The organism is Altererythrobacter sp. Z27, from assembly GCF_052683155.1.
On sequence record NZ_JBQYMC010000001.1, the window covers coordinates 613804 to 841786 of the forward strand.

Here is a 227983-nt window from a genome sequence, read left to right on the forward strand (position 1 = left end):
GCCGAGAGCCGCCCGAAATGGGTCTTGGCCGCCGCTTCGTCATCGAGATGGAAGGGTTGCGGATCGTACTTGCTTGCGAAATCGAGAACTTCCTCGCGCGTCACTTCATAGTGACCGAATGCGGTTTTCTTCCCGATTTCAATGTCTTCAAAGTAGTTCATGCAAGCCTTCCGAGGTCACGTGTGGCAGGTCACTCGCCCGGCATAAGCGCCGGTTGCAGCGGCGCTAGCACATCGCGCGATTGCTGCGCCCCTGGCAAGTGAAGCAGTTCGCGCACCAGCGGCGTGACGAGAGTGTTGTCGAACGCGTCGAGCTTGACCCCGTGGCGGAACGCCGGGCCATTGGCGACGAACAGCGCCAGCATCTCGGGCGAGGCATTGTCATAGCCGTGGTTTCCGCCGCTCCATTCGCCGTTGGGCCGCGAGGTGGTGACGGTCCATCCGGTTTCGGGCAGGCAGAAATAGGGCGGGATGCGGCGATGCGTTCCGTATTGGAAGCGCGCGGGCATTTCTCCCTTGCGCCAGCAGGTCATATGCTCATGCGGCGCCAGCAGCGCCGCCTCGAGCGCCGCCTCATTGCCTTCGGTCGGTTCAAAGCTGGCGTAAGCGCCGCCTTCGACGAGCCGGTAAAGCGAGGGATCAAGAAAATCGTTGAGCGCGATCACCCGTTCGGAGCTGGTCGGCGCCATGCCATGATCGGAAACGATGACGAGGTTGGCCGGTTGGCCAAGCTGTGCAAGGCCATCGACCAGCATGGACACATAGCCGTCAATGTCCGTCAGCGCGGCGTGCAATTCCTCGCTCTGCGGGCCCGAGTCATGGCCCGAGGTGTCGATCGTGTCGAAATAGAGTGTCACGAAGCGCGGCCGGATTTCCGCCGGGCGGCGCAGCCAGTCGAGCACGCTGTTGACGCGCTGCGTGTTGTTCACCTGCATGCTGAACTGCTGCCAGTCCTGCGGCAGGATGCCGTCCTGCACCGGGCCCCAGCCGCGCGCTGTGCCGCCCCATGGAACCGCCGAGCCGGGCCAGAACATCGCGGCGCTGCGCACACCGGCTTCTTCGGCCTCGACCCAGATGGGCTTGGCGTCGCTCCACCACCACGGATCGACTGTTGCCATGGTGAAGGTTTCGCCCGGGCGGCCCGGGTCTTCCATCCGGTTGGCGGTGATGCCGTGGCGATCGGGCACGAGGCCTGTCACCAGCGTCCAGTGGTTGGGGAAGGTCTTGGTCGGGAAGGATGGGCGCATCGGCGCGCTGACGCCATGGCTGGCGAGCGCATCGAGAGTGGGGGTCATCCCTTTGCCGAGATAGTCGGGGTGGAAACCGTCGATCGACACCAGGATGGTGACCGGCGCGCGATCTTCCTGCGCGCTGGCGGTGCTCGCTGCCGGGACCGGCTCTGCGGCAAAGCCTAGCTGCGGCGCATTCACCGCCAGCATTGCGGCAAGCGCCAGGGTCAGGGATTTCGCCAGCGCACGCATCATGCTTTCTCCGGGTCTCAAACGTTGAACTTGAACAGCATCACGTCGCCATCCTGGACGACGTATTCCTTGCCTTCCTGGCGCAGCTTGCCGGCTTCCTTCGCACCGGCTTCGCCGCCCAGCGCGACATAGTCATCGTAGGCGATTGTTTCAGCACGGATAAAGCCGCGCTCGAAATCGGTGTGGATCTCGCCTGCGGCCTGCGGGGCCTTGGCACCCGCCGGGAAGGTCCATGCGCGCGCTTCTTTCGGCCCGCAGGTGAAGAAGGTCTTGAGGCCCAGCAGCTTGTAGCCCGCGCGGATCACTCGGCTGAGCCCGCTTTCCTCAAGCCCCAGTTCGGCAAGGTATTCGGCGCGGTCCGCAGGGCCCATCGCCACGAGCTCGCTTTCGATCGCGGCTGAAACCACCACCGCTTCGGCACCTTCGGCCGCTGCCTTGGCGAAGACGAGTTCGGACAGGGCATTGCCCTTGGCGGCGTCTTCCTCGCCCACATTGCAGACGTAGAGCACCGGCTTGGCCGTGAGCAGCTGCGCCTGTGCGAAGACGCGGGCTTCCTCGTCATCCTTCGGCTCGGTCAGCCGCGCGGGCTTGCCTTCGCGCAGCAGGTCGAGCGCTTGTCCGAGGACCGAAGCCATCAGCTTGGCTTCCTTGTCGCCGCCGGTGGCGCGTTTCTGCGCGGCGGGCACCCGCTTTTCGAGGCTTTCGAGGTCGGACAGCATCAGTTCGGTTTCGACCACTTCGGCATCGGTGATCGGATCGACCTTGTTGGCGACATGCTGGATGTCGTCATCCTCGAAGCAGCGCAGCACATGCACGATCGCATCGACTTCGCGGATATTGCCGAGGAACTGGTTGCCCAGTCCTTCGCCCTGGCTCGCGCCCTTGACCAGCCCGGCGATGTCCACGAACGCCAGCTGGGTGGGCACCACCTTGGCGCTCTTGGCGATTGCCGCGATCTTGTCGAGCCGCTCGTCCGGCACAGCGACCTGGCCAACATTCGGCTCGATCGTGCAGAACGGATAGTTCGCGGCCTGCGCGGCCTGCGTCTCGGTCAGTGCATTGAACAGGGTGGACTTGCCGACATTCGGCAGGCCGACGATCCCGCAACGGAAACCCATCGATAACTCCGGAATAAATGATTGGCGCGGCCCTTAGCGTGTCGCGCGCCGATGTGGAAGCACAGGCTTGGCCATTTGCTCGACTTGGCGTTGCGACATGCTAAGCCTTCGGCAAATCAAGGGGAGTTCGTAATGCGCAAATCCATGATCGCACTGCTGCTGGCTTCGGCAATTCCGCACGCTCCGGCGGCGGCGCAGGACAGCCTTGTACCGGTTGCGGCCGATTTGCAGCAGGGCACGATCGAACTGACGCTTCCCGCACCTGACGGCGAAGGGATTGCCGCGCGCTTCCTCTATGTTGCGCAGATCGAGACGGGGGTAGGTTCCGCGGCGACCGGGGTGGACCGGGGCGCGCCGCTGCAAACGGGCATCCTGCGATTCCGCCGCCTCGGCAAGAAGGTGGTCGCCGAGCTTGAGAACACCGGCTTCGTCGCGCCTGCTGGGTCGGCGGCACAGCAGCAATCCGTCGCCAACAGCTTCACCAATGCGACAATGTGGGTGGGCGATATTGGCAAGACCGCCGCCGATGGCAGCTTTACTTTCGATTTTGCGCCCTTCCTGGCCAAGGATCATTTCGGTTTCGCGCGGCAATTGGGGAAGGGGTACAAGTTGGAAGCGGGCTATTCGCTGGCCGATCCGGCCAAGGTGAAGGCTTTTCCGGAGAATGTGGAATTCTCCGCCCTGCTGAGTTTCTCGACCGACAGCGCGCCGCCCGAACTGCGCAATGTTTCGCCCAATGGCAGCGACATCTCGCTTTGGGTGCGGCATTCGCTGGTGGCGCTGCCGACCGAGCCGATGCCACGCCGCACCGATCCTTATGGCTATGCTTTCAGCACCCGGACCTATGATTTCTCCGCGCCGCTGGGTCGCTCGATGCTGGTCAAGCTGGCCGAGCGGCACCGGCTTGAGAAAGTCGATCCATCCGCCGAGCGCAGCCCGGTGAAGGAGCCGATCGTTTACTACGTCGACGGGGCCGCGCCCGAACCGGTTCGGCAGGCGCTGATCGACGGGGTGGGCTGGTGGGCCGAAGCCTTCGAGGAGGCGGGTTTCCTCGACGCCTTCCGCGTCGAAGTCCTGCCCGAAGGCATTGACCCGCTCGATATGCGTTACAACGTGGTCAACTGGGTCAACCGCGCTACCCGCGGGTGGTCCTATGGCCCCAGCATCGTCGACCCGCGCACCGGCGAAATCCTGAAGGGCAGCGTGATGCTCGGCTCGCTCCGCGTGCGGCAGGACATACTGATCTTCCAGGCGCTGATGGGGGCGGGGCTGACCGATAGCGGCCAGCCGGATGACCCGGTGAAAGTGGCGCTCGCGCGGATTCGCCAGCTTGGCGCCCATGAAGTGGGCCACACGCTGGGCCTGTCGCACAATTTCGCCGCGAGTTCGCAGGGGCGCTATTCGGTGATGGATTATCCTGCGCCGCGCGTGGAACTGGTCGACGGGAAGCTGACCATCGCCGATGCCTATGGCGTGGGCGTGGGCGAGTGGGACAAGTTCGCGATCCGCTATCTCTATGCGGCAAAAACCGATGAGGAAGCGCGCGCCATGGTGCAGGAAGCGCAGGCACGCGGGCTTCGCTTCGTCGCCGATGCGGATACGGCGGGCACCGAAACCGCCAATCCGCAGTCAGCCCAGTGGGACGATTTCACCGATCCGGTTGCGGAACTGGGGCGGGTGATGGCGGTGCGGCGCGCGGCGCTCGAACGTTTCGATGTCGATGCCATACCGGGCGGGCAGGACATGCCGAGCTTGCGGCGCGCCTTCGTTCCGGTCTGGCTGTTGCATCGCTACCAGGTGGTGGCTGCGGCAAAGGCGCTGGGCGGGGTTGTCGCGCCATATGGGCTTTCAGGCGACGCAGTGTCGGTCGAGCCGGTGAGCGCGGAGCAACAGGAACAGGCCTTGGCTGTGCTGCTGGATGCGCTGTCGGTAGAGGCGCTTACCGTTCCGGCGCGATTGCTGCCGATCCTGTCTTACGGGCCGGGAACCGACTTCGATTATTCCACCACGATCGAAGTCATGCCGACTGCAGGCGGGCCGGTGTTCGATCCGCTGCGTGCGACCGAGATCGGCGCGGTGCATGTGCTCGACAATCTGCTCGATCCGCAGCGGCTCAACCGGATCGACCTCCAGCGCGCCAATGGCATCGGCGGACCTTCGCTCGACGAATTGTTCGGGAGGCTGATCGCTCATGCAGACCGGGCTGCGGCATCGGGCGAGGCAGGGCGCAGGATCGCAACCACCATCGCGCTCGACCTTGCGCGCACTTCGCGGAGTGGCAAGCTGTCGCGCAGCATCGCGCTGCAGATCGAAGGCAGGCTGGCGAGCTGGGCGGCGAAACTTGCCAAGGCTCCGGCCAAGGGTGCGCTTGGCGACTGGCAGCGCGGGCTGGCCCTGCTGCTGCGCGACCGCACGGCGCTGGACGCCGCGCTGGCCGACAAGAACCTGCTGCCGGACGTGCCGCCGGGCATGCCGATCGGCTAGCCCGGCGGAGCTTGTCAGACCCGGTGCACGGCGCGGATCAGTGGACCGGCGCCTGACTGGCCAAGCCAGCCGACCTGCACTTTTGCGCATACCTCGTTGATCGGGGTCTGCGGAATCCCGCCTGCGGAAACGGGCTGGCGCAGCGGGCTGGTGCCGCGCGGCATGGCGGCCAACTTCGCGATGGCGCGCGGGATGTCCATCGTGTCGGCGCTGCGGCCCGATCCGTCTTCCGTGCCCATCCGAGCCACCTGCTGCGGATAGCCGGCGGTGTGGATTTCCTCTGCACGCGCCTTGAGCGCCGCAGTATAGATATTGCGATTGACCCACACCTTGGTCGGGTAACCGCCGGGCTGGATGATGGTGACATCAATCTTGTGCGGCACCAGCTCGTAAGCCAGCTGCTCGCTCATCGCTTCGAGCGCGAACTTGGTCGCCGAGTAATGACCGGAATAGGGGGCGATCACGCGGCCGAGCTGGCTCGACATCTGGAAGATGTGCCCGCCGCCTTTCGCGCGCATTCCGGGCAACGCGGCCCGTGCCATGCGGTGGCAGCCCAAGACATTGGTGTCGAAGATCAGGCTGGTGGCTTCCATGTCCTGCACTTCGACAGGAGACGTGATCCCGATCCCCGCATTGTTGACCAGCACGTCCATCCCGCCGCCATTGATGCGCTCAGCCTCGGCCACTCCCGCGGCAACCTGCGCATCCGACAGCACATCGATCTCGATCACATGCAGGTCGAGCCCATCGTCGCTCGCCAGCTGGCGCAGCTCGTCCGCCTCGGGGCGGGGCAGATTGCGCATCGTGGCGAAAACGCGCGCACCGCGGCGAGCGTAATATTCCGCACCGGCCCGGCCAAATCCCGACGAAGTGCCGGTGATCAGGATCGCCTTGCCCGAAAGGTCTGGCTCGGCATTGACATGGTCGGGTTGGGCGAAGGAAGCGGTGGCGGCAAAGGCGCCAGTGGCAGCGGCGCCTGCAAGCAGGCCGCGACGATCGATTGATGGCATGGTGTCTCTCCTATTGGTGCAGCATAGCGCCTATGGGAGAGCAAGCGAGTCCAGCCAACATTGCGCCTCGCGCGAGCTGCATAGCCGGACCACCTTGTCCCGATAGGGCCCTATCCGACCTTCCAACCTTTGCCGTGAGCCGTGGTTCCAGCGAGCGACATATAGCAGGAATCCAAGGTCAAGCCGTTCGGGGCATCCTTCGGTCATGTCGGGACGCGCACGTCCACGCCAGGCCAAGATGCGCTTGAGCACACGCCAGAAACACAGCGGAATAGGATAGTCGAGATACACCACTGTATCCGCGCGCGGAAGCCGCTCGTCCAGCGTTCCGCCATAGGTCCCTTCGATGATCCACTGATCGCCTGCCACGACCTCGCGCAGCCGCAAGCGCAATTCCTCGTCTGTGGAATCGATCCAACCCGGTTTCCAGTTGAGCTTGTCCATATGGAACAGCGGCAAGCCGGTCGCTTCGGCCAATGCGAAGCCAAAGGTCGATTTGCCGGCGCCACAGGGGCCGACGATCAGGACACGCTGCATTGCGGCCTATTCCTGCAATCGCAGCGCTACATCGCTCATGAAGCGGGCGTCGTCGCCTTTGGCCAGCCATTCCGCCTCCGCCGCGATCGCGCCGAGCATGTCGACAAGGTCGTCCTGTTCGCTCTTGGCGTAATTGCCCAGTACATAGCCGGTCACGCGGTCCTTGTGGCCGGGATGGCCGATGCCGATCCGCACGCGGCGGAACTCTGGGCCAAGGTGCTGGTCGATCGAGCGCAGGCCGTTGTGGCCTGCTGTGCCGCCTCCCTGCTTCACCTTCACCTTGAACGGCGCGAGGTCGAGCTCGTCATGGAACACTGTGAGCGCATCGGTGCCGAGCTTGTAGAAGCGCAGCGCCTCCGCCACGCTGCGGCCGCTTTCGTTCATGAAGGTCGCGGGCTTGAGCAGCAGGATTTTCTGCGTGCCGATGCGGCCTTCCTGCGCCCAGCCCTGGAACTTCTTCTGCACCGGGCCGAATTCATGCATGTCGGCAATAACGTCGAGCGCCATGAAGCCGACATTGTGCCGGTTCATCCCATATTTCGGTCCGGGATTTCCGAGGCCAGTCCAGATCTGCATCTGCGCGCCCTAGCATATGGACCGAAAATGCAAACCGCCGTTCGGAATGAAGATTGTCCGGCAAGGCTGGGCGAAGTAATCACTGTGCTGGACGAAGGGGGCAAGGCTCGATGAAGCGATCGAAAATCTGGATATGGGCGGCAATTCCGATGCTGGCCGCTTGTGCAACCAGCAATCCTGGTTGGACCGGCGATGGCGCGGTGCCCTTCGATACAGCGCATGCTGCGTGCGAAACGGCGACTGCCGGGATCGAAAGCGAGGAACTGCGATACCAGCAGATGACCGAATGCATGGCCGGGAAGGGCTGGTCCAGGGGCTGAACGCGACGCGCCCGGACCGGCTATACAATCGCTATCCGCGCTCTGGCCAAAGCGGCAGCAAGCGGGAATCGCATATCGCCGCCGTGCGGTGAGCGGTGATCGCTTGCGCCTCCGGATCGCTGGCAAATGCCAGGAAGCTTGCCTTGCTCGCCTGTTTTACAAGCATGGCGTAATCCCAGCTCTCGTCTTGCGGGCCGATCAGGAATTCGTCTGCGTGCCCGGCGAAGACCAAGCTGCCGCCCGAATCGATGAGTAGCGGCTCAATGCCTTCCATGTACGCGCGGTATGCATCCTCGCCGCTGCAGCCGCCCGCGGGTTCGAGCGCTGGCGCATGGCCGTAATCCGCGCGTTCGCGGAAGCGCAAAAGGTTGAGCATCACCACAGGGCCGTCAACGGGCGCTCCGAAGAAGCGCGCTCCTTGCTCGGGCGAAACCTCCAGATAGGTTTTGCGGGGCTGCTTCGGGGTTTCCATACGATTGGCTCCTGTCTGAAACCAAAACGCCGGCCCATTGCTGGACCGGCGCCTTGGTGATTTCGCAAGAGAAGCGGAGGATTATTCCTCGGTCGCTTCTTCTTCCTCTTCGCCGCCCTGCTCGGAAGCAGGCACTTCGTCAGCGGCGGCTGCAGTCGAGGTATCGCCTTCAGCCTTCTTGAGCGCCGAAGGTGCAACCAGCGTAGCGATGGTATAGTCGCGATCGGTGATCGCGCTTTCGCTGCCGGCGGGCAGGGTCACTTCGCTGATGTGGATCGAATCGCCCACATCCTTGCCGGTCACGTCGATCACGATTTCGCTCGGGATCTTGTCCGCTTCGCAGATCAGGTCGAGTTCGTGACGCACGATGTTGAGCACGCCGCCCTTCTTCAGGCCCGGGCTCTTTTCTTCGTTGGAGAAGACCACCGGCACGTTCACTTCAACCTTGGCGTCCTTCGAAAGGCGCAGGAAGTCCACGTGGGTCGGGCGATCGGTGACGGGATGGAAAGCGACATCCTTGGGCAGGGTGCGCACGCTCTTGCCGCCGAGTTCGATCATCACGATCGAGTTCATGAAGTGGCCGGTGCCAAGCTGGCGGACCAGTTCCTTCGCCTCGACGTGGATCATCGTGGGTTCTTCCTTGCCGCCGTAGATAACGGCGGGAACACGGCCATCGCGACGCAATGCACGGGAGGCTCCCTTGCCAGCCCGTTCGCGCGCTTCAGCCGGCAGGTTCAGAGCGTCGCTCATGTCACTTACCTTTCGAATTGCTTTGAGTTTGTCATTTCGCGCGCCACACCTCCAGGGATGACCATGACGCCGAAGCGCGGCCCTTTAGGCGGCAAAGTGCCGATTGGCAAGCGTGGATTGCCGCGGCGGGTGCGGCCTATTGCAGGCGGCGCACGCTGTAGCCGCGCTGCTCCAGCAAGGCGGCGAGGCCATCGGGCCCGACAAGGTGCGCGGCACCAACTCCAACCAGCGGGCGCGGTGCCTGCTTGAGCATGTTGTCCAGCTGGGCAGCCCAGTCCCGGTTGCGCCCGACCAGCAGGGCCTGGCGCAGCTCGCGATCGGCGAGAATGCCGGTTTGCGACGCTTCGACCAGCGCATCTTCGTCGCCCGATAGCCATGCGCGCCGCAACCGGTCCGGATCCTCGTCGCGCTTCTTCGTCTCGGCGATCACGCCTGAGAGCAGGTCGGACTGGTCCTGCTCCGGCAATTGATCGAAAATGCCCAATTGCCGCTCCGCGCCTTCGAGTTCGCGTATCTCGCGGCCCTTGAAATCGGCCAGCAGCGCGCGATCGGCGCCATGCCGCGACGAACCGTCATCGTCCACTTGCGCCAGCATCAGCGCCACCGCCCAAGTCTCTATCCCTGCGAAATCGCCGGGCGAATAGCCGCCGCGTTCGATCAGCGCGAACAGGTCCGGCCGATGTTCGGAGTCCACCCGCATGCCGATATCCGGCTGTTCGGGCGAGCCTGCGAGGTCCGCGAAGACTTTGCCGATCGCGGCATTGTCATCAAGCGCAGCGATTTCGACCACCAGCAAATCGGCCCGGTCGACCACACTGTCGAGTTCTTCAGTGCGCCATTGCACACCGCCGGGCAGCGAATGGATCGTGCCGAACAGCCAGCCTTCCACCGCGCCGTCCTTGCCCGTCACTTCATAAAGTACGGGCGAGGCATCGCCCCAAGCGCCTTGCGGTTCCTGCCCGCATGCGGCCAGCGCCAGCGCGCCGATCAGGGGCAGGAAGCGGCGCAGCATCACTGAACGCGAACCGTCTCGATGCCGAGTTCGCTCAAGGCGTCCTGCACGCTTTCCTTGCCTGCAAGGTGCCCGGCGCCCACTGCCACGAACACCGTACCGGGCGTTTCGAGCCGCGTGTCGATCCATTGCGCCCAATTGCGGTTGCGCGAATAGAGCAGGGCATCGGCGACCTTGGGATCGGTCAGCCCTTCGTTCATCAATTGCGCCAGCGCGTCGGCATCGCCTTCGAGCCATTCGGCCACCATCCTGTCCAGCATGGGCTTGATCTCGTCGATCCCGGCCGAAGCTTCGACGAGGAAATTGACCTGCGATTCCTGCGGCAGCTGGTCGAAGATGCCGATCTGGAAAGCGATGGTTTCGAGCGCCTGCTGGTCCTTGTCGCCCGCCTTGGTCAGGATCACCTTCTCCACCCCGGCATCGGGCGAATAGCCTTGCTGCAGCAGCGGCAGCATCGACATCATCATGCCCGCATACCACGGCTCGAAGCGGTCGAAGGCGGCGGCCGGAATGCCGAGCTTACCCATCGCCGCTTCGTAAGTCGCGGTCTGCTCGGCGTTCAACAGGCTGCGCAGCGTGGTATCCGCGGGCAGGATGCCTTTGGTCATCACCAGCTGCTGCATTTCCGTGGGCATTTCGGGCGTCATCTTGATTTCGGTGACGACGCTGTCGGATGAAGCCAGCGCGTTTTCGAGCACGCTCGACGACCATTCGACATCCTTGGGCAAGGCGTGGACCGTGCCGAAGAGATAGATCGTGGTGTCCTCGTCTGCGACCTTCCACAGCGCGGGTCTCGCCGGGGCGCTTGCCTCGACGCTGGTTGTCGCTGCAGCTGCGACTTCGGCTTCCTGCCCGGCGAACGCAGGAGCGGCAAAGGCAAGTGCGGACACGCCAAGTGCGGCGAGGACTTTGCGAGGGGTCAGTTTCATCGATGGTCCCGTGATTGGTTCGTCGGTTTCGCGAATGCTAGTCCTAGGATGGCTGAACCATCAATGAAAAGGGTTTATGCGCCGGTCGTAAACGGTTTTGGGGCAGCTGCGCTGCGCAAATGCCGCACTGCGGCATTGACGGTGGGCAGGGGCTGCGCCATGGGCGCTGCCCATGAGTTTCGAACCGCCCAAACGCGATCCCAAGCGCTCCTTCCAGGACATGATCCTGGCGCTCCACGATTATTGGAGTGCGCAGGGCTGCGTCATCCTGCAGCCGTATGACATGCGGATGGGGGCGGGGACGTTCCACACTGCGACCACTTTGCGCGCGCTGGGCCCCGAGCCGTGGAACGCGGCCTTCGTCCAGCCTTCGCGCCGCCCGACCGACGGGCGATATGGCGAAAACCCCAACCGGCTGCAGCATTATTACCAGTACCAGGTGATCATGAAGCCGAGCCCGCCTGACCTTCAGGAGCTCTATCTCAAGAGCCTGGAAGTGATCGGGATCGACCCGCTCAAGCACGATATCCGCTTCGTCGAGGACGATTGGGAAAGCCCCACGCTGGGCGCATGGGGCCTTGGCTGGGAAGTGTGGTGCGACGGGATGGAAGTGACTCAGTTCACCTATTTCCAGCAGATGGGCGGGTTCGACTGCAAGCCGGTGGCGGGCGAGCTGACCTACGGGCTTGAACGGCTCGCCATGTATATCCAGGGCGTCGACAACGTGTACGACCTTGCGTTCAACACGCAGGGCGTCAGCTATGGCGACGTGTTCCTCGAGAACGAGCGCCAAATGTCGAAGTGGAACTTCGAAGTCGCCGACAGCGATGCGCTGTTCGACCTTTTCAACAAGGCAGAGGCGGAATGCCGCAACTGCCTGGCTAACGACGTTCCGATCGCCGCCTATGAGCAAGCGATCGAGGCCAGCCATGTCTTCAACCTGCTTCAGGCGCGCGGCGTGATCAGCGTGCAGGAACGCGCCAGCTACATGGGTCGCGTGCGCGACCTCGCGCGCTCGTCCTGCGAGAAATATGCCGAGAAGATGGCGCCCGAATGGCAGGCCAAATATCCGGAGTGGACGCTGTGAGCAGGGACTTTCTTCTCGAGCTGCGCAGCGAGGAAATCCCTGCGCGGATGCAGGCCGGTGCGCGCGCGGAGCTGGAAAAGCTGTTCCGCCGCGAGATGGAGGCCGCAGGGGTCGCCATTGGTGAGATTTCGGTGTGGTCGACCCCGCGCCGGTTGGCGCTGATCGCACGCGGGCTTCCCGAAGCCACCGAAGCCAGCAAGACTGAAATTAAAGGGCCGCGAGTTGGAGCTCCTGATCAGGCTATCGATGGATTCCTCCGTCGGTATCAAGTTCCGCGCGAACAGTTGATTGAACGCAATGGCATCTATTTCTTAGAGCAATTGGCCGCCGGTCGACCAATGTGGCGCGTCCTTCAAGAAGCAATCCCGGCGATCATCCGCGATTTCGCATGGCCCAAGTCGATGCGCTGGGGTGCTCCCTCGCTTTCGACCGAGAGCCTGCGCTGGGTGCGCCCGCTTTCGGGCATCGTCGCGCTGCTGGGCGGCGAAGTGGTCGAATGTTCGATCGGCGATGTCGCCAGCGGCAATGTGACGCGCGGGCACCGCTTCCATTCGCATGGCGAGATCGCGATTTCGGGCGCCGGGGACTATCTCGACAAGCTGCGCGCCGCGCATGTCATCGTCGACCATGAAGTCCGGCAGGACATGGTGCGCGAAGGCGCGCGCAAGGCCGCCGCCGATGCGGGGCTGACGCTGGTCGAGGACGAGGGCCTGGTGATCGAGAACGCCGGGCTCACCGAATGGCCCGTGCCGCTGCTCGGCCGCTTCGACGAGAGCTATCTCGACGTGCCGCCCGAAGTCATCCAGCTCACCGCGCGGGTGAACCAGAAGTACTTCGTCTGCGAGGACAGTGCCGGCAAGCTCGCTAACGCCTTCGTCTGCACCGCCAATATTGCGGCGGACGATCCGGCGGTAGTGGTCGACGGCAATCGCAAGGTGCTCGCCGCGCGGTTTTCCGATGCGCGCTTCTTCTGGGAACTCGACCAGAAGACCAGCCTCGAAGATCACGCGAAGAAGCTGGAACGTCGCGTGTTCTTTGAAGGCCTCGGCACATATCAAGAAAAGTCGGCACGAATTGCTGAACTCGCGGCTCATATCGCGAAGAACTACGTGACCTCAGTCGATGCGCAAATGGCAGGAAAAGCGGCGGAACTCGCAAAGGCAGATCTCGTCACTGCAACGGTTGATGAGTTTCCTGAGTTGCAAGGTATTGCGGGGGGATATCTCGCCAATGACCTAAGTCAGGAACAGGCGGAAGCGATAGCGTTCCAATACCGCGAGGACCCCCCAGGTCATCTAGCTCAAGTAGTCGGCATCGCTGATAGGCTTGATACTTTGGTGGCGTTTTTTGCTCGTGACAAAAAGCCGACAGGGTCGAAAGACCCGTTCGCTCTGAGACGTGCTGCCCTCCACTCAATCAAAATTATAACAGAAAACAATCTTAGAATCCCATTGCTCAAGGTGTTCAAAAAGGCGGAAGACGGTCTGCCTTTTGATGAACAGGGTTTGGTAGGGGAACTTGATGCGGCAGAGCTCCTCGATTTCTTCGCTGATCGCCTCAAGGTCCAGCAGCGCGAGGCGGGTGTCCGCCACGATTTGATCGACGCGGTGTTTGCGCTTGGTGGCGAGGACGATCTGGTCCGCCTGCTCGCCCGCGTGAAGGCCCTGCAGGGCTTTATTGGCACTGAAGACGGCGCGAACCTGCTCGCGGGCTACAAGCGCGCGGCCAATATCCTCAAGAAGGAAGACTGGCACGGGATTGAAGGCGAGATCAGCCGCACTGGCGAGGAAGACCCGCTGGCGGGCGTCGACGACCCCGATCTGGCTCCGGTGATCGCCGCCAAAATGGCCGAGCGGCACGCGAATGAGCTTTCCTACACGCCCGAACCTGCGGAAAAGGAACTTAATGAGAAGCTCGCCTACGTGGAAAGGCTGGTTGGTGCTGCGATTACCGACGAAGATTTCGACTTTGCGATGAGACTGCTCGCAACCCTGCGCGCGCCGATCGATCGCTTCTTCGATGAAGTCACGGTTAATGCCGATGAAGAAAACAAACGCGCGGCAAGGCTCGACATGCTGCTGCGCTTCCGCGATGCGGTGCACCGCGTGGCGGACTTCAGCCGGATCGAGGGATGAGTTTTTTCCCTCAATACAGTGTCGCATGTGTCGCATGCGGGCTTAGCGAAGGGATTGCACATTGAAGACGGTCTACACATTCGGAGGCGACCCGGTCCTTGGGCAGGATCATTCGGACCCGCGCCAGAAGGACAAGACCGTTTCCGGCGGCAAGGGCGCGAACCTTGCAGAAATGGCCAGCATCGGCCTGCCGGTGCCCCCGGGCTTCACCATCACCACTGAAGAATGTGTAAAATATCTTCAGGAAGGTGCTGATTTCTCTGATGATCTGCGTGCGCAGGTCGTCGCGGCGCTGGCTCATGTCGAAGCGACAGTGGGCAAGAAATTTGGCGATGCGGGCGATCCGCTGCTGGTTTCGGTCCGCTCGGGCGCGCGCGTCTCCATGCCCGGCATGATGGACACGGTGCTCAACCTTGGCCTGAACGACGCGACGGTCGAGGGGCTTGCCACGACTTCGGGTGACGAACGCTTCGCTTGGGACAGCTATCGTCGCTTCATCCAGATGTATTCCGACGTGGTGCTCGGGCTCGATCACGGGCTGTTCGAAGAAGCGCTCGAGATCGCCAAGGAAGACAAGGGCTATTACGCCGACACCGAAATGGAAGCGGAAGACTGGCAGGCGCTGGTCGGCGAATATAAGGGCATCGTGCAGCAGGAGCAGGGCGCCCCGTTCCCGCAGGACGTGACCGGGCAGCTGTGGGGCGCGATCCGCGCCGTGTTCGACAGTTGGGAAAGCGACCGCGCCAAGGTTTATCGCCGCCTAAACGACATCCCGGCCGATTGGGGCACGGCGGTGAACGTGCAGGCGATGGTGTTCGGCAATATGGGCGATACCAGCGCCACCGGCGTCGCCTTCACCCGCGATCCGGCGACCGGCGAACGCGCCTATTACGGTGAATACCTCATCAACGCGCAGGGCGAAGATGTGGTGGCGGGCATCCGCACGCCGCAATATCTTACCCGCGCCGCGCGCGAGAAGGCCGGGGCGAAGCCGCTGAGCATGGAAGAGGCCATGCCCGAAGCCTATGCCGAGCTGGCCCGCGTGTTCGACCTGCTCGAGCGCCACTACAAGGACATGCAGGACATCGAGTTTACTGTCGAGCGCGGCAAGCTGTGGATGCTGCAGACGCGCAGCGGCAAGCGCACCGCCAAGGCGGCGCTGAAAATGGCGGTCGAGATGGTCGGCGAAGGGCTGATCGATGAGCGCACCGCGATCCTGCGGGTCGATCCGATGGCGCTTGACCAGCTGCTCCACCCCACGCTCGATCCCAAGGCGCCGCGCGAGGTGCTGACCAGCGGCCTTCCGGCCTCGCCGGGCGCGGCTTCGGGCAAGATCGTGCTCGACGCCGACACCGCCGAAACCTTCGCTTCGCGCGGGGACAAGGTGATCCTGGTGCGGGTCGAAACCAGCCCCGAGGATATTCACGGCATGCATGCGGCGCAGGGCATCCTGACCGCGCGCGGCGGCATGACCAGCCACGCAGCCGTGGTGGCGCGCGGCATGGGCCGCCCCTGTGTATCGGGCGCGTCGGCTGTCTCGATCGACCGCGCCAGCAAGACCCTGCGGATCGGCAATCGCGAGCTGCGCGAAGGCGATGTCATCACGATCGACGGCAGCAACGGGCAGGTGATGGCGGGCGAAGTGCCGACGGTTGAGCCCGAGCTGGTCGGCGATTTCGGCACTCTGATGGAATGGGCGGACGCGCACCGCCGCATGAAAGTGCGCACCAATGCCGAAACCCCCGCCGATTGCCGCATGGCGCGGCAATTCGGGGCGGAAGGCATCGGGCTGTGTCGCACCGAGCACATGTTCTTCGACGCACGCCGGATCCGCGCGGTGCGCCAGATGATCCTGGCGGAGGATGAGAAGACCCGCCGCGCGGCGCTGGCCAAGCTGCTGCCAGAGCAGCGCGCCGACTTCCGCGAGATCTTCGATGTGATGTCGGGCCTGCCGTGCACGATCCGCCTGCTCGACCCGCCGCTGCATGAATTCTTGCCGCATGCGGACGAGGATTTCGCCGAGCTGGCCGATGCGACCGGGCTGGGGGTGGACCACCTCAAGCGCCGCGCAGCCGAATTGCACGAGTTCAATCCGATGCTGGGCCATCGCGGTTGCCGTTTGGGGATCACCTTCCCCGAAATCTACGAGATGCAGGCGCGCGCGATCTTTGAGGCTGCGTGTGAAGTGGCCAAGGCGGGCGGAGAAACGCCGGTGCCGGAGATCATGGTGCCGCTGGTTGCGACCAAGCGCGAGCTTGAGCTGCTCAAGGCGTTGATCGACCGTGTGGCAAAGCAGGTGTTTGAGGAAACCGGGTGCCCGGTCGAATATCTCGTCGGCACGATGATCGAGCTGCCACGCGCTGCGCTGATGGCGGGCGAAATCGCGCAGGAAGGCGCGTTCTTCAGCTTCGGCACGAACGATCTGACGCAGACCACGCTGGGCGTGAGTCGCGACGATTCGGCGCGCTTCCTCGCACCCTATGTCGAGAAGGGGATTTTCCCACGCGATCCCTTCGTCAGCCTCGATATCGAAGGCGTCGGCCAGTTGGTGGAGCTTGCGGCGGAGCGGGGCAGGGCGACCCGGCCCGACATCAAGCTGGGCATTTGCGGCGAACATGGCGGCGACCCGGCGAGCATCGCCTTCTGCGAAAAGGTCGGGCTCGATTACGTGTCGGCCTCACCCTATCGTGTGCCGATTGCGCGGCTTGCGGCTGCGCAGGCAGCGCTAAGGGCCTAACGCCAGCCGGTGAGAGTGAGGATCTGGAAGGTCTCGGCGACCTTCCCTTCCTCGTCCTTTATCGCTTCGAATGCGGCTTCGGCGCGCGCCAGTCCGGCCTTTCCTACATAGGGGGCAGGCGATACAAGCACCGAAGTGAGCGCCTGCTCGCGCAGGTCGCCGACAAGGCGGTCCAGCGAGCGGTAACGGACCGTCATCCGGTGCGTGTCGACGACCTGCTTGGCGAATCCGGCGCGCTGCATCAGCGCCGCCGCTGCCCGGTCGTCGATCTGCGGGTGGAGCCGTGCAGCGGGGCGCTCGCCATCGGCGGCGAGCATCACCTGCCGGAGCGCGTTAAGGCTGCCTGCGCCCGGGAATTGCGCGATCGCCAGCCCGCCGGGCGCGAGTGCGTTGCGCAGGTGGAGCAGGGCGCCGGGCAGGTCGTTGACCGTGTCTAGCCGCGCATGGCTGATGATAAGGTCGAAGGGCGCGCCGGCGATCGGCTGCTCCTCATCGGGTGAGGGCAGGGTAGCGACTTCGCTGCCGCGCGCCCGGAGCTGTGCAGCTAGTCCCTCTGCCGAATGGCCTGTCACCAGTGCTCGCGCAGGTTCGAAGCGCATGAAGTCGAGCCGTTCGAGGACGTCGCGCTGGAGTTCCTCGTAGAGCCAGTTTGCTGCGCCTTCACGCGACGCCATTGCCTCGGTACGCGCGGCACGGGCATCGCGCCGCTTGCCGGCGAAGATCTGGGGAACGCGAGGCTGGCTCATTGCCCAGCGCAGTGCCCCGCTTGCGCCCGCGGTGCAAGAGGTGCAGCATGGCTGCATGGGTCGCGCAGAGAAATTTTCTGCATCGTTTTCGCGCGTTTTCGCGCCGCTGATCGATCTTGTGTACCCGCCGCGCTGCCCCTTGTGCGGGGTCGCGATCGCCGAGAACGGCGGCTTGTGCGGCAGTTGCTGGGCGGAGCTGGTGATTCCCGGCGAACCGGCATGCGCGAGCTGCTCGCGGCCGTTCCCGCCGGGCATTGCAGGCGGAACCACGCAATGTGCAGTCTGCCTGCATGATCCTCCTCGCCATGCGGGGATCGCCGCTGCGACGCTGTATAACGATGCTTCGCGGAGGCTGATCCTCGCCTACAAGCATGGGCGCAAGATCGCTTTGGCAGGGCAATTGGGGAGGCTGATGGCGGCAAAGCTGCCCGAGCCGGGCGAGGTACCGCCACTGCTGGTTCCTGTGCCCCTGCACCGCTGGCGATTGTGGCGGCGCGGCTTCAACCAGGCGGCGCTGCTCGCACATGAACTGACGCGTCACGGCAAGGGCGAACTGGCGGTCGACGCGCTGGTGCGGCGCAAGGCGACGCCGATGCTTGGCGGGATGCGGCGCAAGGCCCGCCAACGGGCGCTCAGCGGCGCGATAGAAGTGCCGCGACGCCGCGCGGAGCTGGTGAGGGGCCGCGACGTGATCCTGGTCGATGACGTGCTGACGAGCGGAGCGACAACGAGCGCCTGCATTACGGCACTACAAAAGGCTGGGGCAGTCACCGTGAAAATCTGCTGCTTTTCGCGAGTGCTCGACGAGTCGCTGCATGGCGATGCTGCTGCGGCGGTGACGATGAGGGCCCGGAAAACATAACGCCCGGGATCGATATGATCCCGGGCGCCACGTGACGAATTAACGCGAACCCGCCTCCAGGAAGCTAAGGTGACCTCCCCCTTGATGGCCACCCGGGTTCTATCCCTCATCGTTTTTCCGGAAGCGCTCAACCCTGATGGAGAGCGGCGTCCCGAATACCCCTGAACCTGGCACTTTTGCTGTACCGGTGTTCGGTTGGCGAGCTAAGCCCGCGCGCCGATTGGTCTCATCCAATTGCCGATCTTCAAAGTCTGAATCCGCTTCATCGTGGATTTTGGCTGCCATCTGTGGTTATCCTGCAACAAATCATCGCAGCTAACTACCTGTTCATCGAAGGATTCCCGTGTGTCCCACGCAGACCCCGGTGCTGACGCGGCAAACGAACCGCGCGACCAGACGCTAAAATTCCTGCCCAAGTTCGATTCGGACGGCTTGCTGACGGCCGTGGTGACGCATGCTCAAAGCGGCGAAGTGTTGATGGTTGCATTCATGAACCGCGAAGCAGTCGAGGCCACCCGCGATACCGGAATCGCTCATTTCTGGTCGCGCTCGCGCCAGTCGCTTTGGCGCAAGGGCGAAACTTCGGGCAACGAGTTGCGCGTCGTCGAAATCCTGGTGGATTGCGACCAGGATGCGCTGGTCGTACGCGCCGAGCCGGTCGGCCCAACCTGTCACACCGGAGCTCGTTCGTGCTTCTTCCGGCGGTTGGCAGGCGACACTCTCGTAAGGGTCAATTCTTGACGCTAACGTAAAGGTAAGTTAGTGCGGGGCATGGCCAGCCCAGCAGAAAATCCGCATCATGAGAATGACGAGCCCCGGCATGGCGGGGCGCATCTCGATCGTCCAGACAAGCATGAGCGCGAGCAGTATACGATTTCCGACCTGACCTCGGAATTCGACTGCACTGCGCGTGCATTGCGTTTCTACGAAGACGAAGGCCTGATTTCGCCCCAGCGGCTCGGCTTGACCCGCGTTTATTCGAAGCGCGATCGTGCCCGGCTTGCATGGATCATGCGCGCGAAGAACGTCGGCTTCAGCCTGACCGAAATCCGCGAGATGATCGATCTCTACGACCTGGGGGATGGCCGCGTCGAGCAGCGCCGTGTTACAGTCGAAAAGTGCAAGGCGCATGTCGCCAAGCTCAAGCGCCAGCGCGCTGATATCGATTCCTCGATCAAGGAACTGAGCGGCTTCATCCGCATGGTCGAAGAGCTCGATCCGGGCCGTTGAGGCCCACCAAGACCACTGCCGCTTACATACCAAGGATACACCGATGCCTATCTATACGGCCCCGACCCGCGACACCCGTTTCGTTGTCAACGAGCTGCTCGATCTGGCGAGCTATGGCAATCTGCCGGGCTTCGAGAACGCCACGCCCGACATGATCGACACGGTGATCAACGAAGCCGGCCGATTCTGCGCCGAAGTACTGGCTCCGCTCAACCTAGTGGGCGACCAGCACGGCTGCGTCCGGCATGATGACGGATCGGTCAGCACACCTCCCGGCTTCAAGGAGGCATACCAGCAGTTCCGCGAGAGCGGTTGGGGCACCGTTGCGCAGCCCGAGGAGTTCGGCGGACAGGGCTTCCCGCATGTGCTCGGCTTCGTGCTCGAAGAGTTCATGGGCACGTCGAACCAGGCGTTCGCCATGTACCCCGGCCTTGGCGCAGGCGCAGTCGCGGCGCTGACCGCTGCCGGCAGTGAAGAGCAGAAGTCGACCTATCTTCCCAAGATGGTGGCAGGCGAATGGCTCGGCACCATGAACCTGACGGAGCCGCAATGCGGCACCGATCTGGGCATGATCCGCACCAAGGCGGAACCCAATGGCGATGGCAGCTATGCGATCACCGGGACCAAGATCTTCATTTCTGCGGGCGAGCATGACCTGACCGAGAACATCATCCACCTGGTTTTGGCCAAGACCCCGGGCGCGCCAGACAGCACCAAGGGCATTTCGCTGTTCGTGGTGCCCAAGTTCCTCGTCAATGCGGATGGTTCGCTGGGGGATCGCAACGGCGTTTCCTGCGGCTCGATCGAACACAAGATGGGCATCCACGGCAATTCGACTTGCGTCCTCAATTACGACGGTGCCAAGGGCTGGCTGCTGGGTGAGGAGAACAAGGGCCTCGCCGCCATGTTCGTTATGATGAATGCCGCGCGCCTCGGCGTCGGCATTCAGGGGCTGGCACAGGCGGAAGTCGCCTATCAGAACGCGGTCGCCTATGCGCTCGATCGCCGCCAGGGCAGGGCGCTCACCGGCCCGGCGGATCCCGAAGCCAAGGCCGATCTGATTTTCGTCCACCCGGACGTGCGCCGCATGCTGATGGACGCCAAGGTATTCACCGAAGGGATGCGCGCACTGTGCCTGTGGGGCGCGTTGCTGGTCGATCTCTCGCATAAGGCGCCGACCGCCGAAGAGCGCGAACAGGCCGATGCGCTGATCGGTCTGATGACGCCGGTGATGAAGGGCTATGGCACCGACAAGGGCTATGACGTCGCCACCAACATGCAGCAGGTCTTCGGTGGCCATGGCTATATCGAGGAATGGGGCATGAGCCAGTTCGTGCGCGATGCCCGCATCGCCATGATCTACGAAGGCACCAATGGCGTGCAGGCGATGGATCTGTGCGGCCGCAAGCTCGGCTCGAAGGGTGGCGCAGCGATCCAGGCCTTCTTCAAACTGGTCGATGACGAGATCGCGGCGGCCAAGGGGAATGAAAAACTCGCCGTTCTCGCGACGCGCCTCGAAAAGGCGCTGGGCGAGCAGAAGGCCGCAACCATGTGGTTCATGCAGAATGCCATGGCGAACCCCAACAACCTCGGCGCTGGCGCACATAACTACATGCACCTGATGGGTATCGTCGTGCTTGGCCTGATGTGGCTGCGCATGTCGAAGGTGGCGCTCGAAAAACTCGCGGGCGAGCCCGAAGATAAAGCCTTCTACGAAGCCAAGCTGGTCTCGGCCAAGTACTATGCCGAGCGCTTCCTGCCCGATGCGGGCGCGCTGCGCCGCAAGCTGGAAGCGGGCAGCGAGCACATGATGGCGTTGGGCGCGGAGGCTTTCCAGACTGCCGCCTGATATCCACTACCAGAGCCCGAAATTGCGGGGCGCCTTGAGGAAAGGCGCCCCTTTTTCGTTTGATGGATTGTCGGACCAGACCCTATCCCTCTATCAGGTGGCGATAAACGAGCATCGATGATGCCGTTGCGATATGGGGGAATTGGGGATGTCATCGAGCGTTTTGCGGCGGCTCGCCGGTCCGGGCCTGATTTTCACCGGGGCCGCCATCGGCACCTCGCATCTTGTCCAGTCGACCCGCGCGGGCGCGATGTTCGGGGCTGCGCTGATTGGCGTGATCGTGCTGGCGAATTTCCTCAAATACCCCGCCTATCGCTTCGGGATCGACTTTGCGCATGCGCGTGGGCGATCGCTGCTCACCGGCTATCGCGAGTTGGGCTTGTGGGCGCTGGTGCTGTTCCTCGTCGCGGTGGCGCCGCTCGTGCCGATCATCTGGGCTGCGTTAGGGGCGGCGACTGCCGGGATCGTGACGGTAGTGATCGGGCCGATTTTGCCCGTGCCGATGCTCGCGTCGCTTATACTGCTGGCCGCCACAGCGCTGTTGCTGATCGGGGGATACAGGCTGCTCGACCGGGTCAATGCCATTCTGCTCGCCTTCCTCGTGGTCTCGACGCTGATCACGACGATCATGGTCCTGCCGCGGGTCGAATGGGGCACGCTGGTCGATTTCAGCTGGACGCGCGAGGTTGCGGCGCTGCTCTTCATCGTCGCGCTGGCGGGCTTCATGCCTAACCCGACCGACGTTTCCGTGCCGCTGTCCTTGTGGAAGATCGAAGCGGACCATTCGCTGCCGGAAGGCAGCAAGCCGACACTGGCCGAAACGCGCAAGAGCTTCTTCTGGCCCTATGTGATGACCGCATTCATGGCGGTGTGCTTCTGCATCATGGGGGCAGGGGTGATGCATCCGCAAGGGATCGCGCCGCTGGCCGATGCCCCGGGCTTTGCCGGGCAGCTCGTCGGGCTTTACCGCGAGGCGCTTGGCCCCGGTGCGGCCTTCCTCGCCGCGATTGCCGCCCTGTCGGTAATGCTCACAACGGTTATCGCCGGGATCGACGCATATGCCCGCACCTTCGCCGCTTCGCTGGCGGTGCTCGGCGGGCGTGAGGACATTTCCTATACGAAGGGCGAATACACCTCCTTCTGCCTCTTCTTCGTCGCGGTCGCGATCCTGGCGCTGTTCACCCTGCTTTCGGACCTGACGGGCTTCCTCGATTTCGTGACTTCGGCGAGCTTCGTGATCGCGCCCGGCGTGGCGCTGCTCAACCACCTGGTCGTGACGCGATGCGAAATGCCGGAGGAAGCCCGACCCACTCGCGTCGCGCGGCTGCATAATGCGACCGCCATCGTGGTGATGGGCGCGCTGGCGGTGATGTACTTCGTACTGATCTGACAGGATAGGCCACGCGAAAGCGGGGCTAGTCGAGAATTTCGTCGAACAGGCTGTGCATGGCCGCCCAGCTCTGGCGGTCGGCGCTGGAATTGTACGCCGGATTGGGCGAGCCATCGAGCATGCGCTGGTTGGTAAAACCGTGTTCGACGCCGGAATAGCTGTGGAAGTGCCAGTTCGCGCCGACACCGTCCATTTCCTCCCAGAAGTCGGTCACCTGGCTGCGCGGGACCAGCGAATCCGCATCGCCATGGCACACCAATATGCGCGGGCGGATCGAGTCGCGCGCGGGCAGGGGAGTCGCCAGCAAGCCATGGAAACTGACGACGGCTTCCAGTTCATGGCCGTCACGTGCCAGTTCGAGCACTGCCATGCCGCCGAGGCAGAAACCGATGGCCAATTGTGGCAGGCCTGGGTGCAGCTCGCGCAGCAGCTTGAGGGTGGCCCCAAGCCGCGTTCGCATGGCGCGCGGATCGGCCCGCAGGCGCCCCATCGCTTCGAAAGCCTGCTCGAAACTGGAGGGCGCATCGGGCCCGTAGAAATCTGCGATGAGCACGGCATAGCCCGCGTCTGCCAGCGCCTGGGCCTTGTCCTCCACGCCGGGGGTGGAGTTCATGAAGGTTGGGAAGACCGCGACCGCGGCCCGCGCCGATCCTTCGGGCCGCAGGTGCTGCGCGACCAGCGGCGTATCGCCATCGCGATAGTCGATCCGCTCGAACATGCTCATTCCACCGGCAGGAAATCGGGCACCGAGAGGTAGCGTTCGCCTGTGTCGTAGTTGAAGCCCAACACCCGGCTCCCAGCGGGAAGCTCCTTCAGCTTTTGCGCAATCGCGGCGAGCGTGGCACCGCTCGAAATGCCGACCAGCATGCCTTCCTCGGCAGCGGCGCGGCGGGCCATTTCCTTCGCGTCTTCCGGATCGACCTGGATTGCACCGTCGATCGCCTGGGTGTGAAGGTTGCCGGGGATGAAGCCCGCGCCGATGCCCTGGATCGGGTGCGGGCCGGGCTGGCCGCCGCTGATCACCGGGGAGAGGGTCGGTTCGACTGCATAGGCCTTCATGCCTGCCCAGTGGCGCTTCAACTCCTCGGCGCAGCCGGTCAAATGGCCGCCGGTGCCTACACCGGTGATGAGCACGTCAACCGGTGCATCGGAGAAATCGGCCAGTATTTCCTTGGCGGTCGTGCGCACATGCACCGCGACATTGGCGGGGTTGTCGAACTGGCTCGGCATCCATGAATTCTCGGTCGCTTCGATCAGTTCGTGCGCGCGTTCGATTGCGCCCTTCATGCCCTTTTCCTTGGGCGTGAGATCGAAGCTCGCCCCATAGGCCAGCATCAGCCGCCGCCGTTCGAGCGACATCGATTCGGGCATGACCAGCACAAGCTTGTAACCTTTGACCGCAGCCACCATCGCCAGCCCGATCCCGGTGTTGCCGCTGGTCGGCTCGATGATCGTGCCGCCGGGCTTCAGCGCACCGCTCTGCTCGGCATCCTCCACCATCGCCAGCGCGATGCGGTCCTTGATCGAACCGCCCGGATTGGCGCGCTCGCTCTTCACCCATACTTCATGGTCAGGGAACAGCCGGGAAAGCCGGATATGCGGGGTGCGGCCGATCGTCTCGAGGATGTTCGCGGCTTTCATGTCAGGCCTCCTTCTTCTTGAATGGCGGAACGCCACTTTCCGGCAGGAACTCTGGCGCAAAGGTTTTCGCCTGCCTCAGCTGCGGGAAAATCCACGCCCACACCAATGTTACCACTATCGCACCGGCGCCGCCGAACACAACCGCTCCGGTTGCGCCGAGCACTGCTGCGGCGAGGCCCGATTGCATCTCGCCCAATTCGTTCGAAGCCGAGATCGCCAGGCCGGAAATCGACGAAACACGCCCGCGCATCCGGTCGGGAGTGTTGAGCTGGACCAGGCTCGAGCGGATAAACACCGACACCATGTCAGCCGAACCAAGCAGGATGAGCATGGCGAGCGACAATGCAAAATTGCGGCTGAGGCCGAAAGCGATGGTCGCTGCGCCGAAGACCACCACTGCCCAGAGCATTTTCGGTCCAACGTTGTTCTCGAGCGGGCGCCAGGCCATCCATAAGGCGACGGCTGCGGCCCCCACTGCGGGCGCGCCGCGCATGATGCCGAGCCCCTCTGGCCCGACCATCAGGATATCGCGCGCGAAAACCGGCAACATGGCTGTAGCCCCGCCCAGCAATACAGCGAACAGGTCAAGCGTGATGCAGCCGAGCAGGAATTTCTGGCGCCAGGTGAACTGCGCACCCTCGATCATCTGCCGCACTGGGTGGGCAGGGGTTGCATCCTGCTCTGCGCGGACTGGCCTGACCGAAACGATCAGGCTTGCCGAGCACACCAGCAGGATGGCGGAAAGCGCATGCGGCAACCAGTGGGCCTCGGCAAACATGAAGCCGCCCGCCGCCGGGCCCGCAACGCTGGCGATCTGCCAGGCGATGCTCGACATGGCGATAGCGCGCGGAAGCAGCGCCGGTGGCACGATATTCGGTGCTATCGCACTCATCGAAGGGCCAACGAACACGCGCGCTGCGCCATGCATCGCTGCGAGTATGAACAGGATCGGCAGGTTTAGCCCGCCATTCCATGTCAGGAAGGCCAACACGCCAGCAATGGCGCAATCGATCAAATTGGCGAGTGCGGCGACATAACGGCGGTCAAACCGGTCGGCGGCCCAGCCTGCAACAGGCGTAAGAACGAACAGCGGGATGAATTGCGCCAGCCCGAGCAGGCCGAGCAGGAAGGCACCTTCCGATGTGGAATAGCCATAGTCGCTGCGAGCGATGTCATAGGCCTGATACCCGATCAGGACCACCATCGACATCGTTGCGAAGACTGCGAAGAAACGCGCCAGCCAGTAGCGCCGGAAATCGGGGATCGCGATCGGTGTCGCGGGTTCATCCTGCTGGCGGCTGAGGGTCTTGCTCACAAATGCGCAATGGCAGGGGCGATGCCCGCTGCCAAGGCGTCAAAAACTATATTGTCGGTAAACTGGGGTTATCAGCGCAAACGGCGCAGGCGCGGATTGGGCTGCAGCTCGTCGATGATTGCGATGAAATCGTCGAGGCGGATGATCCGCTCGAACTGGAACCCGGCACGCTCGTCGCGCGCCCAGATCACATAGGCTTCGATCCGGCCAACCACGGGCAGGCGGATGATCACGCGGTCGCCGCGCTGAAGGCCTTCGGCGTTGTCGACCATGAAGCCATGCGCGGAAAGATTCGCGACATGCAGCTTGAGATCGCCCAGGCGGCGATGTTCGGCCATTACCGGGAAATCGACCGGGTGACGCGCGGCACGGCGCAGGTCGGTCACACTGAGATTGGCTCCGGCACTCACGGTTATTTCCTCCAAGAAAGGCTCTTGAAGGCATGGTTGCCAGATAATCGCTGATAATTGGTAAAGACCGGATGCACCAAAACGGGGCGCGAAGCGGCTCTGCGCATCACCGCGAGATAACTTTGGCTGGTTTGCAGTGACTTACCGCGGTTAACGCGTAATGACGCCGTGCTTCTTCTTTCCGAGGCTGAGCTTGCGCTGTTCACCCTCGGCCACTTCGACGAGGAGGGCAGGGTCGCTGACCACTACATCGTCGAGCTTCACCGCGCCTTCGGCGATCTTGCGCTTGGCCTCGCCATTGGAGGCAGTGAAGCCGATTTCGGTCAGCACTGCGCCGATCCGCATGCCGTCCGCGCCGACGGCGAGAGTTGGAAGGTCTTCACCCGCTCCGCCGCCCGCGAAGGTCTCGATCGCGGTCGCTTCGGCAGCGCGAGCGGCTGCATCCCCGCGCACCAAGCTGGTCACTTCATTGGCAAGGACGATTTTCGCCTGGTTGATCTCCGCACCTTCGAGCGCTTCGAGCCGTGCGATCTCTTCCAGCGGCAGATCGGTAAAGAGACGCAGGAACTTGCCGACGTCGCGGTCGTCCACATTGCGCCAGTATTGCCAGAAATCGTAGGCCGGGAGCTGTGCTTCGTTGAGCCACACCGCGCCAGCGGCGGTCTTGCCCATCTTGGCACCGTCAGCGGTAGTCAGCAGCGGAGTGGTCAGGCCGAACAGTTCGACGCCGTCCATCCGGCGGCCCAGTTCGATCCCGTTTACGATATTGCCCCACTGGTCGCTGCCGCCCATCTGCAGGCGGGCGCCCATCGCTTGCGCCAGGTGGCGGAAGTCGTAGCCTTGCAGGATCATGTAGTTGAATTCGAGGAAGGTCATCGGCTGCTCGCGTTCGAGCCGCAGTTTGACCGAATCGAAGCTGAGCATGCGGTTGATCGTGAAATGCGTGCCGACCTTGCGCAGCATCTCGATGTAACCGATCCCGCCCAGCCAGTCGTAATTGTCGACCATCACCGCATCGGTCGGGCCGTCGCCGAAAGTGAGCAGGCGCTCGAACACCGTGCGGATCGAAGCGATATTGTCCGAGATCGTCTCTTCCGAGAGCATCTTGCGGCTTTCATCGCGCCCAGTGGGGTCGCCGATGCGGGTGGTGGCGCCACCCATCACCACGATCGGCTTGTGACCGGCCTGCTGCAACCGGCGCAGCATCATGATCTGGACAAGGCTGCCGATGTGGAGCGAGGGCGCGGTGGCGTCGAAGCCGATATAGCCGGGCACCACCTGGCTTGAGGCGAGCTTGTCCAGCCCCTCAGCATCGGTCAGCTGGTGGATATAGCCCCGCTCGTCGAGCAGGCGCAGGAGATCGGATTCGTAGGTGCTCATTTCGCGCTGGCCCCTAGCAGCGCTTTCGCCCGAGCGTAAGCCTCTTGCAGCATGCCCCGTGCCGCCATAGGGCAGGAAGCGATGCACTCGCTCGTTCTCCACCCCGATTGCCGGCCCGGGCCGATCGCTTCGGTCACTGCCAGCCTCACTCCCACTGCGGAGGGTTGCGAGGCCGAATTCCGCCTGCACGGCGCCATTTCCGCGATCCTCGTGCCCGAGCCTGCTCAGCCCGAACGGCGCGATTTCCTGTGGCGGACGACTTGCTTCGAGATCTTCTGGCAACCCGATGGCGGCAATTGGTATCGGGAGTTCAACCTTTCGCCGTCTTCCTGCTGGGCGTGCTACGATTTCGACGATTTTCGCCTGAATTCGCGCGACGGGCCGGCTGAAGCGATCGCCGTTGCCTGCTCCCATAACGAAAGCGAACTTGTGCTGCGCGCCAGCATCGCCGCCGAATTGCGCGATCCGGCGCAAGTGGCGCTCAACGCCGTTGTCGAGGACCTTGAAGGCAACATCCAATATTGGGCGCTCGCATTTCCTGACGGCAAGCCGGAGTTCCACAGCGACATCTGCCGCCAGCTGAGCGTGGAGCGAGGGGAATGAGCGTGCAGTTCGGGATCGATCGGCTGCTGGCCGAGCCGGAACTGTGGCGCGAGCTTGAGGGCAAGCGCGTGGCGCTGGTCGCGCATCCCGCTTCGGTTACGGCTGACCTTACGCACAGCCTCGACGCGCTGATCGCTGCGGGGATCAATGTCACCAGCGCGTTCGGGCCGCAGCACGGGCTGAAGGGCGACAAGCAGGACAATATGGTCGAGACCGAGGACGAGCTCGACCCGCAATACGGCATTCCGGTGTTCAGCCTTTATGGCGAACTGCGCCGTCCGTCTGGCCAGATGATGTCATCCGCCGACGTGTTCCTGTTCGACCTGCAAGACCTCGGTTGCCGGATCTACACCTTCGTCACGACGTTGCTCTACCTGCTTGAAGAGGCCGCAAAGTCAGGCAAGAGCGTGTGGGTGCTCGATCGGCCCAATCCCGCCGGGCGGCCGGTGGAAGGCACTTTGCTGGTGCCCGGACAGGAAAGCTTTGTCGGCGCGGCCACCATGCCGATGCGCCACGGCCTCACCATGGGCGAAATGGGCCATTGGTTTATCCAGCATTTCGGGCTCGATCTCGATTATCGCGTTGTCGAAATGAAGGGCTGGGAGCCGGACGGGCCGGGGCATGGCTGGCCCGAAAGCCGCGTCTGGATCAACCCGTCGCCCAACGCCGCCAATGTGAACATGGCGCGCGCCTATGCCGGGACAGTGATGATCGAAGGTGCGACGCTGAGCGAAGGGCGCGGAACCACGCGCCCGCTCGAAGTGCTGTTCGGCGCGCCCGACGTTGATGCGAAAGCGGTGCTGGCGGAAATGCACCGGCTTGCGCCCGACTGGCTGGCGGGCTGCGCGATCCGGGAATGCTGGTTCAGTCCGACTTTCCACAAGCATGCAGGAACGCTCTGCAACGCATTGATGATCCATGCGGAAGGCGCATTTTACGATCACGCTTCATTCCGCCCATGGCGACTGCAGGCGCTGGCCTTCAAGGCGATCCGGCGGCTCTATCCGGATTACCCGATCTGGCGCGATTTCCCCTATGAATACGAGTTCGAGCGGCTTGCGATCGACGTAATCAACGGCGGCCCCGCCTTGCGCGAATGGGTCGATGACCCGGCCGCGCATCCGGACGATCTCGACGCGCTGGCTTCGGCCGACGAAGCGGCATGGATCGCGACGGTAAGGGAACATCTGCTCTATTTCTGAATTGTGCAGGCGGGAAGCGCCTGAACTAGCGACAAAACAATAAGCGGCGGCGCCGCATTACGAGGGAAAGGAATGCGGATGGCATCCGCCGCAGAACAAGCGACAACGGCGCGGTCAGTCAGGGTCACATTGTGGATCCTGCTGATCGTCTACATCTTCAATTTCGTCGATCGGCAGATCGTCAACATCCTGGCAGAGCCGATCGCGAGGGAACTGCAGCTCAGCGACACGCAGATCGGGCTGATGACCGGTCTTGCCTTCGCCCTGTTCTATACCGTGCTCGGCATCCCTATCGCGCGCCTGGCTGACCGGCCGACCACCAGCCGCCCCAAGGTGATCGCTATTGCGCTGGCGACATGGTCCGCGATGACGGCCTTGTGCGGCCTGGCGCAGAACTTCTTCCAGCTCCTGCTCGCGCGCATCGGCGTGGGCGTGGGTGAGGCGGGCTGCACGCCGCCCGCGCATTCGCTGATCAGCGATAGCGTACCGCCTGAGAAGCGCAGCTCTGCGCTGGCGTTCTATTCGCTCGGCATCCCAATCGGCACTTTGCTCGGCATGGTGATCGGCGGCATTCTGGCTGACATGGTGGGTTGGCGCCACGCCTTCCTTATCGTGGGCCTGCCCGGGGTGCTGATGGCGCTGGTGGTGTGGTTCGTGCTGCGCGACCCGCGCCACGTCCACGCGCAAGCAGCGATGAAAGCCAGCTCGCATCCCCCGGCCATGCCGATGAAGGATGCGCTGAAGACCGTGATGGGCTCGCCCGCTTTCGTGCTGCTGCTCACCGCCGGTTCGGCGGCATCGTTCCTCAGCTATGGCAAGACGACCTGGACTACGATCTTCTTCCAGCGCACGCATGAAATGTCGCCCGGCGAAGTCGGCTTCTGGTTCGGCGTGATCAACGGGGTGGCGGGCATCCTTGGGACGTGGCTTGGCGGCTATCTGGCCGACCGTTTCGGATCGAAGAACCGCCGCCACGTGTTGAGCGCGCCCGCGATCGGCATGGCGCTGGCAGTCCCGTTGGCCTTTCTGGCCTATCAGGCGCAGACCTGGCAGCTGGCGCTGGCGCTGCTGTTCATCCCCACCTTGTTCAACTCGCTCTATTACGGGCCGACCTATTCCTCGGCGCAGGGCCTTGTGCCGGTGCGGGCAAGGGCGATTGCGGCAGCGACCATGCTGTTCTTCCAGAACCTGATCGGGCTGGGGCTGGGGCCGCTGTTCTTCGGCATGCTGTCGGACTGGATCCAGCCGACCTACGGCGCCGAAAGCGTTCGCTATGTGCTCTACGGCGCAGCGTTCCTGGGGCTGGTACCAGCCTATTTCTTCTGGCGCTGCAGCCTGCGTCTGCATGGCGAACTCGATCAGAAAGACTAAGGTACCGCATCGACTCGCGCGGTCTCTCCCTACTTTAAAGCAACTGGTCCGCTCGCTTGCGGTCGACAGGTTATTGCGTGGGTGCAGCCGCGCCTTCTTCACCCAACGGTTCAATGCTTGCTTCGCTGCCCTTGCCGCGAACGAGCACGCGTGTGCCGACTTCTACCCCGGCAAGGTTTACGCGATAGCGGGCGAGGTTGAGAGTCTTCCCGTCATCAAGCTTGACCGAAACCATATACTGGGTCGATTCCGGGTCATCTCCAATCACCCCAGCTTTGGCGCCGGCTTGGGAACCATATTTGAGCGCAGCCATACCGACGGGCCCTTTCATTTTCACGCCCGCGACCGTTCCGGCAAGGCCGCCCAGGCTGGTGCCGATGCTGCGCTTCTTCTTGGTGCCTTCTGTTTCATCCGCACCGCGATTCTCGATCGGCTCCATTGCCGTCACAATGCCGGTGCGGTCCTTCGCATGGGCGGGGACTGCAACAAGCATCTGTGAGGCGGCGAGCGCCACGAGCAGGGATTTCAACTTCAACATAAATAAGCTCCGAGGAGAGAATTTCATTTGGATTTGCGGGCCTTCGGGCGCCCCCAGTCCTTCACATGCGGGCGACAAGCGACGCCGTTGTAAGCGTAACGATGGATGATTCCGTCCTCGTTCGCGGCAAAGGTGATCGTGCAATGATGCTGATAGGGGACGTCGATCTTCTCGTACCCGACAACCGAGTTCTGGTAGATCGGCGTATCGACATTCCCTTGCCGTTGCACGGCCACCAGCTGAGGCCCGGACATGATCGGGTTGTCGTATGAATAGGCGTCCTGCCCGAAGTGGTATGTGTAGAAGGTCTCGCCGGTTGACTCGTTCTCTTCCTGCGTGAACCCGCGATCGACCGGCCATTGCACAAGCAAATGTGCAGCCGATTGGCCGATCCACGATTCCGCAACTGCACTGGTCGCCTTATCGGCCTTGGCCTCTTTGGTTCCCTGGGCTGATACGGGAAGGGCTAAAAGAGCGGTTGCGGCCGCAAAACCGCCGAATGCCATCCGAAGCATTTCGCAATCCTAATCTGTTTCACCGAAAATTCGGGCGCTTACGTCTAGGCGGCTTCATGGCCCCAGGTCCAATCGGGCGGTGTAGCAGTGCATCTTTTCGGATCGATCCGACTGGCCAAATCTCGGTCAAATTTTGGATCCGTGCGCAGGCTGTACCCATTCGACAAGCACGAAGCTGATCAGCATCAGCAAATACCAGCTGCCCAGCTTGGCGATGGAGACGGGTTCCCACCCGTCTTCCTGGCCCGGATAGTTCCACGCATTGGCGAAAGTGGCGATGTTCTCTGCCAGCCAGATAAACAGCGCCACCAGTCCGAAGCCGAGCAGCAGCGGCATCCACCGGTGCAGCCGGAAATTGCGGAAGTGGATGCGGGTGCGCCAGAACAGCACAGCTGTGAGTGCGAACAACGCCAGCCTGATGTCCACCGTCCAATGGTGAGCAAAGAAATTGACGTAGATTGCCGCCGCCAGCAGCCATGTCGCCCAGCGCGACGGATAATGGCTGAAGCGGAAGTCGAAAATGCGCCAGACGCGCGCGATATAGCTGCCGACGCTGGCGTACATGAAGCCGCTGAACAAAGGCACCGCGCCGATATGCAGCACGCTCGCTTCGGGGTAGGTCCACGATCCGGCGGCAGTCTTGAACAGTTCCATCACCGTGCCGACGACGTGGAACACAAGGATAACCTTGGCCTCCTCCCAGGTCTCGAGCCGGAAGGCGAGCATCCCCGCCTGGATGGCGAGCGCGCTGATCGTAAGGAAATCATAACGGTGGAGCGGCGCATCTTCGGGGTAGAATAGGTGCGTTCCCAGCAGCAGCGCCAGCAATAGCGCGCCGAACAGGCAGGCCCACGCCTGTTTGAACCCGAACAGCAGGAATTCGTACAGCCACAGCCGCCAACCGGTGCCGGGATCATATGCTTCGAGCCGCTGGCGAACCGCCAGGAAGCGCGAATGGGTTGGGATCAATGGCCCTGTTTCCGACTCAGCTCGCGCATGGCATCGTCGAGCCCGTCGAGCGTGAGCGGATACATCCGGTCGCCCATCAGCTGCTTGATGATCTTGGTCGACTGCGAATAGCCCCATTGCTTCTCGGGCACGGGATTGAGCCACACGCTGGCCGGATAGGTGTTCGCCACGCGCTGCATCCACACCGCGCCGGCTTCCTCGTTCATATGCTCGACACTGCCGCCTGGATGGGTGATCTCATAGGGGCTCATCGCGGCATCGCCGACGAACACGACCTTGTAGTCATGCCCGTATTTGTGGAGCACGTCCCACGTCTTGGTGCGTTCCTGCCAGCGGCGCTTGTTGTCCTTCCACACGCCTTCGTAGAGGCAATTGTGGAAGTAGAAGAACTCGAGGTTCTTGAACTCGGTCGTGGCGGCGCTGAACAGCTCCTCGCACAGCTTGATGAAGGGATCCATCGAACCGCCGACATCGAGGAACAGCAGCAGCTTCACGGCATTGTGCCGCTCCGGCCGCATGTGGATGTCGAGCCAGCCTTGCCGCGCGGTGCCATCGATCGTCGCGTCGAGATCGAGCTCGTCCGCCGCGCCTTCGCGCGCAAAACGGCGCAGGCGGCGCAGCGCCATCTTGATGTTGCGGGTGCCCAGTTCCTTGGTGTTGTCGAGGTTCTTGAACTCGCGCTTTTCCCACACCTTGATCGCGCGCTTGTGCTTGCTTTCGCCGCCGATGCGCACGCCTTCGGGATTGTAGCCCGAATTGCCGTAGGGACTGGTGCCGCCCGTGCCGACCCATTTGTTGCCGCCCTGGTGGCGCTTCTGCTGTTCCTCGAGCCGCTTCTTGAGCGTCTCCATGATCTCGTCCCAGTCGCCCAGCGACTTGATCTTTTCCATCTCTTCGGGAGTGAGGAACTTCTCTGCCACCGCTTTCAACCAGTCTTCGGGGATTTCGACCGGGTTTTGGCCGTAATCGGTGAGCAGGCCCTTGAAGACCTTGTTGAACACCTGGTCGAACCGGTCGAGCAGGCCTTCGTCCTTCACGAAGGTGGCGCGCGACAGGTAGTAAAACGCCTCCGGCGTCTGCTCGATCACATCACGGTCGAGCGCCTCCAGCAGCGTGAGGTGCTCCTTGAAGCTGGCGGGAATGCCCGCGGCGCGCAATTCGTCGACGAAGTTGAAAAACATTCGCGTGGTTTAGCCCGAGCATGCCTGCCGCGCCAGTATTTGCAGCACCCGCTAGCGAAATTAACGAGGCGCTAACCATGGGCGGTTACCGAGCTCTACGGGTAATTATCAGGGGCGTAATTCATGAAGCCGATTGCGATCGACACTGCCGGGGCAACTGCACTCGAGAAGATTCCAGAGAGTTGCGGCGATGTGACCGTTGGTTGCACCGATGTCGCGGGAATCGTCGAGGCGGTAATCCGTTCTTCGGAAACTCTGCGCGCGGAACATGCCGCGCTGCGCGGCACCGTTACCGCGCTGGAAGCCGACCAGGCCAAGGTCGCCGAAGCGAGTGACGAAGCGCGATTGCTGTCGGAACGCGCGATCGAGCGACTGGGCGAAGGCACTGCGCTGATCCACAGCTCGCTGGGCCAGATCAACGGGCTGCTCGAACTGGTCGAGGCGCTGTCGCAGCATGTCACCAGCTTCGCCGCGGCGATGGAACAGGTGCGCCGCAGCTCGAAGGATATCGAGCAGATAGCCGAAACCACCAATATCCTGGCGCTCAACGCCACAATCGAAGCAATGCGCGCAGGCGATGCCGGGCGCACCTTTGCGGTCGTCGCCAGCGAAGTGAAGAGCCTCGCCAATGACACGCGCAAGGCGACCGAGGAAATCACCACCACGATCGACGCGCTGGGCGGCGAGGCCGCGCAAGTGATCGAACGGATCGAAGCGGGTTCGAAAGCGAGCGGCGAAGCCAAGGCTTCGGTTGCGCGGATCGAACGCACCATCGTCAGCGTGGGCGAGCTGGTGGAAGAAGTCGACAAGCAGAACGACCAGATCGCGCGTTCGACCACCACCATCAGCGACCATGTGGAGCGCGTGCAGGACGTGCTCGACAGCTTCGACAATGCTGCGCGCGACAACGAGACGAAGCTCGAAAAGGCGCACAAGCGCATGGTAGAGCTGGAAATGACCGCTAGCGAAATGTTCGACCGGATCGTGCAGGCCGGGCTTTCGCCCGAAGACAGCATGATGGTCGAAAAGGGGCAGGGGATCGCGCGCGAAATCAAGGAACTAACCGAAGCGGCGATTGCATCGGGCGAGCTCGACTTGGCGGCACTGTTCGACAACGACTATCGCGAGATCGCCGGCAGCAATCCCAAGCGCTTCACCACCGCACTGTCGGAGTGGGCGCACCAGAAATGGCGCCCGTTCCTCGACCGTGCGAAGCAAAGCGACAGCCGCGTACTGGCAGCCGCCTGCACCGACATGAGCGGCTTCCTGCCGACGCACCTGAGTGAGCGTTCGCTGGCGCCCACCGGCAACATCACGCATGACACGGCTTTCTGCCGCAACGGCCGGATGATCTTCGATCCGATCGACGCCAAATCCAAGCGCAGCAATGCGCCCTACATGATGGCAGTCTATCGCCAGGAAGGCGACGGCCAGAGCTATATCGTGGTGCGCAACGTCTATATCCCGCTGGTGATCAACGGGCGGCGTTGGGGTGACTTCGAACTGGCTTACAGTTTCGACTGATCAGGGTTCGCGCCGGACCGGTACCAGCGAGTGCCGGCGTGGACCGCCATTGCCAGCCAGCCAAGCCCGATCATTGTCGTCGAAAGAGGCGCGATCCCGAACGGGTTTAGCATTCCCGGAACCAGCATGAGCGGAGCCGGGAGGCAGAGCAGGGCCAATAACCACCGACGCAAGCGGATGAAGGCCAATGCGGCGCCGCCGCAAGTCACCGCGAGCAGGCCGAACTTGATCCAGACTGGGTAGGGTAGCAGCGCCATTTCGGCGTAAGTGCCCGTGTTGCCCGCGACGAATTCCGCCACAATGCGGAACATCAACGCGTTTTCGACCGCGTCGGACAGTGCAGCGATCACACCCATCCAGCCGAACAGGCTCCACAATGAACCTGGCGATTCAGCTGAAATACCCCTGAAAAAGCTGAAGGTCAGTAAACCGTAAGCGGGCATCAGCAGGTAATCGAGACTATTGCCAGTGTTCATCCCGGCAATTCGCGCATCGCGCATCGGATCACCGATTTCGCCGAATACATGCGTCAAATGTTCGGGTTTGGCAGCGAATTCGAGCAACAGGACGGGGCGAATATCGCTGCCGGGCAGCGGGATCGCCAGTTCAGCAGGGAAATATTGCTGCATGACCAGCATCGTGGCCAACGTCAGCATGAAGAAAAAGAGCGTCAGCCGGTGATCGCCAAATCGCATGATATGAAATGCCTCAGCTAGGGTTGCGGCGAGCCATGAATGCCAGCCGTTCGAACATCATCACATCCTGCTCGTTCTTGAGCAGCGCACCGTGCAGCGGCGGGATCGCACTGTTGGGGTTCGAATCCTGTAACACGTCGAGCGGCATGTCCTCGTTCAGCAGCAGCTTGAGCCAGTCGAGCAATTCGCTGGTCGAAGGCTTCTTCTTGAGGCCCGGCACGTCGCGCAGCTCGTAGAAGATATCCATCGCTTTGGTGACGAGGTTCTTCTGGATGCCCGGATAGTGGACTTCGATGATCTCTCGCATCGTCTCGCGGTCGGGGAACTTGATGTAGTGGAAGAAGCAGCGGCGCAGGAATGCGTCCGGCAATTCCTTCTCATTGTTCGACGTGATCACCACGATCGGGCGTTCCTTCGCCTCGATCCGCTCCTGCGTTTCGTAAACGTCGAAGCTCATGCGATCGAGCTCCTGCAGGAGGTCATTAGGGAACTCGATATCGGCCTTGTCGATCTCGTCGATCAGCAACACGGGCAGCTCTTCGCAGGTGAAGGCTTCCCACAGCTTGCCCTTCTTGATGTAGTTGCGGATGTCATGGACGCGCTCTTCGCCCAGCTGGCCGTCACGCAGGCGGGCCACGGCGTCATACTCGTAAAGGCCTTGCTGCGCCTTGGTGGTGGACTTGACGTTCCACTCGATCAGCGGCGCGTCGATCGCCTTGGCGATTTCATGCGCCAGCACGGTCTTGCCGGTGCCCGGTTCGCCCTTGACCAGCAGCGGACGACGCAGCGTGACCGCGGCGTTGACCGCCACTTTCAGGTCGTCGGTCGCGATATAGGAGCTGGTGCCTTCGAAGCGGGTCGTATCGGTCATCGGTTTTCCCTTGGAACTTTCCGTTGGCGTTAAGTTACGCAACAGTTTGGCGCAAGGGTGTCGCTGCGGAAGCTAGCGAATTGGAGGGGCCGCCAGCTCAGGCGTCGATCATCTCCCGATCCACGTCGCCGGCGTGGTTCTGGATGAAGTTGAAGCGATGCTCCGGATTGCGGCCCATCAGCCGGTCGACCAGCTCCTTCACCGCGAAGCGCGCTTCGTGCTGTTCGGGCAGGGTGATGCGGATCAGGCTGCGCGTTTCGGGGCTCATGGTCGTTTCGCGCAGCTGGTTCGGGTTCATTTCGCCAAGGCCCTTGAAGCGGCTGACTTCGACCTTCTTGCCCTTGAACACGCTGGCTTCCAGCTCGCCGCGGTGCGCGTCATCGCGGGCGTAGCGCGTCTCCTTGCCACTGGTGAGCTTGTAGAGCGGCGGCTGCGCCAGGTAGAGATATCCGCCTCGCACCACTTCGGGCATTTCCTGGAAGAAGAACGTCATCAACAGCGTGGCGATATGTGCGCCGTCGACATCGGCGTCGGTCATGATGATGATGCGGTCGTAACGCAGGTTTTCCGGGTCGCAATCCTTGCGCGTGCCGCAGCCAAGCGCGAGCGCGAGATCGGCAATTTCCTGGTTGGCGCGGATCTTGTCAGCCGTTGCGCTGGCAACGTTCAGGATCTTGCCGCGGATCGGCAGGATTGCCTGGCTCTTGCGGTCGCGCGCCTGCTTGGCACTGCCGCCGGCCGAGTCGCCTTCAACGATGAACAGCTCGGTCTCGCGGTCGCCTTCGCCCGAACAATCGGTGAGCTTGCCCGGCAGGCGCAGCTTCTTGGCATTGGTCGCGGTCTTGCGCTTGATCTCGCGCTCGGCCTTGCGCTTGAGCCGTTCGTCCATCCGCTCCATCACGCTGCCCAACAGCGCGCGCCCACGCTCCATATTGGCGGTGAGGAAGTGGTCGAAATGGTCGCGCACGGCATTCTCGACGAGGCGGGTCGCTTCGGGCGAGGTCAGGCGGTCCTTGGTCTGGCTCTGGAACTGCGGATCACGGATGAAGACCGACAGCATCACTTCGCAGCCGGTCATCACGTCATCGGCGGTGATGTCTTTCGACTTCTTCTGGCCGGTCAGCTCGCCAAATGCGCGCAGCCCCTTGGTCAGTGCCGAACGAAGGCCCTGCTCGTGCGTTCCGCCATCGGGGGTAGGCACGGTGTTGCAGTACCAGCTGGTCGAACCGTCGGACCACAGCGGCCAGGCGATCGCCCATTCGACGCGACCCTTTTCCTCCGGAAAATCCTGGCTGCCGGTGAACGGCTGTGCGGTGACGCATTCGCGCGCGCCGACCTGTTCGGCCAGATGGTCCGCAAGGCCGCCGGGGAATTTGAAAGTCGCCTCTTCGGGCACATCCTCGCTGGCGAGCGAAGGGGCACATTTCCAGCGGATCTCGACCCCGGCGAAGAGGTAGGCCTTTGAGCGCGCCAGCTTGAACAGCCGCGCGGGCTTGAACTGGCGGTCGCCGAAGATTTCCTCGTCAGGCGTGAAGCTGACTGTGGTGCCGCGCCGGTTGGGCGTGGGGCCAAGGCTTTCGAGCGGGCCGAGCGTCTGGCCCTTGGCGAATTCCTGCGCGTAAAGCTGGCGGTCGCGCGCCACTTCCACCCGCGTATGGCTGGAAAGCGCGTTGACCACACTGACGCCGACGCCGTGGAGGCCGCCCGAAGTGGCGTAGGCCTTGCCCGAGAACTTGCCGCCCGAGTGCAGCGTCGAAAGGATCACTTCGAGCGTGGACTTGCCCGGGAACTTGGGATGTTCGTCGACGGGAATGCCGCGGCCATTGTCGCTGATCGACAGGCGGTTGCCTTCTTCGAGGCGAACTTCGATCCGGCTTGCATGGCCCGCCACCGCTTCGTCCATCGAGTTGTCGAGCACTTCGGCGGCGAGGTGGTGCAGCGCGCGGTCGTCCGTCCCGCCGATGTACATGCCGGGGCGGCGGCGCACGGGCTCGAGCCCTTCGAGCACTTCGATGGCGGAAGCGTTGTAGTCGCCGCTCGAGGCGGGCGTGTTATCGAACAGATCGTCGGACATGGACAAGCCTATATGCTGCCGCCCAATCGCCGCACAAGCAGGGCACGGGGGTTTTGCTCAGTCGGCGAAGCGGGCGGGCGCCGGATCGACCACGGTCACGTCGCCCGCCTTGACCTCGCGCACTTCCATCGCGCGTTCGATCACGCCGTTGGTGCCGAAGCGGAACGCGCCGTCGAGGCCGAGGAAACCGTCGCGGGCGACGAGCTGGCTGGTGGGGAAGGGCCGCCCGAAGCGCCAGTCACGCGCCACGCGCAGCGTCAGCAGCACGGCGTCGTAACCGAGCGTCGAAATGCGATAGGGCGCATCGCCGAAACGGCTCTGGTAGCTGTCGCGGAAGCGCTGGAAGCGCTGGTTCGAGACTGCCGAGAACAGCGCGCCGCGCAGCGCAGCGGTGCGTGTCAGCGCGCTTTCGCCGCTCCACAATTCGGTGCCGAGGATGCGGGGGGCTGCGCCGCCTTCCTTGAGCGCGGTCGCTCCCTGCGTGGCGAGTTGCACCCCGTCGGCGATCAGCACCGTGTCATATCCGCCCGCTTCGCGCAGCCGGTTCGCGGCGCCGATCACAGCGGTGCTGCCGCGATCATAGCGCTCGGTCCGCTTGAGCAGCCCGCCGTAATTGCGCAGCGCGTCGCTGAGCGCGCTCTGGGCGCGGTCGCCATAATCGCCGGTGGGGAGCAGCGCGGCAAAATTGTTCGCCCCGCGCGACCGCGCAAAAGCGACCGAACGCTCGATCGATTGCTCAGGGATATGGCCCATCACGAATACGTCGCTGCGCGCAACAGTGGTGTTGTTGGAGAAGGAGATCAGCGGCACCCCAGCGCGGCGGGCCACGGATTCCACCGCAGGGACATTCTCCGCCAGCATGGGGCCAAGGATCAGCTTGTTGCCGTCAGCAACTGCCTTGGTCGCGGCGGCACCGGCGCCCTGCGACGTGTCATAGGTGGTGATGCGCAGGTTTTCCGCGCTGGTGTCGAGAATCGCCATATTGGCCGCATTGGCGATCGACTGGCCGACCGGGCCGTTGCGGCCTGTCAGCGGCACCAGGATCGCTATGCGATGGCGCGTTTCGTCGGTTGGAAGTTCGGTCGCGCTCGGCTCGGGCGCGGGGCCCACTTCGGGCGGAGGCCCGCCCGGCCCGGTCTTGGGGATCATCTGACAGCCCGCCAGCAGCAGCGCAGTGCCCCCCACAACCAGGTTGCGCCGATTGAACAAATTCCGCTGCATACTTGCCGACCCTATCCCGGCTGTTCCAAAGAGGCCACGTGAACAGTGACGCATCCGGAACCAGCCTTTCTGAACCTCTTCCAAGAGGCCTCTATATCGTTGCCACGCCGATTGGCAATTTAGGCGATATAACGCTCCGTGCGGTCGATGTCCTGCGGCGCTGCGATGCGGTCGCCTGCGAAGACACAAGGGTGGCGGGCAAGCTGCTCAAACATCTCGACATTTCGAAGCCGCTGATTCGGCATGACGACCACGCGAGCGAGAAAGCGTGCGATGCGCTGGTCGAACGAATGCACAATGAAGCGGTGGCGCTGGTGAGCGATGCGGGCACGCCGCTGATCTCCGATCCCGGTTACCGTCTCGTGCGCGCCGCCCGCGAAGCCGGAGTGGCAGTCACGACCCTGCCCGGGCCATGCGCCGCAATCGCCGGGCTGACGCTGGCAGGCCTGCCGACCGACCGGTTCCTTTTCGCCGGTTTCCTGCCCGTGAAAGACAAGGCGCGCGGCGAGGCGTTGCAGGCGCTGGCGGGGATCGACGCGACGCTGGTATTCTACGAGAGCGGGCCGCGCCTGGTGAAATCGCTCGAAGCGATTGCCGATATGTGGCCCGCGCGCGAAGTCGCGGTCGCACGCGAGCTGACCAAGCTTTACGAGGAATGCCGCACCGGCAGCGCTGCGGAACTTGCCACGCATTATTCGGAGCATCCGCCCAAGGGTGAAATCGTGCTGCTGGTCGCCCCGCCGGGTGCGGAAGAAGCGCCCGAGATCGACGCCGATGCCATGCTGCGTGAGGCGCTGGCCAGCCTCAAGCCCTCGCAAGCGGCGGCGCAGGTCGCCAAGGCGACCGGGCTCGACCGCAAGCAGCTCTACGCCCGGGCGATGGGACTGAAGGCTGGATGAGCCGCCAACGGGCCGAACGGGAAGGGCGTAAGGGCGAATGGCAGGCGGCTGCTTGGCTCCGCCTGAAAGGCTGGACTGTGCTTGGCCAGCGGGTGAAGACCCCGCGCGGGGAAATCGACCTGATCGTGCGGCGCGGTGGCGTGGTCGCCTTCGTCGAAGTCAAATGGCGCCAGCGCGCGGCCGATCTCGACCACGCGATCGACGCTTACCGTTTGCGCCGGGTGGCCGATGCGGTCGAATGCGTGGCGCACAACTATGCTGCGCAGGGCGAGGACATCAGGATCGACGTGATCCTGCTTGCACCCGGCGCCTTCCCGCGCCACATCGTCAACGCTTGGCAGCCCTGAAGGAATTTGCATGTCGTTGCGCGTCGCCGTCCAGATGGACCCGATCGAAACCGTCAACATTGCGACGGATTCGTCCTTCGCCTTGATCGAAGCCGCGCAGAAGCGCGGGCACACGGTTTACGAATATCACGTCGAAAGCCTGACGCTCGATGCGGACGACCGGCTCTATGCGCAATGCTTCCCAGTGACGGTGAAGCCGGTGCAGGGTGACCATGTGACCAAGGGCGAAGCGGTGCGGCTCGATTTGGGCAAGGACATCGACGTCGTGCTGATGCGGCAGGACCCGCCGTTCCACATGGGCTATATCACCGGCACACATTTGCTCGAGCGCATCAAGGGCGAGACGCTGGTGGTCAACGACCCGGTCAGCGTGCGCAACGCGCCCGAAAAGGTGATGGTGCTCGATTTCCGGCAGTTCATGCCGCCCACGTTGATCACCCGCTCGGTCGACGAGGTGCGGCGCTTCATGGCCGAACATGGCGCGGTGGTGGTCAAGCCGATCCACGGCAATGGCGGCAAGGCGATTTTCCGCATCCCCGCGAATGGCGAGAATCTCTCCGCCCTGTTCGAAGTGTTCAACCAGATGTGGCCCGAAGCGCATATGGTGCAGCCCTTCCTTCCCGAAGTGGCCGAGGGCGACAAGCGCATCGTGCTGATTGATGGCGTGGTGGCTGGCGCGATCAACCGCATCCCGGGCGAAGGCGAGTTCCGCTCGAACATGGCCGTGGGCGGCAGCGCCCAGGCGACGACCCTGACCGCGCGCGAGCAGGAAATCTGCGACGCGCTGGGCCCGGTGCTGCGGGAGAAGGGCCTGATCTTCGTCGGGATCGACGTGATCGGCGGCAAATATCTCACCGAGATCAACGTGACTTCGCCCACCGGCATCCGCGCGATCGACCGGTTCAACGGCACCGATACGCCGGGAATGATCTGGGACGCGATTGAAGCCAGGCTAAGGTGAGTCCGCTTTCGGGAACCTTGAGATCGTAACGGTGCCGTCCGAAACTGGGTGGAAAGCGGACTAAAAATCAAATGACACTCTAGCTTTCGAAGCATTAGATTGCATCAGGGCCGCGTGAAATTGGTTTGGAGCAGAAGAACGGTCTTCCGACACGGTTCGCTCGATTGTATCCAGTGATGGAAATCGCAGTCTTCGTCGCAGCCACCAGCTAGCCTTCACATGTGATGCCTTAGCGACAATCTCATTAAGCTCGTCGATTGAAGTTTGATTTGCCAGCACTGCGAGCCAGAAACTACAAAATGTATCCAGATATTCGTCGTTCGCTGAGTGATAGACTGGCGCTGAAGCCAAGCAGTCTCTAAACCGTTCTGCAGCTTCTAGTGACCTGTTTTCCAATATCAAAAGGATCGCGTCGGTCGCGGCATAATACTTGTTGAGTTTGGGTTCAGTTGCAAGCAACCGATCCATCCATTTCCTCGATTGCACGAGCTTGCGGCGACCAAAAAAATAGTCCGAAATTAAACAGAGGAATATTCCTCGTAATGTCATCCGAAGCCTCCAATCGACAACATCTAGTCCAATTTCATGTCAATGTCCGCAATTGGGTCGTTAGCCGAACGTCTTCTTTTTGCCCAAGTCACCTCTTTTTCGCCCTTGGATGGGCGTCGCGGTAATTCTCGAGCATCGTTGCCGCATCGACCTTGGTGTAGATCTGGGTCGAGCCGAGCGAAGCATGGCCTAGCAATTCCTGCAGGCTCCTGAGGTCTGCTCCTGCTCCTAGCAAGTGCGTGGCGAAGCTGTGCCGCAGGGCATGGGGCGTGGCCGTGTCGGGCAGGCCGAGCGCGCGGCGCGCCTGTGCCGTTGCCTTCTGCACCATGCCGGGGCTAAGCGTACCGCCCTTGGCGCCCCGAAACAGCGGCTCGTCCGCAGCCAGCGGCCAGGGGCATTTCGCGCAATAATCCGCCACCGCAGCGCGGGTGATCGGCAGGATCGGCACCATGCGCTGCTTGCCGCCCTTGCCGGTGACCTGCAGCACTTCCCCCAGAGGTGCGTCGCGACCCTTAAGCGACAGCGCCTCGGCGATGCGCAGGCCCGAACCATAAAGCAGCAGCAGCACCGCCCGGTCGCGCGCGCCGATCCAGCCTGCCTTGGCATTTCCGGCGACCAGTTTGGCGAGGTTGCTCGCTTCGTCAGGCGTAACGGGGCGGGGCAGGCCTTTCTTGACCCGCGGGCCGCGCAGCCGCGGTGCGGCGGGGTCGGGATCGCCCGATTGCTGGCGGGCATAGGCGATGAAGGATTTGAGTGCGGAAAGTTCGCGTGCTGCACTGGCGTTGCCAATGCCCTCCGCGCGGCGGTTCGCCAGATGGCGGCGCAGATCATGCGCTTCGAGGCAGGCGACGCCTTCCCAATCGGCAAGGCCTAGCGCCTTGAGCAGCCGGTCTGCACAGCCGAGATAGGCGCGCACGGTGTGCGGGCTGCGCCTGCGGCTGTGCACCAGTTCGCCGCGCCATGCCTCGAGCAAATCGGCGGCGGTGCTCATGCGCTGACCAGCCCGTCACCGACGATCTCGCCCAGCAGCGCGTCGAGCAGCGGCATTCCCGCCGGGGTAAGGGCGATGCGCTCGCTGTCCTGCCGGACCAACCCGAGTTCGCGGTGGAGCGCCAGTCGCTCGGCATCGACCAGCGCCGCACGGTCGATCCCGAAACGGGTGGCAAGCGCGGCCAGGTCGACACCTTCGGCGAGCCGCAGCCCGACTAGCAGCGCTTCGGAGGCTTGCTCGGCGGTGCCAAGCCGTCGCTCGGTCTTGATCCCATGGCCGCTGGCTTGGGCCGAGGCGAGAAAATTCTCGGGCTTCTTGTGCCGCTCGGTGGCGATACCCTGCCGCCGCCCATGCGCGCCGGGGCCGATCCCGCAATAGTCCTGGTAGCGCCAGTATGTGAGGTTGTGGCGGCTTTGCTGCCCGGTTCTGGCGTGGTTGCTGATCTCGTATGCGGGCAACCCCTCCGCTGCGGTCATTTCCTGTGTCAGGGCGTAGAGATCGGCAGCCGGTTCGTCCTCCAACGGACTGAATTTGTTCAATCTTACGTCGGTCGCGAAGCGCGTGTTGGGCTCGATGGTGAGCTGATAGAGCGACATATGATTGGTGCCCAGCGCCAATGCGCGAGCCAGTTCGCCAGCCCATTGCTCCCCGGTCTGGCCGGGACGGGCATAGATCAGGTCGATGCTCACCCGGTCGAAATTTTCCTGCGCTGTGGCCACAGCGCGGAGGGCTTCGTCTACACCGTGCAAACGCCCAAGGAAATGTAAGGTATCATCCTCAAGCGATTGAACACCCAGCGAAACACGGTTCACTCCAGCAGCGGCGAGGGCCGCGAAATTGCTCGCTTCGACCGAGGACGGATTGCCTTCCAGTGTGATCTCGATCGCCGGATCGAAGCCCCACAATTGCTCCGCTTCTTCCAGCAGCGCCCCAACCAGCGCGGGCGGCATCAGCGAGGGCGTTCCACCGCCGAAGAAGATCGAATGGAGCGGCTCGCCTGTGGCAATTTCCGCTTCGTGCTGCATGTCTGCCAGCAGCGCAGCCTGCCATTGCGCCAAGTCGACCCCTTCGCGAACATGGCTGTTGAAGTCGCAATAGGGGCATTTCTTCAGGCAAAAGGGCCAGTGGATGTAGAGTGCGCGCGCCACGAGGCGGCTATTTCACGGTCTGTTAAGCGCTGCAAGTCAAGCTGCACCCATGCGCACCGCAATTGCATCCATGGCCCTCGTCACGATCGCGCTCGGCGGCGCTGCCGCGGCAAATAGCGAACTGCCGATCGAACGCCCGGCAAGCCGCTTTGCAGCCGAGCTGCTCGATGCCCACAATTCCGAGCGCGAGAGCTTTGGGGCGCCGCCATTGCAATGGAGCCCCAAGCTCGCGCGGGAAGCACAGCAATGGGCGCAGCGGCTCGCGAGCGAAGGCCGCATGCGCCACGCCACCAACGATGAGCGCGGCGGTGCGGGCGAGAACCTCTGGATGGGCAGCGCCGGTGCCTATCCGGCGCGTTTCATGGTCCGCGCCTTCATCGACGAGAAGCAACACTTCCGCGCCGGGACTTTCCCGCACATCTCGCAAACCGGCAATTGGCGCGATGTGGGGCATTACACACAAGTCGTCTGGCCGGGCACACAGGAACTGGGCTGCGCGGTCGCGCGCAATCAGGATGACGACTTCCTCGTCTGCCGATACTGGCCGGCAGGCAATACCTATGGGGTCGAGATCAGGCGGCTCGCCGCCCGCTGATCACGCGCCGAACTGGTCAGCCACCAGCTTTGCAAAGGCATCGGCGCGATGGCTGCTGGCGTGCTTCTGCTCAGGATCGATCTCGGCGAAGGTTTGCGTGCCTCCCGTAGGCACGAACACTGGGTCGTAGCCGAAGCCTAGCGTGCCGCGCGGCGGCCAGGTGAGCGATCCGGCGCAAGTGCCTTCATAGACTGCGCTCTCGCCATCCGGCCATGCAATCGCCAGTACGCAATGGAATGCCGCACTGCGATCCACATTGGGGCCGAGGTGCTGCAACATGCCTTCGACCTTGCCCATCGCCATATACCAGTCGCGCCCCGGCTCGCCTTCGAACCATTGCCGCTCGGCCCAGTCCGCAGTGTAAACACCAGGCCTGCCGCCCAGCGCATCGACCGAAAGGCCGCTATCATCGGCCAGCGCGGCGAGGCCGGAGGCTTCCGCAGCGGCTCGTGCCTTGATCATTGCATTCTGGACGAAACTCGTGCCCGTTTCGGGCGGCTCGGGCAGGCCAAGCGACCCGGCCGACAGGCATTTTACGCCATAGGGCGCGAGCAGGGCCGAGATTTCTTTCAGCTTCCCCGCATTATGCGTGGCGATGACCAGCGAGCCGCCGCCGAGCCTGCGTGTCACTTCACCGCGTCCAGCTGTGCAGTGAAGATCCGGTCGCAGCCGATCCGCGCTAGGCGGAGCAAGCGCAGCAGGCCCTCTTCGTCATAGGTTGCGCCTTCGGCCGTCGCCTGCACCTCGGCGATCTGGCCGCCGGTGATCAGCACGAAATTGGCGTCGGCATCGGCGCTCGAGTCCTCATCATAGTCGAGGTCGAGCACAGGTGTGCCCTTGAAGATGCCGCAGCTGATGGCTGCGACCTGGCCGATGATCGGGTCTTCCTTGATGTCGCCGGCGGCGATGAGGCCGTTGACCGCCATTCTCAGCGCAATCCACGCGCCGGTAATCGAAGCGGTGCGGGTGCCGCCATCGGCCTGGATCACATCGCAATCGAGCGTGATCTGGCGCTCGCCCAGCTTGCGCAGGTCAACCACGGCGCGCAAGGATCGCCCGATCAGGCGCTGGATTTCCTGTGTGCGGCCCGATTGCTTGCCTTTGGCAGCCTCGCGCGCGCCGCGGGTATGTGTGGCGCGCGGGAGCATCGAGTATTCGCCCGTGACCCAGCCTTCGCCCTTGCCGCGCATCCATGGCGGAACATTGCGTTCGACGCTGGCGGTGCAGAGCACGCGAGTGTCGCCGAAGCTGATCAGGCACGAACCTTCGGCGTGCTTGGTGAATCCGGTTTCGATATTGATGGCGCGCATTTCGTCGGGCGCGCGGCCTGAAGGTCGCATGTGGTTTCCTTATGATCGAGTCGTTGTTGCCGCCCTAGGCGCTGAGGGCGGCCTCTCGCAAGGCTTGAGGCTGCATCGCAAGACGCTAGATAAGGGGCATGTCTTCGCCGCCCATCTCCGAGCTGACCGACCGTGCGCGCGAGATCTTTCGTCTTGTGGTCGAAGGCTATCTCGAAAGCGGGCAGCCGGTCGGCTCGAAGACGCTCGCGCATGACAGCGGGATCAACCTTTCGCCGGCTTCGATCCGTTCTGTGCTGGCCGATCTCGAATCTGCCGGACTGCTGGCTGCACCGCATACCAGCGCCGGCCGGATGCCGACCGAAAGCGGCCTCAGGCTGTTTGTCGACGGGATGATGCGCGTTGCGGAGCCGACGCCCGAAGAGCGCGCGGCGATCGAAGGAAGGCTGAGCGGCAATGGCCCGATCGAGCAGGCGCTGGAGCAAACCAGCGCGATCCTGTCCGACCTGTCGGGCGCAGCGGGAATGGTGATGGTGCCGACGCGCGAAGCGCGCCTGGCGCAGTTCAGCCTACTCAATCTTGGGCAGGGGCGAGCTTTGGCGGTGCTGGTGAGCGAGGATGGCGCGGTTGAAAATCGCGTGGTCGAGATCGGCAGGGGCATCACGCCCTCCGCGCTCGAACAGGCGAGCAATTACATCACCGCGCGGCTCGCGGGCCGCACAATGGCCGAGGCATCGCGAGCTATCTCGCGTGAAATCGCGGCGGGCCAGACGCAGCTCGATGCGGCGAGCCGGGAACTGGTTGAACGCGGCCTCGCGATCTGGAGCCGCGACGCGGCGCAGCGCCCGGTGCTGATCGTGCGCGGGCAGGCGAACCTGCTCGACGAGGCAGCGCTTCACGATATCGAGCGGGTGCGCAGCCTGATCGAAGACCTTGAAAGCAAGCAGTCGGTCGCCGAACTGCTCGAAACCGCGCGCGAGGCCGAGGCTACGCGCATTTTCATCGGCAGCGAGAACCGGCTGTTCGCTTTGTCGGGATCGTCAGTCATCGCTTCACCCTATCGCGATCGCGAGGGCAGGGTGGTAGGAGTGCTGGGGGTGATCGGGCCAACGCGGTTGAATTACGCGCGCGTGATCCCCATGGTGGATTTGACCGCCCGTTCGCTGGGCAAGCTCATCGGATAGCTTTGGAACATTACGACATGAACGAGAACGACAAACCGCGCGACGAAGCGGTTGAAAAGGAACTGGAAGGCGTGCCGGAGGAATTCCTCGACAAGTCCGACGCGGAAACCGTCGAAGAAGAAACCAGCGGCCTCGACAAGGCGCTCGACCGCCTGCGTGAAGACCTGGAAGTTGCCAAGCAGGAAGTGCTCTATGCCAAGGCGGAAACGCAGAATGTGCGTCGCCGCATGGAAAAGGACATCCAGGATGCACGCGCCTATGCCGCGACCGGTTTCGCCCGCGACATGCTGAGCGTGCTCGACAATCTGGAACGCGCCACCGCTGCGATTCCCGCCGAACTGCGCGAGGATGACAAGATGAAGGGCCTCGTCACCGGCATTGACGCGACCTTGCGCGAGCTTGAGAAGGTGTTCGGCCAGCATGGCATCAGCCGCATCGCATCGGTCGGGCTTCCGCTCGATCCCAACCAGCACCAGGCGATGATGGAAATCCCGAGCGACGGACACGCGCCGGGCACAGTCGTGCAGGAAATGCAGTCAGGCTATATGATCCGCGACCGTTTGCTGCGCCCCGCGATGGTGGCCGTGGCCAAGAAGCCGGACTGATAGAATTCCAATTCGGGAGAGGATGATGGGAACTGCGGTTGCGAGGGCGGCGGTTCTCGCTCTCCTGCTCACTGGTGCGCCGGCCTTCGCGCAGGATAGCGCGGATGACCAGCTGGCGGCGCTCGCCAACAGCTATCGCGATCACCGGCTTGCTTCGTGGGAGCGGGTCGAAAAGCCCGATGGCAGCAGCGAAGCGAGCGAGCGTATGCCATCGGTCACTCCCGAGGCATATGCGGAGCGCGCGCGCTATGCATCCGACGTATTGGCGAAGCTCGATGCGATCGATGAGGGCGGGCTTTCGGAAAAGGCCAGGATCGACGCGGCTGTCCTGCGCACTCTCCTGAATGAAGAGATCGGCGACGCGCAGTTCCGCGAATGGGAAATGCCGTTCGATTCTGACAATAATTTCTGGAGCTATCTCGCTGCACCATTCCCGCTCCAATCGGTCGAAGAGTACGAGCGTTACATTTCCCGATTGCGCGACTTGCCGCGCTATTTCGAGGAGCAGAAGGCCAACGCGCGCGCCGGGTTGAAGCGTGGCTTCAGCGTACCGCGTGTCACGCTTGAAGGCCGCGATGTGTCGCTGGCGTCCTACGTGGTCGATGATCCGAAAAAGAGCCGGTTCTGGGCGGCGTTTTCGATCATGAACCCCTCAAGGATACCCACTGGCGAAGGCGTTCGTCTGCAACTGGAAGGACGCGAAGTTATCGAGCAGTCCGTCATTCCGGCTTATCGCGATTTCCTGAAATTCTTCCGCGAGGAATATCTTCCCCAGACCCGCGAGACGCTCGCAGCAGAGGCAATGCCCGATGGCCCGGACTACTACCAGCAGCAGATCCGGCAATACACCACGCTCGACCTGACAGCGGCGCAAATCCACCAGATCGGGCTCGACGAGGTGGCGCGGATCACCGCCGAGATGGAGAAGGTGAAGGCGGAAGCGGGTTTCGAAGGCTCGCTGGACGAATTCGTCCATTTCCTGCGCACAGACCCGCAATTCGTCGCGCGCACCCCCGACGAGTTGATGGGCGTCTCAGCCTATGTCGCAAAGCGCGTCGACGGCAAGATCGGCGATTACTTCGGCTTCCTGCCGCGGCATCGCTTCTCGATCATCGAAGTCGATCCTGCGATCGCGCCCTTCTACACTGCAGGGCGGGGCGGGTTGAAATCCTGCCAGATGAACACTTACGACCTGCCTTCGCGCCCGCTCTACAACATTCCCGCGCTGACGCTGCACGAGTGCGCGCCGGGTCACAGTTTCCAGGCGGCCGTCGGTCTGGAGCAGCCCGAGGCGGCACGGTTCCGGCGCGGCGTCTATTTCTCAGGGTTTGGCGAGGGCTGGGGCCTCTACACTGAGTATCTCGGCGAAGAGATGGGGATCTATCGCACCCCCTATGAGCGTTTCGGCAAGCTGAGCTACGAGATGTGGCGCGCGGTAAGGCTGGTGATCGATACCGGCATTCATCACTATGGCTGGAGCCGCGAACAGGCGGTCGATTATCTTGCCTCACGAACCGCGCTGTCGACGCATGAGGTCAATACCGAGGTCGATCGCTACATCAGCTGGCCGGGGCAGGCGCTTGCCTACAAACTGGGCGAAATGACGATTCGGCGCGTGCGCGCCAAGGCTGAGGCCGAACTCGGACCCAAGTTCGACATCCGCAAGTTCCACGATGTGGTGCTGTCGCTCGGTTCGGTGCCGCTATCTGTCCTCGAGGAACGGATCGACGCCTTCATCGCCGATGGCGGGCAGGGCCTTGAGGGCGTGAATTACGAGTAGTGGACTATGCGGCTGCTGATTTAACGACGGCCAAGCCTTTCTTTATCGCCAGCGATTCCGCGATGCCCGATAGTTTGATCTTCGCATCAGTCAGCTCGGCAATTGTAAGAACCAGGCCCTTGCGACCGTAGGGATGCTGCTCTTGCACATTTGCAAAGTAGGCGTGAGCAGTGCCCGAAATCGCAATGACTTCCATACGGCTATGTACAACATCGCAACGCAGGCCGTTTAGTATCTTCAGATCAGCCAAGAGCCGCTCAATCCGGGCCTTCTCCGATTTGGAGTAGTTCGGGCCTGCCGGTTGTTTCACCAAAACCTCGATATTTTGGGACATCAGCGGTTTCGAAGGTTGCTCAAATGATGTGAGCAGCTTGCGAACAGCTATATCGGCTGCATTGTGGGCATCGATGAAATCGCTGCGGGCTATTGCGAAGCGTTGATTGGCAGGGAGTTCCGAGGTCATACCCTTTCTGACCACAAAAGCCCCTGCCAAAAGGTAAATCACACTAGCTGCGCGGCATTCTCGTCGCGGTGTTTCTTCAGATATTTCATGAAGGGCGTGCCGCCAGTGCCTACATCGGGGTCGTTCCCGGCAATGCTTCCCGCCTGCTTGTTGATGTAGCTCGCGGCATATTCGAGGTGCCGCGTGCGGAACCGCGCCGATTGCTCGAGGCAGGCGTTGAACGCATCCTTGAGCGACTGCGATCCCGATCCACTGACGAATGTCCGCAGGTTCGATTGCGCCGCTAGGTCTTCGATGAAGCGGCGATGCGGCACCGGACGATAGTGATGCAGCTCGTCGAGGAACGACTTGAGCGGGTCATCGCTATGTCCGACCTGGAACAGCGCATCCATCGCCGGGACGATGCTCGACTGGCTGCCGGTCTGGCCGCGCAGCGCCTGCGGCTTGCCGCCTAGCTTCTCCACACCCTCGTAGATCAAGCCGCCGCCCGCCAGCGCGGGATTGTTGGCCCAGCCATGGATGTAGGGGCGTACGCGGTGGAAATAGACGTAAGGATCGCAGCGTTCGGGCATGCGTGCAAAATGGCCATAAATCCGTTCCCAAGCCTGGTCCATTTCGACCAGTAGGTGCTCGGCTTCGTCCTCGTCGCCCTGCTGGGCCGCAGCCACCAGCCTGGCGGCATTGTCGAGCAGCACGCCTGCTTCGGCTTCGATCGCGACATGGACCAGCACGAACCAGTTCTCGTCATCGCCGCCGGCGAAGTTCTGGTACATGTAGATATTGTCGAGCGACACAGGCGCAGATTTGTCGAGGCGCGCCCAATTGTCGAGCACATAGCCAGAATAAGGCAGCAGCGGAGCCTGGCCCAAGCGGTCTGATATCGCCACCATCGGGCGTGCAAGGTTGGCCGGTAGCGACGCCGGCGGGGTCGCTTCGCCCCAGACATAGGCCTGCACGAGGAAGGAATAGTGCACCATCGCGGTGCGGACTTCTTCGTCTGGCGCTTCGAGAGCCCATTCCTCAAGGACAGGGTCGGCCAACTGGTCGAGCCAATGGCGCACGCGCCCGCTCGAGATCAGGCCTGACAGATTCTGGGCTGCCTGCTTCACGCTCGCGAAATGCGAGGGCAGGGTGATTTCATCGATTTCGTAATGCGAAAGATAGCCTCGCTCGCGCGAAAGCCCGTACTCCTTGATATCCATGTGGGACTCATTGGCCGGGCGCGGGTTGGGCCGCCCGGAACGGAGATTTGGTATCAATTGAAACCGGGTTACTCAACCCGAGCCGGTGGAAAACCCTGCGCGTATCCGATCAGAGATGAAGCACCATCTGGAGATTGCAGCGATCATAGGGTGTCGGCCAAACTTCATCCGGCCCAAGCGCACGGAAACCATAGCGTTCGTAAAGCGCGGTCGCTGCCTCAAGCTTGGCGTTGGTTTCGAGCCAGATCGCATCGGCTTGCTGTTCGCGGGCGAATTCGATCAGGCGCTCCATGATCGCCGAACCGATCCCACGCCTTTGCGCGGCCAGGTCGGTCGTCATCTTGATTACTTCGAGCCATTTCCTGCCATCTTCGGGACAATTCGACGCAGGCAATATCGCTCCCGTGCCGACAACCCAGCCATTGGCATCGGCGATGGCGATAAAACCGCCTTTGTCGAGGATTGCAGTTTGCGGGTGCTCAAGCTGGCGCAGGTCGGACTCTTCGAGTTCGAACAGTTCCTCGATCCATCGTTTGTTGAGCGCGGCAAAGGCCGGCGCATCGGCCGGACGAAAGGCGCGGATATCCCAGTTTCTGATCGTCACGCTCTCTCCCCTCCGAAGTCCAGCAGCGCTTCATAGGCGGCGGCATCGACTCCTTCTGCAACGCGAACCCCTTTGCGAAGCAGAAATGCATGCTTCACGATCTCGGCCTGTTGTTCAATCCCATAATGCGAAAGCGGTCGACCAGGCACCAGGCTGTAGTCATAGCGCGCCCACGGCATGCGGTTGAGAATCAGGTGCCAGCGCCCGCGCGCTTGCACCTGCCACACGTGCACCATTTCGTGGATGAAGAAGCCCTGCAAAGGCATGCTGGCATGCGCGAAATCATCGCAATAGGCCCTGCTCAGAGGATGAAAATGCAAGTGCCCGAATGGTGCCATGACCATACGACGAGGCTGGAATGGAAACCATTTTCGTCGCCGGATGCGCACAGGTTCATAGTCGATTGCGCTTCCGAATATGGAGCGCGCCAGCGCGACTTCGCTGGAAGTGAGGGGCCGCTCGCCGCCGGGTGGGCAGGCATGGGCGGCCCCGCTTTGCTTCAAATCAACGAAAGGTCCGCTCAGCGATCATCCCCCGCGGCCTTCACATCGGCCTCGAACGAATACTTGTCACCGCCCGAAACGGTCAGAGTAACTTCAACCTTGCTGCCCGGCTGGATATCCGGAGAAAGGTTGAAGGCCATGATGTGATAACCGCCCGGTTCGAAAGCGATTTTCGTTCCCTTGGTGATGGCGATCGGCATGGTTTCGCCCATCTCCATCTTGCCATTGTATTCGGCATAGGCGTGCATCTGCGATTGCTCGGCACCCGCCACGTCGGCGCGGCGGATCGAAAGCCCGCGGTCGCCCTCATAAGCCAGGTCGAAATAGACCGCCGCCGGATTGCCCGCGACAGGAGGCAGGACGAGTCGCGCGTTTTCGACGCTCAGGCCCGGCACGCCCGCAGGCGCCTCAGCCACCGGCTCGGACCTTTCGCCACAGGCGGCAAGCGCCATGCTGGACGCGAGCAAGGCCACGGCAGCGATACGGGTTATTTTCATACTTGGTTTCTCCCCTTGGTACAGGGTGAAAAACTAGAGTGCTGCGTCCCTTGTGCCAAGCGAAACCGCACCTATATCACCCGCATAACACACCGGACGGACTGAGCCGCCGAGCTGCTTTGCCGCTTTTGGAAAGCACATTGTGCGGTGTCCAAGAACTGAATGGATGGGAACAGAATGGCCAAAGTTATCGGTATCGACCTCGGCACCACCAACTCCTGCGTGTCGGTCATGGATGGGGGCAAACCCAAGGTAATCGAGAATTCGGAAGGTGCACGTACCACGCCTTCGATCGTCGCGTTCACCAAGGACGGCGAGCGCCTTATCGGCCAGCCTGCCAAGCGGCAGGCGGTGACCAACCCCGATAACACGGTTTTCGCAGTGAAGCGCCTGATCGGCCGCCGCTTTGACGATCCCATGACCAAGAAGGACATGGAGCTCGTCCCCTACAACATCGTGAAGGGCAAGAATGGCGACGCCTGGGTCAATGCCGGCGGCGAAGACTATTCCCCCTCGCAAATTTCCGCCTTCATCCTGCAGAAGATGAAGGAAACCGCCGAAAGCTATCTCGGCGAAACCGTGACGCAGGCGGTGATCACCGTTCCGGCTTACTTCAACGACGCGCAGCGGCAGGCGACCAAGGACGCCGGCCAGATCGCCGGGCTTGAAGTGTTGCGCATCATCAACGAGCCGACCGCTGCTGCGCTCGCCTATGGCCTCGAGAAGGACGACGGCAAGACCATCGCGGTCTATGACCTTGGTGGCGGCACTTTCGACGTTTCGATCCTCGAAATCGGCGACGGCGTGTTCGAAGTGAAGTCGACCAATGGTGACACCTTCCTGGGCGGCGAAGATTTCGACAGCACGATCGTCGAATATCTCGCAGACGAGTTCAAGAAGAAGGAGAACATGGATCTCCGTTCGGACAAGCTCGCGCTGCAGCGCCTGAAGGAAGCTGCCGAAAAGGCGAAGATCGAGCTTTCGAGCTCGGCGCAGACCGAAATCAACCTGCCCTTCATCACCGCGCGCATGGAAGGCGGCAGCTCGACCCCGCTGCACCTCGTCGAAACGCTGACCCGTTCGAAGCTGGAGCAGCTCGTGGGCGATTTGATCAAGCGCACCCTCGAACCCTGCAAGAAGGCGCTGGCCGATGCCGGTATCGACAAGGGCGCGGTTGACGAAGTGATCCTGGTCGGCGGGATGACCCGCATGCCCAAGGTGCGCGAAGTGGTCGAAGACTTCTTCGGCAAGAAGCCGCACACCGGCGTGAACCCAGACGAAGTCGTTGCCATGGGCGCGGCGATCCAGGCGGGCGTGCTGCAGGGCGACGTCAAGGACGTGCTGCTTCTCGACGTGACCCCGTTGTCGCTGGGCATCGAAACGCTGGGCGGCGTGTTCACCCGCATGATCGACCGCAACACTACCATCCCGACCAAGAAGACGCAGGTCTATTCGACTGCCGAAGACAACCAGCAGGCAGTGACGATCCGCGTGTTCCAGGGCGAGCGCGAAATGGCGGCGGACAACAAACTGCTCGGCCAGTTCGACCTCGTCGGCATCCCGGCCGCGCCGCGCGGCGTCCCGCAGATCGAAGTGACCTTCGACATCGACGCCAATGGCATCGTGAACGTCTCGGCCAAGGACAAGGGCACCGGCAAGGAACAGCAGATCCGCATCCAGGCTTCGGGTGGCCTTTCGGACGCCGACATCGACCAGATGGTTCGCGATGCCGAGAAGTTCGCCGAGGAAGACAAGAAGCGTCGCGAATCCGCAGAAGCGCGCAACCAGGCCGACAGCCTGGTCCACGCGACCGAGAAGCAGCTCCAGGAACATGGCGACAAGGTCGATGCCGACACCAAGGCAGCGGTCGAAACGGCGCTCGCCGAAGCCAAGTCTGCACTGGAAGGTGACGATGTCGCGGCGATTACCGCCAAGGCGCAAGCGCTGACCGAAGCGGCCATGAAGATGGGCCAGCAGATCTACGAAAAGGAGCAGGCCGCTGCATCCTCCCCCGGTGCGGGCGATGCGGGCGCTTCGGAACAGGCTGCCGACGAGGAAGTCGTCGATGCCGAGTTCTCCGAAGTCGACGAAGACAACAACAAGGGCTGATGTCCTGATGAAAACCTTGTTCGCCACCAGTGCATCCCGCGCTGGTGGCGGCTAGGTTTCAAGCGGGCGGGTTCCTATGGCTTCTACCGACATCGATTATTACGAGCTGCTCGAGGTCAGTCGCGACGCCGATGGCGCGACGATCAAGAGTGCCTATCGCAAGCTGGCGATGAAATATCACCCGGATCGCAATTCCGGGTGCACCGACAGCGAAGCGAAGTTCAAGGCGATCAACGAGGCCTATGACTGCCTCAAGGATCCGCAAAAGCGTGCGGCTTACGACCGCTTCGGCCATGCCGCCTTCCAGCAGGGAATGGGCAATGGCGGCGGCTTCGGCGGCGGGCGCGGGCATGGCGCTTCGGACTTCGGCGACATTGGCGACATCTTCGAAACGATTTTCGGCACTGCCTTTGGCGGTGGCGGCGGAGGTCGGGCGCAGCCACGGCGCGGCGCCGACTTGCGCTATGACCTTGAAGTGACTCTGGACGAGGCGTTTCATGGAAAGACGATCGAGCTCGAAATCGAAGTGTCGCAGAATTGCGAAAGCTGCTCGGGCTCGGGCGCCACGCCGGGCACAGGCGAGCGCGAATGCCGCATGTGCGACGGCCAGGGCAAGGTCCGCGCCAAGCAGGGCTTCTTCGTGATCGAACGCCCGTGCCCGACCTGCCATGCGCGGGGCAGGGTGATCGAGGATCCTTGCAAGGAATGTCGCGGCGAAGGACGGGTTGACCGTCCGCGTGCGATCGAGGTGGAAGTTCCGCCGGGGGTCGATACCGGAACCCGCATCCGACTGGCAGGCAAGGGCGAGGCCGGGCCGCGCGGCGCACCTCCGGGCGATCTCTACATCTTCGTCCACGTGAAGCCGCATCCGGTGTTTCAGCGCGAAGGCACCACGCTGGCGACCCGCGTTCCGATCAGTTTCACGACTGCGGCGCTTGGCGGCACAGTAGAAATTCCCGACCTTGGCGGCGATACGAACTCGGTCGAAATCCCGGTCGGGATCCAGTCGGGCAAGCAATTGCGCGTGCGCGGGGCGGGCATGCCTGTGCTGCAGGGCCGGGGCCGGGGCGACCTTGTGGTCGAGATTGCGGTCGAAACGCCCACCAAGCTTTCGAAGAAGCAGAAGGAACTGCTCCAGCAATTCCGCGATACCGAAACCGGTGAGGAATGCCCCGAGAGCAAAGGCTTCTTCGACCGCCTGAAGGACGCTTTCGGCGGATAGCTAGAGGCGTGTGGTAAAGCGGGCGGCAATCTCCGCCCGCAACCCTTCGAGCAGCTTGCGCGAACAGCGCCCTGCAGCAAGTTCCTCCTCGATGATTGCTTCGAAGGCAGCGCGCTTGAAGCTGCGGCAATCGTGTTCCTCGATGCCGCTCCCGATCCCGATGGTCGAGCAGACCAGGTCGATCATCCGTTCCGCGCCATGCAGGCGCCCCCAAATGTAATCGTTTTCGCGATAGGCGCGGCTGAAGAACGCCCCGAAATTGTAGAATTCGATCCCGCGCAGGGTTGCACGCGCGCCTCCTTCGCGGATCGACTGCGCGTCCTCGGGCGAAATGCGATCGACCTTGACCGGATCGTATTCGATCACGCCTTCCTGCCGGAGCAGGGGAAGCGTCGCCACATCGTAATAGGGGAAGCCGAGATAGCCGAGCAGCATGCGCCGCCGGAGAAGCTTCGGCATCTGCGTCAGCGCATCGGCCAAACGATCTTCGGCAGCATCGTCCACTTCCGGCAGCAGGCGGACGCTGGCGAGGTAGTCGAGCACCGCGCCCGGATCGTCGAACACACGGCGGGCAACAGCGGCAAATCCGCTTCCGAGCGCAGCAAGCGTATCGCGCTCATAATAATGGCTCAGGATCAGGTAGATCTCGTTCCGCGCGAGGTCGAGCGCATCGTCCGGTATATCCGGATCGCGCTCCCAATCGCGCGACAGCCTTTGCGCCAGCAGGCGAAGCCGGCGGATACGGAAGCCGATGTCGTGCGCGCGGAAGAAGGCGATGGCCGCCTCGCTCGCGCCCGCCTTGGGGTCCGACAATTCGTTCAGGCCACGGCGTTCAAGCTCCTCGCGCAGCGCGGCTTCGATGGCATTCGGATCAGGCTGGTCGAGCTCGGGAACGGCTTCATGCACCAGTCGTGCAAGCCGCTCGACGATCCCGGCGAACTTCACATGCGCATAAGAATGGAAGGCATAGCCGGAATTCTCGGCAGCGGCCTGCTGTGCCTTGGCTCGCCAGGCGTGCAGCCTCTTCGGTGTCGGGCGATCAAGGAAGAAGGTCCGCCCGAACAGCTTTTCGACTTCACGTTCGACTTCAGGTCGCAGGCCCGCCAACGTCTGCTGAAGGCGCGATGCGTCGCGCGACTGGCGCTGGAGATGCTCGAGATTGTCGCGGATGGGCTGTTCGCGCGGAAGTATGGAGATCGAACCGAACAGGGCGGAAAAGAAGCCGACGGGCTTGGGGTTCTCCTCGTTCATCACAGCGACCCGGTCTGGCCGGGGATCGATATAAACGAAACGCCGGTCCACCTCGCGGTGGCTCGGGCGCCCGTGCAGTGCCGCGATCGCCCCTTCGAAGGGCGCATTGACCAGCACCGATCCGTCGATGAGCGCGACTTTCTCGGCCTCGCCGCGCCGCATGCGGACTGGCATGACCCGGTGCAGGAAGGCCTCGCGCGTCGGCCACTCGCGCTCGCGGCGTGCCGCAAGCCGGTCGATCTCGGCCAGTTCCAGCGCCGGGAACGCGCCGGGGAAACTCGCGGTTGCGCGCGCAGCGAAGGTCAGCTCTAGCGGATCGGCCAAGCCAGGCCCCGACTGGGTCGGCGTTTGCCCGCGGAAATGGATCGGCAGGCGGTGCTCGCTTTCTTCCACCACCGGCGGGCTGTTCAGCCGCAGCATCACGCGGTGTCCGCGGAAATCGGTTGCCGTTACGTACAGGTCGAGCGGGTGATAGGGCGGCAATAGCGGCGGGCCGGGCGCCTCGCTGCGCATCGCCTGGAGCGCATCGAACAGCAGGTTCGAAAAATTGTCGCCGGAGAAGGGAGGCTCGAACCAGCGGCTGCGAATGAAGCGCGAAACCTTGCGGCGAACTTCGCTGCGCGTCTCGGGCGCGACGCTCTCGGACACGGCATTGCCCGGGCGAGTGAACAGCCACCACGCGATCGGTTGTGCCCAGAATTTGGCGAAACGCCACACCGGCCGCGCATCGGGGTCCAGCAACTTCTCGACGTCGGCATTCTTGAGCCACAAATCGGTCAGTGGTTCCAGCGAATGCCCCGAATAGAGCGCTTGCGACAGGAATACTGCGTTGATCCCGCCCGCGCTGGCTCCTGAAAGGATATCGGGCAGCACGCGCAGTTTCAGGCCGCGGTGCAGTTCGATATGGGCGAGCAGGTCCTGATAGATTCGCGCGACCCCGCCGGGCATCTCTTCGCCGCCATGGTGGGCGCGGCTTGCGCGCGCGAGGTGCCATAGCTCCTTGGTTACGCCATGCATGTAGACTGCAAGGCTGACGCCGCCGTAGCAGACCAAGGCAATGCGCAGTTCCTTCTGGTGCATTTAGCCTTGATGGCGGGGATATCGCGCGAAGGCAATTGCGTTCTATCTATGTTCTGTTTATCGACCGCGAATGGCCAAGACCAAGAAGCGCTTTATTTGCCAGGCTTGCGGCAGCGTATCCCCCCGCTGGCAGGGGCAATGCCCCGATTGCGCCGAGTGGAACACGCTGGTCGAAGATGCGCCTGCGACGGTGTTCTCGCAGAAGCACGATCTGTCGCGCGGTGGGCGCGCGGTTGAATTCGTCGAACTCAATACGCCCTCGGAGCTGCCGGTGCGGCGCGCCACGGGGCTTGCGGAATTCGACCGCGCACTGGGCGGAGGACTGGTGCCGGGCTCAGCCGTGCTGATGGGCGGCGATCCGGGCATAGGCAAATCGACCCTGCTGCTCCAGACCGCAGCAACGATCGCCCGAAGCGGGGCGCCGGTGGTCTATGTCAGCGGCGAGGAAGCCGCGGGGCAGGTCCGCATGCGTGCCGCACGCCTTGGCCTGGCCGATGCGCCGATCCGGCTCGCGGCGGAAACTTCGGTTCGCGATATCCTGACCACGCTTGGGCAGATGGAGCCACCCGCGCTGCTGGTGATCGATTCGATCCAAACGATGTATTCGGACACGATCGAAGGCGCTCCGGGAACGGTCAGCCAGGTGCGCGGCTGCGCTTTCGAACTGATCCGCTATGCCAAGGAAAATGGCGTCGCGCTGGTACTGGTCGGCCATGTCACCAAGGACGGGTCGATCGCCGGACCGCGCGTACTCGAACACATGGTAGATGTGGTGATGAGCTTCGAAGGGGAGCGCAGCCACCAGTACCGCATCCTGCGCGCGCTCAAGAATCGCTTCGGCGCGGTCGACGAGATTGGCGTGTTCTCGATGGTGAGCGAAGGACTGGAAGAGGTCAGCAACCCTTCGATGCTGTTCCTGTCCGGACGCGACCAGCCTTTGGCCGGGAGCGCGGTTTTCCCCGCACTGGAAGGCACTCGCCCGGTGCTGGTCGAGATACAGGCGCTGATCGTGCGGCTCCAATCGGGGGCAACCCCGCGCCGTTCGGTGGTGGGCTGGGACAGTGGCAGGCTGGCCATGCTGCTGGCGGTGCTGGAATCGCGCTGCGGGCTCAATTTCAGCTCGGCCGAAGTCTATCTCAACATCGCGGGCGGCTATCGCTTGTCCGACCCTGCAGCCGACCTTGCAGTGGCGGCGGCACTGGTTTCGGCTCTGGCCGACCGGCCATTGCCCGATCGCTCGGTGTGGTTTGGCGAATTGTCGCTGGCGGGCGAGATTCGCCCCGTGGCACATGCATCCTTGCGCCTGAGGGAAGCCGAGAAGCTCGGCTTCGGCATGGCCTTCGGGCCGTCCGATGTTGCGAACGGTTCGGCGAAGCTCGATTATCGCGGTATGGGACAAGTCGCGAAGCTCGTTGACCGAGTGATGGCAAACCCATAATCCTCGGCGAATGAACGGTTTCGACATCATTGTGGCGATTGTGGTCGGCGTGGCGGCCATTGGCGGCTTCATGCGCGGCCTGGTGCAGGAAGTGCTTTCGCTGGCAGCCTGGTTCCTGGCGGCATTTGCGATCTATTACCTCCACACGCCGCTGACCGAGCAATTGAGCGAATTTCTCGATACCGAACCGGCGACTTCGCTGCTCGCCTTCGCCTTGCTGCTGCTGATCCCCTATGCGGCGATGAAGGTGATCGCCAACAATGTCGGCGAAGCCTCGCGTGGATCGATCATGGGGCCGATCGACCGTGTGCTTGGCTTTGGCTTTGGCCTGCTCAAGGGCGGGCTCATCATGGTCTTCGCGTTCTCGCTGCTCGTCCTCGGCTTCGATACGGTCTGGGGATACAAGGGTCGTCCGGACTGGATCACAAGCGCGAAGACCTATCCGATCGTCGATGCCAGCTCGCGGGCGCTGGTCGAAACCATTTCCGAACGCCGTGAACGCTTGAAGAGCGAAGCGGAAGCGATGGAATGACCGCGAACTCAGCGGGCAAGCTTTACACGACCGAACTGCTCTCGCTGGCGACGGAGCTATCCGGATTTCCATTAACGGGTGATTGGGCGCTGGCGGGCAAGGCCCGTTCGCGCACTTGTGGCAGCAGCATCAGGATCGGGATCGAGCCGGACGGGCAGGGCAGGATCGCAAGGGTCGGGCTTGCGGTCACGGCTTGTGCGGTCGGGCAGGCGGCGGCGACGATTTTCGCCCGCGAAGCCCTTGGCAAAGGCCGACAGGAAATCGCTACCGCGCTAGAGGAAATCGAAAACTGGCTGGAAGCGCCCGAGGTCCCCGCGCCGCAATGGCCGGGCTTCGATGCGCTTTATCCCGCGCGCGCGCATCCGGGCAGGCATGGCGCCCTGCTGCTGCCGTGGAAGGCCGCAGTGGACGCGCTTTGCAAGGCCGGGAACTCAGGCTAGAGCCAAGCCACATCGCAATGGGGAGAGCGTAACAACCATGTCAGAGGTCGCCAAAACGGCTGTTCGAGAGCCGAGCGAAAAGGAAATCCGGCTGGTGATTGCCGCAAGTTCGGCCGGCACGATCTTCGAATGGTACGATTTCTTTATTTACGGCACGCTTGCTGCACTGATCGGCGCGGCTTTCTTCCCGAGCGATAACGAAACGCTCGAAATATTGCTCGTATGGGCCGGATTTGCGGTTGGCTTCGGCTTTCGTCCGCTCGGCGCGATCCTGTTTGGCTTCCTCGGCGACAAGCTGGGCCGGAAATATACCTTCCTGGTCACTGTTACGCTGATGGGTATCGCAACCGCAGGGGTCGGGCTGATCCCGGGCGCGGCCAGTATCGGAATTGCGGCGCCGCTGATCGTGATCGGCTTGCGCATCCTGCAAGGACTGGCGCTCGGCGGGGAATATGGCGGAGCCGCGATATACGTGGCCGAGCACGCCCCACCCGAAAAACGCGGTTTCTACACCAGCTTTATCCAGGCCAGCGTTGTGGGTGGCTTTGTGCTGTCGATCCTTGTGGTACTCCTTTGCCGCGCCCTGATCCCGGAGGAAGCTTTTGCCGAATGGGGCTGGCGGGTACCGTTTCTGCTCTCGATCATCCTGCTCGGCATTTCGTTATGGATGCGGATGAAACTGTCTGAAAGCCCTGTGTTCCAGGCGATGAAGGCGGCGGGCGAAACCGCCGGCAACCCCTTCGTAGAGAGCTTCACCTATCCGGGGAACAAGAAGCGCATCTTCGTCGCCCTGTTTGGCATTGCGGGTGTATTGACGGTGATCTGGTACACCGCATTCTTCTATGGCCTTTCATTCCTGCGTGGCCCGATGCGGGTCGATGAAAAGGTGACCGAGATACTAATGCTCGTCGCGGGCCTGATCTCGATGAGCTTCTATATTTTCGTCGGAAAATGGTCTGACCGGGTCGGTCGCAAGAAGCCGATCATCATCGGCGCTATTGCCACTTTGGTATTCCTCTTCCCGATTTTCTGGGGCCTCGGCGCACTGAGCAATCCCGGATTGGGCGAAAGCGCGCGTACGACCCCTGTGGCGGTTGCTGGCGAGGGCTGCACCTTCGATCCATTCGCCAGCAAGCAGGAAACCCAATGCGGGCGGGTGCTGGCAGACCTTACATCGCTCGGTGTGAGCTATTCAGTCAGTGAGACCGATGGGGAGACGCAGGTTACAGCCGGACAAAGCCCGGTGGATATCGACCTGGCCGATGACGAAGGTCGCAAGGCGGCGCTTCAGTCTGCATTGGAAGCGCGCGGGTATGACTTCTCGAAGCAGAGCCCTCCGTTCGCCAATCTCGTCGGGATCGTCGCGTTGCTCTGCGCACTCGGTATGCTTTCGGCGCTGACCTACGGGTCTGTCGCCGCGCTGCTGGCCGAGATGTTCCCCGCTCGCATTCGCTACAGTTCGATGTCGATCCCCTACCATATCGGCGCCGGTTACCTTGGCGGCTTCCTGCCGCTTATTGCCGGCTATATCGTAGCGATCACAGGCAATGCCTATTCCGGGTTGTGGTACTGTTGGGCGGTTATGGCTTTCGGCCTGCTGGTCGCATGGTGGGGCATCCCGGACGGGCCGCCGCGCGATTTCGAGGAAAGCGTCGAGGATCCGCCAGCCTCACCAGTTCTTCCATGAGGTTGCTGTGACCGATCTCCCGCCGCCAAGCTTGCGGCTGACAATCGACCGGGAGGCGCTGGCCCATAACTGGCGCGCGCTCGATCGCCTGTCAGGCCACGCAAGCGCCGGTGCGGCGGTGAAGGCCGATTGCTATGGCCTTGGGGTCGAGACCTGCGTGCCCATACTTCGCGAAGCAGGCGCCCGCGACTTCTTCGTTGCGCATTGGAGCGAGGTTGCCTCCGTAGCGCGCCATGTCGATCCGGGCAGCATCGCTGTGCTGCATGGTCCGGCCAATGTTGCCGACGCGGATTACGCAAGGGCCATCGGCGCAATCCCCGTGATCAATTCGCTGCGCCAGGCGAAGCAGTGGCTCGACAGCGGCGGTGGACCCTGCGATTTGATGGTCGACAGCGGGATCAACCGGCTCGGCATCGCGCTATGCGAGGCTGGCGATCCGCTGGTTGCGCAGCTCGATGTGCGCGTTCTGATGTCGCACCTTGCCTCGGCCGATGAAGACAGCGCGATGAATGCACGGCAGCTTGGCGCGTTCCGCGAAGTGCTGGCGGTAATCGCGCACCAGCGCGCCAGCCTGGCCAACAGCGCCGGGATCGCTCTCGGGCCCGATTATCATTTCGACATGACCCGGCCCGGACTGGCGCTCTATGGCGGCGTGCCGCGCAGCGATATAGAAAATGCCATCCGTCAGGTCGCTTACCCAGAAGCGGCAATCATCCAGACGCGCAGCATCGCGCGGGGCGACACTGTGGGATACAACGCCACCTTCACCGCTGATCGAGTTGTGCGGGTCGGCGTTGTGTCGATCGGCTATGCAGACGGCATGCTGCGCTGTTGGGTTGATGGAGGCGCGCTGCAACACGGTGGACGCGCGCTTCCGATACTCGGCAAGGTGTCGATGGACATGGTGGTGATCGACCTGTCTGCCGCGCCCGATTTGTCCGAAGGCGACTGGGTGCGATTGCCCTACCGCTTGCCCGATGCTGCGCAGCATACCGGCCTGTCGCAGTATGAATTGCTCACCGTTCTGGGACAGCGCCTGAAAAGCCGATAGCGCCATGTTGCGCTGCACATTGTGCAAGTGCTAAGGCCGCAGCATCGGACGCACAGGAATGCATCAAATGGCCAAGAAGAATGCAGGCGATGGCGACACCGTCATCGTCAAGAAATATGCCAATCGGCGGCTCTACAACACCAGCACTTCGAGCTACATCACGCTGGAAGACCTTGCTGCGATGGTGCGCGACAATGTCGAGTTCCAGGTGCTCGATGCGAAGACCGGTGAAGACATCACCCATTCGATCCTGACCCAGATCATAATGGATGAGGAATCGAGCGGCGAGCAGATGCTGCCCGTCAGCTTCCTGCGCCAGCTGATCGGTATGTATGGCAATTCGATGCAGGCGATGATGCCCAGCTATCTCGAAGCGGCGATGGTCAATTTCCGCGAGAACCAGGGCAAGATCCGAGAAGCCTTTGAAAAGGGGATCAGCAACACGCCCTTCGCGAAGATCCATGAAACCAACATGGCTATGATGCGTGCCGCCACCGATGTGCTGATGCCGGGCACCGCCAAGCGCAGCGAGAAGCCTGCAGCCGGTTCGAATGACGAGATCGCGGCGCTGCGCAAGCAGATGGCCGAGATGCAGAAGAAGCTGGACGAGCTGAGCAAATAGAGCAAAGGGCGGCAGCTCGCCGCCACGTCCATTTCCGTTACAGAAAGTATCCCCGTGTCCCAGATCCGCCACGCCCTTAACATCAAGCGCGAGGACGATTTCGCCGCCTGGTACCAGGAAGTCATCACCGCTGCAGACATGGCCGAGGAATCGGGCGTGCGCGGCTGCATGGTGATCAAGCCATGGGGTTATGGCATCTGGGAACGCATCCAGCGCCTGATGGATGATCGCATCAAGGCGGCGGGGGTGCAGAACTGCTATTTCCCGATCTTCATTCCGCTGCGGAATTTCGAGCGCGAAGCCGAACACGTCGAAGGCTTTGCGAAGGAAATGGCGGTCGTCACCCATCACCGCTTGATCTCGGACGGGAAGGGCGGGTTGATCCCCGATCCGGAAGCAAAGCTCGAAGAGCCGCTGGTTGTCCGCCCGACGTCGGAAACTATCATCGGGGACGCCATGGCGCGCTGGGTGCAGAGCTGGCGCGACCTGCCGCTGCTGACCAACCAATGGGCCAATGTCGTGCGTTGGGAAATGCGCACCCGCATGTTCCTGCGCACCACCGAATTCCTCTGGCAGGAAGGGCATACCGCACACCTCGATCGCGCGGACGCACTGTCCGAAACGCACCGCGCGCTCGAAATGTATCGCGCCTGCGCCGAGGAAGACCTCGCGCTTCCGGTAATCGCTGGCGAGAAGCCCGAGAACGAACGCTTCCCCGGCGCGGTCGAAACATGGTCGATTGAGGCCATGATGCAGGACGGCAAGGCGCTGCAGGCCGGCACCAGCCATTACCTCGGCACCAATTTCGCCCATGCCGCCGGGATCAAGTATCAGGACCGCGAAGGCACCGAGCAATATTGCCACACGACCAGCTGGGGCGTTTCCACCCGCATGATCGGCGGCGTGATCATGACGCACGGCGATGATGACGGGCTGCGTGTGCCGCCGCGCATCGCGCCGCATCAGGTCGTGATCCTGCCGATGCTTCGCGAAACACCCGAAGACGAAGCGCTGCTCGCCTATTGCGAGGAACTGCGCGCCGGGCTGGCTTCGCAAAGTGCGATGGGAGAGCCGGTTCGCGTGCTGCTCGATAAGTCGCCGGGCAAGGCGGCAGGCAAGCGCTGGGACTGGGTACGCAAGGGCGCGCCGGTTATCATCGAAGTCGGCCCGCGCGACATGGCCGAAGGCAAGGTGGCGCAGATCCGCCGCGACCGGCTGTGGAACCCCGACAATGGCAAGCCTGCCTTTGCGTTCATCGCCCGCGAGGACGCGATCGGCTCGATCGGCACCTTGCTTACCGATATCCAGCAATCGCTGTTCGACGAAGCGCGCGAACGGCGCGATGCGAACATCACCCGCGGGGTGAACTCGCTGGCAGAGGTTGAAGCGTTCTTTTCGGGCTCGGCGAAATTCCCGGGATGGGTCGAAGTGCAGTGGTCAAAGCCGACCGGCGCCGCACTCGAAAAGGTCGTCGAAACGCTCAAGGGGATGAAGCTCACCATCCGCAACGTGCCGCGCGATGCGGCACCGGCGAACGGCACCTGCGTCTTCACCGGCGAACCGGCGGTCGAGCGCATACTGGTCGCGCGGGCATATTGATTCCTGCTCCGTTCGCCCTGAGCTTGTCGAAGGGCCGAATTTCATTTTTGAAATCTGGCCAAAAGAAGTGCAGGGCGTCGACAGGCTCAGCCCGAACGGATTTTTGATGGCGCAAAAGCGACAAAAGCAAGGTTTTCCCAGCAAGGAACAGGTACTCGAGTTTCTCCAGACGTCCGACACTCCTGCCGGCAAGCGCGAGATCGCCAAGGCGTTCGGGCTGAAGGGGCAGGAAAAGATCGCGCTCAAGCGACTGCTCAAGGACATGGCCGAAGAGGGCATGATCGACGGCAAGCGAACCGCCTATCACCGCATGGGCGGCGTTCCCAAGGTCACCGTGCTGCGCGTGATCGAGATCGAGGATGGCGAAGCCGTTGCCATACCCGACAATTGGTCGCCAGAGGCTCCGGGTGAACCGCCCAGGCTCACCATGCGCGAAATCCGCGGTAAGGGCGGCAAGCAGGTCGCTGCGCTCAAGCGGGGCGACCGCGTGCTGGCGCGGACCGAAGAGACAGATCGGGGCTGGATCGCACATCCGATGAAAAAGCTGCCCGCCCGCACCGAAGGGCTGCTGGGCGTGGTGGAGATTGACGGTAGCGGCAAGGCCTGGCTGGCGCCGGTCGACAAGCGTATCCGCAATTCCTCCCCCATTGCCGACCTCGGCGAAGCGGAGGAAGGGCAGCTGGTGATTGCCGAGCGTGCCGGACGTTCGGACCGCGCCGGCGTGAAAGTGATCGAAGTTGTCGGCGATCCGCTGGCGCCGCGCAGCTTCAGCCTGATCGCCATCGCCAAGCACGGCATCCCGCATATCTTCCCGGAGCAGGCGCTGCGCGAAGCCGAAAAGGCCGTCGAACTGCCGCTGGGCACGGAACGGCGCGAAGACCTGCGGCACTTGCCGATCGTCGCGATCGACCCGGCCGATGCGCGCGACCATGACGATGCAATCTGGGCCGAGCCGGACGGGCAAGGCGGCTTCAACGCCATCGTCGCGATTGCCGACGTCAGCTTCTATGTTCGCGCGGGCGGCGCGCTCGACCGCGAAGCGCGCAAACGCGGCAATTCGGTCTATTTTCCCGACCGGGTAGTTCCGATGCTGCCCGAAGTTCTCAGCGCCGACGTCTGCTCGCTGCGCGAAGGCGAAGACCGGGCTGCCATGGCTTGCCACTTGCGCGTGGACGAGCATGGCAATGTCACCAAGTTCCGCTTCACCCGCGCCTTGGTCCGCATCGCGCACAACATCGCCTATGAGGCGGCACAGGCCGAAATCGACAGCGGGAACGCGCCCGAGCACCTGCAAAATTTGTGGGCCTGCTGGCGCGCGCTCGAACGGGCACGGCATGCGCGCGACCCGCTCGAACTCGAATTGCCCGAACGCCGTGTGGTGCTCGACGAGAAGGGACAGATCGCCGAGATCGCGATCCGCGAGCGGCTGGATGCGCACCGCGTAGTCGAGGATTTCATGATCGCGGCCAATGTCGCCGCGGCGCGCGCACTCGAAGCCAAGACCGCCCCGGTCGTCTACCGCCTGCATGAAGCGCCGGGGCGCGAGAAGCTGCTCGCCCTGCGCGACTACCTCGCCACCTTCGGGCGCAAGCTATCGCTGGGCCAGGTGATCACACCGTCGCTGTTCAATCGCATGCTCAAGGACGTGACCGACGAGAGCGAGAAGGCGCAAGTGATGGAAGCGGTGCTGCGCAGCCAGATGCAGGCCTATTACGGGCCGGCCAATGTCGGCCACTTCGGGCTGGCGCTGGGCAGCTACGCGCATTTCACCTCGCCGATCCGCCGCTATGCCGACCTGCTGGTTCATCGCGCGCTGGTCGATGCCTATAAGCTCGAGCAGCCCAAGCCGAAGGGTAACCTCCCCGAAAGCACCGGCCTGTCGGACCGCGACCGGGCCAGCCTGCAGCAGGTGAGCGACGCCATCAGCCAGGCCGAGCGGCGCGCGATGGAGGCCGAGCGCGAGACGATCGACCGTTATGTCGCCGCATGGCTCTCGCACCGCGTGGGCGAAGTGTTCGACACCCGCATCACCGGCGTGCAGGCGTTCGGCTTCTTCGCCACCATAGTCGGGCTGGGCGGAGACGGGCTGGTGCCTGTCTCGACGCTGGGCCGCGAACATTTCCGTTACGAGGAAGCGGCGCAGGTGCTGGTCGGCGAAACCAGCGGCACGCGCTATGCGATGGGCGACAAGCTGAAGCTGAAATTGGCTGAATCCAACCCGCTCACCGGCGCGCTCAAATTCGTGCCGGTCGACAGCGACGGGATGAAAATCGAGCCGCGCGGTAACCGGCCTCCGCCTCGCCGCGGCCCGCCCAAGGGCAAGCATATGGTGGGCAAGCGCGGCCGCCCCGGAAATATCCGGCATCAGGGCAGGGGCAAACGTTGACGCCTAAGCGTCGTTGGCTGCCTCGTCGAATTCTTCGGGGATAATGTAGAGCGGGCAGGGCAGCGCCCCGGCGTGCGTCGAGAAGTGGGTCACCAGCGGGCCGGGATTGCCGCCCTTGGCCGCCCCCAGCACCAGCGCGGCGATATTCCCGTGTTCGTCGAGGAATTCGCGAATCACCTTCTGGCCGCCGCCCACCGCTACTGAAATCGCGGGCATGATGCCCATCTCTGCCAGCAGGCTTCCGGCGGCCCCATGCGCCAGCATTTCCGCGCGGTCGCGCGCTTCCTGTTCGATCGTTGCCTGGATGCCGCCAAAGGCGCTGATGTTCTGTTGGGGGACCAGCGCAAGGATGTGAACGCCGCCGTCGACCGCGCCCGCGCGCCTAGCGGCATAGCGCAAGGCAGAGCGCGCCTCATCGGTTTCGTCGATCACCACCAGGAAGACCCGCATCCCCAACTCCTTCGCCGCGGGGTATCCGCTGAAAACGTATTCTTCGCAAGGTTCTTGCCCCGTGGCCCCGAATTCGGCACAGGCTTCCGTTGCGTAAAGGAAAGGGAATCTCTCCAGCAATGCCTATCGAAATCAAGATGCCTGCGCTTTCGCCGACGATGGAGGAGGGCACCCTCGCAAGATGGCTGGTGAAGCCGGGCGACGAGGTGAAGGCTGGCGACATCATGGCCGAGATCGAGACCGACAAGGCGACGATGGAATTCGAGGCTGTGGATGAAGGCACTATCGCCTCGATCGCGGTCGAAGAAGGCACTGAAGGCGTGAAGGTGGGCACGGTGATCGCTCTGCTGGCGGAAGAGGGCGAGGATGCAAGCGCCGCAGCTGTAGCTCCGGCCTCCAAGCCTGCCCCCGCACCCGCAGCTCCGGCGAGCGAAGCCCCGCAAGTTGCACCGGCGCCTGTCGCGGCTCCGGCTCCTGCGCCCGCTCCTGCAACCTCAGGCGACCGCATCGTGGCCTCGCCGCTGGCGAAGCGGATCGCCGAGCAGAAGGGGATCGATCTTTCCGGCGTGACGGGCAGCGGCCCCAATGGCCGGATCGTGAGGGCCGATGTCGAGGGAGCCACCGCACAACCCGCTCGTCCCGAGCCTGTCGAAGGGCGAGCATCTGCCCCCACACCGTCGATCTCACCTGCAGATGGCGGCGCGCCTTACGAAGAGCAGAAACTTAACAACGTGCGCAAGGTCATCGCGCGGCGCCTCACCGAGGCCAAGCAGCAGATCCCGCATATCTACCTCACCGTGGACGTGCGGCTCGATGCGTTGCTCAAGCTGCGCAGCCAGCTCAATGCCTCGCTCGAACCCGATGGCGTGAAGCTTTCGGTCAACGATTTGCTGATCAAGGCGCTGGCCCGCGCGCTCCAGCGCGTGCCCAAGTGCAATGTCAGCTTCCAGGGCGATGTGCTGCATCAGTACACGCGCGAGGACATCTCGGTTGCCGTGGCCGCGCCTTCGGGCCTGATCACTCCAATCATCAAGGATGCCGGGCGCAAGGGGCTGGCCCAGATCAGCACCGAGATGAAGGAGCTGGCGAACAAGGCGCGCGACGGCAAGTTGCAGCCGCATGAATACCAGGGCGGCACCGCTTCGCTTTCCAACCTCGGCATGTTCGGCACAAAGCAGTTCGACGCAGTGATCAACCCGCCGCAGGGCATGATCCTGGCGGTGGGCGCCGGCGAACAGCGGCCATGGGTGGTCGATGGAGCGCTCGCCATTGCGACCGTGATGAGCGTGACCGGCAGCTTCGATCACCGCGCCATCGACGGCGCAGACGGCGCGCAGCTGATGGACGCTTTCCGCCAGCTGGTCGAAAACCCGATGGGTCTGGTGGTTTAACGGCGGGGCTGTCCTACAGCCCGGCGGATATGCGATGGAGGCGGCATGACTTGCTTATCGAACCGCGTCATTTGCAGCCATTCCGCGCATTCGCACCGGCCCGAAGTTTTTATCTTCTGTACTGTGTCGCGTGTGTCGCATCAGATAGAGCTTAGTCAGAGGTAATTGCAGTAATGTCAGCCAGTTATGACGTCATCGTTCTCGGCTCCGGACCCGGCGGCTATGTCGCGGCGATCCGCTGTGCGCAGCTGGGCCTGAAGACTGCCATCGTCGAGCGTGAGAACCTCGGCGGCATCTGCCTCAACTGGGGCTGCATCCCCACCAAGGCGCTGCTGCGCAGTGCCGAGATCAAGCATTACATGGACCATGCGGCGTCATATGGGCTCAAGGTGGCCGGCACGATCGAGGCCGACCTTGCCGCAGTGGTTGCGCGCAGCCGCGGCGTGGCGAAGCAGCTCAATCAGGGCGTCACGCACCTGATGAAGAAGAACAAGATCGCGGTCCATATGGGCGAGGGCACGCTGACCGGCCCCACGTCGCTGACAGTGAAGGGCGAGAAGGGCGAAGAGAAGCTGACCGCCAAGCATGTGATCGTCGCCACCGGCGCGCGTGCGCGCGACCTGCCGTTTGCGCCCGCTGACGGCAAGCGCATCTGGACCTATCGCACTGCGATGACTCCGCCTGAAATGCCCAAGAAGCTGCTGGTGATCGGCAGTGGGGCGATCGGAATCGAATTCGCGAGCTTCTACAATGATATGGGAGCCGAAGTTACCGTGGTCGAGATGCTCGACCGGATCGTGCCGGTTGAGGACAAGGACGTTTCGACCTTCCTTGAGAAGGCGCTGACCAAGCAGGGCATGACCATCATGACCGGAGCAGGCGTCGAGGACCTCAAGGCGACCGCGACCGGCGTGAAGGCGAAGATCAAGGACAAGACGGGCAAGGTCAGCGAGCAAGACTTCAGCCATTGCATCGTCGCCATCGGCATCGTCCCCAATACCGAGAACATCGGGCTGGAAAAGCTTGTCGAGATGGACCGCGGCTTCATCCAGATCGATCCCTATGGCCGCACCAAGTCGAAGGGCCTGTGGGCGATCGGCGATTGCACCCCTGGCCCCTGGCTGGCGCATAAGGCGAGCCATGAAGGCGTGACCGCCGCCGAAGCCATCGCCAAAGAGCTGGGCAACAAGGAAGTGCATCCGCACCCGCTCGACCGCAACAACATCCCCGGCTGCACCTATTGCCACCCGCAAATCGCCAGCGTCGGCATGACCGAGGCCAAGGCCAAGGAAGCCGGTTACCAGGTCAAGGTCGGCAACTTCCCCTTCATCGGCAATGGCAAGGCGATCGCGTTGGGCGAGGCAGAAGGCTTCATCAAGACGGTGTTCGACGCCAAGACCGGCGAACTGCTCGGTGCGCACATGATCGGCGCCGAAGTGACCGAGCTGATCCAGGGCTATGTCGTGGGCAAGCAGCTCGAGACGACCGAAGCCGAACTGATGCAGGCGGTGTTCCCGCACCCGACGCTGAGCGAGATGATGCACGAAAGCGTGCTGTCGGCCTACGGCCGGGCCTTGCACATCTGACCGGTAAGGCGGAGGGGAGACGATGGCCGAATTTCTCCTCCTCGCCTTCATCCTGCTGATCGCGGGGGTCATCTCGGTCCCGATCGCGACGCGACTCGGGCTGGGTTCGGTGCTGGGCTACCTCCTAGCAGGCATGGTGCTGGCGCCGCTGCTCGGTTTCCTTGGCGTCAACGTCACGCAGCTCCAGCATTTCGCCGAGTTCGGCGTGGTGATGATGCTGTTCATCATCGGGCTTGAGCTTGAACCGAAGCGGCTGTGGGCCATGCGCCAGCGGCTTGTCGGGCTGGGCGGCGGGCAAGTGCTTGTTACCACTTTGCTGATCGCCGGCATCTCGCTGCTGCGTGGCGACGACTGGCGCAGCGCACTGGCGGTGGGCATGATCCTCGCGCTCTCTTCGACGGCCATCGTGCTGCAGACCTTGGAGGAGAAGCGGCTGCTCAAGACGCAAGGCGGCGAAGCGAGCTTCTCGGTGCTTCTGGTTCAGGACGTGGCCGTGATCCTGATCCTTGCGCTGCTGCCGCTGCTGGCCGTGCCTGAACTCGCGGCGGGTGCAGCGGGCATTGCCGAGGGCGATGACCATGGCACGCTCAGCCTTGTCGCTCACTTGCCCGGCTGGCTTGCGGGGCTGGTGACATTGGGCTCGATCGGGCTGGTCGTGCTGGTCGGCATTTACGCCACCCGGCCGATCTTCCGGATGATTGCATCATCGGGCCTGCGCGAACTGTTCACCGCGGCCGCGCTGATGTTCGTTGTCGGCATCGCGCTGCTGATGCTGCTCGTGGGCCTCTCGCCCGCGCTGGGCGCATTCATCGCCGGGGTGGTGCTGGCGAACAGCGAGTACCGCCACGAGCTCGAAGCCGACATCAATCCCTTCAAGGGGCTGTTGCTGGGCCTGTTCTTTATCACGGTTGGCGCCAGCATCGATTTCGACCTCGCGATCAGCCAGTTCGGCGCAGTGCTGTTCTGGACCGCGGTGCTGATCGTAACGAAAATGGCGGTGCTGTTCGCAATCGGAAAGGCATTCCACCTGCAGGGGCAGGATCGCTGGCTGTTCTCGCTCGGGCTGGCGCAGGCAGGCGAGTTCGGCTTTGTGCTGATCGCCTTCGCACTGGGCAATGCAGTCCTCAGCCCGGACGCTGCCAGCCTTCTGTTGCTGGTAATAGCATTCTCGATGCTGGTCACACCGTTGCTGTTCATCCTCTACGACAAGCTGATCGTGCCGCAACATGCCGCGGGGGACGAGCGCGAGGCGGATTCGATCGAAGAGGAGAACGACATCATCCTGGCGGGGCGGGGCAGGGTGGGCGGCATTGTCGACCGCATCCTCGATGCGACCGGCTACAAGGCGACGGTGATCGACTACGATTCACGCCATATCGAACAGCTCAAGAAGTTTGGCGTCCGCACGTATTTTGGCGATGCGACGCGCCCGGATCTTCTCGAAAGCGCGGGGATCGCGAGGGCGCGGTTGCTGATCGTGGCGCTCGACGAGAAGGACCAGATCAACCGGCTGGTCGGCTATGTCGCCAAGGCATATCCGAGGGTTCACATCGTTGCCCGCGCGATCGACCGCGACCATGTCTACAAGCTTTGGGCGTTGGGCTGCCGCGATATCATCCGCGAAACCTATGACAGCTCGCTGCGCATGGGGCGCTCCTCGCTTGAAGCGCTGGGCCATGATCGCCAGTCCGCGCAGGCCATGGTCAGCGCCTTCGAGGAAATGGACCGCACCTCCATGCGCGAGGTGGCGGACCTCTATGACCCCGACCTTCCGGCATGGCAGAACGAGCCGCTGCTGGAGCGGATCAAGCAGTTGCGCGAGGTCTGGGATCCCAAGCTGCGCGAGCAGATGGACGAGATCATCCAGCGGGGGCGCTAGGCCGTATTCGACGAACGACACTGGATTTTTGCCGCACGAACCGGCACCCCAACTCGATCAAACAGGGAGACGAACATGCCGAAACGCTGGCTAGCCGCCGCATTGCTCACCACCAGCGCGCTCGCTGCACCTTCAGTTGCCGCACAGGATGCCGAGACCAAGCTGCTGCGCGATCCCGCGCTCTCGGATAACGCACTCGCGTTCGCTTATGCAGGAGACATATGGATCGCAGCGCCAGACGGCAGCAATCCGATCCGCCTTACCTCACATGCCGCCAACGAGCGCGATCCGATCTTCTCGCCCGATGGCACCAAGATCGCATTCACCGCGAACTATGACGGGAATGACGATGTTTTCGTGATCGACGTCACCGGCGGCCAGCCAAAGCGGCTGACCTGGCATCCCGGGAACGATACTGCGGTCGACTGGGCTCCCGGCGGCAAGGCCGTGGCAATCGTCAGTGCGCGGGAACGTCGTGCAGGGCGGTCGGCACAACTCTATCATGTCGCTCTCGACGGCGGATTGCCGACCAAGGTCTCCGAAGCTGTGGTGGCCGGTGGTGCATATGACGAGAGCGGCCGCATCTTCGCCAACGTGCCCTGGGGTTCGGGCAACGCCGTGCTTACCGGCGGCGTCAACGGCTGGCGCGGCTATCGAGGTGGCCTGGCTCCCTCGCTGCAATTGATCGACTTTGCGGCCGGTACTTCCAGCACGATCCCGGGCGACCGCACGACCGAGTTCGATCCGGTATGGATGGGAGGGAAGCTCTATTTCCTGTCGGACCGCTGGAACAAGCGGTCGAACATTTTCCGTTTCGATCCGGCAACCGGCGAATTGTCGCAGCTGACCAGCGAAACCGAATGGGACATTCGCAACATCACCGGCAAGAACGGGCGCATCGTCTATGAGGCTGGCGGAGTGTTCCATTCGCTCGATGTGGCGAGCGGGGCGGCTAGCCGTCTGCCGATCTCGCTGGTTGCGGACCTGCCCGCGCGACGCCCGGGCTGGAAGGACGCCAGCAAGCAGATGACCGGCGCAGCGCTTTCGCCTTCGGGCAAGCGCGTTGCCGTTACTGCCCGCGGCGAAGTCTTCACCGTGCCGACCGACAAGGGCGCCACCCGCAACATTTCGCAGAGTGCATCTGGCCGGGACTACACGGCGATCTGGTCCGAAGACGGCACCAGCATCGCATACATCTCCGATGACGGGACCAAGCAGACGCTCGTGATCGAAGACCAAAGCGGGATCAAGCCGGTGCGAAAGATCGCGCTGGGCGATCATTTCTACCAGCTCGTGGGTTGGGGGAATGGCGGCAAGCACCTGATCTACGCGAGCAACAAGCTGACGCTGCACGCACTCGATGTCGCTTCCGGCACGAGCTGGCAGGTGGCAGCGAGCCCGCGCCGCAATGGCGATTTCGAGGCTACCCTTTCTCCCAAGGGCCGCTGGATCGCCTACACAACTCGTGGTGCGAACGGCAACGGCGCATTGCATATCTACGATCTCGATGCACGGCAGGCCTATCCGGTGACGGGTGATCTTGCCGACATCGGTTCTCCCGAATTCTCGAAGGACGGCAAGCTGCTGTTCTTCGCCGCGTCGACCAATGCAGGCTCGGTCTATTCCGGCCTCGACATGACGACGCAGGATCGCCCCTATCGTGCGGGCCTCTATGCCGTTGTGCTCGAGGCAAGGGGGGAATCCCCGCTCGCTCCGGTCCTCGCCAATGAGGAAGCCGAGAAGCCGGGAGACACCGCAGCGAAAGACAGCAAGGGCAAGGGCGGTAAGGACAAGGACGCCGAGGACAAGGATAAGGGCGTTACAGTCGATCCCACCGGCCTCGTTCGCCGGACGGTATCGCTGCCGGTCCCCGAAGCGGCCTATACCAGCCTTGCAACCGCCAAGGATGGCGCGCTGTTCTACATCGAACGCGTGCAGCCCGGCGTTACGACAGGGCCCGGCAGCGGACAGGAAGGCGCTCGCTTGATGCGCTTCGATTTCGATGAGCGCGAGGCCAAGGAAGTGGGCAAGGGCTTCGTCAGCGTCTCGACCGACAAGGCCGGCGAAAAACTGCTGCTGGTCAAGCATGATGACACCCTCGCCACTGCCGATGTTGGCGAGAAGCTTGAACCTGAACCGGTGCAGCTGTCCGGTGTACGGCTCCATGTGGACCCGCTGGCCGAATGGAAGCAGATCTTCGGCGATGTGTGGCGGATGGAGAAAGAATTCTTCTACGATCCGAACATGCATGGGCTCGATTGGGCTGCGGTGCGCGCCAAGTTCGAACCGCTCTTGCCGCATATCGGTCGGCGCGAGGACCTGAACGAATTGCTCGTCGAAATGGCGGGCGAAATGGGCGTTGGCCACAATTACATCGGCGGCGGCGACGTTTACAGCAACAGCTCTGCCTCACCCGGGTTGCTCGGGGCGGATATTGCGATCGAGAACGGACGCTATCGCATCAAGCGGATCTATACCGGCGAGCAGTGGAACCCGTTCCTTGCCGCGCCGCTTGCGGCACCCGGCGTAGACGCGAAGCAGGCTGACTACATCATCGCGATCAACGGCCAGGAACTGACGGATAGCGACAATATCTATGCCGCCTTGTCAGGCTCTGCAGGATCGCAAGTGGCGCTGACGGTCGCTGCCACGCCTGCGGGCGAGCGCCGGACTTCGACTGTCGAACCCGTAGGCAGTGAAAGCCAGCTTCGATTGTGGTCGTGGATCGAGGACAATCGCAAGCGGGTAGACGCTGCCACCAACGGCCGCGTCGCCTATGTCTACATGCCCAATACCGCTGATGCAGGCTTCACATTCTTCAACCGCATGTATTTCGCCCAGACGGACAAGCAGGCGCTCATCCTTGACGAACGTTCCAATGGCGGCGGCCAGGCAGCGAATTACATCATCGATGTTTTGAGTCGCAAATGGCTGGCGGGCTGGAAGGATCGCGAAGGGCTCGACTGGGCGACGCCGGGTGGCGGCATCTATGGCCCGAAGGTCATGCTCATCGACCAGGACGCAGGTTCGGGCGGCGACTGGATGCCCTATGCATTCCGCGAAGCCGGGCTGGGAACGCTGATCGGCACACGCACCTGGGGCGGTTTGATCGGGATCAGCGCCAATCCCGACCTTATTGATGGCGGGTTCCTGACGGTCCCCTTCTTCCGCTTCTTCGATACAAACGGACGTTGGTCGATAGAGAACGAGGGTGTCGCACCGGATATCCGCGTCGAACTCGATCCGGTCGCACTGGACCGCGGACAGGACACGCAGCTCGAAGCCGCGATCGCCGTAACGCTTCAGAAACTGGACGGGGCGACCTCACCGATCAGGTCCGCGCCGCCCTACCCGACCGAGCTTGGCCAGTGAGCTACTGACGACGGTGGCGCGGGGCCATACTTCGCGCCACCGGGTGTGACGAATTCGGCTTAACTGCTCCCGAAGCGGAAAACTGTCAGAATCGAGGTTGCCAAGGGCCCAAAATTTCGATCTACTCCCCGCATAAGAAATAAAGTGTGCCCGAAAATCGGGCTCGATAGTGGGGAGGAGTTTTCAATGAAGAGACTCGAATTGTATCTGGGCACCGCGGTGGTCGCCCTGGTTGCGGCGCCTGTCGCTGCTCAGGACGAAACGACAGGTAACGTCATTATCGTTACCGCTCAGCGCCAGGCGCAAAGCCTGCAGGAAGTCCCGATCGCGGTTAGCGCCTTCGATGCCGAAGCGCTCGAAGCGCAACAGATCGAAAACGCCAGCGACCTTCAGCTGACCCTGCCCAACGTAACCTTCTCGAAGGGCAACTTCACAGGTTCGAGCTTCACTATCCGCGGCATCGGCGACCTTTGCGTCGGCTTCAGCTGCGACAGCGCCACCGCGATCCACATGAACTCTGCGCCGCTTTTTGGCACGCGACTGTTCGAAACCGAATATTTCGACCTTGAACGGATCGAAGTCCTTCGCGGCCCGCAGGGCACGCTGTTCGGACGCAACGCAACGTCGGGCGTGGTCAATATCGTGACTGCGAAGCCTGACTTGTCTGGCTTTAGCGGCGCCGCCGAATTCGAATACGGCAATTTCAACAGCATCAAGGCCAAGGGCATGATCAACATGCCCATCGGCGATACGCTGGGTGTGCGACTGGCGGGCTTCTACCTGAAGCGCGATGGCTACACCGAGAACGTTTTGGACGGGAAAGACTTCGACGACCGCGACATGTATGCGGTGCGCGGCTCGCTTCGGTGGGAGCCGGGCCCGGATACGACGCTGGACCTGATGGCGTTCTATTTCCGCGAAGACGACAGCCGTATGCGCATTCAAAAGCAGCTGTGCCAACGCGACCCCACTGGCGTGCTGGGCTGTCTCAATGCGCGGCGTGACTTCGCCAAGACCAATTCGAACTCGACCTTCACCGGAACTTTGGGTTCTCAGGAATTCCTCAACCTTAACCTCGGCTCGCTTGGAGCTGGGTTGGGGCTCAACAGCCTGTATGGCAATGACGCGTACTGGAATTTCCAGGAACCGGAGGATGTTCGCAAGGTCAGGACCGCGTTCAAGCCGGAATATTTCACCGACGAACTGCAATTGCAGGCGCACCTCGACCACAATTTCGAGAATTTCAAGGTTTCGCTCGGCGCTACATACCAGGAAACCAGCGTCGACTCCCGCCAAGACTATAACAACGGGGTCGGCGACCGTACGTTGCTTGCAACTGCCCTCGGCACCTTAAGTGGCGTATGGGCCAATCCGCTTGCGGTCGGCCCGGATATTGCGGGTTATTTCACGCCTATCACCAACGCGCTCATTCCCAACGGGCCGACCGGCGAGCTTTGCGTGTCCGACACCCGCCTCGACAATCGCGGCGCCTATGAAGGCTATTCGGTCTGTTCGGATGATTTGCTTCAGTTCGACCGTTCGACCGGCAAGGGTGAATCCTGGTCGGCAGAAGCCATCATCTCCTCGGACTTTGACGGGCCATTCAACTTCCTGCTCGGCGGTATCTACGCGCAGTCAAAGGCGACCGATGGCGACTATTTCGTCAACAGCTTCGCGATCGACTATATTACGGGTGTCCTCGGGTCGTTCACGGCCTTGGGTGCGGAACTTCCTCCGTCCTACCTGGCCACATCCTTCTATCGCAACAACACGCAGAAGTTCCAGCTCGACAGCTGGGGTATCTTTGCTGAGGGCTATCTCGAGCTGTCGGATCGCCTCAAGCTGACAGCCGGCCTTCGTTACAATGACGACAAGAAGAAGCTGACGGCACGCACAACGCTCGCCAACTTCCTCAATCCCTATTCCAACGATGGTGATCCGTTTGACTCGCCGTTCGTGGGGTCTTTCGACGCTGACCCTGGGCTTGATGGAAACCAGCTGGTCCAAAGCCGCAAAGTTGCATTCAATGAGGTTACCGGGCGCGCGGTCCTCGACTACCAAATCACGCCCGACAATCTACTCTATGCTTCGTACTCACGTGGTTACAAATCGGGCGGTATCAACCCGCCGCTTTCGCCCGTGTTCGAAGTGCCTGAAGGCTTTGGCCCCGAAAAGGTCGATGCCTTCGAAATCGGCAGCAAGAACACGATTGCCAATGGCGCGATCCAGCTGAACGCCACGGCCTTTTTCTACAAGTACAAGGGCCTTCAGCTCAGCCGCATTATCGCTCGTACGTCGGTCAACGACACGATCGACGCGGATATCTGGGGCCTTGAGCTCGAATCGATCATCCGCCCATCGGACAACTGGTTGATCAACATGAACTTCAGCTACCTCAATGCAGAGGTGGCGGGTGACCAGTTCTTCAGCAATCCGCGCGATCCGGGCGGCGGCGATCCGAACGCTGTGATCATCAAGGATATCACCAATGGTGCCTTGTGTGCAGTTACCGGCGGCGTCGCTGGCGGGCCTGATGCCTTCGTCAATGCGATCAACCCGGCTCTGGGCCTGCAGGGTGTTACCGAGTTCCCGGCTGATGGAGGGATCGCTTCCTCGGGTGCCTTCAGCATCTGTAGTGCCCTGACGGCACAGGCTGCCGCCATTGGTGCTTCTTTTGGTGGCATAGAAGTCCTCAGCCCCGGCGTTGAGGTCAACCTGAAGGGCAACAAGCTGCCACAGGCTCCGACCACGAAGGCTTCGGTAGGTGCCCAATACACGCATGACTTTGCCAACGGCATGACGTTGGCACCGCGTGTGGACATCACCTACACTGGTGAACAGTATGGCAACGTGTTCAACGGCAATGTGAACAGGCTTGAATCTTTCGTGCAGGCCAATGCCCAGATCCAGCTCAATTCGGCCAATGGCAGCTGGTTCCTGCGCGGTTTCGTGCAGAACATCTTTGACAGCAGCTCGGTGACTGGCCTTTATGTCACTGACGCATCGTCGGGGCTGTTCACCAACATCTTCACGCTCGAACCACGCCGCTATGGCGCCGCATTCGGCATGAAGTTCTAAACCCGAATATCGGGACAGAAAGGGGGCGTCGCGGTCAGCCGCGGCGCCCCTTTTTCGTCGCCACCGCTCAGTGATGATGCTGAAAGTGGCGGACAGGGTGGGATTCGAACCCACGGTGAGCGTGAACCCACGGCGGTTTTCAAGACCGCTGCCTTAAACCACTCGGCCACCTGTCCGTTGGCGAAGCTCGCTAGCGTGCTTGCATGCTATTGTCACCCGCTATCAAGCGCCTAGAACCGCCGGATGGCACACGGAACCCACGACTTCGCGCCAGATCCGCGAAACCAGTCCATCCTGATCAACGTCAACGGCACTCTGGTGCCAAGGCCAGAGGCAACCGTTTCAGTCTTCGATAGCGGTTTCATGCTAGGCGATGGGGTTTGGGAGGGGTTGCGTGTGCACAAGGGCCGCATCGCATTCCTCAATGCACACCTCGACCGGCTTTACGAGGGCGCAAAGGCTATCGCGATGGATATCGGGCTGACACGTGAAGAGCTCGCTGAGCGGCTCTATGCCACCATCGACGCGAATGCGATGCGGGGGGAAGCGGGGGTACACATACGCCTGATGGTGACGCGCGGGATCCGCTCGACACCATACCAGGATCCGCGCGTGGTGATTTCCCCCGCAACGATCGTGATCATTCCAGAGTACAAGGCGCCGCTACCCGCTACGGTGGAGAAGGGCATCCGGCTGTTTACTGTCCACGTTCGTCGCGGCGATCCGGCGGTGCAGGACCAGAAGCTCAACTCGCATTCGAAGCTCAACTGCATCACGGCCTGCATCCAGGCCACGCAGGCAGGCGCGGACGAGGCGCTGATGCTCGATCCGCATGGCTTCGTTGCGACCTGCAATTCGACCCATTTCTTCATCGTACGCAAGGGTGAGGTGTGGACCTCGACTGGCGATTATTGCCTTGGAGGGATTACGCGCGCCAATGTGATCAGGATTTGCCGCGAAGAGGGCATTCCCGTTTTCGAGAAGAATTTCTCGCTGACGGATGTCTATGGCGCGGACGAGGCATTCGTGACCGGCACGTTCGCCGGCGTCGTCCCTGCTACCGAAATCGACGGCCGCGAGTTGACCGAGGGCAGGGGGGCAATGGTGGAGCGGCTGCAAGGGCTCTACCGTGCGCTGGTTGACCGGGACGTCGCGGGATGAGCGAGGGCATCCGCATCGCGATGTGGAGCGGCCCCCGCAACATCTCCACCGCAATGATGCGCAGCTTCGGTTCGCGGGCCGATTGCGCTATCTCGGATGAGCCGTTCTACGGAGCGTTCCTCAAGGATAGCCGCGAACCGCATCCCATGGCGGACGAAGTCATCGCCGATATGGATTGCGACTGGCATAGCGTCACTACCACGCTATCGGGTCCGATCCCCGGTGGAAAAACCGTGTGGTACCAGAAGCATATGCCGCACCACATGGTCGGGCCGATCACGATCGCGGACTTCCCGCAGCATCGCCATGCCTTCCTGATCCGCGCGCCGGAGCGCGTTGTGGCGAGCTATCGTAACAAGAACGAATTGCGCAGCCCGGAAATGCTCGGCTTTGCCAAATTGCGTGCCTATTTCGATCACGAGGCCGAACGAACCGGATACGCACCCCCGGTGGTCGATTCCGATGATATCCTGCGCAATCCGGGCGGTGTGTTGGCAGCGCTGTGCGAAGCCATGGGGATTGCCTGGGATCCGGCGATGCTCTCTTGGGCCAAGGGGCCGCATCCGGAAGATGGTATCTGGGGGGCGCATTGGTACGACAAGGTCAATGCCTCAACCGGTTTCGGCGCACCGCCAGGACCATTGCCGCATTTGGACGACGGCTTTGCCAGCGTCGCTGACGCTTGCCGCGACGACTACGAGGCGCTGAAGCGGCACGCCCTCTGCGGATGACGATGGAAAAGCCCGCGTACGATAATGGACCATTCATCGCATGCATGGCAGTTTAAGAGCATGTTCCTGAAACCTCTCGCAATTGCCCTTTCTGTCGCCGTATTCCCGTTGGCTGCGGCGCCAGCACAAGCGCAGCAGGCGGAGCAGCCGCGCACTGAGCTCGGAGCGCTCTCGTTCGATGCCTATCTCCAATTGCTCATCGCGCGGGCACGGGCCGAGGGCGTGAGCGAACCCACCATCCAGCGCATGACCGAAGGGCTCACGCCCAACGATCGCGTGATACGGCTCGATCGTAGCCAGCCCGGTACACCCACAAGCAGCGGCTATCCGCCACTCGCCCCTTACATCGCCACTCATGTAAACGACGCGCGGATCGCGGGCGGACGTGACGTCGTGGCATCGAACCGAGCCACTTTGCAGGCAATCGAGGCCGAATATGGCGTACCGGGCGAGATCATCGTCGCCATTTTCGGGCACGAGACCAGCTATGGCCGGATCAGGGGCAATTTCGATCTTGCACGTTCCCTGGCAACGCTCGCCTGGGAAGGGCGCCGCCGTGAGCTTTTCGCCAATGAATTCGTGGCTTTGCTGAAGGTTGCCGACAAGGGATATGATCGCCAGGAGCTGGTCGGTAGCTGGGCAGGCGCATTCGGCAATCCGCAATTCCTGCCGAGCATCTATTTGAAGCTGGCGCGCGACGGCGACGGCGATGGCCGCGCCAATATCTTCAGCAACCGCGCCGATACTTTCGCGTCGATCGGAAACTATTTGCGTTATGCTGGCTGGCGAGAGGGACAGCCATGGGGCGTGAGAGCCATGGTTCCGGCGGGTTTCAACTGGAGCGCCGTTGAAACCGAACTTGTGTCGCCTGTTTGCCCAAGGGTTCATGGCCGGCACAGCCGATGGAAGACGACGGCGGAATGGCGCGCTCTAGGCGTGCAGCCCCAACAGCCTTTGGGCGATAATGTCCTCTCAACGCTGTTCCAGCCAGACGGACCCGGAACTCCAACGTGGCTGTTGACGTCGAATTTCCGCGCAATCCTCGAATACAATTGCTCGAATTACTACGCGATGAGCGTAGGGCTGCTGGCGGACGAGATCGCGCGCTGAAACCACAAGAGGGAAGGGGAAATATCGCCCCGGGGCGCTCGTCTTGGCATAGCCACATGGCTATAGCTCAGTAGCGGAGCCGAGGAGCACAAGTTGCGGGTATTTTCGATTATTGCCGGTGCCGTTGCGGTCTCGCTCGGTTTTGCGAGCGCACCGGCGCAGGCACAGGCATCGCGACCTGCGACTTATCGCCCGCCGCTCGATTCCGAAGCGCCGATCGCCATGCTCGTCGACTTGTCGAGCGGGCAGGTCCTGCACCAACGCAATCCGGATCGGCGCTTCATGCCTGCTTCGATCACAAAGGTGATGACGGCTTTCCTTGCCTTCGAACTGCTCGAGCAAGAGAAGCTGCAGCTCGACCAGCGTTTCACCTTTGCCCCTGCCTCGTTCAAGGTATGGGGCAACAATGGCTCGACCATGTTCCTCAGCGCCAATGACGAGCTGTCAGTTTCAGACCTGCTGCTGGGCATCAACACCGTTTCGGCAAACGACGCTGCTGTGGTCCTGGGCGAAGGAGCGGCCGGATCGCTGGGTGGCTGGACCAAGCTGATGAACGTCAAGGCCGCCGAAATCGGCATGACGCAGAGCCATTTCGGAACACCCAATGGCTTGCCTGATGAAGGGCGGACATTCGTTACGGCTCGCGATCTTGTGACGCTTGCGACCGCCCTGATCGAACAGCATCCCGATCTCTACGCGCGCTACTTCGGCCATCGTCGCCTGACATATCGCGGGATCACCCAGGCCAATCACGAACCATTCACTGGCTTTGTACGGGGCGCTGATGGGATCAAGACCGGTTTCACCAATGAAGCAGGCTTTGGTGTGCTCGGCTCAGCCACGCGCGATGGAAGGCGGCTGGTGGTAGTCGTGGCAGGGTCCGATCGTGCCCGGATGCGCGATCGTGCCGCGCGCAGTTATCTCGAATGGGGATTCCGCGCCTTCGACAGCCGCCCACTGTTCGACGAAGGCGCAAAGGTGGGTTCTGCCAAGGTGCAGGATGGCGATCGCCGCAGCCTGTCGCTGGTCGCCGGGAATAACATAGCCGCCGCAATGCCGCGCGGCACCAACCGCCCGATCAGCCTTGCCATCCATTACGAAGGGCCGCTGCGAGCGCCGATCATGAAGGGCCAGCGTGTTGCAGAACTGGAAATACGGGTCGACGGTATGCCGCCTTCACGTGTCCCGTTGATCGCCGGTGAGGATGTGAAGGTGGCTGGGCCGCTTGACCGCCTCGTCAACGGCTTTGCCGGGTGGCTGTCATGAACCGGGGCAAGTTTATCGCATTCGAGGGGGGCGAAGGCGCGGGCAAATCGACCCAGGCGCGGATGCTCGTCGATGCGCTGCGCGCGCGCGGGCTGGCGGTCGATCTGACGCGCGAGCCGGGCGGCACGCCGGGCGCCGAGGCTATTCGCGCCCTGTTGCTGGACCCGCCGGGGGAAGGCTGGGGCGCCGAAGCCGAGGCGCTGCTTTTTGCCGCTGCGCGTGCCGACCATGTCGCCCGGCGCATACGTCCGGCCATCGAGCGCGGCGAATGGATAGTTTCGGACCGTTTCGTCGATTCCAGTCGCGCCTATCAGGGCGGGGCAGGGGCGCTGGGCGACGAGACGATCACCGCTCTCCACTCCATTGGTAGCGGTGGATTGCGACCGGACCTGACGATCTTGCTCGAAGCTCGTGAGGAACAGGCCGCGGCCCGGCTCGCCGCACGCGATGGCGACAATTCGGATGCAATCGGCGGGCGCGATGCGGAATACCACCGCGCGGTAGCAGCCGCATTTCGCAACATTGCGGACGCCGATCCCCATGGCTTCGCAGTGATCGACGCGGAAGGCGATCCGGAAACAGTGCACGCACGCGTGATGGCGGCCATCGCGCCATTGCTGGAGGGTGCATGACCGATTGGCCCACTCATGAGGCCGCATGGCGCGAATGGCGCGAAGCCATGCGCGGCAGCCGCATGCATCATGGCTGGATCCTTGCGGGCAAGGCGGGGTTGGGCAAGCATGACTTCGCGCTGGCCGCTGCGCGCGAATTGGTGGCGGAGGAAGGCATTCCGCAACCTTCCGGTACGCACCCGGATATCCTTATCCTCACTCACCTCCCCAAGGACGACAAGGAGGAGAAGAAGCGCGACGAGGGCAAGCCCTATGAGGTAAAGCGCAATATCGCCGTGGCACAGATCCGCGCTATGCAGCAGCGGCTGACGACCCGCCCAACGCTTGGATCGCGCCGCGTCGTGATCATCGACCCTGCCGACGATATGGAACGGAGCGCTTCGAATGCGCTGCTCAAGAGCCTTGAGGAGCCGCCTGCTGGGACATTCTTCCTGCTGGTGACTCACCGCCCGGCGGGGCTGCTGCCAACGATCCGGTCGCGCTGCCGCATGCTTCGCTTCCCCGAACTCCCGGATGCGGAGATCGCACGGCAGCTCGATGCCGAATTGCCCGGATTGGCAGTGGCAGAGCGCGATGCTGCGATAAAGCTGGCTGGTGGATCGCTCGGCACCGCACGCAGCTTCCTGAAGATGGATCTCGGCGGCATTGCCCGATTGATGCAGCGCCTTGCAAGTGAAGGCGACCCCGGTTTCGCATTGCAGGCCTCGCTCGCGGATGCGGTGGGAACGCGCCCTGACCGCGAAAGAATGCGCGCCGTGCTGGAGCTTGCGCGGACCACGTTGGCGGCTTCGCTGAAAGAAGCCAGCCCGGACCGGCGCCTGGCCCTGATCGATGCCCATCAGGCGCTGGTGGAGCTCGCTGCGCAAGCACCAACCTACAATTTCGACCCCGGCCTGCTCGTAGGCGAAATCGCCAGCTTGCTTGCGCGCGCCGCTGGCGCTAGCGAGCCGGGCCATGGCTGAACCCTTCTACATCACCACTGCGATCAACTATCCCAACGGAAGGCCGCATATCGGCCATGCCTATGAAGGGATCGCGACCGATGTGGTCGCGCGTTTCCAGCGAATGCGCGGGCGCGATGTGCGGCTTGTGACCGGCACCGACGAACACGGGTTGAAAATGGACCAGACCGCGCGCAAGGTTGGACGCGCGACGATCGATCTTGCGACCGAAATGTCGGGCTATTTTCGCGAGATGTGCGCGAAACTGGACATCGCTTACGATGACTTTGTGCGCACCACCGAGCCGCGCCATCACGCGGCGAGCATCGAACTTTGGCGGCGCATGGAAGCCAATGGCGACCTTTATCTCGATCGCTACGAGGGCTGGTACTCCGTCCGCGACGAGGCTTTCTATGACGAAAGCGAACTGGTCGAAGGGGAAGGGGGGGCGAAACTCTCCCCGCAGGGTACGCCGGTCGAATGGACCGTCGAGGAGACGTGGTTCTTCCGCCTTTCGCAATATCAGGACCGGCTGCTGGCGCATTACCGCGACAATCCGGACTTTATCCGCCCGGAAAGCCGCCGGAACGAGGTGCTGCGCTTCGTCGAAGGCGGGCTGAAGGATCTTTCGGTCAGCCGGACGAGCTTCGATTGGGGCGTGCCTGTGCCGAACAGCGCCGATCATGTCATGTATGTGTGGGTCGATGCGCTCACCACCTATATGACAGGGGTTGGCTTCCCCGACGTCGATGGCGAGATGTTCCAGCGCTACTGGCCGGCCAATATCCACATGATCGGCAAGGACATCGTGCGGTTCCACGCGGTCTATTGGCCTGCCTTCCTCATGAGTGCTGGACTGCCGCTTCCCAAGCAGGTGTTCGCGCACGGTTTCCTGCTCGCCCGCGGTGGCGAAAAGATGAGCAAGAGCGCCGGGAATGTGGTCGATCCGATGGAGCTGGCCGAGACTTACGGCGTCGATCCGCTGCGCTATTTCTTCATGCGCGAGATCGCATTCGGGCAGGATGGCAGCTTTTCGGCGGAAGCGATCGTGACGCGCTCCAATGCCGAATTGGCCAACAGTTTCGGCAATCTGGCACAGCGGACGCTGTCGATGATCTTCAAGAATTGCGACGGCACGCTGAGCAACGCCTATACGCCTGCCGATGCCGATCTCGCGCTCGGAAACACCGTTGGGGACGCGTGCCGCACCGATCTACCGCGGGAATTCGAAACACTGAACTTCAGCACGGGGCTGGAAGCGTGGATGCGGGCGGTCTTCGCCTGCAACCAATATGTCGACGAGCAAGCACCCTGGTCGCTGCGCAAGACCGATCCGGAACGCATGGTTGCGGTTCTGATGACGCTGTTCCGCTGCGTCCGAGATCTTGCGATTGCGGTCAGGCCGGTCGTTCCATCCTCGGCATATCGCCTGCTCGACCAGCTCGGTATTCCGGCGAATGAACGCGATTTCGCCGCGCTTGACGATATTGAATGGTTCGCGCGGCTGGTCGATAGCGGATTCCGGCTTGAACAGCCGCAAGGCGTGTTCCCAAGGCTCGAATTGCCCGATAGCGAAAGCGCGTGATGCTGGTCGATAGCCACTGCCACCTTGAGTACAAAGGCCTGGTCGATGATCAGGCGGGCGTGCTGGCGCGGGCGCGCGAGGCGGGCGTGGGCCAGTTCCTCAATATTTCGACCCGCCAGAGCGAATGGGAGCAGGTGGTTGGCACTGCCGAGCGCGAGCCGGACGTTTGGGCCAGCGTGGGCATCCATCCGCACGAGGCAGACCAGCATGCCGATCTCGGCCGCGAAGCTCTGCTGCAGGCCGCGGCGCATCCGCGTGTTATCGGGATCGGTGAAACCGGTCTCGACTATTATTACGACCGGTCTGATCGTGCGACCCAACGCGACCTGTTCCGCATGCATATCGGCGTATCGCGCGAAACCGGCCTTCCGCTTATCATCCACACACGCGATGCGGATGACGACACGCTTGCCATGCTTGAGGAAGAGACGGGGAAGGGGGCCTTCCCTGCCCTGATCCATTGCTTCACCGCTTCGGCCGAATTCGGCCAGCGCGTGCTTGAATTGGGGCTCAGCATCTCACTGTCAGGCATCGTGACATTTAAGAATGCCACCGATCTGCAGGAAATCGCGAAGAAAATTCCGCGTGACCGCCTGTTGGTGGAGACTGACAGTCCGTTCCTGGCCCCGGTGCCGCATCGTGGGAAACCCTGCGAACCGGCCTATGTCACGAACACCGCGCAATTCCTGGCCGATTTGCGCGGCGAGGATGTGAATGATCTGGCTGAATACACCACCGCCAATTTCCGCAGACTGTTCAACAAGGCAGCGTTTTGAAGCTCATCGTCCTTGGCTCTGGCACTTCGACCGGCGTTCCGCGCGTCGGACATGACTGGGGCGAATGCGATCCGAACGAACCGCGCAACCGGCGCAGCCGTGTGTCGATCATGGTCGAAAGTTCGGATGGCAGCCGCTTGCTGGTCGATACTTCGACCGATCTGAGGCAGCAGCTGCTGGACAACTCCATCGACCGGATCGATGGGGTATTCTGGACGCATGATCACGCCGATCATTGCCATGGGATAGATGATTTGCGGGTGCTGCGTTACGGGCGCGGCGGCCCGATTGCGGGTTTTGCCTCGGAAGATACCGCTTACCGCCTGCGCCAGCGTTTCGGCTATGTTTTCGCAGGACAATATGGCTATCCCACGATCGTGACGCTTGAGGTTCTCGGCAGGTTGCGGATGCACGCAGGTATCTCCGTCGAATGGTGCCAAATGCCGCATGGACCCAGCGAAACCACAGGTTTCCGCTTCGAAGCGGACGGCAAGAGCATTGCCTATGCTACTGATTACAGTGAAATTACCGAGGACATGATCGATCTTTTCGATGGGGCCGACATCCTCGTAAGCGATTGCCTGAGGCGTGAACCGCATCCCACGCATGCCAATCTGGCGATGGCATTGGAACTCGCCGAACGCTGCAAGGTCGGTACGCTTGTGCTGAGCCATCTCGACAAAAGCATGGATTATGCGACGCTTGAGGCGGAAACTCCCGACAACGTCGTGGTTGGCTATGACGGTTTGGAGATCGTGGCGTGAACGAGTTTTCGATTGTCCAGATCATTTCGCTGGTCGGATTCCTGATCCTGGCACTGAGCGCTTTGGCTTCTCACCGTTTGGACTGGGGCAAGGCAATCCGAATGGGACTGGTTTGGGCGGCTATCTTCGTGGGTATTGCACTGCTTTTCAGCATCGTAGGGCCCGGAGGGTAGCGAGAATGCCCGCTGCGCGGCCATCTACTATTTTACATAATATATATTATCGTTCTTATATCGAGCTGAAGCGGAACAACACAAAGTGACTCCCTACCAGCATCAGATCAGCCGCCTCATTCAGATAATGGCGCGCCTGCGCGATCCCGAAAGCGGAAGCGAATGGGATCTGGCGCAAAATTTTACGACCATCGCGCCATACACAATCGAAGAAGCCTATGAAGTCGCCGACGCGATCGAACGCAGCGATATGGCCGAACTCAAGGACGAGCTTGGGGATCTCTTGCTCCAGGTGGTCTTCCATGCTCGCATGGCCGAGGAATCAGGTCATTTTGCGTTCGAAGATGTCGCGGCCTCGATCTCCGACAAGATGGAAACCCGCCATCCGCACATCTTCGGCGGCGAAGGCGGGACGATGGGAGAAACCCGATGGGAAGCGCTCAAAGCGGCTGAACGAGAACAGAAAGGCGCAACGAGCGCTCTCGACGGCGTGGCCAACGCGCTTCCTGCATTGATGCGCGCTCAGAAATTGCAAAAACGCGCGGCCAGAACCGGTTTCGACTGGCCGGATCCAAGCGGACCAGAAGCAAAGATAATTGAAGAAATCGAAGAACTTGCAACCGCATCCTCGCAAACCGAACAATTCGAGGAGGCTGGCGATTTCCTGTTCGCCGCAGTCAACCTCGTCCGCGCATACGGGATAGATGCCGAAGAAGCATTGCGCGCGGCAAATCGAAAGTTCGAACGACGGTTCCGGGCGATGGAAGACATCGCCGGTGAGGATTTCCCGAACCTGTCTCTCGATCAGCAGGAAGAACTGTGGCAGCGCGTCAAGCGCAGCAAAAAAGCCTCATAACCGGGAGAACTGGCCCACTTGCTTGGGGGTCAGCCTCACGGAAAGCCGCGCCAAGGGCCCTTTCTCCCCTTCCCCGCAAGCTTCTTCAGACAGAACTTCGCCGTGCGCGTGCAGCCAGGCGAGACGTTTGCCATCGCTCATCGGAAGCTCGAATTCGCAAATGCGCGCCTCTCGAGTGAGCAGGCCGGCAACACGTTCCAGCAGGGCTTCGATTCCGTCACCTGTAAGCGCCGAGATGACCAGCGCATCGCCCTGAACCGATGCCATTTCACGAAGTTCCGCCGCCCGTTCCGACTCGACGAGATCAACCTTGTTCCATGCTTCGATGATGGGGATGGAACTTGTCTCCCCTTCCCCGTCCACGATGCCCAATTCTGCAAGCACCGACAGCACCTGCTTCTTCTGGGCTTCATGCGCCGGGTTGGCCATGTCGCGCACATGCAGGATTACATCGGCCCCGGTCACTTCTTCGAGGGTTGCGCGGAAGGCAGCCACAAGCTGGGTCGGCAGGTCAGAAATGAAGCCCACCGTATCCGATAGGATCGCCTTTTCGACCCCCGGCAGTTCGATCGCCCGCATGGTGGGATCGAGCGTGGCGAACAGCAGGTCTTCCGCCATCACTTCCGCACCGGTGAGCCGGTTGAAGAGTGTCGATTTCCCCGCGTTGGTGTAGCCGACCAGCGCGATAACGGGCCATGGCGCCCGTCCGCGGCGCTCGCGATGTAGGCCGCGCGTCCGGCGGACCTGCTCAAGTTCCTTGCGCAGCCGTGCCATCCGCTGTCGGATCATTCGCCGGTCGGCTTCGATCTGGGTTTCGCCCGGGCCGCCAAGAAAGCCGAAACCGCCGCGTTGGCGCTCAAGGTGGGTCCAGCTTCGCACCAAGCGGCTTTGCTGGTAATCCAGATGCGCCAGTTCGACCTGAAGCCGCCCTTCGGCGGTCGCTGCGCGTTCGCCAAAGATCTCGAGGATCAGCCCGGTCCGGTCGATTACCTTGCGCTTGAGTTTCTCTTCAAGGTTACGCTGCTGGATCGGGCTGAGCGCGCCGTCGACGATTACCAGCTCGGCGTCATGCAATTCGCAATCGGTGGCGATCTGCTCGATCTGGCCCGAGCCGAACAAGGTACCGGGGCGCATCGCGCGCACCGTCACGACCCGCGCATCGGCAATGACCACGCCGATCGCAAGCGCAAGCCCGCACGCCTCTTCCAACCGCTCGGCGGCATCGATGGCGTAGGCTTGGCCGCGAATGTCGGGGCAGAGGACAAGTGCGCGCGCACCGCGCGTCACTTCCCCCAGCAGGTCGTCGTCGAAGCTCAGTCGTCCTCGCCTTCCCAGTCGTCATCGGTCAGGTCGACCGGCGAAGCCGGCTGGATTGTCGAAACGGCATGCTTGTATGCCAGCTGCACGAATCCATCGCGTTCGAGCAACACGCAGAACAGGTCATAGGCGGCGATCCGCCCCTGAAGCATCACGCCATTGACCAGGAACATGGTGACCTGAACTTCGACTTCGCTCACGCGGGTGAGGAACACATCCTGCAGCAAGCGCTGCTTGCCGCTGCCCTGCTGGCTGGCGAACTGCTCGGCATCGATAGGCTGGCCGGGCATGATGGTCGAAATCGCATGCTTGTAAACAAGCTGGGACTGCCCGTCGCGCCGCAAGAGCATCGAGAAATTGTCGAACCAGGTGACGATGCCCTGCAGCTTCACGCCTTTGACAAGGAACACCGTTACCGGGATCTTGTTCTTGCGCAGCAAATTGAGAAACGCGTCTTGCAACTTCGCCTGCTGCTTGCCCGGATTGTCAGGCTGGGCCGGCTTTTCAGGCCGGGGGCGTGCGGAGAGAGTTCGCCCGTTGGACATTATTGATGCTCCTGTTCTTGGCGGCCGCTTTTGCAGTCCGCGATCTGGCGCCGGGCCCAAGCCTTGCGCCGTGTTAAGTAACTATAATGACGCCTTTGCCCGTGCTGGGCAATCCCGATTTAAAGTTGGTGCCATGCGGCCATTGTCGATCAATCGTCCCGATCGGTCATGCCGAGAAGTTTCAGCTTCCTGTGCAGTGCCGAACGCTCCATCCCGATAAAGGCGGCGGTCTTTGAGATATTGCCGGAGAATCGCCGAATCTGGACGGACAGATACTCTCGCTCGAAACTTTCGCGTGCCTCACGCAACGGCACACCCATCACGCCTGCAAAAGATGCCACGGCGGGCTCTCCACCCGAGCCGTTGATTTCGCCAGGCAGCATATGCGGCTCAACGGTCTTTAGCTCCTCGCGCGGCGTCATGATGATGGTGCGCTCTACCAGATTGCGCAGCTCACGCACATTGCCCGGCCAATCATAGGCCTGCAGCGCAGCCATCGCCTGTTCCGACACGTCCGGCGGCGGAAGCCCTTGCTCAGCGGCGTAACGAGTGAAGAAATGCTCTGCCAGTGCCGGGATGTCGTCGCGCCGTTCGGATAGCGAGGGAATGCCGACCGGAACAACGTTGAGCCGGTAGAAGAGGTCTTCGCGGAAGCGCTTTTCTTCCATCTCGGCAGAGAGGTCGCGCGAGGTTGAAGAGACCACGCGCACGTCCACCCCGATCTGGCGGCTGCCGCCGACACGCACGAAACTCTGCTCGGTCAGGACGCGCAGGATCCGCGCTTGCGTCGACAATGGCATGTCCGCAACTTCGTCGAGATAGAGTGTGCCGCCATCGGCAAGCTCGAGCAGGCCCGGGCGAACCAGCTTGCCATCGGCTTCCTCGCCGAACAGTTCCTGTTCGAAGCGCTCCGGCGTGATGCGTGCCGAATTCACGATGACGAACGCATGCTCGGCGCGCGGGCTCCAGCTGTGAAGCAGGCGAGCCGCGACTTCCTTCCCTGCCCCCGCCGGGCCTGAAATCAACACGCGGCTACCGGTGTTTGCGACGCGCTTCAGTGTTGCCCGTACTGCGTTGATCGCCGACGAATTGCCGGTGAATTCCTCGCCCCGTGTAAATCCTTCGCGCAGCTGGGAGTTCTCGCGGCGAAGCCGTTCGGTCTCCGTCGCGCGCTCGACCAGCAGCAGCAGGCGCTCAGCCTCGAACGGCTTCTCGATGAAGTCCATTGCACCGCGGCCCACGGCGGACACGGCAGTGTCGATATTCCCGTGGCCGGAAAAGATGATCACCGGCAGTTGGGGCTCGCGAGTCTTGATTGCATCGAGCACTTCCAGCCCGTCCATTTCGCTGCCATGCAGCCACACGTCGAGCAACACCAGGCTGGGGCGACGTTCGTCTATCGCCGCGAGCGCGCTGGCACTGTCGCCGGCTGTGCGGCAGGCATAACCTTCATCGCTTAATACGCCGGAAACGAGCTCGCGAATGTCGCGTTCATCGTCAACGACGAGTATTTCGAGCGCCACTATGGCCTCTCCTTCTGTTCGATGTTTTCGGGATGATGCGCGGTCCGGTCACCCAGCGGATCGCGCGCGAAACGCAGGACCACACGGGTCCCTCCCCCCTCGCCATTGGAAAAACTCATCTCGCCGCCATGCTCGTCGACAATCTTGTTGACGATCGCGAGGCCAAGCCCGGTGCCCTTCTCGCGGGTCGTCATATAGGGCTCGGTAATGCGGTCGCGTTCTTGCGGCAGCCCCACGCCATTGTCTTCGACGGAAATCGTCAGATAGGCATCGTCATTCGCCATCGAGACTGAAATTTTCCCGCGATAGTCCGGTTCGGCATTTCGCGCGCGAGCGTCCACGGCTTCGACCGCGTTCTTGATGACATTTGTCATCGCCTGGCCGAATTGGTGCCGATCGCAACTCAGCATGCGCGCATCCAGCCCTTCGGTCGACAGGGCGAAGTCCACTTCAGGATGCGCGACTTCCTGCAGGAACAGCGCCTGCCGCACGAGGTCCAGCGCATCTTCCTGCCGAAAGTTCGGCTTGGGCAGGCGCGCGAAGGAGCTGAACTCGTCGACCATTTTCCTGAGATCGCCGACTTGCCGCACGATCGTGCTGGTCAGCTCGTCGAACAATTCGCCATCGCTTTCGATCTGCCGGCGATAGCGCCGCTTCAGCCGTTCCGTTGCAAGCTGGATCGGAGTGAGCGGGTTCTTGATCTCATGGGCGATGCGCCTTGCGACGTCCGACCATGCAGCCTGCCGCTGGTCGAGCAGCTGGCGCGTGATGTCCTCGAACGTGATCACATGCCCGTCCTTCTCAGGTGCGATCTTGACAGCCAAGGTCAGCAATTCGCTACCCTTCGAATGCGTCACGATGCCGCTGCGAAGCCCCGCTTCGATCATGGCGGCGATCTGCGGGGAAAGGTCGGACAGTTCCATTCCCACCGCAGCGCCCTTCTTGTCATCCTCAAGCAGCAGGTCCTGGGCGGAACCATTGATGAGCAGAACCTTGCCGGCCCCATCAACAGAAATAACGCCGGCCGTGACGGAATCGAGCACCGCTTCCATGAAGGCCCGGCGATCGTCGATCTGGCGATTGGCCTGGACCAGTGCTCGCGTCTGTTTTTCGAGCTGCGCGGTCATCCGGTTGAAGGCACGGTTGAGCAGGCCGATTTCGTCGGCCCCTGTGCGCCCTTCGACACGCAGCGAGAAATTGCCTGCCCCCACCTTGCGCGCCGCCGCGACGAGATCGGTCAAAGGTTCGACTTGCCGGTCGGCAAAGCGAAGTGCGAACCACACCGCCAGTCCGACCAGTGCCAGGCTGACCACGAAAAGCGCGAGGTTGAAGCGTAGCTGGAGCGCGCGCGCGCGCTTGGTCAGCACTTCATATGTCGCCGAAACCGATTGCGCCTTTTCCCAATAGTTGAAGGAATCCTCTTCAGGGCTGCGCGCATTGTAGAGGTAGATCCCGGCGTCGCGATCGATCGGTGCCAGTGCCTCGATCCGCTCGGGGCTGCCTTCAACCCAGACGAGGTCGCCGCTGTTGAGCCGGGGCAAGCCTGCCTCGATAAATTTGTTCGGCTGGCTGCCTTCGATCGGGTTCAGGATTGCAGCAGTCCGTAGCGAACCGTCGGCAAGTTTCTGCACGATCGCGCTTTCGGAAATCTCGCGACCTTGCGCCTGGTAGGCGTAAAAATCGGCAAAGCCTTCATCGCTGACCGAACCGCGCTCCAGATAGAAGCGCATGTCGCTCGCCATGATGATGGTTCCCTCGGCAACCTCGCGCTGGTTCTGGTCGTAATAGCCCTGCGCCAGCTCATTGGCGTTCTTCATCAGGCCTCGCGAGTCATCCGAGAACCAGAAATCGACACCGGACTGGAACAGGATCGCGGCAAATCCCGCCACCAGCAGGGTCGGAATGGCTGCAATCAGCGAGAAGAAAAACACGAGTCGGACATGCAGGCGCGCCGTGCTGCCGGCTGCGCGCTTGAGTGCGAGCCGTCGGCCAAACAGCACCAGCAAGGTCATTGCAGGAACCAGTGTCCCTACCAGCAGGATCGAGACCTGGGCCGTGGGGAGCATTGTCCCATCGGGCGGCGCATTGGTGAAAGCGAACCAAGTGGCCCACATCGCAATCAGCAGGACGAGCGCCGAAACCCGTTCGAGCCACACGAAGATATTCGCGCGGCGCGCAGCAAGCTGGAAGCGGCGCCACCAACGAGGTGAATGATGTGTCGGCGAACCGGCGGACTGCGACATAGTTGCAACGATACAACGGTGTTGTTGCAAATATGCAAGCTCTTTCTTGGAGCCCTGCGTCAGACCGGTCTGACAAAGCGGTCAGCGTTGATCGCCAGTTCGCCCAATCGTTTGCGCAAAGTATTCCGGTTGATCCCGAGCAGCTTGGCAGCACGCAGCTGGTTACCGCCGGTCTGCGCGAGAGCATATTCCATCAGCGGTTTTTCGAACGCGGCAAGCGCATTGTGGTAGAGAGCGCCCGGTGGCGGATGGTTGGCAGTCAGCCAAAGCTGCAAGGCGCCGCCGAAATCAAGTTGCTGTTCGACCGGGCTGCTCTCTCGCTCGGGCCCGATGATGTCATCGAGCGCCTCGGCATCGATCACATCTTCGCGCGCCAGCAGCGCGAGGCGGTAAATCACATTGCGCAGCTCGCGCACGTTGCCCCGCCAGCGGCGCTGCTCGAGCTTGGCCAGTGCGTCGCGCGTGATCTGGCGGCGCGGCAGGCCATCCTCTGCGGCGAGGTTGAGGAAATGCTGCGACAGCACTTCGATGTCCTCGCGCCTTTCCCGCAGCGGCGGCAATTCGATCGGAACCACGTTGAGCCGATAGAACAGGTCCTCGCGAAAGCGTCCTTCGGCGATCATCGGCGCAAGGTCGCGATTGGTGGCGGCTATGATACGCACATCGACCGCGATCTCCTGCCGCCCGCCGACCCGACGGATGCGGCCCGACTGTAACGCCCGCAGCAGTCGCGTCTGCGCCTCCGGCGGCATGTCGCCGATCTCGTCGAGGAACAGCGTGCCGCCATTGGCTTGCTCGAATTTGCCGATCGCTTGCGCCACCGCTCCGGTGAATGCCCCCTTCTCGTGGCCGAACAGCTCGCTTTCGATCAGTTCCGAAGGAATCGCGGCAGTATTAACCGCGACGAACGGGCCAGACTTGCGCGCACCAAGCTGGTGGATCGCCTCTGCGACCAATTCCTTGCCGGTGCCGGATTCGCCGGTGATCAGCACGGTCAGGTCGTTGCGCAGAACCCGCGTGATCATGCGGTAGACGCCCTGCATCGCCTGGCTGCGCCCAACCAGCGGCATCCCGTCGCCTTCCGCGACCGGCGCGGCTTCCGCGCCAGCGCGTTGGCCCGCCGCTTGCTTCACGGCACGTACCAATTCGTCCAGATCAAACGGCTTCGGGAAATATTCAAACGCCTGCGTCTCACTGGCGCGTACCGCAGTATCGAGCGTGTTCTGTGCAGACAGCACGATCACTGGCATGTCCGGATCGACCGCGCGCACTGCATCGAGCGATGCGATCCCGTCACCATCGCCCAGCACCACATCGGTCAGCATGGCGTCAAAGCGGTGATCGGCCAGCACGCGGTCGCGCGCGGCAATGCTTTCGCAGTGATGGAGCGTGAAGCCTTCGTCTTCCAATGCCGCAGTTATGACTGTCGCGATTGCACGGTCGTCTTCGACCAGAAGCACCGATCCGCTCATGCGGATTTCTCCCGATTGGCCACGGCCAGGTGGACGCGGAAATGTGTGAGGCCCAGGCGCGTGTCGCGCTCGTGGGCGATGCGGCCCTGCATGTCGCGGACCAGCTTGCGTACCAGAGCCAGCCCCAGTCCCTGCCCCGACTTCTTCGAAGTCACGAAGGGCTCGAACACATGGTCGCGCAGCGATTCCTCGATACCGGGGCCGTTGTCGGTGACGGTAATTTCTATGGGCAGTTTCACCGTGCGACCAAAGTGAACCGCGCTGAAGGCAAAGCCGCTGACGAAGCGGGTCCTGACCGAAACCTGAGGCTCCGGCGTGTCGCTGTTACGCAGCGCGTCACACGCGTTGGACAGCAGGTTGATCAGCACCTGTTCCAGGGCATCGCGGTTCGCCAGCACTGGGGGCAGAGACGGATCGAACTCCTCGACGATTTCGACGCCGTCATTTCCCGCCGCACGCACCGTAGCGATGGCGGAGCGGATCGCCTCGTGAAGATTGGTCGGGCCAAGTTTTTCTGGGGTCGAACGCCCCAACTGCTGCATCCGGTCGATCAACCGCGCAATTCGGTCGACCTCGTCGGTGATCATTCGCGCAAGATGCCGTTCTGCCGGTTCCAGCTTGCGTGCTACCAATTGCGCCGCCCCGCGGATCGCAGCCAGCGGATTGCGGATTTCATGCGCAAGAATGGCGGGGGCGCCCAGGCTGGCCGCTTCCCCCTCTTGCTCGCGCGCCGCATCGTCGCGCCCGGAATCCGACAGCGTCACGACGCGCCAGCCCGGATAGGCCGCCAAGGGCGATATAGTCAGGTTCACGCGGTGCTCTTGCCCGTCGACGAACAAGCGGATGTCGCGCGCGACCAGCGAAGCATCTGGCTCTTCGAGATGCTCGATCACGCGCTCGTCGATCAACTCCACCACGTCCGCGAGCGGCTGCCCCAACAGGCGCTTTTCGCTCTTGCCCAGCAGCATTTCGGCGGCGTGGTTGGTCTCTGCAATGCACCCTTCGGCATCGAGCAACATAACAGCGAAGACCATCCCGCCGATTACGGTCGCGGGATCCGGTTTTCGCTCCTGCGCCTCGGCCATTGCGTTCACGCCGCGCGGCGCCTCAGGAAAGGCTCGTAAAAGCGTTCGATTTCACCGAGCACCTGGTCGGGATCGTCGATGAAGTTCACGAAATTCCGGAACTCGGCCGAACCGTGCATGCCCTTGGTATACCAGCCCAGGTGCTTGCGCGCGATCTTGGTGCCGACATCGCGCCCGTAATGCTCAAGCATGTCGTTGTAATGCTCGACCAGCGTTTCATATTGCTCGTGAAAATCCGGGCTTTCGAGCAATTCGCCCGTGCGCCACCAATGCATCACCTGGCCCAGCAACCACGGCTTGCCATAGGCTCCGCGCCCGATCATCAGCCCGTCTGCGCCCGACTGCTCAAGCGCCTTTGCAGCGTCCTCGATCGTGCAGATGTCGCCATTGACGATTACGGGGATCGAAACCGCATCCTTGACCTTGCGGATGAAGGCCCAGTCGGCGCTACCCTTGTACATCTGGTTGCGCGTGCGGCCATGCACCGTGATCATCTTCACGCCGAGGTCTTCCGCGATCTTAGCCAGTTCGGGCGCATTAAGGCTAGCATGATCCCAGCCCATCCGCATCTTGACCGTGACGGGCACGTTTACGGCCTTCACGGTCGCTTCCATCAGCTTTGTTGCAAGCGGGACTTCGCGCATCAATGCGCTGCCGGCAAACTGCCCCACCACTTTGCGCACCGGGCAACCGAAGTTGATGTCGATGATCGCCGCGCCATTGCCTTCCTGCAGCTTCGCGGCTTCGCTCATGCTCACCGGATCGCAACCGACGAGCTGCATCGAAACAGGCTCTTCCGCCGCATCCCACGCCGCTTTCTGGATCGACTGCCGCGTTTCGCGGATCGCGGCTTCGCTGGCGATCATCTCGGTCACGTTGAGGCCGGAACCATAGCGCCGCACCAGCTTGCGGAACGGCAGGTCGGTCACGCCCGTCATCGGCGCGAGAACGACCGGCGTTTCGATCCGCACCGGGCCGATTGCGATCGGCTTCAGTGCCGGAGGATTGGGAAGCGAATTCATGATTGCGTGCAGGTGCCTAAAATTTGGGCAGCGCATAGTGGATTGCGCTTGGCCCGTCCAGTCCTTAAGCGCTGCCCGCCGTGAACGATGCCATTGCCCTTCCCCCATTTGCCGCGATTGTCGTTGCCGCCGGCAAGGGGCTGCGTGCAGGTGGCGCCGCTCCCAAGCAATTCGCCAACTGGCGTGGCAAGCAGTTAGTGCGCCACTCAGTCGAGGCGTTGCTATATGCCGGGGCCGATCCGCTGATCGTGGTTATTCCGACTGACGGTGAGGAATTCGCAAACGCCGCCCTTCAAGGATTGGGCAGCATCGGATTGATTGAAGGCGGCGAGACCCGACAGCAGTCGGTGCGCAACGGGCTCGAAGCGCTCACCACGAGCGCGCCGGATCGCGTTCTGATCCACGATGCCGCAAGGCCCGACTTGCCGCTAGGGGTGATCGCACGCCTGCTCGGCGCGCTGAAAGACAACGCTGGCGCTATCCCCGTCTTGCCGCTGGTCGACAGCATAGCGCTCGCCATTGGCAGCCATATGGCCGGCAGGGCCGAGCGCGAAGCCATGCGCCGGGTGCAAACCCCGCAGGCTTTCCGCTATGGCGCAATTCTGGACGCCCATCGCAACTGGACTGGCGCACCAGACGCCGGAGACGACGCGCATGTGCTTGCCGCTGCAGGCGGCGCAGTCGCGCTGGTCGATGGTGACGAACGCTTGAAGAAGATCACTTTTGCAGAGGATTTCGTGAGCGAGATGCCCAACTTCCGTATCGGATCGGGGTTCGACGTCCACCGGCTGGTCGAAGGCGAGGAACTTTGGCTCTGCGGCGTGCATGTTCCGCATGACAAGGGCCTCGCCGGTCATTCCGACGCCGATGTGGCGCTGCATGCGCTGGTCGATGCACTTCTGGGCGCGATCGGGGATGGCGACATCGGAACGCACTTCCCGCCCAGCGACCCGCAATGGAAGGGCGCGCCCTCCCCGCTATTCCTTGCTCACGCAGCAAAGCTGGTGTCGCAAGCAGGCTATGCAATCGGCAATGTCGACCTGACGATCATTTGCGAAGCTCCGAAGATCGGCCCCCATCGTGACGCGATGCGGGCGAAGCTGGCCGAATTGCTGGGGGTCGAATTGTCGCGAGTAAGCGTGAAAGCCACCACTACCGAACGGCTCGGCTTTACCGGTCGCGGTGAAGGCATTGCAGCGCAAGCTGTGGTAAGCCTGCAGGGCAAGTAACCATTGGAGTCGGCATGACGGAGCAAAGCGGCCTTCTTCCCTCTGAAATCGAGGAACTCGCACGCAAGGTCGTCGAGGCCAATGCCGCAGCGGGGCGCAAGGTCGCGCTGGCAGAAAGCTGCACCGGCGGGCTTGTTGCAGCTGCCATTACCGAAATTCCCGGCTCTTCCGCCGTGCTCGACCGCGGCTTCGTGACCTATTCGAACGAGGCCAAGATGGAGAGCCTCGACGTGCCGCTCGACATCATCGAGACTTTCGGCGCGGTGTCGATCGCGTGCGTCTGGGCGATGGCGCAAGGCGCGCTAAAGCACAGCAATGCCGACGTAGCGGTTGCGATCAGCGGGATTGCCGGTCCGGGTGGAGGTACGACCCTGAAACCCGTTGGGACGGTAGTTTTTGCGCGTGCATCGCGGGGTGACGACGCCAAGCCGGAAGGCGAACTGAAGGTGTTTGCCGATATGAACCGCGCCGAAGTGCGCCGTCACGCGGCGCTTTGCGCACTCGAACTGCTGCTTCCATAGACTTGTGCCGCGCGCGTTTCGAAGGCCGCCACCATCTTGTGGAAGGCCCGATCGAAATACTGCCCCGCCAGTTTCTCGAACACGCGGCTCTTGAATGCGAACTCGACGCTGAAGTCGACCTCGCAACCGCCATCGGGATGCGGGCGGAATATCCATGTGTTGTCGAGATCGCGAAGCGGCCCGTCGACGTAGTGTACGTCGATCATGCGCGGGCGTTCCTTCTCCACTCGCGAAGTGAATTTTTCGCGTAGCGATTTGAAGCCAACCACCATGTCGGCGATCATTTCGGTCTCGCTGTCCGAACGCACGCGCGTGGCGACAACCCACGGCAGGAACTCGGGATAGCGGGCTACATCGGCCACCAGGTCGAACATTTGCTCCGCACTATGAGGCAGGCGGCGCGTTTCGCGAATGCCGGGCATCAGGCGCCTTGCCGGGCCTCGCGCGCTGCTTCCGCCTTGGCGAGCTTTTCTGCCCGCGCGGCCTTCATCTGCGCAAAGTCCTCGCCTGCGTGATAGCTCGACCGGGTCAGCGGGCTTGCGGCTACCTGCAGGAAGCCCTTTGCCCGGGCGATCGCTCCGTAAGCCTTGAATGCATCGGGAGTGACGAATTCCTCGACCGTTGCGTGGCGCGGAGTCGGCTGGAGATATTGCCCCATGGTGATGAAATCGACTTCGGCGCTGCGCATGTCGTCCATCACCTGGTGAACCTCGAGCCGTTGCTCGCCCAACCCCAGCATGATGCCCGATTTGGTGAAGATCATCGGATCGTGATGCTTCACCTCTTCGAGCAAACGCAGCGAAGCGTAGTAACGCGCGCCCGGCCGGATCGTCGGATAAAGGCGCGGAGCAGTTTCGAGGTTATGATTGTAAACGTCTGGTCCGGCTTCACAAATCGCCTCGACCGCCGCGCGCATCTTGCCACGGAAATCGGGCGTCAGGATCTCGATAGTGGTATCCGGCGTCTCGCGACGGAGCGCCTTGATCACTTTCACGAACTGCCCCGCCCCGCCGTCGGGCAGGTCGTCGCGGTCGACGCTGGTGATGACGATGTGTTCGAGCCCCATCTTGCCTGCCGCAATCGCGACATTCTCTGGCTCCATCGGATCGACCATGCGCGGCATGCCGGTCTTGACGTTGCAGAAAGCGCAGGCGCGCGTGCAAACGTCGCCCAGGATCATCACTGTCGCATGCTTCTTGGTCCAGCACTCGCCGATATTCGGGCAAGCGGCCTCTTCGCAGACAGTGTTGAGGTTGAGATCGCGCATCAGCTTGCGCGTCTGGTTGTACCCCTCGCTCACCGGAGCTTTCACCCGGATCCAGTCCGGCTTGCGCTGGCGCGCGGGGCGCGGCGCTTCGCTGCCCTGAGGCGGGGATGATAGGTCGTTCATGGCGCCCATCTAGGGAAAGGCCGTGCGCGGCGCAACAACTGCATCTTGCCGAATTACGTATGCTTGGCTAACCGCGCCCGCATGGACGCCAGCACACTGCAAACCTTCACATCGCCGGTTGTACTGTTCTTCGTTCTTGGCATGGCGGCGGCATTCGCCCGTTCCGACCTCGCCATTCCCGAAGCAACCGCCAAAGGAATGTCGCTCTACCTCATGGCCGCGATCGGCCTGAAGGGCGGCGTTGCGGTTTCCAAGTCGGGTATCGATGGCACCGTCCTCGCCGCACTGGCAGCCGGGATCGGCGCAAGCTTCCTGATCCCCTTTCTGGCCTATGCAGTCCTGAAGGGATTCGGCAGGCTCGACCGGATCAATGCCGGGGCTGTCGCGGCGCATTACGGCTCGGTCAGCGTGGTGACTTTCGTTACCGCCGTCGAAATTCTCGATGTGCAATCGAAGCCGCCTGGCGGTTATATGGTGGCCGTGATGGCCGCCATGGAGACGCCAGCGATCCTCACCGGCCTGCTCCTCGCCCGCGGCATGGGCGGCAAGAGCGGGCAACCCAAGGGCGAAATGCTCCACGAGGTCTTCTTCAACGCCTCGGTCGTGCTCTTGCTCGGCGCGTTCGCGATTGGGATGATCGGCGGCGCAGACGGCTTTGCCGAAGTCAGCCCCTTCTTCGAGGCGGGCTTCAAGGGCGTTCTGTGCATCTTCCTGCTCGACATGGGCCTGATCGCTGCGCGCCGTATCATGGATGCGCGCGCGCTCACGTGGCGGCTCGCCGCAATTGCGATTGGCCTGCCACTGTTCAACGGGTTCGTCGGGACCGCGCTGGGCACTGCCATCGGGCTCGATGTGGGTTCGGCGGCAGCGCTCGGCGTGCTGTGCGCCAGCGCGAGCTACATCGCGGTGCCGGCGGCGATGCGCCTCGCGCTTCCAGAGGCTGACCCGGGGATTTACCTCACCATGTCACTCAGCCTGACTTTCCCCTTCAATATCCTCATCAATATCGGCCTGATCAGTGCGACAGCCAGCCTGCTTGCCGGTATGGGAGCTGCCGCACCATGATTGAAACGGTTACCCGCAAGCGCATCGAGATCCTTACGGACACCGCTTTGGTGAAGCGCGTAACCGACGCGATCGACCGTGCCGAAATCACCGGCTGGACAGTCACCCCGGTATTGTCGGGCAAGGGCCGCGAAGGTCGCTGGCGCGAAGAGCGCGTGATGGGCACCGACAAGGTTCTTGTCCTGACCATCGCTGCCGAAGACAAGGCGATGCGCCTTGCCGAAGAGATTGCACCGATACTAACCTCTCATGGCTTGCTTTTCAGCATGTGGGATGTGCAGGTGATACGCGGCGAACGTTTCTGAGGCCGTTGATCGGGGGGAACCAGAGATGCCTGAATTTGCAGCCCTGCTGAATGGCTATCGCCGCTTCCGCAATGATGGCTATCCTCGTCAGCGTGCCCGCTATGACCAGCTGGTCGAAGAGGGCCAAAGCCCGAAGCTGATGATCATCGGCTGCTCGGACAGTCGGGTCGATCCGGCACAGATTTTCGACGTCGATCCGGGCGAGATTTTCGTCGTGCGCAATGTTGCGGCTTTGGTCCCGCCATTCGAGACGACGCCCGGCCACCACGGTGTGTCAGCAGCGGTCGAATTCGCCGTCCAGATGCTCCAAGTGAAGCAGATCGTGGTGATGGGCCACGGCATGTGCGGCGGCTGCAAGGCAGCGCTTACGCAGGACTTGCATGGCAATGAGCCGGGCGAAGGCGGCTTCGTGGCGGACTGGATCCATCTGCTGGACGAGGCACGCGAACCGGTGGCGGCAGCGCATGGCACGATCGGGCGGACTGCCGAACGCGCGATGGAGCTCGAAGCAGTCAAGGTGAGCCTCGCCAATTTGCGGACATTCCCGTGGATTGCGGAAAAGGAGGCGAGCGGCGCATTGAAACTGCGCGGCGCATTCTTCGCGATCTCCGAAGGCGTGCTCTATGTGCTCGACGACGAGAGCGGTGAATTCGAGCCAATCGAATAATCGCTTGCCGCCGGACTGTGCCCGTCCCACTTAGGCGGCATGTCAGAGACCACTGCAAAGAACATCGCGCTGCTGATCGACGCTGACAATGTCGATCCCAACGGTATCGACGCTGTCCTCACCGTTCTCGCTGAACTCGGGCAGGTGAATATCCGCAGAGCCTATGGCAATTGGGCAAAGGACGCGTTGCGGCGTTGGGCCGAACTGACCAACCGATATGGCATCCGTCCCCATCAGCAATTCGACCTTACGCGCGGGAAGAACGCCACTGACATGGCGATGACGATCGATGCGATCGATCTTCTCTACCAGGGCAAGGTCGATGGCTTCGGGATCATGAGCAGCGACAGCGACTTCACGCCGCTGGTTTCCCGGCTAAGGCAGGATGGGCTGCCCGTCTATTGCTTCGGCGATGGCAAGACGCCCGAGGCGCTGCGTACCGCCTGCACGCGCTTCATTGACGTGGGCAAGCTGATGCGCGGCGAAGCGACCAGCGGAAGTGCCCCCGGAAAGGGAGAGAATGCCGTCGACGAGGAACTCATCGAGCTTCTTGGCGGCGCATGGAAGGCAGCGCAGCGCGACGAGGAAGGCTTTGCCAAACTGCAGGAAGTGGGCCAGATCGCCGGTAACCGCTCCAGCTTCGACGTCCGCAACTACGGCTTCCGTCGCTTGTCGGAACTGCTCCAGTCGCTCGATCGCTTCGAACTCAAGCGCGGCACAGACGGGCAACTTTACGTCAAGCGCCTCAGGTAGTCAGCCAATCCCAAAAGAAAGGCGCGGCTCCCGAGTGGGAACCGCGCCTCAATTTTCAGGCTCGGAAACGGATCAGTCGCCGGGCGCAGGTTCCGGCGCGGAAGCCGGAGCGGCCGCGTTCTTCTTCTGCGTGGCATAGGCCGCCCACAGCCGTGCAATGGGATCGCGCTTGCCACCGATCTGGCGGAAAGTCGCGATCGCCTCGTCATACTTGGCCTGCTCGGTCTGGGCGATGCCAAGGCGCGTCTGGACTTCAGCGGTATTCACGCCCGGCATGCCCAGCGCCTTGGTGTAGAATTCCTCGGCCTTGGGATACTGGCTGTAGCTGAGGAAGGTGTCGCCCGCCGCCACGACAGTGCGAAGACCGGCAGTTGGTGCCCGAGCGTCCTTTTCCAGCGCCGGCAATTCGCGTTCGTCAGCTGCAATGCGGCCATTTGCCATCTGCAGTGCATCTGCGAGGTAGATATCGTCGCGGCTTGCACGCCCAGAACTAAAGGCATCGTCGACCACTCGCTTCACTTCCTTCGGAAGGCGGCGCGCGTCGGCGGCTTCGACATAATCGCTATATTCGTATTTTTCCTGCAGTGCACCGACCCGCAGCGACAGGCGCAGCAGATCGAGCATTTCGGGCCCTTCGAACGTGTTCATGTTGCGGGCGATATTGATCGCGTCGCGCCAGTTCATGGCAGAGGGATAATCGATTATCCAACCGGTCACGAACTCATAAACCTGCGGCGTGACCTTGTTGTTGTAGCCAACGCTAAGCCCGCGGCGATACCAGGTTTCCTCGACCTTCTGGCCATCTGCCTTTGCATTGGCAATCGCCTGCGCAAGATAGTTCAGGCCGTCAGCATAGCGCTGTTCCGCGATGAAGCTTTCCGCCATGGCAGTCTGCATGTCGGCGACGGTCAACTCGGGGGTAGTAAACTGCGCGTCGATCGCCTTCTGCAGGAAGACGCGCGATTCCGCGAACTGGCGCTGTGCATTCGCCAACTGGTAAGCGATGAAGTTGAAGCGGCCGATTTGCTCGGGCGCGACCTTACCGCTTTCGAGCATCAGTGCCATGCCCTGCAATTGCAGCGCCTGGTCGCCAGTCTTCGCGCCGGCATTGTAGATCAATCCGCCGGTTGCGTTCTTTTCGTCGGGGGAAACGGTCAGCGCAAGCAGCGCCGGGAACTGGGTCTTGGCAGTCGCAATGTCGCCACCTTCTGTGTTCACGGCTGTCTGCAGTGGCTGGTAAATTGCCACGAATTCCTTCGAGTAGGCAGCTGCTTCAGGCTTCTTCTTGTCCTTCTTTTCGCGCTGGGCAAAGGCCGGCTCGGCCACTACGCCGCTCAGCACGGCGCTACCCGTCGCGAGCGCGATGGCCAGCGCCAGATTTGAGACCGGCTTCTTGCCCGTGCGGGTGCTAGAAACAAAAAAACGCATCAAATTCTCTCCTGGAACCAAACCCTGCGCGCCTGAAAAAGGCGCTTCCATCTGTCTTGCGGGGCAGCAATGGCCTGCTTGTCCGCATTTTGCAATTCCCGCTATGCGCAGGGGGCTGAACGGGCTTTGAATGAGGCGTGCAGGATTACGTTCATGCCGCAGCCCGGGGTTTGCGCCTATGTGTGGAAAAAGGCCCGATGTTCCACTTATGATCCGGGCGAGCGGTGGCGAAAATCGCTCCCCTTCCCTACATAAAGTTCAACACACCCTGGCCCGCCAGCAAAGCTAGATCGGACCCGTTTTGAGCGACGATACCGAAACCCTTCCCGCGCCCCACCCCTTGGGCGAGTTCGAACGCGTCGACATCGTCGACGAGATGAAGACGAGTTATCTCGATTACGCGATGAGCGTGATCGTAAGCCGCGCGCTGCCCGACGTGCGTGACGGCCTGAAGCCGGTTCACCGGCGCATCCTTTTCGCCAGCCAGGAAGGCGGCTTCGTCGCCGGTCGGCCCTATCGCAAGAGCGCCAAGATCGTCGGCGACGTGATGGGTAACTATCACCCGCATGGCGACGCCGCGATCTACGACGCGCTCGCGCGCATGACGCAGCCATGGTCGATGCGCGTTCCGCTGGTCGACGGCCAGGGCAACTTCGGCTCGATGGACCCGGATCCGCCGGCATCGATGCGTTACACCGAAGCGCGCCTTGCCCGCGTCGCCAATTCGCTGCTCGACGATCTCGACAAGGATACGGTCGATTTCGCCGACAACTATGACGGCTCCCGCAGCGAGCCGACCGTCCTGCCCGCGCGCTTCCCAAATCTGCTGGTCAATGGCGCAGGCGGGATCGCGGTCGGCATGGCGACCAACGTCCCCCCGCACAATCTGGGCGAAGTGATCGACGGCTGCCTTGCCTATATCGAGAACCCGGCGATCACGACCGAAGAACTGATCGCTTACATTCCCGGGCCCGACTTCCCGACCGCACCGCTGATCCTGGGCCAATCAGGCAGCAAGGCCGCCTATACCACCGGGCGCGGATCGATCCTGATGCGCGCGCGGCATGAGATCGAGACCGGTCGCGGCGATCGCCAATCGATCGTGCTCACCTCGATCCCGTATCAGGTCGGCAAGTCCGGCCTCGTCGAGAAAATCGCCGACGCGGCCAAGGAAAAGCGGATCGAGGGCATTTCCGACATTCGCGACGAATCGAGCCGCGAAGGTGTGCGCGTGGTGATCGACCTCAAGCGCGATGCCACGCCTGAAGTCGTGCTTAACCAGCTGTGGCGCCACACTCCGGCGCAAGCGAGCTTCCCCGCCAACATGCTGGCCATCCGCGGCGGCAGGCCGGAAACGCTTACCCTGCGCGAGTTCATCCAGGCCTTCATCAACTTCCGCGAGGAAGTGATTACCCGCCGCACCAAGTTCGAACTGAATAAGGCGCGCGAACGGGCGCACATCTTGCTGGGCCTGGTGGTCGCGGTGTCGAACCTCGACGAAGTGGTTGCGATGATCCGCGGTTCGTCCAATCCGGCAGACGCACGCGCGAAGCTGCTCGCCAAGGAATGGCCGATCGGCGACATCGCCCAGTATATCCGGCTGGTCGAAGCGATCGAACCCAATGCCGAGCAGGAAGGCGGCACCTATCGCCTCAGCGAGCGGCAGGTGAAGGCCATTCTCGACCTGCGCCTGCATCGCCTGACTGCATTGGGCCGCGACGAGATCGGCGACGAGCTCAAAGAACTGTCGCTGGCGATCGAGGAATATCTCTCGATCCTGGCCGATCGCGTGAAGCTTTATCGCGTGATGCGCGGTGAACTCGAGGAAGTTCGCGCCACCTATGCCACGCCGCGCATGTCCGAAATCGCGCCCGCATGGGACGGGCTCGAAGACGAAGACCTGATCGAGCGCGAGGACATGGTCGTGACGGTTACGCTCGATGGCTACATCAAGCGCACGCCGCTTTCGACCTTCCGCGCCCAGCGTCGCGGTGGCAAGGGCCGAGCCGGCATGTCCACCAAGGACGAGGATGCCATCGCCGAGATGTTCGTGACCAGCACGCACAATCCGGTGCTGTTTTTCTCGACCGCAGGAAAGGTCTATCGCCTCAAGGTGTGGAAGCTCCCTGAAGGCGGCCCCAACACGCGCGGGCGGCCGATTGTCAACATGCTCCCCGCGCTCGACGATGGCGAAACGATCCGTACCGTGTTGCCGCTGCCCGAGGATGAGGACAGCTGGGGTGCGTTGAGCGTGGTGTTCGCCACGGCCAAGGGCAATGTCCGCCGCAACGGGATGGACGCTTTCACCAACATCCCCTCGAACGGCAAGTTTGCCATGAAGTTCGACGAGGACAGCGATGATCGCCTGATCGGCGTGGCATTGCTCGAAGCAAGCGACGACGTGCTACTGGCCAGCAAGCAGGGCAAGGCAATCCGTTTTGCCGGGGATGACGTGCGCGAGTTCCAGTCCCGCACGTCCACCGGCGTACGCGGCATGAATTTGAAGGGCGATGACGAAGTCGTATCGCTCTCGATCCTGCACCGCGTCGGCACCGATGCCGAAGAACGCGAGCAATATCTCCGCTTCGCCCCGTGGAAGGCGGAGAAGGAAGGCGAGCCCGAGCTGGCTGCCGATCGTGTCGCCGAATTGCAGGAACGCGAGCAGTTCATCCTCACCGTCTGCGCCAATGGCTATGGCAAGGTCTCGTCCGCCTACGAATATCGCCGGATCGGACGTGGCGGCCAGGGCATCACCAATATCGACAATATCCCCCGCAATGGGCCGGTGGTGGCAAGCTTCCCCGTACGGCATGGGCAGCAATTGATGCTTGTGACCGACCAGGCGAAGCTGATCCGCCTTCCGCTCGATTTGCGTCACCTGACAGAAGACGGGGATGCCGCCGAGAAGGCATTCCGGGTGATCGGGCGCAGTTCAGCCGGTGTCCGGCTGTTCAACGTGGCTGACGGCGAAACCATCGTGAGCGCGGTGTTGATCGACGAGACTGAAGAACCCGAGAACGAGGCGGAAGAGGCTGTCGTCGAGGAAATGGTGGGCCGCGGCGCTGCCGAAACCGAGCCTTACACCCCGCCGCAGTCCGACTCGGATTTCGAGGGCGAACCGGGCGGATGAGCATGACAGTCACCCCGTCAGGGCAAGCCTGCGGTGCACACGTCACCGGGGTTGACCTTGGCGGGGAGCTGTCGCCCGAATTGGTCTCGCAAATCCGCAAGGCATGGCTTGAGCACCGGGTAGTGGCATTTCCCGGGCAGCAAATGGACGATGACGCGCTCGAGCGCTTCACTATGGCCATGGGCGGGTTTGGCGAAGATCCCTTCTTCGCGCCGATCGAGGGGCGTCAGCATATCGCTGCGATCCTTCGCGAGGCAGACGAAAGCACACCTCTGTTCGCGGAAAACTGGCACAGCGACTGGAGCTTCCTGCCCCGCCCGCCTGCTGGAACTTGCCTGCTTGCCGTGGATATACCGCCGATTGGCGGAGACACGCTGTTCGCCGATCAGATTGCGGCTTTTGCCGCGCTACCCGAAGAACGGAAAGCCTATCTCAGGACGCTCACCGCGATCCATAGCGCGAAATTGGCATATGCGCCCGAAGGGGCATATGGGGAGAAGGATGAGGGGCGCTCGATGGCGATCCGGCCGAATGAAAGCGCACGCGCCACCCAAACGCATCCATTGGTCCAGCGACACCCGGAAACCGGCGAGGAAGCGCTGTTCTCAACCATTGGCTATATCATCGGCATCGAAGGCATGGGGCAGGCCGAAGCAATGGCGCTGCTTTCAGAGCTGGCGCAGTGGCAGGGGCGCGAGGAATTCACCTATCGCCACCGATGGGAGCCGGGAATGCTGGTGATCTGGGACAACCGCAGCGTGTTGCACAAGGCCACCGGCGGTTACGAAGGCCACCGGCGCGAATTGCACCGCACCACGATCGCCGCTTACGGCAGCTGATCGTCTTCCTCGGCGAGCTCGTGGCGCAGCGTCTGCACTACGCCGGTCGCGATCAGGAATTGCCCGCCGAAATAGCAAGGCCAGATCAGATAATCGGGCAGTACGCCAAGATCGAACGTGCCCAGATTGCTGAAAATCAGCCAGTCCGACACAACGAACAGCACTGCACCGACGCCAACGCGGTATCGCGGGAAACGGCTCATCCAGGCGGTCGCCGCCATTGCACCCAGTGCAGCCGCATAGAGCGTGACCATCGCGTCCCCGCTCAGGAACCAGCTCACCAGCGGCGTGCCGACCAGCAGAGCCGCCGCCAGCGCCATCTGGCTCACGGCATGATGCTCGCGCGGATTGCGCAAATAGAGCCAGATTGCGATCAAATGCGCGACGAAGAACAGCCCGCCGCCCAGCCTGAAATCGAATTCGATGCCCATATCGCCCAGCGCACCGAACATCATCACTGCCGCGATCAGTGTGGCATTGGTCCCGCTCGCGCGCCGGATCGCGTAAAATGCGAGGCAGCCTACCGCGAGCCCCTTGATGGCGGTCCGCCATATTTCGGCCAAGACGCTGTCCTGTACGAAATAGAAGGCAAGCGCCGCTGCAATGCTCGCAAGCAGCCAGGGCCGGTGTTCGATCAACGCGCGTTTGGGCATGGTTTCTTCCTATCGGCGCAGTCTTGGACTTGATGAATCACGGGAGCAAGCTCTAGGTGCAGCCCGAAATGCACCAATCCACCACTCATGACGTTCACATAATCGGCGGCGGGCTCGCGGGCAGCGAGGCTGCATGGCAACTCGCGAAGCGCGGTTTCAAGGTCCGCCTTTCGGAAATGCGCGGCTCCGGCGAGATGACCCCGGCACACCAGACCGATGGGCTCGCCGAACTAGTCTGCTCGAACAGCTTCCGCTCCGACGATGACGAGAAGAACGCCGTAGGCCTGCTGCACCATGAAATGCGGCGGCTCGATTCGCTCATCATGCGCGCTGGTGAAATGGCGCGCGTGCCGGCGGGCAGCGCGATGGCGGTCGACCGCGACGTGTTCTCGGATGAGGTCACCCGGACGCTGTCGGAACATCCCAATATAACCGTGGTGCGCGAGCGGATCGATCGGTTACCTGATTCCGGGATGGCGATCGTCGCGACCGGCCCGCTCACCGCGCAATCGCTGGCTGACAGCATTGTCGCAGCAACCGGGCAAGAACGTCTGGCATTCTTCGATGCCATCGCACCGATCGTCCACCGCGACAGCATCGACATGGACATCGCCTGGATCCAGTCGCGCTGGAACAAGCGGACCGAAGCCTCGAACGAGGAAGGCGACTACATCAATTGCCCGATGACGAAGGAACAATATCTCGCCTTCCATCAGGGGCTGCTGGATGGTGAAAAGGCCGAGTTCCGCGAGTGGGAAAAGGACACGCCCTATTTCGACGGCTGCATGCCGATCGAAGTGATGGCCGAGCGCGGGGTCGAAACGCTGCGCTTCGGGCCGATGAAGCCGGTCGGGCTCGACAACCCGCGCGATGCCACGCCCGAATTCCCGCAGGGCCGCTGGCCCTATGCCGTTGTCCAACTGCGACAGGACAACAAGCTGGGCACGCTATGGAACATGGTCGGCTTTCAGACCAAGCTCAAATACGGTGCCCAGATCGAACTGTTTCGTACGATCCCCGGGCTGGAGAATGCCGAATTCGCGCGGCTTGGCGGCCTGCATCGCAACACATTTCTCAATTCTCCGCTTGTGCTCGACCGACAGCTCCGGCTGCGCAATGCACCGCATGTCCGCTTTGCCGGGCAAGTGACCGGATGCGAAGGCTATGTCGAAAGCAGTGCTGTTGGCCTCATCTCCGGAATGATGGCTGCGTTCGAACTGGCCGGACGAGATTGGGCTCCGCTTCCCACCACCACCGCAATGGGGGCTTTGCTGAGCCATATTACGGGCGATGCGGAAGCCGAGACATTCCAGCCCATGAACGTAAATTTCGGGCTTTTCCCGCCGCTGCATGACGTGAAGAAGAAGGCGCGCAGGGAGGCCTATACAAGTCGTGCGAAGGAGGATCTAAGCAGCTGGCTTGCCTGATCTACTAGTACATTGCCGATCGCACCGGTAAATCTCCCGGCAAGGTTGAGGACATCATTTGCGCGTGCGGCGGGCACAACCCACACACGGAGCAAAATTTCTTATGCAACGCTATACTTCTGCTGTTTTTCTGGCTGCGGCTGCCGCTTCGGCTTCACCGGCACTCGCACAAGACGACGAAAATTGGACCGGCATCTATGCTGGCGTCCATGTCGGCCTTAGCGAGGCACAATCTCAAAGCGATGTCACGCTGGGCGGCAATTGGTCGACCGAGCCCCAGGCATTGCGGGACTTTATCGTCGCAAACGCTGGCACCGCTCAAAAGGAAGACAACGTAAATCTGGGCCTGCAACTCGGCTACAATTACCAAACTGGCCCGGTTGTATTGGGGGTCGAGGCCGAATTCAGCTCGTTCGAGAAGAATCATAGCGAAGTGCGCGGTCCGCTGAAGCTGACTGACACTGCAACCACCAGCTACACCTTTTCGAACAAGGCCAAGCCTGAATCGATCGCTGCGGCAAAGGTGAAGCTTGGTCTTACCACTGGTTCGACCTTGTTCTATGCCGCTGGCGGCTGGGCTGTAGCCGAGATGAAGTTCGGCGCGGGCATCGCCAGCAGCGCCAACTACCTCAAGGAAGGCCGACTCAAGAAAGACACTAACGGCTTTGTAATCGGCGGCGGGGTTGAGCAGCGCCTGACCCGAAACCTCTCGGCTCGGCTGAGCTATGATTACACCGATCAAGGGTCGGTAAACTACACCACGGCCTATCTCCCAGAGAGCGCATTCAAAATTCCTGAATATAGCGAGTCTATCGATCAGGATCTCAAGCTGCACTTCGTTCGATTGGGCGTGAACTACAAGTTCTGACGCGCAAATCCGTCAATCCTTATCCGGCTCGCTTCGCCAAAATCGGCGAGGCGGGCCTTCAACATTTGCACACGGGCCTTGCCGTAGCGCGTCTAGGCGCAGTGGTAGCAAACTCTTTCGCCGTGAGCTTTCCATTCCTGTCCGTATCGGCGGCGTCGAAACGATCGGCGGTCGTGACCGCCCATTCTTCGAATGTCAGAAGGTTGTTGCCGTCCTTGTCGAGATCGCGAAAAGCATCGCTGCGCGTCGACAACATCTCATTGCGGGTGATCACAAGATCGCGATTGCGATCGTAGCGGAAAAAGCGGCGCTGCTCACGCGTTAGCTCGCTCGCTTCAGGCGGCTCCGGCCCAGTGAGATTGGCTGAATCGGCGATGGGCAGTGCATCGGGATCGCGCGGCAGTTCAGGCCTCGGTGGAGGCGGCGCATTGGCCTCGACCGCTGCCCTACCCTGCCACCAATATAGCCCGACACTGGCCAGCATAAGCCCAAGGAACAACCCCAGTAAAATGCGCGACATACGACCCTCTTCACTCGCGAGCGCGCAGATTATAGCGGTTTCAACGGCCTAGCAAACCCACACGCAGCGCAACCAGTGCAGCGCCCCTGCCCTCCATCAACGGTCGCCCGCCGAGCTTCATCGAACGCAAAGCCAACGCCTCGAGAACCGCCAATCCACGCAAGTCCTGCGGGATACGCCCTGCCCTTGTCGATTGCGCGGTTCCTACAGCGATAAGGACCTGGCGTTCGCTGCCGTCGCTTACATGAGCTGCGGCATCGCCGGCGGCCCAACGAACAGCTGCGGCATGCACGCGCGCGCCCACATCGGCTCCGTACCTTTCCGCGACGTGACGGATCGGCTCTGCCCTCCCTTTACAGAACCGATCTGCAATTTCGTTGGAAAGGCGATCCGCAACGAGGAGTTCCTCCCATGCCTCAACGAGCATCAGCAGCGCTTCCTCCGCTCCGTCCCAATGCATGCTCACAGCATCGAGCGTAGCATCACCCGAGGGGCGCTCGACAACCGGCCTGCCCAGCGCTTCGCGCCACCAGGCGAGCCGCATTTGGCCCAGCATTGGCTCGCTGCTCTTCGCGACAAGCTGCCCCAACCTGCGGTCAAGCGCAAACCAGGCCGCCATCTTCAGGCGCAACGATGCATGGGAATGCGCGAGCGCCATGGCCTGTTCGGGCGGCATTTCGGCTGTCAGCATGGTTACCATGGTGCAGCTATTCAAAAGCGGCACCGGTTTTTGTCAACCATTGGCGTTGCGACCAAACCTCCAAAAGATCGCCGGTTTTTCTGTTTTCACAACGCTACGTTAACCATGCAGTTTAGCGATGCAATTACGGCTGGGAATCTATTGCCTAACATCAATTGAAAGGTTCGGGCGCAATGGCTTTCCTGCGTAATTTCAAAAAGCGGCTTTGTCGCTCCACAAGTGGCAATGCCACACTGCTGGTCGCGCTGGGCATGCCGGCCTTGATCGGTGGAACCGGTTTCGCGGTGGACACCGCGCAATGGTATATGTGGAAGCGCGAGATGCAGTTCGCAGCTGACCAGGCGGCAGTAGCCGGAGCGTGGGCCCGCGCAGTCGAAGACACTGAAGACACCTACGACGTCCGCGCGATCCAGGAATTCAATGCCAACGTCCAGCAAACCGGTGAATTCATCGGAACGCCGGAAGTGGCACTCGCGAACTACGCCGGTGGTGTCCAGAACAGCGTCGCGGTCACGGTGACTGCCTCCCGGACCCTGCCCTTCTCCAGCTTCCTAACAGGCAAAGGGGTGACCATTCGCGCATACGCGCAAGCCAAATTCGAAGACGGCAAGACCTACACCAGCTGCCTCATCGCGGTTGACGAAGAGACGGATGGCGCGATCACCATCGGCGGTTCGACCGTGCTTACCGCGCAATGTGGCCTGGCCGCACTGTCGAAGTCGGATGAAGCAATCACTGTCAACGGCAGCCCCACGATCGACGCTGGCTGGGTTCTCGCCGCCGGTGGCATCGACGACTGGTTCGACGAAAACACCGACGACACCATCCTCGAATATGTCGATGGCCTGGAAGATCCCTTCGCAGACCTTAGCCCGCCCAACCCAGCGGAAAGTCAGGTCAGCCGCACTTACAATTGCGTGCGGAGCCGGACGACAACAACCGCCGATATCGTCTCGACGCTCAACGTCAGCTATTCCTATTACAAGGGATCGGGCCGAACCAGCGCCAGCCCGACCGGATGGGCAACGCCCAAGTCAGGCTATACGAGTGATTCAGCGCAAGATGACGTTGTTGTGCCTGAGGGAACGACTGCCGGCACCATCACGACGACCAATTCGACCTGGGACCGGTTGACCGGCAACGGCAACAACACAATTTGGGAAGTCGAAACGCGCGAAGAAACGAAGACCTATTCGGACATTATCGTCAGCGGCGGCTCAAACGCTGCGGCGGTGGTTCCCGGCACCTATACCGACCTGAAGGTCCGGTGCGACACCACCTTTGCGACTGGCGTCTACATCCTCGATGGCGGCGATCTGGAAATCAACGGGCAGTACCAGGTGACCGGATCGAACGTGATGTTCGTGCTCAAGAACGGCGCCGGCCTCAAGATCAACGGGGGCGCCAACATCAATCTCACCGCGATCCAGGCCTCCGATCTTATCGCACGCGGCGTGCCGCTGGACCAGGCGAACAAGTTGGCCGGGATGCTGATCTTCGAAGACCGCAATTCCGAGGGCAATAGCGGCAACATGATCAACGGAAACGCCGCAACTGTTCTGAACGGCGCGGTCTACCTACCGGTCAGCAATATCTCGATGTCTGGTACGGCAAGTGTAACCAGCCAGTGTCTCATGATCGCCGCCGCCACTATCACGATGACCGGCAATCTCGACATGTCGACCTTCTGCCCGCCGGGTTTGAGCGAGGACACCATCGTCGGCGTGACCAAGCCCAATGTAAGGCTTGTCGCATGATGCCCCGGCCTACCCGCAATCTGGCCGCGCTGCGCCGGGATGAGCGCGGCTCGATGGTAATCGAAACCGCTATCGTCGCTCCCGTCCTGATCCTGATGGCGCTTGGCGGATTCGAATCGAGCCGCATTGTTGCGCGCCAGACCGAGCTACAGACTGCTGTTGCTGAAGCTGCTGCGATCGTGCGCGCATCGCCTCCCACCACCGCAACCCAGCGGACCACAGTGCGCGATGTTGTGAAGGCGTCGGTTGGCCTCGAACCCGACCAGGTGACTGTTGTGCCGAAGTTCCGTTGCGGTACGGACGAAGAGATCGTCGCGCAGGACAGCTCCTGCACCCCGGGCGTTGCGGTCTACGACTATATCGAAGTCACCGTGACGGACACATACACGCCCACCTGGACGCAATTCGGCGTCGGCAGCCCGATCGATTACCGCGTGGAACGACTGGTGTTCATATCATGACCCGGCTCGCTAGCTTCTCTCGCAAGCTGCGCAGGTCGCGCGACGGTGCTGTCGCGGTCGAATTCGGCCTGCTCGCCACAATCATGATCACGATGCTGCTCGGCGTGTTCCAGGTCGGGATCGGCATGCAGAACTACAATGCGGTCCGTAACGTGTCCGCCGAAGTCGCGCGCTATACGATGGTGCAGTACGAGACTGGAAACAAGCTGAGCAATTCGCAGATCAGGACTTTCGCGCTGTCGACTGCGCGCAATGCGCCATACCTGCTCGACCACACGAGGGTTGAGGCCATCGTGCTTGATGCATCTCCGCAGCGCGTAGCCGGGGCGAAGGAACTGAACCTGCGGATCCAGTACCAGGTCCCGATCATCATCGGGTTCCTGGGTATCCCGGATCCGCAGATCACTTACAACCGGCCGATCTTCCTGCTCGAAGACTGACAGATCAACCTGCTTTACCCGCGGTAACAGATCTTCTTCGCAGCCGCGACGATCCGCGGAGCGTCGATGATGGCCAGCTTCTCGAGGTTAGCGGCATAGGGCAACGGCACGTCCTCGTCGCAAACGCGCAACACCGGCGCGTCGAGATGGTCGAACCCATCTTCCATGCATATCGCCATGACTTCCGAAGCGATCGAGCAGGTGGGCCAGCCTTCTTCCGCGATCACCAGGCGATTGGTCTTGGCGAGCGAAGTGAGGATGGCCTCCTTGTCGAGCGGGCGCAGCGTGCGCAGGTCGATCACTTCGGCATCGATGCCTTCTTCGGCCAGTTGGGCCGCCGCATCAAGCGCCAGGCCGACGCCGATCGAGTAGCTGACGATGGTCACGTCCTTGCCTTCGCGCATGATCCGCGCCTTGCCGATCGGCAGCACGTAATCGTCAAGATCGGGCACGTCGAAACTGCGGCCATAGACCAGCTCGTTCTCGAGGAAGACCACCGGGTCTTCGCTGCGGATCGCGGCCTTCATCAGCCCCTTGGCATCTGCGCTGTCATAGGGAGCGATCACGATCAGCCCGGGGACTGACGCATACCATGGGCCATAGTTCTGGCTGTGCTGCGCGCCGACACGGCTCGCCGCGCCGTTGGGCCCCCGGAATACCACCGGGCAGCGCATCTGGCCGCCTGACATGTAGTTGGTCTTGGCCGCCGAATTGATGATGTGGTCGATCGCCTGCATGGCGAAGTTGAACGTCATGAATTCGACGATCGGACGCAGGCCGCCCATCGCGGCACCGGCGCCGATCCCGGCGAAGCCATATTCGGTGATCGGTGTGTCGATCACGCGCTTGGGCCCGAACTCGTCGAGCAGGCCCTGCGTCACCTTGTAGGCGCCCTGATATTCGGCGACTTCCTCGCCCATCACGAACACGCGCGGGTCACGGCGCATTTCTTCCGCCATCCCGTCACGCAGGGCCTCACGCACCGAAGTGCTGGTGAAGCTGGTGCCTTCGGGGATAGCCGGATCGGCCTTGGCAACAGTCGCGGCGGGCCGAACGGGCGTTGCCACAGGTGCCGGTGCAGGCTCGGGAGCAGGCGCCGGAGCTGCTTCAGTCGGAGCTTCCGCCCCGCCCTCGCCTTCGAGCAGTGCGATCACTGTGCCGACCTTCACGTTTTCCGTTCCTTCGGGCACCATGATCTTGCCGAGCACGCCGTCGTCGATGGCTTCGAATTCCATCGTCGCCTTGTCGGTTTCGATCTCGGCGATGATGTCGCCGGGCGCGATCTCATCGCCTTCCTTCTTCAGCCAGCGGGCAAGCGTGCCCTCTTCCATGGTGGGCGACAGCGCGGGCATCTTGAGTTCGATAGCCATTAGACCAAGCCTCCCCGGTCCTGATGCGCGGAGACGGAGCCGATTTTTCTTAGCGGCAAGGAGTGAGGAGCGATCAAAGTTGCCTCTTTATGAGTGACGAAGGACGCAGCAGCTGGGACAAATCGGCCCGCCGCTTCGCGGTCGCCCAACCGGCCCTGCTGGTCGGCGTCGCGGCGATTGACCGGGCCTAGAGGCCCGCTCTGCGCGCCGCTTCTAGCCAACGAGCCCGGTTGGGCGATCTCTGCATATCTGGACCGGGGAGGCTTGGTCATTAATACTCCTCCACCAATACATCGGTGTAGAGTTCGGCCGCATCGGGCTCCGGCGAAGTCTCCGCAAAATCGGCGCTTTCGGCGACACGCGCGCGGATCGCCTTGTCGATCGCCTTCAGATCGTCTTCCGTCTTGCCCTTTTCGAGCAGCACTTTCTTGAGGCCCTCGATCGGGTCCTTGTGTTCGCGCACGTCCTGCACTTCCTCGCGGCTGCGATATTTCGCCGGGTCGGACATCGAGTGGCCGCGATAGCGATAGGTGTTGAGCTCCATCAGCACCGGGCCCTTGCCCTCGCGCACATGCCTGAACGCGATTTCGGCAGCGCCACGCACTTCGAGCACGTCCATCCCGTTGACCTTCATCCCCGGAATGCGGAACGCCGTGCCACGGCGGTGGAACTCGGTTTCGGCCGAGCTGCGCCGCACTGCCGTGCCCATCGCATACTGGTTATTCTCTACCACGAAGACGATCGGCAGGTTCCACAGCGAAGCCATGTTGAAGGTCTCATAGACCTGGCCCTGGTTCGCCGCGCCGTCACCGAAATAGGCAAGGCACAACCCGCCATCCTCATTGTACTTGTGCGCGAGCGCGAGCCCGCCGCCCAGCGCCACCTGCGCGCCGACGATGCCGTGGCCGCCGTAGAATTTGTGCTCGGTCGAGAACATGTGCATCGACCCGCCCTTGCCCTTCGAAATCCCGGCCTGGCGCCCGGTCAGCTCAGCCATGATGACATTGGGATCGATGCCATAGGCCAGCATGTGGCCATGGTCGCGATAGCCGGTGATCACGCTGTCGAGCCCTTCGGTCAGTGCCGACTGGAGCCCCACCGCGACCGCTTCCTGCCCGATGTAAAGGTGACAGAAGCCGCCGATCAGACCGAGGCCGTAAAGCTGGCCGGCCTTCTCCTCGAAACGGCGGATAAGCAGCATCTGTTCATAGAAGTGCAGCATTTCCTCCACGCTCGCGGCGTAGCGGGGATTCTTGTCATGCGAATCCTGCAGCGAATGGAGAATGAAATCGAGATCGTCCGACGCCGATTTGCTGGGCGACGATGTGCGCGTCTTCGCGGGTTTGGCCAACGCTCAAATCCTTGCAGTTCTTGTTCGTCCCGGGGAGGTGGGAATGGGTGTCGCTATAGGCGCAAGCCTCACGTTGACGCAACGTCAAGCGCGGTTCTTGCATACGAAATCTTCAGCTTAAGGTTACCTGGCCTCGGACGCCTCGTCCTCAAGCGTGATCACGATCTCGTCCGGATGCACGACGTTAAGATTGCGCCGCAGCAATTCGCCCACAAGGTCGGGGTCCGCACCATCGGGGTTGAGGCGAGCGACCTTGTTCTTGAGGAGGTCACGTTCCTGCGTCAGCTGCGCGACCTGCGCCTGCCGCTGGTCGAGCAGTTTCTCATTGTCGTTCCATGCAAGCAGGCCGGAAGGACCGGCAATAGCCAATGCGCTGAGGATCAGCAGCACGCCAAGGGCCAGCCCCTGGCGAAGCTGTTCTTTCGGCACGCGCCGCTTTGAGCCCCCGTTTCGCATTAACGCCACAGAATCACAGTTAACGCAGCCGATCAAGCGGTTTGTGCTACAGATCAGTAAGAACGCGGCAGGCCGAGCACATGTTCGGCCAGATAAGAAAGGATCAAATTCGTCGAGATCGGTGCAACGGTATAGAGTCGCGCCTCGCGGAACTTGCGCTCCACGTCATATTCCTCGGCGAATCCGAATCCACCAAAGGTCTGGACGCACATGTCCGCCGCAGCCCAGCTCGCCTCGGATGCGAGCATCTTGGCCATGTTCGCTTCCTCACCCGGATTGCCGCCCTTGTCGTACACCTGCGCGGCGTGATGGACCATCAGTTCGGCGGCACGCATCTGAGCATAGCAACGTGCAATCGGGAACTGCACGCCCTGGTTCTGCCCGATCGGCCGCCCGAACACGGAACGGTCCCCGGCATAGGCCTTCGCCTTCTCGATAAACCACTTCGCATCGCCGATGCATTCCGCCCCGATCAGGATTCGCTCGGCGTTCATGCCCGAAAGAATGTAGCGGAAGCCCTTCCCTTCCTCGCCGATCAGGCTCGAAGCGGGAATGCGCATATCGTCGAAGAACACTTCGCAGGTCGAATGGTTCATCATCGTGCGAATGGGCTTGATGGTCATCCCCTTGCCGACAACCTCGCGCATGTCGACGAGGAAGATCGAAAGCCCCTCGGTGCGCTTCTCGACCTGGTCGCGCGGCGTGGTGCGCGCCAGAAGCAGCATCAGGTCCGAATGTTCGGCGCGGCTGGTCCAGATCTTCTGCCCGTTGACGACATAGTGATCGCCATCGCGAACCGCCCGCGTCTTGAGCGACAAAGTGTCGGTGCCGCTGGTGGGCTCGGAAACCCCGAAGGCCTGCAGGCGCAACTCGCCGCTCGCGATCTTGTGAAGATACTCGGCCTTCTGCGCTTCGCTGCCATAGCGCAGCAGCGTGTTCATGATGTACATCTGCGCATGCGCCGCGCCGCCATTGCAGCCCGATGCCTGGATTTCCTCCATGATCACCGCTGCCGCATCCAGCTTCAGCCCGCTGCCGCCGAACTCCTCGGGGATCAGCGCGGCAAGGAAGCCCGAACGGGTGAGCGCATCGACGAATTCGGCGGGATAGTCGCGCGTGCGATCCTTCTCGCGCCAATATTCTCCCGGAAACTCGTCACACAGCGCACGCACCGCGCGGCGGATTTCGGCCAGTTCTTCGCTTTCGTACATGTTTTTCGGTTGCCCTTGCCTGTATCGCGGGCTGCTTGCCCAAGTGCGCCGCGCAAGTCCACCTCATCAAGTTGCTATAGCGGCGGAACCATCGGCCCTTGCACGAGCACATGGCTGCTCTATCCATAAGGAAGGCAAAGGGGAAAGCGCAGATGATCAGCCAGATCGACTATCAGGTCACCAATATGTGGAACGGTTTCGTGGCCACCATCCCGGTGATCGTGATCGCCATTATCGTGCTGCTGCTGACCGGCATCGTTGCCGGATCGGCGGTGAAGATTACCGACAAGATCACCGGCAAAGCCGAACTCAGGCCGTCGCTCCGCAACCTCACCGAAACTTTGGTGAAGCTGGGCATATGGCTGCTGGGCTTCACTATCGCTGCAATTGTCATCTTCCCTGACCTGACGCCGGGAAGCCTGTTTGCCGGGCTCGGCATCGGCGCGGTCGCCATCGGCTTCGCTTTCCAGGATATTTTCGAGAATTTCCTGGCCGGCGTGCTGATCATGCTGCGCGAAAAGATGCGCATCGGTGATGTGATCGAATGCGAAGGCATCAGCGGGAAGGTCGAGCACATCACCTTGCGCGAAACGTATATCCGCGCCGCATCGGGCGAACTGACGGTGGTGCCCAATTCGATCCTGTTCAAGAACCCGGTCGAAATCCTCACCGACGTCGACCAGCGCTGCCACACCGTCGTGGTGGGCGTTTCCTACGACACCGATCTCGACAAGGCCGCGGAAGTGATCCGCAAGGCCGTCGAAACGGTCGACGCCGTCGACGTGGCCAAAGGCATCGATGTGTTTGCGAGCGAGTTCAACACCAGCTCGATCGACTTCCTTGTGCGTTGGTGGGCCGGTTCATCTCCGCGCGACGGGCACGAAAGCCGCGACAAGATCGTGCGCGCGATCAAGCAGGCTCTCGATAATGCGGGGATCGAAATCCCCTTCCCCTATGTTACGCATACCTTCAAGCATCAGGTTCCGCTGGGCAACCGCCCGGGGACGGAGGCCTGATTTCCGGCACGGGTTGAAGGGAACGAATTACAGATGAGCGCGCAAGCCTATCTCAGCCGCGCGCAGGAGTATGGGCTCGCCGCAACGACCGCTGTGGTGACCGCCAACGCCTACTACATCCACCCGATCATCGGCGAAGTTGCCAGCACCTTCGGGGTGGATCACGCGGCGATCGGGATCGTGCCCGCACTCAACCAGGTTGCGCTCGCGCTCGGGATATTCCTGCTGCTGCCACTGGGCGATCGCTATTCCAACCGCAGCCTGTGCATCCTGTTTGTGAGCCTGCAGAGCATTACCATGATTGGAATGGCGCTGGCGGGCGAGTTCGCGCTCTTCACTCTCGCATCGACCCTTTTGGGCTTCGTCACGATTGCCCCCTATCTCCTGCCCGCCTTCGCTTCGAAGCGTGTCGCGCCTGAGCGGCTTGGCCAGGTCACGGCACTACTCGCTGCAGGCGTGATCTTCGGCATACTGGTCGCGCGAGTCGGTTCCGGCATCGTGGCCGAGCACTATGGCTGGCGCACCGTCTACTGGATTGCCGCCACGCTGATGGTGGCGGTCACGCTGTTCCTGCCGATCTCCATGCGCAGCGAGACCGCGAGCGAGAAACGCCCGCAGGGCAGCTATGGCAGCTTGCTGGCCAGCGTGTTCACCCTCGCCCGCCAGCACCGCGAAGTCTTGCTTTCCGCCTCGATCCAGGGGCTGAACTTCGCGATGTTCACCGCAACATGGCTGGCGCTGGCGCTGCACCTGACCAGCCCGCAAATGGGCTATGGCGTCGATACCGTGGGCTATCTCGCCGGCATCGCCGCCGTAAGCGTCATGTCGACGCCGCGGATCGGGCGTTGGGCAGACCGGGTGGGGCCGCGCCGCGCACGCTTCATGCTGACTGCGCTGCAACTCGTCGGCACATCGCTGCTCTACCCATTCGGCACCGGCGCGCTAGCGATTATCGTGCCGCTGATCATCGTCAATCTGGTCGGGCCCGGGGTCGATGTGACAGGGCGATTGACCTTCCTTTCGCTTGCGCCGGAAATCCGCACGCGGCTGACCACGATCTACGTCGTCATCATGTTCATCGGCGGCGGGACCGGGAGCATTCTCGGTACCGCGTCATACGATTGGGGCGGATGGGGCGCGACCTGTGCAATGGTCGTGTGCGCGTCGGCGATCAATTTCACGCTCGCCTTCATCGCCTGGAGGAAATGGTGCGCCCGACAGGATTCGAACCTGTGGCCCCCAGATTAGGAATCTGGTGCTCTATCCTGCTGAGCTACGGGCGCCCGCGGCCCGTTTAGGCACGAGACGCCGCTAAAGCAATCAGTTGAGTTCGTCGGGTGGCGCGATCGGAAACGGCAGGGGCGCTACCGGGATTCCTTCGTCGGCAAGGCCCTGTGCTTCCTCCGCGCTGGCGCGACCGTGGATCGGTTTCTCGTCGGCTTCGCCATAGTGCATCTTGCGCGATACTTCGGCGAACTTGTCACCCACCCAGGTGCTTTGCTTGAGCGCTTTGGCCTGCGCTTCTGCGAGCTTCGCCAGCGCCTGCTGCACTTCCGCTGGCAAGGGACGGTTCGCGACCTGCTGGCTGGCAGGAGCGGCGGTGTCGCTACGCGTATTGCCCTTGGCCGGGACCGTCGGAGCCATCGGTGCCTTGTTCACTTCGCCACTGCCGCATTGCGGGCATGACAGGAGCCCGCGCTCGCGCTGCTCGGCATAATCGCCGGAGGAACCGAACCAGCCCTCGAAACGATGGCCGTGGTCGCAGATGAGGTCATATACGATCATTGCAGCGCCTATTTGGCGATCGGGCGGCGGTTGGCAAGGCTCGGCAACTGTTCGCGCACTTCGGCGATGCGCGAAAGATCGATATCGGCAAAGCCCAGCCCGGCTGTCTCGCCGCCCATGTCGAGCAGCACTTCGCCCCACGGATCGACCACCAGCGAGTGGCCGTAAGTGGTTCGCCCGTCCTCATGGTGCCCCACTTGCGCGGCGGCGATGACGAAGGCGCTGGCTTCTATCGCCCGAGCGCGCTGGAGCACGTGCCAATGCGCCCTTCCGGTCGGCACGGTGAAGGCGGCGGGAATCGCGATGGCATCGCAGCGCCGCCGCCCCAGTTCCTCGAACAATGCGGGGAAACGCAAATCGTAGCAAATGGTCAGGCCGAGCCGCCCCAGCGGCGTATCCTCCACCGTCACCACTTCCTCGCCCGGAGCATAGGCGGCGCTTTCGCGCCAGCTTTCGCCGGTTGCCAGCGCAACGTCGAACATATGGATCTTGTCGTAACGGGCGCGCACGGCACCGTCCGGCCCGACCAGGAAGCTGCGGTTGGCCCAGCGGCCGTCGCTGCGTTCAATCGCAAGCGAACCCAGCGCGACATATATCCCGGAGCCTGCAGCAGCGGCGCGGGCAGCCGCCAGCACGGGATTGTCCACTTCGGGAACGATATGTTGCGCCCCGCGCTGCCGGTCGCGGTCGAGCAAGCCGCTCATCTCCGGCGTGAACAGGATCTCCGCCCCGCCCGCCTGCGCTTCGCCAATCGCTTCGACAATCGTCGCGGCATTGGCTTCAGGGTCTATCCCCGAGCACATCTGCAAGACAGCGACCCGCGGCATGGCGATGGTCAGCCCGCCAGCAAGGCGTCGAGCTTGCCCTCGCGTTCGAGCGCGGCAAGATCGTCCGAACCGCCGACGTGGAAGTCGCCAATGAAGATCTGCGGCACAGTCATCGCATTGGGCGCACGCTCGAGCATTTCGGCGCGCTTGGGCCCGCCCAGCGTGATGTCATACTCGGTATAGTCGACACCCTTGCGATCGAGCAGGTGCTTGGCCCTGACGCAATATCCGCACGCAAACTTGGTGTAGATTTCGACCTTCGGTGTAGCCATCGTAATTGCGATCCTTCGATCCTTGAACTGCTGCCAATTTCCTTGCTGCGGTGGCTGCCACAGCCTCTTGAAAGCTCTCGTGTGTCCCTTATCTGGATGATGTTGCCGCCCGCCGCAATGGGGGCGAACAACATCACGCCGGGACGCTGCCTCGCGCAGGTCCTGAAACGTCAAATTGCTCAAGTGAGGATTTGTACCATGTCACGTTTCGATCTTACCCCCTATCGCCGCAGCACCGTTGGTTTCGACCGCCTGTTCGACCTGCTCGAAAATCAGGCGCGGCTCAATTCGGGCGACAATTACCCCCCCTTCAATATCGAGCGCCGCAGCGAAGATCGCTATCGCATCACGCTGGCCGTCGCGGGCTTCCGCCCTGAAGACATCGACATTACCGCCCAGCAGAACCTGCTGGTGATCCACGGCAAGCGCCGCGAGGAAGCGCCTGCGGGCGAACTGCTGCATGTCGGCATCGCCAATCGCGGCTTCGAACGCCGCTTCGAACTGGCGGATTACGTTCGCGTGGAAAGCGCCGACCTGGCTGACGGCCTCCTGATCATCGAGCTCCTGCGCGAAGTGCCGGAAGCGATGAAGCCGAAGAAAATTGCCGTGAACGGGCAGACCCGGCTCAAGGCCGTGCCCACCGGCGACGACGCGGTCGACGCCGCCTGATTGCGGAACAAACACAAACCCGAAGACAAATGAAAAGGGGGCGGATCTGTGGTCCGCCCCCTCTGCGACTGATCGTCGCCTCGTCCAGCCTGTGACGTCCGGGTCGCAGAAGACGACACCTGCCGGCTACGAGCTCTTGCCCCGGCGGTTACGCGCCTGAAGCCTTTCAATGTCGGGGCAGAACCCTTCGCCCCTCCCCCGAGAAAAGTCCTTCGTGAAACCAAGCTGTTGCTCGATTGTGACCGTTATGTTGCGCAAGAAAGCTGCGCATGCCTTGTAAGAATCCGACATTAAATGATGCTGGCTCGCGAAAAATGGAAATCGCCCCCAAAATCAACGATTTGGAGATCCAGCTTTTTTCAAACTAACTCGGATTTTCAGCCACTTGTGTCCCGATTGGGGGTCAGACGAGGCGCGACTGCTCCAAAGCGGCCGCCACGAATCCGGCAAAGAGCGGATGCGGGTCGAACGGCTTGGACTTGAGCTCAGGGTGGAATTGCACGCCTACGAACCACGGATGGTCGGGCCTTTCGACGATTTCGGGCAGCAAGCCGTCGGGCGACATGCCGGAGAAAATCAGCCCTTCGGCCTCGAGCGGCTCGATATAGCGACTGTTCACTTCGTAGCGATGCCGGTGCCGCTCGGATATCGAAGTGGCCCCGCCATAAATCTGCGAGACATGGCTATTGGCCGAAAGCTTGGCTTCATAGGCGCCGAGCCGCATGGTGCCGCCTAAATCGCCGCCCGCTTCGCGGGTCTGCAAACCTTCCTGGCTCATCCATTCGGTGATAATGCCAACCACCGGTTCACTGGTTTCGCCGAATTCGGTCGAGGAAGCGCTCTCGAAACCAGCGGCCCGCGCCGCTTCGATGCAGGCCATCTGCATGCCAAGGCAGATACCGAAGAAGGGAACATTGCGCTCGCGCGCGAAACGCACGCTGGCGATCTTCCCTTCGCTGCCGCGCTCACCGAAGCCGCCCGGCACCAATATGCCATGCAACGGCTCGAGCTGGACTGCGATGTCGCTGTCGCCCTGCTCGAATATCTCGGCGTCGATCCAGCGGATATTGACCTTTGCCCGATTGGCGAGCCCGCCGTGGATCAGCGCTTCGTTGAGACTCTTATAGGCATCCGGCAGACCGACATATTTGCCGACCACGCCGATGGTCACTTCGCCCTCGGGGTTGAAATAGCGGTCGGTCACATCTTCCCAGGCCGAAAGATCGGGCTCGGGCGCATCGGTGATGCCGAAAGCGCGCAGCACTTCCGCATCGAGCCCTTCCTGATGGTATTGCAGCGGCACCGAATAGATTGACGGCGCATCGAGCGCGGGAATGACCGCTTCTGCACGCACGTTGCAGAATTGCGCGATCTTGCGCCGCTCGCCTTCCGGAATCGGATGCTCGGCGCGGCACAGCAACACGTCGGGCTTGATGCCGAGGCTGGCCAACTCGCGCACCGAGTGCTGCGTGGGCTTGGTTTTCAGCTCGCCCGCGGCAGCGATATAGGGAACCAGCGTGACATGGACTGAAACGGTCTGGAACGGCTCAAGTTCGTTCCTGAGCTGGCGGATCGCCTCCATGAACGGCAGCGATTCGATGTCGCCCACCGTCCCGCCAATCTCGCACAGGATGAAATCGTGATCGTCCTGCCCGGCCAGCGCGAATTCCTTGATCGCATCGGTCACGTGCGGGATCACCTGCACGGTTGCGCCCAGATAGTCGCCGCGCCGCTCCTTCGCGATGATATCGCGATAGACCCGGCCTGAGGTAATGTTGTCGCTCTGCCGCGCGGAAACGCCGGTGAAGCGCTCATAGTGGCCAAGGTCGAGATCGGTCTCGGCCCCGTCGTCGGTCACATAGACCTCGCCGTGCTGATACGGGCTCATCGTGCCCGGATCGACATTGAGATAGGGATCGAACTTGCGAATGCGGACCTTGAACCCGCGCGCCTGCAGCAGAGCGCCGAGGCTCGCTGCCATGAGACCTTTTCCGAGCGAGGAGACCACGCCGCCGGTGATAAATATGTACCGCGCCATGGGAGTCGGGCCTTAATCGGTGAAGTGGATTCGATGCAAGCGATTTGGACTGCGGAAACCTCCGCAATCCACAATCGCACGATTTAGGTGGATTATTCGGTCGCGCCGGAGAGCGGATCGGTCGGGGTCGCCGGTGCCGGTTGCGCAGGCGCGCCGAGCGGATCGCCCGTCGGAGCGAGCGGATCGACCGGAGCCGCGGGAACCACGGTGCGATCTAGCGTTGAGCTGATTTCGTCACCGCCGGTGGTTTCTACTGCGACAGCGGCAAGCGCTATCGAAAGAACGACGAAAAGGATCGCCAGCCAGCGGGTCGAGCGGGTGAGGAAGTCAGCCGCGCCGCGCGCGCCCATCAGCCCGCCGGGGCTGCCGCCGATGCCCAAACCACCGCCTTCGGAGCGTTGCATCAGGATCACGCCCACCAATGCGGCGGCGACGATCGCCTGGACGACGGTCAGGAACAGGAATAGCGACATATTCATCTACTTTCGGTTGCTGGCCCGCATTTAGGGCCGCGAAGCGTATTGGACAAGAGCAGCGCGCGGGAGCCGATCAGCCTTCGTGCGCGTCACCCGCCGCCAGTGCAATGCCCATGAAGCTGTCGGCCGTCAGGCTGGCGCCGCCAACCAGCGCACCGTTCACTTCGTCGGCAGCAAGGATAGCCTTGGCGTTGTCAGGCTTGACCGAGCCGCCATAGAGGATGCGCACCGCGCTGCCCTGCTCTTCGCCATAGAGCGAAACGAGCAGCTTGCGGATTTCGCGATGCATCTCGGAAATGTCGTCGGTCGTGGCATTGTTGCCGGTGCCGATCGCCCAGATCGGTTCGTAAGCAACGGTCAGCCGCTCACCCGCATCGGCCATTTCGGGAAGCGAGGCCTTGAGCTGGCCGGTGACGAACTGGATCGCCTTGCCACCGTCGCGGGTCGATGCGTCTTCGCCGCAGCACATGATCACGCGCATGCCCGCGTCGAGCGCGGCCTGCGCCTTTTCACGCACCAGAGCATTGCTTTCGCCATGGCCCACGCGCCGCTCGCTATGGCCGACGATCACGAATTTCGCCCCGGCATCGGCCAGCATTGTGGCCGAAATGTCACCAGTGAAGGCGCCATCGGTGCCCGGATGGCAATCCTGCGCGCCCACTCCGATCTGCTCCACTTCGCGGTGAACCGCGTGGATCAGCGTGTAGGGAGGCGCCAGCGCGACTTCGACCTTCATGTGCCGCTGCGCCGCACGATCGATCGCGCGCGCTTCGGACAGCATCGCGCGTGTGCCGTTCATTTTCCAATTGCCAACAATATAGGGCCTGCCGGCCATCTCGTATTCCTGTCTGTTGCGAATCCAGCCCCTAGATATAGGGTCTGCAGGGCGGGCCCCGCTAGCCGACCTTTCCAATCCAGTCAAAACCGTTTGTCACCTGTTGCGGCAAGACCTCAGGGCCGATAAAGCGCACGCCGATAGTCACTTCCCCGCATCCCTGCGGGAACAGCAGTCGCGGACCCCGTCTTTCATGATCACCTTCTTTCGCCAGTTCTTCGGTTCCAAGCTCGGCCTTGGCCTGACCCTCGGCTTCCTTGCCCTGATCGCCTTCGCCTTCGCCAGCAGCGATGTCGCGAATACCGGCACCTTCGGCGGCGTCTCCGGTGGCGACCGCGTGGCCGTGGTCGGCAGCGAGAAGATCGGCACCGCCGACTTCTTCCGTTCGGCCAATTCGGCGATGGACCAGGTCCGGCAGGAGAATCCCACGATCACCATGGCCGGCTTCATCGCGCAGGGCGGGCTCGATGAAGTGCTCAAGCAGATGATCGATCGCTCCGCCGTCGGGGCCTATGCCGAGAAATACGGGATGCGCGCGGGCGCAAATCTTGTGAACAGCGAAATCCTGCAGATCGGCGCCTTCCGCGGGCCGGACGGCAATTTCAGCAATGACGCTTTCCAGGCGGCGCTGCGCCAACAAGGATTGAGCGAAGCTATCGTGCGCCGCGACCTGGCCGACAGCCTGCTCGCACGCCAGATCTTCGTCCCCGCACTCAGCGGCGTGCAAATGCCGCAGAAGATGGCGATGCGTTATGCCGCGCTGCTGCGTGAACGCCGCGAAGGCACCGTGGGCTTCATCCCGAGTGCGGTATTCGCACCGACCGGCGAGCCCAGTGCCGCGCAGCTCGATGCCTTCTACAAGGCAAACCGCGCGAATTATGTCCTGCCTGAGCGGCGAGCCCTGCGCTATGCGACCTTTGGCGTCGACAGCCTCGATAGCAGCATCACCCCCACAGCTGCCGAAATCGCCGCGCGCTACGAGCGCGACAAGGCGCAGTATTCCGCACGCGAAGACCGTACCTTTACCCAGCTGATCGTGCCGACCCAGGATGCCGCAAACGCGCTGCGCCAGAGGGTGGCGGCAGGCGCATCGCTCGACGCGGTTGCGCGCGAAGCAGGCTTCAGCACATCCCGGATCGGGCCGATGGATCAGGCCGCCTATGCCAATCTCGCCGGAGCCGATGTTGCTGCGGCAGCTTTTGCTGCGCCGCGCGGACAGGTAGCGGCACCTGCGCGCAGCACTTTGGGCTGGTACGTCGTGCGGGTCGACAATGTGAACCGGATCGCCGAACGCTCGATCGCTTCGGTTACACCGGAAATCACTGCCGCATTGCTGGTAGAGAAGCGCGCCGCGGCCCTCGCCGACCTGAGCGCAAGGATCGAAGAGCAGATCGACGGCGGTGTCGCGTTTTCGGAGATTGCCCAGCAGCTTGGAGTGCAGGCCAGCGATACTCCCCCGCTCACTGCGGACGGGCGCGTGTTCGGCAATCCGAGCCAGTCGATCGCGCCGCAATTGCGCGGGGCATTGGGCACAGCCTTCCAGATGGATGAAGGCGAGCCGCAACTGGCAGAGCTGGAACGCGGCGCGAACTACATCATCTTCGAAGTGTCCGAAATCACTCCCTCGGCCGCTGCGCCGCTGGCCGATATCCGCCAGCGCGTCGTGGTCGACTGGCGCCTTTCGGAAGGCGCCAAGAAGGCACGCGAAGCGGCCGATCGCGTGCTGGGCCGGATGAAGGGCGACACCACGCTTGCCGCCGCGCTTGCGGGAGAAAAGGTCGCCCTGCCGCCGGTCGACAACGTCAGCCTCAACCGTGAGGAGCTGCTGGCGCAGGGGCAGCAGATCCCGCCAGCGCTCGCATTGCTGTTCAGCATGGCCGAAGGCAGCACCAAGCGGCTCGAGGCACCCAACAATCTTGGCTGGTTCGTGGTCGATCTCGCCAATATCGAGACACCCGAAGTCGCCGCCAACGATCCGCTGATCGTTGCTGCGCGGCAGCAATTGCGCGGCGCGATCGGCGACGAATTGTCCGCGCAGCTGACAATGGCAATGCGGGCCGAACTCGGGGTCGAAACCAACCAGGCAGCGGTCGACGCAGTGCGGCGCCAGCTCACCGGCGAAAACTGAGGGAGCGGGGCGTTTGCCATACGCCACGCGAACGCACCTACCGGCTAATGCCGCCGCAGCAAGCGAGGCGCTTGCCGCTGGCAAGCCTGCCCTCGTCTGGCGCAAGGTTATTGCGGACACGGAAACGCCCGTTGGCGCAGCTGCCAAGCTGATCGAGCCGGAACGCGGCGATTTCCTGCTCGAATCGGTCGAAGGCGGCGAAGTGCGCGGGCGTTACAGCCTGCTCGGGCTCGATCCCGACCTGGTGTTCCGCGCCAGTGGTGACGAGGCCGAGATCAACGGGCAGTGGCAACATGACCGCGCCGCATTCAGCCCCTGCGAATCGGGCAGCCTCGCTTCCTTGCGCGCGCTGGCTGATGCCTGCCGTATCGATGTGCCGGAGGAACTGCCGCCTGCGCTCGCGTGCCTCGTCGGCTATTTCGGCTTCGAAACCGTCGGGCTGGTGGAGGACCTCCCGCGTGCCCCGGCAAGCCCGCTCCAATTGCCCGACATGCTGTTCGTGCGCCCCACCCTTATCTTCGTGTTCGACGGGCTGACCGACACGCTCTTTGCAATCGCACCGATCTGGCAGGCAGCCGATCCGGCAACGGCAATCGAGCGTGCGGGCGAGCGGATCGACGAAGCGCTACTTCGCCTGGGAAGCGCCGCCACACCGCGCAGCAAGGCCGCCGACCTGCCCGAAATGGCGCTCGAACCGGTAATGGCGGCGGACGATTACAAGGCCATGGTGCTCCGCGCGAAGGAATACATCACTGCGGGCGACATCTTCCAGGTCGTGCTGGCGCAGCGTTTCACCTGCCCCTTCCCGCTCCCGCCGATCGAACTCTACCGCGCTCTGCGGCGCGTGAACCCTTCGCCCTTCCTCTATTTCCTCGACCTGCCCGGATTCGCGGTGGTCGGCTCCAGCCCCGAAATACTCGTGCGCGTAAGGCACGGCGAGGTCACGATCAGGCCCATTGCCGGCACGCGCCCGCGCGGTGCAACTCCGGCCGAGGATGTCGCCAACGAGGCCAGCCTGCTTGCCGATCCCAAGGAGCGCGCAGAACACCTCATGCTGCTCGATCTCGGGCGCAACGATGTCGGCAGGGTCGCGGCGCGCGGCACTGTGGCCGTTACCGATAGCTTCACCATCGAACGCTACAGCCATGTGATGCATATCGTCAGCAATGTCGTGGGCCAGCTCGATCCGTCGCGCGACGCCATCGATGCCCTGTTCGCAGGTTTCCCTGCAGGGACAGTCAGCGGCGCACCCAAGATCCGCGCGTGCCAGATCATTGCCGAGCTGGAACCTGAAGCGCGCGGGGCTTACGCCGGGGGCGTCGGCTATTTCGCGCCGGACGGTTCGGTCGATAGCTGCATCGTGCTGCGCACCGCGGTCGTGAAGGACGGGGTAATGAACGTGCAGGCTGGTGCCGGGATCGTGGCCGACAGCGAGCCGGAATACGAACTGGCCGAATGCAAGGTCAAGGCAGGCGCGCTGATCGCTGCGGCGCGCGAAGCGGCGCGTGTCGCCAGCGAACCGGGGTTCGGACAATGAATGGATCGACCATGAAGATTTTCGCACGCATGATTCGCTCGCTGGCGCTGCTTGTCGGACTGGCCCTGGCAATTCCGCTGCAGGCAGAGGACTGGGTCGCCAAGGCCCAACAGCACACGATCGAGCTGCCCGATTTCACCTTCCACACTGGCGAAAGGCTGCCTTCGGTGAAGATGCATGTCTACACGCTGGGCACGCCGCAGCGCGACAGCGAAGGCCGCGTCACCAATGGAATCCTGCTGCTTCACGGAACGGGCGGTAACGGCACATCGTTGCTGGCCCCGCATTTTGGCGACGAGCTGTTTGGCGAAGGCCAGCTGTTCGATATCGGCAAATATTACATCATCTCGCCCGACAACCTTGGCCATGGGGAAAGCTCCAAGCCCAGCGACGGGCTGAAGGCGCAATTCCCGCGTTATGACTACAGCGACATGGTGCTGGCGCAGCATCGCATGCTGACCGAAGGCCTCGGCGTCGACCGGCTCTATCTCGTGCTCGGCACGTCGATGGGCTGCATGCATAGCTTCGTTTGGGGGCCAGCCTATCCCGGCTTCGTCGAACGTTTCGTGCCCTTGGCCTGCAATGCGATCGAGATCGCCGGGCGCAACCGCATGTTCCGCCAGATGATCATCGACGGCTTCAGGAACGATCCGGAATATCACGGCGGCGACTATGCCGATGGTTCGGCGCTTCGCACAGGCCAGGCGACCAATGCCAACATCCTCCTGCTTGCTGGCAGCAATCCCTATCGCATGCAGGCAGAGCTGCCGACCCGCGATGCCGCCGTGGAGGCGCTTCATCGCGCGCAAAAGGCCATCGCCGCGCGCAATGTCGACCCCAATGACTCGATCTACCAGCTCGACAGTTCGCGCAATTACAACCCTGCGCCGCAACTGCACTTGATCACTGCGCCCGTGCTATGGATCAATTCGACCGACGATTTCATCAATCCGCCGGGACTTGGCGACCCTGAAGCGCTGGCGCAACAGATGCCGCATGCACGCTTCGTGCTGATACCGGCTTCGGCGGAAACCTATGGCCACGGCACACACAGCCGCCCGAAACTCTGGAAAGCGGAACTCGAACGTTTCCTGTCGGAAAACCCCTGAGGCTGATACAGGTCGAACTCGGATTATGATGCGAACTGCTGCCCTCATTGCCCTGCCTCTGGCGCTAACTGCCTGCGAAATGCAGGGCGGCGATCCCGTCACGCGCACCGAAATCGGCCCCAAATCCGAAGAGCGTGTGCAGCTGCGGCGGCAGGCTTCGGCCTGCGAGGTGGCAGTTTTCGAAGGCGTGCCGCTGACACATTGCGTGGCCGACCCGGCGAAGCACGAGATTTCCGCCGTGCTCGCCGATCCGCAGGGCACACCGTATCGCTCGCTCAAGACCTATGGGGCCGCCCTTGGCCAGCAGGCTTCAATTGTCGCATTCGCCACCAATGGCGGGATGTTCGACGCAGAGGGCCAGCCTATCGGCTACTACGTCGAACGGGGCGAACGCCTGAAGGAACTCAATCGCGAGGACGGGTCAGGCAATTTCTATCTGAAGCCCAATGGCGTGTTCTACGGCACGGCCGGGAAGTGGGAAGTCAGGACGGCCGACGATTTCTACTCCAACGTAGGCGACCGGCCGCAATTCGGCACGCAATCCGGCCCGATGCTGGTAATCGGCGGGGAACTACACCCCGAAGTCCAGGATGACGGCCCGTCGCGCACGATCCGCAATGGCGTGGGGGTCGACGCAGAAGGAAAAGCGCATTTCGTGATTTCGGAAGCACCAATCAGTTTCGGCCAGCTCGCCCGCTATTTCCGGGACGAGCTCAAGACCCCGAATGCGCTCTATCTCGACGGGAGCGTTTCGGCGCTGTGGGACCCGGTAACCGAACGCCTCGACGAAGGGCCTTCGGTTGGCCCGCTGCTGGTCGTGACGAAGAAGGACTAGGCATGAAGTATTCGCGTACGCTCTATCCCGAAATCGAGCCCTATGCGACCGGCATGCTCGATGTGGGCGATGGGCATGTGATCTATTGGGAGCGCTGCGGCACGCCCGGCGCAAAGCCTGTGGTCTTCCTCCACGGAGGTCCGGGCTCGGGCTGCAGTTCGGGCCAGCGCAGGCAGTTCGATCCGGAACTCTACGATATCCTGCTGTTCGACCAGCGCGGATGCGGACGCTCGACGCCCTTTGCCTGCCTCGAGCACAATACCACCTGGCACCTCGTCGCCGATATCGAGCGCCTGCGCGAAATGTGCGGGCATGAACGCTGGATGGTGTTCGGCGGCAGCTGGGGCTCCACCCTGTCGCTCAGCTATGCCCAGACGCACCCGGAGCGCGTCACCGAATTGGTGTTGCGTGGTATCTTCCTGTCACAGCAGAGCGAGCTCGACTGGCTGATGAAATATGGCGCGAGCGAGCTTTATCCCGAGCAATGGGAAAGTTTCGTCGGGCTGATCCCCGAAGACGAGCGTGACGATTTGACCGAGGCCTATCATCGCCGCCTCACCAGCGACGACCATGCGGTCCAGCTCGCTGCAGCCAAGGAATGGAGCATGTGGGAAGGCGTTACCGTCACCCTGTTGCCCGATCCGGCGATGCTTGAGGAGTTCACCGAGGACCAGCATGCGATCGCGATCGCCCGGATCGAGAACCACTATTTCCGTCACAAGTGCTGGCTTGAGGAAGGCCAGCTGCTCAAGAACGCTCATCGGCTCAAGGGCATCCCCGGCGTCATCGTGCAGGGGCGGCATGACTGCTGCACGCCTCCTGCCGCGGCCTGGGCGCTCAAGCAGGCCTGGCCCGAAGTCGAGCTGCAGATCGTGCCCGATGGCGGGCATCTCTACACCGAGCCGGGGATCACCGACGGGCTGGTCCGCGCGACCGATCGCTTCGCCGGGAAAACCGCCTGATAGCAAAACTGTCTTGATCGCCGCCGCCCAAACGGCGATGGCCTGCCCGCAATGATCCTGGTTATCGACAATTACGACAGCTTCACCTTCAACCTGGTCCATTATCTGATGGAACTGGGGGCCGAGGTGCGGGTGGAACGCAATGACGCGCTGAGCGCCGCCGATGCGATCCGCACCAATGCCGCCGGTTTCCTGATCTCGCCCGGACCGTGCACCCCCAACGAAGCGGGGATCAGCCTCGACCTCGTCGCCGCCTGCGCCGATGCGAGCAAGCCGCTGCTGGGCGTGTGCCTTGGGCACCAGTCGATCGGTCAGCATTTCGGCGGAACGGTGCAGCGCGGCGGGCTGATGCATGGCAAGACCTCACCGGTCAGCCATGACAACAGCGGTGTGTTCGAAGGCGTCCCCTCGCCCTTCACCGCCACGCGCTATCATAGCCTCGTGGTCGAAAACCCGCCCGAAGAGCTGATCGTGAACGCCACTTCGGACGACGGTTTCACCATGGGCTTCCGCCATCGCGAATTGCCGATCCACGGGGTGCAGTTCCACCCTGAAAGCATCGCGACCGAGCATGGCCATGACATGCTGGCCAATTTCCTGCGGATCTGCGCCATGGATGCGAGGCTGCCAGCATGAGGCACCTCCCCCTCGCCGTTCCGCATATGAGCGAAACCGAGGCCGAAGAGGTCTTCGGCTGGATCCTCGACGGCGAAGCGAGCGAAGAGGAGATCGCGCGCTTCCTGCTGGCGATGACCGACCGCAGCGAAACCGCCGAAGAAATCGCAGGCGCCGCCCGCGCGCTGCGTGCCCGGCTGATCCCGGTTGCTGCGCCCGAAGGCACGGTCGACTGCTGCGGCACCGGCGGTGACGGGCACCACTCGCTCAACGTCTCGACCGCGGTAAGCCTTGTCGTCGCGGCGTGCGGAGTCCCGGTCGCAAAGCACGGCAACCGCGCCGCTTCATCCAAGGCAGGCGCGGCCGATACGCTCGAGGCGCTCGGGCTTGACATGGACGCAGCCGGGCGCACAGCCGAAAAGACACTCGGCGAGATCGGCATCTGCTTCCTCTTCGCGAAGAACCACCACCCGGCGATGGGGCGTATCCAGCCCATTCGCCAGAAGCTGGGTAAGCGCACGATCTTCAACCTGATGGGCCCGCTGTCGAACCCCGCCGGGGTCAAGCGCCAGCTGATCGGGATCGCACGCCCCGGCTATGTGCCGATCTATGCCGATGCGAAGGCGCGGCTGGGCACCGAGCGCACCTTCATCGTTTCGGGCGACGAGAGCATCGACGAGCTGAGCCTCGCGGGCGGCAACGAACTGGCCGACGTGACCGGCAATGATTTCGAGATGCGCCGTGTCTCCGCCGACATGGCTGGCTTGGAAAATGCGCCGGTGGAAGCGATCCGCGGCGGCGATCCGGCACACAATGCCAAGGCGCTCAAGGCGCTGCTCGATGGCATGCCCGGCGCCTATCGCGATGCCGTGCTCTTCAACGCGGCGGGCACGCTGATCGTTGCAGGCCGGACCGAAGACTGGCGCGAAGGCGCCGCCATGGCCGCTGAAGCGCTCGACAGCGGCAAAGCCGCGCACTTGCTCGCGCGCTGGATCGAATTGGCCAAGTGAACGCCACGATGAACAAGCTTCAGGAAATCTGCGCCACCAAGCGGATCGAAGTCGCCCAGCGTCGCGCCGAACGCTCCGCCACCGCGCTCGACCATGCCGCTGCCGGGCAATCTGCGCCGCGCGGTTTCGAGGCTGCTCTGCGAGCAAAGGCGGAGAGCGGCTTTGCCCTGATCGCGGAGATCAAGAAGGCATCGCCTTCCAAGGGGCTGATCCGGGCGGATTTCCAGCCCGCCGCCCATGCCCGCGCCTACCAGCAAGGCGGCGCGGCCTGCCTCTCGGTGCTCACCGATGCGCCCTATTTCCAGGGGCACGAGGATTTCCTGGTCGAAGCGCGCGGCGCCTGCGAATTGCCCGTGCTGCGCAAGGATTTCATGGTCGACCCGTGGCAGGTTGCTGAAGCCCGCAGCATCGGGGCAGATGCGATCCTGATCATCGTCGCAGCGCTGGAAGATACGGAAATGGCCGAAATCGAAGCTGCCGCGCTCGAACGCGGGATGGACGTGCTGGTCGAGGTTCACGACGAAGCCGAAATGGAGCGCGCCGCGCGCCTCAAATCCCGGCTGATCGGCGTCAACAATCGCGACCTGCGCAGCTTCGTAACCGACCTTGCGATTACAGAGCGGCTTGCCCCGCTTGCCCCCGAAGGCACGCTGCTGGTCGGCGAAAGCGGGATCAATTCGCATGTGGACTGCCAGCGGCTCGCCCTATCGGGCGTGCGCACCTTCCTGGTGGGCGAAAGCCTGATGCGGCAGGACGATGTCGAGGCAGCCACGCGGGCGCTGCTCGAAGGTTGAACTGTCCTACACGCAGAGTTTGCGGCATAGGTGAGCGGATGAAGCTCCGCCCCGCCCACTCCATGTCGCCTCTTGCGGCCATGTTTCGGGCAGGCGGTTTTTTATATCCTGAACTATGTCGCATGTGTCGCATGGCTCGACTGTCCGATCCGCAAGGAACCAATCCATGAGCAAGCGCCTGACCCATATCGACGAAGCTGGCGAAGCTCGAATGGTCGATGTCGGTGCCAAGCCGGCCACGGCGCGCATGGCCAGGGCTGGCGGATACATTCGCATGAATGCGCAGGCTCTCGCAGCGATAAAGGCCGGTAACGCGCCCAAGGGCGACGTTCTCGGCACGGCGCGGATCGCCGCGATCATGGCCGCCAAGAAGACCGGCGAGCTGATCCCGCTGTGCCACCCGCTCGCTGTCGACGCGGTCGATGTCGACTTCGCCTATGAGAGTGACGGCATCCGCGTAACCGCCACTGCTTCGCTTACCGGCAAGACCGGGGTGGAAATGGAAGCGATGGTCGCCGCGTCGGTCGCGCTGCTGACGATTTACGACATGGCCAAGGCGCTGGATAAGGGCATGGCGATCGGTTACGTGCGCCTGCTTGAAAAGACCGGCGGAAAGTCGGGGCATTGGGTCGCCGATTGACCGATAGCCCTGCCCTCACGCTTGAAGAAGCGCAGACGCGGGTGCTCGCGCTGGCGCCGGCAGTGCCGGTCGAACGGGTCGCATCTGCTGAAGCGGTTGGGCGCTATCTGGCCGAAGATCTGGTTGCGCGGCGCACCCAGCCCCCGGCCGACCTCTCGGCGATGGATGGCTATGCGCTTTGCGGGATCGGCAGTTGGCGGATCGTCGGCGAAAGCCGCGCGGGTGCTCCTTTCAGCGGCAAGTTGATGTGGGGCCAATGCGTACGCATTTCGACCGGGGCGCATATGCCCGCAGGTGCCGACCGCGTGCTGATCCGCGAAGACGCAGAACTGCTTCAGCCCGATCTCGTCACGACCTCGGAAAATCCCCTTCCCGGCCAGCATGTCCGCAAGCGCGGTTTCGACTTCGCAGAGGGCGGCAAGGTGCTCGCCGCAGGAACACGGATCGGCCCGGCGCAGCTCGCGCTGGCGATTAGTGCTGGGCATGGCGAGCTTCCGGTCCGCCGTGCGCCGCGCGTGGCCGTGCTCGACAGCGGCGACGAACTGGCAGTCGATCCAGCCAATTGCGGCGATCACCAGATTCCAGCGAGCAATGGGGCGATGATCGCGGCCATGCTGGGCGCGCTTGGCTGCGAAGTGCTGCGGATCGGACCGGTGGCGGACGATGCTGAGGCGCTGGCAGCTGCCCTGAAGAATGCGGAAGGCGCGGATATCCTTGTCACCTCCGGCGGCGCCTCGGTTGGCGATCATGATTTGATCCGCCCGGCGCTCGAAGCTTGGGGCGCCCGGATCGATTTCTGGAAGGTCGCGATGAAGCCGGGGAAGCCGGTTATGGTCGCGACGCGCGGTTCGCAGGTGATCCTTGGCCTGCCCGGCAATCCGGTGTCGAGCTTCGTCACTTGCTTCCACTTCGTGCTGCCGCTGGTGCGTGCGGCAATGGGCGCCTCCATGCCGCTTCCGCGCAAGGCGATGCTGGTGTCCGGAAGCGAATTGCCTGCCATTGGCGGCCGGCGCGAATTCCTGCGCGCTGTGTGGGATGGCGCAAAGGCAACGCCGGTCGATTCGCAGGATTCCTCCGCCCTCGCGTCGCTTGCCGCCGCAAACTGCCTGATCGACCGGCCTGCCGGGAGTGAGCGGATCGAAGCGGGAACATCTGTTCCGGCATACCTGTTGGAAAATGGCGGAATTGCTTGACTTGGCGAATCGGGTTGCCTAATTGTTCTACATTCGTTCACCATGTTCCGGTGGACGTGGAACAGGCGGCCAAGGGAGGTTTTCGCCATGCTGACTGCCAAGCAGCACGAACTCATCCGTTTCATTCAGCAGCGGCTTGAGGAAACGGGCATCTCGCCTTCTTTCGAGGAAATGAAGGAAGCGCTCGATCTCAAGAGCAAGTCAGGCGTGCACCGGCTGATTTCCGCTTTGGAGGAGCGTGGCTTCATTCGCCGCCTGGCCAATCGGGCGCGGGCGCTCGAAGTGATACGTATGCCGGAAGATGCCGTGCCTGCCGCCAAGCGCAGCGCACCTGCCAACGATCCCGTGTCGGTTGCGCGTTCAGCGCCGCCCGCCATGCGCGAACCTGCCAATGACGTGATCGAGATCCCGCTGCATGGCCGCATTGCCGCCGGCGCGCCGATCGAAGCGCTCGAAGGGCAGGCTAGCATGCCGGTTCCTGCCGCTTTGCTGGGCCCGGGCGAGCATTACGCGCTCGAAGTATCGGGCGACTCGATGGTGGAAGCGGGCATTTTCGACGGCGACTATGCGCTGGTGCGCCGCACCGACACCGCGCGCGACGGCGAGATCGTGGTCGCGCTGGTGCGCAACGAGGAAGCGACGCTCAAGTACCTGCGCCGCGTGAACGGGATGATCCAGCTCGATCCTGCCAACGGGGCCTACGAGCCGCAGGTCTATCGGCCTGACGAAGTGGTGGTTCAGGGCAAGCTCGCGGGCCTGCTGCGCCGTTACCACTGATTGACGTGATTGCGCGCCGGGCACTGTCCCCCAATTTGTCAGCTAGCTCCCCGGCTAGTCCCGACGCCCGGCGCGCCACCATCCATGCTCACCCTGATGGTCTGCGACCCTCCGGATTGCCTCGTCTTCGAGCACGATCGCGATGCCGCCAGAGCGCTGCAGGAAGCGCCGGTCGGCCTTGAGCCAGCGGGGTCGGCATGATCGGGGAAGCCATCGGTCGGCCACTACGATATCCGCCCGCTCGCATGCTGCGGCCAGCGCGCGCTCTTCGATCTGCAACTTGTTTCGGGCGAGCAACAGGCTCCAACTGCGCCCTCCCCGCTCGATCGAGGCAACGCAAAAGTCCGCGCTGCAACGCGCGCCCGGCCAGTCGGCGAGCAGGACGGGCTCGGCCTCCACGCCAACCAGTTCCAGCAGATTGTCGCGCGTGTAACTCGAACGGCTGTCACGCAGGGTGACAAGTCGCGTCCCCTCACCATCCTTGCCGGGCACCGTGATCCCGACATGTCGTCCGTCGCCTGAGATCAGGACGTCGGGCACTGGGGTGGCGACGAAGAAAGCGGTCGCGATGGCAGCGGGAACCAGTCCCAGCAACCGCCGCTTGCCTTTCCAGAGCGCCAGCCACAACCCGCCCGCTATGAACATGGCGAACGTAAGCCCGCCCATCTGCGGCATCAGCTTGACCGCCCCCGGTTGCGCAGCGGTCCAATGCGCTATCGCGAGGAGCAGTTCGAGCGATTGGCCAACGAGCCACCACAGCGGCGCACCCAGCCCCACTAGGTCGAACAGCAGGGCAATCGCGATCAGCGGCATGGTGATGAAGGTTACCAGCGGGATCGCGACAACGTTGGCAAAGGCGCCATAGACCCCTGCACGATGGAAATGGAACAGCACGATCGGCATCAGGGCGATCTCGATCACCAGCCCTGTAACGAGGAGCATTCCCCCTCGTCGCCCTACCCAGGCCAGCCAACCCTCTTCGCGCGGCGCGAGAAATGCCTTCACCGGGGCACTGTTGTGCAGAGCAACGATTGCGATCACCGCGGCAAAACTCATCTGGAAACTGGGACCTACAAGCGCCTCCGGCCAAACCAGCATCACTGCAAATCCGGCCAGGGCAATCATCCGCAAGGACAGCGGATCACGCCCCAACGCAAGGGCAACGAGCACCAGCAATGCGGCGATACAGCTCCGTACTGTTGGCACTTCGGCACCTGTCAGCAAAGTATAGCCGATCCCCGCCAGCGCTCCGATTGCAGCCGCCGCGATGGGCAGGCGCACCCTCAACGCGAGCGCCGGCCACAGGGCAAGAAGCTTCAGCGCCAGCAAATAGGCACCGCCAATCACCGCGCTCACATGCAGGCCGCTGATTGAAAGCAGATGGGTGAGCCCGGCATCGCGCATCGCATCTTCATCGGCCACGGCGATCGCGCCCCGGTCCCCGCTTGCAAACGCTGCGGCAATACTCCCGGGAGCACCGGAAAGGTGGCTTCGAACATGCCCGGACAGCGCACGCTGGACAGACGCCAACCCGCCCTCCTCTGGGGGTGCCGGCTGCACGACCTCGATGGCCCCCATCGCACTGCCGGTTGCAGAAAGGCCCTGGAACCAGGCCGCTCGCGCGAAATCGTAACTTCCCGGAAGCATCGGCGGGGCAGGTGGCATCAACCTCGCGCGCATCCGCAAGATCGCACCTTCGGCAATACGGGCATCCACCTGCTCGATCGGCACATTGATACGCAGCTTTCGCGCCTCGCCGGTCTCTGCGTCGCGCACTGCTAAAATCAGGCGGACACGGTCCTCAGCCGGTCGGTCCTCGCGTTCGAGCACATAACCCTGCAAGCGCTCGACGCGCGGATAGTCGATCGCATGCGCGCCAACTGCTTCGGAGCGCATCCAGACCACTGCAATCCCTGCGGCAAAAAACAGACCAATCGCCACCAATGACTGGCGCAAATGAGCCCTGCTGGCTCCACTGGCGGCCATTCCGTCGCGCCACAATGCCGCTCCAGCCAAGGCCAGCAAGAGGCCAGCGCCAATACCCGCGCTCCACTGCCACGGCGTATCGAGAACAAACCATGACGCGATGCCCAAGGCAAACACCACGGCCAGCCATGGCCCCCGATCGAACCCGGCGCTGGCCAGAAATTGCTCGGCATTCTCCACGAGACTGGACATGCGCGGCACCTTGCGCCAATGGCGCTGCACTGCAGCATCGCCGGCAACGGCTCCATCCGCTATCGGTACCACGGGCGTATGGGGCGTCGCCATCCAGGCATTTGAAAGGAATCAGAGACTTATGGCAAGCGAAAGCGGCGCGCGGACCGATGCAGTGGTCACCCGCTTTGCCCCTTCACCAACCGGTTTCCTTCATATCGGCGGCGCGCGTACCGCGCTGTTCAACTGGCTGTTCGCTCGCCACCATGGCGGCAAGACGCTGCTGCGGATCGAGGATACCGATCGCAAGCGCTCCACCCAGGAAGCTATCGACGCCATTCTCGACGGGCTGGACTGGCTTGGGCTCGACTATGACGAAGCCCCGGTGTTCCAGTCGGAACGCGGCTCGCGCCATGTCGAAGTGGCTGAAAAGCTGCTTGAGCACGGCTTCGCCTATAAGTGCTACGCGACGCAGGAAGAGCTTGAAGAGATGCGCGCCGCACAGCGCGCCGCCAAGCAGCCAATCCGTTATGACGGGCGTTGGCGCCACCGCGACGCATCCGAAGCTCCGCTGGGTACGCCCTTCGTCGTTCGCCTCAAAACGCCTGAAGAAGGCGAAACGACAATCGAGGACAAGGTCCAGGGCAGCGTCACCGTCCGCAACGAAGAGCTGGACGATTACATCCTGCTGCGTGCGGATGGAACGCCCACCTACATGCTCGCAGTCGTCGTCGACGATCACGACATGGGCGTAACCCACATCATTCGCGGCGACGATCACCTCAATAACGCTTTCCGCCAGCTCCCCATCTATCGCGCAATGGAGCAGATCGAAGGCGGATGGCCCGATCCGATCTACGCACATATCCCGCTGATCCACGGTTCTGACGGTGCAAAACTGTCGAAACGGCACGGCGCGCTTGGCGTCGAGAGTTACCGCGACGAGATGGGTATCCTGCCTGAAGCCCTGTTCAACTACCTCCTCAGGCTCGGCTGGGGCCATGGCGACCGCGAAGAGTTCACCCGCGAGGAAGCGATCGAAGCGTTCGACATCGACGGCGTGGGCAAGAGCGCCTCTCGCTTCGACCTCAAGAAGCTCGAACATCTGAATGGCCATTACATCCGGCAGGCAGACGATGCCCGCCTGGCGGATATCTGCGCGCCGATGATCGGAAGGGATGTCGATCTCGATCTTCTCACCCGGGCCATGCCAGTTCTCAAAGTTCGCGCAAAGAACCTTCTGGAACTGGCTGAAGGCGCGGCCTTTTTATTCAGGAAGCGCCCTCTCGAACTGACCGAAAAGGCAGCCGAGCTGCTGGATGGCGATGCCCGCCAGCGTCTTGGGCTGCTTTCGGCGCGCCTCAAGGCGGAAAATAGCTGGACAATCGAGGCTCTCGAAGCCACTACGAAAGCATTCGCCGAGGAGCTTGAACTGGGCCTCGGCAAGCTCGCGCAGCCTTTGCGCGCGGCCCTTACCGGAACGACGACCTCGCCCGGTATCTTCGATGTTCTGGTCCTTCTGGGACGGGAAGAAGCGTTGGCACGGATCGACGCGCAGGCGGCTGCAGCGGGCTGACGGCACGCAGGGCCAGCGAGCGCAGGATTGAAGGAGAATTACGTTGGCGGACAAGAACGCAAAGCTTGAACTGGGGGGTCAGACCTACGAGTTCCCCGTCCTTGAAGGTAGCGTGGGCCCGGATGTCATCGATATCCGCAAGCTTTACGGCCAGACCGGCGCCTTCACCTTCGATCCGGGCTACAAATCGACTGCGAGCTGCGAAAGCGCGCTGACTTATATCGACGGTGACGAAGGTGTCCTGCTCCACCGCGGATACCCGATCGGCCAGTTGGCCGAGCATTCCTCCTTCATGGAAGTCGCCTATCTGCTGCTGAACGGCGAACTGCCCAAGTCCGACCAGCTCGACGATTTCACTTACACCATCACCCGCCACACCATGCTGCACGAACAGCTGTTGCAGTTCTATCGTGGCTTCCGTCGCGACGCGCACCCGATGGCTGTGATGTGCGGCGTGGTCGGGGCGCTTTCTGCCTTCTACCACGACAGCACCGACATTTCGGACCCCCAGCAGCGCAAGATCGCCAGCCACCGCCTGATTGCCAAGATGCCGACGATCGCTGCGATGGCCTACAAGTACTCGATCGGCCAGCCCTTCATCTATCCGGACAATTCGCTGTCCTACACGGGCAACTTCCTGAAGATGACCTTCGGCGTGCCCGCTGAGGAATATGAAGTGATCCCGGCGGTCGAACGCGCGATGGACCGCATTTTCATCCTGCATGCCGACCACGAGCAGAATGCTTCGACTTCGACCGTGCGCCTCGCCGGTTCTTCGGGTGCGAACCCGTTCGCCTGCATCGCCGCCGGCATCGCTTGCCTGTGGGGTCCGGCCCATGGTGGCGCGAACGAAGCCGCGCTCAATATGCTCAAGGAAATCGGCACGCCCGATCGCATTCCGCACTATATCGAGCGCGCCAAGGACAAGAACGACCCGTTCCGCCTGATGGGCTTCGGCCACCGCGTCTACAAGAACTACGATCCGCGCGCGACGGTTATGCAGAAGACCGTGCGCGAAGTGTTCGATGCGCTGAAGGTCAAGGACCCGCTGTTCGAAACCGCCCTCCGTCTCGAAGAAATCGCCCTGAGCGACGACTACTTCATCGAGAAGAAGCTGTTCCCGAATGTCGACTTCTACTCGGGCATCATCCTGTCGGCGATCGGCTTCCCCACCACCATGTTCACCGCGCTGTTTGCGCTGGCCCGCACGGTTGGCTGGGTTGCCCAGTGGAACGAAATGATCTCCGATCCAGGCCAGGTAATCGGCCGCCCGCGCCAGCTTTACACCGGCCCGGCGCAGCGCGATTACGTGCCCGTCAGCCAGCGCTGAGCCATGGCGAAGCGTATCCTCAAGCTCGTCCTGCAGGTTTTCGGCGTTGCGCTGATCCTTTCGGGCGGGCTGTGGACGCTCCAAGGGCTCGGCATAGTGATGTGGCCGGCTGAAAGCTTCATGCTCGCTGACCGCAGCTGGGCCCTTTATGGCGGCATTACCGTGCTGGTGGGCGCGATACTGATCTGGGCTTCAGGCCGCATCCGCAGCTGAACTTGCGCGTGCCTGCTTTGTCACCTCAGTCTTTCGTAGGCAGCGACAGGATGAAGCAGGCGCCCTTCCCGGCTTCGCTCTCAACAAGCAATTCGCCGCCCATCGCCTGCGCAAGACGCCGCGAGATGTAGAGGCCCAGCCCCGAGCCGCCATCCCCGGATCGGCCGAGCCGCTCGAACTTCCCGAACACGCGCTCTTGCTGCTCGCGAGTAAGGCCCGGCCCCTGATCCCGCACAGACACACTCGCAGCGCCACCGCGCCACGGCCCGACTTCTATCTCTACCTGTGTGCCTTCGGGCGAATAATTGATCGCATTGCCCAGAAGGTTCAGCAGCACCTGCAAAACACGGCGCGCTTCGCCAGTGGCGGGAAATGCGCCAGCTTCGTCGGGCGCGACCAGGGAAATGTTCTTGGCCTGCGCCCGCGTCGCGAGCATGCCCGCTGCTTCGCGTGCCAGCTTGGCCAGATCGATTGCCTGCTTCGTTGTGCAGAAGCCCGGGGCCTCAACCGCTTCGAGATCGCCCAGATCGTCGAGCAAAGTCGAGAGATGCTTACCCGCCGCGACGATATCCCCGGCATAGCCCACATACTCCTCGCGCAATGGTCCGGCGAGCCGCGACTTGATTGTTTCGGCATTGGCGATGATCCGCGCCACCGGCTTGCTCAGCGCCGGGGTCAGCGCATCGCCGATCAGTCGGCTGTTGGCTTCATCACCTGACCCGTCGTCTTCTTGCGATAGTGGAACAGGCTGCTCAGCCACAAGCAGGAGTTCGAAGCCTCGTGGCACAATTTGGTCGGTCCCGAGCGGGATCAGGCGCGCGCGCCAATCGCGCAGCGACCCGGCGATACGACATTTGACTCCATCCAGCAGTCGCCAGTGAAGTGGCTGGCGGTGCGAAATTCCGATCAATTCAACATATTCGACCCATGGCTTTCCCGCCTGGGTCCGTGTCAGGCCGATCAGTTCGGCGAGGTCCGGAGCCGTACCTTCGCCCGCCAACAGCCGCTGATTGCCATCGAGCCTTGCCGAGAATTCCGCAGTCGCACGATCGATCGCATCCTGCCGCTCTGCAGTTTCGCGATCGTCTTCCGGAGCTGCGCCTTCACGACGCCAGTTCTCGATCAATATCTCGCACCCATCATTGCCCTCACCCGCTTGCGGATGGATACGGACAAAGCCGGATACGCGTGCATCGCCATCTTGCGCCGAGAACTCGCGCGCGATCCGCAACCCCATACAGCGGCCTTGCTGCACCAGTTCGAGCAGTTCGGGCACGGCCAACTTGCCGGGGATGCGCCCCCCACAGCGCTGCTGCAGTTCAGCCAAAGGTTGATCTGCAGTCATCAGGCGATCATCGCCGTCAGTCAGCCCGCGCGCGGCCAGAAGGGAGTGAGGTGCGACCATAAGATCAGCTGCTGCGCCCGGCAGCGGCACCCTTAAGCATCGCTACGGCCTGTTCCGGGGCAATATCCTCGATACCCTGAGGTACCGCCAGGTCGCGATGAATCACCACGAACTGACGTGCAATCGCCGCTGGCTTCAGACCACCGCTACGCAACGAAAGCGCCAAGCGGACAAGCTGGCGCTCATGGCATGACAGGATGGCCAGTTCGCGCGCCTGGCGCGAAGTGCGGGCCAGCGCAGTGGCGAACAGAGCGAGCCCTGCGTGTTCAAGGTCGAGCGCGGCACGAATTCCGCCAGAAAGCCCCCCGACAAGCCGCGTAAGCAGGCCAAGGCGGCTCACGCTTTCGTCATAACCGGCGCGCAAAGCCTGCTCAGCCCTGTCATAGGGTCCGGGCTCCGAAGCGGCGCACACTTTCCGGCCGAGTGCCAGCACTTCCAGAAGCAATTCGGAGGGTAGCTCACCCAACGGCATGTCCATCCGACGCTGCGCCTGCACGAAGCGCGCCTGAGCGCTCATGGCCGCCATTGCCAGCTCTGCGGTCGATTCGTCTGGGGATGCGATCAATTCCTGCAAAAGCGGTGTCAGCACCTGATCGATCGAGCCGTCTTGTTCGAGTCGCTCACCCAACAGGCTTTCCATTGCAATCGCGTAGCAGTGGCTCACAACGATGCCGCTCGCTGCCAGTCGCGCGGCCAAATCGACCTGCATCCCTTGCCCGGGCTGGCTGCCCTTGTCTCCAAATTCAGCATGTGCAGCAATGACTTGGCGGGAAATATCGCCCAACATGCCACGCATGCGGGCCAGTACATCCTCGCTCACCAGCGCCTGTCCGGGAGAGGCCAGCAAATGGCTCAACACAGGCGCGACGCCGGACAACGCAACATCCCCTCGCGCCAGCTCCCGGCGCAAGGCGTCGCCCGCCCGCATCTGATCCTGTGGGTCCATCACAGCCTCTTTCATCGCGTGCTTATAGCGCGGCATGGTTAAGCCAGCGTTATCTGCGATTTCCGACGGAAAAACAGGCAGAAGCCAAGCGTTGCCACGCAAAGCATGGCCATTATCTGCTCAAGCGAGCCGAACCATGCAGCAATCAGCAGCACAAGCGCCACGCTCGTTCGGTCGCGCCAGGCATTCTCCCATCTGGCCGGTGCCAAAGTCGCCACAAGCCGTAGCAGGCCGATCAGCATCAACGGCAAGAACAGACGATCCAATGCGTTGTAGGCCGTGGCCGGAAGGGCAAGCACCGCCAGCAAGGCGATATCGAGCAGGCTTTGCAGGTACCGTGCCCGGCTCTTGCCGTCGCCCGATCCGCGCATGCGAGCCTTCAACCGGGTCAGCGCCTCGCTGGAGGCGATGGCGAAACTGCCCGCAAGAAAGCTCGCGACAGCAGGGAAGGCATAATCATAGCCGGCGGAGGCGATCGCGCCGACAAGGCCGAGCGCACCCAGCCCCATGGCGATGGTGCCGCCGCGCTCCAATCCGTCGGGCGCGAGCGAGCGCGCCAGCCTCCGGCTTAATGCAAGGCCGGGCGCAGTCCATGACACCTGCTCCACGCTGCGATCGAGCAAGGTCTCTTCACGCTGTGCCAATGCCGCACGTTCGCGGACCAGCAACCAATCACCGCTCTCGAGTGCCTCCTCATCGAGGGGAATGAGCCGCGTACCTGCCTGCAAGGCAAGGCGAAGCAGCAAGGAGATTGCATCGCTATCTGGCGGCATATCAGCCAGTTGCTGGGCGATATTGGCACGGGTCACGATGATGCCACCCCATGCATGGCTGGCATCGATGCGTTCAAATCCAGCCTCGATCCCCGCATCGTCGGGCAAGGCAACGACCCCGCGCCCCTGCCCCAGCAGTTCCCGAACAAGCTCTCGATCCGCCACCAGCCCGTCGGCGATCACAACCAGCTCCTGGTCTGCCGTCAGCAAGCCAACCAGGGGCAGCGGGCCGCGAACCATATGGAATTCGAGCCCCAGATCCTCGACCTGTTCGCGTATTTCGTCGAGCTGCTCGCTTTCCGCCTCGGCCAGGCACACGATCCGCGAACAACCAAGGTCGCGCGCGAGATCGACCTGCCAGGAAAGCAGGAAGCGGCCGCCGAGGCGCTGGAAAGCGCGTGCACGCCCGCCCGGCGTCAGTTCAAGTGTCGATAGCAATGCGGTGCGCAAAGCGGCTGATCCCCCAATTCCGGTTGATCATCCATAGGCGGAGCGCAACCGCGCTGCCAAGCCGCAGTTTTTCGTTGGATCAGGCCTGTGCTGGCGCGCGCCAACCGAGGCGAACGATCGCCTGCTCGATTTCCCGCACCGCTCCGGGTTCGCCGGGCACCGCGCTCAACGCGGCTTCTGCGGCCTCCAGCAGTTCTTCTGCATGAAAGCTTGCGGCAAGACCCTTGAGGCGCATGGCTGCAACCTGCCAATTCCCGTCGCAGCGCGCGCGCCGCAACAAGTCGAGCTGGCGTTCGGCGCTGTCGAGCAACGCCGTGCGCAGCTCTGCCATCAGGGCAAGGTCCTGCCCCGCGGCGGCTGCCAATGTGGCATCAAGAGAACCGCTTTCATAAGCCATGGGACCGCGGATAGGCCATCAAGGGTTAAAGCGGGGTTTATCCTTTCGCAGAATCGGCTAGATTCCCCCGCATGACCGGGGGATCCCATATCCGGGCCGTAGGGCCAGAGGGGGCGCAGAACGCGCCAGAGCAAGCAATCGAGCAAGCCGGGGATGAGCCGATCATCCTGCAGGAGGAATGGGTCGAGGAAGACCCTGAGCCTACCATGCGTCGGCGCTGGTACGACTGGATCGTGCCCGTTTCCGCAGTGCTTGCGATAGCCGGCTGGACTGGCTTCTACGGTTGGGCGTTCCAAGATCAGTTCCGCGCCCTGCCCACCCCGCAAGGCTGGGTTCCCCTGATCGTTGACTGGTCGGTGCCCGTCCTGCTCATCGCCACCCTCTGGCTGCTCTCGATGCGACTGAGCCGCCGCGAGGCGGCACGGTTCGGGGATGCAGCCAACCTGCTGCGGCAGGAATCGCGTGAGCTCGAAGATCGCCTTGCCGTGGTAAACCGCGAACTCTCGCTCGCTCGCGAGTTCCTGGGGAGCCAGTCGCGCGAGCTCGAATCGCTCGGCAGGATTGCATCCGAACGCCTTTCGAGCCACGCCGGCACCCTGCAATCGCTCATCAAGAACAACGGCGCCCAGGTGGAAGCGATCGCAAGTGTCAGCGATACTGCACTGGCAAACATGGGGAAATTGCGCGACGATTTGCCTGTAATTGCCAATTCAGCGCGCGACGTATCGAATCAGATCGGCCAGACCGGTCGCGCTGCGCAGGAGCAGTTGGAAAAGCTGGTTGTCGGGTTTGAGCGGCTCAATGACTTTGGCAAGGCAAGCGGGCGGCAGGTCAACGTCCTGAGCGAACAGATCGAAGCGACCATTGGGCGCTTCGAAGGCCAGCTCGCGCAGATCGAGCAGGTCACCGAAAGCCGCTTCGCGCTGATGGCTGAAAAGAGCGAGGAATTCAGGGTTGAACTGGATGGTCGCGAGGTCGATGCGCTGGCTTCCATGCGGCACCGGGCGGACGAATTGCGTACGTCGATCGGTGAGCTTGGCGAGCAATTGGCGCTGAATGCCAACAACGGGCTGTCAGCACTCAGGACGCAGGTCCAAACGCTGGCAAAGGAGGCTGCCGCCGTTACCGCATCGCTCAATGACGCGCAGGAAAATGCCATTGCAGGCCTCGATGAGCACAAGCAGCGGCTCTACAAGGATATTGCCGAGGTGGTCGCGCGGATCGACCAGCTTGACCTGCATGCCGTTGCCGCCGGAAGGCGTCGCCTGGATACATTTGCGCAGGAAACCGAGCAACTCGATGCCCAGATCGCGGAGCGCGATGCCAGGTTTGCAGAAGCGGTCGCGCGCCGTCAGGACGAGTTCGATACACGAGAAGCACAGGCAAGCGAAGTGTTGGCCCAGCGCCTGACCGAACTCGACGAGATGCTGGCCGAGCGCAACGAAGCGCAGGCTGCCCAGCTGGAACAGCTTGTGGCGCATGGTTCGGGCGTTGCGGCCAAAATACAGGAACTCAATGGCTTGCTCAGCGCCATTGCGGAGCAATCGCAGCGGACGGAAACCACGCTCGGCGCAGGCATGGGCGATCTTGCGGAGCGGCTTGGCCAGAGCCGCAGCGAACTGACCGAGACCGCGAATACTCTCGCCGAACTCACCGAGAGCGGCATCCGGCTGCTTGAAATTATCCAGTCGGGCGCTCGCGAAACCCGCGAAGCCCTGCCCAAGGCAATCGACCAGGCGGCAGCTCGCCTTGGCGAAGTCGAACAGCGCGCATTGCTGCTAAAGGACAATGTCGATGCTGCTCACGAGCGAGGCAGCGGGCTGAACGAATACGTCATCGCCGCAAGGGAAAGCATCGCCCAGACCGCCGAGGATGTCGGCACATTGCACGAGCGCGTAGCAAAGCAGTCCGACGAGAGCACGGCCCGGATCCACGCGCTGCGCGACGCATTGGGTGATCTTGAGCGGGACAGCGAGCGGGTTTCTGCCCGGACCGGCGAAGACCTGCGCACGGCCATCGTCCAGCTTGAGGAAGCTGCCCGACACGCCTTTGCCGCTCTCGAAAGCGGTTCTGGCGAAAAGCTGGCCGAAATTGCGGAACAGATCGGTGCGCGCGCCTCGGCCGCGATCGAGCGCTCGCTTCATGCGGAAGGCGCCGCCGCAGTTGAGCGACTGGAGGAAGCATCCCTGCGCGCCTCGACCGCCGGCAAGGCCATCGCGGCCAATCTGCGCGACCAGCTCGCCAAGGTGAACGAACTGGCGGCCAACCTTGAACAGCGCGTGGTGCGCGCACGCGAAATCGCGCAGGAACAGGTCGACAATGATTTTGCCCGGCGCATGGCGCTGATTACCGAAAACCTCAATTCCAATGCGATCGATATCGCCAAAGCTCTATCAGCCGATGTGACGGATACCGCCTGGGCGTCTTACCTCAAGGGCGATCGCGGCATCTTCACGCGCCGTGCCGTGCGGCTGGTCGATAATAGCGAAGCGCGCGAGATCATGGAGCTTTACGAGTCCGACCAGGCCTTCCGCGAACACGTCAGCCGCTACATCCACGATTTCGAGAGCATGCTGCGCAGCGTCCTTTCGACACGGGACGGCAATGCGTTGGGCGTGACCCTGCTCAGCTCCGACATGGGCAAGCTCTATGTTGCGCTGGCGCAGGCGATCGAACGACTGCGCGACTGAGAGCAAAAGCCCGGTGTCGAAGGCTTAAGGCTTGCTCTGCTCCGCACTGGGAGGAGCAGGGAAGAAGTCGATGTCTTCGGCTGTGATCCAGCCATATTGGTAATTGAGCACGTAAAGCCCGGTCAGCAGGGCCGCAACAAAGGTTGCGCGCATCGCGTGCCGCCCCGGGCGGAAGTTGGCCGGTGCGCTGTCAGCCTGCCCCGGGATCTTCTCCAACCCGGCTTCATCATGTGTTTTCACGCCGAAAGGCAGCATGACAAAGGCCGTCATCACCCAGAACAGGGCGTAAATGGCCAGGATCGAGGTCCATGCCATCATTGTTCTATCCCCAGCATGATGACCCTCACCTGTGGCCGCTTGCCTGACCAGCGCTGCGCCGCGCGCCGCGCGGCGAGCCGGGCGGCCTCATGCACTGTGGCGGCATCGCGCGCCACCTTGCCGCGGAGAGCGCCGATCGCCTTGCGGATATCTTCTGCCGCTTCTTCGAGGAAATTCGGCATATCTTCATCGAGGGGGAGACCGACAGCCTCCACGGTCGGCTCAAACGCGCTATCCAGCACTACGATGAGCAGCCCGTCGCGCGCGATCCGGCGGCGCATGGTTATGGCCTCACCATCGGCAGGCGCGATGATATCGCCGTCGAGGACAAGCCGCCCTGCGCGCACCTCTGCCAGCTTGCCCGGCGCCCCAGGTGCAAGGCGGACGATGTCGCCATTGCCTTGCACGACCGCCGCAGGGATGCCGCACTTGCGCCCGAGCCGCGCCTGCTCGTGCATATGCCGCATCTCGCCATGCACCGGCACGAGCAGTTGCGGACGCAGCCAGCCATATAGCGCTTCGAGTTCGGGGCGCCCCGGATGGCCCGAAACGTGGATCGCGCTCTGCCGGTCGGTCACCATCACGATCCCGCGCTGGGCCAGCTGGTTCTGGACCCGGCCTATGGCAAGTTCGTTGCCCGGTATCTGGCGGCTCGAGAACAGAACCACGTCGCCTGAAACCAGCTCGATCGGATGGTTCTCGTCCGCAATCCGGGCAAGCGCAGCCCGCGGCTCGCCCTGCCCGCCAGTGGCGAGGATCAACACTTCCCCCCGCGGCAGGCTCATCGCAGTGTCGAAATCGACCGTTTCGGGGAAGTCCTGCAAATAGCCGGTCGCCTGCGCGACTTCGATGATGCGATCGAGCGAACGCCCGGCCACGCAGAGCTGGCGCCCCGTCTCGCGCGCGACATCGCCCAAGGTCTGCAAGCGGGCCACGTTGGAAGCGAAAGTTGTTACCAGCACGCGCTTTCCGGCGTGTCGCGCAACCTCTTCCATCAACCCGCGATGCACTGCACCTTCGGAGCCGCTGGGGTTGGGATTGAACACATTGGTCGAATCGCAGACGAGCGCGAGGATCCCCTCGTCACCCATGGCGACCAGTTCTTCCTCCGTGGTCGGCTCCCCAATGATCGGTTCTTCGTCGAGCTTCCAGTCACCTGTGTGGAACACGCGCCCGTAAGGCGTCTCGATCAGCAGCGCGTTCCCCTCGGCAATCGAGTGCGCGAGCGGAACATAGGTGACTGTGAAAGGGCCGAGGTTGAGGGTGCCATGGTCGTCCTCGATAACATACAGATCGACGCCGTCGGCCAGCCCTGCCTCTTCCAGCTTGCGCTGAACCAGGTCGGCGGTGAAAGGCGTGGCGTAAAGCGGCACGCCCAGTTCGGCCGCGAAATACGGCACAGCGCCGATATGATCCTCATGCGCGTGGGTCAGCACGATGCCGAGCAGGTCCTTCGCGCGGTCCTCAATGAACTCTAGATCAGCAAAAACCAGCTCGATCCCGGGATATTGGTCGCCCGAGAAGGTCATCCCGAGGTCGACCATCATCCACTTGCCCTGGCAACCGTAGAGATTGACGTTCATGCCGATCTCGCCCGATCCTCCCAGGGCAAGGAACAGCAATTCGTCCTCGGGACTGAAGTCTTTCTTCATCGAATGGTCCGACTCAGGCCCCTGCCCGCGCGGCAAGGATGGCGAGCCCTTCGAGCGTCAGATCGGCATCGACCGCGTCGAAAATGCCGGTGTGCTCGTCGAACAGGATCGCGAGGCCACCGGTAGCGACCACCTTGGCAGGGCGGCCGATCTGCTCGCGCATGCGGGCGATAAGGCCCTCCATCATGGCGACATAGCCCCAGAACACGCCGATCAGCATCTGGTCCTCTGTGTTGCGACCGATCACGTTGTTATTGCCCGGGTTCCTGATGGCGATGCGCGGCAACTTGGCCGTGTTGTTAACCAATGCATCGAGCGACAGATTGATCCCGGGAGCGATGATCCCGCCCTTGTAGGCACCCGTAAAATCCACCGCGTCGAACGTAGTCGCGGTGCCGAAATCGACCACAATCAGGTCGCCGCCATACTTCTCATGCGCGGCAATGGCGTTGAGCGCGCGGTCTGCACCAAGCGAGCGCGGTTCGTCGACGTCAACCGCGATGCCCCAGTCTGCATCGCCCTGCCCGGCAATCAAGGGCGTAACCCCGAAATACTTCTCTGCCAGCACGCTGATGTTGTGGATCGCGCGAGGCACGACCGAACCGATGATGATGTGCTTGATCCGACCCTTGTCGACGCCCTCGATCGACAGGAGCTGCAGCAGCCACACCGCATATTCGTCGCCGGTTCGCCGGGGATCGGTGGCGATGCGCCAGCGCGCCTTGATCTCGCCGCTGTCGAACAGGGCGAAGACCACATTTGTGTTTCCGACATCGACTGCAAGCAGCATCGTGTTCCCCTATTCGATTACCACGTCACCGGCGTGGACGGCCTGCGTCTTGCCATCGGCACGGCGCAACAGCAAGGCGCCGCTCGCGTCGAGCCCGGCAAATTTGCCCGCCAGCGTTTCCCCGCTCGCATCGTGGACCTTCAATGGTGTGCCGGGCCGGTGCGCGGCGGCTTGCCACCGGCGTAGCAACAATTCGAGGCCATGGCTGCGCCAACGGACGATTTCAGCCTCGAATGCCGCGGCAAGCCGCTCAGCAAAGTCCGCGGGCGCCGGAGGCGTAGTCACGTCAGCCAGGGCGATTGTCCTGCGATCGGGCAATTGCGGCGCGGCGCGCAAATTGACACCAATGCCCACGACGACCGCACCTCCCGCAGCTTCGAGCAGTATGCCCGCGAGCTTGGCTCCGCCTAGCAGCACGTCGTTCGGCCATTTGAGCATCAATGCAGAGGGATCAGGGCAAAGCGGCAGAACGGCCTCATAGACCGCGAGACCGGTCGCCAGCGCCAGCGAATGTGCAGGCGGGTCGCCCGGTCCCGGCCTTACGACGATCGAGCCCATGAAATTGCCCGCCCCGTCAAACCACTGGCGGCCTTGCCGTCCGCGCCCTGCGACTTGACGCTGTGCGACAAGCCAATCGCCTTCTCGCACGTGCTCGCCCGCGCCGAGGCGCGAGAGCAAGTCCGCATTGGTGGAACCGGTCTGCTCTACGAAGGTGATCACACGCCGAGGAACAGTGCGCTGGCCGCCTTGTCCGCAAGATCGCCCAGCGAAGGCGTGAGCAGGTAGCCGAGCGGCGAAATGATCAGCGAAGTGATGCCAAGCACCGCCCAATGGCTGGCGTTGCTCTTGCCTGTCACGATGCCCTTTGAGTCGTCGAACATGATCACCTTGCACACCTTGAGGTAGTAGAAGGCGCCGATCACACTGGCGGCAATACCAAGCGCAGCGAGCACGATCATGTCGGCTTCCACTGCAGCCTGGAACACTACGAACTTGCCCCAGAAGCCGAACAGCGGCGGGATACCGGCCAGGCTCAGCATCAGGAAGAACAGGCACCACGAAAGCAAAGGCTGTTCGCGGACCATGCCGGACATGCTGGAAATGCTCTCCACCGGTGTGCCATCCGCGTCCTTGAGCATCAGCACGGCAACGAAGCTGCCGAGTGACATCGCCATGTAGATCCACAGGTAGACCAGCATCGCGCTGGCACCCTGCGCGGTTGCTGCGGCAAGCCCGATCAGGATGAACCCAACATTGTTGATCGAGGAGAAGGCGAGCAGGCGCTTGATGTTGTCCTGACCGATTGCCCCGAGTGCACCCACAACAATCGAAGCCAGCGCGAGGAAGATCACGATCTGGCGCCACGCGTCCACCTGGCTGCCGAACACTTCCAGCGCCACCCGCGCGATCAGCGCAACTGCGGCCACCTTGGGAGCCGTGGCGAAGAAGGCGCTCACCGGAGTTGGCGCGCCTTCGTAAACGTCGGGGGTCCACATGTGGAACGGGACGGCAGAGATCTTGAATGCCAGCCCTGCCAGCACGAAGACGATGCCGAACAAGGCCCCGGTCGAAAGTTCGCCCGAGATTGCCGCTGCGACGCCAACGAAGCTGGTGCTGCCGGTGAAGCCGTAAATCAGGCTCATCCCGTAAAGCAGGATGCCGCTGGCGAGCGCGCCAAGCACGAAATACTTCAGGCCGGCTTCGGCCGACTTGTCGTCATTGCGCAGGATGGATGCCAGGACATAGGCCGCGAGGCTGTTAAGCTCGAGCCCGACGTAAAGTGTGATCAGGTCTCCCGCGGAGACCATGATGCTCATGCCCAGTGAAGCAAACACCACCAGCACCGGATATTCGGCGCGCATCGCCTTGAGCCGGTCGAAATAGGCGGGCGCGACGAGCAGGCAGCCGATTGCGCCGAGATAGATCAGCGCTTTGGCGAAGCCGGCATAGGCATCGGCACGGAACAAATCGCCAAAGGCCGAAGTGGCCGGGCCAACCAGCCCGTCATGCAGCGTCGGAACCAGCAGTACGCCCGCGCCAAAAAGGCCGATGCAAGCGAGGTAAGTCACCAACTGCGCGCGCTGGTCCCCGCCCCAGGCGGCAACCAGCAGCAACACCAGGCCTGTGCCGGTGAGGACGAGTTCGGGCGCGATCAGCGCAAAGGAGGCTGCAAAGTCCATTAGTGGGCTCCCTCCCCAGCTTCCCCGCCTTCATGCGGCATTTCATTGGCAATGTGACCGGTCGGCACGCCGACAACCAGCTGGCTGTCACCCGCTGGCGCAGCACGCGCGATCCGCGCTTCGAGCGATGCGATGTCCTGCCGCATCGGGGCAAGGAAGCTTTCGGGGTAGACGCCCATCCACAGCACTGCTGCTGCAATCGGAGCGAGCATCGCCCATTCGCGCTTGTCGAGATCGAGCATAGCGGCGGCATCGGCATTCTTCTGCTCGCCGAAGGCTACACGGCGATAGAGATAGAGCATGTAAGCCGCGCCCAGGATGATGCCGGTCGTGCAAGCCAGAGCCACCCAGGTAGACACCTGGTAGATGCCCGCCAGCGCAAGGAATTCGCCGATAAAGTTGCTGGTGCCCGGCAGGCCAACGCTCGCCATGGTGAACAGCATGAAGAACAGCGCGTAATAAGGCATGTTGATCGATAGACCGCCGTAACGGTCGATCTCGCGCGTGTGCAGCCGGTCGTAGATCACGCCGACGCAGAGGAACAGCGCGCCTGAGACGAGCCCGTGGCCGAGCATCACCATCATTGCGCCTTCAAGGCCCTGCACGTTGAATGCGAACAGGCCGGCGGTAACGATCGCCATGTGCGCAACCGACGAATAGGCAATCAGCTTCTTCATGTCGTGCTGAACCAGCGCGACGAGCGAAGTGTAGATCACGGCGACGATCGAGAGGCCGAACACCAGCCACGCCAGCTGCGCGCTCGCTTCCGGGAACATCGGCAGGCTGAAACGGATGAAACCGTAACCGCCAAGCTTCAACAGCACGCCTGCCAGAATCACCGAACCGGCGGTGGGTGCCTGCACGTGCGCGTCGGGCAGCCAGGTATGCACCGGCCACATCGGCATCTTAACCGCGAAGCTGGCAAAGAAGGCAAGCCACAGCCAGGTTTGCGCCCCGGCCGGGAAATCATACTGCATCAGCGTCGGGATGTCGGAAGTGCCCGCAGTGTTGACCATCCAGAACATGGCGATCAGCATCAGCACCGAGCCGAGCAGCGTGTAGAGGAAGAACTTGTAGCTCGCGTAAATGCGGTTGTCCCCGCCCCACACGCCGATGATCAGGTACATCGGAATGAGGCCAGCCTCGAAGAAGATGTAGAACAGGAACAGGTCCTGCGCGGCGAACACGCCGATCATCAGCACTTCCATGATCAGGAAGGCGGCCATGTATTCGCCGACGCGCTTGGTGATCGCTTCCCAGCTGGCGAGGATGCAGATCGGCATCAGGAACACGCTGAGCATGATCAGCATCAGCGCGATCCCGTCGATCCCCAGCGCATAGCTGAAGCCCGCGAACAGCGGCGCCGTTTCAACGAACTGCCACTGCGCGCCGCCGATGTCGTAATTGACCCACAGCACCACGCCCAATGCGAGATTGGCGAGCGTCGCCACCAGCGCGGTCAACCGCGCCGCCTGCGCTTCAAGGAAGAAGCAGGCGATACCCGCAACCAGCGGGACCAGCAGCATCACGGAAAGGATCGGAAACCCGTCCATCAGAAGAGAACCCACGTAATCGCGGCGACCAGGCCCAACAGCATGATCAGCGCATAGCTATAGAGATATCCGGACTGCACCTTCTTCGCGACAACGGCGCCTTGCTGCACAAGCCAGGCAGCGCCGTTCGGTCCGAACCGGTCGATCGTGCCGACATCGCCCTTCTGCCAGAAGATGCGGCCCAGCCAGAAGGCCGGTTTGACGAAGAGGAAGTTGTAGAGCTCGTCGAAGTACCACTTGTTGTACACGAACTGGTGCACGACGCGGAATTGCTCGACGAACTTGCCCGGGATCGACGTGTTCCTGATGTAGGCCCACCAGGCCGTGACGAAGCCCAGCAGCATCACGATGGTGGCCGTCAGCTTCACCCACAGCGGTACGCCATGAAGCGCATGGATCAGGTTCGCATTGTAATAGATCGATCCGGCCCAGAAGTCCTCGCCGTCGATGAACGCACCCTTGAAGACTAAACCGGCGAAGATCGCGCCGATAGTCAGCGCTCCAAGCGGTACCAGCATCGAAAGCGGGCTTTCATGCGGATGGTAGCCACCCGTAGTGTCTTCGCCCGCCTGTTCCGGCGTCTTGTGGACGCTGTGCTGGATGTGTTCGCTCTCGATCCAGCGCGGCTTGCCGTAGAAGGTGAGGAACACCAGTCGCCAGCTGTAGAAGCTGGTGAGCAGCGCCGCACCCGCACCGGCCCAGAATGCGAAATTGGCCATGCCGGTACCGCGCGCGAAGGCAGCTTCAAGGATTGCGTCCTTCGAATAGAAGCCCGCGAAGCCGAACACTCCCAAAATACCCACGCCGGTGATTGCCAGCGTGCCCGCCATCATCGCCCAGAAGGTGAACGGGATGTGCTTACGCAGGCCGCCGTAATAACGCATGTCCTGCTCGTGATGCATCGCATGGATCACCGATCCGGCACCAAGGAACAGCAGAGCCTTGAAGAAGGCGTGCGTGAACAGGTGGAACATCGCCGCGCCATAAGCGCCGACGCCCGCCGCGAAGAACATATAGCCCAGCTGCGAACAGGTCGAATATGCGATGACGCGCTTGATGTCCCACTGCGTGGTGCCGATCGTAGCGGCGAAGAAGCAGGTGGCGGCACCGATGAACACGACGAAACCGAGCGCGACCGGCGCAGCCTCGAACATGGGCGACAGGCGGCAAACCATGAACACGCCCGCCGTCACCATGGTCGCGGCATGGATCAGCGCGGAAACCGGGGTCGGGCCTTCCATCGCATCGGGCAACCAGGTGTGGAGGCCCAACTGCGCAGATTTGCCCATCGCGCCGATGAACAGCAGGATGCACAAAATATCCATCGTGTGCATGCGGTAGCCAAGGAAACCGATGGTCGATCCGGTCATGCCCGGCGCCGCGGCAAGGATTTCCGGGATCGAAGTCGTCTGGAACACCAGATAGGTGCCGAAAATGCCCAGCATGAAACCAAGGTCGCCCACGCGGTTGACCACGAAGGCCTTGATCGCGGCAGCATTGGCGCTGGGTTTCTTGAACCAGAATCCGATCAGAAGGTAGCTGGCCAAGCCCACGCCTTCCCATCCGAAGAACATCTGGACGAGGTTGTCCGCCGTCACCAGCATCAGCATGGCGAAGGTGAACAGCGAGAGGTAGGCGAAGAAGCGCGGCTGGTCCGGGTCTTCCTCCATGTACCCCCACGAATAGAGGTGCACGAGAGCGGAAACGCTGGTGATCACCACCAGCATCACGGCCGTAAGCGTGTCAACGCGTAGCGCCCAGTCGAAGGTCAGCGTGCCGCTTTCGACCCATTTGAGGACCGGCACGACGGTTGCTTCGACACTGCCGGTGAGGAAGCCGATGAAGATCGGCCAGCTCAGCGCACAGGAAACAAACAGCGCGCCGGTCGTGATCGACTTGCTGGCGGTATTGCCAAGCATGCGGTTGCCCAGTCCCGCGACGATTGCCGCGAGCAAGGGCAGGAAAACGATGAGAAGGATCGATTGCACCTGCGATTATCCCTTCATCTGCGTGGCGTCGTCGACGGTAATGGTGCCGCGATTACGGAAATAGATCACCAGGATCGCCAACCCGATCGCGGCTTCTGCCGCGGCGACGGTCAGCACGAACATCGCGAACACCTGGCCCACGAGGTCGTTCATGAAGGCACTGAAGGCGACGAGATTGATGTTCACCGACAGCAGGATCAGTTCGACCGCCATCAGGATCACGATCACGTTCTTGCGATTGAGGAAGATCCCCAACACGCCCAGCACGAACAGGATCGCGCTGACGGTGATATAATGTTCGACGCCGATCACAGCTCGACCCCCTGCCCCACTTCGGGCTGTTTCATGATGGTGGCGTCTTCCGGACGGCGGCGGATTTGCTTGCCGATATCCTGCCGTGCGCGCGTGCCATCGGGGCGCTGGCGGTGGGTCAGCGCAATCGCACCGATCATCGCGACCAGCAGGATGATACCGGCCACTTCGAACAGGAAGATATAGCGGCCATAGAGCAACGCGCCGATCGCTTCGATATTGCTCGCGCCCAGCGGCTGCGCCGCGCTGCCATCGGGCGAGCCCAGATCGATCCCGCCGGCATTCGTTGCGACGAGGCCCACGAACAGTTCGAGGAACAGGATCAGCGCGATCAGCAGCCCGAGCGGGAAATTCTTGACGAAACCGGCGCGCATTGCGGCGAAATCGATGTTGAGCATCATCACCACGAACAGGAACAGCACCGCGACGGCGCCGACATAGACGATCACCAGCAGCATCGCGATGAATTCGGCGCCCACGAGGACCATGAGGCCGGCGGCGTTGAAGAAGGCCAGGATCAGCCACAGCACCGAATGTACTGGATTGCGCGCCGTGATCACCAGCAACGCGCTGGCGATCATCAGACCTGCAAACAGGTAGAAGGATAAGGTTTGGATCATGATCCCTGTTTCCCGTTCCGGCGCCGCCTAGCGATAGGGCGCATCGGCCTCAAGATTGGCGGCAATCGCGCGTTCCCACTTGTCCCCGTTGGCGAGCAGTTTCGCCTTGTCGTAGAGAAGCTCTTCGCGCGTTTCGGTGGCGTATTCGAAGTTCGGACCTTCGACGATCGCATCCACCGGGCAGGCTTCCTGGCAGAAGCCGCAATAGATGCACTTCGTCATGTCAATGTCGTAACGCGTGGTGCGGCGGCTGCCGTCTTCGCGCGGTTCGGCCTCGATCGTGATCGCCTGGGCCGGGCAGATCGCTTCGCACAGCTTGCAGGCAATGCAGCGCTCTTCGCCATTGGGATAGCGACGCAACGCATGCTCGCCCCGGAAGCGCGGGCTCAGCGGGTTTTTCTCGAAGGGATAGTTGATCGTCGCCTTCGGCTTGAAGAAGTACTTCAGCGTCAACGCGTGGGCCTTCAGGAATTCCCACAGCGTGAACGACTTTATGAGATGCGCGACGGTGCTCATGCGAAATGCCCTGTGGCCATGAGATAGCCCGAAATAACAGCGACGAAGATCAGGCTCATCGGCAGGAAAACCTTCCAGCCAAGCCGCATCAGCTGGTCATAGCGGAAGCGCGGAACGGTCGCCCAGATCCAGCTGAACATGAAGAAGAACACAAAGGTCTTGAGCAACAGCCAGACGATCCCGGGCACGGCATAAAGCGGCGCCCAGTCGACCGGCGGCAGCCATCCGCCGAAAAACAGCACCGCATTGAGCATGCACATCAGCAGGATGTTGGCGTATTCGCCCAGCCAGAACAGCGCGAAGCTCATCGAGGAATATTCGGTCTGGAAGCCAGCGACGAGTTCGGACTCTGCTTCGGTCAGGTCGAACGGCGCGCGCGCGGTTTCCGCGAGGCAGCTGATGAAGAACACCACCCACATCGGGAACAGCAGCGGGTTGAAGAAGAACCCGTTGACGAAGCCGAGCCCGTGGCCCTGCTGCGCTTCGATAATGCCGTTGAGGTTGAACGTGCCTGCCCACAGCACCACGCACACCAGGATGAAGCCGATCGAGACTTCATAGCTGATCATCTGCGCTGCGGCGCGCATCGCGGAGAAGAACGGGTATTTCGAGTTAGAAGCCCAACCCGCCATTACCACGCCGTAAACGCCCAGCGAGCTGATCGCGAGGATGTAGAGCAGGCCGACATTGATATCCGCCAGCACCATTTGCGCGTCGAACGGCATTACCGCCCATGCCGCCAGCGCGACAGTGAAGGTCACGATCGGTGCGAGCAGGAAAATGCCCTTGTTGGACGCAGCCGGGACAATCGTTTCCTGGAGGAACACCTTCAGCCCGTCAGCAAAGCTCTGAAGCAGGCCGAATGGGCCGACCACGTTGGGGCCGCGCCGCAGCATTACTGCAGCCAGCACCTTGCGGTCGACGTAGATGATCATCGCCACCGCCAGCAACAGCGGCAGGGTAATCAGCAAGATGCCGCTGATCGTGGCGACGAACCACGCCCATTCGTAGGTCATGCCAAGTGACTGGAAGAATTCGGTCATTTCTTCTTCCTGCCCTTCAGCTTTTCTTCCTTCTCGGCGAAAGCCTGGTTGCGCCAGCCATTGTCGGCGCTCGATCTGTGGCTACGGTCTTCGCGGAAGGCGCGCCACACGGCGTAACCGCCGAAACCGGCCAGCGCCAAGGGGATCACAGGAACAGCCATTACTCAGCGGCCTCCTTCAACTCGTCGCCTTGGAGCAACTCGGCCGAGCACTGCTGCATCACCGCGCTCGCACGGGCGATCGGATTGGTCAGGTAAAAGTCCTTGATCGGGTAGAACTCGATCACGCCTTCCGCCTTGGCCTTGGGATCGGCCTTGGGCAGCGGGCCATAATCGGCCAACCCTTCCACGCCCAACGCGGGCACTTCCTTGGCCATCGCGGCCCGTAGTTCGGCGAAACTGTCGAAACCGACCGAAACTCCCAGCGCATCGGCCAGCGCGCGCAGTATGGTCCAGTCTTCGCGCGCGTCACCCGGCGCGAAAACGGCCTTCTCGGCGAACTGCACCCGTCCTTCAGCATTGACATACGTGCCGTGCTTTTCGGCATAGCTGGCCGCAGGCAGCACGATGTCCGCCGCGTGTGCGCCCTTGTCGCCGTGGTGGCCGATGTAGACCTTCAGCGCATCGGCATAGGGTTCGAAATCCATTTCGTCCGCGCCCAGTGCCAGCAGCACCTTGGGCTTGGCGGCCGCAATGTCCTTCATCCCGCCCTTCTGCGTGAAGCCGAGCATGAGCGAACCCATGCGCGCGGCCGAGAAGTGGAGGACGTTGAAGCCGTTCCAGCCATCCTTGACGCAGCCCAGCTTCTCCGCAGCCGCAAGCCCTGCCTGCAGCGCGCCCTTGGCCACCGCCATGCCGCCCAGGATGATCGCCGGGCGCTCAGCCGCCTTGAAATGGTCGACCAGATCCTTCGGCAGGTTCGACAGCAGCGACAGGTCGCTGCCGAGGAAGGTTGCGTGGTAGGTCGTGTCCCAGGCCGGGCCGATGATGTAGATCTTCGCACCGCGCTTTGCCGCCTTGCGAAGGCGAACATTGAGCAGTGGGGCTTCCCAGCGGACATGGCTGCCGACAATCAGGATGGCATCGGCAGTTTCGATCCCGGCGAAGGTCGAATTGAAGTTCATCGCCGCCAAATTCGACACGTCGTAATCCATGCCGGTCTGGCGGGCTTCGATCAGGCTCGATCCGCAGGCCTTGAGCAGCGCCTTCGCCGCGAACATGGTCTCGCAATCGAGCATGTCGCCGGCAACAGCCGCAATCGAAGACTTCTTTCCTTTCAACTGCTTGGCGATCGCAGTGAAGGCTTCGTCCCAGCTGGCGGGTTTCAGCCCGCCGCGCTTGCGCATGAACACCTTGTCGAGCCGGCGCTTGGTCAGGCCATCGACCTGGTAACGCGCCTTGTCGCTGATCCACTCTTCATTGACGTCGTCATTGATGCGCGGCAGCGCGCGCATCACTTCACGCCCGCGGCTGTCGAGCCGGATATTGGCGCCGACGGCGTCGGAAACGTCGATGCTCAGCGTCTTCTTGAGTTCCCACGGACGGGCCTCGAATGCGTAGGGCCGGCTGGTCAGCGCCCCCACTGGGCACAGGTCGATCACGTTGGCCGAAAGCTCGTGCTTCGCCGCCTGTTCGAGGTAGGTGGTGATCTGCATGTCTTCGCCGCGATAGAGCGCGCCGATCTCGTCCACGCCCGCGATTTCCTCGCTGAAGCGAACGCAGCGGGTACAATGGATGCAGCGGGTCATGATCGTCTTGATCAGCGGGCCCATATACTTCTCTGTGACCGCGCGCTTGTTCTCGTGATAACGAGAACCGCCACGGCCATAGGCCACGGCTTGGTCCTGCAAATCGCATTCGCCGCCCTGGTCGCAGATCGGGCAATCGAGCGGGTGGTTGATCAGGAGGAACTCCATCACCCCTTCGCGCGCCTTCTTTACCATTTCGGTGTCGGTCCGGATTTCTTGGCCCTCGGCAGTAGGTAGCGCGCAGCTTGCCTGCGGCTTGGGCGGCCCCGGCTTCACTTCGACAAGGCACATGCGGCAATTGCCCGCGATGCTGAGCCGCTCGTGATAGCAGAAGCGCGGGATTTCCTTCCCCGCGAGTTCGCAGGCCTGGAGGACGGTTGCACCCTCCGGAACCTCGATTTCCTGTCCGTCTACAATGACCTTGGGCATTACTCGGCTGCCTCGGCAAACTTCGCGTTGTGTTCGTTGATCCGCCGTTCCAGCTCGGGGCGGAAATGGCGGATCAGGCCCTGGATCGGCCAAGCTGCCGCATCGCCGAGGGCACAGATCGTGTGGCCTTCGACCTGCTTGGTCACCTGTTGCAGCATGTCGATTTCCTCGATTGCCGCGTCGCCGGTGCGCAAACGCTCCATCACGCGCCACATCCAGCCCGTTCCTTCACGGCAAGGAGTGCACTGGCCGCAGCTCTCATGCTTGTAGAAATAGCTGAGGCGCGAAATCGCGCGGACGATGTCGGTCGACTTGTCCATCACGATCACTGCCGCGGTGCCGAGGCCCGAGCCGACATCGCGCAGCCCGTCGAAATCCATCGGTGCGTCCATGATCTGCTCTGCTGGCACGAGCGGAACCGAGGAACCGCCCGGGATTACCGCGAGGAGGTTGTCCCATCCGCCGGTGATGCCGCCGCAGTGCTTTTCGATCAGCTCGCGGAAGGGAATGCTCATCGCTTCCTCGACCACGCAGGGCTTTTCGACATGCCCGCTGATCTGGAACAGCTTGGTGCCCTTGTTGTTGTCGCGCCCGAAGCTGCTGAACCAGGTCGCACCGCGCCGCAGGATCGTGGGGACAACCGCAATCGATTCGACATTGTTGACCGTGGTCGGGCAGCCATAGAGCCCCGCACCCGCCGGGAACGGCGGCTTGAGGCGCGGCTGGCCCTTCTTGCCTTCGAGGCTTTCGATCATCGCGGTCTCTTCGCCGCAGATGTAGGCGCCCGCACCGCGGTGCATGAACACGTCGAAATCATAGCCCGATCCGCTGGCGTTCTTGCCAATCAACCCGGCTTCATATGCCTGGTCGATGGCTGCCTGCAGCGTTTCGGCCTCGCGGATATATTCGCCGCGGATGTAGATATAGGCCGCCCGCGCGCGCATCGCATAACCGGCAACCAGCGCGCCTTCGATCAGCTTGTGCGGATCGTGGCGGATGATCTCGCGGTCCTTGCACGAGCCCGGTTCGGATTCGTCGGCATTGATGACGAGGAAGCTGGGCCGCCCGTCGCGCGATTCCTTGGGCATGAAGGACCATTTCAGGCCGGTGGGGAAGCCTGCCCCGCCCCGCCCGCGCAGGCCCGATGCCTTGATCTCGTCAATGATCGCATCCTGCCCGCGTTCGAGCAGCTTCTTCGTATGGTCCCAATCGCCGCGCGCCTGCGCCGCCTTCAGCCCCCAATCCTGGAAGCCGTAGAGATTGGTGAAGATGCGGTCCTTATCCTGGAGTGACATCACCAGTCCCCCCGATAGTCATGGTTTTCGCTGACCATCTCTTTCAGAGTGGTCGGGCCGCCGCTGGGCTCGCTGGTATGGCGACCCGGCTCCTGCGTGCCCGCCTTGGGCGTTTCGCCCTTGGCCAGCGCGTCGAGCACCGCGTCGAGCCGCTCGGGCGTCAGGTCTTCGTAATTGTCATCATTGATCTGGACCATCGGCGCGGTCGCGCAATTGCCCATGCATTCGACTTCGGTGAGCGTCCAGAGGCCGTCTTCCGAAACATGACCCTTGCTCATCCCGCGCTTCTTGCAGGTTTCGAACAGGCCGTCCGAACCGCGCAACATGCACGGTGTCGTGCCGCATACCTGCACGTGGTACTTACCCACGGGCTGCATGTTGTACATGAAATAGAAGGTCGCGACTTCGAGCACGCGGATCACCGGCATGTCGAGATAGTCGGCGACATATTCCATCACCGGCAGCGGCAACCAGCCCTGCGTATCGGTCTCGGCGCCAACTTGGCGCTGGGCAAGGTCGAGCAAGGCCATCACTGCCGATTTCTGGCGGCCCTCCGGATATTTGGCGATGTGCCAATCCGCCTTCTTGCGGTTCTCTTCAGTCCACGCAAATGCGCCCCAGCGCGCGCGGAGTTCGGGCGTATCGGGTGCGGGAGTACGGTCAGCCATTACCGGTCGCACTCCCCGAACACCACGTCGATCGCGCCAAGGATGGCGGTCGCGTCGGGCAGCATGTGTCCCTTGCTCATCATATCCATTGCCTGAAGGTGGCTGAATGCAGTCGGGCGGATCTTGCAGCGATACGGCTTGTTGGTGCCGTCGCTGACGAGATAGACGCCGAATTCGCCCTTGGGGCTTTCCGTCGCCACGTAAACTTCACCCGCCGGAACGTGGAAGCCCTCGGTATAGAGCTTGAAGTGGTGGATCAGCGCTTCCATCGACTGCTTCATTTCGCCGCGCTTGGGCGGTGAAACCTTGCCATCTGTGCTGGCAACCGGCCCTTCGGGCATTTCCGCCAGGCACTGCTTGATGATTTTGGCGCTTTCGTAAACTTCCTTCACGCGCACCATGAAGCGGTCATAGCAGTCCGAATTGGTGCCGACGGGAATGTCGAATTCCATCCGCTCATACACATCGTAGGGCTGGCTCTTGCGCAGGTCCCACGGGATACCGGCAGCGCGGATCATCGGCCCGCTGAAGCCCCAGGCCAGCGCGTCTTCGCGGCTGACCACGGCGATATCGACATTGCGCTGCTTGAAGATGCGGTTGTCGAGCACAAGGCTCATCGCGTCGCCGAACAGTTCGGGCAGGCGCGTATCGACCCACTCGCCGATATCGACCAGCAGCTTCTCGGGCACGTCCTGGTGCACGCCGCCCGGGCGGAACCATGCCGAGTGCATGCGGGCGCCCGAAGCGCGCTCGAAGAAATTGAGGCAGTCTTCGCGCAGTTCGAACACCCAGAGGTTGGGCGTCATCGCGCCCACGTCCATCACATGCGCACCTATGTTGAGCATGTGATTGCAGATGCGCGTCAGCTCGGCGAACAGCACGCGCAAATATTGCGCACGTTCCGGCACTTCGAGATTCAGCAGCTTCTCGATCGCCAGGACATAGCTGTGCTCCATGCACAGCGGGCTGCAGTAGTCGAGCCGGTCGAAATAGGGCAGCGCCTGCAAATAGGTCTTGTGTTCGATCAGCTTCTCGGTGCCGCGATGGAGCAGGCCGACGTGCGGGTCGATCCGCTCGATCACTTCACCGTCGAGCTCCATGATCATGCGCAGCACACCGTGCGCGGCGGGATGCTGGGGACCGAAGTTGATCGTGTAATTGGTGATGACTTCGTCACCGGTGGTGGGCGACTGCTCGAGCTGCATGCTCATGCCTTGTCTCCTTCCGCCTTCTCGTCACCGGGAAGCACATATTCTGCACCTTCCCACGGGCTGAGGAAATCGAACTGGCGCAGGTCCTGTGCAAGCTCGACCGGTTCGTAGACGACGCGCTTCTCTTCTTCCGAATAGCGCAGCTCGGTATAGCCGGTCAGCGGGAAGTCCTTGCGGAAGGGATGCCCTTCGAAGCCGTAATCGGTGAGAATGCGACGCAGGTCTTCGTTGCCGGCAAAGGTCACGCCGTAAAGGTCGAACACTTCGCGTTCGAGCCAACCCGCATTGGGCCACAGCGTGGTAACCGTCGGAACGGGCGTGGCTTCGTCCGTCGACACCTTCACCATCACGCGGTGGTTCTTCGTAACGCTGAGCAGCATGTAGACCACTTCGAAGCGTTCGGCCCGCTCGGGATAGTCGACCCCGGCGATCTCCATCAGCTGCTGGTACTGGTGCTCATCGCGCAGCAGCTTGAGTGCATCGGCAATCGCATCGCGCTTTACCGTGATGAGGATTTCGCCGTGCTCTTCATGCGAAGACACGACCATCTTGCCAAGCGCCTTGGTCAGCGCATCGCAAACGCCTTCGTTGCTGGCGAATTTCGGGGCGGAATGAACAACAGCCATATCAGCGCTCGATCGTCCCTTCGCGGCGGATCTTCCGCTGCAACTGCATCACGCCGTAAAGCAGCGCTTCGGCGGTCGGCGGGCAACCTGGCACATAAATGTCGACCGGAACGATCCGATCGCAGCCACGAACCACACTGTAGCTATAGTGGTAATAACCGCCGCCATTCGCGCAACTGCCCATGCTGATCACATATTTCGGATCGGACATCTGGTCATAAACGCGGCGCAGCGCGGGTGCCATCTTGTTGCACAGCGTGCCGGCGACGATCATCACGTCGCTCTGGCGTGGGCTGGCGCGCGGAACAACGCCGAAACGCTCCATGTCATAGCGCGGCATGTTGACATGGATCATCTCGACCGCGCAGCACGCGAGACCGAAGGTCATCCACCACAGGCTGCCGGTGCGCGCCCATTGGAACAGTTCTTCCGTCGAGGTGACGAGGAAGCCCTTGTCATTCACTTCGCTTTGCAGCGAGCGGAAAAAGTCAGCATCGGGCTGGCGAAGCTCGCCCGGCTGTGCAGCGGCCGGCAAGCCGGCAGGGGGAGTAACGATCGTGCTCATTCCCAATCCAATGCCCCCTTCTTCCATTCATAGGCCAGGCCGATTGCCAGGATGCCCAGGAACACCATCATCCCGGTCCAGCCCACCCAACCGGTTTCGCCAAGGCTCACCGCCCAAGGGAACAGGAAGGCCGCCTCAAGGTCGAAGATGATGAAGCTGATCGCGACGAGGTAGAAGCGCACGTCGAACTGGCTGCGCGCATCCTCGAACGCGGGGAAGCCGCATTCATACTCGGTGAGCTTTTCGGCGGTGGGGTTGTGTGCGCCCGTCAGGCGCGAAACGCCCATCGGCAGGAACACGAACAGCGCCGAAAGGCCCAGCGCGATGAACAGGAAGATCAGTATTGGAAGATACTGGCTAAGGTCGAGCACAAATGAATCCCGCGATATTCAACCGCGCCCGCCTCTAGGGCGCTCCCCCGCAAGGTGCAAGGGCGCGAATCGTGTATTTCATAGCATGAGTGTTGCACCGCGCGGGATATGGCGGGCGAGCAGCCTGCTCCCCGCCCTATCCGCAATGGGAATCACTTCATCATCGTGGCGATGGCTTTCTCGGTCGCCTTGCCGAATGGCGGCTTGAAACCGCCCAGCTTGGCAATGTCGATCTTCGGCTGGTGATAGACCGCGCGCGCATGGCTGAACTCGCGGAAGCCTTCGATTGCGTGATACGAGCCCATGCCCGATGGACCGACCCCGCCGAACGGCAGGTCCTCCATCGAAACGTGGAAAATCACGTCGTTGGTCGTGACGCCACCAGAGATGGTCTTGGTGAGCACATGCTCCTGTTCGCCCTTGTCCTCGCCGAAATAATAGAGCCCCAGCGGCCGATCGTGCTCGTTCACATAGTCGATCGCTTCGTCGATCTGCTTGTAGGTCTTCACCGGCAGCACCGGTCCGAAGATCTCTTCCTGCATCACCTTCATGTCATCGGTGACATTGCGCACGATGTTGAGCGGCATCTTGCGGATGTTCGCGTTGGAGAAATCCTCGTCGCCCGGGTTCACTTCGATCACTTCGGCGCCCTTCTCGCGCGCATCCGCTACGAGACCCTGCAGCCGCTCGAAATGGCGATCGCTCACGATCGAAGCATAATCGTCATTCTCGAGCAGCGTCGGGTACATGTTCTTCACGCCCTGGGCGACGCCCGCGATCGCTTCGTCTTCCTTGTCCTGCGGAACATACATGTAGTCGGGCGCGAGGCATATCTGCCCCGCATTCATCATCTTGCCCAGCGCGATGCGCTCGCCAGCTTTTGCGAAATCGGCATTGCGCCCCATGAAAACAGGACTTTTGCCGCCCAGCTCAAGCGTAACCGGCACCAAATTGGCTGCGGCTGCCTCCATCACGCGGCGGCCAGTCGCGGTCGAGCCGGTAAACACGAGGTGATCGAAGGGAAGCGACGAGAAAGTGGCGGCAACTTCCGGCCCGCCGGTGATCACGGCCAGCTCGTCAGGCGTGAAGTACTCCTCGACCAGTTCCTTCATCAGCAAGGAGGTTCGCTCGGTGAATTCGGAGGGCTTGATCATCGCGCGGTTGCCCGCGGCAAAAACCTGCATGAGCGGGCCAAAGGCCAGGTTCACCGGGAAATTCCACGGCGAAAGAATGCCGATCACGCCCTTGGGTTCATAGCGCAGCTCCGCCTTTGCGCCGAGCAGGCCCAGTGGAAACTGCACCTTGCGCCTCTCGGTCTTTGCCCATTGGTCCATGTGCTTGAGCGAATGCTTGCCCGCACCGACGGTTGCCGCGATGTCAGTCAGCATCGACTGGTGCATACTGCGGTTGCCGAAGTCGGCACTCATCGCCTTGCACAGGTTTTCGCCGTGATCCTTTACCAGCGCCATCGCGCGCTTGATCCGGTCCCTCCGCATGCTCATCGGTTCGGGACGCGACTCGTTGAAGGCGGCGCGCTGCAATCTCAGGATTCGCTCAAGCTCTTCGCGGCGATCGTCGGCCATCGTACTCTCCTAGCTATTTGGTCGCATTTGGGTTGCGATTTGCTATCGTTTGTTGCCCAAGCAGCGACGCATGACAAGCTAATACGTATGCCAGGCACTTGGGCGTTTGCCTTTGCCGCATTGCAGCATTAGACCGCGTGTCGATTCCAGTTCATCTGTCTCGAGGAGCCAGACATGCCCCAGTTCTCCGCCGCCGATCCTGTCGTCATCCTTTCCTACGCGCGCACGCCGATGGGCGCGATGCAGGGCTCACTGTCGGATGTTTCCGCGACCGATCTTGGTGCGACGGCAGTGAAGGCTGCAGTGGAGCGCTCGGGCGTTCCGGGCGAAAAGTTCGACCGCGCCTATATGGGCTGCGTGCTTCCGGCCGGCCTTGGCCAGGCTCCCGCGCGGCAGGCTACGTTGAAGGCCGGCCTGCCCAAGTCGGTCCAGGCGACCACCGTCAACAAGGTCTGCGGCAGCGGCATGCAGACCGTAATCATGGGTGCGGAAGCGCTCGCCAGCGGCACGGTCGACTATGTGATCGCAGGCGGGATGGAGAGCATGACCAACGCTCCCTACCTGCTCAAGAAGCACCGCTCGGGTGCGCGCATCGGCCATGACACCGCCTATGACCACATGTTCCTCGACGGCCTCGAAGATGCTTATGATGCAGGCCGCGCGATGGGCACTTTCGCGCAGGACACTGCCGACGCCTACCAGCTGACGCGCGAGGATATGGACAATTACTCGATCGAGTCGCTGCGGCGCGCGAATGAAGCGATCTCCAGCGGCGCATTTGCGGGCGAGGTTGTCCCTGTATCGGTCGCAACGCGCGCAGGCGAAGTGACGGTCGAGCATGACGAGCAGCCCGGCAAGGGCAAGCCCGACAAGATTCCGACACTGCGCCCGGCCTTCGCCAAGGATGGCACCATCACTGCTGCCACTTCCAGCTCGATTTCCGACGGTGCGGCGGCAGTCGTCCTGACTCGCGAGAGCATGGCGCAAGCGAATGGCCAGCAGCCGGTTGCAAAGATCGTCGCCATGGCCGCGCATGCGCAGGAACCCAAGGATTTTACCGTCGCCCCCGTCGGCGCTATCCAGAAGGCGCTCGATCGCGCGGGCTGGTCCGTTGACGACGTCGACCTGTGGGAAGTGAACGAAGCATTTGCCTGCGTCGCCATGTTCGCGATGCGCGACATCGGCATCCCGCACGAAAAGATCAACGTCAATGGCGGTGCCACCGCGCTGGGCCATCCGATCGGAGCCAGCGGCACCCGCATCATCGTGACCCTGCTCAACGCCCTCAAGCAACAGGGCAAGAAGCGCGGCGTTGCAAGCCTGTGCATCGGTGGCGGCGAAGCCACGGCAGTAGCGGTGGAGCTGGCCGGCTAAGGCGCCGCTTCGCTCCGGCAAGTTTGTGTGGTATCCCTCGCGGCCTGGGGTCGCGTGTTTAGGGAGAAACACGTCATGAAGAAGCTCATTATTGCCGCCAGTGTGTTGGCACTGGCCGCTTGCTCGCAACCCGCCACTGAAGAAGAAGCCGCTCCGGCAGTTGAAGAAGTCACGGTCCAGACAAGCGGACCGGGCACCTACGAAGTCACATATGCTGACGGCAGCGTCGGCACGATGGTCTCTTCTGAGGATGGCACCTTTACATTCACGCTTGGTGACGAGACCGGTACCGGCACCTTCACGGAAACCGACGGCAAGATCTGCTTCGATCCGGATGCCGAGGATCAGGAATCGAACTGTTGGACTGCCGGCGAAGTGGGCGAAGATGGCTCGTGGACGTCGACTTCGGATACGGGTGAAGTCGTCACCGTCCGACGCGTCGAGGCAGCCGCGGCGGAATAAGTCAGCGCAATAAGACTATGGAAGGGGCGGCCTGAGGTCGCCCCTTTTTCCTTTGATTGAGCCTCAGGGCTCGCCGACACCCCACAGCCGGTCTTCGCGGATCCAGCCTTTGTGGCCGGCCGCATCGAATTCGCACCAGCCCGCATCGCATTTGCCCAGTTTGCCGACTACGCCTGGCTCAACGTTCCATTTGAGCTGCGAGCTCACACCGGGCGCAATTCGAATTTGCGCAAGCCCCTCGCCCACGACAAGTGCGGCACGTTCGGGATCGAGCAGCCGCGCTACCACCCAGCCTTGTGTGCCGTCAGGATCGCTGATGAGCCGCCAGCCCTCCTGAAGCCGCAGCACCTTAACTGGCAGCCCCTGCCGCTTGTAGACCCATTCGATGGGGTAATCCTGGCTCGGGCCAACGCGCATGTTGACCTCGCTCGCGCGGAGCGACGCCCAATAGGGCACCTCACGTTCCTGGGCGTGTCCCGGTTGCGGGAACACAAGCAGCATTGAGGAAACGAGAGTGAGAATGATCCAGCGCATGGCTTTGCGCATAGCTCGCCACGTGCCATCGCTTCAAGCGCTTGTGGAACATTGCTTGACCGCCCTGCCCCATAAGCCGTAGCGCGCGCATATGCCTATCGATCAAACGACGCAGCGCAAACCGATCGACCATACTCCGCGGGTGATCGTTACCCGCCACCTGATGCCTGCCGTCGAACAGCGCATGAGCGAATTGTTCGACACGAAGCTCAATCCGGATGACGTCCCTTTCACTCGCGAACAGTTGATCGCGGCGATGCAGGAAGCTGACGTGTTGGTGCCAACGGTCACCGACAGGATTGATGCCGAAATGATCGCGCAGGCAGGCGACCAGCTGAAGCTGATCGCGAATTTCGGCGCGGGGATCGAGCATATCGACCTCGAAGCCGCCGCGAAGCGCAAGATCATCGTCACCAACACTCCCGGCGTCTTCACCGACGATACTGCTGACATCGCCATGTCCGGCATCATCGGCGTCCCTCGCCGTATCCGCGAAGGCGTGGGGCTGGTGCGCAGCGGCCAATGGACTGGGTGGGCGCCGTCAGGCCTGCTTGGCCGCAAGCTTGGCGGCAAAGTGCTCGGCATCATCGGCATGGGCCGTATCGGGCAGGCTGTGGCGCACCGTGCGCGCGCTTTCGGGCTCGAGATCGCCTATACCAACCGTAAGCGGCTTCCCGAGGCGATCGAACGCATGCTCGGCGCGCGTTTCGTACCGGATGTAGATACGCTGGTGGCCGAGGCTGACATATTGACGCTGCATTGCCCGCTGACCGACGATACGCGCGGGATGATCGACGCACGGCGGATCGCGCTGATGAAGCCCGGTTCCTCGATCATTAACACGGCGCGTGGCGAACTGATCGACCAGGAAGCGCTGATTGAGGCCCTTCAGAGCGGGCACCTCGGCGGCGCAGGACTCGATGTCTATCCCGACGAGCCCAATGTCGACCAGCGGCTGCTCGACATTCCCAACGTCATGACGCTTCCGCACATCGGCAGCGCCACCGCCGAAGGACGCGAAGCCTCGGGCGAGAAGGTAATCGCCAATATCCGCTTCTGGATGGATGGCCATCGCCCGCCCGACCAGGTGTTGATCGGGCTTTGAACGCCGCACATCGCTTCAGGCTTGCAGCTGCGTGTTAGAGTTGTAAGGCACCGATCCGATGGACGAATTTGCTTCCCAGATCGAAGAGCTCGAGCACCAGTGGATGCGCTGCTGGATGGAGCGCGACCGCAAGGGCATGAAGGCGCTGGCCGCCAAGGAATTCGTGTTCCTTCTGGGTGGGCAGACCTCTGCCATGCTTGATCGACCGAGCTGGCTGGAAGCGGCAACCTCCCGTTTCCTGTGCACGGGCTATCGCTTCAGGGACATCTATGTGCGTCGCCACAAAAAGCTGGCGGTTTTTGCTGCGCGCATGTCGATCGAAGCGCGACTTGGCCCAAAGAAGATCGAAGGCGATGTCTGGATCACCGACCTGTGGCAACAGGGCGGCATCCGGCGCAAATGGAGGCTGGTGGAGCGGACCATGTCACGCCCCGACACCACCCCCGAATTGCCGGAGATCATTCGCGAAATGCAGCTCTGGCGCTGACGTGAAGCGTCAGTCGCCGGTCAGGATTCGGTCCACCAGTTCCTTCACCGTGGGGGTGAAGTTGTTCGAATAGAACGGGTCCTGCTTGAAGCGGTAGGCAGCATGCCCCGCAAAGGCGAGGTTGTCGTCCGGATCGCCGCCATGCGCGATATCCTGCAGCGTCTTCTGGATGCAGAAGCTGCGCGGATCGGCGAGGCGACCGGTCGTGTGATCGTCATGATCCTTCCAGCTCGAAAACTGGCAATGCGAAAGGCAGCCCATACAGCCCTGCTGGTCGGCGCGGATCTGTTCGGCGCTTTCGGGAGTGACGAAAACCACGGTGTTGTCCGGGGTCTTGAGCGGTTCGGTGAACCCCTCGTGCATCCACGACTGCGCCTTGCGCTGGTCGCCCGGGTGCACCCAGAAATACTTGGCCTTGCCGTGATCGCTCAGCGGAACGGTGCCCTCTTCCTCGTCACGCTTGAAGATCGGGATCTGCCGCTCTGAACGGTGCATCAAATCATAGAGGAAAGGCGTCTTGACCGCGCTGGAGTAAAAGCCGGTGGGGCTGAACTGGTGCAGCAGGACGTCGCCCGGTTCGACCGTGCGTAGCATGTCTTTCCAGACCTGCGGGATCGGGCTTTCCTTGGTCAGCAAGGGACGCGTGCCGAACTGGAAGATGATCTTGCCGAGTTCGGGATTGTCGATCCAGTCGTTCCATTCGCGCAGGAACCACACGCCGCCAGCCATGACGATGGCGGTATCCTCTGACACGCCTTCGGCGCGCATGGTTTCGCGCAGCGCCTTCACGCGCGGATAGGGATCTTCCGGGCTGCGCGGATCTTCGGCGTTGGACAGGCCGTTATGGCCGCCGGCGAGCCAGGGGTCTTCATAGACCACCGCCGCCATCAGTTCGGGAACCTTGGAATAGCTGCGCTTCCACAGCGCACGGAATGCGCGCGCAGAGCTGACGATCGGCAGGTAATAGACATTGTAGCGCGCTGCGATCTCCGCGAGCTTGTAGGGCATGCCCGCGCCGCAGGTGACCCCGGTGATCAGGCCTTTGCAGTTCTCCAGCACGCCCTCGAGGACCTGCTGCGCGCCGCCCATTTCCCACAGCACGTTGATGTTGATTGCACCCTGGCCATTGGCGATTTCATAGGCGCGCTTCACCTGTTCGGTGGCGCCATCGATGCCGAAACGGACGAGTTGTTCGAAGCGCTCCTTGCGGGTCGCCTGCGGGTAAATTTGAGGGATGACATTGCCGTCGGCGTCGTAGCTGTCGGCATTCACCGCGCTGACCGTGCCGATGCCGCCCGCAGCGGCCCATGCGCCAGAACTGGCGTGATTGGTCGCCGAAACGCCCTTGCCGCCTTCAACCAGCGGCCAAACTTCGCGCCCGCCATAGACGATCGGGCTTAGTCCCTTGAACAATGAAATGCTCCCCTTGCACCGCGTCTTCCTTCGCGCGGCGAGTTATCGAAAGTGCTGCTAACCAATTCCGTTACGCTTGTTGAGGTGTTTCCGCCAGTGCGGTGTGGAACTTTCCTCGCGCGGCTATTTGTTAAGCGCGCAGGGGCGAATATCGCGTGGCTCCGGAAGGCGATCGGCTCGTTCGAAGCGAGCGAAAAAGCCCCGAATGTCAGGCTTCTCGATGAATTCGACGAGCTGGAATCCGACAGCCTTGAATTCGCAAATCAGCAGAAGTGGCGGGATGCCGTGCTGGTCCGTGGGCCTGTCGGTATCGACCACCACCACCTGCCCGTCTTCGGTCAGGGCGGGCCACAACCGCCACAGGAAGGCATAGGGCTCGCTCACTTCATGGTACATATGGACCATGAAGATGCGGTCGAAACTGTCCGCGGGGAGCTGCGGATCATCCTCGCGCCCGAATTTTATCGAGACATTGTCGAGCCGCTCACGCTCCACGCGTCGCCCTAGCCGGTCGAGCGCTTCACGATCGATATCCTGCGCCAGAACGCGCCCGTCTTCGCCCACGCGCGCTGCTAGGCGGACGGTGTAATAGCCCTCGCCCGCGCCAATATCGGCCACTGTCATCCCGCTGGTGACTTCGGCGAGATCCATCACCTTCTGCGCTTCGCCGCGTTCGTCGCGCACGTCTTCGCCCGAAAGATCGCTTGAAGCTGTATCCGATACCGGGCGGTCAGCCCGTGGAAACTCGCGGGCGCTGTCCGGCCTGCTGGCATTGCCGCCCATCGGTCCGCAGGCGCTGAGGGCAATTAGCCCGGCAAGAACAAGGGAGGCTACGCGCATCGTCACTCGACGTCGTCTATCTCGACCTTTTCGCCTGTGACGCGCTGCGCCAGTGCGGCGGAGATAAAGGGATCGATCGCGCCATCGAGCACGTCGCCCGGCGCAGTCGAAGTAACGCCGGTGCGAAGGTCCTTCACCATCTGGTACGGCTGCAGCACATAGGAACGGATTTGGTGGCCCCAGCCAATATCGCTCTTGGAGGAATGCTCGGCGCTGGCGGCTTCCTCGCGCTTGCGCATTTCTTCCTCGTAAAGCCGCGCCTTCAGCATGTTCATCGCGATCTCGCGGTTCTTGTGCTGGCTTCGGTCGACCTGGCTAGCCACGACGATGCCGCTCGGCTGGTGCGTGATACGCACAGCGGAGTCGGTAGTGTTGACGTGTTGCCCGCCCGCGCCGCTGGCGCGGTAGGTGTCGATCTTGAGGTCCGCCGGGTTGATCTCGATATCGATGTTGTCATCGATCACCGGATAGACCCAAACCGAGCTGAACGAAGTGTGACGGCGCGCCGAGCTGTCATAGGGGCTGATGCGCACGAGGCGGTGAACGCCGCTCTCGGTCTTGGCATAGCCATAAGCATTGTCGCCCTTGATCAGCAGCGTGGCGGACTTGATCCCGGCCTGTTCACCCACCTGGTATTCGACGGTTTCTACCTTGAAACCGCGGCGCTCGGCCCAGCGGGCATACATGCGAAGCAGCATTTCCGCCCAATCCTGGCTTTCAGTGCCGCCCGCGCCTGCATGGATTTCGAGATAGGTGTCGTTGCCATCGGCTTCGCCAGATAATAGCGCCTGGACCTTGTCGGCATCCGCGCGTTCGGCCAGCCTTGCAAGGCTCTGCAGCCCTTCCTCGACCACGCTGTCTTCGCCTTCGGCTTCGCCCATTTCGACGAATTCGATCGCGTCGCCCATCTCCGCGGTGATCTGCTTTACCGTATTGATCGAGGTTTCGAGCTGCTTTTGCTCGCGCGTGATCGCCTGGGCTTGCTTGGGATCGTCCCACAGCTTCGGATCCTGGACACGCGCATCGAGCTCATCGAGCCGACGCAGCGCACGCTCCCAGTCGAGCGACTGCCGCACCAGCGCCAGCGCCGCATTGATCCGATCGATATGGGCCTGCCCTTCGGCACGCATAATTCATCCTTCGCAAAAATGAGCGCCCGCGCTTAGCGGACCATGGGCGATTGTAAAGCCGCGAGCGAGCCGCCCGCTCAGTGGCTGAGCTTGTGCACCGCCTCAAGCGTCAGCCGCACATGGTCGCGATAATCCATGTTGGAATGAACCATCACGATCCTGCCGTCTTGCGCGATGACATAGCTTGTGCGGCTGGTGATGCCGGTATCCTTGCCTTCGCGCACCAGAGCCACGTCATAGGCGTCGATCACCTGGCGCGAAGCGACGCCGACCGGAAATGCATCGCGGCATTCCTCGCGGCTGAAGCGCTTGAGCGTTTCGATGTCGTCATTCGACATACCTACCACGCTTGCGCCCAACGCCTTGAACTCGGGCATGGCCTCGGCAAAGGCATTGGCTTCAAGCGTGCAACCCTGAGTGAACGCCTTGGGGTAGAAATAGAGCACCACCGGCCCCTTCGCGAGCGCGGCGCGCAGGTTGAAACCGAATTCCTTGCCCGCGAGCGCAGCTTCCGTGGTGAATACCGGTGCCTTTGTGCCGACCGGGAGATTCGCCACCGCCGGAACGGCGAGCCCGAGTGCAAGAACAGCTGCCATTGCCAATTTACGCATCGCTTTGTCCTCTATTCCAAACCTCGGAAGCCGAAGCGCATGACGCGCCCACCGGGTTCCCGGCGTCAGTAAATCCCGCCCTGTTCTTCGACGAAATCATTGGGGCGGCCTTCGCCCGAACCGGCTTGTTCGCCCTGCCCGCGACGGATCAGCGCCAGCAACTCGTCGCGCAATGAGGCGACTCTATCCTGACGCGTTTCGCGCGGTGGCTCGGTATCGGGCTTGAAGGCTTCCCAGATGACTGGCGAAAGCGGGTCGGTAGTAGGCCATTGGTCGAACACACGCTTGCCGCTCCGCCGGTCGATCCGCACCATGCGGATACCCGCCGGAGCCACGGCCGGCTGCTTGCTCCAATGGTCCATCGTCGACTGGACGAATTCCTTGAAGATCGGAGCGGCGGTATTCCCGCCCTGCACCCACCCGCCAAGGTCGCGCGGCTGGTCGAACCCGACATAGACGCCTGCCACGATGTCAGGCGTTCCGCCCACGAACCAGGCATTGGTCGGGCCGTTGGTGGTGCCGGTCTTGCCGAACAGCGGCAGGTCGATATCGCGCAGGCGCGTGGCGGTTCCCCGCTGCACAACGCCTTCGAGCATGTGGATTACCTGGAAAGCCGTGCGCGGATCGAGCACCTGTTCGCCCTTCACACCGAAACGCGGCATCGGCTGCCCGTCCCAATCGGGCATGTTGCAACCTTCGCAGCGGCGCTTGTCGGCGCGCCAGATCACCTTGCCCCGGCGATTCTGCACGAAGTCGATCACTGTCGGCTGGTTCAGCCTGCCGTGGTTGGCAAGCGCGGCATAGGCGTTGACCATCCGCTCCACCGTCGTGTCGCCTGCTCCCAAAGCAAAAGAGGGATAGGCGCCATAGGAACCGATTCCGACCCGTTTGAAGGTATCGACCACGTGGGGCATCCCCGCATCCATCGCGATGTGCACCGTCATCAGGTTTCGCGATTGCTCGAGCCCCCAGCGCATGGTGTGGACGCCACCGGATTCGCCGCCGAAGTTGCGGAAGCATTTCTCGCCGAGATTGGCACCCTGGTAGAAACAGAAAGTCTGGTCGGGAACTTCGGTGGCCGGAGTCATGCCGTTGTCCAGCCCGGTGGCATAGACGAAGGGCTTGATGGTCGAACCCGGCTGGCGCTCCGCTTGGGTGGCGCGGTTGAAGTCGCTCAAGCGGAAGTCGAACCCGCCCTGCATGGCAAGGATGCGACCGGTCTGCACCGATTCCGCAAGAAAACCGCCCGAGACCTCAGGGATCACCGCCACGCGATAACCATTGCCCACCGGCTGCGCCGCGATCACATCGCCTGCCTTGAGGGCATCGGGGAAATTGATCAGCGGCGCTTCCTTGCCGTCTGCAAAGCCAACGCGCGCACTCTGGCCAGCGCGGCTTGTGACGACGCCGATCCGCCAATTCTGGTAACGGACGCCGAGGAACGAGCTTTGCAGCTGCCCGGCCCAGTCGCCATTACTCACATTGATGGTAGCGATCGGGCCGGTCCAGCCATGATTGCCATGATACCGCAGCAGCCCGGCGCGCAACGCGTCGCGCGCGGCCACCTGAAGCTCCGGATCGAGCGAGGTCCGTACCCAGAGACCGCCCGCATAGACGCTGTTCGGGCCTTCCTCTGCCGTTTCGCCGAATTGATCGAGCAGCTGGCGCCGCACTTCCTCAAGGAAATAGCCGGCATCGACCGAACGTTCGCTACGTTGCGCCACCAGCCCCAGCGGCTTGGCCTGAGCCAAGCGCATCTCCTCAACGGTGATGAAGCCGTTCTCTTCCATCTGGCCAAGCACAAAATTGCGCCTCTCGATCGCAAGCTCAGCATTGCGCGCGCGGCCATAACGCTCGGGCGCCTTGGGCAGGATCGCCAGGAACGCCATTTCATGCAGGTCGAGCTGGTCGACATCCTTGTCGAAATAGGCCTGTGCCGCGGCCTGCACACCGAAGCTGCGGCGGCCGAGCGGGATCTCGTTGAGGTAGAGCTCAAGGATCTCCTGCTTGCTCAGCACCCCTTCGATGCGGCGAGCAAGGATCATTTCCTTGAGCTTGCGGGTGACCGAATATTCGTCGCCCAGCAGCAGGTTCTTGGCGACCTGCTGCGTGATGGTCGAACCGCCGACTGCGCGCTCGCCCGATCCGAACTTCATGGCATAGTCGAACACGGCGTTGAGCGTGCCGGTGATGTCCACCCCGCCATGGCTGAAGAAGGTTTTGTCCTCAGCCGACAGGTAGGATTCGATCAGCTTCTCCGGGAAATCGGCATATTGCAGCTGCACGCGCCGCTCACGGGCATAGGAATGGACGATCTCGCCATCGATCCCGCGCACGACCGTGGGCAGCGGCGTCTCGTAACCCACAAGGCTTTCCGCATCGGGCAGGTCGCGAGCAAGCAAGGCCCAGATCGCCACGAGCAGCAGCACGCCCGCCGCAAACGCGCCGACGATCCAGCGAAACCGGCGGTGTTCGCTCCAATTGGCGCGAAACCATGCGAGCGCCGCCATGCTGTCACCGCGCAGGCGCTGGCGCACATAGGCAAAGTCTATTTTGGCAGATTCGGTCATGGTCGGATCATTCATTCGGCGGCGGCAATAGCATGCGGATTCGCGGGAAGGCTAGGCGCTTCTCCATGAACCGCACTGCAACGCGTCAGCCACCCCCTTGCCGCACGAAATAGATGCGGATCGCGCGCGCCATCGCATCGGCAAACCCGCTCTTCCATTCGGGCGAGGTCAACCGCGCAGCATCCTCTTCGTTGGTGACGAAACCCGCCTCGAACAGCACCGAAGGCATATCGGGAGAGCGCAGCACCACCAGGTCTGCCGCACGCAATGATTGCGGATGAAATGTCAGCTGCCCCGCGCCTTCGCGCGTCACAAGCGACGCAAATTCAAGCGAATCGGTTTGCGAACGCCGCTGCGACAATTCGACCAAAATCGCGCTCACTTGCTCGCTCTGACCGTCGATCGACAGGCCGTTGAGGCGGTCGGCATCGTTTTCACGGCGCGCGAAACGGGCGGCAGCGGCGCTCGATGCCCGGGCCGAGAGGGTATAGAGGCTCGCGCCGCTCACCCCGCTCTTCTCGCCTGCCGAATCGGCATGAATCGAAACGAACAAATCGGCACCCATTCGCCGCGCGATATCGGGCCTTTCGGCGAGTGCCAGCAAGCGGTCGTCTTCGCGGGTCAATGCGACCCGGACTCCGCCCTGGCGCACCAGTGCGTCACGCAAGGCAAGCGCGAGCCCCAGCGTCACGTCCTTTTCACGGATGCCAGCACCGACAGCGCCCGGATCGCGTCCGCCATGCCCCGCATCGATGACAACCAACGGACGATCGGGATCGGCGGGGCCATAGATGCCAGGCAGCGCCGCCGCTTCGGCCAATTCGGGCATGAACAGCCGCAGCACATAATCGCGCCCCCATTGCGGGACAGGCAGCTTGATCCCGGCGGAGACCAAGCCGCCAACCAGTATCAGCGGGAGCATGACAATCAGGACAAGATGGGTGCGCAGGCTCATTGCCTCATAAGGTTACGGTGTTGCCGTGGCAAAGCGCAATATGGTTGCGAGTTGAAACCCACGGTGCTAGCAGCGCAAACAGTGGCAGGGACCGGCTGCATGGCTCCATCAGGGAGCTTGGCCGAGCTTCCAAACCGCTGCCGGGCGAAAACCTTTCGCATGGCTTCACAACAGGTTGACGCAGTGAAGAGACAGCCCTCCCCGCAATTCCGTTCGCCGCGCGACACGCGCGCGATCGACATTGTGGGCCGGGCAGCAGCAGTTTGCTGCAATCTTGCACTTGCAGACGCATACTCCGAATTCCTGCCCCACCGGCCAATCGGCCCGGGCAGATCCCATCACGCCGCCCGGCATCATGCCGCCAGCGGCGCATTCACACATCAACACAATTATGGGCGCGCGCGCGGCGGTACAGCCGCTTCGCGAACACGCGCCTGGAGAATTCAAAATGGCAACGCGCATGCTCATCGACGCGCGCCACCCGGAAGAAACGCGGGTGGCGGTGGTCAAAGGCAACCGGATCGAAGAATTTGATTTCGAGTCTGCCGAACACAAGCAAATCAAAGGCAATATCTACCTTGCCAAGGTAACCCGGGTCGAACCTTCGCTGCAGGCGGCATTCGTCGACTTCGGCGGCAACAGGCACGGTTTCCTCGCCTTTAGCGAAATCCACCCGGATTATTACCAGATTCCGCAGGCCGATCGCGAAGCACTGCTCGCCGAAGAGGCTGAGGCCGCCGAGGAAGAAGCGCGCCTGCGCGCCGAAGAGGAAGAGGCGGGGAACCTGCCCGGCGACGAATATGACGCCGAGGATGAGGAATCCGCCGAAGCGCTGGTCGAGGAATTCGCCGAAGACGGCGTCGAGGAAATCGACACCTCCGAGAAGGACGACGTTTCCACCATTGAAGGCGGGCACGTCGAGAATGGCGACGATTCCGACGAGGACGAAACCGACGAAGAATCGGATTCGGACGAAGAGGAAGGCGATCGTCGCGGTCGCGGGCGTCGTGGGCGCCGTCGCCAGGGCGGCGGCAAGAGCCGCGCCAAGGAAGTCGACGAAGTGCGCGCTCGCCGCCAGGCATTGCGCCGTCGCTACAAGATCCAGGACGTCATCCAGCGCCGCCAGGTGCTGCTGGTGCAGGTCGTCAAGGAAGAACGCGGCAACAAGGGCGCCGCGCTGACGACCTACCTCAGCCTTGCCGGTCGCTACACCGTGCTCATGCCGAACTCGTCGCATGGTGGCGGGATCAGCCGCAAGATCAGTTCGTCGGGTGACCGCAAGCGCTTGAAGCAGGTCGTTTCGGACCTCAAGCTGCCCAAGTCGATGGGCCTGATCGTGCGCACGGCGGGCCTTTCGCGCACCAAGCCCGAAATCAAGCGCGACTTCGATTACCTCGCGCGCTTGTGGGACGAGATCCGCGAGAACACGCTGGCCTCCACCGCCCCTGCGCTGATCCATTCGGATTCCGATCTTGTGAAGCGCGCCATCCGCGACATCTACAACAAGGAGATCGAGGAAGTCGTGGTCGAGGGCGAGGAAGGCTACAAGTCGGCCCGCGCCTTCATGAAGCTGCTGATGCCCAGCCATGTGCGCCGGGTGAAAGCCTATTCGGACCCGGTTCCTCTCTTCCAGCGCTATGGCGCGGAAGACCAGCTGCGCGCGATGTATGATCCGGTCGTCCAGCTCAGGTCGGGCGGTTACCTCGTGATCAACCCCACCGAAGCGCTGGTTTCGATCGACATCAACTCGGGCCGCTCGACCAAGGAACACGGGATCGAAGCGACCGCGCTCAGCACCAATCTCGAAGCCGCCAAGGAAATCGCCCGTCAGTTGCGCCTGCGCGACATGGCCGGGCTGGTCGTGATCGACTTCATCGACATGGAGTACAACTCCAACATCCGTAAGGTCGAGAAGGCGATGAAGGAAGCGCTCAAGAACGATAGGGCGCGGATCCAGGTCGGGCGCATTTCGGGCTTCGGCCTGATGGAAATGAGCCGCCAGCGCCTGCGCACCGGCGTGCTTGAAGCGACCACTCGCGCCTGCCCGCATTGCGACGGCACTGGCCTTGTCCGCACGGCATCGAGCGCAGGACTTTCGGCGCTCCGCCTGATTGAAGACGAAGCCGCCAAGGGCAAGGGAACGATCATCCGCCTCGGTGCCAGCACCGAAGCCGCGATTTACCTGCTCAATGCCAAGCGCTCCGACCTCCAGGAGATCGAGGACCGTTACGGCGTTTCGGTCGAAGTGGTACCCGAAGGCGAGGAAGAAGGCGCGAAAATGAGCATCGCAAGCCTCGGGCCCCGCCCGACGCAGGCGCCGCGCTTCGAACCGATCGTGATCGAAGAGGATGATGAAGACGATATCCCGGAGGATATCGACGACGAAATCGACGAGGACAGCGACAGTGCTTCCGAGCGCGACGACGATGGTGACGACGCCCGCAAGAAGAAGCGTCGCCGCCGCCGGGGTGGCCGCGGCCGCAACAAGAATCGTCGCGACGGCGAGGATGAAGCCGGTCAGGAAGACAGCGACGCCGAGGAAGGCGAAGCAAGCGAAGAGTCTGCTTCATCCGACGACGAAGGTGGCGAACGCCCCAAGAAGCGTCGTCGCCGGGGAGGCCGCGGACGCAACAAGAAGCGGCGCGAAGGCAATGGCGAAGAGTCGCTGAGCGAAGGCGAAACCGAGAGCTCGCAAGAGCCCGAAGCGCAAGCGTCCGAAGCGGAACCGATGAGCGAAGCGCCCGAAGGTGCAGCCGAACCGGAAGCGGAGGAAAAGCCCAAGCGGACGCGCGCGCCGCGCAAGAAGAAGGCCGAACCCGAGGCTGAAGCACCGGTCGAAGCGGAAGTAACTGCGGAAGCCGAGGAGGCTCCGAAGCCCAAAGCGAAGCGTGCTCCGCGCAAGAAGAAGGAAGAGGCTCCCGCTCCGGAAGCCCTGGCTGAGGAGGCTTCCGCCACAGAAGAAGCAGCCGAAGCAACTCCTGCGCCGAAGAAGAAGCGCGCTCCCCGGAAGACCAAGGCGAGCGAAGCAGCCGCAGAGGCGACTACGGGTGAAGCTAGCGAAGCGCCTGATGCCGGTGACGGCGGCGAGCCAAAGCGCGGCTGGTGGCAACGCACCTTCGGCGAATAGGCTGATCGGCGGGCGGCGCGGCTGAAGCTGCGTCGCCCCCTACCCCGTCAATTCGACTCGAACAGTCGGGGCTAGACCCCGGCCTTGCGGGCAATGCCCCATTCGTTCCAGCCCGCCACGCGCGGGGCCTTGGGCAAATATCCCTGCCCCAGCGGTTCGACTTCGAAGCCCGCGCCACGCAGTGCCGCCCCGATCGGCCGAGTCAGGTGGCAATTGCCCGCTATCCGCTTCCACACCGGCTCGATCCGGTCCTGCCAGCGCGCAACATCGGGATCGGGCGCGCGGCCGTGTTCGAGGAACAGCAACCTGCCACCGGGCCGCAAGATGCGCCGCATCTCGGACATCACCTGCGCCGGGCTATCGACCGAGCACAGGGTGAAAGTGCATACTACCGTATCGAAGCTGCGTTCGGGGAACGGAATGTGTTCGCCCACGCCTTCGCGGATGTCATTTTGCCATCCCCGCGCCCTCGCCCGTTCGCGCGCCGCCTCCAGCAAGCCGCCATGCGGATCGATCCCCGAAAAGCTGGAGACCAGGCTGCTCTGGTAGAATTCCTGGTTGAGGCCGCCGCCGCAGCCCAGTTCGAACACGTCGCCGCTCGCCAGCGGCACAAGTTGCGAACGCCGCTTCATCACCTGCCCCTGCCCGCAGGCAAAGGTTACCAGGCGCGGCATTACATGTGCATCATACCAACTCTGCAATCCCATCGGCGCCTCTCCACCACCCGATATGCATCAGGCTATGTCGAGCGCGGACTGCTTGCAAGCGGTCTCTAACGTGCCTTGGCGAGAGCGTCCGCGATGCTGCGCATGTCCGCATGCAGGCTGGAAGCGGCTGCTTCGGACGACTGGCCGCACAGCCGCACCACTTGGGGCATCGACATGCCAATCCGCAAGGTGCCACCCCACCCGCCATCGCGGCGCACACACTTGACCGGTTGGCCAAGCCGCAGGCCCGATAGCGCCAGTTCGCGGTGGAGCCTTTGCGCATCGTCGAAGCCGGGCGTGGCATCGAGCGTACTGACATCAAGCGTCGCTAGCGTGCGCATCTCGATCGGGTGCTCGCGCGGCTCCTCTTCCGCGCCAAAGGCATAGGGGCGCACCAAACGCAACCCGAGCCGCGCGACAACTTCATCGACCAGCGCCGCCTCGAAGCGGTCGAGCAATGCCGCCACCGAAGCAATCGGCAGCCGCTGGAAACGCTCAAGCTCGAACACGCTGGCTTCATAGCGCAGCGCCAAGCCCGGATTCTCGCCTTCGGGCAGCTGCTCGCGTCCCGCCCAGCCTTCGGGGAACTCGGCCCGCCGGAAGACACTCGCAAGGCCCGCCGGAAGCGGCGCGGCACCCTCCATCATGGCGCGCGGAACCAGCGCGAAGCCGTTGAACGGCGGCCCGCCCATGAATTTCGATCCGGTCAGGAACACCATGGCTCCGCGTGCGAGATATTCGTGCAGGGCCGGAATGGTGATGCGCGCTTGGCAGGCATCGACAACGAAATCGACCTTATCGCCAAACCGCTCGGCCAGCATGGCCAGTTCGGCAGGCTCTGGCAGGATCAGGCCTGTCTTGGAGCCATGCACGACATGGACCAGCGGGTGTCGTCCGGCTGAATGCGCCTGTTCGATCTGCAGTGCGATATCATCGGCGATCTGGCGGCTCGAATGTGCTCTGCCCTCGCTGTCGCGTACCGGCACGTCGGCCAGCTCGACAATTCCGAAATCTTCGACCGGGGTGCCCATCTCGGTCGGCACGCCAAGCGGCGTTTCGCCGGCGAAATAGCGGCCATGGGCAGAATGGATGCAGCCGCTGCCCACTTCGTCCGCGCCCAGCAGTATGTTGTGGATGCCGCCCGGCGCCTTGCCCAGAACTGCGGCGAGCGCGACATATTCGAGGTCCGTCCCCGATGCCGCGAACACGACCTCGACATCGTCCGAAAGATCGTAGGCCGCACGGATTCGCGCGCGCAGCGATTCGAGCTGCGCTTCGTAGCTTGCGAGCCCTCCGGCCAGCACTCCACGCAAATGCGTAAAGGCTTCGGGCGAAACGTCGTTCGCAGTCGAAGAGGCATAGGCCAGCGTCCGGCGTGGATAGGGCGCGGAGAAATATTTGTTCAGCCCGCTCACGTGATCGAGCGAAATGCGCGCGTCCCCGCCAGAGGAAAGCAGCGCGATCAGTTCGTTGGTACAGTCATCCTGCTCGATCGAAGGCAGGATATCAGGCGTGTTTGCGAAAATGCGGCCCATTGTGTCCCGATTCAGCTTGGCGGCGAAGCGAGACCGCCTTATGGGCCGCGGCGCAGAAAAGAAAGGTTTAGTCGCGTGTCCTTCCCCATTGCGCCGCTTACCATTGACGAAAAGACCAAGCGCGATACGCGCATCCTGTTCATCGCGAAAAACGCGTTGTGGGATGGCACGGGCAGCGCCGAAGACGGCAACCATGCCACCTATCACGTGGAGATGCGCGAGGTCCTGAAGGGACTGGGCCTGAATCTGCGCGTCGAAGACAAGTTCGAAGTGCTGTTCGACAAGCCGGATGTCGATTTCGTCTTTCCGCTGCTCAACCGCGCCGGCTTCTTCAATTCGGAAATGCTGTGCCCGCTGCTGTGCGAACGCGCCGGCATTCCCTATCTCGGGGCCAGCCCGATCCTGCGCGGCCTGTCGGATGACAAGCACCTCGCCAAGCGCGCCGTGCGCGACGCTGGCGTGCCAACCGCGCTCTGGGCAATCTATCGCCGCGGTGCGCCGATCGACCCTGCGAAATGCCCCGAAGGCACCCGCTTCGTGGTCAAGCCGAACAATTCTTCCGCCAGCTGGGGCGTGATGGACGCGACCGACTGGCCCACCGTCGAAAAGGCGATCCACGGCGTGCACGAGCTTGGCCATGACGCACTGGTCGAGCCCTTTATCGACGGCAGCGACGTCGAAGTGCCGGTGGTCACGGTCAATGGCGAACCGGTGATCCTGCCGATGATGATCTTCCGCCAGGCCGATCCCTCGCACCTGCGCACCTATCAGGAAAAGCGCGACCTGGTCGATCGCAGCCAGAAATACTCGCTCGATCCCTTCGAGAACCCGGATATGATCGCGAAGATCACCGAGTACACGCAAAAGGCGATGCAGGAATACCGGCCGTTCGATTACGGCCGGTGGGAATTCCGCGTGAACGAGGAAACCGGCGACATCACTTTCCTTGAGCTCAACCTCAACTGCAACCTATGGTCGCAGAAGGTGTTCGGGCGCGCGGCCAACCTCGCAGGATGGACGCAGAAACAGCTGATCGAGACGATCCTTGCGGAAAGCCTGCGCCGCCACGGGCTGATGGCCTGACAGGCGCTGGTGCGGCGGGTTGCCCTCTGGGCCGAAGCCGCTAGATAGGTGGCAAAGCGAAACAGGATACGGGATTCAATGGCGACCTTTACCCTTCCCAAGAACTCGAAGATCACCGGCAAGGGCAAGGCCCACAAGGCCGATGGCGGCAAGCGGGTGAAGTCATTCAAAATCTATCGCTACGATCCCGACAGCGGTGAAAACCCGCGCTACGACAAGTTCGAGATCGATCTCGACGAATGCGGCCCGATGGTTCTCGACGCGCTGCTGAAGATCAAGAACGAGATCGACCCGACGCTGACCTTCCGCCGATCGTGCCGCGAGGGGATTTGCGGTTCCTGCTCGATGAACCTCAACGGCAGGAACGGGCTCGCTTGTACCACCGCGATCGAAGACCTTTCGGGCGAAATCCGCATCACTCCGCTGCCGCATATGGAAGTGATCAAGGACCTCGTTCCCGATTTCACGCATTTCTATGCGCAATACGCCTCGATCCGTCCCTGGCTGCAAACCGTTAGCCCGACACCGAGCGGCAAGGAACGGCTGCAATCGCCCGAACAGCGCGAAAAGCTCGACGGGCTTTACGAGTGCATACTCTGCGCCTGCTGCTCGACTTCGTGCCCCAGCTATTGGTGGAATTCGGACAAGTTCCTTGGCCCGGCGATCCTGCTCCAGGCCTATCGCTGGCTGGCCGACAGCCGCGACGAAATGACCGGCGAACGGCTCGACCAGCTCGAGGATCCGTTCCGGCTCTATCGCTGCCACACCATCATGAATTGCGCGAATGTATGCCCCAAGGGCCTCAGCCCGGCCAAGGCGATCGCGGAAACCAAGAAGATGATGGCCGAACGCCAGATCTGATCCCGTGGCACTGAAAGACGACGTTTTCGAGCACGGGCCCGATCCCGAGAATCCGGGCTGGAATCACTGGAACCTGAAGGATCCGACGCTGTTCAACGGCGCGGTGATGGGCAAGCTCATCACCAGGGCCGAAGGCGGCAAGTGCCGCCTGCGCATGTTCCCGGAGCGCAAGCATGAGAATCTGCAGGGCATCATCCATGGCGCTATCACGCTGTCACTGATCGATATCTCGCTCTTCACGACCATGCATGTGATCGGCACCGGAAATGCCGGCCCTTCGGTTACGCTTGAACTCTCGACTCAGTTCATCGGTGGCGGCGATCCCAAAAGGCCGCTCGATGCCGTGACCGAGATCATGCGCGAAACCGGCAATCTCGTTTTCGTTCGCGGTGAAGTGGTGCAGGACGAAGACCGTGTCGCCGCATTCAGCGGTATCATCCGCAAGTTCCCGCCCCGGGCGCTCTGACCGTGAGCGGATTGCTCGCGCGCTATGACGAGCTGATTGCCGCAGGCGAGTTGCACCCCGATCCGGACCAGCGCGCCGCAGCAGAGCGCCTTACCCGATTGCAGTCGGACCTTGAAGCCGTGCCCAAACGCGGTTCGGTGTTGTGGCGCGCACTCAATCGCAAGCCCGAAGCCACCAAGGGCATCTACATGTGGGGCGGCGTCGGGCGCGGCAAGTCGATGCTGATGGACCTGTTCGTGGAAACGCTTGCCATCAGCCGCAAGCGGCGGGTGCATTTCCACGCCTTCATGCAGGAGGTCCACGCGCTGCTGCGCGAAGCGCGCAAGGGCAAGACCGGCGACCCCATCCCGCCGGTGGCGAAAGCCCTGGCGCAGGATGTGCGCTGCCTCGCCTTCGACGAGATGGTGGTGAACAATTCGGCCGACGCGATGATCATGAGCCGCCTGTTCCGCGCCATGATCCTCGATGAAGGCGTGACGATAGTCACCACCAGCAACCGCGCCCCAAGCGATCTCTACAAGGACGGGCTCAACCGCGAGCACTTCCTGCCCTTTATCGACCTGATCCATGATCGGCTCGACGTACTGCCGCTAAACGGCCCGACCGATTACCGGCTCGACCGGCTTGCCGGGATCGCCAGCTGGCACGCGCCATTGGGCTCGGCCGCCACCGAGCAGGTGCGCGAAGTGTTCTTCCGCCTCACCGATTACAAGCCTGAGGATGCCGCGCATGTCCCCTCTGGCGAGCTCGAAATTGGCGGAGGGCGCACGCTGCACGTACCCAAGAGCCTGAAGGGCGTCGGCGTATTCAGCTTCAAGCGGCTTTGCGGCGAACCCCGCGGTGTGCCGGACTACCTTGCAATCGCGCGCGCCTATCACACGGTAATCGTCGTCGGCATTCCGCAAATGGGGCCCGACATGCACAATGAAGCAGCGCGCTTCGTGACGCTGATCGATGCGCTTTACGAGAACCGGGTGAAGCTGTTTGCAACCGCTGCTGCAGCGCCGGAAGATCTCTACGTCGCCGGGGACGGCTCATTCGAGTTCGAACGCACGGTCAGCCGGCTCATGGAGATGCAGAGCGCCGATTATATGGCGCTGGGGCATGGCGAAGAATAGCAGGCTGCGCCGCTCAGGCGGCCGCAATTCGCTCCGCCAACCGGGCCTGTGCCGCAACGAGCCGGTTCATGACCTTGAGATCCTGTTCGCGCAGTTCGAGTGCGGTGTCGGCCCACATTTCGGTAATGCGATTGAGCTCGGCCAGTTCGAGGTTCCATGCCCGCTTCATGGCGCGGCGTGAGCCGACCAGGCCCGCATGGCGCCGCTCGCTCTTCTTGATGAACTGGCGGCAGGCATTGAGGCCGTCGCCCGGTTCCGCAAGCTCATGCACGATGCCGAGTTCGTACATCTGCTCGGCAGTATAGGTTTCGTTAGAAAGGATCAGTCGCTCAGCCGCTGCACTGCCGATCTTGCGCGACAGCAGCGCATGCGCGCCCATGCCGGGGAACAGGCCGAACATGATCTCGGGCAAGCCGAAGGTCGCGGTCCGTTCTGCCACGATGAAATCGAAGGAGAGCAGCGCCTCGAACCCGCCGCCCAGCGCGGCGCCCTGCACCAGCCCGATGGTCAGCATCGGAAGGCCAAGGCTGCGAATGTTGCGATCTAGGATGGCGCAACAGCGGTGCCCGTAATGGACCAGGGCCTCGCGGTCGCGATTGCGGATCAGCTGTTCGAACAGGGCAAGGTCGCCGCCGAAGCAGAACACATCGGGAGCGCGACTGCCAAGGACGAGGTAGCGCAGCGGCACCGCGCCATCACCGAAACCTACCGGGATGAGCTCCTGCCAGCGCTCGAAATCATGCAGCATCGGTGGAGTAAAACTGGGTCGCCCATCGGGATTCATGAAGGTCCAGAGGGTCGCACTGCTGTCATCATAGAGCACATCCAGCTCGCCGAGCTGGAAGAGCTCTTGCGGCAGGGCCGCATGTCTTGCGCTTTCCGCAAACAGCTCCTCGTCATTGGACAAGGGAATAGCTTGCGTAATACCACCGTCCATAAATGCGCGCCCTTTTTGACCCCCGTGTGACGACAATACTGAGCAACAATTTAAATGTGCCCAGTAAAGCCCTCGGCCAGTTGGGAATCTATGCTAGGGGGGAGTCCCTTGGCAAACGCAAAATTTACCATGTGTGACGAGCGGAGTCCTCGGCGGGACTCCTGAGCCCAGTGGCGGCTTTGCCGGGCTGGTATCTACAGAATAAAAATCGGCAGTTTTCTGCGGCTTACAGGAAAGACTGCGGCCAATAAGCCACAGACGTCAGTAATTTTCAGAAAGAGTCCCCGCAGGACTCCCGATCGAATTTGTCAGGCCGCTTCGCGCTGTTTGTCGTCACCCTTGCCTGGCTCGTCCTCAAGCCATTCGATCAACATGTCGAGCACGCGCCGCACCGAATATTCCTGATCCTCGAGGCGTTGTTCGAGATCGGCAATTTTCTCGTCTCGCTCAGCCAGTTGTCGCTCGATTGCCGCCAGCGCGCCGTTGATCTTGGCCGCTTTGCCGGCAAGGGTAGGTTTGTCGTGAATTTCGTCGCTCATGCCTGGGTGCTCCGTCATGAAGCAAGGCTAGGCCGCTTAGGTGAAGAATCGGTTAGGCGCAGGCGCGGAAATGAGCGAAAAATCAGATCAACAGTTCGACCGCCGGACCATGGCCGAGGAACTGCGCAGGCGATGCGCTTGCGCCATAGGCGCCGGCGCAGAATACCGCGACCAGATCCCCCGCTTCGGCGCGCGGCAGATGCGCCTGGTCTGCAAGACGGTCGAGCGGAGTGCACAGGCATCCGACCACATTGGCCTCTTCCTCGGGTTCCGCGCCGTAACGGGTCGCGATCGCCAGCGGATAATTGCGCCGCACCACCGTGCCGAAATTGCCGGAGGCCGCGAGCTGGTGATGCAGTCCGCCGTCAGTGATCAGATAGGTGACACCATGGCTTTCCTTGCGGTCGATAATCTCGGCCAAGTAGACGCCCGCTTCACCCACGAGATATCGCCCCAATTCAATGCAAAGCTCGGTCGCGGCGAGCGTTTCGGGCAAGTCCTCAAACCGTTCCCCGAGCGCGGCACCAATGGCATGGATATCGAGCGGTAGGTCACCATGGAAATAGGGGATGCCGAAACCGCCGCCCATGTTGAGCTTGGGTAAAGACACGCCAATTTCGCGCGCCAAGCGATCGGCGCAGTCGAGCACATTGACCTGCGCTTCTATGATGGCTTCGGCGCTGAGCGCCTGGCTGCCGGTGAAGATGTGGAGGCCGCGCCATTCGGCTCCCGCCGTAATGATCTCGCGCGCCAAGGCAGGCACGCGCTCGGCATCGAGGCCGAATGGCTTTGCCCCGCCGCCCATCTTCATGCCTGAGCCCTTGAGCTCGAAATCGGGATTGACCCTGATCGCGATGCGCGGCGCAATTCCAAGCCGCTCGCCGATTGCCAGCGTGCGCCGCGCTTCGCCTTCGCTTTCGCAATTGAGCGTAACCCCGGCATGGATCGCAGCCTCAAGCTCCTTGTCGCGCTTGCCCGGCCCGGCGAAGCTCACCCGAAACGGATCGACCCCTGCCGCCATAACCGTCGCCAGCTCGCCTGCAGATGCGATGTCGAAGCCATCGACCAGCCTCGCCATGTGCGTCACCACCGGCAGGAAGGGATTGGCCTTCACCGCATAATTGATGCCAAGCCGGGCCGGCATTGCAGCGCGCAATTCCGCGACCCTGCGATCGAGATGCGCCCTGGAATAGATGAAGCAGGGTGTGCCACCCGCCAATTCCACCAGTTCGCGCGCGGTCTTGCCGCCGATCTCGAGCTGCCCGTCTCGGGCGGCATAGCCGGAGGGAATCGGGCCCAGCGGTTTCACGCCTGCAACTCCCGCATGAGCGCAGCGCGGTCGATCTTGCCGTTCGGGTTGAGCGGCATGGCGTCGCGCCAGTGGATCACCTGCGGTTGCATGAAGTTGGGCAGCTCCTTCGCCAGCACCTTGGGTAATGCGCCTTGCGGATCTTCCGCACACGGCTCAGCACGAACCACAAGGTGCACCGCCTGCCCTAACCGCTCATCGGCAATTCCCAAAGCCACCGCTTCGGCGACAAGGCCCGTCGCCAGCGCTACCTCTTCGATTTCCTGCGGGCTGATGCGGTTGCCCAGGCTCTTGATCATCGCGTCGCGCCGGCCGACGAAATAGAGCAAGCCGTCCTCGGCGCGCTTTACCCTGTCGCCCGACCATACCGCCATTCCGCCATAGCGAGACATCGCCGGTGCCGGCTTGAACCGCTCGGCGGTGCGCACGGGGTCCTGCCAGTACCCTTGCGCCACCAGCGGCCCGCAATGTACCAGCTCGCCTTCCTCGCCCGGCGTCGCCAGATCGCCCGCATCGTTGATAACGAGAATCTCTGCGAAAGGGATCGCCCGCCCCATCGAAGTCGGATGGCTGTCGACCAGCGCAGGGTCGAGATAGGTCGAGCGGAAGGCTTCGGTCAGGCCGTACATCGGGAAGAGCCGTGCCTGCGGGAAAATCCGGCGCAAGCTGCGCACGAGATCGACCGTCAGCGCACCGCCGCTGTTCGTCATCCGCCGCATGCTTGCGACCGCTTCGGCGCTCCATTCGAGCTCGGTCAGCTGGACCCACAGCGGGGGCACAGCGGCCAGCGTGGTGACACCATGCGCGGCGCAGGCCTTCACCACGTCGCGCGCGAAGAGATAGTCGAAAGGAACGACCGATCCGCCCGCATACCAGGTGCAGAACAGCTGATTCTGCCCATAGTCGAACGACAGCGGCAAGACCGAGAGCGTCACATCGTCCGAAGCCATTCCGAGGTAGGCCGCCACACTTACCGCGCCGAGCCACATGTTGGCATGGCTGAGCATCACGCCCTTGGGCTTGCCGGTCGAACCGCTGGTGTAGAGTATCGCCGCCAGCGTATCGGGATCGGCGTCCGAGGGCGGCAGATATCCACCCAAGGCTTCGGCCGCATCGAGTGCATCCTGCTCGGCGACCAAGCTGCAGCCTTGCGGTACGTCGCCTTCACCAAGCCCTTTGATCCGCGCCGGAGTGCCGATCAGCAGGCGAGCGCCGCTGTCGGCCAGTATATGCGCAACCTGCGCGTGCTTGAGCAGCGGGTTGACCGGAACGTGCACCAATCCGGCCCGCGCCGCAGCGAGCGGCATCAGGCAAGTGAGTTCACCCTTCGCAGCCCAGCTGGCTACCCTCGCCCCCGGCTCAGGCACTTCATTCGCCAGCCATGCAGCAAGTCGCCCTACCCGCTCGCGCAACTCGGCATGGCTGAGGGTGCGGTCGCGCAACACCAGCGCGGGATCGCCATCGGCTCCGCGTTCTGCGATGTGGTCGATCGGATAGGCCGTAGGGTCGGGCTCTGGCAACATCGCGGGCACCAAACCCAAGCAGCGTGGCCGGGTCAATCGCTTATTCGTGCGCGACTTCGATAACTTGCACCCTGCGCTAGGCGTCGCTAAGGCGAGCGGCCTTTTCGCTATGGGGATTGCCGCGGATGAGTGGGCATAACGCGCCTGACGAATGCAACCGGGATACCGGCCTTGCGGATATCGACCGCAGGCTGCGGGAAATCCTGATCGACGTGCTCGGCCTCGATGCAGGGGATGTGGCGGGTTTCGACGGAGACACCGGCCTGTTCGGCCATTTGCCCGAGCTCGATTCGATGGCTGTCGCCGGGCTTTTCACCGAGATCGAGGACCGCTTCGACATTCTGATCGAGGATGACGATGTAGACGCGGAAATGCTCGAAACCTACGGTGCGTTGCTCGCCTTTGCCGAAACGAAAGTGATCGAAGGCTAACGGCTGAAATAGCTCGCCAGTTCGACATGCGTCGACCAGCGAAACTGCCCGACCGGACGCAATTTCTCCAGCTTGAACCCCGCTTCGACAAGCCGCGCTACGTCACGCGCCCAGCTCACCGGGTTGCAGCTGACATAGACCACGCGGTTGACTCTGCTCTCCGCGATCCGCCCGACCTGCTCCCTGGCCCCGGCACGGGGGGGATCGAGCAGCACCGCTTCAAAGCGTCCTAATTCATCAGGCTGCAGCGGATTGCGGAACAGGTCGCGGTGCATGGCGCCCACCGGCAGTCCGGCCCGGCCCGCCGCCGCCTTGCAGGCGAGATGCGCGTCGCGCGCAGCTTCCGCCGCCAGCACCTTTGCCGGACCTGTCAAGGCAAAGGCAAAAGTGCCAAGCCCCGCAAAAAGGTCGGCCACGCTCGCAGCATCGCCGATCCACTCGCGCGCATCCGCAACGAGGCGGTCCTCACCATCCTGCGTTGCCTGCAGGAAGCTGCCCGGCGGAAGGCCGACAGGCTTCCCCGATAGCGTGATGGTGACCGGTTCGGGCTCCCACATCGCTTCCGGGCCATAGCCCTGGTCGAGCGTGAGCCGGGCAAACCCGTTCGCCTGCGCCAGTTCGAGTGCCGCCTCGGTTGCGGCAAGCCCCTCGAGCGCGAAATTGCGGAGGCTGCAATCGATCCCCTGGTCTGCCAGTGTAAGCTCGACATCAACCGCGCCCTTGCCGCCATGCCGCGCCACGAACCCACGCAGCGCAGGGATCGCAGCCGCCAGCTCAGGCGCAAGGATATGGCATTCGGCCAAGTCGACGATCTTATGCGAACCTCCCTCGCGGAAACCCAGCACCGCGCCCTTCGCGGTTCGCAGCGCATGCAAGGTTGCACGACGACGGCTTTTCGGCGGCGAAAGATGCGTGGGCAGTAATTCGCCCACTTCGATGCCTTGAGAGGAAGCGGCGAAGGCCACACGATCGGTCACGAAGCGCCGCAGCGCTTCTTCATCGGCATGCTGCAACTCGCACCCGCCGCAACTGCCGAAATGGCGGCACGGCGGTGTGGTGTGGTGCGGGCCATGTTCGAGCGTGCCATCCTCGTGCAGCAGGTCACCCGGCGCGGCAAAGGGCACATGGCGCCCGTCTGCGGTGACGCCGTCGCCTCGCGCGGCGATTCGAATGATTTCTGCTGCTTCGCTCACAATACTGCGGCGATAGCGCCAGATACTGCCCGTGCAAGTTCCTCTGCGGTAAAGGCTGCCCCACATTGCCGTGCAGCCTCTCCGTGGAGCCACACCGCTTCGCAAGCCGCCTCGAACGGCGCAATGCCCGTCGCCATCCGGCTTGCCGCGATTCCCGCCAGCACATCGCCAGTTCCCGCGATCGATAGCCAGCTCGGCGCAGGCGGTGCGATTGCGAGCCGCCCGTCGGGCGCGGCAACCAGCGTATCCGGCCCCTTGGCCAGCACAACCATGCCGCTGGCCTTGGCCAATGCCTGCGCACGTGCCTGCCTGCCTGAAGCGACCACCGCGAAACTGCGGCATAGCGCTTCGAGCTCGCCATCATGCGGAGTCGCAAGTAATGGCACGCCTTCGCGCAGCATGTCCGGCCTGAGCAGGACCAGCGCGTCGGCATCGATCACCGCAGGCTTGCCTGCGGCAATTGCGGTTTGCAGGAGGTCGCTTGCCTCACGATCGCGCCCCAGCCCGGGGCCAACAAGGATAGCGGAAATGCGCTTGTCATCCAGCGCCTCGCCGAGCGGGTGGGTCTCGACCACCAGCCCCGCCGGAGCCGAGCCGGGCGCGTGATGGGCCAACAGTTTCACATAGCCTGCCCCGCCCCGCATCGCCGCTTCGCTGGCTAGCAAGCTGGCCCCCGGCATTGCGTCGCCCACCACCGCACAAAGGCCGCGCGTGTATTTGTGCGCGTCTGCCGCCGGGGCATTGAGATTGGGCCGCCCGATTAGTTGCGCAGCGCCTTCAACCTCTCCCACACCGATCGGCACCAGTTTGAGATTGCCCATCAACCCGCGGGCGGGCAGTCGGAAATGCGCGAGCTTCCAAGCGCCGAGCGCGATAGTCAGGCGGTAGCTTGGCAGGCGCTCGTTGAGCAAGGCGCCGCTATCGCTTTCGACCCCGGAAGGCAGGTCGACGGCGATCCGCAAGGAATGCCGCGCAGCAAGATCGCGTAGCAGCAGCGAGTGTTCTGCGCTGAGTGGCCGAGCGAGGCCCGATCCGAACAGGCAATCGACCAGCACCTGGCCGCGCGCATCCTTGCCCGATCCCAGCAAATCGCCCTTGTAGGCGCGGCGCGCATTCTGCGCGGCATCGGTCTTGGGCGGGACTGGCGCGACCACCTTCACCTGCAAGCCGCGCGCGCGCAGCCCCTCGGCGATGACATAGCCGTCCCCGCCATTGTTTCCCGGTCCACACAGGACGGTCACCGCACGCCCGGCAGCAACACGCCAAACCCAATCGGCCGCACCGCGACCCGCAATCTGCATCAGCGCGTCGACACTGGTCCCGCCATCGATGAGCGCCTGTTCGGCGGCCTGCATCTGGGCGACGGTGAGGACCTGGCGCGCTGTATCCACTAACTTCGTCCGAGTTGGGAAATGTCGCGGATCGCGCCGCGCGCGGCGCTGGTCGTCATCGCGGCATAGGCCTTGAGCGCGGTTGAAACCTGGCGCGGGCGGCCGCTTGCCGGATGCCACCCCTTGGCATCCTGCGCGGCCCGGCGGCGTTCGAGTTCCGCATCCTCGACCTGCAGAGAAATCGTGCGACCCGGAATATCGATCGCGATGATATCGCCATCCTCGACCAGCCCGATTTCGCCACCGTCGGCGGCTTCCGGGCTAGCGTGCCCGATCGAAAGACCCGAAGTGCCGCCAGAGAAGCGCCCGTCGGTCAGCAGCGCGCAGGCCGCCCCCAACCCCTTCGATTTGAGGTAGCTGGTCGGATAGAGCATTTCCTGCATGCCCGGCCCGCCCTTGGGCCCTTCATAGCGGATCACGACCACGTCGCCAGCCTGCACCTTGTCGCCAAGGATCCCTTCGACTGCCGCATCCTGGCTTTCATAGACCTTTGCCGGACCCGAGAAGGTCAGGATGCTCTCATCCACCCCTGCGGTCTTCACAATGCAGCCGTCGCGCGCAATATTGCCGTAGAGCACGGCCAGCCCGCCATCCTTGCTAAATGCGTGCTCGGCGCTGCGGATCACGCCCTTCTCGCGGTCGAGGTCGAGCGATTCCCAGCGGCGCGACTGGCTGAAGGCGGTCTGCGTGGGCACGCCGCCCGGCGCTGCCGAATAGAACTCGTGCACCTTGTTGTTCTTGGTACGGCCGATGTCCCAATCGTCCAGTGCGTCACCCATGGTCGGGCTGTGCACGGTGGGTAGCGCAGTGTGGAGCAGGCCAGCCTTCTCCAGCTCTCCAAGGATCGACATGATCCCGCCGGCGCGGTGAACGTCTTCCATGTGCACGTCGCTCTTCGCCGGGGCGACCTTGCTGAGGCAAGGGACGCGCCGGCTCAGCCGGTCGATATCCTCCATGGTGAAGTCGACGCCCGCCTCATGCGCAGCTGCCAGCAGGTGCAGCACGGTGTTGGTCGAACCGCCCATCGCGATGTCGAGGCTCATCGCATTTTCGAAAGCTTCGAAACTGGCGATGGAACGCGGCAGTACGCTGGCATCGCCTTCCTCGTAATACCTGCGGGCAAGCGTCACGACGAGGCGCCCGGCGCGGCGGAACAGCCCCTCGCGGTCAGCATGGGTGGCGAGGACCGAGCCATTGCCCGGCAGCGACAAGCCCAGCGCTTCGGTGAGGCAGTTCATCGAATTGGCGGTGAACATCCCGCTGCACGAACCGCATGTCGGGCAGGCGCTGCGTTCGATCGCGGTCACTTCCTCGTCAGTGTAGCTCTCGTCGGCGGCAGCCACCATAGCATCGACCAGGTCGAGCGCATGCTCCTTGCCCTTCAGCACGACCTTGCCCGCTTCCATCGGCCCGCCGCTGACGAACACCACCGGGATGTTGATCCGCAGCGCCGCCATCAGCATGCCCGGAGTGATCTTGTCGCAATTGGAGATGCACACCATCGCATCGGCGCAATGGGCATTGACCATGTATTCGACGCTGTCGGCGATCAGGTCGCGGCTCGGCAGCGAATAGAGCATGCCGTCATGGCCCATGGCGATCCCATCATCCACCGCGATAGTGTTGAACTCCTTGGCGACGCCACCGGCGGCTTCGATCTCGCCCGCGACGAGCTGGCCCAGATCCTTCAAATGTACGTGGCCGGGCACGAACTGAGTGAAGCTGTTCACCACCGCGATGATCGGCTTGCCGAAATCCTCGTCCTTCATGCCCGTCGCGCGCCATAGTCCTCGTGCGCCGGCCATGTTGCGGCCATGGGTAGTCGTGCGGGAACGATAGGCAGGCATGTTTCACTCCGTCTGGTGCCAAGGGGCTCGGCAGCGCCTTGGCATCAAGAGTATCGCAGCGAAAGGCCGCTGCGAAACAGAATTTCTTGAAAAGGCACCAAATGCGCTTCGATCTGTCGCGCTGGCCTCAGCCCCTGCCCCTAGTCGAGCGCCAGCGCAACCCGCTTTGCCACATCGGCGAGGATGGTTGCCCAGCGCGCCTGCCCCTGTGTATCGGCAATCATATCCTGTCGAACTTCGATCCCGAAATATGGCCTGCGATGCGCCTCGGCATGGCGGTTCATGGTCGCGTTGAGCAGTTTGCCCGAATAGGGTTGCTGGTCCCCCACGACCAGCCCGGTGGCTTCGAGCAAGGGGATCGCCAGCCGCGCTCCGCGATCGTCAGCATTGTAGAGCACGCCGCATTCCCATGGGCGTTTCTCTTCGGGATGGCTCGCCAGCACGGGAGTGAAACTGTGCAGCGACAGGATCAGCGCGGGCGGGCTCGCATCAAGCAGCTCAGCCAAAGCGTCGTGATAGGGGCGAAAGAAGCGAGCCAGCCTCGCCTCGTGCGCGGCGTGGTCGATGGCATTGCCGTGAATCGCGTGTCCGTCGCTCGCGATCGGGATGGTCGCTGGCTGGTGCTCCTCGCGATTGAAATCGCACACAAGGCGGCTGACATTGCCAAGAAAGGCAGAGAACCCCGCGTCGCGCACCATGATCTCGGCGACCTGCGCCACTCCGATGTCGACCGCGATATGCTCGCGCAGCAAGGCGGGATCGATGCCAAGGTCGATATCCGAAGGCACGCGATTGCTGGCATGGTCGGAAACGATCAGGATACCCCCCGCGCGGGGCGTGCCAAGCAGTCGCCAGGCTTCGTGCTCTCTCACCGCAATTTGCCTGACATCTGCCACCATTCAGGGTGTTCGTCCGCGATCCGCACAGCGGCGGCATCGCGCGCTTCGATGCTGTCATAGAGCGCAAAGCAGGTCGCACCCGATCCTGACATGCGCGCAAGCCAGGGTTGTGTTGCATGCAAAGCGCCGAGCACATCGGCGATGACCGGACAAAGTGAGATTGCGGGCGCTTCGAGATCGTTTCGGCCCCCGCGCGCAACCGTGCTGGCGGAACCTTGCGGGAGAGGCCCGCGATCCTGCCCGTCCCACGCCCTGAACACGGGTCCAGTTGCGAGCGGCACGCGCGGATTGACCAGCAGTACGGGCGCTCCAGTGAGGTCACTCTCGATAGGTTCGAGTTCGGTGCCAGTGCCGCGTCCGATGCATGTCTGGCTGAGGACGCAGGCTGGCACGTCAGCGCCGAGCTTCGCTGCGCGATCCCGCCAGTCCTCGGGCCAGCCATGGCTACGCTCGACCATGCGGAACACCGCCCCCGCATCGGCCGAACCGCCCCCCAGCCCCGCCGCGACGGGGAGGCGCTTCTCGAGCTCGATCGCAAGCCCTTCGGCGCGCGGCAGCGCCGTCAGTGCCTTGGCCACGATATTGCCGAATGGATGGTCAAGAGCGGGCGCAAACTCGCCGCTTACCGAAAGCCGGTCTTCGGCCGATGGCCGCGCAACCAGCCGGTCGCCATCGTCCACGAAGGCAAACAGCGTTTCGAGCTCGTGATAACCATCCTCGCGCCGCCGCCGGACATGCAGCGCAAGGTTGATCTTTGCGTATGCGGTTTCGGTAAGGGTCACAGGTAAGCCATGGGATCAGGGCACCTCAATGTTCTGCTCCGTTCCCGGCGGCAGTTCCTTCAGTTCTACCTCCCACCGCTCCTCAACCTTCTGGAGTTGGATGTGAAACGTAGGCCCTTCGCCGCCACTATTCATATACCACAGGTCAATAATGTCGCCCTCGACAGCGACAAACTGCATAAAGTCCGTATCGACGTAGGAGCCGATATGTTCGGAAATCAGTCCCGCAATATCCAGCGCGCCAACGCGTGAAGGGCACCTCACGTGTTGATCACATATTCGGATAGTTCGGGCCGCCGCCGCCTTCCGGCGTGGTCCAGTTGATATTCTGGTTCGGGTCCTTGATGTCGCAGGTCTTGCAGTGGACGCAGTTCTGCGAGTTGATCACGAAGCGCGGCTCCTTCCCTTCCTCGGTCACCCATTCATAGACCCCGGCGGGGCAATAGCGGGTCGAGGGCCCGGCGAAGATCTCATATTCGCTGCGCTCCTGCAGCTCGGGATCCTTGAGCTGCAAGTGGCACGGCTGGTCTTCGGCGTGGTTGGTGTAGCTGTAGGCCACATTGGTCAGCCGGTCGAAGCTGATCACGCCATCGGGCTTGGGATAGTCGATCGGCTGGTAGAGATCGGCGCGGCCGGTATGCGTGTAATCCGGCGTGTGCTTCATCGCGATCGGCAGGCCGATCTTGAGCGTGCGCATCCACATGTCCGCGCCCGCTATCACCGTTCCGATATCGCCGCCGAACTTGGCGACAGCCGGCTGGGCGTTCTGCACCAGCTTGAGCTCGTCCGCGATCCAGCTTGAACGCACCGCCGCGTCGTAATCGGCCAGCTCGGTATGCTCCTTGCCGCCGGCGATCGCCGCAGCGATGCTTTCGGCGGCGAGCATGCCGCTCTTCATCGCAGTGTGGCTGCCCTTGATCCGGGGCACGTTGACGAAGCCTGCCGCGCAGCCGACCAGCGCGCCGCCGGGGAACGCCAGCTTGGGCACGCTCTGCCAGCCGCCTTCGTTGATCGCGCGCGCGCCATAGGCCACGCGCTTGCCGCCTTCGAGATATTCGCGGATCGCCGGATGCTGCTTCCAGCGCTGGAATTCCTGATAGGGCGAGACATAGGGGTTGGCGTAATCGAGCGCGGTCACGAAGCCGAGCGCGACCTGTCCATTGGCCTGGTGGTAAAGGAAACCACCGCCCCAACTGCCGCTCTCTGTCAGCGGCCAGCCCTGCGTGTGGATCACACGGCCCGGCACGTGCTTGTCCGGATCGATGTCCCACAGCTCCTTGATGCCAAGGCCATAGACCTGCGGCTGGCAATCCTTCTCAAGATCGAACTTCGCCTTGAGCTGCTTGGTGAGGTTGCCACGCGCACCCTCGGCGAAGAGCGTGTACTTGGCGTGGATTTCCATGCCCGGCTGGTAATCGGGCTTGTGGCTGCCATCTGCGGCGACGCCCATGTCCTGCGTAATCACGCCGGTCACTGCGCCAGCATCGTCGAACATCACTTCGGCGGCGGGGAAGCCCGGGAACACCATCACGCCCAGCGCCTCGGCCTGTTCGGCCAGCCAGCGGCAAAGATTGCCGAGCGAGCCGGTATAGCAGCCGTGGTTGCTCATCAGCGGCGGCATGAAGATGTGCGGGAGCGAAGTCTTGCCCTTCTTCGAGAGCACCCAGTGCCAATTGTCGGTAACCGGCGTTTCCGCAATCGGGCAGCCCATCTCGCGCCACTCGGGGAACAGCTCCCCAAGCGCCTTGGGATCGACCACTGCACCCGAGAGGATATGAGCCCCAATCTCGGAGCCTTTCTCCAGCACGACCACTTCGAGCGCATCGTTGATCTGTTTGAGCCGGATGGCCGCCGCAAGGCCGGCCGGGCCACCCCCCACAATCACCACGTCGCAGGGCATCGATTCGCGTTCAACAGCTTCGGCGCTCATGAAGTCCTTGTCCTTCGAAAATTCCGTGACCAAACTCAGTCAAAGCCTTGATTGCTGCGGTTTGCAAGGTCAAGACCTGCATTGGATAGTATGACCGTGGCAGAACGCATCCATCCCCGCGAAATCATCGCTGCCTTCGATTGGTGGCGCGATGCAGGCGTGGATTGCGACTTCGGCGATGACGTTACGGACTGGCTGGCGGAACCGCCGGCGCAAGCCGCCGCCGAAGGTCCCGCGCGCAAGCCCGCAGCGCCGGTTGTTTCCGAACCGGCTCCGTCCCCGAAAATCGACCTGCTCGGCTCCAATCCACCCGCCGATCTGGCAGCCTTCCGCGAATTCTGGCTCTCTGAGCCCGCGCTCGATGCCGTCGGCCCGCGTGGCCGGGTGCCGCCGCGCGGGGAAACAGGTGCCAGGCTGATGGTGCTGGTGATGGACCCCGAGGCAGGCGACGCCGACAGCCTGCTGTCGCAGGCGCAGGGGCGGCTGCTCTCGCGGATGCTCGCGGCGATGGAAGTTCCCGAAAGCGAGGTCTATTTCGCTTCCGCCCTGCCCCGCCACATGCCGATGGCCGATGGCGCAGCACTGGCAGCGCAGGGATTCCACGAAGTTTTACAGCGCCATATCGCGCTGGCCGCGCCGCAGCGAATCCTTGCCTTTGGAGGCAACATCCTGCCGCTTTTGGGGCACAATGCGGCGCAAGACTCTGCCGCTTTGGAATTTTTCAACCATGAAGGCTCCAGGGTTCCGTTGCTGGCTTCCGAGGGGCTCGACAGCCTGATGGCAATGCCCCGGCTGAAAGCACGCTTCTGGCGCAGGTGGCTCGATTGGACAGGCAAGCAGGCATGAACGGTGCCCAACGGTTGAAATCTCTGGGATTTGCGCTGCTTGGCGGCGTGGCTGCGCTGTCCGCCGTGCCCGTCGCTGCGCACAACAGCGCCGCCGAATATTTCCGCGCCCGCGCCGAAAGCAAGAACGTGCCGCAGGTGCTGAGCGACCGGGATCGCGATTACTACCGCGAAATCTTCGACGCCATCACGCGCGAGGATTGGCTGAAGGTCGATGACCTGCTCGACGGCCGCGAGCCGGGCCTGCTCCACCAGGTCGCTTTGGCCGAATATTACACCCATGCGCGCAGCCCGCGCGTTTCCGCCGAACAGGTCACCGCCTGGTTCGCCATGGGCACCGAACTTCCCCAGGCCGAACAACTCGGCAAGCTCGGCCTCAAGCGCGGGCTCGAAGTCCTGCCCGAACTGCCGCAGGAGCAACCGCTTTCGCGCCAGCCCTATGCCTCGAAGCGGATCCTGCCCCGCTCGGTCAATGACGGGACCATGCCCGAGGAAATCCGCAAGGAGATCCTCCAGCATATCGTCGATGACGATCCCGAGGGCGCTCGCATCCTGCTCGACGGGATCGATGCGCTGTTGAGCCCCGAAGCGCGCGCCGAATGGCGCCAGCGGGTCGCCTGGAGCCACTACATCGAAAACCGCGACAGTGCCGCGCTGGCGATTGCGCAGACTGCGGCAGAAGGCGCGGGCGCCTGGGTTGCGGAAGGCGAATGGGTGGCGGGTCTTGCTGCATGGCGGCTGGGCGATTGCGCCTCGTCCGCGCGCGGCTTCGCTCGCGCCGCCGAGCTATCGACCAATGTCGAACTGACCACGGCGGCGCATTTCTGGGCCGGGCGCGCCTACACCCGTTGCCGCCAACCCGCCGAAGCGACCCAGCACCTGCAATCCGCCGCGCGTTACGACGAAACGCTTTATGGAATGCTTGCGCTCGAACAGCTCGGGCAGACGATCCCGGAGGAACATGCCGGGGCGGATTTCTCGCCCGAAGACTGGCAGCGCCTGCGCAATGACAACAACGTCCGTGTGGCGGTGGCGCTGATCGAGATCGGTCGCGGCGATCTCGCCGATGAAGTCCTGCGGCACCAGGCGCGGATCGGCGCCAGCTCCGAATATGCAGCCCTCTCGCGCCTTGCACGCGAACTTGGCCTTCCGCAGACCCAACTCTGGATGGCGCACAACGCACCGCGCGGTGCGCAGCCGCTGCCCGCGCTTCGCTACCCAACGGCGCGCTGGCGGCCGACAAGTGGCTGGCAGGTCGATCCCGCGCTCGCCTTTGCCCACGCACTGCAGGAATCGAATTTCCAGACCAATGCGGTAAGCCCTGCAAACGCTCGCGGGCTGATGCAGATCACGCCCATTACCGTGCGCCAGCATGCACCGCGGCTCGAAATGAACGCGAGCTACGTCAATCTGGACGATCCCGAGGTGAATCTCGCATTCGGCCAGCGCAATCTCGAGATGCTGCGCGATTCCGCCGCCACGCAGGGCCTGCTGCCCAAGATCATGGCCGCATACAATGCCGGGCTCAATCCGGTCGGCCGCTGGAACAGCGAAGTGCGCGACCAGGGCGATCCGCTGCTCTACATGGAAAGCATCCCCTATTGGGAAACGCGCGGATATGTCGCGATCGTGATGCGCAATTACTGGATGTACGAGCGGCAATCGGGCGCACCTTCCTCAAGCCGCCAGGCGCTGGCGCAAGGCATGTGGCCCGCCTTCCCCGAAAGTCGCGGGCCGAGTGCCGTGCGGCTGACGCGCACCAATTGAGGCCGGGCGATGGCGATCGACCTCGAACGCAGCTTCAAGCCGATCAACATTGCCGTCCTGACCGTTTCGGACACGCGCACTGCCGAGAACGACACGTCTGGCGACATCCTCGCCGAACGGATCGCAGCATCCGGGCACCGTCTCGCAGCGCGGGCGATCGAGCGCGACGATGCCGCCCTGCTTGTGAATCGCTTGATCGGCTGGATCGAAAACCCGGAAATCGATGCGATCGTTTCGACCGGAGGAACCGGCCTCACCGGGCGCGATGTCACCCCCGAAGCGCTCGACCGCGTCAAAGCGGCCACAGGCGGCAGGGACATTCCCGGCTTCGGCGAGTTGTTCCGCTGGCTCAGCTTCAAATCGATCGGCACCAGCACCATCCAGAGCCGCGCCTGCGCCATCGTGGCGGGTGGAACCTATATCTTCGCCCTCCCCGGCTCCAACGGCGCGGTGAAGGACGGATGGGACGGCATCCTCGCGGAACAGTTGGACAGTCGCAACCGGCCCTGCAATTTCGTCGAACTTATGCCGCGCCTGCAGGAGAAATAGGGGCTGTCCCGAGTCGTTTGTTCCGTGTATGTTCTCATTCATGGAGAGCGCAGGCAAACGATCGATACAACCGCCCCTTCAGGGCAGAGGTGCCCAGTCCGGAGCAGTTTCGACCCGCTTCGGGCTTTCCGAACGCGAGGCCGATGGCGATTGGCGCGATTATATGGCGCTGCTTGGCGGTCCTCCGGTGAAGCTGCGCACGCATGTTACCGAGGAGCACCCCCGCAGTATAATCAGCTTCAATACATCGCCGGACTTGCCGTTCGACAGATCGATCAACGCCTATCGCGGGTGCGAGCACGGCTGCGTCTATTGTTACGCCCGCCCTACCCACGCCTATCACGACCTTTCACCGGGGCTCGATTTCGAAACGCTGCTTTACGCCAAGCCCAATGCGGCGGAGATATTGCGCGCATCGCTGGCGAAGCCACGCTACCGCCCCGCACCGATCGCGATGGGCACCAATACCGATCCCTACCAGCCGATCGAGCGGCAATACCGCATCACGCGCGACGTGCTGAATGTGTGCCTTGAGGCACGCCACCCGGTCACGATCACCACCAAGTCCGACCGCGTGCTGGACGATCTCGACCTGCTTGAAGAGATGGCACGGCACGGTCTGGTTGCAGTCGCGATATCCGTAACCAGTCTCGACCCGAAGCTCTCGGGCAAGCTCGAACCGCGCGCAGCTTCGCCCGCCAAGCGACTCGCAGCATTGGGAAAACTGGTCGAAGCGGGAGTCCCGACGCATTGCTCGGTCTCGCCAATCATCCCAGCCATAACCGATGAGTTCATGGAGGAGATCGTCGAGCGCGCAGGAGCCTTGGGAGTGCGCTCGGTTGGGTGGATTCCCCTGCGCCTGCCACACGAGGTTTCGCCGCTGTTCCGCGAATGGCTGGATGTACACTTCCCCGAGCGTGCAGCCAAGGTGATGAGCATTGTGCGCTCGATCAGGGGTGGGCGCGACAACGATCCCGGCTTCTTCAGCCGGATGAAGCCGCAAGGCGTATGGGCAGAGCTGTTCCGGGCGCGCTTCCGCCTCGCCCGCAAGCGCGCAGGGATGGAGAAAGTGCGGATCGAGCTCGATTGCTCCGGCTTCAGGCGCCCCGAGATGGGCGGGCAATTGCGCTTGCTTTAATTGCGCAGGCTGCGTTGCATATAGACCGTATCCAGCCTGCGGCCGAACTTGAAGCCGACATCGCGCATCCGCCCGGCTTCGGTAAAGCCCAGACTGGAATGGAGCGCCACGCTGGCTGGCTCGCCGCCGCCAATCACCGCGATCATCTGTTCGAAGCCGCATGCCTGCGCCTGCTTAAGCAATTCCGCCAGCAGGAGCTTGCCGATCCCGCGCCCGCGCTCGCGGTCGGCAACGTAAATGCTGTCTTCGCAGGTCCGCGCATAGGCCGGGCGGTCGCGAAACTGGGTAGCATAGGCATAGCCCAACACGCGCCCGTCCTCGCGGCAGGCAATGAAGGGCCAGCCGCGCTCGGTGATATAGCCGATCTTGTCCTGCCAGAACGGAAGGTCAGGCGGGACGGTATCGAACGAGGCTGTGCCATTGAGTACGTGGAAGGCATAGATCGAGCGGATGGCCTCAGCGTCAGTTACCGAGGCTTGCCCGATTTCCACGGTCAGCCGAAACCTCCGCCAACTTCGCCCGGCTTGAAGCGGACCAATCGACTGTCGACCAGCGCGGCGGTGCGGTTGACCACGGCGTGCTGGTAGTCAGGGTCCTTGATCATTTCGAAGAAGGCCGCGCTGTCGGGATATTGCGCCACGAAACCGTCATGCCACTGGCGATCTTCCGGCCCGGTCACCATGCACTGGAACGCTCCCCGCCATATGATCTGCCCGCCCACGCGGCGGAAGATCGGCCCGGATGTATGGCCATATTCCTCATAGGCACGCCGCCCGCTCCAGCCCTTGCCCGCATTTGCGTGACCCGCCGGATATTCGGCGAGATCGCGATACAGCAGCAGGTTGAGCATGTGGATGGGCTCGTCGCGCGGCAGCCCCTTGAACGCTTCAAAATTTGCGCGACTCGGATCGATGTAGACGCTCATCTTCGTTCCCCTCTCGCTAGCGGACTTGTATCTCACGCCATTCGCCCGGGCCAAGCCCTTCGATGGTCCAGTCGCCGACCTGCCAACGCACCAGCCGCAAGGTCGGGTGGCCTACCGCAGCGGTCATGCGCCGCACCTGGCGATTGCGCCCTTCGGTGATGGTCAGCGATATCCAGCTGTCGGGCACATTCTTGCGGAAGCGGATCGGTGGATCGCGCTCCCATAGGCTGGGCGCCACGATCGCCTCCACCTTGGCCGAGCGGGTCATCCCGTCATTAAGCATCACGCCGGTGCGCAAGCGGGCAAGCGCTGACTCTTCGGGTATGCCCTCTACCTGCGCGAGATAGGTCTTGGGCATCTTGTGGCGCGGCTCGGCAATCCGCGCCTGCAGTTTCCCGTCATCGGTCAGCAGCAACAGACCTTCGCTGTCCTTGTCGAGCCGCCCTGCCGGATAAACGCCGGGCAGGCCGATCAGGTGCGCAAGAGTGTCGCGCGCGTCGCCACCTCTCCCCCCAGTGAATTGCGACAAGACCCCGTAGGGCTTGTTGAGGAGGACCAGCCGGCTCACGCCTCCAGTCTATAGTCCTTGAACCGGTCGCGCAGGTCCTTCTTGCTGATCTTGCCGGTGGCGGTGTGCGGGATATCATCGACGAATTCGACCGCATCGGGCAGCCACCATTTCGCGATCAGCGGACGAAGGTGCTCGATGATGTCATCGCCGGAGCAATCGGCCCCCTCCTTCTTCACCACGAACAGAACCGGGCGTTCGTCCCACTTGGGGTGGTAGATGCCGACGCATGCCGCTTCCGCCACGGCGGGGTGACCGACAGCGGCATTCTCGAGCTCGACCGAGCTGATCCATTCGCCGCCGGACTTGATCACGTCCTTGGTGCGGTCGGTCAGCTGTAACGTGCCATCCGGGTGGATGATGCCCACGTCACCCGTGTCGAACCAGCCTTCGTTGTTGATCGCGTCCTGCTCGGCCTTGAAGTAACGCCGGATGATCCAGGGGCCACGGATCTGCAGCGCGCCGCTGCTCTTCCCGTCGCGCGGAAGCTCGGTGATCATGTCGTCCAAGTTGACGGTGCGCAGCTGCACGCCGAAGATCGGGCGGCCCTGCATCGCGGTGCGGTCAACCTTTTCCTCGAAGCTGAGCTGGTCCCAATCCCAGCTTGGCCCGCCAACGGTGCCGATCGGGCTGGTCTCGGTCATGCCCCAGGCATGCTGGACGCGGGTGCCGTTTTTCATCAGCCGTTCGATCATGAAGCGCGGACAGGCCGAGCCGCCGATCGTCGCTGCCTTGAGCGGCGGAAGGTCGATCCCTTCCTTGTCGCAATATTGGAAATGCGCGAGCCAGACCGTGGGCACGCCGGCGGAATCGGTCACGCCTTCGTCCATCATCAGCTTGTGCAGCACCGCCGGATCGTTGACCGCGCTGAACACGAACTTGATCCCCGCCATCGCGCCCGAATAGGGCAGGCCCCAGCTGGCGGCGTGGAACATGGGAACAACCGGCAACATCACCGAAGAGCTGCTGAAATTGAAAGCGGCAGTCTGCAGCCCGGCCATTGCGTGCAGCAAGGTCGAACGGTGCTCATACTGCACGCCCTTGGGATTGCCGGTGGTGCCCGAAGTGTAACAGAGCATACACGGATCGCGCTCGTCGCCGATGACCCATTCGAAATCGCCGTCCTGTGCGCCGATCCAGTCTTCGAAGGCAATCGAGTGCTCGCCCGAATCGTAGCAGACGTAATGCTCGACAGTGGTCCAGCGGTCCTTCATCCGGTCGACGATCGGCTGGAATGCCGCGTCATAGCACAGCACCTTATCCTCGGCGTGGTTGACGATGTATTCAAGCTGGTCGTCGAACAGGCGCGGGTTCACAGTATGCAGCACCCCGCCCATCCCGGCGACGCCATACCAGCTCACCAAATGGCGCGAATGGTTCATCGCGAGGCTGGCGACGCGATCGCCCTTCTTGACCCCCATTGCCTGCAGCGCCTGTGCCATCTTCAGCGCATCGGCGCGAATCCCGGCCCAATTGGTGCGGGTCTGGCTGCCGTCGGCCCAGCGGGTCACAATCTCGCGCTGGCTCGCTTCGCGTGCAGCGTGATCGATCACCGCGGTTACCCGCATGGTCCAGTCCTGCATTGCCCCCAACATCGGCTTCCTCTCCTTGTATTCAATGACGTTTGGCCTCTCATGCCGAGGCGTGGCGCGATTGGCAATTGCCAGCAAGTGCTAGGACCTCGGTGAGGCCGCCTAAACTGCCGTCAGGCTACCAGCCGCAGATTCGGCTTCACACGCACCGGCTGGAGCTGGACGTTCTCGATCCCTTCGATCGCGGCCAGCCGTTCGGCCAATTCGCCGTCGAGCATGAAATCGCGACCCAATCGCACTTGCGCAAACTCGCCCGGCCCCACGAGCACGCGCGCGACCACTTCGCCCTGACCTTCGTCGCCGGGCGCAAGCTCGAGGTGCAAATCGGCCAGCGCCTCACGGCTGAGCAGGTCGAGCGACATCCACATGCGGATCGAACCTTTCACCTCGGCCAGCGGGCGCGCGCCACGCACGGTAATGCGCGGGGGCTCGCTCGGGTTGGGTGAGTCGAGTTCCACCTGCAGCAAGATGCAGGTGCCTTCTGCGGCCCAGCGTTCGAATTGCGGGACGAGGCTTTCCTCGAAACATGCCGCCGAGAACTGGCCGGAGGCATCGGAGAAGTCGCCGCGGATGAATTCCGCACCGCGCTTGGTGCGCCCCTTGCTGAAGCCTTCGACCATGGCGGCCATCACAGCCGGTGCGCGGCCGCCCGAAGGTGCACCTGCTGCCATGATGCTCTGGTAGGAGCGCGCGCCATTGGCCGAAGCGACATGCCAGTGCTGCTGCACCGGATGGGCGGAGAAATAGAAGCCGAAATTCTCGCGCTCTTTCGCCATCTGCTCGATGCGCGACCAGCGCGGGGTTTCAGGCAGGCGCAGGCTGTCATCCGCTGCGGCTTCCCCGCCGAACAGCGCCGCTTGCCCGCTGGCACGTTCGCGCTCGGCCGCATCGGCCACCGCCAGCAGTATGTCGGCATTGGCGAACAGCTTCGCCCGGTTGTCATCGAGGCAATCGAGTGCGCCAGCCGCCGCGAGCCCTTCCAGCTGGCGCGAATTCATCGCACCCTTGGGTATCCGCTCGAACAAATCCTTGAGGCTGGTAAACGGGCCGGAAGCCTCGCGTTCGGCGATGATCGCTTCCATCGCCTTGTCGCCGACATTGCGGATGCCCGCCAGCGCATAGCGCACGGCATAGCCGTGGTCGGTCTGCTCGACGGTGAAGCGCGCTTCGGAATGGTTGATACAGGGCGGCAATATCTCGATCCCGCCATCGGCGCCCGGATAGCGGCGCGCATCGTCAACGAACACGGCCAGCTTTTCCGATTGGTGCATGTCGAAGCACATCGAAGCGGCGTAGAATTCTTCGGGATAATGCGCCTTCAGCCACGCCGTCTGGTAGGCGAGCAGCGCATAGGCTGCGGCGTGCGACTTGTTGAAGCCATAACCGGCGAACTTGTCGATCAAGTCGAACAATTCGTTCGCCTGGCTGCGTTCGATGCCCGAAATTTCCTTACACCCGTCGATGAAGCGCGCCCGCTGGGCATCCATTTCGGCCTGGTTCTTCTTGCCCATGGCGCGGCGCAGCAGGTCGGCGTCGCCGAGCGAATAGCCCGCGAGGATCTGCGCGGCCTGCATCACCTGTTCCTGGTAGACGAAGATGCCGTAGGTTTCGGCGAGGATGCCTTCGAGCTTGGGATGCGGATATTCGATCGAGGCTTCGCCATTCTTGCGCTTTCCGAACAGCGGGATGTTGTCCATCGGGCCGGGGCGATAGAGCGAAACGAGCGCGATAATGTCACCGAAATTGGTGGGCTTCACAGCCGCCAGCGTTCGCCGCATCCCTTCGGATTCGAGCTGGAACACGCCCACCGTATTGCCCGACTGGAGCAGGTCATAGACCGCCGGATCGTCCCACTCGAGCGCGCCGAGGTCAATTTCGATCCCGCGCCCCGCCAGCAAATCCACCGCCTTGCGTAGCACCGACAGCGTCTTGAGGCCGAGGAAGTCGAATTTCACCAGCCCCGAGCTTTCGACATATTTCATGTCGAACTGCGTCACCGGCATGTCCGAGCGCGGATCGCGATAGAGCGGCACAAGCTGCGCCAGCGGCCGGTCGCCGATCACCACGCCCGCGGCATGGGTCGAGCTGTTGCGCGGCAGGCCCTCCAACTGCAGCGCAAGGTCGACCAGCTGCTTCACTTCATTGTCGTTCTCATACTCCCGCCGGAAATCCGCCGCGCCATTGAGTGCGCGCGGCAAGGTCCAGGGATCGGTCGGGTGGTTGGGCACCATCTTGCAGAGCCGGTCGACATGGCCATAGCTCATCTGCAGGATGCGCCCGCAATCGCGCAGCACTGCGCGCGCCTTCATCTTGCCGAAAGTAATGATCTGCGCGACGTGATCGTGCCCGTACTTCTGCTGGACATAGCGGATCACTTCGCCGCGCCGCGTTTCGCAAAAGTCGATATCGAAGTCCGGCATCGACACGCGTTCGGGATTGAGGAAACGTTCGAACAGCAGGCCCAGCCGGATCGGATCGAGATCGGTGATGGTCAGCGCCCAGGCAACCAGCGAGCCTGCGCCCGAACCGCGCCCCGGCCCCACCGGAATGCCATTGTCCTTGGCCCATTTGATGAAATCGGCAACGATCAGGAAGTAACCCGGGAAGCCCATCTTCACGATCACGTCGACTTCATAATCGAGGCGGTCGAAATAGGCCTGCCGCTCTTCCGGCGCGAGTTCGCCATAGGGCTCAAGCCGTGCCTCCAGCCCCTTGCGCGCATCCTCGGCCAGCATCCGCGCTTCGCCTTCGAGGTCGCCCGCAAGGCTGGGCAGGATTGGCTTGCGATCGGGCGCTATCGCGGCGCAGCGCTGCGCAATCACGAGGCTGTTGGCAGTCGCTTCAGGCAGGTCGCCGAACAGCTCATGCATCATCGGGGCCGATTTGACCCAAGCGTTGCGATTGGTGTGCAGCCGGTCTTCGGCATCGACATGGGTCGAATTGGCGATGCACAGCATCGCGTCATGCGCCTTGTGGAAATGCGGCTCGGCATATTGCGCGGGGTTTGTCGCCACCAGCGGAAGGCTGCGCGCATAGGCCAGGTCGATCAGCGCCTCTTCGGCGGCCTGGCAGGCCGGATCGCCGTGCCGCGCCAGCTCGATATAGAACCGCCCGAGGAACAGCGCCTGTAGTCTATCGCACAGCGCCTCGGCATGGCTCTGCTGCCCCTCGGCGAGCAAACGGGTGAGCGCACCCTCGCCTGCGCCGCTGAGCGCAATCAGGCCTTCGGTGTGCCCTTCAAGGTCTTCAAGCCGGACATGCGGCTCGAACTCCAGAGGCCGGTCGAGATGCGCCTTGGAAACAAGGTGGCAGAGATTGTCGTATCCGGCCTCGTCCTGCGCATAGAGCGGCAGATAATCTACCTGCTTGCCCTCTTCATCGCGCGCCACGCCCAGCAATGCGCCGATGATCGGCTGCACGCCTTCCGCCATGCAAGCGCTGGCAAAGGCGACCGCGCCATACAGCCCGTTGCGGTCGCAGATCGCGATTGCCGGGAAGCCGCGCTCCTTTGCCAGTTTGGCGATCGCCTTGGGATCGATCGCCCCTTCGAGCATCGAATAGGATGATTGCACGCGCAGCGGGACGAAGGGGGCGTAGGCCATGCCGCTACTTTAGGATTTGGCGCGCGATTCGGAAGCGCCCACGCGCGCTAATTCTCCACAAGTGGACAAGCTGCGTTACAGCAGCTTCTCGATGTCCTTTGCGATCCGTTCAGGCTTGTCGGTCGGGGCATAGCGACGCACCACCTTGCCATCGCGGTCGATCAGGAATTTGGTGAAGTTCCATTTGACCGAAGTGGAACCCATCAGCCCTTTCGCCTCGCCCTTCATCCAGTCATAGAGCGGTGACGCGTCGGGCCCGTTGACGTCGATTTTCTGCATCAGCGGGAAGGTGACGCCGAAATTGATCTTGCAGAATTCCTGGATTTCGTCGGCATTGCCGGGCTCCTGCGCGCCGAACTGATTGCAGGGAAAGCCCAGCACTTCAAAGCCGCGATCCCTGTATTGCTGGAAGATCTTCTCGAGCCCGTCATACTGCGGGGTGAAGCCGCATTTGCTGGCGGTGTTCACCACCAGCAGCACTTTGCCGAGCTTGTCCTTGAGGTCGAGCTGCTCGCCGCGATTGGTCGTGACGGTGAAATCGGCGATCGTGGTCATTCGAGCGGCTCCTTGCGGCGGCGATAGGTCAGGTCATAGCGCGTCGACCAGGTCAGTCCATGGTCGAACGAAGCCTCACCATGCTGCCGCACCGTTTCGCCGTCAATCGGCGTGAAGGTCTGGCGTACCATCGCATCCTCGCCGTTCGGCCCGAAGCCCTGCCAATAGCCGGTCATCGCCATGCCGCCTCCTGCCGGACCGCCGATGAATTCCACCGGCCCGGGCGCAGCGCCGATCCAGAACTGCCGCCAGAGGCCGGTCTGCGGGTCATATCCGTTAAGGCTGCCACCGCCCGGCCCGTTGAGCGGCATCCAGTTCTCTCTTACCGCGCAGCCGAGATAGAGCTTCTCTATCCGGCTGTGCGCGACGAGGTTTTCCCGGCCGATGGGATAAACGTCCCACTCACCCAGCCAGAAATCGAATGCCGCGAATTCTGCGCTATTGCAGCCCGGCGGCGGCGGCAGAACGGGTGATTGCGCCGGCGTGGCGCTAGCCTGCATCAGGAATATCGACGCGATGATACTGAACATTTTTGCCCCCCTGTCCCGAACTCGGGAACCAATGGGCCAGAAGGTCACCGGTGGGCGCAAGCCAGTATAGACGAGCGCCATTGCGCGCTCGACGGAGGCGTTCAGCTGCGGGGGAAGCCCTCGCGCGCGGCCAATGCAGCGATATCGGCATAGTCCAGGCGACGCCCACCGGCCTTCTGGATCGCATATTCCATGCGCTTGTCTTCCGGAAGCAACATCACATAGCGGACGAGTTCGGCCAATGTGCCCTGGCGCAGGATCTTGGCGGCATCGAGCAATCCGCCACCGTCATCCGCGCGATGGAGCGAGCTGTAAGCGTCCCAATCGACAGTTCCACCCATATAAGGCTCCTGTTCCCAATTGCTTCTGCCACTCGACCCTAGCCAGAAAGCTGCCCTGCTTGAAGGACTAATCGGGCTATGCCCTATTCGAGTACACCTTCGTGCAACCGCACGACGCGGTCCATTCGGGCCGCAAGCCGCTCGTTATGCGTTGCGACCAGCGCTGCACTGCCTTCTCCGCGCACCAGCGCGAGGAACTGCGCCAGCACCCGATCCGACGTGTGCTCGTCGAGATTGCCGGTCGGCTCGTCGGCCAGCACCAGCATCGGGCGATTGGCGAGCGCACGGGCCACCGCCACGCGCTGCTGCTCGCCGCCTGAAAGCTGGCTCGGGCGGTGCTCCATCCGGTGACCCAGCCCAAGCGCCGTTAGCAATTGCTCGGCGCGTGCGTCCGCCGCCTCGCGGTCTACGCCCGCGATCATTTGCGGCATCACGACGTTTTCGCGCGCGTTGAAATCGGGCAGCAAGTGGTGGAACTGGTAGACGAAGCCGAGATGGTCGCGGCGCAGGCGCGTGCGCTCGTCGGTCGGGAGCGAACTCGCTTCCTCGCCCGCGATCATGATCGATCCTTCGAAACCGCCCTCGAGCAGACCCACCGCCTGCAGCATGGTCGACTTGCCGGTGCCCGAAGGCCCAAGCAGCGCCACGATCTCTCCCGGCATGATGTCGAGATCGACCCCGCGCAACACTTCGATCACTGTGTCGCCCTGCCGGAAGCTGCGCTTGAGCCCGCGCAGGCGCACCACCGGGCGGGCCGTGGCCTGCTGCTCATTCATAGCGCAGCACCTCCACCGGATCGGTACTTGCCGCCTTCAGCGCGGGATAGAGCGTCGCAAGGAAGCTCAGCGTGAGCGCCAGCAGCACGATGCCCACCACTTCGATCGGATCGGTGCGCGAAGGCAGCGTCGAGAGGAAGCGGATCGATGGATCCCACAGGTTCTGGCCCGTCACGATTTCGATGAAGCGCACAATCTGCTGGCGGAAAATGAGCACCAGGAATCCGAAGCCGAGCCCTGCAACCGTGCCAATCGCGCCCACGGTGAACCCGGTGGTGACGAAGATCTTCATCAGGCTGCGCCGCGTGGCGCCCATGGTGCGCATGATCGCAATGTCGCGGGTCTTTGCGCGAACCAGCATCACAAGGCTCGAAAGGATATTGAAAGCCGCAACCAACACCATGAAACTCAATGCGAAAAACATCGCAACGCGTTCCACCTGCAAGGCTTCGAACAGCGTTGCGTTCATGGTCTTCCAATCGGCAATCACTGCACGCCCGGCCACCTTTTCCTGCACCGGTGCAAGGATTTCACCCACCTTGTCGGGATCGGTCACCTTAACTTCGATCATGCCTACCGAATCGCCCATCAGCAGCAACGTTTGCGCATCGGCCATCGGCATCATCACGAATTTCTCGTCATAATCGTAGATCCCGACTTCGAAGATCGCCGCGACGCGATAGCCCACTTGCCGCATCGACGTGCCGAACGGCGTCGCGCGGCCTTGCGGATTGATGATGGTGATGGTGTCACCCACCCGCGCACCGATGTTCTGCGCCAAACGCGAGCCGATCGCCACATTGCCTGCGTCGGGCCGTAACTCCGAGATGTTGCCCAGCAGCACGCGATCGGCCAGCCCGGCGAGGTCGTCCTGCGTCTGTCCGCGCACGAAAATGCCTTCTACGCGCCCGTTGAACGTCACCAACAGCGGCTGCTCGATCAGCGGCGAGGCCTCGACCACGCCCGGCGTCTGGCGCACTTCGGCGAGCACTTCCTCCCAATTGTCGAGCCGCCCGCCATAGGCCTGGACGATCGCGTGCCCGTTGAGCCCCACGATCTTGTCGAGCAATTCTGCGCGGAATCCGTTCATTACGCTCATCACCACTACCAGCATGGCGACGCTGAGCATGACCACGCCAACGCTGATCCCCGCGACCAGCGCAATGAAGGCCTCCCCCTTGCCCGGCAGGAGGTAGCGTATGGCAATCATCCGTTCGAAGGGAGACAGGATCACGATGCGTAAGTCTTTGTGGCAGCGGCGATGAACCGAGGATGTAGGGCGATGGCGAGCGCCGCGCAATGGACCGCGCAGCCACTTTCCCTATGAAAAGCGTGTGTCAGGCGCAGGAGCGCCCTTGTAATCGGGCCGTAACATCGCCATTGACCCGCCACGGACACGGCACGCGGCAGCAGGCAGGCGCACAGATGACCAGCTCTATGAACTGGACCAACCCATTCCTTGATGCGGATGGCGACAAGCTGCGCGAGGAATGCGGCGTTTTCGGCGCGATCAACGCGACCGATGCAACCGCGCTCACCGCGCTGGGCCTCCACGCGCTCCAGCACCGCGGTCAGGAAGCCGCCGGCATCACCAGCTATGACGGGGTCGAATTCTTCTCCCGTCGCGGGCTTGGCCATGTGGCGGAGAATTTCTCCTCACCCGAAGTGATCGCCGAATTGCCGGGAACGATGGCAGCAGGCCATGTGCGCTATTCGACTACCGGCGGTGCGGGCCTGCGCAATGTGCAGCCGCTCTATGCCGATCTTGCCAGCGGCGGCTTCGCAGTGGCGCATAACGGCAATATCTCGAACGCACAGGCGCTGCGCAGCGATCTGGTGCGCCGCGGGGCGATCTTCCAGTCGACTTCGGACACGGAGGTGATCATCCACCTCGTCGCCACCAGTCGCTATCCCACCATGATCGACCGGCTGGTCGATGCGCTGCGGCTGGTCGAAGGCGCATACTCGCTGATCGTGATGACGCCCGAAGGCATGATCGCCTGCCGCGACCCGCTGGGCATTCGCCCGCTAGTGATGGGCCGCATGGGCGACGCCGTGGTGTTCGCCAGCGAAACGGTCGCTTTCGACGTCGTCGGTGCAGAATTCACTCGCGAAGTCGAACCGGGCGAACTGATCCGCGTCGATTTTTCGGGTGAAGTGCAATCGCTCCACCCCTTTGGTCGGCACAACCCGCGCCCCTGCATCTTCGAGCACGTCTATTTCAGCCGGCCCGATTCGATGTTCGCCGGCCATACGGTCTATGAAGCGCGCAAGGCGATCGGCCAGCAGCTCGCCATCGAGAACCCGGTCGACGCCGATCTGGTGGTGCCGGTGCCCGACAGCGGCGTGCCCGCCGCAATCGGCTATGCCCAGCAATCGGGCGTGCCCTTCGAACTCGGTATTATCCGTTCGCACTATGTCGGGCGCACTTTCATCCAGCCTTCGGACGGCGCGCGCAATTCGGGCGTGAAACGCAAGCACAACGCCAATCGCGGCCTCGTCCAGGGCAAAAGGATCGTGCTGATCGACGATTCGATCGTGCGCGGCACCACATCGCTCAAGATCGTCGAAATGATGCGCGATGCGGGCGCCAGCGAAGTGCATTTCCGCGTGGCCAGCCCGCCCACAGCGCACAGCTGCTTCTACGGCGTCGACACGCCCGAGCGCAGCAAGCTGCTTGCCGCGCGGATGGACATCGAAGCGATGCGCGAATTCATCAAGGCCGACAGCCTTGCTTTCGTATCGATCGACGGTCTTTACCGCGCGGTCGGTGCGGCACGGCGCGACAATGCCAAGCCGCAATTCTGCGACGCCTGCTTCACGGGCGATTACCCCACTTCGCTGACCGACCTTGCCGCGAGCAAGGGCGAAGCGGCACAGCTTTCATTCCCCGATCACAAGGCAGCCTGAATCATGGCGACAAGCACACCTTTTTCAGGGCGGCTGGCGCTCGTCACCGGTGCAAGCAAGGGCATCGGCGCTGCGACCGCCAAGGCGCTGGGTGCGGCTGGCGCACATGTGGTGCTGGTCGGTCGTGACGTCAAAGCGCTCGAAGACGTCGAAGACGCCATTCATGCCGCTGGCGGCAGTTCCACGATCGCTCCGCTCGACCTGACCGAACCCGACTCGATTGCGCGGCTGGCCAACGCCATCGCCGGGCGCTGGGACAAGCTCGATTACCTCGTGCTTTCGGCAGCATATCTGCCGACGCTTACGCCGGTAACGCAGATCGAAGCGCCGCAGTTCAACCGCGCGCTCAATCTCAACGTCGTCGCGACTCAGGCGCTGCTTTCGGTATTCGATCCGATGCTCAAGCGCGCCGATGCCGCGCGCGTGATCGGCCTCACCAGCAGCGTCGGGGCCGGTCCGCGCGCCTATTGGAGCGCCTATGGTTCGACCAAGGCCGCCTTCGACAACATTCTGAGCTGTTACGCTCAGGAAATTGAAAAAATTAGCAATATTCGCGTTGCAATCGTCGATCCCGGCGCCACCCGCACCGAGATGCGGGCCAAGGCCTATCCGGGCGAGGATCCCGCCACAGTCAAGCCGCCGGAAGAGGTTGCAGACCGCTTGATGTCATTGCTGCAAAGCGACTTCCCGACCGGGCATCGCGAACGCGTAGACGGCTGAAATAGCTGAATTCCTTAAAGTTAAGCATGCGCTAACCATCCCGCGGAACCAGTTGGTAACCGCGATCAGTCAACGTGCGTGAAGCCTGACGCCAAGAGTGCGCCCCAAAGGGTCGATCGAGAGGCGCGCCACGGCGTCTGGCGAGATACGCTGATTGAGGAATTTTCGCGATGCAGACCACGCATGATCGATACCAACTAGCCGCGCAGGAGGATCGCTGCGCGCCCCGCACCAAGCTCACCATTCCGGCGACGCTGCGGGCTTCGGGCGGCCGCGCCTTCCAGAGCGTGGTGCACGACCTGTCGATCTCCGGCTTCTCGGCCGCATCGATCAACCGCATGCATGACGGGCAACTCTGCTGGCTTACCCTGCCCGGCCTCGAATCGCTCCAGGCGCAGGTGGTGTGGTGGGACAATTGCATTGTCGGCTGCGCCTTCACCGAGCTGCTCAGCCCGATCGTGCATGACAACATCCTGCAACGCTACAGCAACACCGGGATCTACCGCAGCTCCTGTTGAGCACCTGTCCGTAGTCCCCGAGAATCGCCGCCGCCGACCACCTCCCTCCTAGTCGGCTGCGGCGATTTTTTGTGCCACGCCGAGCCACAGCGCGCGGTTGTCACGGCTGGTGGCAGTGGGCCAGTTGCTCACCACGGCAATCACCAGCCGCTCAGCGGGCATGATGGTGATCGACTGGCCGAAGATGCCCTGCGCACCGTAATTCGCGCCGGGATAGGTCCACCACTGGTAGCCATAGCCGAAGCCGGTATCGCCAAAGTCGACCTTGGAATCGCCCGCCTCGCCAAACCAGCCATCCGGCACAGTGCCATTGCCGCCTTCCATCGCGAATTGCCCCATGCGTGCATAGTCGGCGAGCCGCAGCGAGAGGCAGCAGCCGCCGATATTCCCGCCGCGCGGGTCGACCATCCAGAACAGGCCACCCTCGAAGCCGGCGGGGTCGACGATCTTTTCCTTGGCGTATTCGGCCAGCGACAGGCCCACCGCATTTTCGACCAGCACGCCGATCAGATTGGTTTCGCCGGTCTTGTAGACCCATTTTTCACCCGCCTGAGCTTCGCGCGAAAGCGCGCGCATCTGCTCCACGATTGCTTCGGGCCCGTATTCGACCACGAAACGGTTCATCTGCGCCACGTCGCTGTCGGGATCGGTATAATCCTCGTTCCACTTCACGCCCGAAGTCATGGTGGCGAGTTGCTCGACCGTAACCCCGTCATAAGCCGAACCCTCCAGCTTCGGGATATAGCGGGTCACGGGATCGTCGAGGCTGTTTACGAAGCCGTCGGCCACCGCCGCACCAAGCAGGGTAGAAGTGAAGCTCTTGGCGACCGAGAAGCTGGTCCAGCGCTGATCCGGCCCAAAACCGAGCCCATAGGCCTCGAAGCGCTTCTTGCCGTCCTGCAGCACCATCACGCCCGCCGCATTGGACGCTTCCATCGCTGCGCGGATCTCGTTCGCGAGCACCGGATCGAGCGGAGCGCCTTCGCCCAGCAAACGCGGCTCTGCTGCAGCCGCGACTTCGTGCCCTGCGAACCATGCCTCCATGTTGCGGAAGCGCTCCGAACGCTGGGCGTCGTTCCAGAACAGCACTTCCAGTTCGGCAGGATCATGTTCGGGTGGGGTCACCATGGTGACGGGGTGCGCAGAATGCGCCGCCGGAGCGGTCGTCTCCGCATAGGCGGTGGTAAAGCCCGCAAGCGCAAGCGCCAGCGCCATCGCTGCGCCGCCCAGTATCATTCGCATCCTATTCTCCCTTGACCAGCGTGACCTGGTGAACATCGATCAATCCGCCGCGGAACCCGCCTTCGCAATACATCAGGTAATAGCGCCACAGGCCGATGAAGCGATCATCGAAACCGGCAGGCAACCGACCTTCGCTCACCGCTGCATCGAAGCGCTCGCGCCACAATCGCAGCGTTTCGGCATAGTCGAACCCGAAATCCTCTTGTTCGCGCCATTCCAGCCCGCGCTCTTCGGCCAGGCGGCGGAATTCGCTGTTACGGATCAGCAGGCCGCCCGGAAAGACATAGGCCTGGATGAAGTCCGCGCTGGCAGCATAGGCCTCGAACAGATCGTCCTGCAGCGAGATATACTGGATCGCTGCACGCCCCCCCGGCTTCAAATTGCGCGCGATGCAATCCATGAAGGTCGGCCAGTATTCGCGGCCCAGCGCCTCGACCATCTCGACGCTGACGATCGCGTCATACTGGCCCGAAGTGTCGCGATAATCCTGCTTGAGGAATTCGATTCCTTCCTGCTGGTGTTCGCGCGCCCAATCCAGCTGCGCATCGGACAGGCTGATGCCTGTTACTTGCCGCCCCTGTCGCTGCAGGAAATCCGCCAACGAGCCCCAGCCACAGCCGATCTCAAGCACGTCATGCGCATCCCCGATCCGCTGCGAAAGCGCTTCCCACTTGGCCCGCTGCGCCGCGGCAAGGTCACTGGCCCCCGCGAAACGCGCGGAGGAATAGGTCATGCTCGGATCGAGCCATTGCGCGTAGAAATCATTGCCCAGGTCGTAATGCGCGTGGATGTTGCGCCGCGCGCCCTCGCGGCTGTTGCGGTTGAGCCGATGCGCCAGCCGCGCGGCGAGCCTGAAGGCGCCCCTCGCCCGGCCGACATTGCCCAATTCCGACGAATTGTCGGTGAAAAGCGCGAACAGCTGCACAGGCTCAGGGCTTTCCCATTCGCCTGCGTCCCATGCCTGGTACCAGCCGATCGAGCCGCTCGTTGCCAGCCGCACCAGCGCACGCCAGTCATTGAGAGTGACTTCGGCCTCGAAGCCGGGGGCGCGGCCTCCGAGCAGCCGTGTCGATCCGTCGGGCAAATGGCCGAGCAGCGAACCGCGCGCCATTCCCGCATCGATTCGGTCGAGAATCTTGCCGAAACCGGGGGCGAGGAAGCGCGCAATCATCCCCGGGCGGCGAGCAAAACGCGCCCCGCCGCTCAGCAATCTTTCTCCGCGTTTGATCCCCTCTACTTTCATGCAGGCTATATGGCGCTGTCATGCAAGGGGAACAAGGTCAGCCGCTGTTCTTCAACGCCTTGTACGCAGCCAGTGCGCGCTCGCGGCCTTCCCTGTGGCCAACGATCTTCTCGGGATATTGCCCGCGCAAATGATCGGGCGGATCGTGGACAAAGGGCTCGTCCAGATCGGCCAGTTCGGGCACGTAGGTTCTGATATAGCCCGCTGCGTCAAACTTCTCGCTCTGGCTTAGGGGCGCCATGATCCGCACGAACATGTTCGAATCGACACCTGTGCCCGCGACCCACTGCCAATTGGTGGCGTTGCTCGCATAATCGGCATCGACCAGCGTGTCCCAGAACCACCTCTCACCCACGCGCCAGTCGATCAGCAAATGCTTGATCAGGAAGCTGGCGGCGATCATCCGCACGCGGTTGTGCATCCAGCCGGTCTGCCACAGCTGCCGCATTCCGGCATCGACGATGGGATAACCGGTGCGCCCCTGTTGCCACGCCTTCAGGTCGCGCGCGGCGCTCTCGTCGGTTTCGGGATCGCGCCATTCGATCCGGTCGAACTCCTCGCGGTAATTTTCGAGCGCATAGCGCGGGAACTGGCAAATCGCGTTCTGCGCGTAATCGCGCCAGATCAGTTCCTTCTCGAATGTACGCCAACCGGTTGAACGCTTGTGCTTGAGTGCATGCCAGATCTGGACCGGGCTAATCTGCCCGAAGTGCATGTACGGCGAAAGCTGGCTGGTCTTGTCGACGCTCGGGAGGTTGCGCGCCTCACCATAGTCGTCGACATGGTCTTCCCACCATTCGAGCCGCTCATGCGCGGCGGCTTCACCCACTTGCCAGAATTCGCGCATGCCGCCCGCCCAATCGGGCTTTGTTGGGAGCAGTTGCCAGTCCGCCAAATCTTCGCTGGCGGGCCAGCTTTCCGGCGGAGCCAGCGCCTCGGGCTCGGACAACGCGGCGCGCGGCGGAAGCTGCTCGAGTGTCGCTTTCGAGAAGGGCGTGTAGATCTTGTACGGCCCGCCCGATCCGGTCGTCACCGCGCCGGGCGGCAGCAGGTAATTGGAATCGTAGAGCCTGAGGTCGAGACGTTCCTTCAGCTCACCTTGCGCCTTGCGCCACCATGGCTCGTAATGGCGGTTGGCGTGGACAGCTTCCGCGCCAGTTTCTCGCGAGATCTTGCAAAGCTCCTCCACCGCATCTCCGCGGCGCAGGATCAGGCGGCCTCCGCGCGCTTCTAGGCTGCGTGCCATGCTTTCGAGCGAATGGTGCAGCCACCAGCGCGAGGCGCCGCCATATCTGTGTGAACCCG

The 227983-nt window shown here is 62.6% G+C and carries 212 protein-coding genes, 2 tRNA genes and 1 pseudogene (2 of these 215 running past the window's edge); 96 read left to right on the forward strand and 119 right to left on the reverse strand.

Going from position 1 to position 227983, the window contains the following annotated elements:
* The 3 genes in view from ACUJ47_RS03085 to ychF are tightly spaced (at most 29 nt apart) and all read right to left on the reverse strand, a layout consistent with a single transcriptional unit that may run on beyond the window.
* Nucleotides 1-161: the start of a MaoC family dehydratase gene (locus tag ACUJ47_RS03085; RefSeq protein WP_445536990.1), read on the reverse strand. It extends 304 nt beyond the left edge of the window; 161 of the gene's 465 nt are visible here — the first part of the coding sequence; it begins with the start codon at nt 159-161; its stop codon lies off the left edge, out of view.
* Between the two features lie 29 nt (nt 162-190).
* Nucleotides 191-1480 (reverse strand): alkaline phosphatase family protein, encoded by a 1290-nt coding sequence (locus ACUJ47_RS03090; RefSeq protein WP_445538844.1) that lies wholly within the window; start codon nt 1478-1480, stop codon nt 191-193.
* Nucleotides 1481-1497: 17 nt separating this feature from the next.
* Entirely contained in the window at nt 1498-2598 is a 1101-nt protein-coding gene (gene ychF, locus ACUJ47_RS03095) for a redox-regulated ATPase YchF (protein WP_445536991.1), read from the reverse strand.
* A gap of 132 nt (nt 2599-2730) precedes the next feature.
* Here ychF and ACUJ47_RS03100 point away from each other — a divergent pair, with 132 nt between their 5' ends.
* Nucleotides 2731-5082 carry a zinc-dependent metalloprotease gene (locus tag ACUJ47_RS03100; protein WP_445536992.1) on the forward strand — a complete coding sequence of 784 codons (2352 nt, stop codon included), beginning with the start codon at nt 2731-2733 and terminating at the stop codon, nt 5080-5082.
* A 14-nt stretch (nt 5083-5096) separates the two neighbouring features.
* On the opposite strand, the gene ACUJ47_RS03105 is transcribed toward ACUJ47_RS03100, so the two are convergent.
* The 3 genes from ACUJ47_RS03105 to pth are packed head-to-tail and all read right to left on the reverse strand — an operon-like array spanning nt 5097 to nt 7205.
* Nucleotides 5097-6092: an SDR family NAD(P)-dependent oxidoreductase gene (locus ACUJ47_RS03105; RefSeq protein WP_445536993.1), complete on the reverse strand. Its 996-nt coding sequence runs from the start codon at nt 6090-6092 to the stop codon at nt 5097-5099.
* A 30-nt stretch (nt 6093-6122) separates the two neighbouring features.
* Nucleotides 6123-6629 (reverse strand): topology modulation protein, encoded by a 507-nt coding sequence (locus ACUJ47_RS03110; RefSeq protein WP_445536994.1) that lies wholly within the window; start codon nt 6627-6629, stop codon nt 6123-6125.
* 6 nt (nt 6630-6635) lie between these two features.
* Nucleotides 6636-7205 carry an aminoacyl-tRNA hydrolase gene (gene pth / locus ACUJ47_RS03115; RefSeq protein ID WP_445536995.1) on the reverse strand — a complete coding sequence of 190 codons (570 nt, stop codon included), beginning with the start codon at nt 7203-7205 and terminating at the stop codon, nt 6636-6638.
* Between the two features lie 110 nt (nt 7206-7315).
* Between pth and ACUJ47_RS03120 the strand changes: the two genes are divergently transcribed.
* On the forward strand, nt 7316-7525 hold the full coding sequence (locus ACUJ47_RS03120; RefSeq protein WP_445536996.1) for a hypothetical protein: 210 nt from the start codon (nt 7316-7318) through the stop codon (nt 7523-7525).
* 31 nt (nt 7526-7556) lie between these two features.
* Here the strand turns inward: ACUJ47_RS03120 and ACUJ47_RS03125 are convergent, their stop codons facing one another.
* The 4 genes from ACUJ47_RS03125 to ACUJ47_RS03140 form a co-directional block, all read right to left on the reverse strand.
* Nucleotides 7557-7997, reverse strand: coding sequence for a DUF1330 domain-containing protein (locus ACUJ47_RS03125; protein WP_445536997.1), 441 nt, complete (start codon nt 7995-7997; stop codon nt 7557-7559).
* A gap of 81 nt (nt 7998-8078) precedes the next feature.
* Nucleotides 8079-8747, reverse strand: coding sequence for a 50S ribosomal protein L25/general stress protein Ctc (locus ACUJ47_RS03130; protein WP_445536998.1), 669 nt, complete (start codon nt 8745-8747; stop codon nt 8079-8081).
* A 136-nt stretch (nt 8748-8883) separates the two neighbouring features.
* Nucleotides 8884-9759 (reverse strand): TraB/GumN family protein, encoded by an 876-nt coding sequence (locus ACUJ47_RS03135; protein WP_445538845.1) that lies wholly within the window; start codon nt 9757-9759, stop codon nt 8884-8886.
* Complete coding sequence (locus ACUJ47_RS03140; RefSeq protein ID WP_445536999.1) at nt 9759-10688, reverse strand: TraB/GumN family protein; 930 nt, start codon at nt 10686-10688, stop codon at nt 9759-9761. Before ACUJ47_RS03140 ends, ACUJ47_RS03135 begins: the two co-directional genes overlap by 1 nt.
* 172 nt (nt 10689-10860) lie before the next feature.
* On the opposite strand from ACUJ47_RS03140, the gene ACUJ47_RS03145 reads away from it, so the two are divergent.
* The 3 genes from ACUJ47_RS03145 to ppdK all read left to right on the forward strand — a co-directional run bounded on the left by ACUJ47_RS03145 (nt 10861) and on the right by ppdK (nt 16647).
* The gene (locus ACUJ47_RS03145) at nt 10861-11775 is read left to right on the forward strand and encodes a glycine--tRNA ligase subunit alpha (protein WP_445537000.1); all 915 of its coding nucleotides are present in this window, start codon (nt 10861-10863) and stop codon (nt 11773-11775) included.
* A complete protein-coding gene (gene glyS / locus ACUJ47_RS03150; protein WP_445537001.1) occupies nt 11742-13910 on the forward strand; it encodes a glycine--tRNA ligase subunit beta in 2169 nt (722 codons plus the stop codon). The genes ACUJ47_RS03145 and glyS overlap by 34 nt, the downstream gene beginning before the upstream one ends.
* A 61-nt stretch (nt 13911-13971) precedes the next feature.
* Nucleotides 13972-16647 (forward strand): pyruvate, phosphate dikinase, encoded by a 2676-nt coding sequence (gene ppdK / locus ACUJ47_RS03155; RefSeq protein WP_445537002.1) that lies wholly within the window; start codon nt 13972-13974, stop codon nt 16645-16647.
* Here ppdK and ACUJ47_RS03160 read toward each other — a convergent pair.
* Nucleotides 16644-17393: a methyltransferase domain-containing protein gene (locus tag ACUJ47_RS03160; RefSeq protein ID WP_445537003.1), complete on the reverse strand. Its 750-nt coding sequence runs from the start codon at nt 17391-17393 to the stop codon at nt 16644-16646. The two genes, ppdK and ACUJ47_RS03160, sit on opposite strands and share 4 nt — an antisense overlap.
* A 55-nt stretch (nt 17394-17448) precedes the next feature.
* On the opposite strand from ACUJ47_RS03160, the gene ACUJ47_RS03165 reads away from it, so the two are divergent.
* Entirely contained in the window at nt 17449-18255 is an 807-nt protein-coding gene (locus tag ACUJ47_RS03165) for a ComF family protein (protein ID WP_445537004.1), read from the forward strand.
* 99 nt (nt 18256-18354) lie between these two features.
* Here the strand turns inward: ACUJ47_RS03165 and ACUJ47_RS03170 are convergent, their stop codons facing one another.
* Nucleotides 18355-18540 (reverse strand): hypothetical protein, encoded by a 186-nt coding sequence (locus tag ACUJ47_RS03170; RefSeq protein ID WP_445537005.1) that lies wholly within the window; start codon nt 18538-18540, stop codon nt 18355-18357.
* 60 nt (nt 18541-18600) lie between these two features.
* Between ACUJ47_RS03170 and hisI the strand changes: the two genes are divergently transcribed.
* The 4 genes from hisI to ACUJ47_RS03190 all read left to right on the forward strand — a co-directional run bounded on the left by hisI (nt 18601) and on the right by ACUJ47_RS03190 (nt 22724).
* A complete protein-coding gene (gene hisI, locus ACUJ47_RS03175) occupies nt 18601-18996 on the forward strand; it encodes a phosphoribosyl-AMP cyclohydrolase (protein ID WP_445537006.1) in 396 nt (131 codons plus the stop codon).
* 30 nt (nt 18997-19026) lie between these two features.
* Nucleotides 19027-19485: a MerR family transcriptional regulator gene (locus tag ACUJ47_RS03180; RefSeq protein WP_445537007.1), complete on the forward strand. Its 459-nt coding sequence runs from the start codon at nt 19027-19029 to the stop codon at nt 19483-19485.
* A 43-nt stretch (nt 19486-19528) separates the two neighbouring features.
* Nucleotides 19529-21334 (forward strand): acyl-CoA dehydrogenase C-terminal domain-containing protein, encoded by a 1806-nt coding sequence (locus ACUJ47_RS03185; RefSeq protein ID WP_445537008.1) that lies wholly within the window; start codon nt 19529-19531, stop codon nt 21332-21334.
* A gap of 148 nt (nt 21335-21482) precedes the next feature.
* Complete coding sequence (locus ACUJ47_RS03190) at nt 21483-22724, forward strand: hypothetical protein (RefSeq protein ID WP_445537009.1); 1242 nt, start codon at nt 21483-21485, stop codon at nt 22722-22724.
* Between the two features lie 25 nt (nt 22725-22749).
* Here ACUJ47_RS03190 and ACUJ47_RS03195 read toward each other — a convergent pair whose 3' ends face one another.
* The 5 genes from ACUJ47_RS03195 to tyrS form a co-directional block, all read right to left on the reverse strand.
* A complete protein-coding gene (locus ACUJ47_RS03195; protein ID WP_445537010.1) occupies nt 22750-23448 on the reverse strand; it encodes a dienelactone hydrolase family protein in 699 nt (232 codons plus the stop codon).
* A complete protein-coding gene (gene cysK, locus ACUJ47_RS03200; RefSeq protein WP_445537011.1) occupies nt 23445-24365 on the reverse strand; it encodes a cysteine synthase A in 921 nt (306 codons plus the stop codon). The genes ACUJ47_RS03195 and cysK overlap by 4 nt, the downstream gene beginning before the upstream one ends.
* Before the next feature lies 1 nt (nt 24366).
* The gene (locus ACUJ47_RS03205; protein ID WP_445537012.1) at nt 24367-25680 is read right to left on the reverse strand and encodes an MFS transporter; all 1314 of its coding nucleotides are present in this window, start codon (nt 25678-25680) and stop codon (nt 24367-24369) included.
* 71 nt (nt 25681-25751) lie between these two features.
* Nucleotides 25752-26090, reverse strand: a complete 339-nt coding sequence (locus tag ACUJ47_RS03210) for a PilZ domain-containing protein (protein WP_354145473.1) — start codon at nt 26088-26090, stop codon at nt 25752-25754.
* Between the two features lie 150 nt (nt 26091-26240).
* The gene (gene tyrS, locus ACUJ47_RS03215) at nt 26241-27470 is read right to left on the reverse strand and encodes a tyrosine--tRNA ligase (RefSeq protein WP_445537013.1); all 1230 of its coding nucleotides are present in this window, start codon (nt 27468-27470) and stop codon (nt 26241-26243) included.
* 81 nt (nt 27471-27551) lie between these two features.
* Between tyrS and ACUJ47_RS03220 the strand changes: the two genes are divergently transcribed.
* The 3 genes from ACUJ47_RS03220 to ACUJ47_RS03230 all read left to right on the forward strand — a co-directional run bounded on the left by ACUJ47_RS03220 (nt 27552) and on the right by ACUJ47_RS03230 (nt 30646).
* Nucleotides 27552-28073, forward strand: coding sequence for a hypothetical protein (locus tag ACUJ47_RS03220; protein WP_445537014.1), 522 nt, complete (start codon nt 27552-27554; stop codon nt 28071-28073).
* Nucleotides 28074-28075: 2 nt separating this feature from the next.
* Entirely contained in the window at nt 28076-29275 is a 1200-nt protein-coding gene (locus tag ACUJ47_RS03225; protein ID WP_445538846.1) for an exo-beta-N-acetylmuramidase NamZ family protein, read from the forward strand.
* A gap of 78 nt (nt 29276-29353) precedes the next feature.
* Entirely contained in the window at nt 29354-30646 is a 1293-nt protein-coding gene (locus ACUJ47_RS03230; protein ID WP_445537015.1) for a spinster family MFS transporter, read from the forward strand.
* 70 nt (nt 30647-30716) lie between these two features.
* Here the strand turns inward: ACUJ47_RS03230 and ACUJ47_RS03235 are convergent, their stop codons facing one another.
* From ACUJ47_RS03235 to ACUJ47_RS03250, 4 genes are all read right to left on the reverse strand, one after another.
* Nucleotides 30717-31211, reverse strand: a complete 495-nt coding sequence (locus tag ACUJ47_RS03235) for a hypothetical protein (protein WP_445537016.1) — start codon at nt 31209-31211, stop codon at nt 30717-30719.
* Nucleotides 31208-31690, reverse strand: a complete 483-nt coding sequence (locus ACUJ47_RS03240) for a hypothetical protein (protein WP_445537017.1) — start codon at nt 31688-31690, stop codon at nt 31208-31210. Before ACUJ47_RS03240 ends, ACUJ47_RS03235 begins: the two co-directional genes overlap by 4 nt.
* A gap of 135 nt (nt 31691-31825) precedes the next feature.
* Nucleotides 31826-32665 (reverse strand): DUF817 domain-containing protein, encoded by an 840-nt coding sequence (locus ACUJ47_RS03245; RefSeq protein WP_445538847.1) that lies wholly within the window; start codon nt 32663-32665, stop codon nt 31826-31828.
* Complete coding sequence (locus ACUJ47_RS03250) at nt 32665-33849, reverse strand: vWA domain-containing protein (protein WP_445537018.1); 1185 nt, start codon at nt 33847-33849, stop codon at nt 32665-32667. The genes ACUJ47_RS03245 and ACUJ47_RS03250 overlap by 1 nt, the downstream gene beginning before the upstream one ends.
* Before the next feature lie 123 nt (nt 33850-33972).
* On the opposite strand from ACUJ47_RS03250, the gene ACUJ47_RS03255 reads away from it, so the two are divergent.
* Nucleotides 33973-35373 carry a methyl-accepting chemotaxis protein gene (locus ACUJ47_RS03255; protein WP_445537019.1) on the forward strand — a complete coding sequence of 467 codons (1401 nt, stop codon included), beginning with the start codon at nt 33973-33975 and terminating at the stop codon, nt 35371-35373.
* On the opposite strand, the gene ACUJ47_RS03260 is transcribed toward ACUJ47_RS03255, so the two are convergent.
* From ACUJ47_RS03260 to ACUJ47_RS03275, 4 genes are all read right to left on the reverse strand, one after another.
* A complete protein-coding gene (locus ACUJ47_RS03260) occupies nt 35358-36068 on the reverse strand; it encodes a hypothetical protein (RefSeq protein ID WP_445537020.1) in 711 nt (236 codons plus the stop codon). The two genes, ACUJ47_RS03255 and ACUJ47_RS03260, sit on opposite strands and share 16 nt — an antisense overlap.
* 13 nt (nt 36069-36081) lie before the next feature.
* Complete coding sequence (locus ACUJ47_RS03265) at nt 36082-36939, reverse strand: AAA family ATPase (RefSeq protein ID WP_354145465.1); 858 nt, start codon at nt 36937-36939, stop codon at nt 36082-36084.
* A gap of 97 nt (nt 36940-37036) precedes the next feature.
* The gene (gene parE, locus ACUJ47_RS03270) at nt 37037-39013 is read right to left on the reverse strand and encodes a DNA topoisomerase IV subunit B (RefSeq protein ID WP_445537021.1); all 1977 of its coding nucleotides are present in this window, start codon (nt 39011-39013) and stop codon (nt 37037-37039) included.
* A 57-nt stretch (nt 39014-39070) separates the two neighbouring features.
* A complete protein-coding gene (locus ACUJ47_RS03275) occupies nt 39071-40234 on the reverse strand; it encodes a penicillin-binding protein activator (protein ID WP_445537022.1) in 1164 nt (387 codons plus the stop codon).
* 38 nt (nt 40235-40272) lie between these two features.
* Between ACUJ47_RS03275 and rsmI the strand changes: the two genes are divergently transcribed.
* Genes rsmI through gshB form a run of 3 tightly spaced genes read left to right on the forward strand, consistent with a single transcriptional unit; the run spans nt 40273 to nt 42441 of the window.
* Nucleotides 40273-41133, forward strand: coding sequence for a 16S rRNA (cytidine(1402)-2'-O)-methyltransferase (rsmI, locus tag ACUJ47_RS03280; protein ID WP_445537023.1), 861 nt, complete (start codon nt 40273-40275; stop codon nt 41131-41133).
* Nucleotides 41130-41480 (forward strand): YraN family protein, encoded by a 351-nt coding sequence (locus ACUJ47_RS03285; RefSeq protein WP_445537024.1) that lies wholly within the window; start codon nt 41130-41132, stop codon nt 41478-41480. The genes rsmI and ACUJ47_RS03285 overlap by 4 nt, the downstream gene beginning before the upstream one ends.
* A 10-nt stretch (nt 41481-41490) precedes the next feature.
* The gene (gene gshB / locus ACUJ47_RS03290; RefSeq protein WP_445537025.1) at nt 41491-42441 is read left to right on the forward strand and encodes a glutathione synthase; all 951 of its coding nucleotides are present in this window, start codon (nt 41491-41493) and stop codon (nt 42439-42441) included.
* Nucleotides 42442-42501: 60 nt separating this feature from the next.
* Here gshB and ACUJ47_RS03295 read toward each other — a convergent pair whose 3' ends face one another.
* From ACUJ47_RS03295 to hemW, 3 genes are all read right to left on the reverse strand, one after another.
* Nucleotides 42502-42909 carry a hypothetical protein gene (locus ACUJ47_RS03295; RefSeq protein ID WP_445537026.1) on the reverse strand — a complete coding sequence of 136 codons (408 nt, stop codon included), beginning with the start codon at nt 42907-42909 and terminating at the stop codon, nt 42502-42504.
* Nucleotides 42910-43078: 169 nt separating this feature from the next.
* On the reverse strand, nt 43079-43981 hold the full coding sequence (locus ACUJ47_RS03300; RefSeq protein ID WP_445537027.1) for a tyrosine recombinase XerC: 903 nt from the start codon (nt 43979-43981) through the stop codon (nt 43079-43081).
* Nucleotides 43978-45129, reverse strand: a complete 1152-nt coding sequence (gene hemW, locus ACUJ47_RS03305; protein ID WP_445537028.1) for a radical SAM family heme chaperone HemW — start codon at nt 45127-45129, stop codon at nt 43978-43980. The genes ACUJ47_RS03300 and hemW overlap by 4 nt, the downstream gene beginning before the upstream one ends.
* A gap of 49 nt (nt 45130-45178) precedes the next feature.
* Here hemW and ACUJ47_RS03310 point away from each other — a divergent pair, with 49 nt between their 5' ends.
* Entirely contained in the window at nt 45179-45724 is a 546-nt protein-coding gene (locus ACUJ47_RS03310; protein ID WP_445537029.1) for a CAP family protein, read from the forward strand.
* On the opposite strand, the gene rdgB is transcribed toward ACUJ47_RS03310, so the two are convergent.
* Nucleotides 45725-46354 (reverse strand): RdgB/HAM1 family non-canonical purine NTP pyrophosphatase, encoded by a 630-nt coding sequence (rdgB, locus tag ACUJ47_RS03315; RefSeq protein ID WP_445537030.1) that lies wholly within the window; start codon nt 46352-46354, stop codon nt 45725-45727.
* Nucleotides 46351-47064 (reverse strand): ribonuclease PH, encoded by a 714-nt coding sequence (rph, locus tag ACUJ47_RS03320; RefSeq protein WP_445537031.1) that lies wholly within the window; start codon nt 47062-47064, stop codon nt 46351-46353. The genes rdgB and rph overlap by 4 nt, the downstream gene beginning before the upstream one ends.
* 98 nt (nt 47065-47162) lie before the next feature.
* Here rph and hrcA point away from each other — a divergent pair, with 98 nt between their 5' ends.
* The 3 genes from hrcA to ACUJ47_RS03335 are packed head-to-tail and all read left to right on the forward strand — an operon-like array spanning nt 47163 to nt 50591.
* Nucleotides 47163-48206, forward strand: a complete 1044-nt coding sequence (hrcA, locus tag ACUJ47_RS03325) for a heat-inducible transcriptional repressor HrcA (RefSeq protein ID WP_445537032.1) — start codon at nt 47163-47165, stop codon at nt 48204-48206.
* A 17-nt stretch (nt 48207-48223) separates the two neighbouring features.
* A complete protein-coding gene (gene grpE / locus ACUJ47_RS03330) occupies nt 48224-48811 on the forward strand; it encodes a nucleotide exchange factor GrpE (RefSeq protein WP_445537033.1) in 588 nt (195 codons plus the stop codon).
* 22 nt (nt 48812-48833) lie between these two features.
* On the forward strand, nt 48834-50591 hold the full coding sequence (locus ACUJ47_RS03335; protein WP_445537034.1) for a DUF885 domain-containing protein: 1758 nt from the start codon (nt 48834-48836) through the stop codon (nt 50589-50591).
* 4 nt (nt 50592-50595) lie between these two features.
* On the opposite strand, the gene ACUJ47_RS03340 is transcribed toward ACUJ47_RS03335, so the two are convergent.
* The 5 genes from ACUJ47_RS03340 to ACUJ47_RS03360 form a co-directional block, all read right to left on the reverse strand.
* The gene (locus ACUJ47_RS03340; protein ID WP_445537035.1) at nt 50596-51054 is read right to left on the reverse strand and encodes a hypothetical protein; all 459 of its coding nucleotides are present in this window, start codon (nt 51052-51054) and stop codon (nt 50596-50598) included.
* Nucleotides 51055-51092: 38 nt separating this feature from the next.
* Nucleotides 51093-52256: an indoleamine 2,3-dioxygenase gene (locus ACUJ47_RS03345; protein WP_445537036.1), complete on the reverse strand. Its 1164-nt coding sequence runs from the start codon at nt 52254-52256 to the stop codon at nt 51093-51095.
* 109 nt (nt 52257-52365) lie between these two features.
* Complete coding sequence (locus ACUJ47_RS03350) at nt 52366-52860, reverse strand: GNAT family N-acetyltransferase (protein ID WP_445537037.1); 495 nt, start codon at nt 52858-52860, stop codon at nt 52366-52368.
* Nucleotides 52857-53363, reverse strand: a complete 507-nt coding sequence (locus ACUJ47_RS03355) for a vgr related protein (RefSeq protein WP_445537038.1) — start codon at nt 53361-53363, stop codon at nt 52857-52859. Before ACUJ47_RS03355 ends, ACUJ47_RS03350 begins: the two co-directional genes overlap by 4 nt.
* A 17-nt stretch (nt 53364-53380) precedes the next feature.
* Nucleotides 53381-53860, reverse strand: a complete 480-nt coding sequence (locus ACUJ47_RS03360) for a copper chaperone PCu(A)C (RefSeq protein WP_445537039.1) — start codon at nt 53858-53860, stop codon at nt 53381-53383.
* A gap of 177 nt (nt 53861-54037) precedes the next feature.
* Between ACUJ47_RS03360 and dnaK the strand changes: the two genes are divergently transcribed.
* Both dnaK and dnaJ read left to right on the forward strand, forming a co-directional pair.
* Nucleotides 54038-55969, forward strand: coding sequence for a molecular chaperone DnaK (gene dnaK / locus ACUJ47_RS03365; RefSeq protein ID WP_445537040.1), 1932 nt, complete (start codon nt 54038-54040; stop codon nt 55967-55969).
* A gap of 76 nt (nt 55970-56045) precedes the next feature.
* Nucleotides 56046-57191, forward strand: a complete 1146-nt coding sequence (gene dnaJ, locus ACUJ47_RS03370; RefSeq protein WP_445537041.1) for a molecular chaperone DnaJ — start codon at nt 56046-56048, stop codon at nt 57189-57191.
* Here dnaJ and ACUJ47_RS03375 read toward each other — a convergent pair whose 3' ends face one another.
* The gene (locus tag ACUJ47_RS03375) at nt 57192-59522 is read right to left on the reverse strand and encodes a patatin-like protein (RefSeq protein ID WP_445537042.1); all 2331 of its coding nucleotides are present in this window, start codon (nt 59520-59522) and stop codon (nt 57192-57194) included.
* A 70-nt stretch (nt 59523-59592) separates the two neighbouring features.
* Here ACUJ47_RS03375 and radA point away from each other — a divergent pair, with 70 nt between their 5' ends.
* The 8 genes from radA to rnr all read left to right on the forward strand — a co-directional run bounded on the left by radA (nt 59593) and on the right by rnr (nt 69277).
* Complete coding sequence (radA, locus tag ACUJ47_RS03380; RefSeq protein ID WP_445537043.1) at nt 59593-60960, forward strand: DNA repair protein RadA; 1368 nt, start codon at nt 59593-59595, stop codon at nt 60958-60960.
* Between the two features lie 10 nt (nt 60961-60970).
* Nucleotides 60971-61492, forward strand: a complete 522-nt coding sequence (locus ACUJ47_RS03385; protein WP_445537044.1) for a CvpA family protein — start codon at nt 60971-60973, stop codon at nt 61490-61492.
* Nucleotides 61489-61932 (forward strand): iron-sulfur cluster assembly scaffold protein, encoded by a 444-nt coding sequence (locus tag ACUJ47_RS03390; protein ID WP_445537045.1) that lies wholly within the window; start codon nt 61489-61491, stop codon nt 61930-61932. The genes ACUJ47_RS03385 and ACUJ47_RS03390 overlap by 4 nt, the downstream gene beginning before the upstream one ends.
* A gap of 37 nt (nt 61933-61969) precedes the next feature.
* Entirely contained in the window at nt 61970-63619 is a 1650-nt protein-coding gene (locus tag ACUJ47_RS03395; protein ID WP_445537046.1) for an MFS transporter, read from the forward strand.
* Nucleotides 63620-63626: 7 nt separating this feature from the next.
* On the forward strand, nt 63627-64670 hold the full coding sequence (gene alr, locus ACUJ47_RS03400; RefSeq protein ID WP_445537047.1) for an alanine racemase: 1044 nt from the start codon (nt 63627-63629) through the stop codon (nt 64668-64670).
* Between the two features lie 67 nt (nt 64671-64737).
* Complete coding sequence (phaR, locus tag ACUJ47_RS03405) at nt 64738-65292, forward strand: polyhydroxyalkanoate synthesis repressor PhaR (protein ID WP_445537048.1); 555 nt, start codon at nt 64738-64740, stop codon at nt 65290-65292.
* A 54-nt stretch (nt 65293-65346) separates the two neighbouring features.
* Nucleotides 65347-66891, forward strand: a complete 1545-nt coding sequence (locus ACUJ47_RS03410; RefSeq protein ID WP_445537049.1) for an aminoacyl--tRNA ligase-related protein — start codon at nt 65347-65349, stop codon at nt 66889-66891.
* A gap of 106 nt (nt 66892-66997) precedes the next feature.
* On the forward strand, nt 66998-69277 hold the full coding sequence (gene rnr, locus ACUJ47_RS03415; RefSeq protein ID WP_445537050.1) for a ribonuclease R: 2280 nt from the start codon (nt 66998-67000) through the stop codon (nt 69275-69277).
* Nucleotides 69278-69280: 3 nt separating this feature from the next.
* Here rnr and ACUJ47_RS03420 read toward each other — a convergent pair whose 3' ends face one another.
* The gene (locus tag ACUJ47_RS03420; RefSeq protein ID WP_445537051.1) at nt 69281-69727 is read right to left on the reverse strand and encodes a universal stress protein; all 447 of its coding nucleotides are present in this window, start codon (nt 69725-69727) and stop codon (nt 69281-69283) included.
* Between the two features lie 119 nt (nt 69728-69846).
* On the opposite strand from ACUJ47_RS03420, the gene ACUJ47_RS03425 reads away from it, so the two are divergent.
* The 5 genes from ACUJ47_RS03425 (at nt 69847) to ACUJ47_RS03445 (ending at nt 81033) form a co-directional block, all read left to right on the forward strand.
* On the forward strand, nt 69847-71118 hold the full coding sequence (locus tag ACUJ47_RS03425) for a pyruvate dehydrogenase complex dihydrolipoamide acetyltransferase (protein WP_445537052.1): 1272 nt from the start codon (nt 69847-69849) through the stop codon (nt 71116-71118).
* A 173-nt stretch (nt 71119-71291) separates the two neighbouring features.
* On the forward strand, nt 71292-72704 hold the full coding sequence (lpdA, locus tag ACUJ47_RS03430) for a dihydrolipoyl dehydrogenase (protein WP_445537053.1): 1413 nt from the start codon (nt 71292-71294) through the stop codon (nt 72702-72704).
* A 22-nt stretch (nt 72705-72726) separates the two neighbouring features.
* Nucleotides 72727-74583, forward strand: coding sequence for a cation:proton antiporter domain-containing protein (locus ACUJ47_RS03435; protein ID WP_445537054.1), 1857 nt, complete (start codon nt 72727-72729; stop codon nt 74581-74583).
* Nucleotides 74584-74658: 75 nt separating this feature from the next.
* Nucleotides 74659-77955, forward strand: coding sequence for a S41 family peptidase (locus ACUJ47_RS03440; RefSeq protein WP_445537055.1), 3297 nt, complete (start codon nt 74659-74661; stop codon nt 77953-77955).
* Nucleotides 77956-78141: 186 nt separating this feature from the next.
* On the forward strand, nt 78142-81033 hold the full coding sequence (locus ACUJ47_RS03445) for a TonB-dependent receptor (protein WP_445537056.1): 2892 nt from the start codon (nt 78142-78144) through the stop codon (nt 81031-81033).
* A gap of 86 nt (nt 81034-81119) precedes the next feature.
* Here ACUJ47_RS03445 and ACUJ47_RS03450 read toward each other — a convergent pair.
* A tRNA-Ser gene (locus tag ACUJ47_RS03450) sits at nt 81120-81209 on the reverse strand.
* A 67-nt stretch (nt 81210-81276) separates the two neighbouring features.
* Between ACUJ47_RS03450 and ACUJ47_RS03455 the strand changes: the two genes are divergently transcribed.
* From ACUJ47_RS03455 to mazG, 11 genes are all read left to right on the forward strand, one after another.
* Complete coding sequence (locus ACUJ47_RS03455; protein ID WP_445537057.1) at nt 81277-82194, forward strand: aminotransferase class IV; 918 nt, start codon at nt 81277-81279, stop codon at nt 82192-82194.
* Nucleotides 82191-82925 carry a sulfotransferase-like domain-containing protein gene (locus tag ACUJ47_RS03460; protein WP_445537058.1) on the forward strand — a complete coding sequence of 245 codons (735 nt, stop codon included), beginning with the start codon at nt 82191-82193 and terminating at the stop codon, nt 82923-82925. The genes ACUJ47_RS03455 and ACUJ47_RS03460 overlap by 4 nt, the downstream gene beginning before the upstream one ends.
* Nucleotides 82926-82985: 60 nt before the next feature.
* A complete protein-coding gene (locus tag ACUJ47_RS03465) occupies nt 82986-84035 on the forward strand; it encodes a lytic murein transglycosylase (RefSeq protein ID WP_445537059.1) in 1050 nt (349 codons plus the stop codon).
* A gap of 93 nt (nt 84036-84128) precedes the next feature.
* Entirely contained in the window at nt 84129-85301 is a 1173-nt protein-coding gene (locus tag ACUJ47_RS03470) for a D-alanyl-D-alanine carboxypeptidase family protein (protein WP_445537060.1), read from the forward strand.
* The gene (tmk, locus tag ACUJ47_RS03475) at nt 85298-85933 is read left to right on the forward strand and encodes a dTMP kinase (RefSeq protein ID WP_445537061.1); all 636 of its coding nucleotides are present in this window, start codon (nt 85298-85300) and stop codon (nt 85931-85933) included. The genes ACUJ47_RS03470 and tmk overlap by 4 nt, the downstream gene beginning before the upstream one ends.
* A complete protein-coding gene (locus tag ACUJ47_RS03480) occupies nt 85930-86895 on the forward strand; it encodes a DNA polymerase III subunit delta' (RefSeq protein WP_445537062.1) in 966 nt (321 codons plus the stop codon). The genes tmk and ACUJ47_RS03480 overlap by 4 nt, the downstream gene beginning before the upstream one ends.
* Nucleotides 86888-88459, forward strand: a complete 1572-nt coding sequence (metG, locus tag ACUJ47_RS03485) for a methionine--tRNA ligase (protein ID WP_445537063.1) — start codon at nt 86888-86890, stop codon at nt 88457-88459. The genes ACUJ47_RS03480 and metG overlap by 8 nt, the downstream gene beginning before the upstream one ends.
* On the forward strand, nt 88459-89235 hold the full coding sequence (locus ACUJ47_RS03490; RefSeq protein ID WP_445538848.1) for a TatD family hydrolase: 777 nt from the start codon (nt 88459-88461) through the stop codon (nt 89233-89235). Before metG ends, ACUJ47_RS03490 begins: the two co-directional genes overlap by 1 nt.
* Nucleotides 89232-89999 carry an MBL fold metallo-hydrolase gene (locus tag ACUJ47_RS03495; RefSeq protein WP_445537064.1) on the forward strand — a complete coding sequence of 256 codons (768 nt, stop codon included), beginning with the start codon at nt 89232-89234 and terminating at the stop codon, nt 89997-89999. The genes ACUJ47_RS03490 and ACUJ47_RS03495 overlap by 4 nt, the downstream gene beginning before the upstream one ends.
* Complete coding sequence (locus tag ACUJ47_RS03500; protein WP_445537065.1) at nt 89996-90172, forward strand: hypothetical protein; 177 nt, start codon at nt 89996-89998, stop codon at nt 90170-90172. Before ACUJ47_RS03495 ends, ACUJ47_RS03500 begins: the two co-directional genes overlap by 4 nt.
* A gap of 85 nt (nt 90173-90257) precedes the next feature.
* Nucleotides 90258-91028 carry a nucleoside triphosphate pyrophosphohydrolase gene (gene mazG / locus ACUJ47_RS03505; protein ID WP_445537066.1) on the forward strand — a complete coding sequence of 257 codons (771 nt, stop codon included), beginning with the start codon at nt 90258-90260 and terminating at the stop codon, nt 91026-91028.
* Here mazG and hflX read toward each other — a convergent pair.
* The 7 genes from hflX to dusB all read right to left on the reverse strand — a co-directional run bounded on the left by hflX (nt 91023) and on the right by dusB (nt 100235).
* The gene (gene hflX / locus ACUJ47_RS03510) at nt 91023-92315 is read right to left on the reverse strand and encodes a GTPase HflX (RefSeq protein ID WP_445537067.1); all 1293 of its coding nucleotides are present in this window, start codon (nt 92313-92315) and stop codon (nt 91023-91025) included. The two genes, mazG and hflX, sit on opposite strands and share 6 nt — an antisense overlap.
* 26 nt (nt 92316-92341) lie before the next feature.
* Nucleotides 92342-92890, reverse strand: a complete 549-nt coding sequence (gene hfq / locus ACUJ47_RS03515; RefSeq protein ID WP_445537068.1) for an RNA chaperone Hfq — start codon at nt 92888-92890, stop codon at nt 92342-92344.
* Nucleotides 92891-93039: 149 nt separating this feature from the next.
* Nucleotides 93040-94413, reverse strand: a complete 1374-nt coding sequence (gene ntrX / locus ACUJ47_RS03520) for a nitrogen assimilation response regulator NtrX (RefSeq protein ID WP_445537069.1) — start codon at nt 94411-94413, stop codon at nt 93040-93042.
* Nucleotides 94413-96656 carry a sensor histidine kinase gene (locus ACUJ47_RS03525; protein ID WP_445537070.1) on the reverse strand — a complete coding sequence of 748 codons (2244 nt, stop codon included), beginning with the start codon at nt 96654-96656 and terminating at the stop codon, nt 94413-94415. Before ACUJ47_RS03525 ends, ntrX begins: the two co-directional genes overlap by 1 nt.
* A gap of 59 nt (nt 96657-96715) precedes the next feature.
* A complete protein-coding gene (locus tag ACUJ47_RS03530; protein WP_445537071.1) occupies nt 96716-98128 on the reverse strand; it encodes a sigma-54-dependent transcriptional regulator in 1413 nt (470 codons plus the stop codon).
* Nucleotides 98125-99213, reverse strand: coding sequence for a two-component system sensor histidine kinase NtrB (locus tag ACUJ47_RS03535; RefSeq protein ID WP_445538849.1), 1089 nt, complete (start codon nt 99211-99213; stop codon nt 98125-98127). The genes ACUJ47_RS03530 and ACUJ47_RS03535 overlap by 4 nt, the downstream gene beginning before the upstream one ends.
* A 5-nt stretch (nt 99214-99218) precedes the next feature.
* Entirely contained in the window at nt 99219-100235 is a 1017-nt protein-coding gene (gene dusB / locus ACUJ47_RS03540; RefSeq protein ID WP_445537072.1) for a tRNA dihydrouridine synthase DusB, read from the reverse strand.
* A gap of 80 nt (nt 100236-100315) precedes the next feature.
* On the opposite strand from dusB, the gene ACUJ47_RS03545 reads away from it, so the two are divergent.
* Together ACUJ47_RS03545 and ACUJ47_RS03550 are read left to right on the forward strand one after the other, a co-directional pair.
* Nucleotides 100316-101464 carry a bifunctional 2-C-methyl-D-erythritol 4-phosphate cytidylyltransferase/2-C-methyl-D-erythritol 2,4-cyclodiphosphate synthase gene (locus ACUJ47_RS03545; RefSeq protein ID WP_445537073.1) on the forward strand — a complete coding sequence of 383 codons (1149 nt, stop codon included), beginning with the start codon at nt 100316-100318 and terminating at the stop codon, nt 101462-101464.
* Between the two features lie 14 nt (nt 101465-101478).
* Nucleotides 101479-101985, forward strand: coding sequence for a CinA family protein (locus ACUJ47_RS03550; protein ID WP_445537074.1), 507 nt, complete (start codon nt 101479-101481; stop codon nt 101983-101985).
* Here the strand turns inward: ACUJ47_RS03550 and ACUJ47_RS03555 are convergent.
* On the reverse strand, nt 101946-102407 hold the full coding sequence (locus ACUJ47_RS03555) for a type II toxin-antitoxin system RatA family toxin (protein WP_445537075.1): 462 nt from the start codon (nt 102405-102407) through the stop codon (nt 101946-101948). The two genes, ACUJ47_RS03550 and ACUJ47_RS03555, sit on opposite strands and share 40 nt — an antisense overlap.
* The gene (lipA, locus tag ACUJ47_RS03560) at nt 102407-103375 is read right to left on the reverse strand and encodes a lipoyl synthase (RefSeq protein ID WP_445537076.1); all 969 of its coding nucleotides are present in this window, start codon (nt 103373-103375) and stop codon (nt 102407-102409) included. The genes ACUJ47_RS03555 and lipA overlap by 1 nt, the downstream gene beginning before the upstream one ends.
* An 81-nt stretch (nt 103376-103456) precedes the next feature.
* On the opposite strand from lipA, the gene ACUJ47_RS03565 reads away from it, so the two are divergent.
* The 4 genes from ACUJ47_RS03565 to ACUJ47_RS03580 are packed head-to-tail and all read left to right on the forward strand — an operon-like array spanning nt 103457 to nt 106165.
* Nucleotides 103457-104440 (forward strand): sodium-dependent bicarbonate transport family permease, encoded by a 984-nt coding sequence (locus tag ACUJ47_RS03565; RefSeq protein ID WP_445537077.1) that lies wholly within the window; start codon nt 103457-103459, stop codon nt 104438-104440.
* Nucleotides 104437-104745 (forward strand): P-II family nitrogen regulator, encoded by a 309-nt coding sequence (locus tag ACUJ47_RS03570; RefSeq protein WP_445537078.1) that lies wholly within the window; start codon nt 104437-104439, stop codon nt 104743-104745. Before ACUJ47_RS03565 ends, ACUJ47_RS03570 begins: the two co-directional genes overlap by 4 nt.
* A 25-nt stretch (nt 104746-104770) precedes the next feature.
* Nucleotides 104771-105412 carry a carbonic anhydrase gene (locus ACUJ47_RS03575; RefSeq protein ID WP_445537079.1) on the forward strand — a complete coding sequence of 214 codons (642 nt, stop codon included), beginning with the start codon at nt 104771-104773 and terminating at the stop codon, nt 105410-105412.
* 39 nt (nt 105413-105451) lie between these two features.
* Entirely contained in the window at nt 105452-106165 is a 714-nt protein-coding gene (locus tag ACUJ47_RS03580; protein ID WP_445537080.1) for an NYN domain-containing protein, read from the forward strand.
* Between the two features lie 72 nt (nt 106166-106237).
* On the opposite strand, the gene ACUJ47_RS03585 is transcribed toward ACUJ47_RS03580, so the two are convergent.
* Nucleotides 106238-107593 (reverse strand): hypothetical protein, encoded by a 1356-nt coding sequence (locus tag ACUJ47_RS03585; protein WP_445537081.1) that lies wholly within the window; start codon nt 107591-107593, stop codon nt 106238-106240.
* A gap of 301 nt (nt 107594-107894) precedes the next feature.
* On the opposite strand from ACUJ47_RS03585, the gene gyrA reads away from it, so the two are divergent.
* Together gyrA and ACUJ47_RS03595 are read left to right on the forward strand one after the other, a co-directional pair.
* Nucleotides 107895-110723 carry a DNA gyrase subunit A gene (gene gyrA / locus ACUJ47_RS03590; RefSeq protein WP_445537082.1) on the forward strand — a complete coding sequence of 943 codons (2829 nt, stop codon included), beginning with the start codon at nt 107895-107897 and terminating at the stop codon, nt 110721-110723.
* The gene (locus ACUJ47_RS03595) at nt 110720-111562 is read left to right on the forward strand and encodes a TauD/TfdA dioxygenase family protein (protein ID WP_445537083.1); all 843 of its coding nucleotides are present in this window, start codon (nt 110720-110722) and stop codon (nt 111560-111562) included. Before gyrA ends, ACUJ47_RS03595 begins: the two co-directional genes overlap by 4 nt.
* Here ACUJ47_RS03595 and ACUJ47_RS03600 read toward each other — a convergent pair.
* A complete protein-coding gene (locus ACUJ47_RS03600; protein ID WP_445537084.1) occupies nt 111550-112215 on the reverse strand; it encodes a lysoplasmalogenase family protein in 666 nt (221 codons plus the stop codon). The two genes, ACUJ47_RS03595 and ACUJ47_RS03600, sit on opposite strands and share 13 nt — an antisense overlap.
* A 68-nt stretch (nt 112216-112283) precedes the next feature.
* On the opposite strand from ACUJ47_RS03600, the gene trmFO reads away from it, so the two are divergent.
* Entirely contained in the window at nt 112284-113642 is a 1359-nt protein-coding gene (gene trmFO / locus ACUJ47_RS03605) for a methylenetetrahydrofolate--tRNA-(uracil(54)-C(5))-methyltransferase (FADH(2)-oxidizing) TrmFO (protein WP_445537085.1), read from the forward strand.
* A gap of 64 nt (nt 113643-113706) precedes the next feature.
* Nucleotides 113707-114510, forward strand: coding sequence for an outer membrane protein (locus ACUJ47_RS03610; RefSeq protein WP_445537086.1), 804 nt, complete (start codon nt 113707-113709; stop codon nt 114508-114510).
* Nucleotides 114511-114568: 58 nt separating this feature from the next.
* Here ACUJ47_RS03610 and ACUJ47_RS03615 read toward each other — a convergent pair whose 3' ends face one another.
* Both ACUJ47_RS03615 and ACUJ47_RS03620 read right to left on the reverse strand, forming a co-directional pair.
* The gene (locus ACUJ47_RS03615; protein ID WP_445537087.1) at nt 114569-115030 is read right to left on the reverse strand and encodes a hypothetical protein; all 462 of its coding nucleotides are present in this window, start codon (nt 115028-115030) and stop codon (nt 114569-114571) included.
* A 40-nt stretch (nt 115031-115070) separates the two neighbouring features.
* Nucleotides 115071-115721, reverse strand: a complete 651-nt coding sequence (locus ACUJ47_RS03620) for a hypothetical protein (protein ID WP_445537088.1) — start codon at nt 115719-115721, stop codon at nt 115071-115073.
* Nucleotides 115722-115903: 182 nt separating this feature from the next.
* Here ACUJ47_RS03620 and ACUJ47_RS03625 point away from each other — a divergent pair, with 182 nt between their 5' ends.
* Genes ACUJ47_RS03625 through ACUJ47_RS03635 form a run of 3 tightly spaced genes read left to right on the forward strand, consistent with a single transcriptional unit; the run spans nt 115904 to nt 118388 of the window.
* A complete protein-coding gene (locus ACUJ47_RS03625; protein ID WP_445537089.1) occupies nt 115904-117487 on the forward strand; it encodes a pilus assembly protein TadG-related protein in 1584 nt (527 codons plus the stop codon).
* Nucleotides 117484-117948 (forward strand): TadE/TadG family type IV pilus assembly protein, encoded by a 465-nt coding sequence (locus ACUJ47_RS03630; protein ID WP_445537090.1) that lies wholly within the window; start codon nt 117484-117486, stop codon nt 117946-117948. The genes ACUJ47_RS03625 and ACUJ47_RS03630 overlap by 4 nt, the downstream gene beginning before the upstream one ends.
* Nucleotides 117945-118388 carry a TadE/TadG family type IV pilus assembly protein gene (locus ACUJ47_RS03635; protein WP_445537091.1) on the forward strand — a complete coding sequence of 148 codons (444 nt, stop codon included), beginning with the start codon at nt 117945-117947 and terminating at the stop codon, nt 118386-118388. Before ACUJ47_RS03630 ends, ACUJ47_RS03635 begins: the two co-directional genes overlap by 4 nt.
* Before the next feature lie 14 nt (nt 118389-118402).
* On the opposite strand, the gene ACUJ47_RS03640 is transcribed toward ACUJ47_RS03635, so the two are convergent.
* The 4 genes from ACUJ47_RS03640 to ACUJ47_RS03655 form a co-directional block, all read right to left on the reverse strand.
* Nucleotides 118403-119758 (reverse strand): pyruvate dehydrogenase complex E1 component subunit beta, encoded by a 1356-nt coding sequence (locus tag ACUJ47_RS03640; RefSeq protein WP_445537092.1) that lies wholly within the window; start codon nt 119756-119758, stop codon nt 118403-118405.
* 271 nt (nt 119759-120029) lie between these two features.
* The gene (pdhA, locus tag ACUJ47_RS03645) at nt 120030-121109 is read right to left on the reverse strand and encodes a pyruvate dehydrogenase (acetyl-transferring) E1 component subunit alpha (protein WP_445537093.1); all 1080 of its coding nucleotides are present in this window, start codon (nt 121107-121109) and stop codon (nt 120030-120032) included.
* A gap of 123 nt (nt 121110-121232) precedes the next feature.
* Nucleotides 121233-121538 carry an FtsB family cell division protein gene (locus ACUJ47_RS03650; RefSeq protein WP_445537094.1) on the reverse strand — a complete coding sequence of 102 codons (306 nt, stop codon included), beginning with the start codon at nt 121536-121538 and terminating at the stop codon, nt 121233-121235.
* Nucleotides 121539-121618: 80 nt separating this feature from the next.
* Complete coding sequence (locus tag ACUJ47_RS03655) at nt 121619-122776, reverse strand: acyl-CoA dehydrogenase family protein (protein WP_445537095.1); 1158 nt, start codon at nt 122774-122776, stop codon at nt 121619-121621.
* Between the two features lie 152 nt (nt 122777-122928).
* Between ACUJ47_RS03655 and ACUJ47_RS03660 the strand changes: the two genes are divergently transcribed.
* Together ACUJ47_RS03660 and ACUJ47_RS03665 are read left to right on the forward strand one after the other, a co-directional pair.
* Nucleotides 122929-123792 carry a mechanosensitive ion channel family protein gene (locus ACUJ47_RS03660; RefSeq protein ID WP_445537096.1) on the forward strand — a complete coding sequence of 288 codons (864 nt, stop codon included), beginning with the start codon at nt 122929-122931 and terminating at the stop codon, nt 123790-123792.
* A 33-nt stretch (nt 123793-123825) separates the two neighbouring features.
* Nucleotides 123826-125040: an MFS transporter gene (locus ACUJ47_RS03665; RefSeq protein WP_445538850.1), complete on the forward strand. Its 1215-nt coding sequence runs from the start codon at nt 123826-123828 to the stop codon at nt 125038-125040.
* On the opposite strand, the gene ACUJ47_RS03670 is transcribed toward ACUJ47_RS03665, so the two are convergent.
* The 4 genes from ACUJ47_RS03670 to grxC all read right to left on the reverse strand — a co-directional run bounded on the left by ACUJ47_RS03670 (nt 124999) and on the right by grxC (nt 126676).
* A tRNA-Arg gene (locus ACUJ47_RS03670) sits at nt 124999-125075 on the reverse strand. The genes ACUJ47_RS03665 and ACUJ47_RS03670 overlap by 42 nt on opposite strands.
* 37 nt (nt 125076-125112) lie before the next feature.
* The gene (locus ACUJ47_RS03675) at nt 125113-125577 is read right to left on the reverse strand and encodes a DUF1178 family protein (protein ID WP_445537097.1); all 465 of its coding nucleotides are present in this window, start codon (nt 125575-125577) and stop codon (nt 125113-125115) included.
* Nucleotides 125578-125585: 8 nt separating this feature from the next.
* On the reverse strand, nt 125586-126404 hold the full coding sequence (locus ACUJ47_RS03680) for a carbon-nitrogen hydrolase family protein (RefSeq protein WP_445537098.1): 819 nt from the start codon (nt 126402-126404) through the stop codon (nt 125586-125588).
* Between the two features lie 8 nt (nt 126405-126412).
* On the reverse strand, nt 126413-126676 hold the full coding sequence (gene grxC / locus ACUJ47_RS03685) for a glutaredoxin 3 (RefSeq protein ID WP_445537099.1): 264 nt from the start codon (nt 126674-126676) through the stop codon (nt 126413-126415).
* Nucleotides 126677-126874: 198 nt separating this feature from the next.
* Between grxC and ACUJ47_RS03690 the strand changes: the two genes are divergently transcribed.
* A complete protein-coding gene (locus ACUJ47_RS03690) occupies nt 126875-127345 on the forward strand; it encodes an Hsp20 family protein (RefSeq protein WP_445537100.1) in 471 nt (156 codons plus the stop codon).
* Nucleotides 127346-127748: 403 nt separating this feature from the next.
* On the opposite strand, the gene ACUJ47_RS03695 is transcribed toward ACUJ47_RS03690, so the two are convergent.
* The 3 genes from ACUJ47_RS03695 to tpiA form a co-directional block, all read right to left on the reverse strand.
* Nucleotides 127749-129383, reverse strand: coding sequence for a CTP synthase (locus ACUJ47_RS03695; protein ID WP_445537101.1), 1635 nt, complete (start codon nt 129381-129383; stop codon nt 127749-127751).
* Nucleotides 129384-129475: 92 nt separating this feature from the next.
* Nucleotides 129476-129856 carry a preprotein translocase subunit SecG gene (gene secG, locus ACUJ47_RS03700; RefSeq protein WP_445538851.1) on the reverse strand — a complete coding sequence of 127 codons (381 nt, stop codon included), beginning with the start codon at nt 129854-129856 and terminating at the stop codon, nt 129476-129478.
* Between the two features lie 76 nt (nt 129857-129932).
* A complete protein-coding gene (tpiA, locus tag ACUJ47_RS03705; RefSeq protein WP_445537102.1) occupies nt 129933-130694 on the reverse strand; it encodes a triose-phosphate isomerase in 762 nt (253 codons plus the stop codon).
* Between the two features lie 193 nt (nt 130695-130887).
* Between tpiA and ACUJ47_RS03710 the strand changes: the two genes are divergently transcribed.
* The 11 genes from ACUJ47_RS03710 to lexA all read left to right on the forward strand — a co-directional run bounded on the left by ACUJ47_RS03710 (nt 130888) and on the right by lexA (nt 142294).
* Nucleotides 130888-132822 (forward strand): SurA N-terminal domain-containing protein, encoded by a 1935-nt coding sequence (locus tag ACUJ47_RS03710; RefSeq protein ID WP_445537103.1) that lies wholly within the window; start codon nt 130888-130890, stop codon nt 132820-132822.
* A gap of 13 nt (nt 132823-132835) precedes the next feature.
* Complete coding sequence (gene trpE / locus ACUJ47_RS03715) at nt 132836-134359, forward strand: anthranilate synthase component I (RefSeq protein WP_445537104.1); 1524 nt, start codon at nt 132836-132838, stop codon at nt 134357-134359.
* An 11-nt stretch (nt 134360-134370) separates the two neighbouring features.
* On the forward strand, nt 134371-135468 hold the full coding sequence (locus ACUJ47_RS03720; RefSeq protein ID WP_445537105.1) for an alpha/beta fold hydrolase: 1098 nt from the start codon (nt 134371-134373) through the stop codon (nt 135466-135468).
* Nucleotides 135469-135547: 79 nt separating this feature from the next.
* Nucleotides 135548-136303 (forward strand): phosphodiester glycosidase family protein, encoded by a 756-nt coding sequence (locus ACUJ47_RS03725; RefSeq protein ID WP_445537106.1) that lies wholly within the window; start codon nt 135548-135550, stop codon nt 136301-136303.
* Between the two features lie 2 nt (nt 136304-136305).
* Nucleotides 136306-137265 carry a prolyl aminopeptidase gene (gene pip / locus ACUJ47_RS03730; RefSeq protein ID WP_445537107.1) on the forward strand — a complete coding sequence of 320 codons (960 nt, stop codon included), beginning with the start codon at nt 136306-136308 and terminating at the stop codon, nt 137263-137265.
* A gap of 51 nt (nt 137266-137316) precedes the next feature.
* Complete coding sequence (locus ACUJ47_RS03735; protein WP_445537108.1) at nt 137317-137901, forward strand: anthranilate synthase component II; 585 nt, start codon at nt 137317-137319, stop codon at nt 137899-137901.
* Complete coding sequence (gene trpD / locus ACUJ47_RS03740) at nt 137898-138890, forward strand: anthranilate phosphoribosyltransferase (RefSeq protein WP_445537109.1); 993 nt, start codon at nt 137898-137900, stop codon at nt 138888-138890. Before ACUJ47_RS03735 ends, trpD begins: the two co-directional genes overlap by 4 nt.
* Before the next feature lie 8 nt (nt 138891-138898).
* Nucleotides 138899-139684 (forward strand): indole-3-glycerol phosphate synthase TrpC, encoded by a 786-nt coding sequence (gene trpC / locus ACUJ47_RS03745; protein WP_445537110.1) that lies wholly within the window; start codon nt 138899-138901, stop codon nt 139682-139684.
* 166 nt (nt 139685-139850) lie between these two features.
* A complete protein-coding gene (moaC, locus tag ACUJ47_RS03750) occupies nt 139851-140324 on the forward strand; it encodes a cyclic pyranopterin monophosphate synthase MoaC (protein WP_445537111.1) in 474 nt (157 codons plus the stop codon).
* Nucleotides 140321-141517, forward strand: coding sequence for a molybdopterin molybdotransferase MoeA (locus tag ACUJ47_RS03755; RefSeq protein ID WP_445537112.1), 1197 nt, complete (start codon nt 140321-140323; stop codon nt 141515-141517). The genes moaC and ACUJ47_RS03755 overlap by 4 nt, the downstream gene beginning before the upstream one ends.
* Nucleotides 141518-141604: 87 nt before the next feature.
* A complete protein-coding gene (lexA, locus tag ACUJ47_RS03760) occupies nt 141605-142294 on the forward strand; it encodes a transcriptional repressor LexA (protein ID WP_445537113.1) in 690 nt (229 codons plus the stop codon).
* 54 nt (nt 142295-142348) lie between these two features.
* Here the strand turns inward: lexA and ACUJ47_RS03765 are convergent, their stop codons facing one another.
* Nucleotides 142349-144565 (reverse strand): ComEC/Rec2 family competence protein, encoded by a 2217-nt coding sequence (locus ACUJ47_RS03765; protein ID WP_445537114.1) that lies wholly within the window; start codon nt 144563-144565, stop codon nt 142349-142351.
* A 28-nt stretch (nt 144566-144593) separates the two neighbouring features.
* On the opposite strand from ACUJ47_RS03765, the gene gltX reads away from it, so the two are divergent.
* From gltX to ACUJ47_RS03780, 3 genes are read left to right on the forward strand one after another with little or no spacing between them, the layout of a single operon-like run.
* Entirely contained in the window at nt 144594-146027 is a 1434-nt protein-coding gene (gene gltX / locus ACUJ47_RS03770) for a glutamate--tRNA ligase (RefSeq protein WP_445537115.1), read from the forward strand.
* Nucleotides 146028-146070: 43 nt separating this feature from the next.
* Nucleotides 146071-147357 (forward strand): citrate synthase, encoded by a 1287-nt coding sequence (locus ACUJ47_RS03775; RefSeq protein ID WP_445537116.1) that lies wholly within the window; start codon nt 146071-146073, stop codon nt 147355-147357.
* A 3-nt stretch (nt 147358-147360) separates the two neighbouring features.
* The gene (locus ACUJ47_RS03780; protein ID WP_354143460.1) at nt 147361-147570 is read left to right on the forward strand and encodes a hypothetical protein; all 210 of its coding nucleotides are present in this window, start codon (nt 147361-147363) and stop codon (nt 147568-147570) included.
* A gap of 25 nt (nt 147571-147595) precedes the next feature.
* Here the strand turns inward: ACUJ47_RS03780 and ACUJ47_RS03785 are convergent, their stop codons facing one another.
* The 4 genes from ACUJ47_RS03785 to ACUJ47_RS03800 form a co-directional block, all read right to left on the reverse strand.
* Nucleotides 147596-148915 (reverse strand): sensor histidine kinase, encoded by a 1320-nt coding sequence (locus tag ACUJ47_RS03785; RefSeq protein WP_445537117.1) that lies wholly within the window; start codon nt 148913-148915, stop codon nt 147596-147598.
* Between the two features lie 64 nt (nt 148916-148979).
* Entirely contained in the window at nt 148980-149957 is a 978-nt protein-coding gene (locus ACUJ47_RS03790) for a hypothetical protein (RefSeq protein ID WP_445537118.1), read from the reverse strand.
* A 2-nt stretch (nt 149958-149959) separates the two neighbouring features.
* Entirely contained in the window at nt 149960-151132 is a 1173-nt protein-coding gene (locus ACUJ47_RS03795) for a hypothetical protein (protein WP_445537119.1), read from the reverse strand.
* Nucleotides 151133-151223: 91 nt separating this feature from the next.
* On the reverse strand, nt 151224-151541 hold the full coding sequence (locus ACUJ47_RS03800) for an Hpt domain-containing protein (RefSeq protein WP_445537120.1): 318 nt from the start codon (nt 151539-151541) through the stop codon (nt 151224-151226).
* 71 nt (nt 151542-151612) lie between these two features.
* Between ACUJ47_RS03800 and ACUJ47_RS03805 the strand changes: the two genes are divergently transcribed.
* Nucleotides 151613-154231, forward strand: a complete 2619-nt coding sequence (locus tag ACUJ47_RS03805; RefSeq protein WP_445537121.1) for an ATPase — start codon at nt 151613-151615, stop codon at nt 154229-154231.
* A gap of 24 nt (nt 154232-154255) precedes the next feature.
* Here ACUJ47_RS03805 and ACUJ47_RS03810 read toward each other — a convergent pair whose 3' ends face one another.
* The 20 genes and pseudogenes from ACUJ47_RS03810 to ACUJ47_RS03905 all read right to left on the reverse strand — a co-directional run bounded on the left by ACUJ47_RS03810 (nt 154256) and on the right by ACUJ47_RS03905 (nt 173698).
* Nucleotides 154256-154546 carry a DUF1467 family protein gene (locus ACUJ47_RS03810; protein WP_354143553.1) on the reverse strand — a complete coding sequence of 97 codons (291 nt, stop codon included), beginning with the start codon at nt 154544-154546 and terminating at the stop codon, nt 154256-154258.
* Entirely contained in the window at nt 154546-156201 is a 1656-nt protein-coding gene (locus ACUJ47_RS03815) for a ribonuclease J (RefSeq protein WP_445537122.1), read from the reverse strand. Before ACUJ47_RS03815 ends, ACUJ47_RS03810 begins: the two co-directional genes overlap by 1 nt.
* A gap of 13 nt (nt 156202-156214) precedes the next feature.
* On the reverse strand, nt 156215-156991 hold the full coding sequence (locus ACUJ47_RS03820; RefSeq protein ID WP_445537123.1) for a type III pantothenate kinase: 777 nt from the start codon (nt 156989-156991) through the stop codon (nt 156215-156217).
* 9 nt (nt 156992-157000) lie between these two features.
* A complete protein-coding gene (locus ACUJ47_RS03825; RefSeq protein ID WP_445537124.1) occupies nt 157001-157711 on the reverse strand; it encodes a biotin--[acetyl-CoA-carboxylase] ligase in 711 nt (236 codons plus the stop codon).
* Nucleotides 157708-159171: an NADH-quinone oxidoreductase subunit NuoN gene (nuoN, locus tag ACUJ47_RS03830; protein ID WP_445537125.1), complete on the reverse strand. Its 1464-nt coding sequence runs from the start codon at nt 159169-159171 to the stop codon at nt 157708-157710. The genes ACUJ47_RS03825 and nuoN overlap by 4 nt, the downstream gene beginning before the upstream one ends.
* Entirely contained in the window at nt 159171-160724 is a 1554-nt protein-coding gene (locus ACUJ47_RS03835; RefSeq protein ID WP_445537126.1) for an NADH-quinone oxidoreductase subunit M, read from the reverse strand. The genes nuoN and ACUJ47_RS03835 overlap by 1 nt, the downstream gene beginning before the upstream one ends.
* Complete coding sequence (gene nuoL, locus ACUJ47_RS03840) at nt 160724-162712, reverse strand: NADH-quinone oxidoreductase subunit L (RefSeq protein WP_445537127.1); 1989 nt, start codon at nt 162710-162712, stop codon at nt 160724-160726. Before nuoL ends, ACUJ47_RS03835 begins: the two co-directional genes overlap by 1 nt.
* A 6-nt stretch (nt 162713-162718) precedes the next feature.
* Nucleotides 162719-163024 (reverse strand): NADH-quinone oxidoreductase subunit NuoK, encoded by a 306-nt coding sequence (gene nuoK / locus ACUJ47_RS03845; protein ID WP_445537128.1) that lies wholly within the window; start codon nt 163022-163024, stop codon nt 162719-162721.
* Nucleotides 163021-163644, reverse strand: coding sequence for an NADH-quinone oxidoreductase subunit J (locus ACUJ47_RS03850; RefSeq protein ID WP_445537129.1), 624 nt, complete (start codon nt 163642-163644; stop codon nt 163021-163023). The genes nuoK and ACUJ47_RS03850 overlap by 4 nt, the downstream gene beginning before the upstream one ends.
* A gap of 27 nt (nt 163645-163671) precedes the next feature.
* Nucleotides 163672-164160 (reverse strand): NADH-quinone oxidoreductase subunit NuoI, encoded by a 489-nt coding sequence (gene nuoI, locus ACUJ47_RS03855; protein ID WP_354143446.1) that lies wholly within the window; start codon nt 164158-164160, stop codon nt 163672-163674.
* Nucleotides 164157-165203 carry an NADH-quinone oxidoreductase subunit NuoH gene (gene nuoH / locus ACUJ47_RS03860; protein WP_445537130.1) on the reverse strand — a complete coding sequence of 349 codons (1047 nt, stop codon included), beginning with the start codon at nt 165201-165203 and terminating at the stop codon, nt 164157-164159. The genes nuoI and nuoH overlap by 4 nt, the downstream gene beginning before the upstream one ends.
* Complete coding sequence (locus ACUJ47_RS03865) at nt 165200-165364, reverse strand: hypothetical protein (RefSeq protein ID WP_354143444.1); 165 nt, start codon at nt 165362-165364, stop codon at nt 165200-165202. Before ACUJ47_RS03865 ends, nuoH begins: the two co-directional genes overlap by 4 nt.
* A complete protein-coding gene (nuoG, locus tag ACUJ47_RS03870) occupies nt 165364-167379 on the reverse strand; it encodes an NADH-quinone oxidoreductase subunit NuoG (RefSeq protein ID WP_445537131.1) in 2016 nt (671 codons plus the stop codon). Before nuoG ends, ACUJ47_RS03865 begins: the two co-directional genes overlap by 1 nt.
* Entirely contained in the window at nt 167379-168674 is a 1296-nt protein-coding gene (gene nuoF, locus ACUJ47_RS03875) for an NADH-quinone oxidoreductase subunit NuoF (protein WP_445537132.1), read from the reverse strand. The genes nuoG and nuoF overlap by 1 nt, the downstream gene beginning before the upstream one ends.
* Nucleotides 168674-169342 carry an NADH-quinone oxidoreductase subunit NuoE gene (gene nuoE, locus ACUJ47_RS03880; protein WP_445537133.1) on the reverse strand — a complete coding sequence of 223 codons (669 nt, stop codon included), beginning with the start codon at nt 169340-169342 and terminating at the stop codon, nt 168674-168676. Before nuoE ends, nuoF begins: the two co-directional genes overlap by 1 nt.
* Nucleotides 169342-170553, reverse strand: coding sequence for an NADH-quinone oxidoreductase subunit D (locus ACUJ47_RS03885; RefSeq protein WP_445537134.1), 1212 nt, complete (start codon nt 170551-170553; stop codon nt 169342-169344). Before ACUJ47_RS03885 ends, nuoE begins: the two co-directional genes overlap by 1 nt.
* Before the next feature lie 14 nt (nt 170554-170567).
* Nucleotides 170568-171179, reverse strand: a pseudogene (locus ACUJ47_RS03890) (NADH-quinone oxidoreductase subunit C); the annotation flags it as partial.
* Between the two features lies 1 nt (nt 171180).
* Nucleotides 171181-171756: a NuoB/complex I 20 kDa subunit family protein gene (locus ACUJ47_RS03895; protein WP_445538852.1), complete on the reverse strand. Its 576-nt coding sequence runs from the start codon at nt 171754-171756 to the stop codon at nt 171181-171183.
* Nucleotides 171741-172115: an NADH-quinone oxidoreductase subunit A gene (locus ACUJ47_RS03900; protein ID WP_354143438.1), complete on the reverse strand. Its 375-nt coding sequence runs from the start codon at nt 172113-172115 to the stop codon at nt 171741-171743. Before ACUJ47_RS03900 ends, ACUJ47_RS03895 begins: the two co-directional genes overlap by 16 nt.
* A 152-nt stretch (nt 172116-172267) precedes the next feature.
* Nucleotides 172268-173698: a coniferyl aldehyde dehydrogenase gene (locus tag ACUJ47_RS03905; protein WP_445537135.1), complete on the reverse strand. Its 1431-nt coding sequence runs from the start codon at nt 173696-173698 to the stop codon at nt 172268-172270.
* A gap of 174 nt (nt 173699-173872) precedes the next feature.
* Here ACUJ47_RS03905 and ACUJ47_RS03910 point away from each other — a divergent pair, with 174 nt between their 5' ends.
* Nucleotides 173873-175072: a thiolase family protein gene (locus tag ACUJ47_RS03910; RefSeq protein WP_445537136.1), complete on the forward strand. Its 1200-nt coding sequence runs from the start codon at nt 173873-173875 to the stop codon at nt 175070-175072.
* 75 nt (nt 175073-175147) lie between these two features.
* Complete coding sequence (locus ACUJ47_RS03915; protein ID WP_445537137.1) at nt 175148-175534, forward strand: hypothetical protein; 387 nt, start codon at nt 175148-175150, stop codon at nt 175532-175534.
* Between the two features lie 63 nt (nt 175535-175597).
* Here the strand turns inward: ACUJ47_RS03915 and ACUJ47_RS03920 are convergent, their stop codons facing one another.
* Entirely contained in the window at nt 175598-176068 is a 471-nt protein-coding gene (locus ACUJ47_RS03920; protein ID WP_445537138.1) for an SH3 domain-containing protein, read from the reverse strand.
* Between the two features lie 91 nt (nt 176069-176159).
* Here ACUJ47_RS03920 and ACUJ47_RS03925 point away from each other — a divergent pair, with 91 nt between their 5' ends.
* The gene (locus ACUJ47_RS03925; RefSeq protein ID WP_445537139.1) at nt 176160-177173 is read left to right on the forward strand and encodes a 2-hydroxyacid dehydrogenase; all 1014 of its coding nucleotides are present in this window, start codon (nt 176160-176162) and stop codon (nt 177171-177173) included.
* A gap of 58 nt (nt 177174-177231) precedes the next feature.
* Complete coding sequence (locus ACUJ47_RS03930) at nt 177232-177660, forward strand: nuclear transport factor 2 family protein (RefSeq protein WP_445537140.1); 429 nt, start codon at nt 177232-177234, stop codon at nt 177658-177660.
* A gap of 9 nt (nt 177661-177669) precedes the next feature.
* Here ACUJ47_RS03930 and ACUJ47_RS03935 read toward each other — a convergent pair whose 3' ends face one another.
* The 6 genes from ACUJ47_RS03935 to ACUJ47_RS03960 all read right to left on the reverse strand — a co-directional run bounded on the left by ACUJ47_RS03935 (nt 177670) and on the right by ACUJ47_RS03960 (nt 185179).
* Nucleotides 177670-179073 carry an NAD(P)H-dependent flavin oxidoreductase gene (locus ACUJ47_RS03935; protein ID WP_445537141.1) on the reverse strand — a complete coding sequence of 468 codons (1404 nt, stop codon included), beginning with the start codon at nt 179071-179073 and terminating at the stop codon, nt 177670-177672.
* Nucleotides 179074-179196: 123 nt separating this feature from the next.
* Nucleotides 179197-179913 (reverse strand): methyltransferase domain-containing protein, encoded by a 717-nt coding sequence (locus ACUJ47_RS03940; RefSeq protein WP_445537142.1) that lies wholly within the window; start codon nt 179911-179913, stop codon nt 179197-179199.
* A gap of 2 nt (nt 179914-179915) precedes the next feature.
* On the reverse strand, nt 179916-181043 hold the full coding sequence (gene prfB, locus ACUJ47_RS03945; RefSeq protein WP_445537143.1) for a peptide chain release factor 2: 1128 nt from the start codon (nt 181041-181043) through the stop codon (nt 179916-179918).
* Nucleotides 181044-181120: 77 nt separating this feature from the next.
* Nucleotides 181121-181639, reverse strand: coding sequence for a peroxiredoxin (locus ACUJ47_RS03950; RefSeq protein ID WP_445537144.1), 519 nt, complete (start codon nt 181637-181639; stop codon nt 181121-181123).
* Nucleotides 181640-181719: 80 nt separating this feature from the next.
* Nucleotides 181720-184224, reverse strand: a complete 2505-nt coding sequence (locus ACUJ47_RS03955; protein WP_445537145.1) for a penicillin-binding protein 1A — start codon at nt 184222-184224, stop codon at nt 181720-181722.
* 85 nt (nt 184225-184309) lie between these two features.
* The gene (locus ACUJ47_RS03960; RefSeq protein ID WP_445537146.1) at nt 184310-185179 is read right to left on the reverse strand and encodes an N-acetylmuramoyl-L-alanine amidase family protein; all 870 of its coding nucleotides are present in this window, start codon (nt 185177-185179) and stop codon (nt 184310-184312) included.
* Between the two features lie 448 nt (nt 185180-185627).
* Here ACUJ47_RS03960 and ACUJ47_RS03965 point away from each other — a divergent pair, with 448 nt between their 5' ends.
* On the forward strand, nt 185628-188306 hold the full coding sequence (locus tag ACUJ47_RS03965) for an Rne/Rng family ribonuclease (protein WP_445537147.1): 2679 nt from the start codon (nt 185628-185630) through the stop codon (nt 188304-188306).
* 71 nt (nt 188307-188377) lie between these two features.
* On the opposite strand, the gene ACUJ47_RS03970 is transcribed toward ACUJ47_RS03965, so the two are convergent.
* Complete coding sequence (locus ACUJ47_RS03970) at nt 188378-188980, reverse strand: class I SAM-dependent methyltransferase (protein WP_445537148.1); 603 nt, start codon at nt 188978-188980, stop codon at nt 188378-188380.
* A gap of 98 nt (nt 188981-189078) precedes the next feature.
* Nucleotides 189079-190548, reverse strand: coding sequence for a hypothetical protein (locus tag ACUJ47_RS03975; RefSeq protein WP_445537149.1), 1470 nt, complete (start codon nt 190546-190548; stop codon nt 189079-189081).
* 75 nt (nt 190549-190623) lie between these two features.
* Between ACUJ47_RS03975 and ACUJ47_RS03980 the strand changes: the two genes are divergently transcribed.
* The 4 genes from ACUJ47_RS03980 to zapE all read left to right on the forward strand — a co-directional run bounded on the left by ACUJ47_RS03980 (nt 190624) and on the right by zapE (nt 194076).
* Nucleotides 190624-191631: a D-alanine--D-alanine ligase family protein gene (locus tag ACUJ47_RS03980; protein WP_445537150.1), complete on the forward strand. Its 1008-nt coding sequence runs from the start codon at nt 190624-190626 to the stop codon at nt 191629-191631.
* Between the two features lie 78 nt (nt 191632-191709).
* A complete protein-coding gene (locus tag ACUJ47_RS03985; protein ID WP_445537151.1) occupies nt 191710-192492 on the forward strand; it encodes a succinate dehydrogenase iron-sulfur subunit in 783 nt (260 codons plus the stop codon).
* Nucleotides 192493-192496: 4 nt separating this feature from the next.
* Nucleotides 192497-192958 carry a PaaI family thioesterase gene (locus tag ACUJ47_RS03990; RefSeq protein ID WP_445537152.1) on the forward strand — a complete coding sequence of 154 codons (462 nt, stop codon included), beginning with the start codon at nt 192497-192499 and terminating at the stop codon, nt 192956-192958.
* Between the two features lie 2 nt (nt 192959-192960).
* Nucleotides 192961-194076: a cell division protein ZapE gene (zapE, locus tag ACUJ47_RS03995; protein WP_445537153.1), complete on the forward strand. Its 1116-nt coding sequence runs from the start codon at nt 192961-192963 to the stop codon at nt 194074-194076.
* 13 nt (nt 194077-194089) lie between these two features.
* Here zapE and ACUJ47_RS04000 read toward each other — a convergent pair whose 3' ends face one another.
* From ACUJ47_RS04000 to ACUJ47_RS04015, 4 genes are all read right to left on the reverse strand, one after another.
* On the reverse strand, nt 194090-195013 hold the full coding sequence (locus tag ACUJ47_RS04000; RefSeq protein WP_445537154.1) for a crotonase/enoyl-CoA hydratase family protein: 924 nt from the start codon (nt 195011-195013) through the stop codon (nt 194090-194092).
* Nucleotides 195014-195321: 308 nt separating this feature from the next.
* Nucleotides 195322-195552, reverse strand: coding sequence for a hypothetical protein (locus tag ACUJ47_RS04005; protein WP_445537155.1), 231 nt, complete (start codon nt 195550-195552; stop codon nt 195322-195324).
* Nucleotides 195553-195634: 82 nt separating this feature from the next.
* Entirely contained in the window at nt 195635-196861 is a 1227-nt protein-coding gene (locus ACUJ47_RS04010) for a pyridoxal-dependent decarboxylase, exosortase A system-associated (protein WP_445537156.1), read from the reverse strand.
* Nucleotides 196858-198384 (reverse strand): acyl-CoA ligase (AMP-forming), exosortase A system-associated, encoded by a 1527-nt coding sequence (locus ACUJ47_RS04015; protein ID WP_445537157.1) that lies wholly within the window; start codon nt 198382-198384, stop codon nt 196858-196860. The genes ACUJ47_RS04010 and ACUJ47_RS04015 overlap by 4 nt, the downstream gene beginning before the upstream one ends.
* 125 nt (nt 198385-198509) lie before the next feature.
* On the opposite strand from ACUJ47_RS04015, the gene ACUJ47_RS04020 reads away from it, so the two are divergent.
* A complete protein-coding gene (locus ACUJ47_RS04020) occupies nt 198510-198815 on the forward strand; it encodes an acyl carrier protein (RefSeq protein WP_445537158.1) in 306 nt (101 codons plus the stop codon).
* Here the strand turns inward: ACUJ47_RS04020 and ACUJ47_RS04025 are convergent.
* The 5 genes from ACUJ47_RS04025 to ACUJ47_RS04045 all read right to left on the reverse strand — a co-directional run bounded on the left by ACUJ47_RS04025 (nt 198812) and on the right by ACUJ47_RS04045 (nt 204927).
* Nucleotides 198812-200008 carry a class I SAM-dependent RNA methyltransferase gene (locus tag ACUJ47_RS04025; protein WP_445537159.1) on the reverse strand — a complete coding sequence of 399 codons (1197 nt, stop codon included), beginning with the start codon at nt 200006-200008 and terminating at the stop codon, nt 198812-198814. The two genes, ACUJ47_RS04020 and ACUJ47_RS04025, sit on opposite strands and share 4 nt — an antisense overlap.
* Complete coding sequence (locus ACUJ47_RS04030) at nt 200005-201399, reverse strand: NAD(P)H-hydrate dehydratase (RefSeq protein ID WP_445537160.1); 1395 nt, start codon at nt 201397-201399, stop codon at nt 200005-200007. The genes ACUJ47_RS04025 and ACUJ47_RS04030 overlap by 4 nt, the downstream gene beginning before the upstream one ends.
* Nucleotides 201399-203246 carry a dihydroxy-acid dehydratase gene (gene ilvD, locus ACUJ47_RS04035; RefSeq protein ID WP_445537161.1) on the reverse strand — a complete coding sequence of 616 codons (1848 nt, stop codon included), beginning with the start codon at nt 203244-203246 and terminating at the stop codon, nt 201399-201401. Before ilvD ends, ACUJ47_RS04030 begins: the two co-directional genes overlap by 1 nt.
* A 140-nt stretch (nt 203247-203386) precedes the next feature.
* A complete protein-coding gene (locus ACUJ47_RS04040; RefSeq protein ID WP_445537162.1) occupies nt 203387-204145 on the reverse strand; it encodes an N-formylglutamate amidohydrolase in 759 nt (252 codons plus the stop codon).
* Complete coding sequence (locus ACUJ47_RS04045) at nt 204115-204927, reverse strand: 4-(cytidine 5'-diphospho)-2-C-methyl-D-erythritol kinase (RefSeq protein WP_445537163.1); 813 nt, start codon at nt 204925-204927, stop codon at nt 204115-204117. Before ACUJ47_RS04045 ends, ACUJ47_RS04040 begins: the two co-directional genes overlap by 31 nt.
* 9 nt (nt 204928-204936) lie before the next feature.
* On the opposite strand from ACUJ47_RS04045, the gene ACUJ47_RS04050 reads away from it, so the two are divergent.
* Nucleotides 204937-205179 carry a hypothetical protein gene (locus ACUJ47_RS04050; protein WP_445537164.1) on the forward strand — a complete coding sequence of 81 codons (243 nt, stop codon included), beginning with the start codon at nt 204937-204939 and terminating at the stop codon, nt 205177-205179.
* Nucleotides 205180-205198: 19 nt separating this feature from the next.
* Here ACUJ47_RS04050 and ACUJ47_RS04055 read toward each other — a convergent pair whose 3' ends face one another.
* Nucleotides 205199-206857: an electron transfer flavoprotein-ubiquinone oxidoreductase gene (locus tag ACUJ47_RS04055; protein ID WP_445537165.1), complete on the reverse strand. Its 1659-nt coding sequence runs from the start codon at nt 206855-206857 to the stop codon at nt 205199-205201.
* 96 nt (nt 206858-206953) lie between these two features.
* Here ACUJ47_RS04055 and ACUJ47_RS04060 point away from each other — a divergent pair, with 96 nt between their 5' ends.
* From ACUJ47_RS04060 to ACUJ47_RS04075, 4 genes are read left to right on the forward strand one after another with little or no spacing between them, the layout of a single operon-like run.
* Nucleotides 206954-207703 carry a hypothetical protein gene (locus ACUJ47_RS04060; RefSeq protein WP_445537166.1) on the forward strand — a complete coding sequence of 250 codons (750 nt, stop codon included), beginning with the start codon at nt 206954-206956 and terminating at the stop codon, nt 207701-207703.
* Nucleotides 207700-209469: a lytic transglycosylase domain-containing protein gene (locus ACUJ47_RS04065; protein WP_445537167.1), complete on the forward strand. Its 1770-nt coding sequence runs from the start codon at nt 207700-207702 to the stop codon at nt 209467-209469. The genes ACUJ47_RS04060 and ACUJ47_RS04065 overlap by 4 nt, the downstream gene beginning before the upstream one ends.
* A 9-nt stretch (nt 209470-209478) precedes the next feature.
* Nucleotides 209479-210018 carry a molybdenum cofactor biosynthesis protein B gene (moaB, locus tag ACUJ47_RS04070; protein ID WP_445537168.1) on the forward strand — a complete coding sequence of 180 codons (540 nt, stop codon included), beginning with the start codon at nt 209479-209481 and terminating at the stop codon, nt 210016-210018.
* A 40-nt stretch (nt 210019-210058) separates the two neighbouring features.
* Nucleotides 210059-211156, forward strand: a complete 1098-nt coding sequence (locus ACUJ47_RS04075; RefSeq protein ID WP_445537169.1) for a PA0069 family radical SAM protein — start codon at nt 210059-210061, stop codon at nt 211154-211156.
* Here ACUJ47_RS04075 and ACUJ47_RS04080 read toward each other — a convergent pair.
* The 10 genes from ACUJ47_RS04080 to ACUJ47_RS04125 all read right to left on the reverse strand — a co-directional run bounded on the left by ACUJ47_RS04080 (nt 211153) and on the right by ACUJ47_RS04125 (nt 221279).
* On the reverse strand, nt 211153-211653 hold the full coding sequence (locus ACUJ47_RS04080; RefSeq protein WP_445538853.1) for a GNAT family N-acetyltransferase: 501 nt from the start codon (nt 211651-211653) through the stop codon (nt 211153-211155). The two genes, ACUJ47_RS04075 and ACUJ47_RS04080, sit on opposite strands and share 4 nt — an antisense overlap.
* On the reverse strand, nt 211650-212081 hold the full coding sequence (locus ACUJ47_RS04085; RefSeq protein WP_445537170.1) for a DUF1330 domain-containing protein: 432 nt from the start codon (nt 212079-212081) through the stop codon (nt 211650-211652). Before ACUJ47_RS04085 ends, ACUJ47_RS04080 begins: the two co-directional genes overlap by 4 nt.
* 16 nt (nt 212082-212097) lie before the next feature.
* On the reverse strand, nt 212098-212649 hold the full coding sequence (locus ACUJ47_RS04090; RefSeq protein WP_445537171.1) for a pseudouridine synthase: 552 nt from the start codon (nt 212647-212649) through the stop codon (nt 212098-212100).
* Nucleotides 212646-214244, reverse strand: coding sequence for a long-chain fatty acid--CoA ligase (locus tag ACUJ47_RS04095; RefSeq protein ID WP_445537172.1), 1599 nt, complete (start codon nt 214242-214244; stop codon nt 212646-212648). Before ACUJ47_RS04095 ends, ACUJ47_RS04090 begins: the two co-directional genes overlap by 4 nt.
* Before the next feature lie 110 nt (nt 214245-214354).
* Nucleotides 214355-217843: a DNA polymerase III subunit alpha gene (gene dnaE / locus ACUJ47_RS04100; protein WP_445537173.1), complete on the reverse strand. Its 3489-nt coding sequence runs from the start codon at nt 217841-217843 to the stop codon at nt 214355-214357.
* 75 nt (nt 217844-217918) lie between these two features.
* The gene (locus tag ACUJ47_RS04105; RefSeq protein WP_445537174.1) at nt 217919-218398 is read right to left on the reverse strand and encodes a glutathione peroxidase; all 480 of its coding nucleotides are present in this window, start codon (nt 218396-218398) and stop codon (nt 217919-217921) included.
* A complete protein-coding gene (locus ACUJ47_RS04110) occupies nt 218395-218928 on the reverse strand; it encodes a hypothetical protein (RefSeq protein ID WP_445537175.1) in 534 nt (177 codons plus the stop codon). Before ACUJ47_RS04110 ends, ACUJ47_RS04105 begins: the two co-directional genes overlap by 4 nt.
* Nucleotides 218929-219029: 101 nt before the next feature.
* Nucleotides 219030-219269: a hypothetical protein gene (locus ACUJ47_RS04115; protein WP_445537176.1), complete on the reverse strand. Its 240-nt coding sequence runs from the start codon at nt 219267-219269 to the stop codon at nt 219030-219032.
* 83 nt (nt 219270-219352) lie between these two features.
* Nucleotides 219353-220045 (reverse strand): ABC transporter ATP-binding protein, encoded by a 693-nt coding sequence (locus ACUJ47_RS04120; RefSeq protein WP_445537177.1) that lies wholly within the window; start codon nt 220043-220045, stop codon nt 219353-219355.
* On the reverse strand, nt 220038-221279 hold the full coding sequence (locus tag ACUJ47_RS04125) for a lipoprotein-releasing ABC transporter permease subunit (RefSeq protein ID WP_445537178.1): 1242 nt from the start codon (nt 221277-221279) through the stop codon (nt 220038-220040). Before ACUJ47_RS04125 ends, ACUJ47_RS04120 begins: the two co-directional genes overlap by 8 nt.
* Nucleotides 221280-221482: 203 nt before the next feature.
* Here ACUJ47_RS04125 and purF point away from each other — a divergent pair, with 203 nt between their 5' ends.
* The 3 genes from purF (at nt 221483) to ACUJ47_RS04140 (ending at nt 224193) form a co-directional block, all read left to right on the forward strand.
* Nucleotides 221483-222955, forward strand: coding sequence for an amidophosphoribosyltransferase (gene purF, locus ACUJ47_RS04130; RefSeq protein WP_445538854.1), 1473 nt, complete (start codon nt 221483-221485; stop codon nt 222953-222955).
* A 3-nt stretch (nt 222956-222958) separates the two neighbouring features.
* Entirely contained in the window at nt 222959-223675 is a 717-nt protein-coding gene (locus tag ACUJ47_RS04135) for an SDR family NAD(P)-dependent oxidoreductase (RefSeq protein WP_445537179.1), read from the forward strand.
* Between the two features lie 170 nt (nt 223676-223845).
* Nucleotides 223846-224193, forward strand: a complete 348-nt coding sequence (locus ACUJ47_RS04140) for a PilZ domain-containing protein (protein WP_354143392.1) — start codon at nt 223846-223848, stop codon at nt 224191-224193.
* Between the two features lie 48 nt (nt 224194-224241).
* On the opposite strand, the gene ACUJ47_RS04145 is transcribed toward ACUJ47_RS04140, so the two are convergent.
* The 3 genes in view from ACUJ47_RS04145 to ACUJ47_RS04155 are tightly spaced (at most 37 nt apart) and all read right to left on the reverse strand, a layout consistent with a single transcriptional unit that may run on beyond the window.
* Complete coding sequence (locus ACUJ47_RS04145; RefSeq protein WP_445537180.1) at nt 224242-225435, reverse strand: serine hydrolase domain-containing protein; 1194 nt, start codon at nt 225433-225435, stop codon at nt 224242-224244.
* A 1-nt stretch (nt 225436) separates the two neighbouring features.
* Entirely contained in the window at nt 225437-226678 is a 1242-nt protein-coding gene (locus tag ACUJ47_RS04150) for a class I SAM-dependent methyltransferase (protein ID WP_445537181.1), read from the reverse strand.
* Nucleotides 226679-226715: 37 nt separating this feature from the next.
* Nucleotides 226716-227983, reverse strand: the 3' portion of a protein-coding gene (locus tag ACUJ47_RS04155; RefSeq protein ID WP_445537182.1) for a cryptochrome/photolyase family protein. It continues 121 nt past the right edge of the window; 1268 of the gene's 1389 nt are visible here — the last part of the coding sequence; the start codon falls outside the window, past its right edge — the gene reads right to left on this strand; its stop codon occupies nt 226716-226718.

Excerpts from the sequence above, each read along its gene's own strand:
- ACUJ47_RS03930 (WP_445537140.1), top strand. The coding sequence starts at position 177,232 with ATGGACGAATTTGCTTCCCAGATCGAAGAGCTCGAGCACCAGTGGATG.
- dusB (WP_445537072.1), bottom strand. The coding sequence starts at position 100,235 with ATGAATTCGCTTCCCAATCCTCCGGCACTGAAGCCGATCGCAATCGGC.
- hfq (WP_445537068.1), bottom strand. The coding sequence starts at position 92,890 with ATGTCCAACGGGCGAACTCTCTCCGCACGCCCCCGGCCTGAAAAGCCG.
- ACUJ47_RS03285 (WP_445537024.1), top strand. The coding sequence starts at position 41,130 with ATGAGCCGCCAACGGGCCGAACGGGAAGGGCGTAAGGGCGAATGGCAG.
- ACUJ47_RS03130 (WP_445536998.1), bottom strand. The coding sequence starts at position 8,747 with ATGAGCGACGCTCTGAACCTGCCGGCTGAAGCGCGCGAACGGGCTGGC.
- ACUJ47_RS03105 (WP_445536993.1), bottom strand. The coding sequence starts at position 6,092 with ATGCCATCAATCGATCGTCGCGGCCTGCTTGCAGGCGCCGCTGCCACT.
- nuoG (WP_445537131.1), bottom strand. The coding sequence starts at position 167,379 with ATGCCCAAGGTCATTGTAGACGGACAGGAAATCGAGGTTCCGGAGGGT.
- ACUJ47_RS03720 (WP_445537105.1), top strand. The coding sequence starts at position 134,371 with ATGAAGATTTTCGCACGCATGATTCGCTCGCTGGCGCTGCTTGTCGGA.
- ACUJ47_RS03255 (WP_445537019.1), top strand. The coding sequence starts at position 33,973 with ATGAAGCCGATTGCGATCGACACTGCCGGGGCAACTGCACTCGAGAAG.
- ACUJ47_RS03395 (WP_445537046.1), top strand. The coding sequence starts at position 61,970 with ATGTCAGAGGTCGCCAAAACGGCTGTTCGAGAGCCGAGCGAAAAGGAA.
- ACUJ47_RS04040 (WP_445537162.1), bottom strand. The coding sequence starts at position 204,145 with ATGGTGGCAGATGTCAGGCAAATTGCGGTGAGAGAGCACGAAGCCTGG.
- ACUJ47_RS03555 (WP_445537075.1), bottom strand. The coding sequence starts at position 102,407 with ATGCCCGGCATTCGCGAAACGCGCCGCCTGCCTCATAGTGCGGAGCAA.
- ACUJ47_RS03965 (WP_445537147.1), top strand. The coding sequence starts at position 185,628 with ATGGCAACGCGCATGCTCATCGACGCGCGCCACCCGGAAGAAACGCGG.
- ACUJ47_RS03665 (WP_445538850.1), top strand. The coding sequence starts at position 123,826 with ATGAGCGCGCAAGCCTATCTCAGCCGCGCGCAGGAGTATGGGCTCGCC.
- ACUJ47_RS04150 (WP_445537181.1), bottom strand. The coding sequence starts at position 226,678 with ATGAAAGTAGAGGGGATCAAACGCGGAGAAAGATTGCTGAGCGGCGGG.
- ACUJ47_RS04015 (WP_445537157.1), bottom strand. The coding sequence starts at position 198,384 with ATGTTGCCAGAGCCCGACCCTACGGCCTATCCGATCGACCACATCGCA.
- cysK (WP_445537011.1), bottom strand. The coding sequence starts at position 24,365 with ATGAAAGCCGCGAACATCCTCGAGACGATCGGCCGCACCCCGCATATC.
- ACUJ47_RS03925 (WP_445537139.1), top strand. The coding sequence starts at position 176,160 with ATGCCTATCGATCAAACGACGCAGCGCAAACCGATCGACCATACTCCG.
- ACUJ47_RS03950 (WP_445537144.1), bottom strand. The coding sequence starts at position 181,639 with ATGGCAGCTGTTCTTGCACTCGGGCTCGCCGTTCCGGCGGTGGCGAAT.
- ACUJ47_RS03535 (WP_445538849.1), bottom strand. The coding sequence starts at position 99,213 with ATGGCCGAGGCGCAGGAGCGAAAACCGGATCCCGCGACCGTAATCGGC.
- ACUJ47_RS03490 (WP_445538848.1), top strand. The coding sequence starts at position 88,459 with ATGCTGGTCGATAGCCACTGCCACCTTGAGTACAAAGGCCTGGTCGAT.
- ACUJ47_RS03135 (WP_445538845.1), bottom strand. The coding sequence starts at position 9,759 with ATGCTGCGCCGCTTCCTGCCCCTGATCGGCGCGCTGGCGCTGGCCGCA.
- ACUJ47_RS03655 (WP_445537095.1), bottom strand. The coding sequence starts at position 122,776 with ATGTACGAAAGCGAAGAACTGGCCGAAATCCGCCGCGCGGTGCGTGCG.
- ACUJ47_RS03910 (WP_445537136.1), top strand. The coding sequence starts at position 173,873 with ATGCCCCAGTTCTCCGCCGCCGATCCTGTCGTCATCCTTTCCTACGCG.
- metG (WP_445537063.1), top strand. The coding sequence starts at position 86,888 with ATGGCTGAACCCTTCTACATCACCACTGCGATCAACTATCCCAACGGA.
- ACUJ47_RS03090 (WP_445538844.1), bottom strand. The coding sequence starts at position 1,480 with ATGCGTGCGCTGGCGAAATCCCTGACCCTGGCGCTTGCCGCAATGCTG.
- dnaK (WP_445537040.1), top strand. The coding sequence starts at position 54,038 with ATGGCCAAAGTTATCGGTATCGACCTCGGCACCACCAACTCCTGCGTG.
- ACUJ47_RS03675 (WP_445537097.1), bottom strand. The coding sequence starts at position 125,577 with ATGATCGTATATGACCTCATCTGCGACCACGGCCATCGTTTCGAGGGC.
- ACUJ47_RS03570 (WP_445537078.1), top strand. The coding sequence starts at position 104,437 with ATGATTGAAACGGTTACCCGCAAGCGCATCGAGATCCTTACGGACACC.
- nuoI (WP_354143446.1), bottom strand. The coding sequence starts at position 164,160 with ATGAGCACCGTCGCGCATCTCATAAAGTCGTTCACGCTGTGGGAATTC.
- nuoE (WP_445537133.1), bottom strand. The coding sequence starts at position 169,342 with ATGGCTGACCGTACTCCCGCACCCGATACGCCCGAACTCCGCGCGCGC.
- ACUJ47_RS03530 (WP_445537071.1), bottom strand. The coding sequence starts at position 98,128 with ATGAGCGGATCGGTGCTTCTGGTCGAAGACGACCGTGCAATCGCGACA.
- ACUJ47_RS03585 (WP_445537081.1), bottom strand. The coding sequence starts at position 107,593 with ATGCGTTTTTTTGTTTCTAGCACCCGCACGGGCAAGAAGCCGGTCTCA.
- ACUJ47_RS03800 (WP_445537120.1), bottom strand. The coding sequence starts at position 151,541 with ATGGCTTATGAAAGCGGTTCTCTTGATGCCACATTGGCAGCCGCCGCG.
- ACUJ47_RS03960 (WP_445537146.1), bottom strand. The coding sequence starts at position 185,179 with ATGAGCCTGCGCACCCATCTTGTCCTGATTGTCATGCTCCCGCTGATA.
- radA (WP_445537043.1), top strand. The coding sequence starts at position 59,593 with ATGGCCAAGACCAAGAAGCGCTTTATTTGCCAGGCTTGCGGCAGCGTA.
- ACUJ47_RS04110 (WP_445537175.1), bottom strand. The coding sequence starts at position 218,928 with ATGTTCAGTATCATCGCGTCGATATTCCTGATGCAGGCTAGCGCCACG.
- ACUJ47_RS03480 (WP_445537062.1), top strand. The coding sequence starts at position 85,930 with ATGACCGATTGGCCCACTCATGAGGCCGCATGGCGCGAATGGCGCGAA.
- ACUJ47_RS03125 (WP_445536997.1), bottom strand. The coding sequence starts at position 7,997 with ATGGAAACCCCGAAGCAGCCCCGCAAAACCTATCTGGAGGTTTCGCCC.
- ACUJ47_RS03455 (WP_445537057.1), top strand. The coding sequence starts at position 81,277 with ATGGCACACGGAACCCACGACTTCGCGCCAGATCCGCGAAACCAGTCC.
- ACUJ47_RS03805 (WP_445537121.1), top strand. The coding sequence starts at position 151,613 with ATGACCGGGGGATCCCATATCCGGGCCGTAGGGCCAGAGGGGGCGCAG.
- ACUJ47_RS03140 (WP_445536999.1), bottom strand. The coding sequence starts at position 10,688 with ATGAAACTGACCCCTCGCAAAGTCCTCGCCGCACTTGGCGTGTCCGCA.
- ACUJ47_RS03940 (WP_445537142.1), bottom strand. The coding sequence starts at position 179,913 with ATGCGCGTAGCCTCCCTTGTTCTTGCCGGGCTAATTGCCCTCAGCGCC.
- ACUJ47_RS03625 (WP_445537089.1), top strand. The coding sequence starts at position 115,904 with ATGGCTTTCCTGCGTAATTTCAAAAAGCGGCTTTGTCGCTCCACAAGT.
- ACUJ47_RS03630 (WP_445537090.1), top strand. The coding sequence starts at position 117,484 with ATGATGCCCCGGCCTACCCGCAATCTGGCCGCGCTGCGCCGGGATGAG.
- phaR (WP_445537048.1), top strand. The coding sequence starts at position 64,738 with ATGGCCAAGAAGAATGCAGGCGATGGCGACACCGTCATCGTCAAGAAA.
- ACUJ47_RS03780 (WP_354143460.1), top strand. The coding sequence starts at position 147,361 with ATGGCGAAGCGTATCCTCAAGCTCGTCCTGCAGGTTTTCGGCGTTGCG.
- ACUJ47_RS03100 (WP_445536992.1), top strand. The coding sequence starts at position 2,731 with ATGCGCAAATCCATGATCGCACTGCTGCTGGCTTCGGCAATTCCGCAC.
- ACUJ47_RS03190 (WP_445537009.1), top strand. The coding sequence starts at position 21,483 with ATGTCATCGAGCGTTTTGCGGCGGCTCGCCGGTCCGGGCCTGATTTTC.
- ACUJ47_RS03335 (WP_445537034.1), top strand. The coding sequence starts at position 48,834 with ATGATGGGAACTGCGGTTGCGAGGGCGGCGGTTCTCGCTCTCCTGCTC.
- lexA (WP_445537113.1), top strand. The coding sequence starts at position 141,605 with ATGCTGACTGCCAAGCAGCACGAACTCATCCGTTTCATTCAGCAGCGG.
- ACUJ47_RS03460 (WP_445537058.1), top strand. The coding sequence starts at position 82,191 with ATGAGCGAGGGCATCCGCATCGCGATGTGGAGCGGCCCCCGCAACATC.
- ACUJ47_RS03580 (WP_445537080.1), top strand. The coding sequence starts at position 105,452 with ATGTCAGAGACCACTGCAAAGAACATCGCGCTGCTGATCGACGCTGAC.
- ACUJ47_RS03915 (WP_445537137.1), top strand. The coding sequence starts at position 175,148 with ATGAAGAAGCTCATTATTGCCGCCAGTGTGTTGGCACTGGCCGCTTGC.
- ACUJ47_RS03660 (WP_445537096.1), top strand. The coding sequence starts at position 122,929 with ATGATCAGCCAGATCGACTATCAGGTCACCAATATGTGGAACGGTTTC.
- ACUJ47_RS04115 (WP_445537176.1), bottom strand. The coding sequence starts at position 219,269 with ATGGGTGGAACTGTCGATTGGGACGCTTACAGCTCGCTCCATCGCGCG.
- ACUJ47_RS03385 (WP_445537044.1), top strand. The coding sequence starts at position 60,971 with ATGAACGGTTTCGACATCATTGTGGCGATTGTGGTCGGCGTGGCGGCC.
- ACUJ47_RS03815 (WP_445537122.1), bottom strand. The coding sequence starts at position 156,201 with ATGAAGAAAGACTTCAGTCCCGAGGACGAATTGCTGTTCCTTGCCCTG.
- ACUJ47_RS03390 (WP_445537045.1), top strand. The coding sequence starts at position 61,489 with ATGACCGCGAACTCAGCGGGCAAGCTTTACACGACCGAACTGCTCTCG.
- ACUJ47_RS03340 (WP_445537035.1), bottom strand. The coding sequence starts at position 51,054 with ATGACCTCGGAACTCCCTGCCAATCAACGCTTCGCAATAGCCCGCAGC.
- ACUJ47_RS03120 (WP_445536996.1), top strand. The coding sequence starts at position 7,316 with ATGAAGCGATCGAAAATCTGGATATGGGCGGCAATTCCGATGCTGGCC.
- prfB (WP_445537143.1), bottom strand. The coding sequence starts at position 181,043 with ATGCGTGCCGAAGGGCAGGCCCATATCGATCGGATCAATGCGGCGCTG.
- ACUJ47_RS03955 (WP_445537145.1), bottom strand. The coding sequence starts at position 184,224 with ATGACCGAATCTGCCAAAATAGACTTTGCCTATGTGCGCCAGCGCCTG.
- rnr (WP_445537050.1), top strand. The coding sequence starts at position 66,998 with ATGGCGCAAAAGCGACAAAAGCAAGGTTTTCCCAGCAAGGAACAGGTA.
- lipA (WP_445537076.1), bottom strand. The coding sequence starts at position 103,375 with ATGAACGACCTATCATCCCCGCCTCAGGGCAGCGAAGCGCCGCGCCCC.
- ACUJ47_RS03445 (WP_445537056.1), top strand. The coding sequence starts at position 78,142 with ATGAAGAGACTCGAATTGTATCTGGGCACCGCGGTGGTCGCCCTGGTT.
- ACUJ47_RS03185 (WP_445537008.1), top strand. The coding sequence starts at position 19,529 with ATGCCTATCTATACGGCCCCGACCCGCGACACCCGTTTCGTTGTCAAC.
- ACUJ47_RS03810 (WP_354143553.1), bottom strand. The coding sequence starts at position 154,546 with ATGGCATGGACCTCGATCCTGGCCATTTACGCCCTGTTCTGGGTGATG.
- tyrS (WP_445537013.1), bottom strand. The coding sequence starts at position 27,470 with ATGAGCACCTACGAATCCGATCTCCTGCGCCTGCTCGACGAGCGGGGC.
- ACUJ47_RS03865 (WP_354143444.1), bottom strand. The coding sequence starts at position 165,364 with ATGGCTGTTCCTGTGATCCCCTTGGCGCTGGCCGGTTTCGGCGGTTAC.
- ACUJ47_RS03820 (WP_445537123.1), bottom strand. The coding sequence starts at position 156,991 with ATGCTGCTTGCAGTCGATGTCGGAAACACAAATGTGGTCTTCGCCCTG.
- secG (WP_445538851.1), bottom strand. The coding sequence starts at position 129,856 with ATGTCGCTATTCCTGTTCCTGACCGTCGTCCAGGCGATCGTCGCCGCC.
- ACUJ47_RS03985 (WP_445537151.1), top strand. The coding sequence starts at position 191,710 with ATGGCGACCTTTACCCTTCCCAAGAACTCGAAGATCACCGGCAAGGGC.
- ACUJ47_RS03300 (WP_445537027.1), bottom strand. The coding sequence starts at position 43,981 with ATGAGCACCGCCGCCGATTTGCTCGAGGCATGGCGCGGCGAACTGGTG.
- ACUJ47_RS03435 (WP_445537054.1), top strand. The coding sequence starts at position 72,727 with ATGGCCGAATTTCTCCTCCTCGCCTTCATCCTGCTGATCGCGGGGGTC.
- ACUJ47_RS03970 (WP_445537148.1), bottom strand. The coding sequence starts at position 188,980 with ATGCCGCGCCTGGTAACCTTTGCCTGCGGGCAGGGGCAGGTGATGAAG.
- ACUJ47_RS03195 (WP_445537010.1), bottom strand. The coding sequence starts at position 23,448 with ATGAGCATGTTCGAGCGGATCGACTATCGCGATGGCGATACGCCGCTG.
- ACUJ47_RS03550 (WP_445537074.1), top strand. The coding sequence starts at position 101,479 with ATGACGGAGCAAAGCGGCCTTCTTCCCTCTGAAATCGAGGAACTCGCA.
- ACUJ47_RS03640 (WP_445537092.1), bottom strand. The coding sequence starts at position 119,758 with ATGGCTATCGAACTCAAGATGCCCGCGCTGTCGCCCACCATGGAAGAG.
- ACUJ47_RS03440 (WP_445537055.1), top strand. The coding sequence starts at position 74,659 with ATGCCGAAACGCTGGCTAGCCGCCGCATTGCTCACCACCAGCGCGCTC.
- ACUJ47_RS03680 (WP_445537098.1), bottom strand. The coding sequence starts at position 126,404 with ATGCCGCGGGTCGCTGTCTTGCAGATGTGCTCGGGGATAGACCCTGAA.
- ACUJ47_RS03240 (WP_445537017.1), bottom strand. The coding sequence starts at position 31,690 with ATGGCATTCGGCGGTTTTGCGGCCGCAACCGCTCTTTTAGCCCTTCCC.
- ACUJ47_RS03260 (WP_445537020.1), bottom strand. The coding sequence starts at position 36,068 with ATGCGATTTGGCGATCACCGGCTGACGCTCTTTTTCTTCATGCTGACG.
- ychF (WP_445536991.1), bottom strand. The coding sequence starts at position 2,598 with ATGGGTTTCCGTTGCGGGATCGTCGGCCTGCCGAATGTCGGCAAGTCC.
- gltX (WP_445537115.1), top strand. The coding sequence starts at position 144,594 with ATGGCAAGCGAAAGCGGCGCGCGGACCGATGCAGTGGTCACCCGCTTT.
- ACUJ47_RS03735 (WP_445537108.1), top strand. The coding sequence starts at position 137,317 with ATGATCCTGGTTATCGACAATTACGACAGCTTCACCTTCAACCTGGTC.
- ACUJ47_RS03420 (WP_445537051.1), bottom strand. The coding sequence starts at position 69,727 with ATGCGGGTCTTCCTGGTGGTGATCGACGAAACCGATGAGGCGCGCTCT.
- ACUJ47_RS03160 (WP_445537003.1), bottom strand. The coding sequence starts at position 17,393 with ATGAGCCAGCCTCGCGTTCCCCAGATCTTCGCCGGCAAGCGGCGCGAT.
- ACUJ47_RS04105 (WP_445537174.1), bottom strand. The coding sequence starts at position 218,398 with ATGACCACGATCGCCGATTTCACCGTCACGACCAATCGCGGCGAGCAG.
- ACUJ47_RS03620 (WP_445537088.1), bottom strand. The coding sequence starts at position 115,721 with ATGCTGACAGCCGAAATGCCGCCCGAACAGGCCATGGCGCTCGCGCAT.
- ACUJ47_RS03850 (WP_445537129.1), bottom strand. The coding sequence starts at position 163,644 with ATGATCCAAACCTTATCCTTCTACCTGTTTGCAGGTCTGATGATCGCC.
- ACUJ47_RS03360 (WP_445537039.1), bottom strand. The coding sequence starts at position 53,860 with ATGAAAATAACCCGTATCGCTGCCGTGGCCTTGCTCGCGTCCAGCATG.
- pth (WP_445536995.1), bottom strand. The coding sequence starts at position 7,205 with ATGCAGATCTGGACTGGCCTCGGAAATCCCGGACCGAAATATGGGATG.
- ACUJ47_RS03595 (WP_445537083.1), top strand. The coding sequence starts at position 110,720 with ATGAGCATGACAGTCACCCCGTCAGGGCAAGCCTGCGGTGCACACGTC.
- ACUJ47_RS04075 (WP_445537169.1), top strand. The coding sequence starts at position 210,059 with ATGGAGAGCGCAGGCAAACGATCGATACAACCGCCCCTTCAGGGCAGA.
- ACUJ47_RS04050 (WP_445537164.1), top strand. The coding sequence starts at position 204,937 with ATGGGATCAGGGCACCTCAATGTTCTGCTCCGTTCCCGGCGGCAGTTC.
- parE (WP_445537021.1), bottom strand. The coding sequence starts at position 39,013 with ATGTCCGACGATCTGTTCGATAACACGCCCGCCTCGAGCGGCGACTAC.
- ACUJ47_RS03375 (WP_445537042.1), bottom strand. The coding sequence starts at position 59,522 with ATGCACCAGAAGGAACTGCGCATTGCCTTGGTCTGCTACGGCGGCGTC.
- ACUJ47_RS03920 (WP_445537138.1), bottom strand. The coding sequence starts at position 176,068 with ATGCGCTGGATCATTCTCACTCTCGTTTCCTCAATGCTGCTTGTGTTC.
- ACUJ47_RS04065 (WP_445537167.1), top strand. The coding sequence starts at position 207,700 with ATGAACGGTGCCCAACGGTTGAAATCTCTGGGATTTGCGCTGCTTGGC.
- ACUJ47_RS03695 (WP_445537101.1), bottom strand. The coding sequence starts at position 129,383 with ATGGCGCGGTACATATTTATCACCGGCGGCGTGGTCTCCTCGCTCGGA.
- ACUJ47_RS03765 (WP_445537114.1), bottom strand. The coding sequence starts at position 144,565 with ATGGCGACGCCCCATACGCCCGTGGTACCGATAGCGGATGGAGCCGTT.
- ACUJ47_RS04085 (WP_445537170.1), bottom strand. The coding sequence starts at position 212,081 with ATGAGCGTCTACATCGATCCGAGTCGCGCAAATTTTGAAGCGTTCAAG.
- grpE (WP_445537033.1), top strand. The coding sequence starts at position 48,224 with ATGAACGAGAACGACAAACCGCGCGACGAAGCGGTTGAAAAGGAACTG.
- ACUJ47_RS04095 (WP_445537172.1), bottom strand. The coding sequence starts at position 214,244 with ATGTTGGGGGCAATGCAGGACTGGACCATGCGGGTAACCGCGGTGATC.
- ACUJ47_RS03465 (WP_445537059.1), top strand. The coding sequence starts at position 82,986 with ATGTTCCTGAAACCTCTCGCAATTGCCCTTTCTGTCGCCGTATTCCCG.
- ACUJ47_RS03575 (WP_445537079.1), top strand. The coding sequence starts at position 104,771 with ATGCCTGAATTTGCAGCCCTGCTGAATGGCTATCGCCGCTTCCGCAAT.
- ACUJ47_RS03565 (WP_445537077.1), top strand. The coding sequence starts at position 103,457 with ATGGACGCCAGCACACTGCAAACCTTCACATCGCCGGTTGTACTGTTC.
- moaB (WP_445537168.1), top strand. The coding sequence starts at position 209,479 with ATGGCGATCGACCTCGAACGCAGCTTCAAGCCGATCAACATTGCCGTC.
- ACUJ47_RS03180 (WP_445537007.1), top strand. The coding sequence starts at position 19,027 with ATGGCCAGCCCAGCAGAAAATCCGCATCATGAGAATGACGAGCCCCGG.
- nuoH (WP_445537130.1), bottom strand. The coding sequence starts at position 165,203 with ATGACCGAATTCTTCCAGTCACTTGGCATGACCTACGAATGGGCGTGG.
- lpdA (WP_445537053.1), top strand. The coding sequence starts at position 71,292 with ATGTCAGCCAGTTATGACGTCATCGTTCTCGGCTCCGGACCCGGCGGC.
- purF (WP_445538854.1), top strand. The coding sequence starts at position 221,483 with ATGAACTGGACCAACCCATTCCTTGATGCGGATGGCGACAAGCTGCGC.
- ACUJ47_RS03725 (WP_445537106.1), top strand. The coding sequence starts at position 135,548 with ATGCAGGGCGGCGATCCCGTCACGCGCACCGAAATCGGCCCCAAATCC.
- dnaJ (WP_445537041.1), top strand. The coding sequence starts at position 56,046 with ATGGCTTCTACCGACATCGATTATTACGAGCTGCTCGAGGTCAGTCGC.
- ACUJ47_RS03615 (WP_445537087.1), bottom strand. The coding sequence starts at position 115,030 with ATGTCGCGCATTTTACTGGGGTTGTTCCTTGGGCTTATGCTGGCCAGT.
- tpiA (WP_445537102.1), bottom strand. The coding sequence starts at position 130,694 with ATGGCCGGCAGGCCCTATATTGTTGGCAATTGGAAAATGAACGGCACA.
- ACUJ47_RS04000 (WP_445537154.1), bottom strand. The coding sequence starts at position 195,013 with ATGGACGGTGGTATTACGCAAGCTATTCCCTTGTCCAATGACGAGGAG.
- ACUJ47_RS03110 (WP_445536994.1), bottom strand. The coding sequence starts at position 6,629 with ATGCAGCGTGTCCTGATCGTCGGCCCCTGTGGCGCCGGCAAATCGACC.
- ACUJ47_RS03600 (WP_445537084.1), bottom strand. The coding sequence starts at position 112,215 with ATGCCCAAACGCGCGTTGATCGAACACCGGCCCTGGCTGCTTGCGAGC.
- ACUJ47_RS04145 (WP_445537180.1), bottom strand. The coding sequence starts at position 225,435 with ATGCGAATGATACTGGGCGGCGCAGCGATGGCGCTGGCGCTTGCGCTT.
- grxC (WP_445537099.1), bottom strand. The coding sequence starts at position 126,676 with ATGGCTACACCGAAGGTCGAAATCTACACCAAGTTTGCGTGCGGATAT.
- ACUJ47_RS04020 (WP_445537158.1), top strand. The coding sequence starts at position 198,510 with ATGAGTGGGCATAACGCGCCTGACGAATGCAACCGGGATACCGGCCTT.
- glyS (WP_445537001.1), top strand. The coding sequence starts at position 11,742 with ATGGCAGGCCAAATATCCGGAGTGGACGCTGTGAGCAGGGACTTTCTT.
- ACUJ47_RS03165 (WP_445537004.1), top strand. The coding sequence starts at position 17,449 with ATGGGTCGCGCAGAGAAATTTTCTGCATCGTTTTCGCGCGTTTTCGCG.
- ACUJ47_RS03265 (WP_354145465.1), bottom strand. The coding sequence starts at position 36,939 with ATGACCGATACGACCCGCTTCGAAGGCACCAGCTCCTATATCGCGACC.
- gshB (WP_445537025.1), top strand. The coding sequence starts at position 41,491 with ATGTCGTTGCGCGTCGCCGTCCAGATGGACCCGATCGAAACCGTCAAC.
- ACUJ47_RS03295 (WP_445537026.1), bottom strand. The coding sequence starts at position 42,909 with ATGGATCGGTTGCTTGCAACTGAACCCAAACTCAACAAGTATTATGCC.
- ACUJ47_RS03905 (WP_445537135.1), bottom strand. The coding sequence starts at position 173,698 with ATGGCCGACGATCGCCGCGAAGAGCTTGAGCGAATCCTGAGATTGCAG.
- pip (WP_445537107.1), top strand. The coding sequence starts at position 136,306 with ATGAAGTATTCGCGTACGCTCTATCCCGAAATCGAGCCCTATGCGACC.
- rph (WP_445537031.1), bottom strand. The coding sequence starts at position 47,064 with ATGCGACCTTCAGGCCGCGCGCCCGACGAAATGCGCGCCATCAATATC.
- ACUJ47_RS03425 (WP_445537052.1), top strand. The coding sequence starts at position 69,847 with ATGCCTATCGAAATCAAGATGCCTGCGCTTTCGCCGACGATGGAGGAG.
- dnaE (WP_445537173.1), bottom strand. The coding sequence starts at position 217,843 with ATGGCCTACGCCCCCTTCGTCCCGCTGCGCGTGCAATCATCCTATTCG.
- hrcA (WP_445537032.1), top strand. The coding sequence starts at position 47,163 with ATGTCTTCGCCGCCCATCTCCGAGCTGACCGACCGTGCGCGCGAGATC.
- ACUJ47_RS03975 (WP_445537149.1), bottom strand. The coding sequence starts at position 190,548 with ATGGGCCGCATTTTCGCAAACACGCCTGATATCCTGCCTTCGATCGAG.
- tmk (WP_445537061.1), top strand. The coding sequence starts at position 85,298 with ATGAACCGGGGCAAGTTTATCGCATTCGAGGGGGGCGAAGGCGCGGGC.
- ACUJ47_RS03145 (WP_445537000.1), top strand. The coding sequence starts at position 10,861 with ATGAGTTTCGAACCGCCCAAACGCGATCCCAAGCGCTCCTTCCAGGAC.
- ACUJ47_RS04055 (WP_445537165.1), bottom strand. The coding sequence starts at position 206,857 with ATGAGCGCCGAAGCTGTTGAACGCGAATCGATGCCCTGCGACGTGGTG.
- ACUJ47_RS04005 (WP_445537155.1), bottom strand. The coding sequence starts at position 195,552 with ATGAGCGACGAAATTCACGACAAACCTACCCTTGCCGGCAAAGCGGCC.
- nuoN (WP_445537125.1), bottom strand. The coding sequence starts at position 159,171 with ATGGACTTTGCAGCCTCCTTTGCGCTGATCGCGCCCGAACTCGTCCTC.
- ACUJ47_RS03710 (WP_445537103.1), top strand. The coding sequence starts at position 130,888 with ATGATCACCTTCTTTCGCCAGTTCTTCGGTTCCAAGCTCGGCCTTGGC.
- ACUJ47_RS03635 (WP_445537091.1), top strand. The coding sequence starts at position 117,945 with ATGACCCGGCTCGCTAGCTTCTCTCGCAAGCTGCGCAGGTCGCGCGAC.
- nuoF (WP_445537132.1), bottom strand. The coding sequence starts at position 168,674 with ATGTCACTCCAGGATAAGGACCGCATCTTCACCAATCTCTACGGCTTC.
- ACUJ47_RS03220 (WP_445537014.1), top strand. The coding sequence starts at position 27,552 with ATGCACTCGCTCGTTCTCCACCCCGATTGCCGGCCCGGGCCGATCGCT.
- ACUJ47_RS03310 (WP_445537029.1), top strand. The coding sequence starts at position 45,179 with ATGCGCACCGCAATTGCATCCATGGCCCTCGTCACGATCGCGCTCGGC.
- ACUJ47_RS03230 (WP_445537015.1), top strand. The coding sequence starts at position 29,354 with ATGGCATCCGCCGCAGAACAAGCGACAACGGCGCGGTCAGTCAGGGTC.
- ACUJ47_RS03170 (WP_445537005.1), bottom strand. The coding sequence starts at position 18,540 with ATGGCAGCCAAAATCCACGATGAAGCGGATTCAGACTTTGAAGATCGG.
- ACUJ47_RS03835 (WP_445537126.1), bottom strand. The coding sequence starts at position 160,724 with ATGGACGGGTTTCCGATCCTTTCCGTGATGCTGCTGGTCCCGCTGGTT.
- ACUJ47_RS03345 (WP_445537036.1), bottom strand. The coding sequence starts at position 52,256 with ATGGATATCAAGGAGTACGGGCTTTCGCGCGAGCGAGGCTATCTTTCG.
- ACUJ47_RS04135 (WP_445537179.1), top strand. The coding sequence starts at position 222,959 with ATGGCGACAAGCACACCTTTTTCAGGGCGGCTGGCGCTCGTCACCGGT.
- ilvD (WP_445537161.1), bottom strand. The coding sequence starts at position 203,246 with ATGCCTGCCTATCGTTCCCGCACGACTACCCATGGCCGCAACATGGCC.
- ACUJ47_RS03785 (WP_445537117.1), bottom strand. The coding sequence starts at position 148,915 with ATGACTGCAGATCAACCTTTGGCTGAACTGCAGCAGCGCTGTGGGGGG.
- ACUJ47_RS03885 (WP_445537134.1), bottom strand. The coding sequence starts at position 170,553 with ATGAGCATGCAGCTCGAGCAGTCGCCCACCACCGGTGACGAAGTCATC.
- ACUJ47_RS03525 (WP_445537070.1), bottom strand. The coding sequence starts at position 96,656 with ATGTCGCAGTCCGCCGGTTCGCCGACACATCATTCACCTCGTTGGTGG.
- ACUJ47_RS04120 (WP_445537177.1), bottom strand. The coding sequence starts at position 220,045 with ATGAATGAGCAGCAGGCCACGGCCCGCCCGGTGGTGCGCCTGCGCGGG.
- trpD (WP_445537109.1), top strand. The coding sequence starts at position 137,898 with ATGAGGCACCTCCCCCTCGCCGTTCCGCATATGAGCGAAACCGAGGCC.
- ACUJ47_RS03275 (WP_445537022.1), bottom strand. The coding sequence starts at position 40,234 with ATGCAGCGGAATTTGTTCAATCGGCGCAACCTGGTTGTGGGGGGCACT.
- ACUJ47_RS03235 (WP_445537016.1), bottom strand. The coding sequence starts at position 31,211 with ATGAAATTCTCTCCTCGGAGCTTATTTATGTTGAAGTTGAAATCCCTG.
- ACUJ47_RS04140 (WP_354143392.1), top strand. The coding sequence starts at position 223,846 with ATGCAGACCACGCATGATCGATACCAACTAGCCGCGCAGGAGGATCGC.
- ACUJ47_RS03250 (WP_445537018.1), bottom strand. The coding sequence starts at position 33,849 with ATGTTTTTCAACTTCGTCGACGAATTGCGCGCCGCGGGCATTCCCGCC.
- ACUJ47_RS03790 (WP_445537118.1), bottom strand. The coding sequence starts at position 149,957 with ATGCCGCGCTATAAGCACGCGATGAAAGAGGCTGTGATGGACCCACAG.
- trmFO (WP_445537085.1), top strand. The coding sequence starts at position 112,284 with ATGCACCAATCCACCACTCATGACGTTCACATAATCGGCGGCGGGCTC.
- moaC (WP_445537111.1), top strand. The coding sequence starts at position 139,851 with ATGAGCAAGCGCCTGACCCATATCGACGAAGCTGGCGAAGCTCGAATG.
- ACUJ47_RS03690 (WP_445537100.1), top strand. The coding sequence starts at position 126,875 with ATGTCACGTTTCGATCTTACCCCCTATCGCCGCAGCACCGTTGGTTTC.
- trpC (WP_445537110.1), top strand. The coding sequence starts at position 138,899 with ATGAACAAGCTTCAGGAAATCTGCGCCACCAAGCGGATCGAAGTCGCC.